Annotated in this window: 167 protein-coding genes, 1 rRNA gene, 3 pseudogenes and 1 riboswitch (2 of these 172 only partly in view); of the genes and pseudogenes, 69 read left to right on the plus strand and 102 right to left on the minus strand. The window is 66.9% G+C overall.

Annotation, left to right across the window (positions count from 1 at the left end; genetic code table 11):
- On the minus strand, nucleotides 1-28 hold the beginning of the coding sequence (locus B0920_RS25970) for a hypothetical protein (RefSeq protein WP_179119054.1). 212 nt of this gene lie to the left of the window's left edge; the window shows 28 of its 240 coding nt (coding positions 1-28); the start codon lies at nucleotides 26-28; the stop codon falls past the left edge of the window.
- Between B0920_RS25970 and B0920_RS13910 the strand changes: the two genes are divergently transcribed.
- The 3 genes in view from B0920_RS13910 to B0920_RS13920 are tightly spaced (at most 13 nt apart) and all read left to right on the plus strand, a layout consistent with a single transcriptional unit that may run on beyond the window.
- Nucleotides 1-1,018, plus strand: the 3' portion of a protein-coding gene (locus B0920_RS13910; RefSeq protein WP_078033071.1) for an aromatic ring-hydroxylating dioxygenase subunit alpha. The gene continues 80 nt to the left of window position 1, outside the view; the window shows 1,018 of its 1,098 coding nt (coding positions 81-1,098); the start codon falls outside the window, past its left edge; the stop codon is at nucleotides 1,016-1,018. The genes B0920_RS25970 and B0920_RS13910 overlap by 108 nt on opposite strands.
- Nucleotides 1,019-1,031: 13 nt before the next feature.
- On the plus strand, nucleotides 1,032-1,952 hold the full coding sequence (locus B0920_RS13915) for a DMT family transporter (protein ID WP_078033072.1): 921 nt from the start codon (nucleotides 1,032-1,034) through the stop codon (nucleotides 1,950-1,952).
- Nucleotides 1,953-1,960: 8 nt separating this feature from the next.
- Nucleotides 1,961-2,815 (plus strand): sulfurtransferase, encoded by an 855-nt coding sequence (locus tag B0920_RS13920; RefSeq protein WP_078033073.1) that lies wholly within the window; start codon nucleotides 1,961-1,963, stop codon nucleotides 2,813-2,815.
- A 74-nt stretch (nucleotides 2,816-2,889) separates the two neighbouring features.
- Here the strand turns inward: B0920_RS13920 and B0920_RS13925 are convergent, their stop codons facing one another.
- Together B0920_RS13925 and B0920_RS13930 are read right to left on the minus strand one after the other, a co-directional pair.
- A complete protein-coding gene (locus tag B0920_RS13925) occupies nucleotides 2,890-3,186 on the minus strand; it encodes a putative quinol monooxygenase (protein ID WP_078033074.1) in 297 nt (98 codons plus the stop codon).
- Nucleotides 3,183-3,863, minus strand: a complete 681-nt coding sequence (locus B0920_RS13930) for a type 1 glutamine amidotransferase domain-containing protein (RefSeq protein ID WP_078033075.1) — start codon at nucleotides 3,861-3,863, stop codon at nucleotides 3,183-3,185. The genes B0920_RS13925 and B0920_RS13930 overlap by 4 nt, the downstream gene beginning before the upstream one ends.
- Nucleotides 3,864-3,958: 95 nt before the next feature.
- Between B0920_RS13930 and B0920_RS13935 the strand changes: the two genes are divergently transcribed.
- Nucleotides 3,959-4,897, plus strand: coding sequence for a LysR family transcriptional regulator (locus B0920_RS13935; protein WP_143745728.1), 939 nt, complete (start codon nucleotides 3,959-3,961; stop codon nucleotides 4,895-4,897).
- 56 nt (nucleotides 4,898-4,953) lie between these two features.
- Entirely contained in the window at nucleotides 4,954-5,307 is a 354-nt protein-coding gene (locus B0920_RS13940; protein WP_078033076.1) for a translation initiation factor Sui1, read from the plus strand.
- A gap of 21 nt (nucleotides 5,308-5,328) precedes the next feature.
- Here B0920_RS13940 and B0920_RS13945 read toward each other — a convergent pair whose 3' ends face one another.
- The 11 genes from B0920_RS13945 to B0920_RS13995 form a co-directional block, all read right to left on the minus strand.
- On the minus strand, nucleotides 5,329-6,594 hold the full coding sequence (locus B0920_RS13945) for a sugar MFS transporter (RefSeq protein ID WP_078033077.1): 1,266 nt from the start codon (nucleotides 6,592-6,594) through the stop codon (nucleotides 5,329-5,331).
- Between the two features lie 28 nt (nucleotides 6,595-6,622).
- Nucleotides 6,623-9,064 carry a GH92 family glycosyl hydrolase gene (locus B0920_RS13950; RefSeq protein ID WP_078033078.1) on the minus strand — a complete coding sequence of 814 codons (2,442 nt, stop codon included), beginning with the start codon at nucleotides 9,062-9,064 and terminating at the stop codon, nucleotides 6,623-6,625.
- A complete protein-coding gene (locus B0920_RS13955) occupies nucleotides 9,061-9,984 on the minus strand; it encodes a carbohydrate kinase (protein WP_078033079.1) in 924 nt (307 codons plus the stop codon). The genes B0920_RS13950 and B0920_RS13955 overlap by 4 nt, the downstream gene beginning before the upstream one ends.
- Entirely contained in the window at nucleotides 9,977-11,191 is a 1,215-nt protein-coding gene (locus B0920_RS13960; RefSeq protein WP_078033080.1) for an AGE family epimerase/isomerase, read from the minus strand. Before B0920_RS13960 ends, B0920_RS13955 begins: the two co-directional genes overlap by 8 nt.
- 23 nt (nucleotides 11,192-11,214) lie before the next feature.
- On the minus strand, nucleotides 11,215-12,201 hold the full coding sequence (locus B0920_RS13965; RefSeq protein WP_078033081.1) for a LacI family DNA-binding transcriptional regulator: 987 nt from the start codon (nucleotides 12,199-12,201) through the stop codon (nucleotides 11,215-11,217).
- Between the two features lie 210 nt (nucleotides 12,202-12,411).
- On the minus strand, nucleotides 12,412-15,747 hold the full coding sequence (locus tag B0920_RS13970; RefSeq protein WP_143745729.1) for a GH92 family glycosyl hydrolase: 3,336 nt from the start codon (nucleotides 15,745-15,747) through the stop codon (nucleotides 12,412-12,414).
- Between the two features lie 53 nt (nucleotides 15,748-15,800).
- Nucleotides 15,801-17,321, minus strand: a complete 1,521-nt coding sequence (locus tag B0920_RS13975) for a tryptophan halogenase family protein (RefSeq protein WP_078033082.1) — start codon at nucleotides 17,319-17,321, stop codon at nucleotides 15,801-15,803.
- Between the two features lie 65 nt (nucleotides 17,322-17,386).
- Nucleotides 17,387-20,527, minus strand: a complete 3,141-nt coding sequence (locus B0920_RS13980) for a TonB-dependent receptor (RefSeq protein WP_078033083.1) — start codon at nucleotides 20,525-20,527, stop codon at nucleotides 17,387-17,389.
- Between the two features lie 549 nt (nucleotides 20,528-21,076).
- On the minus strand, nucleotides 21,077-22,132 hold the full coding sequence (locus B0920_RS13985; protein WP_078033084.1) for an alkene reductase: 1,056 nt from the start codon (nucleotides 22,130-22,132) through the stop codon (nucleotides 21,077-21,079).
- A gap of 181 nt (nucleotides 22,133-22,313) precedes the next feature.
- On the minus strand, nucleotides 22,314-23,015 hold the full coding sequence (locus tag B0920_RS13990) for a ZIP family metal transporter (protein WP_229455629.1): 702 nt from the start codon (nucleotides 23,013-23,015) through the stop codon (nucleotides 22,314-22,316).
- Nucleotides 23,016-23,165: 150 nt separating this feature from the next.
- Nucleotides 23,166-24,050: a dienelactone hydrolase family protein gene (locus B0920_RS13995; protein WP_078033086.1), complete on the minus strand. Its 885-nt coding sequence runs from the start codon at nucleotides 24,048-24,050 to the stop codon at nucleotides 23,166-23,168.
- 268 nt (nucleotides 24,051-24,318) lie between these two features.
- Here B0920_RS13995 and B0920_RS14000 point away from each other — a divergent pair, with 268 nt between their 5' ends.
- On the plus strand, nucleotides 24,319-25,143 hold the full coding sequence (locus tag B0920_RS14000) for a PEP-CTERM sorting domain-containing protein (RefSeq protein ID WP_078033087.1): 825 nt from the start codon (nucleotides 24,319-24,321) through the stop codon (nucleotides 25,141-25,143).
- Here the strand turns inward: B0920_RS14000 and polA are convergent.
- Entirely contained in the window at nucleotides 25,049-27,823 is a 2,775-nt protein-coding gene (gene polA / locus B0920_RS14005; protein ID WP_078033088.1) for a DNA polymerase I, read from the minus strand. The genes B0920_RS14000 and polA overlap by 95 nt on opposite strands.
- Nucleotides 27,824-28,023: 200 nt before the next feature.
- Here polA and B0920_RS14010 point away from each other — a divergent pair, with 200 nt between their 5' ends.
- The 3 genes from B0920_RS14010 to B0920_RS14020 are packed head-to-tail and all read left to right on the plus strand — an operon-like array spanning nucleotide 28,024 to nucleotide 30,273.
- Nucleotides 28,024-28,482, plus strand: coding sequence for a hypothetical protein (locus B0920_RS14010; protein ID WP_078033418.1), 459 nt, complete (start codon nucleotides 28,024-28,026; stop codon nucleotides 28,480-28,482).
- A gap of 55 nt (nucleotides 28,483-28,537) precedes the next feature.
- A complete protein-coding gene (locus B0920_RS14015; RefSeq protein ID WP_078033089.1) occupies nucleotides 28,538-29,497 on the plus strand; it encodes a homoserine kinase in 960 nt (319 codons plus the stop codon).
- Between the two features lie 5 nt (nucleotides 29,498-29,502).
- Entirely contained in the window at nucleotides 29,503-30,273 is a 771-nt protein-coding gene (locus B0920_RS14020; RefSeq protein ID WP_229455491.1) for a BPSS1780 family membrane protein, read from the plus strand.
- Between the two features lie 142 nt (nucleotides 30,274-30,415).
- On the opposite strand, the gene B0920_RS14025 is transcribed toward B0920_RS14020, so the two are convergent.
- From B0920_RS14025 to B0920_RS14035, 3 genes are all read right to left on the minus strand, one after another.
- A complete protein-coding gene (locus B0920_RS14025) occupies nucleotides 30,416-30,652 on the minus strand; it encodes a hypothetical protein (RefSeq protein WP_078033091.1) in 237 nt (78 codons plus the stop codon).
- A gap of 73 nt (nucleotides 30,653-30,725) precedes the next feature.
- Nucleotides 30,726-33,044 carry a UvrD-helicase domain-containing protein gene (locus tag B0920_RS14030; protein ID WP_078033092.1) on the minus strand — a complete coding sequence of 773 codons (2,319 nt, stop codon included), beginning with the start codon at nucleotides 33,042-33,044 and terminating at the stop codon, nucleotides 30,726-30,728.
- Nucleotides 33,045-33,168: 124 nt separating this feature from the next.
- A complete protein-coding gene (locus tag B0920_RS14035) occupies nucleotides 33,169-33,588 on the minus strand; it encodes a GFA family protein (protein ID WP_078033093.1) in 420 nt (139 codons plus the stop codon).
- 233 nt (nucleotides 33,589-33,821) lie between these two features.
- On the opposite strand from B0920_RS14035, the gene B0920_RS14040 reads away from it, so the two are divergent.
- Nucleotides 33,822-34,367 (plus strand): SRPBCC family protein, encoded by a 546-nt coding sequence (locus tag B0920_RS14040; RefSeq protein WP_078033094.1) that lies wholly within the window; start codon nucleotides 33,822-33,824, stop codon nucleotides 34,365-34,367.
- A 164-nt stretch (nucleotides 34,368-34,531) separates the two neighbouring features.
- On the opposite strand, the gene B0920_RS14045 is transcribed toward B0920_RS14040, so the two are convergent.
- The 3 genes from B0920_RS14045 to B0920_RS14055 all read right to left on the minus strand — a co-directional run bounded on the left by B0920_RS14045 (nucleotide 34,532) and on the right by B0920_RS14055 (nucleotide 38,497).
- Entirely contained in the window at nucleotides 34,532-36,334 is a 1,803-nt protein-coding gene (locus B0920_RS14045; RefSeq protein WP_143745730.1) for a M56 family metallopeptidase, read from the minus strand.
- 300 nt (nucleotides 36,335-36,634) lie between these two features.
- Nucleotides 36,635-37,741, minus strand: a complete 1,107-nt coding sequence (locus tag B0920_RS14050) for an S-(hydroxymethyl)glutathione dehydrogenase/class III alcohol dehydrogenase (RefSeq protein ID WP_078033095.1) — start codon at nucleotides 37,739-37,741, stop codon at nucleotides 36,635-36,637.
- A gap of 117 nt (nucleotides 37,742-37,858) precedes the next feature.
- Nucleotides 37,859-38,497 (minus strand): ANTAR domain-containing response regulator, encoded by a 639-nt coding sequence (locus B0920_RS14055; protein ID WP_078033096.1) that lies wholly within the window; start codon nucleotides 38,495-38,497, stop codon nucleotides 37,859-37,861.
- Nucleotides 38,498-38,789: 292 nt separating this feature from the next.
- Between B0920_RS14055 and B0920_RS14060 the strand changes: the two genes are divergently transcribed.
- On the plus strand, nucleotides 38,790-40,346 hold the full coding sequence (locus tag B0920_RS14060) for a S8 family serine peptidase (RefSeq protein WP_078033097.1): 1,557 nt from the start codon (nucleotides 38,790-38,792) through the stop codon (nucleotides 40,344-40,346).
- Between the two features lie 206 nt (nucleotides 40,347-40,552).
- Here the strand turns inward: B0920_RS14060 and B0920_RS14065 are convergent, their stop codons facing one another.
- From B0920_RS14065 to thiC, 7 genes are read right to left on the minus strand one after another with little or no spacing between them, the layout of a single operon-like run.
- Nucleotides 40,553-41,074 (minus strand): GNAT family N-acetyltransferase, encoded by a 522-nt coding sequence (locus tag B0920_RS14065; RefSeq protein WP_143745731.1) that lies wholly within the window; start codon nucleotides 41,072-41,074, stop codon nucleotides 40,553-40,555.
- A gap of 38 nt (nucleotides 41,075-41,112) precedes the next feature.
- On the minus strand, nucleotides 41,113-41,817 hold the full coding sequence (locus B0920_RS14070; protein WP_229455495.1) for an ion channel: 705 nt from the start codon (nucleotides 41,815-41,817) through the stop codon (nucleotides 41,113-41,115).
- 48 nt (nucleotides 41,818-41,865) lie between these two features.
- Complete coding sequence (thiE, locus tag B0920_RS14075; protein ID WP_078033100.1) at nucleotides 41,866-42,477, minus strand: thiamine phosphate synthase; 612 nt, start codon at nucleotides 42,475-42,477, stop codon at nucleotides 41,866-41,868.
- A gap of 11 nt (nucleotides 42,478-42,488) precedes the next feature.
- Nucleotides 42,489-43,232 (minus strand): hydroxymethylpyrimidine/phosphomethylpyrimidine kinase, encoded by a 744-nt coding sequence (locus B0920_RS14080; RefSeq protein ID WP_078033101.1) that lies wholly within the window; start codon nucleotides 43,230-43,232, stop codon nucleotides 42,489-42,491.
- A complete protein-coding gene (locus tag B0920_RS14085) occupies nucleotides 43,229-44,032 on the minus strand; it encodes a thiazole synthase (RefSeq protein ID WP_078033102.1) in 804 nt (267 codons plus the stop codon). The genes B0920_RS14080 and B0920_RS14085 overlap by 4 nt, the downstream gene beginning before the upstream one ends.
- 12 nt (nucleotides 44,033-44,044) lie before the next feature.
- Nucleotides 44,045-44,248 carry a sulfur carrier protein ThiS gene (gene thiS, locus B0920_RS14090; protein ID WP_078033103.1) on the minus strand — a complete coding sequence of 68 codons (204 nt, stop codon included), beginning with the start codon at nucleotides 44,246-44,248 and terminating at the stop codon, nucleotides 44,045-44,047.
- Nucleotides 44,249-44,250: 2 nt separating this feature from the next.
- Entirely contained in the window at nucleotides 44,251-46,164 is a 1,914-nt protein-coding gene (gene thiC / locus B0920_RS14095; RefSeq protein ID WP_078033104.1) for a phosphomethylpyrimidine synthase ThiC, read from the minus strand.
- A gap of 73 nt (nucleotides 46,165-46,237) precedes the next feature.
- Nucleotides 46,238-46,344, minus strand: a riboswitch (TPP riboswitch).
- Between the two features lie 93 nt (nucleotides 46,345-46,437).
- On the opposite strand from thiC, the gene B0920_RS14100 reads away from it, so the two are divergent.
- Nucleotides 46,438-49,236: a valine--tRNA ligase gene (locus tag B0920_RS14100; protein WP_078033105.1), complete on the plus strand. Its 2,799-nt coding sequence runs from the start codon at nucleotides 46,438-46,440 to the stop codon at nucleotides 49,234-49,236.
- Between the two features lie 221 nt (nucleotides 49,237-49,457).
- On the opposite strand, the gene B0920_RS14105 is transcribed toward B0920_RS14100, so the two are convergent.
- Both B0920_RS14105 and B0920_RS14110 read right to left on the minus strand, forming a co-directional pair.
- Nucleotides 49,458-50,870: a heavy metal sensor histidine kinase gene (locus tag B0920_RS14105; RefSeq protein ID WP_078033106.1), complete on the minus strand. Its 1,413-nt coding sequence runs from the start codon at nucleotides 50,868-50,870 to the stop codon at nucleotides 49,458-49,460.
- Nucleotides 50,867-51,538 (minus strand): heavy metal response regulator transcription factor, encoded by a 672-nt coding sequence (locus B0920_RS14110; protein ID WP_078033107.1) that lies wholly within the window; start codon nucleotides 51,536-51,538, stop codon nucleotides 50,867-50,869. The genes B0920_RS14105 and B0920_RS14110 overlap by 4 nt, the downstream gene beginning before the upstream one ends.
- A gap of 153 nt (nucleotides 51,539-51,691) precedes the next feature.
- On the opposite strand from B0920_RS14110, the gene B0920_RS14115 reads away from it, so the two are divergent.
- Complete coding sequence (locus B0920_RS14115; RefSeq protein WP_078033108.1) at nucleotides 51,692-52,456, plus strand: alpha/beta fold hydrolase; 765 nt, start codon at nucleotides 51,692-51,694, stop codon at nucleotides 52,454-52,456.
- 51 nt (nucleotides 52,457-52,507) lie between these two features.
- On the opposite strand, the gene B0920_RS14120 is transcribed toward B0920_RS14115, so the two are convergent.
- The gene (locus tag B0920_RS14120; protein WP_078033109.1) at nucleotides 52,508-53,578 is read right to left on the minus strand and encodes an MBL fold metallo-hydrolase; all 1,071 of its coding nucleotides are present in this window, start codon (nucleotides 53,576-53,578) and stop codon (nucleotides 52,508-52,510) included.
- Between the two features lie 83 nt (nucleotides 53,579-53,661).
- Here B0920_RS14120 and B0920_RS14125 point away from each other — a divergent pair, with 83 nt between their 5' ends.
- Nucleotides 53,662-54,279 carry a TetR/AcrR family transcriptional regulator gene (locus tag B0920_RS14125; RefSeq protein ID WP_078033110.1) on the plus strand — a complete coding sequence of 206 codons (618 nt, stop codon included), beginning with the start codon at nucleotides 53,662-53,664 and terminating at the stop codon, nucleotides 54,277-54,279.
- A 10-nt stretch (nucleotides 54,280-54,289) separates the two neighbouring features.
- On the opposite strand, the gene B0920_RS14130 is transcribed toward B0920_RS14125, so the two are convergent.
- The gene (locus B0920_RS14130) at nucleotides 54,290-54,730 is read right to left on the minus strand and encodes a DUF2214 family protein (RefSeq protein WP_078033111.1); all 441 of its coding nucleotides are present in this window, start codon (nucleotides 54,728-54,730) and stop codon (nucleotides 54,290-54,292) included.
- Between the two features lie 163 nt (nucleotides 54,731-54,893).
- Between B0920_RS14130 and B0920_RS14135 the strand changes: the two genes are divergently transcribed.
- The 3 genes from B0920_RS14135 to B0920_RS14145 all read left to right on the plus strand — a co-directional run bounded on the left by B0920_RS14135 (nucleotide 54,894) and on the right by B0920_RS14145 (nucleotide 56,289).
- The gene (locus B0920_RS14135) at nucleotides 54,894-55,091 is read left to right on the plus strand and encodes a hypothetical protein (protein ID WP_078033112.1); all 198 of its coding nucleotides are present in this window, start codon (nucleotides 54,894-54,896) and stop codon (nucleotides 55,089-55,091) included.
- Nucleotides 55,092-55,200: 109 nt separating this feature from the next.
- Nucleotides 55,201-55,647, plus strand: a complete 447-nt coding sequence (locus B0920_RS14140; RefSeq protein ID WP_078033113.1) for a DUF2147 domain-containing protein — start codon at nucleotides 55,201-55,203, stop codon at nucleotides 55,645-55,647.
- Between the two features lie 138 nt (nucleotides 55,648-55,785).
- Nucleotides 55,786-56,289, plus strand: a complete 504-nt coding sequence (locus tag B0920_RS14145; RefSeq protein WP_078033114.1) for a hypothetical protein — start codon at nucleotides 55,786-55,788, stop codon at nucleotides 56,287-56,289.
- Here B0920_RS14145 and B0920_RS14150 read toward each other — a convergent pair.
- Genes B0920_RS14150 through B0920_RS14160 form a run of 3 tightly spaced genes read right to left on the minus strand, consistent with a single transcriptional unit; the run spans nucleotide 56,256 to nucleotide 59,806 of the window.
- Entirely contained in the window at nucleotides 56,256-56,861 is a 606-nt protein-coding gene (locus B0920_RS14150) for a response regulator transcription factor (protein WP_078033115.1), read from the minus strand. The two genes, B0920_RS14145 and B0920_RS14150, sit on opposite strands and share 34 nt — an antisense overlap.
- Nucleotides 56,858-57,964, minus strand: a complete 1,107-nt coding sequence (locus B0920_RS14155) for a sensor histidine kinase (protein ID WP_078033116.1) — start codon at nucleotides 57,962-57,964, stop codon at nucleotides 56,858-56,860. The genes B0920_RS14150 and B0920_RS14155 overlap by 4 nt, the downstream gene beginning before the upstream one ends.
- Before the next feature lie 21 nt (nucleotides 57,965-57,985).
- A complete protein-coding gene (locus B0920_RS14160) occupies nucleotides 57,986-59,806 on the minus strand; it encodes a CIA30 family protein (RefSeq protein ID WP_078033117.1) in 1,821 nt (606 codons plus the stop codon).
- 290 nt (nucleotides 59,807-60,096) lie between these two features.
- Between B0920_RS14160 and B0920_RS14165 the strand changes: the two genes are divergently transcribed.
- Nucleotides 60,097-60,498: a hypothetical protein gene (locus B0920_RS14165; protein WP_078033118.1), complete on the plus strand. Its 402-nt coding sequence runs from the start codon at nucleotides 60,097-60,099 to the stop codon at nucleotides 60,496-60,498.
- Nucleotides 60,499-60,514: 16 nt separating this feature from the next.
- On the opposite strand, the gene ruvB is transcribed toward B0920_RS14165, so the two are convergent.
- The 10 genes from ruvB to tyrS all read right to left on the minus strand — a co-directional run bounded on the left by ruvB (nucleotide 60,515) and on the right by tyrS (nucleotide 69,736).
- Entirely contained in the window at nucleotides 60,515-61,582 is a 1,068-nt protein-coding gene (ruvB, locus tag B0920_RS14170) for a Holliday junction branch migration DNA helicase RuvB (RefSeq protein WP_078033119.1), read from the minus strand.
- Between the two features lie 3 nt (nucleotides 61,583-61,585).
- Nucleotides 61,586-62,164 (minus strand): Holliday junction branch migration protein RuvA, encoded by a 579-nt coding sequence (ruvA, locus tag B0920_RS14175; RefSeq protein WP_078033120.1) that lies wholly within the window; start codon nucleotides 62,162-62,164, stop codon nucleotides 61,586-61,588.
- Nucleotides 62,165-62,176: 12 nt separating this feature from the next.
- Nucleotides 62,177-62,713 carry a crossover junction endodeoxyribonuclease RuvC gene (ruvC, locus tag B0920_RS14180; protein ID WP_078033121.1) on the minus strand — a complete coding sequence of 179 codons (537 nt, stop codon included), beginning with the start codon at nucleotides 62,711-62,713 and terminating at the stop codon, nucleotides 62,177-62,179.
- 199 nt (nucleotides 62,714-62,912) lie between these two features.
- Complete coding sequence (gene purH, locus B0920_RS14185; RefSeq protein WP_078033122.1) at nucleotides 62,913-64,499, minus strand: bifunctional phosphoribosylaminoimidazolecarboxamide formyltransferase/IMP cyclohydrolase; 1,587 nt, start codon at nucleotides 64,497-64,499, stop codon at nucleotides 62,913-62,915.
- A gap of 99 nt (nucleotides 64,500-64,598) precedes the next feature.
- On the minus strand, nucleotides 64,599-64,832 hold the full coding sequence (locus B0920_RS14190) for a helix-turn-helix domain-containing protein (RefSeq protein WP_078033123.1): 234 nt from the start codon (nucleotides 64,830-64,832) through the stop codon (nucleotides 64,599-64,601).
- Between the two features lie 84 nt (nucleotides 64,833-64,916).
- Entirely contained in the window at nucleotides 64,917-65,942 is a 1,026-nt protein-coding gene (gene dusB, locus B0920_RS14195; protein WP_078033124.1) for a tRNA dihydrouridine synthase DusB, read from the minus strand.
- A 636-nt stretch (nucleotides 65,943-66,578) separates the two neighbouring features.
- The gene (locus B0920_RS14200) at nucleotides 66,579-67,250 is read right to left on the minus strand and encodes a histidine phosphatase family protein (RefSeq protein WP_078033125.1); all 672 of its coding nucleotides are present in this window, start codon (nucleotides 67,248-67,250) and stop codon (nucleotides 66,579-66,581) included.
- A 56-nt stretch (nucleotides 67,251-67,306) separates the two neighbouring features.
- Nucleotides 67,307-67,972 (minus strand): YbhB/YbcL family Raf kinase inhibitor-like protein, encoded by a 666-nt coding sequence (locus B0920_RS14205; RefSeq protein ID WP_078033126.1) that lies wholly within the window; start codon nucleotides 67,970-67,972, stop codon nucleotides 67,307-67,309.
- A gap of 49 nt (nucleotides 67,973-68,021) precedes the next feature.
- Nucleotides 68,022-68,480, minus strand: coding sequence for a D-aminoacyl-tRNA deacylase (gene dtd, locus B0920_RS14210; protein WP_078033127.1), 459 nt, complete (start codon nucleotides 68,478-68,480; stop codon nucleotides 68,022-68,024).
- Nucleotides 68,477-69,736, minus strand: a complete 1,260-nt coding sequence (gene tyrS, locus B0920_RS14215; protein ID WP_078033128.1) for a tyrosine--tRNA ligase — start codon at nucleotides 69,734-69,736, stop codon at nucleotides 68,477-68,479. Before tyrS ends, dtd begins: the two co-directional genes overlap by 4 nt.
- A 145-nt stretch (nucleotides 69,737-69,881) precedes the next feature.
- Here tyrS and B0920_RS14220 point away from each other — a divergent pair, with 145 nt between their 5' ends.
- Together B0920_RS14220 and B0920_RS14225 are read left to right on the plus strand one after the other, a co-directional pair.
- Nucleotides 69,882-71,249, plus strand: a complete 1,368-nt coding sequence (locus tag B0920_RS14220) for a peptidoglycan DD-metalloendopeptidase family protein (protein ID WP_078033129.1) — start codon at nucleotides 69,882-69,884, stop codon at nucleotides 71,247-71,249.
- 177 nt (nucleotides 71,250-71,426) lie between these two features.
- The gene (locus tag B0920_RS14225; protein ID WP_078033130.1) at nucleotides 71,427-72,524 is read left to right on the plus strand and encodes an anhydro-N-acetylmuramic acid kinase; all 1,098 of its coding nucleotides are present in this window, start codon (nucleotides 71,427-71,429) and stop codon (nucleotides 72,522-72,524) included.
- 120 nt (nucleotides 72,525-72,644) lie between these two features.
- Here the strand turns inward: B0920_RS14225 and erpA are convergent, their stop codons facing one another.
- The 5 genes from erpA to rplM form a co-directional block, all read right to left on the minus strand.
- Nucleotides 72,645-73,013: an iron-sulfur cluster insertion protein ErpA gene (gene erpA, locus B0920_RS14230; RefSeq protein ID WP_078033131.1), complete on the minus strand. Its 369-nt coding sequence runs from the start codon at nucleotides 73,011-73,013 to the stop codon at nucleotides 72,645-72,647.
- Between the two features lie 53 nt (nucleotides 73,014-73,066).
- On the minus strand, nucleotides 73,067-73,468 hold the full coding sequence (locus B0920_RS14235) for a polymer-forming cytoskeletal protein (RefSeq protein WP_078033132.1): 402 nt from the start codon (nucleotides 73,466-73,468) through the stop codon (nucleotides 73,067-73,069).
- A 183-nt stretch (nucleotides 73,469-73,651) separates the two neighbouring features.
- Nucleotides 73,652-74,689: an N-acetyl-gamma-glutamyl-phosphate reductase gene (argC, locus tag B0920_RS14240; RefSeq protein WP_078033133.1), complete on the minus strand. Its 1,038-nt coding sequence runs from the start codon at nucleotides 74,687-74,689 to the stop codon at nucleotides 73,652-73,654.
- A 608-nt stretch (nucleotides 74,690-75,297) separates the two neighbouring features.
- Nucleotides 75,298-75,690, minus strand: a complete 393-nt coding sequence (gene rpsI, locus B0920_RS14245) for a 30S ribosomal protein S9 (protein WP_028102305.1) — start codon at nucleotides 75,688-75,690, stop codon at nucleotides 75,298-75,300.
- 9 nt (nucleotides 75,691-75,699) lie between these two features.
- A complete protein-coding gene (gene rplM / locus B0920_RS14250) occupies nucleotides 75,700-76,128 on the minus strand; it encodes a 50S ribosomal protein L13 (RefSeq protein ID WP_078033134.1) in 429 nt (142 codons plus the stop codon).
- Between the two features lie 300 nt (nucleotides 76,129-76,428).
- Between rplM and B0920_RS14255 the strand changes: the two genes are divergently transcribed.
- The 4 genes from B0920_RS14255 (at nucleotide 76,429) to B0920_RS14270 (ending at nucleotide 80,367) form a co-directional block, all read left to right on the plus strand.
- Complete coding sequence (locus tag B0920_RS14255) at nucleotides 76,429-77,898, plus strand: alpha/beta fold hydrolase (RefSeq protein ID WP_229455502.1); 1,470 nt, start codon at nucleotides 76,429-76,431, stop codon at nucleotides 77,896-77,898.
- A 13-nt stretch (nucleotides 77,899-77,911) separates the two neighbouring features.
- Complete coding sequence (locus B0920_RS14260; protein ID WP_078033136.1) at nucleotides 77,912-78,643, plus strand: ATP-binding cassette domain-containing protein; 732 nt, start codon at nucleotides 77,912-77,914, stop codon at nucleotides 78,641-78,643.
- A complete protein-coding gene (locus tag B0920_RS14265) occupies nucleotides 78,640-79,824 on the plus strand; it encodes an ABC transporter permease (RefSeq protein ID WP_078033137.1) in 1,185 nt (394 codons plus the stop codon). The genes B0920_RS14260 and B0920_RS14265 overlap by 4 nt, the downstream gene beginning before the upstream one ends.
- Nucleotides 79,825-79,944: 120 nt before the next feature.
- Nucleotides 79,945-80,367 carry an OsmC family protein gene (locus B0920_RS14270; protein ID WP_078033138.1) on the plus strand — a complete coding sequence of 141 codons (423 nt, stop codon included), beginning with the start codon at nucleotides 79,945-79,947 and terminating at the stop codon, nucleotides 80,365-80,367.
- 397 nt (nucleotides 80,368-80,764) lie between these two features.
- Here the strand turns inward: B0920_RS14270 and coq7 are convergent, their stop codons facing one another.
- Together coq7 and B0920_RS14285 are read right to left on the minus strand one after the other, a co-directional pair.
- On the minus strand, nucleotides 80,765-81,421 hold the full coding sequence (gene coq7 / locus B0920_RS14280; protein ID WP_078033140.1) for a 2-polyprenyl-3-methyl-6-methoxy-1,4-benzoquinone monooxygenase: 657 nt from the start codon (nucleotides 81,419-81,421) through the stop codon (nucleotides 80,765-80,767).
- 32 nt (nucleotides 81,422-81,453) lie between these two features.
- The gene (locus B0920_RS14285) at nucleotides 81,454-81,906 is read right to left on the minus strand and encodes a hypothetical protein (protein WP_078033141.1); all 453 of its coding nucleotides are present in this window, start codon (nucleotides 81,904-81,906) and stop codon (nucleotides 81,454-81,456) included.
- 215 nt (nucleotides 81,907-82,121) lie between these two features.
- Here B0920_RS14285 and B0920_RS14290 point away from each other — a divergent pair, with 215 nt between their 5' ends.
- The 3 genes from B0920_RS14290 to B0920_RS14300 are packed head-to-tail and all read left to right on the plus strand — an operon-like array spanning nucleotide 82,122 to nucleotide 86,867.
- Nucleotides 82,122-83,015: an ABC transporter ATP-binding protein gene (locus B0920_RS14290; protein ID WP_078033142.1), complete on the plus strand. Its 894-nt coding sequence runs from the start codon at nucleotides 82,122-82,124 to the stop codon at nucleotides 83,013-83,015.
- A gap of 25 nt (nucleotides 83,016-83,040) precedes the next feature.
- Nucleotides 83,041-86,616 carry a M1 family aminopeptidase gene (locus B0920_RS14295; protein WP_179119160.1) on the plus strand — a complete coding sequence of 1,192 codons (3,576 nt, stop codon included), beginning with the start codon at nucleotides 83,041-83,043 and terminating at the stop codon, nucleotides 86,614-86,616.
- Between the two features lie 44 nt (nucleotides 86,617-86,660).
- On the plus strand, nucleotides 86,661-86,867 hold the full coding sequence (locus B0920_RS14300; protein WP_078033148.1) for an addiction module protein: 207 nt from the start codon (nucleotides 86,661-86,663) through the stop codon (nucleotides 86,865-86,867).
- Nucleotides 86,868-86,981: 114 nt separating this feature from the next.
- Here B0920_RS14300 and B0920_RS14305 read toward each other — a convergent pair whose 3' ends face one another.
- The 5 genes from B0920_RS14305 to B0920_RS14325 all read right to left on the minus strand — a co-directional run bounded on the left by B0920_RS14305 (nucleotide 86,982) and on the right by B0920_RS14325 (nucleotide 94,871).
- Nucleotides 86,982-88,610: a methyl-accepting chemotaxis protein gene (locus B0920_RS14305; RefSeq protein WP_078033149.1), complete on the minus strand. Its 1,629-nt coding sequence runs from the start codon at nucleotides 88,608-88,610 to the stop codon at nucleotides 86,982-86,984.
- 244 nt (nucleotides 88,611-88,854) lie between these two features.
- Nucleotides 88,855-91,542 carry a DNA topoisomerase III gene (locus tag B0920_RS14310; protein WP_078033151.1) on the minus strand — a complete coding sequence of 896 codons (2,688 nt, stop codon included), beginning with the start codon at nucleotides 91,540-91,542 and terminating at the stop codon, nucleotides 88,855-88,857.
- A 254-nt stretch (nucleotides 91,543-91,796) separates the two neighbouring features.
- Entirely contained in the window at nucleotides 91,797-92,255 is a 459-nt protein-coding gene (locus B0920_RS14315) for a DUF494 family protein (RefSeq protein ID WP_078033153.1), read from the minus strand.
- A gap of 203 nt (nucleotides 92,256-92,458) precedes the next feature.
- Nucleotides 92,459-93,766: a DNA-processing protein DprA gene (gene dprA / locus B0920_RS14320; RefSeq protein WP_078033154.1), complete on the minus strand. Its 1,308-nt coding sequence runs from the start codon at nucleotides 93,764-93,766 to the stop codon at nucleotides 92,459-92,461.
- Nucleotides 93,767-93,773: 7 nt separating this feature from the next.
- Nucleotides 93,774-94,871, minus strand: coding sequence for a LysM peptidoglycan-binding domain-containing protein (locus B0920_RS14325; RefSeq protein WP_078033155.1), 1,098 nt, complete (start codon nucleotides 94,869-94,871; stop codon nucleotides 93,774-93,776).
- Between the two features lie 264 nt (nucleotides 94,872-95,135).
- On the opposite strand from B0920_RS14325, the gene def reads away from it, so the two are divergent.
- Together def and fmt are read left to right on the plus strand one after the other, a co-directional pair.
- A complete protein-coding gene (def, locus tag B0920_RS14330) occupies nucleotides 95,136-95,675 on the plus strand; it encodes a peptide deformylase (RefSeq protein WP_078033156.1) in 540 nt (179 codons plus the stop codon).
- An 11-nt stretch (nucleotides 95,676-95,686) separates the two neighbouring features.
- The gene (gene fmt, locus B0920_RS14335; protein WP_078033420.1) at nucleotides 95,687-96,634 is read left to right on the plus strand and encodes a methionyl-tRNA formyltransferase; all 948 of its coding nucleotides are present in this window, start codon (nucleotides 95,687-95,689) and stop codon (nucleotides 96,632-96,634) included.
- A gap of 395 nt (nucleotides 96,635-97,029) precedes the next feature.
- Here fmt and B0920_RS14340 read toward each other — a convergent pair whose 3' ends face one another.
- Nucleotides 97,030-97,374, minus strand: a complete 345-nt coding sequence (locus B0920_RS14340; protein ID WP_373887887.1) for a BrnA antitoxin family protein — start codon at nucleotides 97,372-97,374, stop codon at nucleotides 97,030-97,032.
- 159 nt (nucleotides 97,375-97,533) lie between these two features.
- On the opposite strand from B0920_RS14340, the gene metH reads away from it, so the two are divergent.
- On the plus strand, nucleotides 97,534-101,280 hold the full coding sequence (gene metH / locus B0920_RS14345) for a methionine synthase (protein WP_078033421.1): 3,747 nt from the start codon (nucleotides 97,534-97,536) through the stop codon (nucleotides 101,278-101,280).
- A gap of 270 nt (nucleotides 101,281-101,550) precedes the next feature.
- Nucleotides 101,551-101,928, plus strand: a complete 378-nt coding sequence (locus tag B0920_RS14350; RefSeq protein ID WP_078033158.1) for an SPW repeat protein — start codon at nucleotides 101,551-101,553, stop codon at nucleotides 101,926-101,928.
- Between the two features lie 10 nt (nucleotides 101,929-101,938).
- On the opposite strand, the gene B0920_RS14355 is transcribed toward B0920_RS14350, so the two are convergent.
- The 8 genes from B0920_RS14355 to rsmB all read right to left on the minus strand — a co-directional run bounded on the left by B0920_RS14355 (nucleotide 101,939) and on the right by rsmB (nucleotide 110,334).
- On the minus strand, nucleotides 101,939-103,216 hold the full coding sequence (locus B0920_RS14355) for an EAL and HDOD domain-containing protein (protein WP_078033159.1): 1,278 nt from the start codon (nucleotides 103,214-103,216) through the stop codon (nucleotides 101,939-101,941).
- A 100-nt stretch (nucleotides 103,217-103,316) separates the two neighbouring features.
- Entirely contained in the window at nucleotides 103,317-104,081 is a 765-nt protein-coding gene (locus tag B0920_RS14360; RefSeq protein ID WP_078033160.1) for a class II glutamine amidotransferase, read from the minus strand.
- A 70-nt stretch (nucleotides 104,082-104,151) separates the two neighbouring features.
- On the minus strand, nucleotides 104,152-104,409 hold the full coding sequence (locus tag B0920_RS14365; protein WP_020656370.1) for a DUF3567 domain-containing protein: 258 nt from the start codon (nucleotides 104,407-104,409) through the stop codon (nucleotides 104,152-104,154).
- A gap of 144 nt (nucleotides 104,410-104,553) precedes the next feature.
- A complete protein-coding gene (locus B0920_RS14370) occupies nucleotides 104,554-104,979 on the minus strand; it encodes a GTPase (RefSeq protein WP_078033161.1) in 426 nt (141 codons plus the stop codon).
- Complete coding sequence (locus tag B0920_RS14375) at nucleotides 104,976-105,701, minus strand: response regulator (protein WP_078033162.1); 726 nt, start codon at nucleotides 105,699-105,701, stop codon at nucleotides 104,976-104,978. Before B0920_RS14375 ends, B0920_RS14370 begins: the two co-directional genes overlap by 4 nt.
- Before the next feature lie 51 nt (nucleotides 105,702-105,752).
- Nucleotides 105,753-108,056 carry an ATP-binding protein gene (locus B0920_RS14380; protein ID WP_078033163.1) on the minus strand — a complete coding sequence of 768 codons (2,304 nt, stop codon included), beginning with the start codon at nucleotides 108,054-108,056 and terminating at the stop codon, nucleotides 105,753-105,755.
- Nucleotides 108,046-108,621 carry a DUF4390 domain-containing protein gene (locus B0920_RS14385; protein ID WP_078033164.1) on the minus strand — a complete coding sequence of 192 codons (576 nt, stop codon included), beginning with the start codon at nucleotides 108,619-108,621 and terminating at the stop codon, nucleotides 108,046-108,048. Before B0920_RS14385 ends, B0920_RS14380 begins: the two co-directional genes overlap by 11 nt.
- Nucleotides 108,622-108,672: 51 nt before the next feature.
- Nucleotides 108,673-110,334: a 16S rRNA (cytosine(967)-C(5))-methyltransferase RsmB gene (gene rsmB, locus B0920_RS14390; RefSeq protein ID WP_307188908.1), complete on the minus strand. Its 1,662-nt coding sequence runs from the start codon at nucleotides 110,332-110,334 to the stop codon at nucleotides 108,673-108,675.
- Nucleotides 110,335-110,553: 219 nt separating this feature from the next.
- Here rsmB and argS point away from each other — a divergent pair, with 219 nt between their 5' ends.
- Genes argS through B0920_RS14425 form a run of 7 tightly spaced genes read left to right on the plus strand, consistent with a single transcriptional unit; the run spans nucleotide 110,554 to nucleotide 116,755 of the window.
- Nucleotides 110,554-112,281, plus strand: coding sequence for an arginine--tRNA ligase (gene argS / locus B0920_RS14395; protein WP_078033165.1), 1,728 nt, complete (start codon nucleotides 110,554-110,556; stop codon nucleotides 112,279-112,281).
- A 21-nt stretch (nucleotides 112,282-112,302) separates the two neighbouring features.
- A complete protein-coding gene (locus tag B0920_RS14400) occupies nucleotides 112,303-112,983 on the plus strand; it encodes an SPOR domain-containing protein (protein WP_078033166.1) in 681 nt (226 codons plus the stop codon).
- 8 nt (nucleotides 112,984-112,991) lie between these two features.
- Entirely contained in the window at nucleotides 112,992-113,669 is a 678-nt protein-coding gene (locus B0920_RS14405; RefSeq protein ID WP_078033167.1) for a thiol:disulfide interchange protein DsbA/DsbL, read from the plus strand.
- Nucleotides 113,666-114,460: an SDR family oxidoreductase gene (locus B0920_RS14410; protein ID WP_078033168.1), complete on the plus strand. Its 795-nt coding sequence runs from the start codon at nucleotides 113,666-113,668 to the stop codon at nucleotides 114,458-114,460. Before B0920_RS14405 ends, B0920_RS14410 begins: the two co-directional genes overlap by 4 nt.
- Complete coding sequence (locus tag B0920_RS14415; protein WP_078033169.1) at nucleotides 114,457-115,230, plus strand: biotin--[acetyl-CoA-carboxylase] ligase; 774 nt, start codon at nucleotides 114,457-114,459, stop codon at nucleotides 115,228-115,230. Before B0920_RS14410 ends, B0920_RS14415 begins: the two co-directional genes overlap by 4 nt.
- Nucleotides 115,227-115,961, plus strand: a complete 735-nt coding sequence (locus tag B0920_RS14420) for a type III pantothenate kinase (RefSeq protein WP_078033170.1) — start codon at nucleotides 115,227-115,229, stop codon at nucleotides 115,959-115,961. Before B0920_RS14415 ends, B0920_RS14420 begins: the two co-directional genes overlap by 4 nt.
- Nucleotides 115,962-115,975: 14 nt before the next feature.
- A complete protein-coding gene (locus B0920_RS14425) occupies nucleotides 115,976-116,755 on the plus strand; it encodes an SPOR domain-containing protein (protein WP_078033171.1) in 780 nt (259 codons plus the stop codon).
- Nucleotides 116,756-117,099: 344 nt separating this feature from the next.
- On the opposite strand, the gene B0920_RS14430 is transcribed toward B0920_RS14425, so the two are convergent.
- The 6 genes from B0920_RS14430 to B0920_RS14455 form a co-directional block, all read right to left on the minus strand.
- Nucleotides 117,100-118,044: a septal ring lytic transglycosylase RlpA family protein gene (locus tag B0920_RS14430; protein WP_229455506.1), complete on the minus strand. Its 945-nt coding sequence runs from the start codon at nucleotides 118,042-118,044 to the stop codon at nucleotides 117,100-117,102.
- Nucleotides 118,045-118,104: 60 nt separating this feature from the next.
- Nucleotides 118,105-119,220, minus strand: coding sequence for a rod shape-determining protein RodA (gene rodA, locus B0920_RS14435; protein WP_078033173.1), 1,116 nt, complete (start codon nucleotides 119,218-119,220; stop codon nucleotides 118,105-118,107).
- A gap of 3 nt (nucleotides 119,221-119,223) precedes the next feature.
- Nucleotides 119,224-121,203 carry a penicillin-binding protein 2 gene (mrdA, locus tag B0920_RS14440; protein ID WP_078033174.1) on the minus strand — a complete coding sequence of 660 codons (1,980 nt, stop codon included), beginning with the start codon at nucleotides 121,201-121,203 and terminating at the stop codon, nucleotides 119,224-119,226.
- 16 nt (nucleotides 121,204-121,219) lie between these two features.
- Nucleotides 121,220-121,738: a rod shape-determining protein MreD gene (mreD, locus tag B0920_RS14445; RefSeq protein WP_078033175.1), complete on the minus strand. Its 519-nt coding sequence runs from the start codon at nucleotides 121,736-121,738 to the stop codon at nucleotides 121,220-121,222.
- Between the two features lie 15 nt (nucleotides 121,739-121,753).
- On the minus strand, nucleotides 121,754-123,061 hold the full coding sequence (gene mreC, locus B0920_RS14450) for a rod shape-determining protein MreC (RefSeq protein WP_078033176.1): 1,308 nt from the start codon (nucleotides 123,059-123,061) through the stop codon (nucleotides 121,754-121,756).
- A 101-nt stretch (nucleotides 123,062-123,162) separates the two neighbouring features.
- Nucleotides 123,163-124,206 carry a rod shape-determining protein gene (locus tag B0920_RS14455; protein ID WP_036247668.1) on the minus strand — a complete coding sequence of 348 codons (1,044 nt, stop codon included), beginning with the start codon at nucleotides 124,204-124,206 and terminating at the stop codon, nucleotides 123,163-123,165.
- A gap of 349 nt (nucleotides 124,207-124,555) precedes the next feature.
- Here B0920_RS14455 and gatC point away from each other — a divergent pair, with 349 nt between their 5' ends.
- From gatC to gatB, 3 genes are read left to right on the plus strand one after another with little or no spacing between them, the layout of a single operon-like run.
- A complete protein-coding gene (gene gatC, locus B0920_RS14460; RefSeq protein WP_078033177.1) occupies nucleotides 124,556-124,855 on the plus strand; it encodes an Asp-tRNA(Asn)/Glu-tRNA(Gln) amidotransferase subunit GatC in 300 nt (99 codons plus the stop codon).
- A gap of 25 nt (nucleotides 124,856-124,880) precedes the next feature.
- Complete coding sequence (gatA, locus tag B0920_RS14465) at nucleotides 124,881-126,356, plus strand: Asp-tRNA(Asn)/Glu-tRNA(Gln) amidotransferase subunit GatA (protein WP_078033178.1); 1,476 nt, start codon at nucleotides 124,881-124,883, stop codon at nucleotides 126,354-126,356.
- Between the two features lie 22 nt (nucleotides 126,357-126,378).
- Nucleotides 126,379-127,839, plus strand: coding sequence for an Asp-tRNA(Asn)/Glu-tRNA(Gln) amidotransferase subunit GatB (gene gatB / locus B0920_RS14470; RefSeq protein ID WP_078033179.1), 1,461 nt, complete (start codon nucleotides 126,379-126,381; stop codon nucleotides 127,837-127,839).
- A gap of 170 nt (nucleotides 127,840-128,009) precedes the next feature.
- Here the strand turns inward: gatB and pyrE are convergent, their stop codons facing one another.
- A complete protein-coding gene (gene pyrE / locus B0920_RS14475; protein ID WP_078033180.1) occupies nucleotides 128,010-128,672 on the minus strand; it encodes an orotate phosphoribosyltransferase in 663 nt (220 codons plus the stop codon).
- A gap of 90 nt (nucleotides 128,673-128,762) precedes the next feature.
- Here pyrE and B0920_RS14480 point away from each other — a divergent pair, with 90 nt between their 5' ends.
- Entirely contained in the window at nucleotides 128,763-129,539 is a 777-nt protein-coding gene (locus B0920_RS14480; protein ID WP_078033181.1) for an exodeoxyribonuclease III, read from the plus strand.
- 216 nt (nucleotides 129,540-129,755) lie between these two features.
- The gene (locus B0920_RS14485) at nucleotides 129,756-133,118 is read left to right on the plus strand and encodes an Ig-like domain-containing protein (RefSeq protein WP_078033182.1); all 3,363 of its coding nucleotides are present in this window, start codon (nucleotides 129,756-129,758) and stop codon (nucleotides 133,116-133,118) included.
- Here B0920_RS14485 and B0920_RS14490 read toward each other — a convergent pair whose 3' ends face one another.
- The 8 genes from B0920_RS14490 to gshB form a co-directional block, all read right to left on the minus strand.
- Nucleotides 133,119-134,063 carry an RluA family pseudouridine synthase gene (locus tag B0920_RS14490; protein WP_078033183.1) on the minus strand — a complete coding sequence of 315 codons (945 nt, stop codon included), beginning with the start codon at nucleotides 134,061-134,063 and terminating at the stop codon, nucleotides 133,119-133,121.
- A 9-nt stretch (nucleotides 134,064-134,072) separates the two neighbouring features.
- A complete protein-coding gene (locus tag B0920_RS14495) occupies nucleotides 134,073-134,969 on the minus strand; it encodes a M48 family metallopeptidase (protein ID WP_078033184.1) in 897 nt (298 codons plus the stop codon).
- A 144-nt stretch (nucleotides 134,970-135,113) separates the two neighbouring features.
- Complete coding sequence (metW, locus tag B0920_RS14500; protein WP_078033185.1) at nucleotides 135,114-135,728, minus strand: methionine biosynthesis protein MetW; 615 nt, start codon at nucleotides 135,726-135,728, stop codon at nucleotides 135,114-135,116.
- The gene (locus tag B0920_RS14505; RefSeq protein WP_078033186.1) at nucleotides 135,725-136,894 is read right to left on the minus strand and encodes a homoserine O-acetyltransferase; all 1,170 of its coding nucleotides are present in this window, start codon (nucleotides 136,892-136,894) and stop codon (nucleotides 135,725-135,727) included. Before B0920_RS14505 ends, metW begins: the two co-directional genes overlap by 4 nt.
- A 59-nt stretch (nucleotides 136,895-136,953) precedes the next feature.
- Nucleotides 136,954-138,717, minus strand: a complete 1,764-nt coding sequence (gene ptsP / locus B0920_RS14510; protein WP_078033423.1) for a phosphoenolpyruvate--protein phosphotransferase — start codon at nucleotides 138,715-138,717, stop codon at nucleotides 136,954-136,956.
- Nucleotides 138,718-138,755: 38 nt separating this feature from the next.
- Nucleotides 138,756-139,025, minus strand: a complete 270-nt coding sequence (locus B0920_RS14515; RefSeq protein ID WP_078033187.1) for an HPr family phosphocarrier protein — start codon at nucleotides 139,023-139,025, stop codon at nucleotides 138,756-138,758.
- A gap of 51 nt (nucleotides 139,026-139,076) precedes the next feature.
- Entirely contained in the window at nucleotides 139,077-139,484 is a 408-nt protein-coding gene (locus B0920_RS14520; RefSeq protein ID WP_078033188.1) for a PTS sugar transporter subunit IIA, read from the minus strand.
- Between the two features lies 1 nt (nucleotide 139,485).
- Nucleotides 139,486-140,463 (minus strand): glutathione synthase, encoded by a 978-nt coding sequence (gene gshB / locus B0920_RS14525; protein ID WP_078033189.1) that lies wholly within the window; start codon nucleotides 140,461-140,463, stop codon nucleotides 139,486-139,488.
- Between the two features lie 164 nt (nucleotides 140,464-140,627).
- Between gshB and B0920_RS14530 the strand changes: the two genes are divergently transcribed.
- The 6 genes from B0920_RS14530 (at nucleotide 140,628) to B0920_RS14555 (ending at nucleotide 149,692) form a co-directional block, all read left to right on the plus strand.
- Nucleotides 140,628-141,389 (plus strand): class I SAM-dependent methyltransferase, encoded by a 762-nt coding sequence (locus B0920_RS14530; protein WP_229455517.1) that lies wholly within the window; start codon nucleotides 140,628-140,630, stop codon nucleotides 141,387-141,389.
- 322 nt (nucleotides 141,390-141,711) lie between these two features.
- Nucleotides 141,712-142,923, plus strand: a complete 1,212-nt coding sequence (locus B0920_RS14535; protein ID WP_078033190.1) for an efflux RND transporter periplasmic adaptor subunit — start codon at nucleotides 141,712-141,714, stop codon at nucleotides 142,921-142,923.
- A 9-nt stretch (nucleotides 142,924-142,932) separates the two neighbouring features.
- Entirely contained in the window at nucleotides 142,933-146,220 is a 3,288-nt protein-coding gene (locus tag B0920_RS14540) for an efflux RND transporter permease subunit (protein WP_078033191.1), read from the plus strand.
- On the plus strand, nucleotides 146,217-147,629 hold the full coding sequence (locus B0920_RS14545; protein WP_078033192.1) for an efflux transporter outer membrane subunit: 1,413 nt from the start codon (nucleotides 146,217-146,219) through the stop codon (nucleotides 147,627-147,629). The genes B0920_RS14540 and B0920_RS14545 overlap by 4 nt, the downstream gene beginning before the upstream one ends.
- A 109-nt stretch (nucleotides 147,630-147,738) precedes the next feature.
- Nucleotides 147,739-148,749 (plus strand): DUF3667 domain-containing protein, encoded by a 1,011-nt coding sequence (locus tag B0920_RS14550; RefSeq protein ID WP_078033193.1) that lies wholly within the window; start codon nucleotides 147,739-147,741, stop codon nucleotides 148,747-148,749.
- A gap of 154 nt (nucleotides 148,750-148,903) precedes the next feature.
- Nucleotides 148,904-149,692: an SDR family oxidoreductase gene (locus B0920_RS14555; RefSeq protein WP_078033194.1), complete on the plus strand. Its 789-nt coding sequence runs from the start codon at nucleotides 148,904-148,906 to the stop codon at nucleotides 149,690-149,692.
- A 30-nt stretch (nucleotides 149,693-149,722) separates the two neighbouring features.
- Here B0920_RS14555 and B0920_RS14560 read toward each other — a convergent pair whose 3' ends face one another.
- From B0920_RS14560 to B0920_RS14580, 5 genes are all read right to left on the minus strand, one after another.
- Complete coding sequence (locus B0920_RS14560; RefSeq protein ID WP_078033195.1) at nucleotides 149,723-150,691, minus strand: LysR family transcriptional regulator; 969 nt, start codon at nucleotides 150,689-150,691, stop codon at nucleotides 149,723-149,725.
- A 31-nt stretch (nucleotides 150,692-150,722) separates the two neighbouring features.
- Nucleotides 150,723-152,024, minus strand: coding sequence for a glutamate--cysteine ligase (gene gshA / locus B0920_RS14565; RefSeq protein ID WP_078033196.1), 1,302 nt, complete (start codon nucleotides 152,022-152,024; stop codon nucleotides 150,723-150,725).
- A 163-nt stretch (nucleotides 152,025-152,187) separates the two neighbouring features.
- Nucleotides 152,188-153,588, minus strand: coding sequence for an ammonium transporter (locus B0920_RS14570; RefSeq protein ID WP_078033197.1), 1,401 nt, complete (start codon nucleotides 153,586-153,588; stop codon nucleotides 152,188-152,190).
- A gap of 12 nt (nucleotides 153,589-153,600) precedes the next feature.
- Complete coding sequence (glnK, locus tag B0920_RS14575; protein WP_005667790.1) at nucleotides 153,601-153,939, minus strand: P-II family nitrogen regulator; 339 nt, start codon at nucleotides 153,937-153,939, stop codon at nucleotides 153,601-153,603.
- Between the two features lie 19 nt (nucleotides 153,940-153,958).
- Nucleotides 153,959-154,696, minus strand: a complete 738-nt coding sequence (locus tag B0920_RS14580) for a TorF family putative porin (protein ID WP_078033198.1) — start codon at nucleotides 154,694-154,696, stop codon at nucleotides 153,959-153,961.
- A 284-nt stretch (nucleotides 154,697-154,980) separates the two neighbouring features.
- On the opposite strand from B0920_RS14580, the pseudogene B0920_RS14585 reads away from it, so the two are divergent.
- The 3 genes and pseudogenes from B0920_RS14585 to B0920_RS14595 form a co-directional block, all read left to right on the plus strand.
- Nucleotides 154,981-155,202, plus strand: a pseudogene (locus tag B0920_RS14585) (accessory factor UbiK family protein); the annotation flags it as partial.
- Between the two features lie 127 nt (nucleotides 155,203-155,329).
- On the plus strand, nucleotides 155,330-157,825 hold the full coding sequence (locus tag B0920_RS14590) for an adenosylcobalamin-dependent ribonucleoside-diphosphate reductase (RefSeq protein WP_078033200.1): 2,496 nt from the start codon (nucleotides 155,330-155,332) through the stop codon (nucleotides 157,823-157,825).
- 93 nt (nucleotides 157,826-157,918) lie between these two features.
- Entirely contained in the window at nucleotides 157,919-158,266 is a 348-nt protein-coding gene (locus B0920_RS14595) for a SirB2 family protein (RefSeq protein WP_307188906.1), read from the plus strand.
- Here the strand turns inward: B0920_RS14595 and B0920_RS14600 are convergent.
- Both B0920_RS14600 and B0920_RS14605 read right to left on the minus strand, forming a co-directional pair.
- Complete coding sequence (locus B0920_RS14600; protein WP_218669360.1) at nucleotides 158,147-159,373, minus strand: acyltransferase; 1,227 nt, start codon at nucleotides 159,371-159,373, stop codon at nucleotides 158,147-158,149. The two genes, B0920_RS14595 and B0920_RS14600, sit on opposite strands and share 120 nt — an antisense overlap.
- A gap of 160 nt (nucleotides 159,374-159,533) precedes the next feature.
- Nucleotides 159,534-160,406 (minus strand): tetratricopeptide repeat protein, encoded by an 873-nt coding sequence (locus B0920_RS14605; protein ID WP_078033202.1) that lies wholly within the window; start codon nucleotides 160,404-160,406, stop codon nucleotides 159,534-159,536.
- A gap of 312 nt (nucleotides 160,407-160,718) precedes the next feature.
- Here B0920_RS14605 and B0920_RS14610 point away from each other — a divergent pair, with 312 nt between their 5' ends.
- Nucleotides 160,719-161,231 carry an adenine phosphoribosyltransferase gene (locus B0920_RS14610; protein WP_078033203.1) on the plus strand — a complete coding sequence of 171 codons (513 nt, stop codon included), beginning with the start codon at nucleotides 160,719-160,721 and terminating at the stop codon, nucleotides 161,229-161,231.
- 3 nt (nucleotides 161,232-161,234) lie between these two features.
- Here the strand turns inward: B0920_RS14610 and B0920_RS14615 are convergent, their stop codons facing one another.
- Complete coding sequence (locus B0920_RS14615; protein ID WP_078033204.1) at nucleotides 161,235-162,008, minus strand: glycine betaine ABC transporter substrate-binding protein; 774 nt, start codon at nucleotides 162,006-162,008, stop codon at nucleotides 161,235-161,237.
- Nucleotides 162,005-163,105, minus strand: a complete 1,101-nt coding sequence (locus B0920_RS14620; RefSeq protein WP_078033205.1) for an L-dopachrome tautomerase-related protein — start codon at nucleotides 163,103-163,105, stop codon at nucleotides 162,005-162,007. The genes B0920_RS14615 and B0920_RS14620 overlap by 4 nt, the downstream gene beginning before the upstream one ends.
- A gap of 94 nt (nucleotides 163,106-163,199) precedes the next feature.
- On the opposite strand from B0920_RS14620, the gene B0920_RS14625 reads away from it, so the two are divergent.
- A complete protein-coding gene (locus B0920_RS14625; RefSeq protein ID WP_078033206.1) occupies nucleotides 163,200-164,075 on the plus strand; it encodes a LysR family transcriptional regulator in 876 nt (291 codons plus the stop codon).
- Between the two features lie 76 nt (nucleotides 164,076-164,151).
- Here the strand turns inward: B0920_RS14625 and B0920_RS14630 are convergent, their stop codons facing one another.
- Nucleotides 164,152-165,765 carry a GMC family oxidoreductase gene (locus tag B0920_RS14630; protein WP_078033207.1) on the minus strand — a complete coding sequence of 538 codons (1,614 nt, stop codon included), beginning with the start codon at nucleotides 165,763-165,765 and terminating at the stop codon, nucleotides 164,152-164,154.
- Nucleotides 165,766-165,947: 182 nt separating this feature from the next.
- On the opposite strand from B0920_RS14630, the pseudogene B0920_RS26455 reads away from it, so the two are divergent.
- The 3 genes and pseudogenes from B0920_RS26455 to B0920_RS14645 all read left to right on the plus strand — a co-directional run.
- Nucleotides 165,948-166,055 (plus strand): annotated as a pseudogene (locus tag B0920_RS26455) (magnesium chelatase); the annotation flags it as partial.
- A gap of 359 nt (nucleotides 166,056-166,414) precedes the next feature.
- Complete coding sequence (locus B0920_RS14640; protein WP_078033208.1) at nucleotides 166,415-167,944, plus strand: recombinase family protein; 1,530 nt, start codon at nucleotides 166,415-166,417, stop codon at nucleotides 167,942-167,944.
- Entirely contained in the window at nucleotides 167,941-169,446 is a 1,506-nt protein-coding gene (locus tag B0920_RS14645) for a recombinase family protein (protein ID WP_078033209.1), read from the plus strand. Before B0920_RS14640 ends, B0920_RS14645 begins: the two co-directional genes overlap by 4 nt.
- 808 nt (nucleotides 169,447-170,254) lie before the next feature.
- On the opposite strand, the gene B0920_RS14655 is transcribed toward B0920_RS14645, so the two are convergent.
- From B0920_RS14655 to B0920_RS25640, 4 genes are all read right to left on the minus strand, one after another.
- Nucleotides 170,255-170,629, minus strand: a complete 375-nt coding sequence (locus B0920_RS14655; protein WP_078033211.1) for a hypothetical protein — start codon at nucleotides 170,627-170,629, stop codon at nucleotides 170,255-170,257.
- A gap of 1,304 nt (nucleotides 170,630-171,933) precedes the next feature.
- Nucleotides 171,934-172,572 carry a recombinase family protein gene (locus B0920_RS14665; protein ID WP_078033213.1) on the minus strand — a complete coding sequence of 213 codons (639 nt, stop codon included), beginning with the start codon at nucleotides 172,570-172,572 and terminating at the stop codon, nucleotides 171,934-171,936.
- 425 nt (nucleotides 172,573-172,997) lie between these two features.
- Nucleotides 172,998-173,513 (minus strand): hypothetical protein, encoded by a 516-nt coding sequence (locus tag B0920_RS25635; RefSeq protein WP_143745733.1) that lies wholly within the window; start codon nucleotides 173,511-173,513, stop codon nucleotides 172,998-173,000.
- 188 nt (nucleotides 173,514-173,701) lie between these two features.
- A complete protein-coding gene (locus B0920_RS25640) occupies nucleotides 173,702-174,106 on the minus strand; it encodes a hypothetical protein (RefSeq protein WP_143745734.1) in 405 nt (134 codons plus the stop codon).
- A gap of 572 nt (nucleotides 174,107-174,678) precedes the next feature.
- Here B0920_RS25640 and B0920_RS14675 point away from each other — a divergent pair.
- From B0920_RS14675 to B0920_RS26540, 3 genes are all read left to right on the plus strand, one after another.
- Nucleotides 174,679-175,155 (plus strand): phospholipase D-like domain-containing protein, encoded by a 477-nt coding sequence (locus tag B0920_RS14675; protein ID WP_143745735.1) that lies wholly within the window; start codon nucleotides 174,679-174,681, stop codon nucleotides 175,153-175,155.
- Between the two features lie 293 nt (nucleotides 175,156-175,448).
- Nucleotides 175,449-176,018, plus strand: a complete 570-nt coding sequence (locus tag B0920_RS14680; RefSeq protein WP_143745736.1) for a hypothetical protein — start codon at nucleotides 175,449-175,451, stop codon at nucleotides 176,016-176,018.
- A 228-nt stretch (nucleotides 176,019-176,246) separates the two neighbouring features.
- Nucleotides 176,247-176,579 carry a helix-turn-helix domain-containing protein gene (locus tag B0920_RS26540; protein ID WP_373887899.1) on the plus strand — a complete coding sequence of 111 codons (333 nt, stop codon included), beginning with the start codon at nucleotides 176,247-176,249 and terminating at the stop codon, nucleotides 176,577-176,579.
- Here the strand turns inward: B0920_RS26540 and B0920_RS14690 are convergent.
- Nucleotides 176,560-178,194, minus strand: a complete 1,635-nt coding sequence (locus B0920_RS14690) for a recombinase family protein (RefSeq protein ID WP_179119162.1) — start codon at nucleotides 178,192-178,194, stop codon at nucleotides 176,560-176,562. The two genes, B0920_RS26540 and B0920_RS14690, sit on opposite strands and share 20 nt — an antisense overlap.
- Between B0920_RS14690 and B0920_RS14695 the strand changes: the two are divergent.
- A pseudogene (locus tag B0920_RS14695) lies at nucleotides 178,188-179,668 on the plus strand (YifB family Mg chelatase-like AAA ATPase). The gene B0920_RS14690 and the pseudogene B0920_RS14695 overlap by 7 nt on opposite strands.
- Before the next feature lie 10 nt (nucleotides 179,669-179,678).
- On the opposite strand, the gene B0920_RS14700 reads toward B0920_RS14695, so the two are convergent.
- Together B0920_RS14700 and B0920_RS14705 are read right to left on the minus strand one after the other, a co-directional pair.
- Nucleotides 179,679-180,887, minus strand: coding sequence for an MFS transporter (locus tag B0920_RS14700; RefSeq protein WP_078033220.1), 1,209 nt, complete (start codon nucleotides 180,885-180,887; stop codon nucleotides 179,679-179,681).
- Nucleotides 180,888-180,983: 96 nt separating this feature from the next.
- The gene (locus B0920_RS14705; RefSeq protein ID WP_078033221.1) at nucleotides 180,984-181,589 is read right to left on the minus strand and encodes a TetR/AcrR family transcriptional regulator; all 606 of its coding nucleotides are present in this window, start codon (nucleotides 181,587-181,589) and stop codon (nucleotides 180,984-180,986) included.
- A gap of 144 nt (nucleotides 181,590-181,733) precedes the next feature.
- On the opposite strand from B0920_RS14705, the gene B0920_RS14710 reads away from it, so the two are divergent.
- The 4 genes from B0920_RS14710 to B0920_RS14725 all read left to right on the plus strand — a co-directional run bounded on the left by B0920_RS14710 (nucleotide 181,734) and on the right by B0920_RS14725 (nucleotide 187,535).
- Entirely contained in the window at nucleotides 181,734-182,906 is a 1,173-nt protein-coding gene (locus B0920_RS14710) for an ATP-NAD kinase family protein (RefSeq protein WP_078033425.1), read from the plus strand.
- A gap of 34 nt (nucleotides 182,907-182,940) precedes the next feature.
- Nucleotides 182,941-184,353 carry an aminomethyl-transferring glycine dehydrogenase subunit GcvPA gene (gene gcvPA, locus B0920_RS14715; protein WP_078033222.1) on the plus strand — a complete coding sequence of 471 codons (1,413 nt, stop codon included), beginning with the start codon at nucleotides 182,941-182,943 and terminating at the stop codon, nucleotides 184,351-184,353.
- Nucleotides 184,350-185,906, plus strand: coding sequence for an aminomethyl-transferring glycine dehydrogenase subunit GcvPB (gene gcvPB / locus B0920_RS14720; RefSeq protein ID WP_078033223.1), 1,557 nt, complete (start codon nucleotides 184,350-184,352; stop codon nucleotides 185,904-185,906). The genes gcvPA and gcvPB overlap by 4 nt, the downstream gene beginning before the upstream one ends.
- A gap of 90 nt (nucleotides 185,907-185,996) precedes the next feature.
- On the plus strand, nucleotides 185,997-187,535 hold the full coding sequence (locus B0920_RS14725; protein ID WP_078033224.1) for an AMP-binding protein: 1,539 nt from the start codon (nucleotides 185,997-185,999) through the stop codon (nucleotides 187,533-187,535).
- Here B0920_RS14725 and B0920_RS14730 read toward each other — a convergent pair.
- From B0920_RS14730 to B0920_RS14740, 3 genes are all read right to left on the minus strand, one after another.
- The gene (locus B0920_RS14730; protein ID WP_078033225.1) at nucleotides 187,529-188,491 is read right to left on the minus strand and encodes a GlxA family transcriptional regulator; all 963 of its coding nucleotides are present in this window, start codon (nucleotides 188,489-188,491) and stop codon (nucleotides 187,529-187,531) included. The two genes, B0920_RS14725 and B0920_RS14730, sit on opposite strands and share 7 nt — an antisense overlap.
- A gap of 127 nt (nucleotides 188,492-188,618) precedes the next feature.
- Nucleotides 188,619-190,769 (minus strand): molybdopterin cofactor-binding domain-containing protein, encoded by a 2,151-nt coding sequence (locus tag B0920_RS14735; RefSeq protein WP_078033226.1) that lies wholly within the window; start codon nucleotides 190,767-190,769, stop codon nucleotides 188,619-188,621.
- Nucleotides 190,762-191,226, minus strand: coding sequence for a (2Fe-2S)-binding protein (locus B0920_RS14740; RefSeq protein ID WP_078033227.1), 465 nt, complete (start codon nucleotides 191,224-191,226; stop codon nucleotides 190,762-190,764). Before B0920_RS14740 ends, B0920_RS14735 begins: the two co-directional genes overlap by 8 nt.
- A 200-nt stretch (nucleotides 191,227-191,426) precedes the next feature.
- On the opposite strand from B0920_RS14740, the gene B0920_RS14745 reads away from it, so the two are divergent.
- The 4 genes from B0920_RS14745 (at nucleotide 191,427) to B0920_RS14760 (ending at nucleotide 194,640) form a co-directional block, all read left to right on the plus strand.
- Nucleotides 191,427-191,939, plus strand: a complete 513-nt coding sequence (locus B0920_RS14745) for a hypothetical protein (RefSeq protein WP_078033228.1) — start codon at nucleotides 191,427-191,429, stop codon at nucleotides 191,937-191,939.
- Entirely contained in the window at nucleotides 191,936-192,673 is a 738-nt protein-coding gene (locus tag B0920_RS14750; protein WP_078033229.1) for an ABC transporter ATP-binding protein, read from the plus strand. Before B0920_RS14745 ends, B0920_RS14750 begins: the two co-directional genes overlap by 4 nt.
- Nucleotides 192,670-194,229, plus strand: coding sequence for a hypothetical protein (locus B0920_RS14755; RefSeq protein ID WP_078033230.1), 1,560 nt, complete (start codon nucleotides 192,670-192,672; stop codon nucleotides 194,227-194,229). Before B0920_RS14750 ends, B0920_RS14755 begins: the two co-directional genes overlap by 4 nt.
- 69 nt (nucleotides 194,230-194,298) lie before the next feature.
- Complete coding sequence (locus B0920_RS14760; RefSeq protein WP_078033231.1) at nucleotides 194,299-194,640, plus strand: DUF1840 domain-containing protein; 342 nt, start codon at nucleotides 194,299-194,301, stop codon at nucleotides 194,638-194,640.
- Nucleotides 194,641-194,903: 263 nt separating this feature from the next.
- On the opposite strand, the gene rrf is transcribed toward B0920_RS14760, so the two are convergent.
- Nucleotides 194,904-195,016, minus strand: a 5S ribosomal RNA gene (gene rrf, locus B0920_RS14765).
- Between the last annotated feature and the right edge of the window lie 40 nt (nucleotides 195,017-195,056).

The raw sequence follows: 195,056 nt of genomic DNA on the forward strand, positions 1-195,056 counted from the left end.
GCAGCGCGAGATGCAGCAACTGTTTCACAAGGGCCCGCGGTATGTCGGGCACGAATTGATGGTGCCTGAGGTAGGCGATTTCGCGACGCTCGCATCCGAGAACGAAGGCCGCATGCTGGTGCGGAACGCCGCCGGCATCGAAGTCCTGTCCAACGTCTGCCGTCATCGCCAGGCGCTGATGTTCAATGGCCGCGGCAACGCCAAGAACATCGTGTGCCCGCTGCACCGCTGGACCTATGACCTGAAGGGTGAACTGATCGGCGCGCCCCATTTCAGCGAAACGCCCTGCCTGAACCTGTCGAAGTCGCCGCTGCAAAGCTGGAACGGCCTGCTGTTCGAGCAGAACGGCTACAACGTGATGGAGAAGCTGGCCAACATGTCGGTCACCAGGGACCTCGACTTCACGGGCTACATGTTCGACCACGTCGAGATCCACGAGTGCGACTACAACTGGAAGACCTTCATCGAGGTCTACCTGGAGGACTACCACGTCGAGCCCTTCCATCCGGGCCTGGGCAACTTCGTCTCCTGCGACGACCTGAAATGGGATTTCGGCCGCGACTACAGCGTGCAGACCGTGGGCGTGAACCGCGCGCTGCAGAAAGCCGGCTCGCCCGCCTATAAAAAGTGGCAGGAGCAGGTCCTGAAGTTCAACAACGGCCAGCCGCCGAAGTATGGGGCGATCTGGCTGACGCTGTACCCGAACATCATGGTCGAGTGGTACCCGAACGTGCTGGTGGTGTCGACCCTGTGGCCGATCGGCCCGCAGAAGACCCGCAACGTGGTCGAGTTCTACTACCCAGAGGAGTTCGTGCTGTTCGAGCGCGAGTTCGTCGAGGCCGAGCGCGCCGCCTACATGGAAACCGCGATCGAGGACGACGAGATCGCGCTGCGCATGGACGCTGGCCGCAAGATCCTGCTGGCGCGCGGGGTCAACGAAGTCGGCCCCTACCAGTCGCCGATGGAAGACGGGATGCAGCATTTCCACGAGTGGTACCGCTCCAAGCTCGAGCTGTGACCCCAAGGACCTGATGGCTTCTCTCTGGATGCTGTTCGCCAGTTTCGCGTTCGCCGCCATGGGCGCGGGCGTGAAACTGGCCTCCGAGTTCTACTCCACCTCCGAACTCCTCATGTACCGTGGCCTGGTCGGCACGCTCATGCTCATGCTGATGGTGCGCCACCAGGGCGGCACCTTCAGGACACCCTTCCCCAAGGCCCACGTCTGGCGCAGCATCGTCGGCGTCACCTCGCTGTGGCTGTGGTTCTTCGCCATTGGCCGCCTGCCGCTGGCCACCGCCGTCACCCTCAACTACATGGCGCCGATCTGGATCGCCGCCTGGATGTTCGCCATGGGCTGGTGGACCGGGACCAAGCACGCCGAATGGCCGCTGGTGCTGGCGATCGGCATGAGCTTCCTGGGCGTGACCCTGGTGCTGCAGCCGGCAGTCGAGAGCAATCAGTGGGTAGGCGGCCTGGCCGGCATCTGCTCCTCGGTGATCTCGGCCATGGCCTACATGCAGGTGCGCAAGCTCGGCCAGATGGGCGAGCCCGAATACCGCGTGGTGTTCTATTTTTCGCTGACCACGACCCTGGCCGGCCTGGCCGGCACCCTGCTGGGCGACGGTCCCGAGGACGCCGTGTTCCACGGCCACACCGTGGGCAGCGCCATCCTCCTGCTGGCGATCGGTTTCTCGGCCCTGCTGGCCCAGATGGCGATGACGCGCGCCTACCGCGTCGGCAAGGTGCTGGTGGTGGCCAACCTGCAGTACACCGGCATCGTGTTCTCCAGCCTGTGGGGCCTGGCGCTGTGGGGCGACAGCTTCGACTGGCACGTCTGGCTCGGCATCGGCGTGATCCTCGCTTCCGGCATCGCCGCGACGTTCTACAATACGCAGAAGACGGCCCGCGGGGCCGTGCAGGACAAGACCGACCCGATCGCCAGCGAAACCTGAGGAGCCCCATGTACAAGACCCTGATCAGCGCGCCCGAACTGGCCGCCCACATCGACGACAAGAAGTGGATCGTGGTGGACTGCCGCCACGACCTGCTGAACCTGTCCGCCGGCCGCGACGGCTATGCCATCGGCCACCTGCCGAACGCGGTGTTCGGCGACATCGAGACCGAGCTGTCGGGGTCGAAATACGGCGCCGACGGCGCCTTCCGCGGCCGCCACCCGCTGCCGGAGAAGGAGGCGCTGGCCGCGCTGCTGCGCGGCTGGGGCGCCGAAGACGACTCGCAGGTGGTCGCCTACGACGCCCACGGCGGCATGTACGCGGCGCGCCTGTGGTGGATGCTGCGCTGGCTGGGCCACGAGGCGGTGGCGGTGCTGGACGGCGGCATGGCCGCCTGGCAGGCGGCCGGCCTGCCGCTGACCACCGACGTGCCGGCGCGCGCGGCCGGCCGCTTCACGGTGCGCGCGCCCTTCGTGAGCACGGTGGGCGTGGCCGAGGTGGTCGACAACCTGGGCAAGGGCGAGCGGGTGGTGATCGACGCCCGCGCGGCCGACCGCTTCCGCGGCGAGAACGAGACCATCGATCCGGTCGGCGGCCACATCCCGGGGGCGCGCAACCGCTTCTTCAAGGACAACCTGCAGGCCGACGGCCGCTTCAAGGAAGCGGCCCGGCTGCGCGAGGATTTCGCGGCGCTGATCGACGACCCGTCGAAGGCGATCATGCAGTGCGGCTCCGGCGTCACCGCCTGCCACAACCTGCTGGCCCTAGAAGTCGCCGGCATGCCTGGGGCGGCGCTGTATCCCGGCTCCTGGAGCGAATGGGTGGGCGACAAGTCGCGCCCCGTCGCCACCGGCGCGGACTGAGGCGAGGCCTCGCCGACCCGTCGTCCCGGCGCAGGCCGGGACCCAAGTCCTGCCGGGACACGCGCTCCGCCCTGCTAGGCCCCGAACACCTCCACCTTCCGCTGCGCCAGCAGCGGGAGTATTTTCCCCACCAGCAACTCCTGGTAGTGCGCCGACTGCCGGTGCGCTTCCAGCGCCGCCGCATCGCGGTAGCGCTCATACAGCAGCACCCCGCGCGGCAACTCCACCGACTGGTACACCTCATAGCCCGCGCAGCCCGGCTCCAGCATCGACTTCGCCCGCAGCTCCCCGACCAGGCGCAACACCTCGGCCACTTCGCCTTCGTACGGCAACCAGCGCGCCACCACGGTCACTTCGCCCGCGGCGCTCATCGCGCGCCACCCTGCAGCGCCGCGACCAGCGCTTCGCCCAGCGGCGTCGCCGAGGCCGGGTTCTGGCCGGTGATCAGGCGCCCGTCGACCACCACCCTGGACTGCCAGGGCGCGGCCGCGGAATAGTCGGCGCCTTCGGCGCGCAGCGCGTCTTCCAGCAGGAAGGGCACGTCGGCCTGGGCATAGCCCGCTTCCTCCGCGTTCGAGAAGGAGGTCAGCTTGCGGCCGGCGACCAGCGGCGAACCGTCCGCCAGCCTCACCCCGAGCAGCGCCACCGGGCCATGGCAGACGGCGGCCACGATCATGCCGGCATCCCAGGCCTGGGCCAGCGCGCGCTTGACTTCGGGGTCGGTCGCGAGGTCGGCCATCGGCCCCAGCCCGCCGGGAACGAACACGGCGTCGTAGTCGCGCACGTCGACCTCGCTCAGCTTGCGGCTGCGCGCCAGGCGGCGGATCGCCTTGCTGTCGCGGAAAGCGGCCTGGGCCGGGTCGCTGCCGTCATAGCCATCCTCGTGCACCGCGCCGCCCAGGGGCGAGGCGAATTCGACGGCAATGCCGGCCCGCTCGAGCACCTCCCAAGGGTGCGCCACTTCGGGGAAATAATAGCCCGTGGGACGCTTGTTCGGGCCAATCTCGGCTGTGTTTGTCACAATAAACAGTACATGTTTCACGCTCATGATCTTCTCCTTCTCTGCAAGAATCCCGGCACATCCGGTGAGATCAACTATACGAGCGCGAGAAAGGCCCCGGTAGATACTGCTAAGATGACGCAATGTCAAACGAAATCATACAATCCGACGCCGGCGAGCCCTCGCCGATCCTGGACGAGTTGCGCGCGATGGCGGTCTTCGCCACCGTCGTACGCTGCGGCAGCTTCGCCGCCGGCGCGCGCGCCCTGGGCCTGACCCGGGCCGTGGTCAGCCACCACGTGCGCGCGCTGGAAGCCAAGCTCGGGGTGCCGCTGGCCCAGCGCAGCACCCGCAGCTTCAGCCTGACGCCGGCCGGCGAAGCCTTCCGGGTCCATTGCGAGCGCCTGCTGGACGAAGCCCACGACGGCATCCGGGGCATGGAACTGCTGCGCGCCGAGCCGCGCGGCGAGGTGCGCATCACCTGCTCCCACCACTTCGGCAACAAGCGCATCCTGCCCGCGCTGCTGGAATTCCGCCGCCGCTACCCGGCGATCCGCCTGCACGTGGCCATGAACGACGCCAACGTCGATCTGGTCCAGCAGGGGATCGAACTGGCGGTGCGCGCCGGGCCGCTGCCCGATTCCTCGCTGGTGGCGCGGCGCCTGGTGCGCGAGCCGACCATGCTGTGCGCCGCGCCGGCCTACCTGCGCCGCCACCGCATGCCGGCCTCGCCCGCCGAGCTGGAACAGCACCGCTGGGTGGTCTACCCACCGGCCCAGCGCAGCGTGACGGTGCGGGCGGATGGGCGCGAGCTGCAGCTGGCGGTCAGGGGCGACGTCGCCACCGACAGCGCCGCCGCCCGCCTGGCTTTCGTGCTGGCGGGCGAAGGCATCGCGCGCCTGCCGGCCTACGACGCGGCGACGCTGATCGCATCGGGGGAACTGGTCAGGGTGCTGCCCGAGGTGGAGACGGCGCCGCTGGAGATCTTCCTGGTCCACTCGCAACGCATCGGGCCGAGCGCACGCCTGTTGCGCGACTTCCTGCTCGACGCGGGCCGCGACGGCGCCCTGCCCTCTTCATAGGCGGCGCCCAAGGCGCTACACTGCGCGATCACGCACTTCACCACGTCGGACACAGCATGAAGAATCGTTCCCAGGGCGGCTTGGTCTATTCCACCGAAAGCGGGCGCATGTGCCCCAATTGCGGCCAGCCGGTGGCGGCCTGCGCCTGCAAGGCGAGCGGCGCGCCGCTCGGCGACGGCAAGGTGAAGGTGTCGCGCCAGACCAAGGGGCGCGGCGGCAAGTGCGTCACCCTGGTCAAGGGCCTGGCCCTGGATGCGGCCGCGCTGGCGGCGCTGGGCAAGCAACTGCGCAGCGCCTGCGGTTCCGGCGGCACGGTCAAGGACGGGGTGATCGAGATCCAGGGCGACCACTGCGAGCGCCTGATGATGGAGCTGACCAGGCTGGGCCACCCTCCGAAGCTGGCCGGCTAGCCCCTCCCCTCTTCCCTCGCCTTATTTGGCGGAGTACATCCCCGCGTACTTGATCCCGAAATACAGGATGAAGGCATAGCAGGCCGCCGGCAGCAGGAAGGACGCCTGCACGCTCATGAAGTCGGCCAGCGCGCCCTGCGCGAACGGGACGATGGCCCCGCCCACGATGGCCATGCACAGGATGCCCGAGCCCTGGCCCGTGTACTTGCCAAGGCCGTGCAGCGCCATGCTGAAGATGGTCGGGAACATGATCGAATTGAACAGGCCCACCGCCAGGATCGCCCACATCGCCAGGCTGCCCTGGCCGAAGGTCCCGACCAGCACCAGCGCGATCGCCGCCAGCGCGTTGAAGGCCAGGGTCTTGCCCGGGCTGACCACGCGCATCACGGCGAAGCCGATGAAGCGGCCGACCATCGCCCCGCCCCAGTAGATGCTGACGTAGTGGGCCGCGTCCGCGTGCGAGAGGCCGGCGATGTGCGGCTCGCCCAGGAAGTTGATCAGGAAGCTGCCGATGCTCACTTCCGCGCCCACGTAGAGGAAGATGCCGATCGCGCCCAGCACCAGGTGGCGGTGCGCCATGGCCGAGCCGTGGCCTTCGCCCGCCAGCGGCGTGTCTTCCGCCTCGACGATGGTCGGCAGCTTGGCCAGCAGGAACAGCACCGCCAGCACCGCCAGTGCGGCGGCCAGGCCCAGGTAGGGGCCGCGCACGCTGGCCGCCTCGGCCGCCGGGTCGAGCACCGCCGTGGCCGAGGACAGGATCAGCAGGCCGCCCAGCGCGGGGCCGATGGTGGTGCCGAGCGAGTTGAAGGCCTGGGTCAGGGTCAGGCGGCTGGACGCCGTGCGCGCCGGGCCCAGCACCGCCACGTAGGGGTTGGCCGCCACCTGCAGCACCGTGATGCCGGAGGCCAGCACGAAGAAGGCGAACAGGAACAGGCCATAGCCGCTGGAGGCGGCCGGGTAGAACAGCGCGCAGCCGGCCGCCGCGACCAGCAGGCCGGCCACCGCGCCCTTCTGGTAGCCGATGCGGCGGATCAGGGCGCCCGCCGGCAGCGAGACGATGAAGTAGGCGCCGAAGAAGCAGAACTGCACCAGCATCGCCTGCACGTAACTCAGCGTGTAGATCGCCTTCAGGTGCGGGATCAGGACGTCGTTCAGCGAGGTGATCAGCCCCCACATGAAGAACAGGATGGTGACGATCACGAGCGCCCCCGTGTCGCTGCCCTGGCGCAGTTCCGCCGCCCCCGCCGCCGGCGCGGCGGGCGCCTTGTTGAATACCGTGTTTGCCATGCTGTCTCCTGTGGTTGTCAATGCCGGCTCAGTTCAGGCCCGCGGGCGGATTGGGCAGGTCGGCCTTGCGCGTGCCCCAGCCCTTTTCGTCGGGCTGCGGCGCCAGGCGGTAGCTCAGGGTGCCGCTTGAGCTCAGTTGCTCCCAGTCGAGCCAGACCTGGCTGCGCGGACGGCCGTTCCAGTTCACCGACTGCACGAAGCGGCGCTCGCCCGCCTTCGCTTCCGGCGCCTCGATGCGCAGGGTGCGGCCCTGGCCCAGGTCGATCTCGGCGCGCGGGAAGCGCGGCGCATGCAGCAGGAAGCGGCCGCTGCCCGGCGCGTCCGGATACATGCCGAGGGCGCTGAACAGGTACCAGGCCGACATCGTGCCCAGGTCGTCGTTGCCGGTGACGCCGCTCGGGCCGTTGCCGAACAGGGTCTCGGCCGCGCGCAGCACCGTGGTGGTCTTCCACGGCTGGCCCATCAGGGTGTACATCCAGGGCGCGTGCAGGTCGGGCTCGTTGTTCGGGTTGTAGCGGAACTGGGCGTAGTAGCTGTACGGTCCCACCACCCAGGACTTGCGCACCGCCGCCGGGTCGGCCAGCACGGCCTCGTAGTCGAAGAACTGGTCGAGGCGGCGCAGCGCCTGGGGCGTGCCGCCCATGGCGGCGGCCAGGCCAGGCACGTCCTGCGGCACCAGCCACTGGTACTGCCAGGCGGTGCCTTCGTGGAAGCCGTGGTCGCCGCGCGGATCGAAGCCGCTGCCGACGTCGGAGAACCAGCTGCCATCCTCCAGGCGCGGACGCGGGAAGCCGCGCTGGCCGGTCGCTTCGTCGACCACGCTGGCGTCCCAGACCTTCTTCCAGTTCAGCGCGCGCTGCGACAGCGCCTGCGCATCCTTGGCGTGGCCGAGGGCCTTGGCCATGTAGGCCAGCGCGCTGTCGGCGAGCGCGTATTCCAGGGTGGCGGAAGCGCCGTGGTGCGGGTCGGTGTCCATGCCCTTCGAGACGAAGCCGCGGTCGTACTGCACGAAGCCCTGGCGCAGGTAGCTGGGGTTGCCCGCACGTCCCTGGGGACGGATGGCGAAGGGCGGCACGCCGAAGGCGTTCTCGCGCAGCGCGGTCCAGGCTTCTCGCTCGCGGCCCTTGAGGGCGCCGAAGCGCCACAGGTCGACCAGGAAGGGCGTGACCGGATCGCCGGTCATGATGTTGGTCTCGAAGCTGGCGTAGCCCCAGCGCGGCAGCCAGCCGCCCTGTTCGCGGATCTTCAGCACCGAATTGGCGATGTCGCGCGCCCGCTGCGGACGCAGCAGGGCGATCAGCTGGTTCTGGGCGCGGTAGGTGTCCCACAGCGAGAAGAACTCGTAATAGGTCCAGTCGCGGGCGGTGTGGATGGCGTCGTCGTAGCCGCGGTAGCGGCCGTCGGCGTCGTTGCCGGTCAGGGGCTGCAGCAGCGCGTGGTAGAGCGCCGTGTAGAACACGGTGCGGTCGTCGATGCTGCCGCCCTCGATGCGCACGCTGGACAGCTCGCGCTGCCAGGCGTCCAGCGCCTTGGTTCTCATGGCGTCGAACGACAGCGGACGCCCGCCGGCCATGCCCTCGGCCTCGAGGTTGACGCGCGCGCCCTTGGCGTCGACGTGGGAAATCGCGCTCACCGCCGTCACCGCCTGGCCGTTCTTCAGGTCGAAGCTGAGCCAGACGCCGTGCGGCTTGCTGTCGCCCTGCTGGCTCGGCCCGGCCGTGCCCGGCCAGCCGCCGCGGTCGTCCCAGACGCCGTGCGCGACCACGGGCTGGTCGAACACGATGCGGAACCAGGTCGTGTACTTGGCGCCGCCGCAGAAGCTGCGGGTGACGATCTTGCCCTCGACCGCCTGCTTGTCGACGATCTTCACTTCGCTGCCGACCACCGAATGGCGTTCGTTGGCCTGGCCCAGGTTGAGCAGGACGTGGCCCAGGCCCGACTTGTTCGAGAAGGTGTAGCGCTCGGCCGCCGCGCGCGTGAGCGCGGTCGATTCGGCGGTGATGCCGCCGTAGCTGGTCAGGCGCACCTTGTAGTAACCGGCCTGGCCGACTTCGCCCTCGTGGGTGTACTCGGCGGCGTAGCGCTTGTAGTCGAAGCTGGCCGGCTTGCTGGTGTCGAAGTCGCCGCCGGGGCCGATGCGGCCGGTCACCGGCAGCACGGCCAGCTGGCCGCCCTGTTCCCAGCAGCCGGCGCCGGAGAGGAAGGAGTGGCCGAAGCCGCGGATGCGCTTGTCGCTGTAGCGCCAGCCGGCGTAGTGCTCGCCGATCGGGCTCACCTGGATCATGCCGAAGGGGGCGGAAGCGCCGGGGAAGGTGTTGCCTTCGTCCTGGGTGCCGATGAAGGTGTTGACCGGCATCGCGCCGGCGGTCGCGCCGCTACCTGGCTGCGCTTGGGCCGGCATGATCCAGGTGGCCACCGCGAAGCCGAGGATGGGCAGCAGTCTGCCGCTACGGGTGGTGAAAACCATCATGCTGCCGCTCCTTCGAGTTGTTCGAACAGGGTCTGCACCGCTGCCGGCCGGGGCGCCGTGGCGCCGGACTGCAGGCAGGCGGCGGAACCGGTCGCCAGCGCGGCGTGCAGGTGGGATTGCAGGCTGCGCTGCGGATGGCGGGCCAGGCTGTGCAGCAGGCCGGCCACGCTGGCGTCTCCGGCGCCGACCGTGTCGACCACCTGCACGCGCGGCGCGCGCGCATCCACGCGCTCCTCGCCGCGCAGCAGGCTCGCGCGCTCCCCGCCGCGGGTCAGCAGGCAGAGGGCGGCCGGGTTATGGCTGCGCAGGCGCGCCAGCGCCTCGTCCAGCGCCAGGCCGGGGAAGAGGCCGCGCAGGTCGTCGTCCGAGACCTTGATCACGTCGGCCAGGGCCGCCATGCGCTCCAGGGTCGGGGTATAGCGCGCATCCATCAGGTTGCGGTAGTTCGGGTCGAAACTGATCGCCACGCCGCGCGCCTTGAGCTCGGCGGCCAGGGCGACCAGGGTCGCGGCCAGCGGCTGGCGCGCCAGGCTGATGCCGCCGAAATGGGCCCAGCGCAGCGCGTCGGCCCAGCCTTCCGGCAGCTGGCGCGGGTCGAAATGCAGGTCGGCGCTGTCGTCGCCCACGAAGAAGTAGCGCGGCGGTTCGCCGCCCTCGACGATGGCCAGCAGCGGCGAGCGCTCCACCCGCTGCAGCAGGCGCAGGTCGAGGCCGGAAGCCTCGCTGGCGGCCCACAGGGCGTCGCCGAAACGGTCGCGGCTGATGGCGCCGGCGAAGCCGGTCGGCTCTCCCAGGCCGGCCAGGGCACGCGCCACGTTCCAGGTCGAGCCGCCCACCCGGCTCACCCACTGCTCGTCGCCCTGATGGATCATGTCGGTCAGCGCCTCGCCGGCGCACAGCATGAGGGGCGCGTCACGCATGGCCCATCTCCTTGAGCACGGCCACGATGTCGTAGCAGGCGCCCATGGTGTGGTAATCGACCTTGCCGGCCGGGCTCTTCTCGTCGCTCAGCTTGCGGTTCTGGCGGTCGAGGATGCGGTACCAGGCGCCGTGCTGGTGGTCGACGAAGCGCGTCCAGCTGTAGGCCCAGAGGCGCTCGTACCAGTCCCAGTACTCGGCATTGCCGGTGCGCCGGGCCAGCAGGGCGGCGGCGGCCGCGCTCTCTGCCTGCACCCAGAAATACTTGTGCGGGTCGCACACGCTCAGGTCCGGCGCCAGCGAATAGGCCAGGCCGCCGAATTCGCGGTCCCAGCCCTTCTCCACCGCGGTGCGGAACAGCTTTTCCGCAGTCGGCAGCATCCAGCCCAGGTCCTGGTCCAGCACGCCCTGGGAGCGCGCCTCGAGCTGCACCAGCAGCTTGGCCCACTCGGTGAAGTGGCCGGGCTGGTAGCCCCAGGGGCGGAACAGGTTTTCCGGATCGTCGATGTTGAATTTCCAGTCGGGCTGCCACTGGGCGTCGTAGTGCTCCCAGATGAGCCCTCCGCAGCGCGCCGCCTGGCGCTGGGTGATGTTGTAGGCGACCGTGTAGGCGCGCTCCAGGTAGCGGCGCTCGCCGGTGGCCGCATAGGCGGCCTGCAGGGCTTCGCAGGCGTGCATGTTGGCGTTCTGGCCACGATAGCCCGAGAGCACGCTCCAGTCCTCGCTGGCCTCGTCCGCGTAAAGGCCGTCCGCCTCGCTCCAGAAGCGCTGTTCCATCAGCGCGAAGGTCTCGCCGATCCAGGCGCGCGCCTCCTCCACCCCCGCCATCGTGGCGTGGGCATAGGCCAGCAGCACGAAGGCCTGGCCGTAGGCGTGCTGGGTGCCGTCCTCCACCTTGCCGCCGTCCAGCATCCAGGCGTAGCCGCCGCCCGGCTGGCGGTGCGCGTCGCGCAGGAAGCGCAGCGCGTGGCGCAGGCCGTCCAGGTAGGCCGGGTCGCCGAAGTGGCGGTAGGCCATCGCATAGGTGAACACGAAGCGGGTGCTGCTGACCAGGTGGCGGTGCTGGGCGTCGTAGACGCTGCCGTCGTCCTTGAAATAGTGATAGAGCCCGCCGGCGGGGTCGATCGCGCGCGGATGGTAGAAGCGCATGGTGTGGTGCGCGTGCTCGAGCAGCACAGCCGGGCTGCGGAAGTTCGGAAGAGTCGTCATGTTGGCGTTTGGTCGGGTGGGAACTAGTCGTCGTAGCTGCTCTCGCGCACGATCATTTCGACGGGCACGGTGATCTGGGTGGGTTCGCCGTCGGCCTTGCGCAGCAGGGATTCGACCCCGGCGCGGCCCAGCGCTTCCTTGTCCACCCGGATGGTGCTCAGCGGCGGAATGGCGGCGGCGGCGCCGGCGATGTCGTCGAAGCCGACGATGGCCAGGTCGGACGGAATCTTCATGCCCAGGTTGAGGCAATACTTCATGGCCGCCAGCGCGGTGCTGTCGTTGTAGCAGAACAGCGCGTCCGGCGGCTTGGGCAAGGCGAGCAGGCTGCGCATGGCTTCGTTCACGCCCTCTTCGCCTTCGCCCATGGTGGGCACGATGACTTCGAGGTTGGGATCGGCCAGCACGCGGGCGTCGAACAGGGCCTGGCGAAAACCGTGGTTGCGCTGCTGGATGCTGTAGTGGGCGAGCGATCCGGACAGCATGGCGATGCGCTTGCGGCCGGTGCGCAGCAGGTGCTGGGTGGCCAGGTAGCCGCCGTTCTTGTTGTCCGGGTTGATCGATGTGAAGCCGCGCCGGTGCATGTCCACCAGCACCATCGGCTTGCCGATCTGCTGCAGGGCGGCCAGCACCTCGGGCTCGAAGAAGCCGGCGCACAGGATGGCGTCGGTCTGGTGCAGGCGGATCTGCTCCAGCAGGGGTTCAGCCGGGCCGACCACGATCAGCGACAGGACGATGCCTTCGCGCCTGCAGGCTTCTTCGGCCCCGTGCAGCACCTCGGTGAAGAAGGGACTGGAAGCCAGGGTGTTGTGCTGGCTGTGCAGCAGGAAGGCGATGCGGCGGATGCGCCGCTTCTTGAGCTGCGAGAAGTCGTAGCCCAGCTGCTCGGCGGCGTCGCGCACCAGCTTGCGGGTGGCGTCGGTCATCCCGCCCTGGTTCTTCAGGGCGCGCGACACGGTGCCGATCGACAGGCCGGTGGCGGCGGCGATGTCGCGCAGGGTCACGGGCGTCATGCCCGCCCTCGCGCGCGGTACGGGCGCACTGGCGGCCCGCCGTGGTTCGACATCGGGAAAATAACGCGTCTCCATCATCTCGTTTATTAAACCCGGCCTGAACGCCCCTCAGTGCTGCGAAACAAGGTTTTCAGGCGGGTTTTCGTCTATGAGTTTTATATCAGCGGCGTTTCGCGCGCGTCAACCGCAGCGGCCGATCGCGCGCACTTTTTAGCGGGTTTTAGTAAACGCGCCGGCGGGACCGTTTTCGAGCAGTTCGATCTCGGCCAGCTCCGCGCCCTGCTCGAAACGCAGGCGGTATTCGCGGTAGGCGCCCGGCTTGGCGACCCGGAAGGGGCGCAGCTGATGCGGCCAGGCGAAGCTTTCGTCGGCGCGCCGGTCCAGCACCGTCCATGCGCCCTTGGCGTCGCGGCCTTCGAGCGTCCAGGCCAGCTTGCCCGGCGCGGTCTTGCCGCCGGTGATCGTGTAATGACTGACCGCCGCGGGGCTGGCAAAGCCATACACCAGGGCCGCACCCTGCGCCAGCGGCTGCGAGGTGGCCGCGTCGTCGTCGGCGAGCAGGTCCATCCTGGCGCCGCCTTCCAGCACGGGCGCGACGCCGCGGCTGCGGTCGGCCAGGCCTGCCGGGCGCTGGCCCGCCCTGGTCATCGACGGCGGCAAATCACGCTCCGCGCTGCCCCAGCGCGACGGCGTGCTGCCCATCACGAACTCCAGGGTGGCGCCGGCGGCGATGTCCTCGTGGCGGATCCAGGCCCGCGACCAGGGCTTGCCGTTTACCTTGAGCGACTGCACGTAGACGTTTTCCGGCCCGTTGTTATGGGCGATCACGGTGAGCGTGCGGCCGCTGTCCAGGCGCACCTCGGCGCGCTCGAAGGCGGGCGAGCCGATCACGTACTCCGGCGCGCCCATGCGCAGCGGGTACAGGCCCAGCATGGCGAAGGTATGCCAGGCCGACATCTCGCCATTATCCTCGTCGCCCGCATAGCCCTGGCCGATCTCGCTGCCCAGGTAGAGGCGGCGCAGGGCCTCGCGCGTGATGCGCTGGGTCTTCCAGGGCTGGCCGGCCGGCACGTACATCCAGGGGATGTGGTGGGAAGGCTGGTTGCTGTGCGCGTACATCCCCATGCGCACGTCGCGCGCCTCGGTCATCTCGTGGATCACCTGGCCGTAGGTGCCGGCGAATTCGCGCGCCCCGGTTTCCGGCGTGGAGAAGAAATCGTCCAGGCGACGCGCCAGCGCCTCGCGTCCGCCCAGCAGGCTGGCCAGGCCCTCGGCGTCGTGCGGGGTGGTGAAGGCGAAGGTCCAGGCATTGGCCTCGGTGTAGTCGCCGCCCCAGCGGCGCGGCTCGAATTTGGCCGCCGCCTCGCGCCACTCGCCGCCGGCGTCGCGGCCACGGAAGAAGCCGGTCGCCGGGTCGAACAGGTGCACGTAGTCGCTGGCGCGGGCGCGGAAGTACTCGGCTTCCTCGCGGTAGCGGCGCGCACGGGCCGGATCGCGCTCCTCCAGGGCCAGGGCGGCGGCCATCTGGGCCAGGCCGAAGTCGTTGAGCGCGCCTTCCAGGGTCCAGGACAGGCCTTCGTGCACCGAGGCGTCGGCATAGCCGCGGTACATCGAGCGCGCCAGGCCCTTGCGGCCGACGTTCGACACCGGCGGCACGGCGGTGGCGTTCTTCAGCGCCGCCTCGTAGGCCTGGCGGGCGTCGAAGCCGCGCACGCCCTTGAGCCAGGCGTCGGCGAAGGCGACGTCGGAACTGGTGCCGACCATCAGGTCGGCATAGCCCGGCGAGGACCAGCGCGCCACCCAGCCGCCGTCGCGGTATTGCTGCAGGAAGCCGTCGACCATCTCGCCGGCGCGTTGCGGCGCCAGCAGGGCATAGGCCGGCCAGGTGGTGCGGAAGGTGTCCCAGAAGCCGTTGTTGACGTAGACCTTGCCCGGACGGACGGTGGCCGCGCTGCGCAGCGCGTCCCCTGCCATGTTGTCCTTGGACCAGCTGTTCTGGTCGGCGTGGCGCCAGTCCGGCTTGTCCTTGCTGCCGACGTTTTCGTGGGCCACGTTCGGGTAGAGGAAGAGGCGGTAGAGATTCGAGTAGACCGTGGTGAGCTGGTCTTCGCTCGCGCCCTGCAGCTTCACGCGTCCCAGCTCGGCGTCCCAGGCCGCCTGGGCGCGCTCGCGCACCGCGTCGAAGCCGTCGTTGCCGATTTCGAGTTCCAGGTTGCGCTGGGCCTGCTCCACCGAGATGAGGGAGGTGGCGATGCGCATGCGCACCTCGCCGTCGCCGGGCGCGAACTTGACGTAGCCGGTCGGGCGGCCGGTCTCCAGGCTGCCGCTGTCCTGCCAGCGCTGGTCGAAGCGCGCGAACACGTACATGCGGGTGGCGCCGTTCGACAGCCCGCTGCGGGTGTCGGTATAGCCGCGCAGGGTCTGGGTGGCGGCGTCCAGGGTCAGGCCGCCGCGCGCATCGACGTTGTCGAACAGGAGGTTGGCTTCGCCCTCGCGCGGGAAGCGGAAGCGGAAGATCGCGGCGCGCTCGCTGGGCGCGATCTCGGCGCGGATGCCGTTGTCGAAGTCGACCCGGTAGGTGTAGGGACGGGCGAGCTCGTTCTCGTGCGAGAAGGGCAGCGCGCGCTTGGCGCGGTCGGGGTCGGGACGCCCGCGCGCGGCCGACGGCATGACCTGGAAGGTCTGGCGGTCGCCCATCCAGGGGCTGGGCTGGTGGCTCAGCGACAGCGCCTGCAGGCGCGGACGGTTGTCGGGGCCGTTCTGCTCGTTCCAGCGGTACAGCCAGCTCAGGGTGCCGGCGTCGGTGACCGGCGTCCAGAAGTTGAAGCCGTGCGGCACGGCCGTGGCCGGGAAGTTGTTCCCGCGCGAGAAGGTGCCGTTGGACTGGGTGCCGCGCGTGGTCAGCACGTAATCCGAGGGGCGCGCGGGCGCGCTGCGCGCCTGCTCGCGGATCTCGAGGTCGTCGATCCAGCCGCTGGCGCCCGCTGGCGAAGGACGCACCTCCAGCTCGATCGCCTTGATGCGGCGGCCTTTCAGCTCGCCCAGGGCGACCCGCTTGTGGGCCCACTGCTGCGGGTACAGGCTCTTGCTCTCGGCCTGGGCCTGGGCCGACAGGCCCGCGCCATGCTGGTCGCGCAGGGCGGTGCTGGAAACGCGCCGGCCGTCGTCCAGCACCAGGTCGAGCGCCACGCCGGTGGAGGCGTCCGGCAGCTCGCCCACGATCTCGGGCAAGACCTTCCACGCCAGCTGGGTGTCGGCGCCGATCGGAATATCGACCGCGAACAGCTGCAGGCGGCCGCCGCCGCCCTGGGCCTGGTAACGCAGGGCGCGCGCGCCGCTGTAGCCCATGCGGGCCTTGGCGGCGTAGGGGCGCTCCGGGCCGCTGCCCTGCTCCACCCGCAGGCCTTGCGCGGCCTGGACGGACGGCAGCGGCTGGCCGGATTCGAAGGAAGTGGCGAAACGCGGTTCGGCGCCGGCGGCCGCGCAGGCCAGCAAGGCGGCCAGCGGCAGAATACGCGGAAGAGCGCGCGGCAAAGTAAGCGGCATGGAAGGGGTAATGCGGGCTCGGCTCATGCGGATAGGCTTTCTGATGGTGTTCGTCATGGCGCGGGCGCCTTCCAGTAGCGTTCGATCCACTCGCGGTGGGTCGGCATCGCGTCGACGGCATGCGCCAGCATGGCGCGCACGCTCTCGACGTGGTCGACCAGTTTCTCCTCGGGCATCTCGTCGACCAGGGGGTGGTAGCCGCGCGGCTGGATGCCCTGCCCCAGCATCACCTGGACCCAGCTCGGCAGGGCGAAGAAGTCCTCGCCGTTGCGCAGATAGCGGCCGTCGGCGCGGAACATGTCCATGGTCTCGCGCAGGGTGTCCGGCACCTCCATGGTGCGGCAGTGCTTCCAGAAAGGCGTGTCGTCGCGCTCGGTGGCGTGGTAGTGCAGGATCAGGAAATCGCGAATGCGCTCGTATTCGAAGGCGGTCTCGCGGTTGTAGCGCTCGGCCAGCAGCGGATCGAGGTCGCGCCGCGGGAACAGGCTGAGCAGGCGGGTGATGCCCGACTGGACCAGGTAGATGCTGGTCGATTCGAGCGGCTCGAGAAAGCCCGAGGCCAGCCCGAGCGCCACCACGTTGCCGTTCCAGGCCTTGCGGCGCATGCCGGCCGTGAAGCGCAGCTGGCGCGGTTCGGCCAGTGCCTTGCCGTCCAGGTTGGCCAGCAGGGTCGCCGCCGCCTCGTCGTCGCTCAGGTGGCGGCTGGCGTACACGTAGCCGTTGCCGGTGCGGTGCTGGAGCGGGATGCGCCACTGCCAGCCGGCGCCGCGCGCGGTGGCGCGGGTATAGGGCGTGTCCGGACCGGCGCGCTCGCTGGGCACGGCCACCGCGCGGTCGCAGGGCAGCCAGTGCGACCAGTCGACGTAGCCGGTGCCCAGGGTCTCTTCGATCAAGAGGCCGCGAAAGCCCGAACAGTCGATGAACAGTTCCCCGTCCACCACCTGCCCGCTCTCCAGCGTCACCGAGGCGACGTAGCCGTTGTCCGGGCGCTGCTGGACGCCGGTGATTTTGCCCTCGATGCGCTCGACGCCGCGGCGCTCGGCCAGCTCGCGCAGGAAGCGTGCGTACAGGGTGGCGTCGAAATGGTAGGCGTAGGCGATGTCGGCCAGGGGGGAGTTCGGCGCCGCGTTGCGGTCGCCGGGCGCGAACTTGCCGCGCGGGGCCATCAGGGTCTGGGCCGAATACTCGCCGATCGGCGCGGCGCGCCCGGCCTGGCGCAGCTTGAGCCAGAACTGGTGGAAAGGCAGCGGCCCGAGCGAACGCCCGAGGATGCCGAAGCCGTGGAGGTAGCTGTCGCCGATCCGTCCCCAGTCATTGAACTGGATGCCCAGCTTGACCGTGCCCTGGGTGCGGCGCACGAATTCGGTCTCGTCGATGCCGAGCCACTGGCCGTTGAACAGGCGCAGGTGGGGCACGCTCGCCTCGCCCACCCCGACGATGCCGATCTGCTCGGACTCGATCAGGCGGATGCGCGCGTGCTTGCCCAGGTAGGTGGCCAGGGCCGCCGCGGCCATCCAGCCCGCGCTGCCGCCGCCCACCACCGTGATGCTGCCGATCCGGTCGATGTTGTTCATTGCGTCTTCCATGAAGAAGCGGCTCTCCACACCGCGTGGTGTGGAGAGCGCGCTGCGGGCCGGGCTCAGAACTTGTAGTTCAGGCCCACGTAGGCGACGCGGCCGGCGTAGCCGTTCGAGTAGAAACGGTTCTTGGTGTCGTTGCCCAGGTGGGAACGCGTTTCTTCCTCGGTCAGGTTGAGCACGGAGGCGGTGAGGCTGAGCTGCTTGGTGAAGTTCCAGGCGGCGTTCAGGTCGATCTGGTTGTAGGGCTCGTCGTACACGTTCAGGCCGTTGACCAGTCCACGCACCACTTCGCCGCGACGGTTGTAGGAGGCGCGCAGCAGCATCCGGTCGTCCGAGTAGAACACGGTCAGGTTGGTCTGGTTGCGTGCGCTGCCCACGAGCGGCGAGGTGCCGATCTCGGTGCCGTCCTCCAGCGTAATGGCGGCCTGGTTGGTCTTGTTGTAGGTGTAGTTCACCTGGAAGCCCAGGCCCGAGGCGAAGGTGTGCTGGGCGTACAGTTCGACGCCCTTGGACACCGCGTCCCGGCCGCCGGCGCTGGTCGAGTAGTTCTGCACCGTCAGGTTCTGGCCGCCGACGTTGAGCTGGACGTCGCGCACCACCGGCACCGAGAAGTTGCTGACGTTCTTGCGGAACAGGCCCATGCCCAGCACCGAGCCGCGCTGGAAGTACCACTCCAGGCCGACGTCGTACTGTTCGGCCTTGTAGGCTTCCAGGCTCTTGTTGCTGCCCGAGCCATACCAGCCCTGCTGGTCGCCGCCGCCGATCAGGCGGCGGTCGTTGACGTATTCCTCGCTGAAGTAGTTCAGCGCGCCCGGCGCCGCGATGTCGCTGTAGCCGGGGCGGGCGATGACCTTGGAGGCGGCGGCGCGCAGCAGCAGCGTGTCGCTCAGGTCATAGGCCAGGTTGAAGCTGGGCAGGTAGTCGGTGTAGGTACGATCCAGGGCGCTCACCACATAGGTCGAGATGTGGCGGGTGGCCGGATTGCTGTTGCTGTCCGGGAGCACGGTGAAGCCGCTGATGCAGCCCGAACCCGCCGGCGCGCCGGTGGCCGGGGCGCCGCCCGGCTGGCAAGGCGCCGGACGGCCGTCCGGACCGTCGAAGAAGTAGTCGTTGTAGTAGTCGACCTTGTCGGTCGAATCGGCGTGCTGGCGGGTGCGCACCGCGCGCAGGCCGAAGTTGCCGCGCAGGCGGTCGGTCTTGATGTTGGCCTGCACGTAGAGCGAGCTGATCTTCTCGTTGACGTTGAAGATGAAGTTGTCCTCGTTACGGGTCTGCATCGGGCCGTAGGTCTGGGTCAGATAGCCGATGTAGGCCGGATAGTTGATCGCCGGGTAGGCGCTGGCCTGGATGCCGCCGGTCAGGTTGGGCAGCGACTGCGCGTACAGGAACTCAGGACGGAATTTGTTGGCGTTCGTGTCGCAGCCGTTCTGGAAGCGGTTGTCGTAGTTGCTTGGGTCGGTGCCCTTGCAGGCCCAGTAGTTGTTGCCGGTGCTGCGGCTGGTGCCGCCGTCGCGGTACTTGGCGCCGAACTGCAGCGAATCGAGGAAGCCGCGCTCGGTGTGCCAGGTGAAGTCGGCCTGGGCGTACTTCTGCTTGGTGCTGTTGCGGGTCCAGGACGAGGAGGTCGAGCCGAGGTCGATCTCGCCGATGCCCTTGGCCAGGTTGCTCATCAGCTCGGGGGAGAAGTTCATGGTCGGCGTGCCCACCGTGCTCCAGGAGGTCGCCATGTTACCCAGGGTCCAGCTGCCGTCGGCGTTCTGCACGCGCGGCTTGATCGGCATCGTGAATTGCACCGAAGGGCCGCCCTTGGCCCAGGTGCGGCCGCCCTTGAAGCTGGCGTCGAGCGAGCTGCCCTTCCATTCGATCTCGAGGTCGGCGGCCTGGGACAAGGCCTTTTCCTTGTTGTAGCTGCCGGTGATCTGCGGGGTCGGGATGGTGCAGTCGTCCGGACCGAAGCCGCCGGTGTTGGTCAGGCCGCCGGCCGCCGCCTGCTCCGCGCTGCAGTAATAGGCGCGGCCCGGACGCACGCCGTATTGGGCGCCGGTGACGATGGTGTTGCTCGGATCAAAGGTCAAGCCGTTGAGCAGGCGTCCGCCCGGCCAGTTGCCGTCGCCGGAATAGCGCGCCAGGTTCCATTCCGGGACCTTGAGGGTGTTGGTCTGCGAATCCTGCTTCAGGTCGAAGCGGAAGTAGTTGGCCGTCATGGTCAGGTTGCGCACCGGCTTGAACTGCAGGGTCACCTGCCCGCCCTTGCGCTCGCGCTCCTCTTCGCGCACGTCGAAGTTGACCGAGGTCGGCATCATGAAGTTGCTGTAGTACTTGCCGCCCTGGTCGTAGAAGCCCGATTCGCCCCACCAGTAGGAGGTCAGCTTCGAGGGGCGGCCGTTGACGTCGGTGGCCGGGTTGGCGTCGTAGTCGTCGCCGTACCACTGCCAGTTCTCGGTGCTCGCGCCCATGGTGCGGGTGGTGCGCTTCTGCTGGGTGAAGCCGACCAGGATGCCGAATCGGTTGCTCTGGTCGTGCCAGGCGTACTGGCCGGAGAACTGGCCGTCGGTCTTCTTGGTGGTGTCGGCCCAGGTGCCTTCGGCGTTGACGAAGCCGGAACCCGATTCCACGTCGAGCGGACGGCGGGTGCGCAGGATCACGGTGCCGCCGATGCCGCCTTCGTCCAGGCGCGCCTCGGGCGTCTTGTACAGCTCCGCGCTGGACAGCATGTTGGACGGCATCAGGGTGTAGTTGAAGGAACGGGTCGGGTCGCCGTTCGCTTCGGCGGTGGCGATGTAGTTGCCGTTCAGCTGGGTCAGGGTCAGTTCCGAGGACAGGCCGCGCACGCTGACGTTCTTGCCCTCGCCCCCGCTGCGGGTGATGACCACGCCCGGCACGCGCTGCAGGGCGTCGGCCACGTTCTTGTCGGGGAACTTGCCGACGTCTTCGGCGGTGACCACTTCGACGATGGCGTTGGCCTCGCGCTTCTGGTCGAGGCTCTTCTCGATCGCGTAGCGGTAGCCGGTCACCATCACGGTGGCGGGCTGGGTCGCGGCGGCATCCGGCGCCGCCGGCTGGGCGCTCGCCTGCGCGGTCCCGGCCTCGGTCTGCGCATGGGCGGCCGAAAGGGAAAGCAGCGCTACGCCGACCGCCATCGCGATCGGCGTCACACGGCAGCGGAGCTGCCCGGAAGCGGGAGTGGTCCTGAACGTCATCTTTGTCTCCTGTGGTGCCCTGGGGCGGGCTTTTTTTTATGATGGAAGCAGCCGTTCGCTGAGCTGAAGGCTGCCTCCCGCATCGTTACGAGAACTGACCCGGATGCCGCGCCGCCGGAGCAGGCCGGCGCGATGAATCCGTCTTCAAGCTTGACGCGAGGCCCGGCGCCGCGGCCGTCCGTGTCGGACAGCTCGGCATCCGCCGTGCCACGCGGCGTGGGCGGCACGGGATGGAAAAGAACCCTGAGGATTACTAAACGACGGACGCCGTTCGCAGATCGGTGAGGCCTCGCTTTCCAACGCAACAATTTAAACAAAGGAAAGCATGGCCCTTCAACAAAGTTCAAGTGAACACTTGAAGTTTAGTGCGGTTTAGTAAACACGATGAAAAACGCGCAGTCTGGGCGCATGATGTTAGCGCTGCCACTGGATTGGCGGGCGCGCGGGAGCGCCGCTGGTTTGCGTAAAAAAAGCCGAGGGGCCGACAAGCGGCCCCTCGAATCCGGTCGCAGCGACCGGGAAATGCGATGCGCGGCGATGCCGGCGGGATCAAGCCAAGGCCGGGTAGTCCGTATAGCCTTCCGCGGTGGCGCCATAGAAGCTGTCCGGCCGTGGCTCGTTGAACGGCGCGCCGAGCGCGAAGCGGCGCGGCAGGTCGGGATTGGCGATGAACAGCTTGCCGAATGCGACCGCGTCCGCATCGCCCGCCAGCAGCAGGGCTTCCGCGCTGGCCTGGGTCATCCCCTCGTTGGCGATATAGGCGCCACCGAAGGCGCGCCGCAAACCGGGCCCGAGGCTATCCGGCCCGCGCGATTCGCGGGCGCAGATGAAGGCGATGCGACGCCGTCCTAGTTCACGCGCCACGTGAGCGAAGGTCGCGGCCGGGTTGCTATCTCCCATATCGTGCGAATCGCCGCGCGGCGACAGATGCACGCCCACCCTGCCCGCGCCCCATACGCCGACGCAGGCATCGACCATCTCGAGCAGCAAACGCGCACGCCCGGCGAGCGTGCCGCCATAGGCATCGGTGCGCCGGTTACTGCCGTCCTGGAGGAATTGGTCGAGCAGGTAGCCGTTCCCTGCGTGCACCTCGACCCCGTCGAAACCCGCGGCCAGCGCATTCATGGCCCCCTTGCGATGCGCCTCGACGATGCCCGGAAGCTCTTCGAGCGCCAGTTCGCGCGGCGTAACGTAGGGGCGCTGGGGCCGCAACAGGCTGACCGTGCCCGCAGCCGCGATCGCGCTCGGGGCCACCGGGGCCTGCCCGTCGAGGAACACGGGATCCGAGATGCGGCCGACGTGCCAGAGCTGCAGCACGATACGGCCGCCGGCGGCGTGCACGGCCTCGGTCACCCGGCGCCAGCCGGCGACCTGCTCATCGGACCAGATGCCCGGCGTGTCGGCGTAGCCCACGCCCTGGGGCGAGACCGAGGTTGCCTCACTGATGATCAGGCCGGCCGAGGCGCGCTGCGCATAGTAGTCAGCCATCATCGGGGTCGGCACGCGCCCCGGATTGGTGGCGCGCGAGCGCGTCAGCGGGGACATGATGATGCGATTCGGAAGAACGAGGTCGCCGATGCGGATGGGGTCGAACAGTGCGGACATGTTGTGCTCCTGGCAGGTCGGCTGATTCAGCCGGTTAAGGAAGGCACATGGCGTGCCCGGCATCGCCGCAGGGTGCTGCCCCTTGCGGCCGATACAGGCATCTTAGGCGTCGCCGGGCGGGCGCCGGCGGTCCAATCTCCCGCGTTTCAAGGGGGCCAATGCGTCGGCGACTACGGACGCTTCAGATCGAATGGTTCAGCGCCAGCACGATCGCCACGCCGACCGCGATCAGGATCAGCTGCGGCCCCGATTCGCGCAGGGTGGCGCGGCGCTGCATCTGCGGCATCAGGTCGCCCACGGCAATGTAGATGAAGCCCGAGGAGGCGAACACCAGCACGTAGGGAATCAGGCCGCTGGCCTGGTCCAGGGTGTAGTAGCCGAGCAGGCCGCCGGCCACCGACATCAGGCTGCACAGCAGGTTGAAGACGTAGGCGCGCAGGCGCGAGAAGCCGGCGTTGAGCAGCACGATGAAGTCGCCGATCTCCTGCGGGATCTCGTGGGCCACGATGGCCAGCGCGGTCATCATGCCCAGCTCCGGATTGGCCAGGAAGGCCGCGGCGATCAGGATGCCGTCGGTGAAGTTGTGCATCGAATCGCCCAGCAGGATCATCCAGCCCGACTTCCCCGCCTCGTGCTTGTCGTGGCCGTGGGCGTGGTGGTGCCCATCCCCTTCGTGGTGGTGCGAATGGCGCAGCAGCGCCAGCTTTTCGAGCACGAAGAAGGCCAGCAGGCCGCCCAGCAGGGTCGCGAACAGGCTGCGCGGACTGGCGCCCGACTCGAAGGCGCTCGGCAACGCATGCAGCAGCGAGGTCGCCAGCATGATGCCGACCGACAGGCTGACCATCCGTTCCACCACCTTCGACAGCAGCGCGAACGAGAAAATGGCAGCCCCGGTGATGCTGAGGACGCCGGCGACCGTGGTCGCCAGCAGGATGGAGCCGAGAATGGGATCGATTTGAAGGCCTCTTGTTCTGTCTTGCGAAAAGCGCGCAAACCGGAGATTGTACCGTCCCCGGCGCGCGCTCGTGCAAGATCAGGCCACGCCGTGGGTCGAGAACCAGTTGAGCGCCTTGCTCCAGCCGTCCTTGGCGTCGGCCGCGTTGTAGCTGGGGCGGTAGTCGGCGTGGAAGGCGTGCCCCGAGTTCGGGTAGACGTGGATGCTGGACTTGCTGTTGCCCGCCGCCAGCGCCTTGCGCATGCGTTCCACCGATTCGAGCGGAATGCCCTGGTCCTTGGCGCCGTACAGGCCGAGCACCGGCGCCTTCAGGTTCTGGGCCACGTCGACCGGGTGCTTGGGCGAGTTGGCGGTGGATTCGCCCACCAGGCGGCCGTACCAGGCCACGCCGGCCTTCACGTTCGGGTTGTGGGCGGCGTACAGCCAGGTGATGCGCCCGCCCCAGCAGAAGCCGGTGATGCCCAGCTTGTCGGTGTTGCCGCCGCGCTGCTTGCTCCACTTGACCACGGTGTCGAGGTCGGACATGACCTGGGCGTCGGGGGTCTTGGAGACGATGTCGCGCATCAGGTCGGCCACGTTGGCGACCTTGGTGGCGTCGCCCTGGCGCACGAACAGGTCGGGGGCCACGGCCATGTAGCCGGCCTTGGCGAAGCGGCGCGCCACGTCCTTGATGTGCTCGTGCACGCCGAAGATCTCGGAGATGACCAGGATGACCGGCAGATTGGTGCGGTCCTTGGGCTGGGCGCGGTAGACCGGCACGTCCTGGCCGTCGATCACGATGATGTGGTCGGCCGCGTCCAGGCCGCTCGTGTCGGTGGTGATCATGGTCTGGGCCATGACCGGCAGCGAAGCCAGCGCGAAACCGCTGCCGGCGGCGGCCTTCAGGAAGTTGCGGCGGTCGACACTGTCGCCGAACTGGCCGGGAGAGACCAGGCTGCTTGCATCGTTGACGAGATCCTTCATGGGCACCCCTCCGGATGAGTTGGATAGGCTTGCTATCTTAGCAAACATTCCAGTGCGCACGTTTGACCGTCGAGACGCTGCCGGCGACGGCGGCAGTACCGGTTTTGCAACGCCGCGACGAATTCCGCTACGTCCGGCCGCGTTTCGGCGCATGATCCCTAGACGGGGCGCCGCGAATGCCGATCAAAAAACCACAGTTCCTCGAACATGGCGCTAAGGTTCAGGTAAACGGCGCATAGTAACTACTCCTACACATTTGGAGTAGACCATGAATTACATCACGCGACGCGGCCTCCTGCTTGCCGCATGCCTGCTGGCCAGCCATGGCGCATTCGCTGCCGGGCCGGTCAGCGCCAGCGCTTCCCTCACCAATTTCCGGATCGAGCTGATCGACTTGCGGCCGGACGATGACGCTGCGCCCTGGATCGAATTCGGCACCCGCAACGGCACACTGACGATGGAGCTGAACAGCCACTCGCCTTTCTACGAACAGGATACGATGACCAGCACCAGGCTGACGACGCTCGACCTGGTGCTGGGAGACAATCGCGCCTGGGGTAAGGCCGACGCCTTCGGCGCCAGCGCGCTCAGCAGCAGCCTTGACCGCGCTGCGCAGTCCTTCGTCTACAGCAACCTCAGCTTCTCGCTCTCGCCCTATACCCAAGTGGTGTTCCGCGGCGACGTGGCGGCATCCGCCGATTTCAATCCCTATGCCGAACAATCCTCCCTCGACGTCGGCTTCACCGGCTACCTGATCGATTGGTGGTCCGGCTACCAGCCGCTGTCCGCCGGCTACAGCTCGGACAGCGGAGGCTCGTTCGACGGCACGCTGTCGCTGAACGCGCGCACACAGGCGGACGGCGCAAACGGCTACCTGAGCATGTACGCCCTCACCCAGACCTGGGCCCCCGTGACCCAGGTGCCGGAGCCGGCGCACGGCGCGATGCTGCTCGCCGGCCTGGCCTTGCTGGCTTGGCTGGGAGGCCGGCGCAGCCCGATCAGTGGGCTTCTTCCCAGTTGCGCCCCACGCCGGTCTCGGCCAGCAGCGGCACGTCGAGCTTGGCCACCCCTGCCATCAGTTCCGGCAGCTTGACGCGCACCAGTTCCAGCTCGGCCTCCGGCACTTCGAGCACCAGTTCGTCGTGCACCTGCATCACCATGCGGGTGCCGAGCTTCTCGGTCTCGAGCCAGTTCTGGACCGCGATCATGGCCAGCTTGATCAGGTCCGCCGCCGTGCCCTGCATCGGCGCGTTGATCGCGGCGCGCTCGGCGCCGGCGCGGCGCGGGCCGTTGGGCGAATTGATCTCCGGGAGCCAGAGGCGGCGGCCGAACACGGTCTCGACGTAGCCGCGCGCCTTGGCCTGCAGGCGGGTCTCGTCCATGTACTGCTTCACGCCCGAGAAGCGGGCGAAATAGCGGTCGATGTAGCTGGCCGCCGCGCTGCGCTCGATGCCCAGGTTCTGGGCCAGGCCGAAGGCGCTCATGCCGTAGATCAGGCCGAAGTTGATGACCTTGGCGTAGCGCCGCTGCTCGCTCTGCACGTCGCCCGGGGCGATGCCGAAGATCTCGGCGGCGGTGGCGCGGTGGATGTCCTCCCCTTCCGCGAAGGCCTTGAGCATGGCCGCGTCGCCCGAGATGTGGGCCATGATGCGCAGCTCGATCTGCGAATAGTCGGCCGAGACGATCACGCTGCCCGGCGGCGCGACGAAGGCTTCGCGGATGCGCCGGCCCTCGGCGGTGCGCACCGGGATGTTCTGCAGGTTCGGGTCGTTCGAGGCCAGGCGGCCGGTGATGGCCACGGCCTGGGCGTAGTTGGTGTGCACGCGCCCGGTGCGCGGATTGACCATCTTGGGCAGCTTGTCGGTATAGGTCGACTTCAGCTTCGACAGGCCGCGGTGCTCGAGCAAAATCTTGGGCAGCGGGAAGTCCTCGGCCAGCTTCTGCAGCACCTCCTCGTCGGTCGAAGGCGCGCCGGTGGCGGTCTTCTTGATCACCGGGAGCTGCAGCTTGCCGAAGAAGATCTCGCCGATCTGCTTGGGCGAGCCGAGGTTGAAGGGGCCGCCGGCCAGCTCGTAGGCCTGCTGCTCCAGCTCCTGCATGCGCTTGCCCAGCTCGGCCGACTGCACTTCCAGCAGGGCGGCGTCGATCAGGACGCCGTTGCGCTCGATCTTCTGCAGCACCTCCATGGTCGGCATCTCGATGTTGCGGTAGATGTAGGTCAGGCCCTTGTCGCTCTCGACGTGGCCGAGCATGGCCTGGTGCAGGCGCAGGGTGATGTCGGAATCCTCGCCCGCGTATTCGGTGGCGCGCGCCAGCTCGACCTGGTCGAAGCAGATCTGGTTGGCGCCCTTGCCGCACACGTCGACGTAGGGGATGGTGGTGTAGCCCAGGTGGCGCATCGCCATGGTGTCCATGTCGTGCGGCTTGTGCGACTCGAACACGTAGGACTGCAGCAGGGTGTCGTGCACGATGCCGCGCAGCTGCACCCCGTGGTTGGCGAAGATGTGCATGTCGTACTTCAGGTTCTGGCCGAGCTTGGGCTTGGCCGGGTTCTCCAGCCAGGGACGCATTTTCTCCAGCACGTGCTCGCGCGAGAGCTGGGTGGGCGCGCCGGCGTAGCGGTGGGCCACCGGGATGTAGGCGCCCTTGCCCGCTTCCACCGACAGCGAGATGCCCACCATCTCGGCGTTCATCGGCTCCAGCGAGGTGGTCTCGGTGTCGACCGAGGTCAGTTCGGCGGCGTCGACCAGGGCCAGCCATTTGTCGAGCTGCTCGTCGGTCAGCACGGTCTCGTATTCGCCCTTGATGACGGCCATGCCCGGCAAGGTGCCGGACACGCCTTCGGGGGAATTGAGCGGCGCGCCATTCGGGCCAGAGCCGGCGGCGGGGGCCACGCCGGCGCTGGGACGCGGGGCGCCGCCCAGGTCGCGCAGCATGGTCTTGAAGCCGTAGCGCTGGAAGAAGTCGCGCAGGCCTTCGGCGTCCTCGGGGCGGCCGACCAGCGTCTCCTCGAAGGAGATCACGTGGGCCGCCAGGTCGCAGTCGGTCTTCACGGTGATCAGCTCGCGGCCGCGCGGCAGCCATTCGAGGGCGGCGCGCAGGTTCTCGCCGACCGCGCCGCTGATGCTGTGGGCGTTCTCGATCACGCCGTCGAGGGAGCCGTGCAGGGTCAGCCACTTGACCGCGGTCTTGGGGCCGCACTTGTTCACGCCCGGAACGTTGTCGACGGTGTCGCCGATCAGGGTCAGGTAGTCGATGATGCGGTTGGGCGGCACGCCGAACTTGGCCAGCACCCCGGCCTCGTCGAGGCGGTCGTTGGTCATGGTGTTGATCAGCATGACCTTGTCGTTGACCAGCTGGGCCAGGTCCTTGTCGCCGGTCGAGATCACGGTCTTCATGCCGCGCGCATAGGCCTGGACCGCCAGGGTGCCGATCACGTCGTCGGCTTCGACGCCGTCGACCATCAGGATCGGCCAGCCCATCAGGCGCACCACCTCGTGGATCGGTTCGATCTGCTTGCCCAGGTCTTCCGGCATCGAGGCGCGGGTGGCCTTGTACTCGGGGTAGAGATCGTCGCGGAAGGTCTTGCCCTTGGCGTCGAACACGCAGGCGATGTAGGCCGCGGGGAAATCGGCGCGCAGGCGGCGCAGCATGTTGACCATGCCGTGCATGGCGCCGGTGGGGAAGCCGTCCGGGCTGCGCAGGTCGGGCAGCGCGTGGTAGGCGCGATAGAGATAACTGGAACCGTCAACGAGCAGCAGGGTATTGTCCATAGGGCGAGAATCTGGGTGAGGCGAAAGCGCCGGGCGGCGCGCCGGGTGAGCGGCATTATCGCAGAATCCGGCTTGGGAAAAGCACAAGGGAAGGCAGATCGGCAAGCCGGGAACTCTTCCTATATATAGGCTCCAGCACACTTTTCACAGGGAAGCGACGCTGTTTGTTAAAATGGTCTAAACGACACAAGGTGACCATCATGCTGCGCTCTACCACCCGCTACGCCCTCCTGACGCTGTGCCTCCTGGCCCAAGCCGGTGTTGCCGGCGCTCAGCAGCAACCGCCCAGCCAGGAGCCGCCGAAACTCGACCGTATCGAGCCGGGCAGCGACGTGCCGGCCACCACGATTCCGGGACGCGAACGCACGCGCATCACGGAAAAACGCCAGGGCGGCCAGGTGACCGAAGTGGAAGTGCAGAGCGGCCCCAGCCGCTACATCATGAAACCCAACGTTGCACCTGGGAATGCCCAACCGGGCGACGCCCAGAGCAGCGCGATCCGTGCCCCACAATGGCAGGTGATGGAGTTCGACATTGGCAACCCCAAGAAACAGGGAGCGACCGAGCAGCCGGTAGCCCCGGCCCCGGCCAAGCCCGGCGCGCCGGCGCGCGCCGACGTGCCGCCGCCTCCTCCGCTCGAACCGGCCCCGAAAAAATAAGCCTGCGCGCGCCGGCGTGGCGCGTGCGATCCCCCACCTGACTTTTTGCTAGCACATGGCAGTTTTCACCGCGGTCTCGCTGGACGACCTTACCCAGTGGATCAAGCAGTACCCTCTCGGCCGGGCGCTCCGGCTCGAAGGCATCTCTTCCGGTATCGACAACAGCAACTTCTTCCTGAGCACCGAGGCAGGAGAGTATGTCCTCACCATCTTCGAAAACCTCAGCTTCGCCCAACTGCCCTTCTACGTGCAGCTGATGCGCCATCTGGCCGAGCGCGGCATCCCGGTGCCGGCGCCGGTGGCCACGCTTGACGGCGAGCTGGTGGTGGCCCTGCACGGCAAGCCGGCGATCGTGGTCAGCCGCCTGAGCGGCGCGTCCCAGCTGGGCCCGCAGCCGGTGCACTGCGCCGAAGTGGGCCGCATGCTGGCGCGCATGCACCTGGCGGCGCGCAACTTCGCCTTGCAGCAGCCGAATCTTCGCGGGCTGGACTGGATCGCCGCCACCGCGCCCAAGGTGCTGCCCTTCCTGAGCGCGCCCGAGGCCGAGCTGCTGCGCGCCGAAGTCGCCTTCCAGCAGGCGTTCGCCGCCGGTCCCGTGTACGCGCAACTGGCGCGCGGGCCGGTGCACGCCGACCTGTTCCGCAACAACGTGATGTTCGAGGGCGACCGCCTGAGCGGCTGCTTCGACTTTTATTTCGCCGGCTGCGACACCTGGCTGTTCGACGTCGCCGTCACCGTCAACGACTGGTGCGTCGACCTGGCCACGGGCGTGCTCGACCCCGAGCGCGTGCGCGCCCTGCTCGACGCCTACCACGCCGTGCGCCCGTTCACGACGGAGGAACAGCAGGCCTGGCTGCCGATGCTGCGCGCCGGCGCCTTGCGATTCTGGCTGTCGCGCCTGTACGATCTGCATTGTCCGCGTGCGGCGGAACTGCTTACGCCGCACGACCCCACCCATTTTGAACGCATCCTGCGCGAACGCATCGCACACGGCGCGCCTTTGCTGCCCACATGAACAATATGCCCGCAATTACCGGTTGGTCCTGGCTCAAGCAAGGGGCTGGCCTGTTCCGCCGCCAGCCGGCGGCGCTGACCACCCTGCTGTTCGCCAACATCCTGATCAGCATCGGCATCAGCGCCGTGCCCTTGCTGGGACCAATGATCGCGGTGGTCCTGATTCCCTCGTTCTCGATGGCCTTCATGCAGGCCTGCCTGATGATCGAGAACGGGCAGCGGGTCTCGCCCGCGGTGCTGCTGACGGGCTTTCGCAAGCCGGCGGTGATAGCGCTGTGCAAGGTGGGCCTGATCTACCTGGGCGTGTCGCTGCTGCTGGCCCTGGTCACCCGCTTCACGCTCGACCCCAACTTCTGGGAACAGGTGGCGCGCCAGAGCCGCGACGGCGGGCAGCCGCAGGTGACCGGCTCGGACCTGCTGGCAATGTTCTCGATCGTGGTGCTGAACGTGGCGGCGCTGATGGCGCTGTGCTTCGCGGCGCCGCTGACCTACTGGCAGAAGATGACGCCCTTCAAGGCGACCTTCTACAGCTTCTTCGCGGTGCTGCGCAGCGCGCGGGTGTTCATCGTGCTGCTGATGGCGTGGTTCGCGCTGTTCTTCGCGATCACCATGGTGCTGACGGCGCTGCTGGGCGGGAGCAGCGTGGCCAGGGTCTTGATCATGTGGCTGATCTTCCTGTTCGTGCTGCTGCTGCAGTGTTCGATGTATGCGGGGTATCGGGAGATTTTCGGGAAGCCGCAGGATGGGGATGCGGCGAAGGTGGACCTGACCAAGTAAGCCTGTTCCCGGCAGCCCTTCAGCCGACGGCTTGAATTAGACCGCCGGCTTCAGAACGTCATTCAGAACATCATTCAGAACGTCATTCAGAACGTCATCCCGGCGAAGGCCGGGATCCAAGTCTGTTGCGTTGCCAAACGCGTCAAGCGCAGGGGAAATGCGGGCAAACTTGGATCCCGGCCTTCGCCGGGATGACGTTTACGCGCCGCGGGATGACATCGACACGCCGTGGGATGACGTTGACGCGCCGAGGGATGAGGTTGACGCGCTGCGGGATGACGTCGACGCGCTGCGGGATGACGTCGACGCGCTGCGGGATGACGTCGACGCGCTGCGGGATGACGCCGACGCGTTGCGGGATGACGTCGACGCGCCGCAAAATGACGTCGAGGCGCTGCAGGATGACGTCGACGCGCCGCAGATGAGCTTGCAGCGCTGCGGGAGGCTGCTTTTTAGCGCGACAAACGCTCCAGCTTCGCCACCGACAGGTCCAGCACCTTCATCCCCGCCGCGCCGAAGTTGATCTGGGCGCGCGCCGCCCCTGCCCCACCTTCGATGTTGACGATCACGCCCTCGCCGAACTTGGCGTGCGCCACCGTCTCGCCCACGCGCCAGCCGGAGCCGTTGCCATTGCTGGACTTCTGCGTGATCTGCTGCGCGATGCGGTTGTCGGTTCCGTTGCGGAACTCGGCGTCGTCCCAGGCCGTCTGCGACTTGCGCCCGGCGAACCAGTTGGTCTGCACGCGCGGCGACAGCCACTTGAGGGCCTCTTCCGGCAGCTCTTCAAGGAAGCGCGACTTCATGTTGAAGCGGGTCTGGCCGTGCAGCATGCGCTGCTGGGTGAAGCTCATGTACAAACGCCGGCGCGCACGGGTGATCGCCACGTACATCAGGCGCCGCTCCTCGTCCAGTCCATCGGCTTCGCGCGCACTGCTCTCGTGCGGGAACAGGCCCTCCTCCAGGCCGGTGATGAACACGGCGTCGAACTCCAGGCCCTTGGCCGAGTGCACCGTCATCAGCTGCAGCGCGTCCTGGCCGGCCTGGGCCTGGGCGTCGCCCGCCTCCAGCGAGGCATGGGTCAGGAAGGCCGACAGCGGCGACATCACGGCCGGCAGCGGCGCGCCGCCGTCCAGCACCTCGATGCCGTCCGCGTCGAGCAGGGCTTCGCCGGCCTGGGCCTGGGACGGCGGCCCGAGGTGGGCCGGCGCGCCGATGCCGTAGCCTTCTTCCTGCACGAACTGGGCGGCGGCGTTGACCATCTGCTCCAGGTTCTCGATGCGGTCCGCGCCTTCTTTCTCGTTCTGGTAATGCTGCAGCAGGCCGCTGCGCTCCAGCACCACGCGCACCAGCTCCGGCAGCGCCAGCTGCTGGGTCTCGAAGCGCGCCGACTCGACCAGCTTGACGAAGCTGCCGAGCGAGGAACCGGCCTTGCCGGTCATGTAGGGCACCGCCGCATACAGCGAAATGCCGTAGCTGTCGGCCGCCATCTGGAGCTGCTCGATCGAGCGCGCGCCGATGCCGCGCGTGGGGAAGTTCACCACGCGCAGGAAGGCCGAGTCGTTGTGCGGATTGTCCATCAGCTGCAGGTAGGCGATGGCGTGCTTGACCTCGGCGCGCTGGAAGTAGCGCAGGCCGCCGTACACGGTGTACGGCAGGCCGGCCGCGAACAGCGCATGCTCGATCACCCGGCTCTGTGCATTGGAGCGGTAGAGGATCGCGATCTCGCTGCGCGGGACGCCGTCGGCCATCAGGCTCTTGGCTTCCTCGATGATCCACTGCGCTTCCTCGAGGTCGGACGAGGCTTCGTAGATGCGCACCTGTTCGCCCTGGCCGGCGTCCGTGCGCAGGTTCTTGCCCAGGCGCTTGGCGTTGTTGGCGATCAGGTAGTTGGCGCTGTCGAGGATGTGGCCGTGCGAGCGGTAGTTCTGCTCCAGCTTGATCAGGTTCCTCACCTCGAAGTCGCGCTCGAAGGCGGTCATGTTGCCGACGTTGGCGCCGCGGAAGGCATAGATGCTCTGGTCGTCGTCGCCCACCGCGAACAGCGCGCCGCCGCCACCCTCGCCCTGCCCGGCCAGCAGTTTGAGCAGGTTGTACTGCAAATCGTTGGTGTCCTGGAACTCGTCGACCAGGATGTGGCGGAAGCGGATCTGGTAATGATGGCGCAGCGGCTGGTTGCGCGACAGCAGCTCGTAGGTGCGCAGCAGCAGCTCGGCGAAATCGACCACGCCTTCGCGCTGGCATTGCTGGTCGTAGAGCTCGTACAGCTCGACCATGCGGCGCTCGATCGGATCGTAGGCCTCGACCTGGCCGGCGCGCAGACCCTGCTCCTTGCAGTTGTTGATGAAGTACATCAGGTTCTTGGCCGGGTACTTCTCGTCGTCGACATTGTGCGCCTTGAGCATGCGCTTGATGAGCGACAACTGATCTTGCGAGTCGAGGATCTGGAAGGTCTGGGGCAAGGCCGCGTCGCGGTAATGGGTGCGCAGCAGGCGGTTGCACAGGCCGTGGAAGGTGCCGATCCACATGCCGCGGGTATTCACCGGCAGCATCGCGGACAGGCGGGTCAGCATCTCCTTCGCCGCCTTGTTCGTGAAGGTCACGGCCATGATGCCGGCAGGCGACACTTGGCCGGTCTGGATCAGCCAGGCGATGCGCGTGGTCAGCACACGCGTCTTGCCGGAGCCGGCGCCCGCGAGGATCAGCGCACTCTGCGGTGGCAAGGTAACGGCGGCAAGTTGCTCGGGATTGAGGTTGTGAAGGAGGTTCTGCATCCGCCAATTATACCGCCGGGGTGCCGGGCCTGCCTGCTACCCATGTATGGAAATACAGTATTTTTTAGGCGAGCGGCGTGGCTTTTTTGACCACATTGAGCGCACGCCAAGATCCCGTGCGGGGCTAGACCTCCTCCTCGCCCAGGCCCGCCGATCGGGTGGACGGATAGGCCGGCAGGCCGTCGCACTGGGGCATCCAGTGCAGGCGGCTGCGCACGAAGGTGTGGTCGCCCGGCGGCACCCGGTTGGGGTCGTCGAGGCTGGCGGTGGCGACGTCGATTTCTTCCGGCCAGCGGCTGTCCTGGAAAGTGAGCGTGGTGCCGCAGGTGGGGCAGAAGCTGCGCTCGATGCCGGGGCTGGAGCCGAAGCGCGCCGGTTCCCCGCCCAGCCATGTCAGATCGGTGCTGGCCACGCTGAACCAGGCCAGTGCCGGTGCGCCGGATATCCTGCGGCAATCGGTGCAATGACACAGCGTGCTGTTGAAAGGCATGCCCTGCGCTTCGTAGCGCACGGCCCCGCAAAAACATCCGCCTTGCAAGCTCATCCGTTTCTCCTCCCACCGTAAAACCGGGCTCAACCATACGGCGCGAGCCCAGGGGACCACAGCCTTCCGCGCGCCGCCTGATTGTCTTTTCGCTTATTTTAACCAGAGATACGCGACATATTCGCGTGGCCCGTCGTACCAACATCGTACGAAGCAACGCCCCGCATGCGCACAGGTACGGGCCTATCCAATGCTCGCATGCGGCGCGGCTTCCTGCCCTTAGGAGATCAGAAATGCTCAATCGCGTGGTTACCGTAGCAGCGCTCGCCGTGGGTGGCGTGCTGCTGTCGAAACAATTGAAGAAAAATCGTGGCTTTGGCGCCAGCTCGTCGATCGTGGAAACGATCGAAGTCAACGTGCCGGTCAGCACCGCCTACAACCAGTGGACGCAGTTCGAAGACTTCCCGCAGTTCATGAAGAGCGTCAAAGAGATCCGCCAGCTGGACGACAAGCACCTGCACTGGAAAGCCAACGTGGCCGGCGAAGACAAGGAATGGGACGCCGAGATCACCGAGCAGATTCCGGACAAGCGCATCGCCTGGCGCAGCGTGACCGGCGTGAAGAACGGCGGCGTGGTGACCTTCCACAAGATCTCGGACAACTGCACCCGCATCGCCCTGCAGATGGACTACGAGCCGGACGGCCCGCTGGAAGCCCTCGGCGACGCCTTCGGCGCCGTGCGCATGGAAGCGCGTGCGAATCTGTCGAACTTCAAGGAACTGCTGGAGAAGCGCGGGTCGGAGACCGGCGCCTGGCGTGGGAAGATCAGCCAGCACTGAGACTGAGCGTCTTGCTTAGTTGCCCTTAGCACGTCGTTCCCGGCACTGCCGGAAACGACTCCCCGCGGAGGCGGGGACCCAGGTTCTGTGTGCGTTATCGAAACGTTTGCAAACTTGGGTTCCCGCCTACGCGGGAACGACGGTCTTTAGGCCGAGGATTCAATTCACCCCGCCACCGGCACCGGCCGGGCCAAGCCCTTCGCCTTCGATTCGCGGATCAAGTTCCGCACCGTCTGGTCCGCCGCCTTGCTCTCCCGCTCCATCTCCTTCCCGAGCGCCCCCATCTTCTTGCCCAGCGCATCCATCGGCTTGCCCGCCTCGTGCATCTGCTTGCCGAGCGCGTCCATCTCGGCATGCGCCTTGCGCGCCGCCGGTCCGTTGTAGGCCTGCTCCATCCTGCGTCCCGCTTCCTCCATCCGTCGCCCGGCCTCTTCCATCCGTCGCCCGATGCGCTCGCGCTCGGCGTCGTCGGTGGCGGCGGCCATCTGGCGGCCCAGGTCTTCCATCTGGCGGCTCAGCGCGTTCATGCCCTCTTCGATCTCGCGCGTCTCGCGCTTGCTGACGTTGTCCTTGATGCCTTCCGACGCGCGCTCCATCTGCTTGCCCAGCACTTCCATCTTCTTGCCGTGCTTGTCCATCTCCTTGCCATGCACGTCCATCTGCGCGCCCAGACGGTCGAGCGGCGCCCAGGCCGCGCGTGCCCTGGCGAGCACCTGGGGATCCTGGATCACCCAGGACTGCCCGCCCTCGCGGAACCAGATGAAGTCGCCATCGACCACGCGCTTGGCGGCTTTCACCTCGTCCCAGTCGTCGCTGCTGCCGCTGATGTTCATGTCGCCGTCCTTGGCGCGCACCAGCGCGTAAGGCTCGTTGCGGGCAGCCTCGCGCACCACCCGCAGCTTGCGCTCAGCTTCGCCGACAGGTTCGCTGCGCGCGGCGGCCGTTTGGGGCGCCTCCGGCGCGGCTTGCACGGGCTGGGTCCAGGTAGACAGCGCGGCGCAGATGGCCAGGCCAAGGATGGGAAGCGCAAGCTTCCAGTTGAGCGGTTCGGCTTCAGGCCGGACCAGGCGTTTGATGCGAGACATGAGATTTCCTCCATGTGCCCCTGGGGCAAGTTGCGGGGTGGACTGGAACAAGTCCAGTTCGGACAATGCAAGCGCCAGACGCCGCGGTTCGCCGAGCTCTCTTGCTGCTAAATCGTCTGCAATCCGTTCACGCTCGTCGCGGATCCGCGTCGACAGCCACCACACCGCCGGGTGGTAGAACAGCAGGATCTCGATCGCGCTCTGGATCAGGTTCACCAGGTAATCGGCGCGCCGCACGTGGGCCAGCTCGTGCGCCAGCAGCGCTTCCAGCAGTTGCGGCGGCATGCCGCTGATCAAGGAGGCCGGCACCAGCACCACCGGCCGCCAGAAGCCGGCCGTGACCGGACTGGCCAGGTCGTCCACCAGGCCCAGGGTGACGCGGCGCGCAATGCCGAAGCGCCGCGCCAGCTCGTCCAGGCGTGCCTGCCAGTGCGGGTCGAGCCGGTACTGGCCGGGACGGCTGCGCCGCCGCACCCACAACAGGCCCAGCGCCATGCGCAGCGCCAGCAGGCCGGCGCCGCAGGCCCAGAACAGCAGCACCAGCGGCAGCCTGTCCTGGACGGCGCTTTCCCAGCCGGCCACCTGCGAGCGGTCGACCGCCAGCACCGGCGCCGGCAGGGCCGCGTCCAGGGGCAGCGTGGCCAGCGGCGCCAGCGTGCTGCCGCCACCGGCGTCCAGCACCCGCTGCACCGTGCCCGCCAGCGGCAGGGCCGCGCACAGCAGCAGCGCCGCGCAGGCCACGGCATAGCGGGCCTGCGGACTAGCGGCGCGCATCAGGCCCAGCACCAGCGCCGCTGCGCAGCCGACCAGCGCGCCCTGCCAGACGAAATCGATCAAGGCCCAGGCCAGGCTGCTCGCCGCCACCGCCAGCATCTCGTTCATGCGTTCTCCTTCACGTCGAAACTAGAATAATTTGTCTAGAACGTCTTGTCTAGAACTTTTTTTCTACATACGTGCGCGTGGGAACCGCGCCATGCCTACTCTAGGTCGGCAGGCGTGCGGACGCGAGCACCCTGCGACAGGCGGCGGGAAACGCGGGACGGATCGGGAAAAAGGGGGGCTGCGCGGCGCAGCCGCTGCGGGGGAAGCGCCGCGCGGGGAAGCGCCAGGCGGGAGAGCGCCACGCGGGAGCGCGCAGCGCGGTAGAGCGCGGGCCGCTGCACGGCCCGCGACGGGATATGTTTAGTAGACGACGACCGAGCGGATCGACTCGCCCGACTTCATCAGGTCGAAGCCTTCGTTGATGCGTTCTAGCGGCAGGTGGTGAGTGATCAGGTCGTCGATGTTGATCTTGTTCTCCATGTACCAGTCGACGATCCTGGGCACGTCGGTGCGGCCGCGCGCGCCGCCGAAGGCCGAACCCTTCCACACACGGCCGGTCACCAGCTGGAACGGACGGGTCGAGATCTCCTGCCCCGCCGCCGCCACGCCGATGATGATCGACTGGCCCCAGCCCTTGTGGCAGCACTCCAGCGCCTGGCGCATGGTGTTGACGTTGCCCACGCACTCGAAGCTGTAGTCGGCGCCGCCATCGGTCAGCTGGACGATGCTGTCGACCACGTTCTCGACCTTGGTCGGGTTGATGAAATGGGTCATGCCGAACTTGCGCGCCATCGCTTCGCGCTCCGGGTTCAGGTCGACGCCGATGATCTTGTCGGCGCCCACCATCTTCGCCGCCTGGATCACGTTCAGGCCGATGCCGCCCAGGCCGAACACCACCACGTTGGCGCCCGCCTCCACCTTGGCGGTGAAGATCACCGCGCCGATGCCGGTGGTGACACCGCAGCCGATGTAGCAGATCTTGTCGAAGGGCGCGTCCGAACGCACCTTGGCCAGGGCGATCTCCGGCACCACGATGTAGTTCGAGAAGGTCGAGGTGCCCATGTAGTGGTAGATCGGCTGGCCGTCCAGCGAGAAGCGGCTGGTGGCGTCCGGCATCAGGCCGCGGCCCTGGGTCGAGCGGATCGCCTGGCACAGGTTGGTCTTCTGGGACAGGCAGAACTTGCACTGGCGGCATTCCGGCGTGTACAGCGGAATGACGTGGTCGTCCTTCCTCAGGCTGGTCACGCCCGGACCGACGTCGACCACCACGCCCGCGCCTTCGTGGCCGAGGATGGCCGGGAAGATGCCTTCCGGGTCGGCGCCGGACAGGGTGTAGTAATCGGTATGGCAGATACCGGTGGCCTTGACTTCGACCAGCACCTCACCGGCCTTCGGGCCTTCGAGCTCGACTTCCTCGATCGTGAGCGGATGGCCCGCCTTCCATGCAATTGCTGCCTTGGTTTTCATGTGTTCTTCCTGTGTCGCGAACTTGAGGGAACGGTCCGCTTGTCGAACCGTAAAGTTGGACATGATAGCAAGACAGGCGCAGCAGCGTGCGCCACCTTGCCTGTCCTCACCTTGTATTTACTTGCCGCGCAGGCGTTCCGCGATCGCGCCATGCAGCGCATTGATGGTCTCTTCCGCCGCCAGGATCTGCTCGGCCACCTCATTGAGCTTGCGGCGCTGCGAACGCGCCTGGTCGCGCAGCACGTCGAAGGCGGTCTGGCGGTCGACCTGGTAGCGCGCCATCAGCACGCCGACGGCGATGCTGGTCTCGCGTCCGGCCGCGAGCGCCGACGTCAGGCTGGCTTCGCTGCGCCGCAGGCGGCGGATGTCGTCGCCACGCGCCAACGCGGCTTCGAAGGCCGCCACCAGGCGCGGAGCGTCGACCGGCTTGACGACGTAGCCGACCGCGCCGGCGTCGGCGGCCGCGCGCGCGCTGGCCGCGTCGTCTTTCGCCGACAAAAACATAAAGGGAATCTCGGTCTCCTCGCGCAGCAGGCGCGCCAGGTCCAGGCCCGACATGCCGGGCATGGAGATGTCGAGCATGGCCAGGGCCACGTCCTGGCCCCTTTCCTCGATCGCGCGCAGCGCCTGCGCCGAGGTGCCGGCTTCGATGGGGTCGTATCCGGCGTGGCGCAACACCTCGCCCAGGAACTCGCGCAACAGTGCGTCGTCGTCGACGACCAGCACCGAGCGGCGCGATGCGGCTGGGGACTCCATGCTTCCTCCTTCATTCTTCAAGCAGGGCCCGTGCGTGCTGCGGCCGGCCAGCGCGGCTTCTCGCAGAAGCCATGAAAAAAAGAATAGCACGCGCTACAACGGTTGCGCTAGATCAATAGTGCATGACTTAGCTGTCACGTTTAGTGCACACACGATTGAAATCTTGATTGCTTGAGTAGAAGTTTTCCAAATACACTGGATTTACCACATATGCATATCTGGTGTGGAGACAAGAGTGCCGACGGCCACGAGCCGCGGCCATAACCTATAAGTATCAATACGGAGAAGATTCATGGTAAGCAAAGACACTCGCGCACTGAAGTCCTGCATCACCGCCCTGATCGCTGCCGGCGTGCTCGGCAACGCGCAGGCAGCCGCTCCCGATACCACGCGCGTCATCGTGGCCTTCAAGCCGGGCGCCGCGGCCTCGCTGAAATCCGCCGTCGGCGCCGCCAAGGGCGCCGTCAAGCACGAGATCTTCGGCATGAACGCGATGGCCATCGAAGTGCCGGCCGTCGCGCTCAAGGGACTGGAGAACAACCCCAATGTGGAATACATCGAAGAGGACGTGGTGCGCCGTCCCTTCGCGCTGACCTCGCCCTCGACCGGCACGCCCTACGCCAGCGGCCAGCTGGTCCCCTACGGCATCCAGCAGGTCCAGGCCGACCAGCTGTCCGATACCAACGCCGGCAACCGCAAGGTCTGCATCATCGACTCGGGCTACGACCGCAACCACGAGGACCTGAGCGGCAATCCGGTCACCGGCGAATACGACGCCGGCACCGGCTGGTGGTACACCGACGAGAACCACCACGGCACCCACGTGGCGGGCAGCATCGCCGCGATCAACAACAGCGGCACCGGCGTGGTCGGCGTCAATGCCAACAAGCTGCTCAAGCTGCACATCGTGAAGGTGTTCGGCAAGGATGGCTGGGCCTATTCCTCGACCCTGGCCTCGGCCGCCAACAAGTGCGGCGCGGCCGGCGCCAACGTGATCTCGATGTCGCTGGGCGGCGGCCGCAAGAGCGTGACCGAGCAGCGGGCCTTCGATTCGCTGTACGCGAAGGGCGTGCTGAACGTCGCCGCGGCCGGCAACGACGGCAATACCGTGGTGTCCTACCCGGCCGGCTACAGCAGCGTGGTGATGGTCGGCGCGGTCGACGAGAACAAGCAGTGGGCCAGCTTCTCGCAGTACAACAGCAAGGTCGAACTGGCCGGCCCCGGCGTGGCCGTGCTGTCCACCGTCCCGATGGGCGGCGGCACGGAAGGCGTGCTGGCCGTCGGCGGCGTCAACTACGCGGCCGGCTCGATGGAGGGCTCGCCGGTCAAGACCGCGAGCGCGCCGCTGGCCGACTTCGGCATCGGCGACAAGGTGAACACCGCGGTGTCGGGCAAGGTCTGCCTGATCCAGCGCGGCAGCGTCGACTTCGCGGTCAAGGTGCAGAACTGCCAGAACAGCGGCGGCGTCGGCGCGATCGTCTACAACAACGTGGCGGGCAGCTTCGGCGGCACCCTGGGCACGACCGTGACCACCATCCCCTCGGTCACCGCGAGCGACACCGACGGCGCGGCGATGAAGGGCCAGCTGGGCCAGAGCGCGACCGTGGGCGTGAAGGCCACCAACTACGCCTACTACGACGGCACCTCGATGGCGACCCCGCACGTGTCGGCGGTGGCGGCCCTGGTGTGGAGCTACTTCCCGACCTGCACCGGCGCCCAGATCCGCACCTCGCTGGTCAACAGCGCGCTCGACCTGGGCACCGCCGGCCGCGACACCAAGTACGGCTACGGACTGGTGCAGGCCAAGGCGGCCTACGAGCGCATCAAGTCGCTGGGCTGCGGCAAGTAATTCGGACGCTGCGATCGGCAAAAAAGGACGCCTCGGCGTAATGGTGTTCAGTTAGCAGAAAAACCGTCGCCCCGGCGAAGGCCGGGGCCCAAGTTCGGCGGCTCGACAGCTCGGAGAACTTGGATTCCGGCGTGGCCGATCAGGCCTGCGCCGGAATGACGTGTATGCGCTAACTGAACGGCATTAGACGCCTCGGCGTCCTTTTTTCATGGAGCCAGGTCGAGCACCATGGTCTGTTCGAGCAGCGCGCCGCCGGGCTGCATCGGCGCCCGCGCGCCGGTTTCGCGAAAGCCCGCCTTCGCGTACAGAGCGATCGCCGCCGTATTGCCGGTCTCCACGCCGAGGCGCAGGCTGCGCGCGCCGTAGCCGCGGGCCCAGGCGATGGCCGCGTCCAGCAGCGCGGCCGCCACGCCGCGCCCGCGCGCTTCCGGGGCGACCCACATCTGGAACAGGTTGACCACGGACGGATCCTCGCCATCTGCCTTGGCCCAGGCCAGCCCGGCCAGGACGCCGTCGAGTTCCGCCGCCAGCGGACAATCGAGGCCGGAGTCCTGGGCGCGCGCCAGCCGTCCCGCCCAGTGCTCGTCAGGCAAGGCCTGTTCCGAAGCCAGGCTGCTGCAGAAGGCGCTCGGCGAATCGGCCAGCGCGCGCAGGCGGATGGCGCGGTAGGCCGGCCACTCTGCGGCGTTGAAACGGCGGATGGCAGGCTTGGCGTGGGCTGTGTTCATGGTCGGGATCCCGAATGCTGAGGGATCCATTCTAGCGCCTAGTCCTGTTCCCAGCTGTCGTGGGAACGGCGGCCGCGGCGCGAGATCCGTCCCCGGGTGGTGAAGCCGATCAGGCGCGCCACGACGGAGGCCAGGTACATCAGCCCGACCAGCATCTCGACGCTGGCCAGGGCGCGCGCATGCACCGTGAGCGGAATCACGTCGCCGATGCCGGTGCTCGAGAGCAGCGCGAAGCTCAGGTAATTCAGTTCACTCCAGCTGCGCGGCGCATCGGCGTTCACGGCGGCGGCGAAGGTGCCGGGATGAAGTTCCTGCAGCAGGATGAAGAGGTGGGTGAAGCCCCAGGCGATCAGGGTAAAGGTGGCGGCCGCCGCGAACAGCTCGTCGGTGGTGGCGCGCTGGTCGGCCATCATGTAGGCGGTCAGGCTGAGCGCCGCATAGAAATAGAACAGCGCCTCCAGCCCCGAAGACCAGGGCAGCAGCTCGGCGCGCAGGTCGAACAGCGACTGCAGCACCAGCAGCACGATGATCGGCACCGCCAGCGTGATGCTGACCCGGGTCTCGCCCGGCGTGCGCCGCACCATGCGGATGGTGAAGGCCAGCACCACGATGCCGAAGGCATTGAAGACGACGTGCCCGGCCGGGGTCTCCTCGATGAAGGGATAGAGCAGCATCCCGGCCAGCTGCACCAGCAGCAGGAAGGCGGAAGGATGGCGGCGGGTGTGGATGAACAGGCGCAGCATACGCATGGCGTGCAGGAGAACGAGATGTCGATGGCGCCTATTGTAGGGTCAGAGCGGCCCGAACAGCGCGCCGAACTCGCGGGCCGCTTCCGCCGGGTCGGCGCCGTAGACGCTGGTGATGGCCGCCACCATGTCCGCGCCGCGCGCCACCAGCGGCGCGGCGTTCGCCGGCGTCATGCCGCCGATCACCACGATCGGCAGCGCGATGCGCGCGCGGGCGCGCTCGAGCAGCTCGGGCGGGGTGACGAAATCGTACTTCTTGACCGGCGAGGGGTAGAAGCCGCCGAAGGCGACGTAGCTGGCCCCGGCGTCCCGGGCCGCCAGCGCCAGCTCCAGCTGGCCGTAGCAGGAGGCGCCGACGATCTTGTCCTTGCCCAGCAGCGCGCGCGCCTGGGCCACGCCCGCATCGGTATGGCCGACGTGCACGCCGTCGGCGTCGAGGTCGCGGCACAGGTCGAGGTGGTCGTTGATGAGCAGCGGCCTTCCGAAGCGGCGGCACAGGGCCAGCAGGGCCGCCGCCTGCTCGGCGCGCAGCGCCGCACTGGCGTCCTTGTGGCGGTACTGCACCAGCGTCGCGCCGGCTTCCAGCGCGGCGGCGGTGGCCGCCAGCAGCTTGTCGGTGTCGTCCCAGTTGGGCGTGACCAGGTATAAACCACGCATGCGATGTCCTTTCAGTTGAGTTGCAGGAGGCGGCGCGGGATGCGCTGCCCCGGCGCGATGGCGTAGGCCTGGGCCAGCGCCTTGTAGGTGTAGGCCTGGGCGCGCGCCAGCGCGCTCTCCATGTCGTCGCCCACGGCCAGGCGCGCCGCGATGGCGGCCGCCAGGGTGCAGCCGCTGCCGTGGTAGGCGTTGGGCAAGCGCGGCCAGCCCCAGGCGCGCATGTCGGCGCCGCCGCGCATCCAGCGGTTGATCACCATGTTGCCGTCCGCATGCCCGCCGGTGACCAGCACGTGCTCGCAGGGCAGCTCGCCCAGCGCCGCCGCTTCGGGCAGGTTCGGCACCGCGATGGTCGCCAGTTCCAGGAGCGGGCGCAGGGCCTCGGCCGGATCGCCCTGCCCCAGCGCGTGGCCGTGGCCGCTGGCCAGCACCGGGTCCAGCACCACCGGCAGCCTGGGCGCGCGTTCGCGCAGGCGCCGCAGCACCGAGGCGATCGCCTCGGCGTTCGCGGCACTGCCCGGGATGCCGATCTTGACCGCGTCGATGGCGCAGGCGGCCAGCAGGGGCTCGGCCTGGCGCACGATGAAGTCCGGGTCCACCGGCGCCACCTCGAACACCCGGTTGTTGTCCTGGGCGGTGAGCGTGGTCGCCACCGGCAGCGCGTGCGCGCCCTGGGCGGCGACCGCCAGGATATCGGCGGCCAGGCCGGCCCCGCCGCCGGGGTCGAGCCCGGCGAACACCAGCACGGTCGGGCTCAATTGGTGATCTTTCCGTCCACCGGTGAGGAAGGCGAGGCCTCGAAGCGGCGCGGCATGCGCCCGGCCAGGAAGGCCTCGCGACCGGCGATCACGGCATGCTTCATGGCGCGCCCCATGCGCACCGGGTCGCCCGCCTTGGCGATCGCGGTGTTCATCAGGACGCCGTCGCAGCCCAGTTCCATGGCGATGGCGGCGTCCGAGGCCGTGCCCACGCCGGCGTCGACCAGCACCGGCACCGTGGCCTGCTCGATCACCAGGCGCAGGTTCCAGGGATTCAGGATGCCCATGCCGGAGCCGATCAGGGAAGCCAGCGGCATCACCGCCACGCAGCCGATCTCCTGCAGGATGCGCGCCTGGATCGGGTCGTCGCTGCAGTAGACCATGACGTCGAAGCCGTCCTTGACCAGGGTCTCGGCTGCCTTGATGGTTTCCGGCATGTGCGGGAACAGGGTCTTCTCGTCCCCCAGCACCTCGAGCTTGACCAGCTTGTGCCCGCCCAGCAGTTCGCGCGCCATCTGTAGGGTGTACACCGCGTCCTGCGCGTTGTAGCAGCCGGCCGTATTGGGCAGGATGGTGAATTCCGAGGGCGGCAGCACGTCCAGCAGGCTGGGCGCGTTCGGGTCCTGGCCGATGTTCACGCGGCGGATCGCCACGGTGACGATCTCGGCCCCCGCGGCCAGGGTCGCCTCGCGGGTCTGCTCCAGGTCGCGGTACTTGCCGCTGCCCACCAGCAGGCGCGAGCCGTACTGGCGGCCGGCGATGGTCAGCACGTCGTTCTTCAGTTCAGTCCTTGCATTCATTGTTCTCTCCTGTCAGCCGCCACCGATGGCGCGCACGATGTCCACCCGGTCCCGGGCCTGCAGCCGGCGGTCCAGCCAGCGCTGGCGCGGCACCACTTCGCGGTTCACGGCCAGCGCGATGCCGCTGCCGGCCAGTCCCAGTTCGCTGACCAGCTCCTGCAGCGAATGCCCTTCGGGCACCTCGCGCGCCTGGCCATTGAGCACGATCTCCGGCATGGTCACACCTCGCGGTAGAGCTGGGCGCCGCTGCGCACGAACTCGATCGCCTTTTCCTGCATGCCCTGCTTGAGCGCCGCCTCCTCGGCCACGCCCTTGCCGGCCGCGTACTCGCGCACTTCCTGGGTGATCTTCATCGAGCAGAAGTGCGGGCCGCACATCGAGCAGAAGTGAGCCACCTTGGCGGAATCCTTGGGCAGGGTCTCGTCGTGGAATTCGCGCGCCTTGTCCGGGTCCAGGCCCAGGTTGAACTGGTCTTCCCAGCGGAACTCGAAGCGCGCCTTGGACAGCGCGTTGTCGCGCAGCTGGGCCCCGGGGTGACCCTTGGCCAGGTCAGCCGCGTGGGCGGCGATCTTGTAGGTGATGATGCCGTCCTTGACGTCGTTCTTGTCGGGCAGGCCGAGGTGCTCCTTGGGGGTCACGTAGCACAGCATGGCGGTGCCGTACCAGCCGATGTTGGCCGCGCCGATGCCGGAGGTGATGTGGTCGTAGCCGGGCGCGATGTCGGTGGTGAGCGGCCCCAGGGTGTAGAACGGCGCCTCGGCGCACTGCTCGAGCTGGAGATCCATGTTCTCCTTGATCAGGTGCAGGGGCACGTGGCCGGGGCCCTCGATGATGGTCTGGACATCGTGCTTCCAGGCGAGCTGGGTCAGTTCGCCCAGGGTCTTGAGTTCGGCCAGCTGGGCCTCGTCGTTGGCGTCGTAGATCGAGCCGGGGCGCAGGCCGTCGCCCAGGCTGAAGGACACGTCGTAGGCCTTCATGATCTCGCAGATTTCCTCGAAGTGCGTGTAGAGGAAGGATTCCTTGTGGTGGGCCAGGCACCACTTGGCCATGATCGAGCCGCCGCGCGAGACGATGCCGGTCAGGCGTTTGGCCGTCATCGGCACGTAGGCCAGCCTGACCCCGGCGTGGATGGTGAAGTAGTCGACGCCCTGCTCCGCCTGCTCGATCAGGGTGTCGCGGTAGATCTCCCAGGTGAGGTCCTCGGCCTTGCCGTTGACCTTCTCCAGCGCCTGGTAGATCGGCACGGTGCCGATCGGGACCGGGCTGTTGCGGATGATCCATTCGCGGGTCTCGTGGATGTGCTTGCCGGTGGAGAGGTCCATCACGGTGTCGGCGCCCCAGCGGATGGCCCAGGTCATCTTTTCGACTTCCTCGCCGATCGAGGAAGTCACGGCCGAGTTGCCGATGTTGGCGTTGACCTTCACCAGGAAGTTGCGGCCGATGATCATGGGCTCGACTTCCGGGTGGTTGATGTTGGCCGGGATGATCGCTCGCCCGCGCGCCACTTCGCTGCGCACGAATTCCGGGGTGATCTCGTCCGGGATGCTGGCGCCGAAGGACTGGCCCGGATGCTGGCGGCCGAGCAGCTCGGCCATGCGCTGGCCCATCGGCCCGGAGGCGTGCAGGGAGGCGATGTATTCCTTGCGGCGCAGGTTCTCGCGCAGGGCCACGAATTCCATCTCGGGGGTGACGATGCCCTGGCGCGCATAGTGCATCTGGGTGACGTTGGCGCCGGCACGGGCGCGGCGCGGGGTGCGGCTCAGCGAGAAGCGCAGCGGCGCGAGAGCCTGGTCGCTCAGGCGCGCCTGGCCGTAGACCGAGCTCGGTCCGGCCAGTTCCTGGGTATCGCCGCGCTCCACGATCCAGGGCAGGCGCGGCGTGGACAGGCCGCTGCGGATGTCGATCGCGGCCGCCGGGTCGGTGTAGGGGCCAGACGTGTCGTAGACATAGAGCGGCGGATTGGGCTCGCCGCCGAAACTGGCCGGCGTGGGCGACTGGCTGATCTCGCGCATCGGCACGCGGATGTCGGGCCGGCTGCCTTCGATGTAGACCTTGCGGGAATTGGGTAGCGGCGCGACGGCGGCCTGGTCCACCTGGGCGGTGGCGGAATCGAACTTCAGCGGTGCGTTCATGTGGCTCCTTGTGCTTGCAGGAGCCAGCAAAGGAGTGTGCCAAGCGCGGCCGCACGGGCGCGTGCGCGCCCACCACCGTTCTCGACTGCTTCCCTTCGCTGGCATTATCCAGATCAGGTTCGGAGGGTATTTCTCACCCGCATGTCGCTTGCACGACACGCAGGACCCCTAGCGTGTGCGGTCCCCGGGATGTCCCGGGGGCCAGCGGGCCGGATTATACGCGCTTCTACTCTATAATGGACCTTTTCGCAAAAAATCTTACGCCACCACATCATGGAATTAGCCAAGTCTTTCGAGCCAGCGGACATTGAACAATACTGGCGCGCCGAGTGGGAAAAGCGCGGTTACTTCACCGCGACCATGGACGAGGGCAAGCCGTCGTTCAGCATCCAGCTGCCGCCGCCGAACGTGACCGGCACCCTGCACATGGGCCACGCGTTCAACCAGACCGTCATGGACGGCCTGACCCGCTATTACCGCATGCGCGGCTATAACACCGCATGGATCCCGGGCACCGACCACGCCGGCATCGCGACCCAGATCGTGGTCGAGCGCCAGCTCGACGCCCAGAAGATCTCGCGCCACGATCTCGGCCGCGAGGAATTCCTCAAGAAGGTCTGGGAGTGGAAGGAAAAGTCGGGCAACACGATCACCGGCCAGATGCGCCGCCTGGGCGCCTCGGCCGACTGGACCCGCGAATACTTCACGATGGACGAACCGCGCTCGCAGACCGTGGTGGAAGTCTTCGTGCGCCTGTACGAGCAGGGCCTGATCTACCGCGGCAAGCGCCTGGTCAACTGGGATCCGGTGCTGGGCACCGCCGTGTCCGACCTCGAAGTCGACTCGCAGGAGGAAGACGGCTCGATGTGGTACATCAAGTACCCGCTGGCCGACGGCTCGGGCCACCTGACCGTGGCCACCACCCGTCCCGAGACCATGCTGGGCGACGTCGCCGTGGCGGTGGACCCGACCGACGAGCGCTACACCCACCTGCACGGCAAGATGCTGACCCTGCCGCTGACCGGCCGCCAGATCCCGGTGATCGCCGACAGCTACGTCGACAAGGAATTCGGCACCGGCTGCGTGAAGATCACCCCGGCGCACGACTTCAACGACTACGCCGTGGGCCAGCGCGCCAAGCTCGAGCCGATCAACATCTTCACCCTCGACGCCAAGATCAACGAGAACGGCCCGGCCGCCTACCAGGGCCTGGACCGCTTCGCCGCGCGCAAGCAGATCGTCGCCGATCTCGAAGCGCAAGGCCTGCTGGAAGCGGTCAAGCCGCACAAGCTGATGGTGCCGCGCGGCGACCGCACCGGCGTCGTCATCGAGCCGATGCTGACCGACCAGTGGTTCGTCGCGATGAGCAAGCCGGCGCCTGAAGGCACCTTCAATCCGGGCAAGTCGATCACCGACGTGGCGCTGGAGAAGGTTGCCAACGGCGAGATCAAGTTCGTGCCGGAGAACTGGACCACCACCTACAACCAGTGGCTGGGCAACATCCAGGACTGGTGCATCTCGCGCCAGCTGTGGTGGGGCCACCGCATCCCGGCCTGGTACGACGACGCCGGCAACATCGTGGTCGCGCGCAACGACGAGGAAGCCAAGGCGAAGGCCGCGGCCCAGGGCATCACGGGCGAGCTGCGCCGCGACGACGACGTGCTCGACACCTGGTTCTCGTCGGCCCTGGTGCCCTTCTCGACCATGGGCTGGCCGGAGCAGACCAAGGACATGGAGCTGTTCCTGCCGTCCTCGGTGCTGGTGACCGGCTTCGACATCATCTTCTTCTGGGTGGCGCGCATGGTCATGATGACCGCCCACTTCACCGGCAAGGTTCCGTTCGAGACCGTGTACGTGCATGGCCTGGTGCGCGACTCGCAGGGCCAGAAGATGTCCAAGTCCAAGGGCAACACCCTGGACCCGATCGACCTGATCGACGGCATCGACCTCGAGTCCCTGGTCGCCAAGCGCACCTCGGGCCTGATGGATCCGCGCGCCGCCGAGAAGATCGCCAAGGCCACCCGCAAGGAATTCCCGGACGGGATCCCGGCCTTCGGCACGGACGCCGTGCGCTTCACCATGGCGAGCTATGCTTCGCTGGGCCGCAACATCAACTTCGATCTCGGCCGCTGCGAGGGCTACCGCAACTTCTGCAACAAGCTGTGGAACGCGACCCGCTTCGTGATGATGAACACGGAAGGGAAAGATTGCGGCAAGCCGGAGGCGGCCGACCTGTCCCAGGCCGACCGCTGGATCATCTCGCTGATGAACCGCGCCGAGCAGGACGTGGCCAAGGGCTTCGCCGACTACCGCTTCGACAACATCGCCAGCAGCATCTACAAGTTTGTCTGGGACGAGTACTGCGACTGGTACCTGGAAGTGGCCAAGGTCCAGGTCCAGCAGGGCACCGAGGCGCAGCAGCGCGCCACCCGCCACACCCTGCTGCGCGTGCTGGAAGTGATCCTGCGCCTGGCGCATCCGGTGATCCCCTTCGTGACCGAAGCCCTGTGGCAGAGCGTCGCGCCGCTGGCCGGCAAGTCAGGCGATTCGATCATGCTGCAGCCGTATCCGGAAGCCGACGCTTCGCTCATCGACGCGGGCGCGGAAGCCTGGATGGACCAGCTCAAGGCCCTGACCGACGCCACCCGCAACCTGCGCGGCGAGATGTCGCTGTCGCCTTCGGTGCGCGTGCCGCTGTTCCTGGAGCCGGGCAATGCCGAGGACCGCGCGCGCATGGCGGTGTTCGCTCCCTACATCCAGTCGCTGGGCAAGCTGCAGGAAGTGCAGATCGTCGACGCGCTGCCGGATTCGCCGGCGGCGGTGTCGATCGTCGGCACGACCAAGCTGATGCTCAAGGTCGAGATCGACGTCGCCGCCGAGCGCGAGCGCCTGTCGAAGGAGATCGCGCGCGTGCAGGGCGAGATCGCCAAGGCGAACGGCAAGCTGTCGAACGAAAGCTTCGTGGCGCGCGCGCCGGCGGCCGTGGTGGCGCAGGAGAAGGAACGCGTGGCGAACTTCTCGGCGACGCTGGCCAAGATGCAGGAGCAGCTGGCGAAGCTGCCTGTGGCTTGAGATTATCGCGTTAGCCAGACCGTCAGTCGCATGTTTTAGCACGTCATCCCCGCGCAGGCGGGGATCCAAGTTTGCATGCGTTTCGACGACGCAAACAGAACTTGGATCCCCGCCTTCGCGGGGATGACGTTTTTGGGCTGGCGATTTCAGAAACGATGTTGGGCTGCCAGTTGTCGTCGGCTAGCGGCTAGCGGCTAGCGGCTAGCTTAGGCAGCTCACTGCTAGCTGCCACCCTGCTTCGGAAACCGCAACACCACCACCGTCTCCTCCCCCGGCCTACTCCTCACCTCCGCCGTCCCCCCGTGCAGCCGCATGATCGCCCGCACGATCGCCAGCCCCAGCCCCGCCGAACTGCTTGCCGCCCGCGCCGGGTCTGCCCGGTAGTAACGGTCGAACACATGCTCCAGATGCTCCGCCGCGATCCCCTCCCCGCTGTTGGCGACGCTGAGCGCCACCCCATCCCCATCCGCCTCGGCCGCCACCCTGATCCACCCACCCTCGGGCGTATAGGCCACCGCATTCGACAGCAGGTTGTTCAGCGCCCGCCGCAGCAAAACGGGATCCGCCCGCAGCGCCAGCGGTCCGGACGACTCAAGGCTGAGGGTCACCCCCTTGTCCTCCGCCAGGATGCCGAAGTACTCACCCAGCCGGGCCAGCTCTTGCCCCGCGTCGAGTGCCTCGCAGCGCAGCGCCAGCTGGGCGTTGTCGGCGCGCGCCAGGAACAGCGTGTTCTCGATCATGGTCGAAAGCCGCTCGTAATCTTCCTGGATCGAAGCCAGCAAGGCCTGGTATTCCTCCACCGAGCGCGCCCGCGACAGCGCCACCTGGGTCTGCATCATCAGGGAGTTCACCGGCGTGCGCAGGTCGTGCGCCAGGTCGGCGGCGAAGCGCGACAGGCGGCCGACGCCATCCTCCAGGCGGTCGAGCATCCCGTTGAAGGCCCCGCACAGCTCGCGCAGCTCGGCCGGCACCTCGTCCAGCGCCAGCCGCGTTCCCAGCCGGTGCGCGCTGATGTCGTTGACCCGCGCCGTCACCCCGCGCAGCGGCCGCAGGCCGCGCCGCACGGCGACGAAGCCGAGCGCGGTGGCCAGCAGCACGCCGGCGAGAATGGCGCCCGCGAGGTCGACCGCGTAGCGCTTCAGGATCGCCAGCCGGTCGGAACGCATGCGGGTCAGGGTCACGTGCAGCACGTCTGCGCCGCTGGTGGCCGCCATGCTCAGCACGCGCCGCGCGCCGTCCGCATCCTCGACCTGGGCCACGTCGCCCAGGCCCAAGGGCCGCGCCAGAGGGACCGGCGCCAGGGCCGGCGGGCGCACGCTGGCCGGCCCGGTATGCAGCAGCACACGCCCGTCGGCGCGCGCGATGTGCAGCAGCAGGCCGTCCTGGCCGATCATGCGGGCCAGCACGGTCTGGACCTGCCCTCCCCCACCGGCGCGCGCGTCCTCGAGCGCCATCGCCGGCAACATCTGGCGGATCAAGGCCGCCTTGCTGAGCAGCTCGACCTCGTCGCGCTGGCCCATCTGCATGGCCAGAGTCTGGTACAGGTAGGCGCCGACGGCGACAAAAACCGCCACCGCGATCGCCGCGAACAGCAGCCCGAGGCGCAGCGAGATCGCCAGCGGCGCGCGCATCATGCGCGCAGCTCCAGGGTGTAGCCCATGCCGCGCACGGTGTGGATCAGCTTGCGCGCATGCGGCTCGTCGACCTTGGCGCGCAGGCGCTTGATCACCACGTCGACCACGTTGGTGTCGGAATCGAAGTTCATGTCCCACACCTGGGACGAGATCAGGGAACGCGACAGCACCTCGCCCTGGCGCCGCGCCAGCAGCTCCAGCAAGGCGTATTCCTTGGGCGTGAGGTCGATGCGCACGCCGGCGCGGGTGACACGGTGGCGCAGGATGTCGATCTCGAGGTCGGCTACCTGGATGCGTTCGGGCTCGCGCACCGGCCCGCGCCGCAGCAGGGTGCGGATGCGCGCCAGCAGCTCGGAAAAGGCGAAGGGCTTGACCAGGTAGTCGTCGGCCCCGAGCTCCAGGCCATGCACGCGGTCCGCCACCTCGTCGCGCGCGGTCAGGAACAGCACCGGGGTCTGCTTGCGCTCGCGCAGGCCGCGCAGCACGCTCCAGCCATCCATCCCAGGCAGCATCACGTCCAGCACCACCAGGTCGTAGTCGTGCTCCAGCGCCAGGTGCAGGCCGTCGACGCCGCTGCGCGCCAGGTCGGTCACGAAGCCCGACTCGCGCAGGCCCCGGTTCAGGTAGTCGCCCGTCTTGGGCTCGTCTTCGACAATCAAGATCCGCATGATTCCTCCTGCCGAGATTGTGCGCCAATTCGGCGGCGGATTGGATGACGTTTTGGACCGGGTTTTGTCATCGAATTGTCATCTTGGCGTCATGCGCGCGACAGCGGCGGGCGCCTAGACTGGCCCCACGTTCAACACATAGTGAATCCCCTCATGAAAAAGCTTGCCATTCCCCTGCTGGTCCTGTCGCTGGGCGCCGCCCTCGGTCCGGTCGCCCACGCCGAACCGATCCGCAACGTGGTGCTGGTGCACGGCGCCTATGCCGACGGTTCCTGCTGGACCGACGTGATCGAGCGCCTGCAGCGCGCCGGCATGCACGTCACCGCCGTGCAGAATCCCCTCAGCTCCCTGGCCGACGACGTCGAGGCCACGCGCCGCATCCTGGCCCTGCAGGACGGCCCCACCATCCTGGTCGCCCATTCCTGGGGCGGCGCGGTGATCAGCGAAGCGGGGACCGATCCGAAAGTGGCAGGGCTGGTGTACGTGGCGGCGCGCGCGCCTGATGCCGGCGAAGACTTCGCCGCGCTGGCCAAGCGCTTCCCGACGCCGCCCGCGAGCGCGGGACTGGTGAGAAGCGGCGGCTTCGCCCAACTGGGCGAGCAGGCCTTCCTGCGCGACTTCGCCGGCGACCTTCCGGTGGCGCGCGCCAAGGCCTTGTACGCGGTCCAGGGCCGGGTTGCAGAGGGCCTGTTCAGCGCGCGCACCACCCAGGCCGCGTGGAAGGTGAAGCCGACCTGGTACCAGGTCTCGCGCGACGACCGCACCATCAACCCCGACCTGCAGCGCTTCCTGGCCCAGCGCATGAAGGCGCACACGGTGGAGCTGCCGTCGAGCCACCTGTCGATGATCTCGCATCCGGACGCGATCGCCGACCTGATCCTGCAGGCGGCCAACACCGCGCCGGCGGAGGCCCGCTGAGCCGCTAGCGGGACCGCAAGCGGGAACGCTAGCGGGAACGCAATGCGGAACTCAGTCGGCGCCGCGCCACCAAGCCCGGCCGGCGTGCGGCCGGCGCAGGTCGAGCGCCTCGCCCATCTCGGGCGTCGTCAGCGCCACGCCGCGCCCGGCGGCCAGCTCGGAGATGCGCTCCAGCGGTTCCTGCCAGCGGTGCATCGCCAGGTCGAAGGTGCCGTTATGGACCGGCAGCAGCCAGCGGGCGTCGAGGTCGAGGAAGGCTTGGAGGGTTTCCTCGGGCTGCATGTGCACGTCCGGCCACATCTTGTCGTAGGCCCCGGTCTCGACCATCGCCAGGTCGAAGGGGCCGTACTTGGCGCCGATCTCCTTGAAGCCCTTGAAGTAGCCGGTGTCGCCGCTGAAGAACAGGCGCAGGTCCTCGTGCAGGATCACCCAGGACGCCCACAGCGTGCTGTCGCGGTCGCGCAGCGAGCGGCCCGAGAAGTGCTGGGCCGGCGTCGCCACGAAGCGCACGCCCTCGATCTCCGTGCCCTGCCACCAGTCGAACTGGCGCACCTTGGCGCGCTCCACGCCCCAGTCGACCAGGCGCTCGCCCACGCCCAGCGGAGTGAGGAAGTGCTCGGTCTTGGCCGCCAGCGCCATGATGGCGGCATGGTCGAGATGGTCGTAATGGTCATGTGAGAGGATCACCGCCTTGATCGGCGGCAGCGCGTCGATGGCGATCGGCGGCGCGTGGAAGCGCGCCGGCCCGGCCCACTGCACCGGCGAGGCACGCTCGGAGAACACCGGGTCGGTCAGGTAGAAGGCGCCGCCCAGCTTGATCAGCATGGTCGAGTGCCCGAGGCGGTAGAGGGTATTGTCGGGCGCCGCCAGCAGCTCGGCCTGGGTCAGCTGGCGCACTGGCACCGTCCCGGTCGGCACCGTGCCGGCCGGCTTGTCGAACATGGCCTTCCACCACAACCGGGCCATCTCGCCCAGGCTGTACTCGCGCAGCGCCTTGGCGTTGCGGAATTTTCCGTCCTGGAACTGGGGTGAATCGTAGGCCGGCGTGGCCGCCGAGGCATAGCTGCAATAGGCCATGATGCTGAGTATCCCTATGAAGATGGTGGCGAAGACGAGGCGCATGCTGGTGTCGGTCCGTTAAAAGTACACTACACAGTGTAGTATCAGTTTTTGAAGAAGTAAACTACCCAGTGTAAAATTCGGATATGCACACCCCCACCCGCCTCACCGACCGCAAGCGCAGCGCCATCCTGGCTGCCGCCGCCGAGCAGTTCCGCGCCCACGGCTACGAGGCCGCGAGCGTCGACAACATCGCCGCCCTCGCCGGCGTGTCCAAGCGCACCGTGTACAACCACTTCCCCAGCAAGGAAGAGCTGTTCGGCGAAACCGTGATGCAGATGTTCCAGGCCAGCGCCGGACTGCTGGAGCTGCCCTACGCGCGCGAGCGCGGCCTGGGCGAACAGCTGAGCGAGCTGCTGGCGCAAAAGCTGCGCACCCTGGCCGATCCGGATTTCCTGGCGCTGGCGCGGGTGGCCATCGGGGAAGCGATCCACGCGCCGGAGCGCGCGCTGCCGGTGCTGTGCCGGCTCGGCGAACGCGAAGAAGGCGTGGTGAGCTGGATCCGCGCGGCCCAGGCCGACGGCAGGCTGAAGCCGGGCGACCCGCTGTTCGCCGCCAACCTGCTGCAGGGGCAGATCAAGACCTTCGCCTTCTGGCCGCAGATCGCCATGGGCGCGCCGCCACTGCCGCCGGAACAGCACAAGCCGCTCATCGAAGCGGCCGTGGCGATGTTCCTGTCGTATTTCGCAACTGCGAAGGACTGAGGCCGGGTCTTCAGGCCCACTGCCCGTAGCCGCGCGCCATCGCCGCGGCGAACAGGGGAATCAAGGCGAACAGCGCCAGCTGGGCCAGGAGGAAGCGCCGCACCCGCGCAACCTCGGCGGCATCCGGCGCCTGGCCGCTTTTGCGCCATGCGATGTAGCGCAGGGTCGGCACGATGGACAGCGCCCCGACCGCGGCGAAGGCGGCAATCTTGGCCCAGAAGAAGCCGTTGTGCGCGTAATAGTCCCAGCCCTTGGCCGCCAGGACGGCGCGTGCGAAGCCGATCGCGAGCACCGCCAGCGACAGCATGCCATAGGCATGGTCGACCTTGGCCAGCTCCCCGGCCTCGGCCGGGCTCATGCCTTCGCGGACCAGGGCAATCTCGGCCACGAAATACCCGAACAGGGCGAAGATGGCCAGATGGTGCAGCAGGGCGAACAGCAGGTCGGTCATGGGAACTCCTGTCTCGATCGGCGCCGGAAAGGCTGAGCGCCATGCTACCTTGGCCGACTTCCCCTGCCAAGCGCCGCGCCGGTGCCTTGCTGCGGCGTGGCGCTGCCATGAGCAGATTCACAACAGGAAACAAACCGCCAGCATGGCATGGTAGGATCGCCGCATGGACCGACGCAACGACTACAAAACCGCCCTGCTCATCGACAACATGCTCCATGACGCCGCCGCCAACGGCCGCGCCGGCGTGGCGCGCGAACTGGCCGAGATGGGCGTGCCCCTCGAAGTCACTCTGCGCGTGCTGACCCGCCCGGGTGAGCGCCGCCACAACCTCCCCACGGGCGATCTGCCAGGCGCGCCCTGAGGCGCACGCCCGTTCGCGAATTGGAGGGAATCCTCGGATTTCGCGCATCCTTTCCCAGGCTGGGGTTTGCTACACTCCGCTTACCTACAACAACACTGGAGACCCCACCATGCGACACCTGCTGCGCGTAAGCCTGATTGCCGCCCTGTTCGCGAGCTCCGCCGCCTGGGCGCAGAACGCCTCGCCGGTCGGCACCTGGAAAACGATCGACGACGAAACCGGCAAGCCCAAGGCGCTGGTGCGCATCACCGAGGAACAGGGCGTCCTGACCGGCCGCATCGAAAAGCTGTTCCGCGGCCCGAACGAAGACCAGAACCCGAAATGCGTGAAGTGCGAAGGCGCGCGCAAGGACCAGCCGATCATCGGCCTGACCATCCTCTCGGGCCTGAAGAAGGAAGGCGACGAGTACACCGGCGGCGAAATCCTCGACCCGGCCAAGGGCAAGACCTACAAGAGCAAGGCGACCCTGAAGGACAACGGCAACATGCTCGAGGTGCGCGGCTACATCGGCGCGCCCATGTTCGGCCGTTCCCAGACCTGGGTGCGCGAGCAGTAAGCCTCAAGCCTGGCGGCGCTCGTCGACTCTTTCTCGACGAGCGCCGGCCACTGGCGGTTCCTGTCGCGCACGCAAGCCTTTCCACCGCTGCGCGAATGCGGCTATGCTAGCGTCAAGACGACGCCATCCACCGCCAGCATGAATCCACCCCCGATCACGCCCACCGCACGCCCCGTCTTCCGCGGACGGGCGATGCGGGTGCTGCGCCTGCTGAGCCTCGCCGGCGGCGTGTTCGGCATCCTGCTGCCGGCCGCCCTGCTGGCGTCCACCGCCCACGGCATTCCCGACGCCGCCGAGCCCTACATCGCCCTGGTCGGCCTGGCGATGGCGTCCTCCGGCTTCTTCCTGGTGGCCATGACCGGGCACCGCATGAACCGCTCCTCGATCCTGCGCTCGCTCGCGGCCCTGCTGCTGATCCTGCCCTTCAGCGCCAGCGCGGTGGTCATCTGGCATGGCGACAACATGATGATGGTCGGGATCTGCAGCTACCTGCTGGTGCTGACCATCCTGATCTACCTCAGCTTCATCTACCCGCTGATGCACGTGCCGGCCCCGCGCAAGCGTCCGCCCAAGCGCGCCAGCCTGCGCGCCGGCCTGCGCGGGCGCCGCTACAGCCAGCCGGCATCGCGCGCCATCCGGTAGGCTTCCACGCGGTTGCCCGCGCCCACCTTGCTGATCGCCTCCGACAGGTAGTTGCGCACCGTGCCCTCGGACAGGTGCACCTGGCGCGCGATCTCGGCGCTGCTGCGCCCCTCCCCCGCCAGGCGCAGCACCTGGCGTTCGCGCTCGGTCAGCGGGTCGGCGCCGCCGCTCCAGCTCTCCAGCGCCAGCTCGGGCGCGATCGCGCGCCCGCCGTCGTGCACGCTGCGGATCGCCGCCGCCAGCGCGTCCACCGGCGCGTCCTTGAGCAGGTAGCCGCGCACCCCGGCTTCGAGCGCGCGCCGCAGGTAGCCGCTGCGTCCGAAGGTAGTCACCACGATCACGCGCGCCGGCGACTTCGCCTCGCGCAGGCGGGCCGCCAGTTCGAGCCCGGTCATGTGCGGCATCTCGATGTCGGTCAGGACGATGTCGGGCGCGCGCTCCAGGCACAGGGCCAGCGCGTCGCGGCCGTTGTCGGCCCCGCCCACCACCTCGAAGCCGGGCTCCAGGCGCAGCAGCGCGCTGAGCGCGCCCAGCACCATCTTCTGGTCTTCGGCGATCAGGATGCGGATCATGGGGCGACTCCGGTCGGGACGTGCAGCTCGAGTTCCACGCCGTCCTTGACGCGCAGGGCCAGGCGGCCGCCGATGGCGGCCACGCGCTCGCGCATGCCTTCCAGGCCGTTCCCGTGGCGCAGCGCGCCGCTTCTCAGGCGCCGGCCGTCGTCGGCCACGCGCAGCACCGCTTCGCCGCCTTCCAGCGCCAGCGAGACGCGGCAGCGGCTGGCGTCGGCGTGGCGCACCACATTGGTCACCGCCTCGCGCAGGGCCAGCGCCACCACGTGCTCGCTGCTCGGCGCGAGCGCGAAGCGCTCCACTTCTTCGCTGAGGGCGACGTCGGCCGCCGCCAGGCTGGCGCGGGCGCTGGCCAGGGCCTGCACCAAGCCGCTGTGGCGATAACCGGTGACAGCCGCGCGCACCTCGGCCAGGGCTTCGCGCGCGCTGGTTTCGATGTCGGCGATCTCGCGCGCGCAGGCATCGTCGTCACGCCCGGCCAGCTTGCGCGCCAGCTCGGCCTTAAGGGCGATCAGCGAGAGCGAATGCCCGAGCAGGTCGTGCAGGTCGCGCGAGATGCGTTCGCGCTCGGCGATGCGGGCGAAGTGCTCGACCTCTTCCTGCTTGCGCAGCAGGGCCGCGCTGGACCGGCGCAGGCGCCGGTCCATCACCGCCGAGGCCCCGACCGGCAGGCCGGCGGTGAGGAGCGGCAGCACGAAGGCGGTGCGCATCACCGGCACCATCAGCGACACCGCCAGGCCGAACAGCACGATGCCGACCACGGTGAGGATGGCCTGGCGCGGAGTCGGCAGGCCGGCGCACATGGCGCAGGCGAAGATGAAAAAGGTGGCGGCGCCGACGTTGTGCGGGGCCCACAGGGCGCCGATCAGGCAGCCGGCGCCGATGCAGGCCAGCACCTGCCGGCCCTTGGCCCAGTAGGACGCGAAGTACAGGGGCAGGAAGACCGCGGCCGTCAGCGCCAGCATCAGGATTTCGAGCGGCCCCGGGGTGACGTACAGGTACTTCCAGCCCATGTAGCCGAGGGTCAGGATCCACAGGTAGGGCATGCGGCCCAGTTCCGGCGGCACCCAGGGTCCTGCCAGCGCGCGCTTGATTCGTTCCATCGCGGTCTCTCGTTCTTGTCGTCAGCGTTCGAGCAGGCGCACGTCGGCGATCTCGAAGCGGTAGTCGCCGGCCTTGGGCCCTGCGGCAAATCCTATCATGGCGACCGCCTTCGGATCGATGCCGTGGAAGGCGTCGAAGGGGATGCTGACCTCGGTCCACTCCGGCCCCGCCGTGAACGGCGCGTAGCCCGGCATGGCCACGCCCTGCGACATCATCATGGCGCGGTAGGCCCCGCCGTCGCCGCGCACCTTGAAGCGCAGCACCCGGGCCGCGCTCAGGTCCACGCCCTGCATCGGCCGCTCGCCCGGCATGAAGGCGACGCCGGCCCAGGCATAGGGCAGGTCGGGCGCGATGCGGCCGGAGACCGCCAGCGGCGCCTGGCCGTCGCCCAGCGCCGGCTGCACGGCCAGGGTGGCGGTGGACTTGCCGCCGGCGATGCTGTCGACGGTGGGCATCCAGCCGGCGCCGAAGGGGCTGCCCAGCTTGTCCGCGCCAAACTGGCTAATGCGGCCATCAGGTGGCAGCACCTGCGGCAGCGCCTGCGGTTTGCCTCCCTGCGCCGCCTGCGCCACGCGCGCGCGCCGCGCCTCGCGCGCCGGGTTCACGCTCTCGCCATCCTTCCACACCTCGACGATGCGGCGGGTGGCCTTGATGTCGGCCAGCGGATTGCCCTCGACCAGCAGCAGGTCGGCCTTGCAGCCCTTGGCCACGCAGCCGCGCCGGCCCAGCTGAAAGGCGTGCGCCGGCGCGCTGGTGGCGGCCGCCAGGGCCTCGGCCGGGCTCAGGCCCGCCTCGACCAGGGCCGCCAGCTCGCGGTGCATGCTGATGCCGTAGCCGGTGCCGGCATTGCCGGCGTCGCTGCCGGCCAGCACCGGCACGCCGGCGCGGCGCAGGGCGGCGGTCACCATGCGCGGCGCCTGCAGCAGTTCAGGCCGGGGGCTGGCGCCGTAGCGCGCCCTGAACTGGCCCTGGGCGTCCTTGTCGAGCAGGCCAGCGAAGGCGGGATCGGCCAAAAGGTCGTCCTCGCGGGCGCCGGCCATGCTTTCCAGGACCGTGAAGGTCGGGATCACGAACGCATTTTTGCTGCGCGCCAGCCGCGCCAGGCTGTCGGCGCGCTCGCGGGACAGCGCGCCGCCCGGGAACAGGTGGACCAGCCCGTCGGCGCCCGCTTCCAGCACGGCGCGGGCGTCCTCTTCGCGGCTGACGTGGACCACGGCCAGCTTGCCGCGCTGGTGGGCGGCCTGGATCAGGGCGCGCACGGTGGGCAGGTCGAGGGTGGCGAGCTTGCCCATGCCGTGGCCGCCGCCTTCCATCACGATCTTGATGAAGTCCGAGCCTTCGGCGATGCGGGCGTCGACCCAGGCTTGCGCTTCCTCGGGCCTGGTCAGGGTCGGGAACACGATGCCGAACTGGGTGCCGTGGCCGCCCGGCGCGGTGGCCAGGGTGCCGGCCGAGAACAGGTCGGCGCGCTGCGGGTCGCGGCGTTTGCGCGCGGCCTGCATCTCGCGCATCAGGGGCACGGCGGTGAACATGTCGACCTGGGTGGTGACGCCGAAGGCGAGCGGCAGGTCGTGGTCGCGGAAGGCGTGGGTGTGGCTGTCGATCAGGCCCGGCAACAGGGTGCGGCCGGCGCCCTGCACCACCCGCGCGCCGGGCGGCGGCGCGCCGCGGAAGTCGGCGTCGGCCACCACGCCGTTCTCGACCAGCACCGAACGCCGCTCGTGGGCGCGCTGGCCGTCGAACACGCGGACGTCCTGGATCAGGGTTGCGGCGGCGAGCGCGGCGCCGCTGAGGGCGAAGCCGGCGGCGGAGAGGACTGCTTTGATGGCGGTGGCGTGCATGGTTTCCTCCTTGTTGGTATGCGAACCAGTATGGGGAAACGCCGTGGCTGGCGGCAGATGCGGCTGCCACCGATTGGGCATGACAAATGTCATGCGAACCGGACGCCGGCACAGTCACAAGATTAAAAATATGTCAACAAATCCTAATCGAATCGTCGTGCACGCGCAACGCGTCTTCAGGGAAAATTAATGATATGCATGCTATCGTCGCGCTGACTGCTGAGCTGACAATAGGGCTTAAGGCAGGGTGTACATCGACGTCGGACCCAACAACAAGAACAGGAGCTGGCATGATCTTCTTGCGTCTCATTTGCCTACTCGCAGGCATTCTCGTCCTCATCGCACCGCCGCTGGTGCTGTTCCCGACCGGCGGCGAGCCGCTCGGCGGCCTCAAGGCGGCCGGCATCCTGCTGGTCCTGCTGCTGGGCTCTTCCGGATTCTTCTTCATCGGCATGACGGGCCACCGCATGCGCCGCTCGCCGCCGCTGCGCCTGGTGGCCGGCCTGCTGCTGGCCGTGCCCTGCCTGGCCAGCCTGGCCATGCTGTGGCGCGGCGGTTCGCCCGCCACGCTGTGGATGTGCGGCCTGATGCTGTGCCTGACCGCAGTGCTCTACATGACCCAGGTGGTTCCGCTGCTGCGCGCGCCCGGCAACCGCCCGCTGCGCGCCCGCGACAGCGAAGCCCGGCGCTGAATCGCCGCCGCGCGAATCAGGCCAGCGGCAGGTTGTCCCACAGGTCGCCCGTGGGACTGATGCGCGGCGCGGTGACGCCGAAGTGCTGGTAGGCGAGCGGCGTGGCGATGCGCCCGCGCGGGGTGCGCTGCAGATAGCCCTGCTGGATCAGATAGGGTTCCAGCACGTCCTCGATGGTGTCGGCGGCCTCGCCGATCGCCGCCGCCAGGTTGCCGATGCCCACCGGGCCGCCGGCGAACTTGAACAGCACCGCTTCCAGCAGCTTGCGGTCCATGACGTCGAAGCCGACCGTGTCGACGTCGAGCATCTTGAGCGCGCGGTCGGCCATGTCCTTGGTGATCTCGCCATTGCCCTTCACTTCCGCATAGTCGCGCACGCGGCGCAGCAGGCGGTTGGCGATGCGCGGCGTGCCGCGCGCACGGCGCGCCACTTCGCGCGCGCCCTCCTCGTCGATCGGGGCTTCCAGCAGCGCGGCGCTGCGCGCCACGATCTTGGTCAGCTCCTCGACGTTGTAGAACTCCAGGCGCGCGACGATGCCGAAGCGGTCGCGCAGCGGATTGGTCAGCATGCCGGCGCGGGTGGTCGCGCCGACCAGGGTAAAGGGCTGGAGGTCGAGCTTGACCGAGCGCGCCGCCGGCCCCTCGCCGATCATGATGTCGATCTGGTAGTCCTCGAGCGCCGGGTACAGGATCTCCTCGACCACCGGCGACAGGCGGTGGATCTCGTCGATGAACAGCACGTCGTTGGGCTCGAGGTTGGTCAGCAGGGCCGCCAGGTCGCCCGGACGCTCCAGCACCGGGCCCGAGGTCTGGCGCAGGTTGACGCCCATCTCGCGCGCGATGATGTGGGCGAGCGTGGTCTTGCCCAGGCCCGGCGGGCCGAACAGCAGGGTGTGGTCGAGCGCCTCGCGCCGCTTGCGCGCGGCGTGGATGAAGATCTCGAGCTGGTCACGGATCTTTTCCTGGCCGACGTATTCGTCGAGCTGTTTGGGGCGCAGGGCGCGCTCGATCGCCTCTTCGTTGGGCGAGGCGGGGGCGGCGTCGATGATGCGCTGTTCGCTGAAATTGTCGGTCTGGATGCTCATGGCTTAGGCCTTGGACAGCGCCTTCAGCGCGAACTTGATGCCGTCCGACACGCTGGAGCCGGCCGGCATGTTCTTGATCGCCAGGAGCGCTTCCTTGTCAGAATACCCCAAAGCGACCAGCGCATTGAGCACGTCGGTCTGGGCGTCGTCGCGCGCGACGCCGCCCACCACGCCGATGTCGGCGCCCAGCTTGCCCTTCAGTTCCAGCAGCAGGCGCTCGGCGGTCTTCTTGCCGATGCCCGGGATCTTCACCAGGCGGCCGGCTTCCTGCAGGGTGACGGCCTGGGACAGGTCGGCCACCGACATGCCCGACAGGATGGCCAGCGCGGTGCGCGCGCCGATGCCGGTGATCTTCACCAGCTGGCGGAACAGGGCGCGCTCGGCGGCGCTGCCGAAACCGAACAGCAGGTGGGCGTCCTCGCGCACCGTGAGGTGGGTGAACAGGGTCACCTTCTCGCCGGTGTGCGGCAGGTTGTAGAAGGTGCTCATGGGCACGTCGACTTCGTAGCCGACGCCGTTGCAGTCCACCAGCACCTGGGGCGGCGTTTTTTCGAGGAGGATTCCGGAGAGGCGTCCGATCATGTTCTTCCTTAATTAGACGAGACGGCTGCGCTTCATCCGCAGGCCCTGCATGGCGGGGGCGGCGGCGTGCACCAGGGCCAGCGCGTCCATGGTGTTGGCGTGGCAGATCGCCACCCCGAGGGCGTCGGCGGCGTCGCTGCCGGGCAGGCCGGGGAGCTTCAGGAGGCGCGAGACCATGTCCTGGACCTGGGCCTTGGCGGCCTTGCCGGTGCCGACCACGGCCTGCTTGACCTGGACCGCGGTGTATTCCGAGACGTCGAGGTCGGCGCCGACCAGGGCGGTGATGGCGGCGCCGCGCGCCTGGCCCAGCAGCAGGGTCGACTGGGGATTGACGTTGACGAAGACTTTTTCGATGGCGGCGCAGACCGGGCCGTAGGTGGCGACCACTTCGCTGACGCCGTCGAGGATGATCTTCAGGCGAGGCGGCAGCGCCCCTTCCAGGCCGGTCTTGATGGTGCCGGAGGCGATGTAGCGCAGCTTTGCGCCCTGTTTTTCGATGACGCCGAACCCCGTCGTGCGCAGGCCCGGGTCGATGCCGAGAATAATCATTGTGGAATGATATAGCGGCGCAGGGGGTTCGTGGGAAAAATACTGTAGAAAAACACAGGTAATGTGTCCAATACAATGTGTTGGCCCGTAAACGTCGTTCCGGCGGAGGCCGGAACCCAAGTTTGTGCGAGCGGCTGCACTACGAAACTTGGATTCCGGCCTGCGCCGGAATGACGGTCTCAAAGCTAACTAAATAATATCAATGGCGGAAGTGACGGGTGCCGGTGTACAGCATCACGACTCCGCGCTCATCGGCCGCGTCGATCACTTCCTGGTCGCGCATCGAACCGCCCGGGTGGATGACGCAGGTCGCGCCCGCATCCACCACCACGTCCAGGCCGTCACGGAACGGGAAGAAGGCGTCCGAGGCCACCGCCGAACCGCTCAGCGACAGGCCGGCGTTCTGGGCCTTGATCGAGGCTATGCGCGCCGAGTCGATGCGGCTCATCTGGCCCGCGCCCACGCCCAGGGTCATGCCGTTGGCGCAGAACACGATGGCGTTCGACTTGACGAACTTGGCCACGCGCCAGGCGAACATCAGGTCCTGCAGTTGCTGCTGGGTCGGCTGCTTCTTGGTGACCACGCGCAGTTCGCCCAGGCCCACGTTCTTGGCGTCCGGCGACTGCACCAGCAGGCCGCCACCCACGCGCTTGAGGTCGTAGGCGTTCTGGCCAGCGCCCAGCGGGATCTCGAGCAGGCGCACGTTCTGCTTGGCCGCCATGATGCTCCGTGCTTCAGCCGTGAAGGCCGGCGCGATCAGCACTTCGACGAACAGCTTGGACAGCGCTTCGGCCGCCTTGCCGTCGACTTCCACGTTGAAGGCGATGATGCCGCCGAAGGCCGAGGTCGGGTCGGTCTGCAGGGCGCGGGTGTAGGCGTCCAGCGCGTCCACGCCGATCGCCACGCCGCAGGGGTTGGCGTGCTTGACGATCACGCAGCCGGCCGGCTGGCCCAGGCCACCCAGGGACTTGACGCATTCCCATGCCGCGTCGGCGTCGGCGATGTTGTTGTACGAGAGTTCCTTGCCCTGCAGCTGGCGGTAGTTGGCCAGCGCGCCATCGACCGTGACGATGTCGCGGTAGAAGGCGGCGCCCTGGTGCGGGTTCTCGCCGTAGCGCATGTCCTGCACCTTCTCGAAGGAGAAGTTGATGGTCTGCGGGTAGCCCGAACGGGTGGCGTGCTGGCGGTCTTCGCCCAGGCTGGTCAGGTAGTTGGTGATCGCGCCGTCGTATTGGGCGGTGTGGGCGAAGACCTTCTTGGCCAGGCGGAACTTGGTGTCGTAGCTGACGTTGCCGGCCGCTTCACCGGTGCCCTTCATTTCGGCCAGCACCACGCCGTAGTCGGCCGGATCGACGATGACGACCACGTCGCGGTGGTTCTTGGCCGCCGAGCGCAGCATGGTCGGGCCGCCGATGTCGATGTTCTCGATCGCGTCTTCCAGCGAGCACTGGTCCTTGGCGACGGTCTGCTGGAAGGGATACAGGTTGACCACGACCATGTCGATCTGCGGAATGCCGTGCTCTTCCAGCTTGGCGACGTGCTCCGGCAGGTCGCGGCGGGCCAGGATCCCGCCGTGGACTTTCGGATGCAGGGTCTTCACCCGGCCGTCGAGCATTTCCGGGAAACCGGTGTAGTCGGCGACCTCGGTCACCTGCACGCCGTTATCCTGCAGCAGCTTGGCGGTGCCGCCGGTGGACAGGATGTTGACGCCGAGGGCGCTCAGGGCGCGCGCGAAGTCGAGCACGCCGGTCTTGTCGGAAACGGAAATGAGAGCTTGTTTGATCATGGTGTGGCCTGTGGTTAAGAATTCTTACCAGGTCTGCGGACCCGGACTGCGGACCTCGACTGGCCGCGCCGGGAGTCCGCGCGGCCACGATCCGCGCAATCAGAGCAGCCCGTGCTCCTGCAGTTTCTTTCGCAAAGTGTTCCGGTTGATGCCCAGCATCTGGGCCGCGTGCGACTGGTTGCCGTCGGCGCGCGACATCACCACTTCCAGCACCGGTTTTTCAACGGTCATGACCATCATGTCGTAGATGTTGGTCGGCTTCTGCTCGCCCAGATCGTTGAAATAGTCCTCGAGGCTCTTCTGGACGACTTCCTGGATACTTTCTTTGCTCATGTCTTCTGCTGCTTATCCTGGTTAATGATTGCTCGCTGCAAGGCAGCGTGTCCCCGTGATCTTGTGATTCTTTTATTAAGTTTGTTACGCCGCGATCGCTTCATCGGCAGGACGCGCGGGGCGGTATTGTAACCGCTCGCCGTACTGGAGTTGCGATTTGAAAAACGCGTCGACCGCCGCCAGCTGCTCGGCCGTCGATTCCAGCAGGTTCATGCGCCGACGGAATTCCTCGCCGCCGGGCAAGTCTTGTACATACCAGCCGATGTGCTTGCGCGCGGTGCGCACGCCGAGGTATTCGCCGTAGAAGGCGTAGTGGGCCGGCAGGTGTTCGTTCATCAGGGCGCGCACTTCCTCGATCTCGGGGGGCGGCAGGTGCTCGCCGGTGCGCAGGTAGTGGTCGATCTCGCGGCAGATCCAGGGACGGCCCTGAGCCGCGCGGCCGATCATGACCGCGTCCGCGCCCGTGTAGTCGAGCACGAACCTGGCCTTTTCCGGGGTGGTGATGTCGCCGTTGGCGACCACCGGGATGTTCACCGCGGCCTTGACGGCGCGGATGGTGTCGTACTCGGCCTCGCCCTTGTAGCCGTCGGCGCGGGTGCGGCCGTGCAGGGTCAGCATCTGGATGCCGGCCTGTTCCGCCATGCGGGCGATGGTCAGGGCGTTCTTGTTTTCGCGGTCCCAGCCGGTGCGGAACTTCAGGGTGACCGGCACGTCGACGGCGCCGACGACCGCGTGCAGGATGCGCTCGACCAGGTCTTCGTGCTGGAGCAGCGCCGAGCCGCACCAGCTGTTGCAGACCTTCTTGACCGGGCAACCCATATTGATGTCGATGATCTGGGCCCCGCGCTCGACGTTGAACCTGGCGCAATCGGCCAGGTCCTGGGGGTCGGCGCCGGCGATCTGGACGGCTTTCGGTTCCATTTCGCCCGCGTGGTCGGTGCGGCGCGAGGTCTTTTCGCTGGCCCACAGGCGCGGGTTGGAGGCGGCCATTTCGGACACGGCGTAGCCGGCGCCGAGCTGCTTGCACAGCTGGCGGAACGGACGATCCGTCACGCCCGCCATGGGGGCGACGAATACATTGTTACGCAGTTGATGAGGACCGATTTGCACAGCGGAAAATCACAGAAGTTTCTTGGGAACCTAGTATTTTACCCCAAGCGCTGCTCAATTTATCAGCAAATTTGTAGAGATTGTTGCGCGTGCGATATTGGCAAGGTGCCGGAAAGGGAGTTCAGATGGCGCTGTGGGGTAACGGTAACAGGTGGCGCTAACACAACGCAGGCAAACTTGGATCCCGGCCTTCGCCGGGATGACGTTGATAGGCGGTGGGCGGACGATGGCTAATCCGGCTTCGGCCTCGTCGGGATGACGTTGATAGGCGGTGGGCGGACGATGGCTGATCCGGCTTCGGCCTCGTCGGGATGACGTTGATAGGCGGTGGGCGGACGATGGCTGATCCGGCTTCGGCCTCGTCGGGATGACGTTGATAGACAGTCGGTGGACGATGGCTCATCCGGCTTCGGCCTCGTCGGGATGACGTTGATAGACGGTGGGTAAAAGACGGCTCATCCGGCTTCGGCCTCGTCGGGATGACGTTGATAGACGGTGGGTGGACGACGGCTAATCCGGCTTCGGCCTCGTCGGGATGACGTTGATAGACGGTGGGTGGACGAGGGCTAGTTTGGCTTCGGCCTTGTTCGCCCAAGCTCGCGACTGAAGAGTGGTCGCCGTCTCCCATCCGCGCGTTCAGGGAAGATCGTCCAGCACCGCTTGCCGCAGATGCTCGACCTCGCCCCAGCTCAGCAAGGCCAGCCTGCCGTCCAGCACGGCAAACCGGTTGACGCTCGCGTTATGCACCTTGAAATCGCGCGGCGTTTCCAGCGGCAAGCCGAGCGCAGCCCGGTATGCACACTCCAGCACCCCACCATGGGCCACCAGGGCCAGCGTCTTGCCCGGATGCCCAGCCGCATGACGCGCGATCGCCCCCACCGCGCGCTCGTAGAACGCGCGGAAAGTCTCTCCTAAATTTTTGCCAGGAGGCAACTCAGCGTCCACGTTGCGCGCCTGCCAAGCCGCGAACTCGCGTGGATAGCGTGCCGCGATCTCGCTGTACAACAAACCTTCGAAGCCGCCGTAGCAGCGCTCGCGCAGCAGCGGATCGACCTCGACCTCCTGCCCGCGCACCCCGGCGATCGCCTGCGCCGTCTGCTTCGCCCGCCCGAGGTCGCTGGACACGATGGCGTCGATGCGTTCGCCCAGCAGGGCCGCCGCCAGCGCGGCCGCCTGGCGCTCGCCCTCCCCGTTCAGGGGAATGTCCAGATGCCCCTGGAGGCGCCGTTCGGCATTCCATGCGGTCTCGCCGTGGCGTATCAATAAAATCGTGGTCGCGCCCGCAGGCGCCGTCGTCGCAGTCGGCATGAGGTTCCAGCGCCCGAACCTCGGGGCCGTCGATGGGTGAATGGATACTGCCTAGTTTACTTGAGCTCGTCGGATACGACTTCGGGATTCAGCGAATACGTGCCGAAGATGCGCGCTTCGTCGAGGATATGCCCCTGGATCGCCAGCCGCGCCTCCGGACCGCTGAAACGCCCGTCCAGCGGCAGGCGCGGAATGTCGAGCGCGTACAGCGTGAAGATATAAGTATGCACGCGTTCGTCGTTCCAGGGTGGGCACGGCCCGTCGTAGCCGTAGAACTCGCCCGCCATGTCGGGGTCGCTCGCGAACCAGCCGGTGTAATCGTTCACCCCATGACGCAACTGGTGCTCGGTGCCGTTCTTGATCGTGAAGGGCACCAGGGGCCCCGGCTTGCCGTGCGGCGTGACCATGTCCGAGAACATGCCTTCCGCCAGCGACTTCAGGCAGACGGGGATGTCGACCAGGGTCCAGTGAAAGAAATCCACGCGCGGCAGCGAGGCCGCCACCGTGCGTCCCTCCTTGTTGACATCCGTGCCCTCGGAGGGGACGTCGGGGTCGTGGCAGATCAGCACCAGCGACTCGGTGCCGGCCGGCACCTCGTCCCAGGCGAGGTGCGGATTACGGTTGCTGGACAGCTTGACGTGCGTATCGGCGTCGATGACCGCGAACGCGCATTGGGGCGGGATCTCCCCCCCATCGGTAAAGGAATCGCTCCAGATCTTCATACGTCCTCCCAGGCCCTGATGCTATTGACCGCGCCCGGCGCCGCTTGTTTCAGCGCGAAGTCCCGACTGGATCAATCCTTAGCCAGATAGTGACAGGACCGTCGTTGATCAGGGAGACTTTCATGTCGGCGCCGAATTGGCCGGTCTCGACAATGCCATGAGACGCGCGCGCCTGGCGCACGACATGCTCGAACAGGCGGCGCCCGTCTTCCGGCGCGGCGGCCGGCGAGAACGAGGGGCGCGTGCCGGACCGGGTGTCGGCCGCCAGCGTGAACTGCGGCACCAGCAGCAGGCCGCCGCCGACGTCGACCAGGCTGCGGTTCATCTTGCCCGCCTCGTCCGGGAACACGCGGTAAGTCAGCAGTTTGGCCAGCAGGGCCTCGGCCTCGCGCTCGGTGTCGCCCTTCTCGGCGCACACCAGCACCATCAGGCCGGGGCCGATGGCGCCGACGGTCTGGCCGTCGACGCGCACCGCGGCCTCGCTCACGCGTTGCAGCAGGCCGATCATGCCGACAGGGTCACGCGGGCGAACTTGCGCTTGCCGACCTGCAGCACGAAGCTGCCGGCCTGCATCTGCAGACCCTTGTCGCTGACCACGGCGCCATCGACGCGCACCCCGCCCTGGTCGACCATGCGCATCGCTTCCGAAGTCGAAGCGCACAGGCCGGCCTGCTTGAGCAACTGGGCCAGGCCCACCGGCGCGCCGGACAGGGCGACTTCCGGCACCTCGTCCGGAATCCCGCCGCGGGAGCGGTTGACGAAGTCGGCCAGCGCATCCTCGGCGGCCTGGGCCGAATGGAAGCGGGTGACGATTTCCTTGCCCAGGGCCACTTTTGCGTCGCGCGGGTTGGCGCCGGCCGCGATCTCGGCCTTGAGTTTCGTGATATCCTCGATCGAGCGGAAGGACAGCAGGTCGTAATACTTCCACATCATCTCGTCCGAGATGCTCATCAGCTTGCCGAACATGGTGTTGGCCGGCTCGGTGATGCCGATGTAATTATTCTTGGACTTCGACATCTTCTCGACGCCATCCAGGCCTTCCAGCAGCGGCATGGTCAAAATGCACTGCGGCTCTTGCCCATAATCTTTCTGTAACTCGCGGCCAACCAGCAGGTTGAATTTCTGGTCGGTGCCACCCAACTCCAGGTCAGCCTGCAAAGCGACCGAATCATAGCCCTGCATCAAAGGGTAAAGGAACTCATGCACGGCAATCGGGGTCCCACTCTTGTAGCGCTTGGTGAAGTCGTCGCGCTCCATCATGCGGGCCACGGTGTAGCGCGAGGCGAGCTGGATCATGCCGCGCGCGCCCAGCGGGTCGCACCATTCGGAGTTGTAGCGGATCTCGGTGCGCGCCGCGTCCAGCACCAGCGATGCCTGGCGGAAGTAAGTCATGGCATTCGCCTCGACCTGCTCGCGGGTCAGCGGCGGGCGGGTGGCGTTGCGGCCCGAGGGGTCGCCGATCATCGAGGTGAAGTCGCCGATCAGGAAAATCACCTGGTGGCCCAGGTCCTGGAGCTGGCGCAGCTTGTTCAGCACCACGGTGTGGCCGAGGTGCAGGTCGGGGGCGGTCGGGTCCAGGCCGAGCTTGATGCGCAGCGGCTTGCCGCTCTGTTCGGCGCGCGCCAGCTTCTGCGCGAACTCGCTCTCGATCAGCAGTTCGTCGACGCCGCGCTTGGTAATGGCCAATGCCTCGAGCACCTTGTCGGTCAGCGGCAGCGGTGAGGAAGGGGCGCCGTTTCCGGACGTGGTGGGGGAAGTTGTCATTCTTGTAGGAAAAGCTCTAAAACGGTTGTAGGACCATAACTTGTGGTATGATGCTCGATCCAGTTTCTGTTGCTGCAAGATAACTTTGCAAAACGATAAGAAACGTGGTCCTTTGGAAGTTCAGCCGCAAATTTTAACTGATTGCATGAACCCTATACATAAATTCACTGGCAACCGCCTGCTCCAGCTAGTGCCGAAGACCCGCAAGGCGCGCATCGTCAGCGCCGGCGCCGTCTTCCTCAGCATGTGCGCATTCGGCGCTGTTGGCGTGGCTCCTATCGCACCGGACGCGTCGGACCTCCCCGTCAAGCAAGTCGCCCAGGATCTCGAACTGCCGAATCTCGCAGACCAGATCGTCGCGCTCCAGCAAGACGAGCAGCAATTCATCCACGAAGAGCGCGTGCGCCCCGGCGACTCGCTCGGCTCCCTGTTCAACCGTCTTGGCGTGAACGACGCCGACGCCCAGAAATTCGTCCGCTCCGACAAGCTCGCCAAGCGCCTCCTGTCCCTCAAGACCGGCAAGCGCATCCAGGCCGAGACCGACGAGAACGGCCTGCTGCTCTCGCTGCGCGCCACCATTACCGACGGCAAGGGCGGCGACGCGCGCACCATCACCGTGACGCGCCAGGGCGAGAAGTTCGTCGCGGCCGATATGCCGGCCAAGCTCGAGCGCCGCGTGGAAATGCGTTCGCGCGAAATCACCTCCTCGCTGTACTCCGCCACTGACTCCAACGTCGACGGCGGCAGCCTGCCGGATTCGGTGGTCAACCAGATCATCGAGATGTTCTCGACCAACATCGACTTCCGTGGCGACCTCAAGCGTGGCGACCGTTTCAGCGTGGTGTACGAAACCTTCTGGCTCGATGGCGAACTGGTCAAGACCGGCCGCATCCTGGCGGGTGAGTTCATCAACCGCGGCGTGCGCTACCAGTCGGTCTGGTACGAAGACCCGGTCACCAAGCAGGGCGGCTACTACACCCTGGACGGCAAGGCGCTCAAGAAGGCCTTCCTGAAGTCGCCGCTCGAGTTCTCGCGTATTTCCTCGGGCTTCTCGATGCGCGTGCACCCGATCTCGGGCAAGTGGAAGGCGCACAAGGGCGTCGACTACGCGGCCGCGAGCGGCACCCCGATCCGCGCAGTGGCCGACGGCGTCATCGATTTCGCCGGCAACAGCGGCGGCTACGGCAACCAGGTGGTCGTCAAGCACTGGTCGAGCTACAGCACCGCCTACGCCCACATGAGCCGTTTCGCGCCGGGCGTGCGCAAGGGCAGCAAAGTCAGCCAGGGCCAGGTGATCGGCTATGTCGGCTCGACCGGCTGGTCCACCGGCCCGCACCTGCACTATGAATTCCGCGTCGCGGGCCAGGCCCAGAACCCGGAGAAATTCAAGTCGCTGGCCCAGCAACCGCTGAACCAGGCGGAACTGGCCCGCTTCCGCATGGCCGCTGCCGAAATGAACCATCGCTTCTCGCTGCTCGCACCGAGCGGCGGCAATACGATGATGGCGCGCTGAGCGCCGACGCTCTCCGAAACGCCCTCCGATGCTGTGCACGGAGGGCGTTTTTGCTTTTGGGCTACCCTGCGGGGGTGATGTCGCGTTAAGATCGCACTTGGATCCCGGCAGGGCCGCCGGGATCCAAGTTTCTCCGCAACCACCACGCCCGCTCCCACCAGAACAAGCAACGAGACAATGTCCACCCTCTACATCGGCCTCATGTCCGGCACCAGCCTCGACGGTGTCGACGGCGTCCTCGCCGACTTCGCCGGCGGCGCCATCCGCACCCTCGCCGCCGCCTTCACTCCTTTCCCGCCGGAACTGCGCGCCGAACTGATGGCCCTGCAGGCCGCCTCGCCCAACGAACTCGAGCGCGAAGCCCTGGCCGCCAACGGACTGGCCCTGGCCTACGCCGACTGCGTGCGCGCCCTGCTCCCCTCCGCACCCGGCGCGGTGGCCGCGGTCGCCGTCCACGGCCAGACCATCCGCCACCGCCCCGAACTCGGCTTCACCCGCCAGACCAACAACCCCGCCCTGCTGGCCGAACTCACCGGCATCGACGTGATCGCCGACTTCCGCAGCCGCGACATCGCCGCCGGCGGCCAGGGCGCGCCCCTGGTGCCGGCCTTCCACGAAGCCGCTTTCGGCAAGCCGGGCAGCGCACGCGTGGTGGTCAACATCGGCGGCATCGGCAACATCAGCGTCCTGCACGGCGACGGCCGCGTGACCGGCTTCGATACCGGACCGGGCAATGTCTTGATGGACTTGTGGATAGCCCGCCACCTGGGCAAGGCCTATGACGAGGACGGCGCCTGGGCGGCCACCGGCAAGGTGGACGAGGCCTTGCTCGCCGCCCTGCTGGACGAGCCCTATTTCCGCCAGCCGGCGCCCAAGAGCACGGGCCGCGACCTGTTCCATGAGCAATGGCTGGATTCCAAGCTGGCACGCTTCGCCGGGGTGGCGCCGCAGGACGTGCAGGCCACGCTGACGCGCCTGACGGCGCTCACGATCGCGCGCGCGATCCAGGACGAGCAGGATGAGGGGGTGGCGCCGGACGCCGTCTACGTCTGCGGCGGCGGCGCCTACAACGCGACCCTGCTGCGCGAGATCGGCGCGGCGCTGGGTGGCGTGAAGGTGGAATCGACCGCGGCGCTGGGCGTGGCGCCCAACCGCGTGGAGGCCCTCGCCTTCGCCTGGCTGGGCTGGCGTTTCGCCGAGCGCGCAGCAGGCAACCTGCCGGCGGTCACCGGGGCGCGCGGTCCGCGCATCCTGGGCGCCCTCTATCCGGCGTGAACGAGGGCAGTCCGGACGCAAGTCCGGGCGTCTGCCCGCCACGCTGAAGCGCACAAAAGGAAACGGCCCGCTTGCGCGGGCCGTTCGAGCTTCCGGCGTGGCCGCCGGGGCCTGGGGAACTTAGGCCGAGAACGAGGAGCCGCAACCGCAGGTCGAGGTCGCGTTCGGGTTCTTGATGACGAACTGGGCGCCTTCGAGGTCGTCCTTGTAGTCGATCTCGGCGCCGACCAGGTACTGGTAGCTCATCGAGTCGATCAGCAGCTGGACACCGTTCTTTTCCATCGTGGTGTCGTCATCGTTGACGATTTCGTCAAAGGTGAAACCGTACTGGAAACCCGAGCATCCGCCGCCTTGCACGAAGACGCGCAGCTTCAGGTCGGGGTTGCCCTCTTCCTCGATCAGCTGTGCCACTTTCTGTGCGGCGCTCTCAGTGAAGTTGATCGGCGTAGGGATCGTGTCGTGCTCTTGCACTTCGGCGACTGCGGTCATGGATAAACTCCTGGATAAATTCAACTGCGCCCATTATAGACCGTTGGCGCAAGTCATGCTGCCGACCCTTCGGCGGCGTCGGCCAGATGGAACACCGGCTCGCCGGCTGGTTCGTGGGTAAGTTTCCCAGTTACCAATGCCCCGCCATGCATTTCAAGCAGCCGGTAGTGTACATCTCCATGTATGCGGCCTTTCGGCTGTAATTCAAGCAGTTCCGAGGAATACACCGAGCCGGCGATGTAGCCGTTGACCACCAGGCTGGCGCAACGCACCTCGCCTTCGATGCGGGCGTGCTCGGACACGATCAGCATGCTGTCCGCGCCATCCGCGGCCACCACGTTCCCATGCACCTCGCCGTCGATCCGCAGCCCGCCCGTGAAGCACAGGTCGCCCTCGATCCGGGCCGAGATGCCGACCAGGCTGTCAATCTCGCTTTTCGCTTGTCGACCGAACATAGAGCCACCCCTGTAGAAAAGTTAAGCTTGCATCGGTCAATTTACCGTGCTCAACAGGGTGCGCCTTGATCTAGGTCGGCTCAGGGGAGTTGCGGTTGCGCAACGCCGTTCGCGGGCGCGAAAAGACAAGCGCCTGGACGGAGCAGGCCGTCCAGGCGCCGGGTTCGCCGAGGCGTCAGCGGATCAGGGCAGCAGCGCCACGTGCTTGAGGCCGGTTGCCTCGTCCAGGCCGAACATCAGGTTCATGCACTGCACGGCCTGGCCGGAGGCGCCCTTGACCAGGTTGTCCTGCACCACCAGGATGACCACGGTGTTGCCCGGCTCCGGACGATGCAGCGCGATGCGCAGCATGTTCGAGCCGCGGGTCGAGCGGGTTTCCGGATGCGAGCCGAAGGGCATCACGTCGACGAACTCGCTGTCCTTGTATTCGTTCTCGAACAGGGCCTGCAGGGCGGCGTTGTCGATGTCCTTGGTCAGGCGCGCGTACAGGGTCGAGTACATGCCGCGGATCATCGGCACCAGGTGGGGCGTGAAGATCAGGCCGACCTGCTGGTCCGTATAGCGCTGCAGCTGGGCCGAGGTTTCCGGAGTGTGACGGTGGCCATGCACGCCATAGGCCTTGAAGTTGTCGCTCGCTTCCGAGAACAGGGTGCCGATCTCGGCCTTGCGGCCGGCGCCCGACACGCCCGACTTCGAGTCGGCGATCAGGTTGGAGGCGTCGATGATGCCGGCCTTGAGCAGCGGATAGAAACCCAGCTGCATGGTGGTCGGATAGCAGCCCGGGTTGGCGATCAGGCGCGCCTTCTTGATGTCGTCGCGGTTCAGTTCCGGCAGGCCATAGACGGCTTCCTCGAGCAGTTCCGGCGCGGTGTGCTCGATCTTGTACCACTTCTCGAAGGTGGCGCGGTCCTTCAGGCGGAAGTCCGCGGCCAGGTCGATCACCTTGACGCCGGCGGCCAGCAGCGCCGGGGCCTGGGCCATGGCGACGCCGTGCGGGGTGGCGAAGAACACCACGTCGCACTGGGTCAGGTCGGCCTTGTCCGGGCTCGAGAAGGCCAGGTCGACCACGCCGCGCAGCGAGGGGAACATGTCCGCCACCGGCAGGCCGTCTTCCTTGCGCGAGGTGATCGCGGTCAGCTGGACGTTCGGGTGGACGGCCAACAGCCGCAGCAATTCCACGCCCGTATATCCGGTTCCGCCAACGATGCCAACTTTGATCATGTTCTTTCCTTCGGTAATGGTAATAAGGCCCTGTGCAGGACGAGGCTGCAATTTTAACAGTCTTGGAAAATGGGGGCGGGAGGGGGCGGCATTCGCTCCCCCTCCAGTCCCTATTCCAGAGGGTAATTCCGGTCCGCTTCCCTGGAACGTCCTTCTGGCCTGCTACCATAGAACGTCATTCCGGCGAAGGCCGGAATCCAAGTTTGTTCGCACGCCGATACAGCGTACTCCAGTGGTACGCGAGAAAACTTGGATCCCGGCCTACGCCGGGATGACGTGCTGAAGCTGCGGGCAGAAGCCGGAATCCAAGTTTGTTCGCATGCCGATACAGCGTACTCCAGTGGTACGCGAGGAAACTTGGATCCCGGCCTGCGCCGGGATGACGTGCTGAAGCTGCGGGCAGAAGGATGCGTGTCTGCGGACTGGAGACGCAAGCACAGACCGGCGGCACAGAGACGGACAGGCGGACGCGAAGACGGACCGACGGACGCTGAGACGCACCGAAAGACGCAAACACGAACCGGCAAGCCCAAAACAAAAAGCCGCCCACCTTGCGGAGGACGGCTTCTGCCGCAGCGCCCGGGGGCGCTGCCAAATCGACGAATCGATTAACGCTTCGAGAACTGCTTTGCGCGACGTGCTTTGCGCAGACCAACTTTCTTACGCTCGACTTCACGGGCGTCACGGGTGACGAAACCGGCACGTGCCAGGTCGCCCTTGAGGCCTGCGTCGTAGTCGATCAGGGCGCGGGTGATGCCGTGACGGACGGCGCCTGCCTGGCCCGACTCGCCACCACCGTGCACGTTGACCTTGATGTCGAAACGCTCGACGTTGCCGGTCAGTTCCAGCGGCTGACGGATGACCATCAGGCCGGTTTCGCGCGAGAAGTATTCCGCAGCCGGCTTGCCGTTCACGATGATCTGGCCGGTGCCAGCCTTGATGAACACGCGAGCGACTGCACTCTTGCGACGGCCAGTGCCGTAGTTGTAGTTACCGATCATGTCAGTTCCTTAGAGAGTCAGTGCTTTGGGTTGCTGCGCAGCGTGCGGGTGGGTGCCTTCCGCGTACACTTTCAGCTTCTTGATCATGGCGTAGCCCAGCGGGCCCTTCGGCAGCATGCCTTTGACAGCCTTTTCCAGGGCACGGCCCGGGAAGCGCTGTTGCATTTTCAGGAAGTTGGTTTCGTAGATACCGCCCGGGTAGCCCGAGTGACGGTAGTAGGTCTTGGCGGTTGCCTTGGTGCCGGTCACGCGCAGCTTGCCTGCGTTGATCACGACGATAAAGTCACCGGTGTCGACGTGCGGAGTGAATTCCGGCTTGTGTTTGCCGCGCAGTCGGAGTGCCACTTCGCTGGCAACACGTCCGAGGACCAAGTCCGTCGCGTCAATCACAAACCAGTCGCGCTGGACTTCATGGCCCTTAGCGGAAAAAGTTTTCATGTTGACTTCCTAATAGAGAAATTGCTCAAATTCGATGGTGGTTCCGCCCCGTGTTTCAGCGGACTCGCCCTTATTGACTTTTCCTGAGCAAACGGAAAGCCAACGATGATAGCTCAACACACGCCCTGTCGTCAATCCGCGCTCGGAGCCATGTCGCTTTTTCCTGCCTGCCCTCGCGCTAGCGCAAGATTATTTCTCCAGAGCTACCCCACACTCATAGTTTCATGCAGCGATGAAACTATCGATTGACCCGGGAAAGTCCAGCAACTTAGGATAATGGCAACCTGGAGGAGACCCTTGTTGAACATCCGATCCGTATTCCGCATGCGCGGACTATGCGCCGCCCTGCCCCTGCTGCTGGCGGCGGGCGCCGTCTACGCCGCGGCGCCCGGCGCGGCCAAGCCGGGGGCCACGACGCCGGCGGCGCGCAACTGCCACCTGCCCGGCGCCACCGAGACCCTGCGCTGCGTCAGCCTGGCGGTGAAGCTCGATTACGCCAGGCCGGCCGCCGGCAGCATCAAGCTGCACGTCACGGTCGCCCCTGCATTCCGCGAAGGCACGCGCGTCGATCCGCTGTTCGTGCTGGCCGGTGGCCCCGGCCAGGCGGGCAGCGACGTCCTGCCCATCCTCTCGACCGCCTTCAAGCGCGCCCGCGCCACGCGCGACATCGTGTTCATCGACCAGCGCGGCACCGGCCGCTCGGGCAAGCTCGATTGCAAGAGCAAACCCGAACACGAGCGCATGAGCGACGACGAGCTTGAAGCCGAACTGCGCGCCTGCATCGCCGCCACCAAGGCCGACTACGCCGCCTACACCACCGCCAACGCCGCGCGCGACCTCGAACAGGTGCGGCGCGCCCTCGGCTACGGCCAGGTCAACGTCTGGGGCGGCTCCTACGGCACCCGCCTGGCCCAGGCCTATGCGCGCGCCTTCCCGGCCAGCGTGCGCAGCCTGGTGCTGGACGGCGTGGCCGCGCCCGAGCAGGTGATCCCGGCCGGCGCCCGCGACGGCCAGGCCGCGCTCGAGGCCCTGTTCGCCCAGTGCGCCAGGGACGCCGCCTGCAACAAGGCCTTCCCGACCCTGCGCGCCGACTTCGACGCGCTCGCCGCCAAGCTGGCCGCCGGCCCGCTGCGCCTGAACCTGCCCGACCCGCGCACCGCCGCCCAGGTCAGCGTCGACCTCACCTCCGGACGCTTCCTGGGCACCGTGCACAACATCCTGTACGCGCCGGCCGACGCGCGCCGCCTGCCCTTCCTGATCCACAGCGCCAGCCAGGGCCGCTGGGCGCCCTTCCTGGCGCGCCATAACCTGGCGAGCGACTTCGGCCAGGAAGGCAATATGGCGATCCTGCTGCACCTGGCCGTGGTCTGCGCCGAGGACATGCCGCGCTTCACGCCGGAACTCATGAAACAGGACGCCGGCCAGCTCACCAAGCCGCTGGCCGAGCAGCTCCCGGCCATGTGCAAGGCCATGAACGTGCCGGCCGTCCCGTATGTGGCGCCGACCCGCATCGAGGCCCCCGCCCTGCTGCTGTCGGGCGCGCTCGACCCGGTCACGCCGCCGCACCGCGCCGCCAGCGCCGCCCGCCACATGGCGCACGCCCAGCAGGCGGTGGTGGCCAACGCCGGCCACGGCGTGTCCCAACTCGGCTGCGCGCCGCGCCTGCTGCGCGAGTTCCTCGACCGGCCGCAGGACAAGCTCGACACCTCCTGCCTGAACGCGATTCCGGCCCCGACCTTCCAGCTCGGCAGCGCCGGGCCGCAACCCTGAATGGCGATCCACCATGATTGAAGTCCACGACGTACGCAAGTCCTTCGGCGCGGTCAAGGCCCTGGGCGGCGTCAGCTTTACCGCGCACGACGGCCAGATCACCGCCCTGCTCGGCCCCAACGGCGCCGGCAAGACCACCCTGTTGCGCACCCTGGTCGGCCTGCTCAAGCGCGACCACGGCAGGATCTCGGTCGGCGGCGTCGACCCCGCCGTCGACCCGATGGCGGTGCGGCGCGACATCGGCTTTTTGACCGACCAGTTCGGCCTCTACGAGCGCCTCAGCACGCGCGAATACCTGAACTACTTCGGCGAGTTGAACGGCATGCCGCGCCCCGTGCTGGCCCGGCGCATCGACGAAGTGTCCGAGCTGCTCGGCATGGAAGACATCCTGGAGCGCCGCACCAAGGGCTTCTCGCAGGGCCAGCGCATCAAGGTGGCGCTGGCGCGCACCCTGCTGCACCGCCCGCGCCACCTGCTGCTCGACGAACCGAGCCGCGGCCTGGACGTGATGAGCACGCGCGCCCTGCGCACCGCGCTGGCCGCGCTGCGCGCCGACGGCTGCTGCGTGATCATGGCCACCCACGTGATGCAGGAAGTGATCCACCTGTGCGAGGACGTGATCGTGATCGCCAAGGGGTACACCGTGGCCCAGGGCTCGCCCGACGAACTGTGCCGGCGCACCGGCATCGCCAACCTCGAGGACGCCTTCGTCAGCCTGGTCGGCACCGAGGAAGGAATCGCATGAACTCGAAACTCCTGATCGTCTTTCGCAAGGAGCTGCGCGAGACCCTGCGCGAGAAGCGCACCCTGGCCACCCTGGCCCTGATGACCCTGGTCTATCCCTTCCTGATCGGGATCACGCTCAACCAGGTGATCAGCAAGAATACCGTCGACGAACGCGAGAGCATCGAGCTGGCCGTGATCGGCGGCGCGCGCGCCCCGACCCTGATGGCCCAGCTGGCCGAGAAGAACATCACGGCGCGCGAGACGGCGCCGATGGACGAGGAGGCGATCGGCGAGCTGCTGCGCGGGCGCAAGACCGTGGCCGTGCTGCGCCTGTCCGAGGACTTCGTCGAGAACTACGGGGCGATGCGCCCGGCCCGGGTCGAGATCTGGTTCGACTCGGCGGCCGAGCAGAACGCCCAGCGGCGCGAGGTCGAGGAGGTGCTGGAAGCCTATGGCAACAACATCGCCAGCGCGCGCCTGCTTGCCCACGGCGTGTCGCCGGCGGCGCTGACGCCGATCCAGGTGCAGCGCTACGACACCGGCACCAATGCCTCGCGCTCGGCGGCCCTGATCGGCGGCATGATCGGCGTCCTGTTCTTCCCGGCCTTCATGCTGACCATGTCGGCCGCGGTCGACAGCACCGCGGGCGAGCGCGAGCGCCGTTCCTTCGAGGTGCTGATGGCCCAGCCGGCCCATACCTGGGAACTGGTGGGCGGCAAGTGGCTCGCCGCCAGCGTGCTGGGAGTGGTCGGGGTCACGGTCTCGCTGCTGCTCGGCCACGTGATCTTCAAGTGGCTGCGGCTGGAGGAGATCGGCATGTCCTGGAGCATGGGCTGGGGCACGGTGATCGCGATGTGCCTGATCGCGCTGCCGCTGTCGCTGCTGGCCGGCGCGATGTACGTGGCGCTGGCGATGAATTCCAAGACCTTCAAGGAAGCCCAGACCATCCTCAGCATCGTGCTGATCGTGCCGCTGGTGCCCGGCATGGTGGTGTCCTTCCTCGACCTCAAGACCGCGCAGTGGATGTACCTGGTGCCGATGCTGTCCAACCAGACCCTGGCCAAGGAGTTGTCCAAGGGCGGCGACATCGGCGCCCTGCCCTATCTGCTGACCTTCCTGTGCTCGCTGGTGCCGGCGCTGCTGATCGTGGCCTTCGCGAGCTGGCGCATGAAGAGCGAGCGCTACGTGCTGTCGGTGTGAGCGTGGCCGCCGCCGGGGGGGCTCGGGTGTGAGCGTGGGCGCCGCCGGGGGGGCTCCGGCGCGATTCGTGCGGCTGCCTTACAATAGGCTGAGCAAGATACCCTGAGCGGAGAAACGAAGATGGAAGTGAAAGTCAGCTGGAACGGCCCGTCGGGCATGAGTTTCCGCGCCGAGACCGGCAGCGGCCACCTGGTGACGATGGACGGCGCCCCCGAGGGCGGCGGCCACAACCTGGCCCCGCGGCCGATGGAGATGGTGTTGCTGGGCACCGGCGGCTGCACCGCCTATGACGTGGTGCTGATCCTCAAGCGCAGCCGCGAGGACGTGCGTGGTTGCGACGTGACCCTGCAGGCGGAACGCGCGGAGACGGATCCGAAGGTGTTCACCAAGATTAACTTCCACTTCGTGGTCACGGGCCGCAACCTGAAGGAAGCGACCGTGGAGCGCGCAATCAACCTGTCGCACGACAAGTACTGCTCGGCCTCGATCATGCTGGCCAAGACGGCCGAGATCACGCACAGCTTCGAGATCGTCGAAGTCTGATTCGTCGAAGCCCGGTTTGTCGAAGTCCGGCTGCGCAAGCCTCGGCGTCGAAGCCCGACGTCGAAACCCGAACGCCGAAGCCCGAACGCCGAAGCCCGAACGCCGAAGCCCGAACGCCGAAGCCCGCGCCTTCAAGCAACCGCACCATAAAACAACGTCATCCCGGCGAAGGCCGGGATCCAAGTTTGCTCGCCCACCGGTACTGTCTGCCTGAGTGGCGCGCGTAGGAACTTGGATCCCGGCCTGCGCCGGGATGACGTCGCTTGAGGGTGTCGGTAGATTGGATTGTGCGACCTGTTCGGCGCACGTACATCTGCGCGCGGCCGCGAACGACCTCCGCTGGATAAATCAGACCTGATACGCCGTCGTCCTCAGACGTAATACGCCGTCGCCGTCCTCAGACGTAATACGCCGTCGTGGTCATCACCTTGGCCATCGCGCGCATCGCCATGCGCACCGGCAGCGGCGTCTCGGCCGCCCCCAGGGCCTGGGCCGACGCCCCGTGCTGCACCTCGTCCACCCGCATCTGCTCGACGATCGCACGCGACTTGGCGTCCTGCGGCGGCAGGGCCGTCAGGTGGCTGTTCAGATGCGCCTCGACCTGGCGCTCGGTCTCGACCACGAAGCCCAGGCTGTGCTGGTCGCCCAGCTTGGCGGCCACCGTGCCCAGGGCATAGGCCCCCGCATACCACAGCGGATTGAGCACGCTCGGCTGCGAGCCCAGTTCCGACAGGCGCTGGGCGGTCCAGGCCAGGTGGTCCTCTTCCTCGCGCCCGGCCTGCTCGAAGGCGGCCCGCATCGCGGGCGTCTGGGCGAAGCGCGCCTGCGAGTCGTACAGCGCCTGGGCGCAGACCTCGCCGACGTGGTTCACCCGCATCAGGCCCGCGCTGTGGCGGCGTTCCTCGTCGCTCAGCTCGCAATCGACCGCATGCGCGCCCGGGTTCGGGCGCGACATCGAAGCCACGCCGCCGACCACGCGCAAGGCCTTGTCGAAGCCGACGATGAGGTGATCCAGAGGACTGAAGAATTGGGAAACTGCACGCTGTGCTGACATAGGAATACCCGGTAATTCGCCTGAAAACGCCATTATATTCCTTGCGCCTGCCCCTGGCCGCCGCCTTGCTCCAGCGCCGCCTTCTGGCGCGCGATCCAGTCGGCCAGCGGCCCCGCCGCCTCCAGGCCGGAGATATTCTTCGCCACGCCCAGGTTGAGCTCCAGCAGGAAGGGAATCGTGTCCGCCGGGATCTCGCCGCAAAAGCGCCGGAAGGCCTCCATGAAGCGCCCCGATTCCACCACCGGCATCACCTTCTCGCCGCTCATGTACTGCAGCACGCTGGTGATCGTGTGCCCCTTGCCCAGGGTGTGGTAGATGAAGCGGTTGTACTCGCGATCGACCTTCTTGAAATCGATCGCCTCCTGGGTCATCAGCCCCGCCAGGTAGTACAGGCCCAGCGCGACCCGGAACCAGTCGGTCGCTTCGACCCGCGTGCGCCCTTCCTGCATCAGGTGCCGCAGCCGTTCTTGGATGGCGTTGTTCATGCGTCCATTATCCACATTTCAAGCCTAATAGAGAAAAAGTTTACGCAGGGAAATCCGTTATTCCGCCCATCACCGATTTATGCATCCTGGGCCCCGCTTTCGTCCGTGCGTCGCACTAATACTACGTGTGCGGTGACAATTTTATACAATGCAAGCATCGAAAAAGTCTTGCAATACGTACATACAGTGCAAGTCCCCCGTTTCAGGAGTTTTTGATGGAATTACGCATCCGCAACTTGTCCAAGACCTACGCCAACGGCGTGGTGGCGCTGGACCGTGTCACGCTGAACATCCCGGCGGGAATGTTCGGCCTGCTCGGCCCCAACGGCGCGGGCAAGTCCACCCTGATGCGTATCCTGGCCACCCTGCAGGAATGCGATTCGGGATCGGTCTTTCTGGACGACATCGACGTCCTCGACGAGAAGGACGAGGTGCGCCGCATGCTCGGCTATCTGCCGCAGGATTTCGGCGTTTACCCGAAAGTGACCGCTTACGAACTGCTCGACCATTTCGCCCAGCTCAAGGGCGTGTCGGAGCGCCAGCGGCGGCGTGAAGTCGTCGACGGCCTGCTCCAGCAGACCAACCTCTGGGAAGTGCGCAACCAGCGCCTCGGCAGCTTTTCGGGCGGCATGCGCCAGCGCTTCGGTATCGCCCAGGCCCTGCTGGGCGACCCGCGCCTGATCATCGTCGACGAGCCCACCGCCGGCCTCGACCCGCAGGAGCGGGTGCGCTTCCACAATCTGCTCTCGGACATCGGCGCCGACCGCACCGTGCTGCTCTCGACCCACATCGTGTCCGACGTGGCCGACCTGTGCGCCAACATGGCCATCATCAACAAGGGCCAGGTGCTGCTGTGCGGCGAGCCCCAGGACCTGATCTACGGGATCGAGGACTACATCTGGGCGCGCGTGGTCACCAAGCAGGAACTGCCCGAGTTCCAGAAGCGCTATGCGGTGATCTCGACCCGCCTGCTGAGCGGCCGCACCCTGATCCATGTGTATTCCGAGGACGACCCGGGCGACGGCTTCGAGCCGGCCCGCGCCAGCCTGGAAGACGTCTATTTCGCGACCATCGCCGGCCGCTACAACCCGGCGGCGGGGAACTGCTGAGGTGGGCGCTCGCGGTATGGGGCCCATGCTGGCCATCGCCCGTTTCGAGGCCGGGCAGCGCCTGCGGCTGCTGTCGACCTGGGTCTACTTCCTCATGTTCGTGGCCCTGGCCATGCTCTGGATGGCCGCCGCCGGCGGCGTGTTCCGCGACGCCGTGGTCTCCTTCGGCGGCCGGGTCCTGATCAACGCCCCGCGCCAGATCGCCCTCACCAGCGCCTTCCTCGGCTGCTTCGGCGTGGTGGTGACGGCGGCCGTGATGGGCCGCTCGGTGCAGCAGGACTTCGAGTACCAGATGCACCACTTCTTCTTCAGCGCCCCGATCCGCAAGGCCGACTATGTGTTCGGGCGCTTCCTCGGCGCCTCCCTGGTGCTGGCGGTGATCTTCTCCAGCATCCTGATCGGCACCTGGCTGGGCAGCTTCATCCCGGGCATCGCGCCCGACCGCCTGGGACCGACCACGCTCTCGTCCTGGCTCCAGCCCTACCTGTTCACCCTGCTGCCCAACATCTTCATCTTCGGCGCGATCTTCTTCGTGCTGGCGGCGCTCACGCGGCGCATGCTGCCGGTCTACATCGCCGGCGTGGTCATGATGATCGGCTACATCATCGCGCCCTCGTTGGCGCGCGACCTCGACTACAAGACCCTGGCGGCGCTGATCGACCCCTTCGGCACCACGGCCCTGATCCGCATGACCGAGTACTGGCCGATCGCCGAGCGCAACACCCGCGGCATCGGCCTGGAAGGCGTCTACCTGGTCAACCGACTGCTGTGGGCGGCCTTCGCCGCCGTGGTCCTGCTGCTCGGCTACTGGCGCTTCCACCTGATCGGCGACCAGGACACGCGCGGCCGCGGCCCCGGCCAGGCCGAACCCGCGCCCGCCGACGCCGGCCTCGTACGTCCGCTGGGCGAGCTGCGCGAAGCGCCCGACTTCGCCGGCCGCAGCCTGGCCGTGCTGCTGCTGACGACCACCTGGACCAACCTGCGCGAATCGGTCAAGAACGTCTATTTCGCCGCGCTGGCCGTGGCCGGCGTGCTGGCCCTGGTGGTGGGCGCCATCGACCTGGGCTCGATCTACGGCACCCCGACCTATCCGGTCACCTACCAGGTGCTGGACATGATCCGCGAAGTGCTCGATCTCTTCATGCTGATCGTGACCATCTTCTACGCCGGCGAACTGGTCTGGCGCGACCGCGACCTCGGCGTGGCCCAGATGCTGGATGCGCTGCCCGTGCCGACCTGGCTGCCGCTGGCGGCCAAGACCCTGGCCCTGGTCGGCCTGCAGGCCCTGATGCTGCTGGGCGCGATGGTGGTCGGCATGCTGATCCAGCTGTTCAAGGGCTATTTCGGCCTCGAGCCCGGGCTCTACCTGCGCGTGCTGTTCACCCTGCTGCTGCCGCAGTTCGCCCTGGCGGCCGTGCTGGCGATCGCGGTGCAGGTGATCGTGAACCAGAAATACCTGGCCTACTTCTTCCTGATCGGCTTCTATCTGGTCGCGGCCACCCTGGCCGGCCTCGGGCTCGATCATCCGCTGCTGGTGTACGGCTACGGGCCCGACTACATCTACTCGGCCATGAACGGCTTCGGCCACACCGCCCTGCGCGAGCACCTGTTCCAGCTGTACTGGGCGGGCGCGGCCCTGATGCTGCTGGTGGCGGCGCGCGTGCTGTGGCCGCGCGGCGTCGACGAGCGCTGGCGCGAGCGCCTGCGCCTGGCGCGCCGCAACCTGACGCTGCCGGTGCTGTCCGGCTTCGGCGCCGGCTTCGCCGTGTTCGCCGGCATGGGCCTGCTGCTGTGCTACGAGATGGCGGCCGGCGGCTGGCAGACACCCTGGCAGCGCGAGAGCGCGCGCGCCCGCTACGAGCAGCGCTACCACCGCTACGCCGCGCTGCCGCAGCCACGCATCGCCGACGTCAACCTCAAGCTCGCGATCCATCCGGAACGCCGCGCCCTCGCCGTGCGCGGCTTCTACCAGCTCGAGAACCGCAGCGCCGGCCCGATCGCCGACGTGATCCTCTACCAGCAGCGCGGCGCGCGCCTGGCCGCGAAGTTCTCGCAGCCGGCCCAGCTCGCGCGCGCCGACGCCGAACTCGGTTTCTACCACTACCGCCTGGCCACGCCGCTGCCTGCCGGCGGGCGCGTGGCGCTCGAATTCCAGGTCGATTACGCGCCGGGCGGCCTGCTCGGCGTGATGAGCGAGACACCGGTGGTGGCCAACGGCAGCTTCTTCACCAACGCGGCGCTGCCGCGCGTCGGCTACCAGAAGTCGGTGGAGCTGGAGGACGACCGCGAGCGTTCGCGCCACGGCCTGGCCCCGCGCGAACGGATGGCGGCGCGCGAGGACGAGAAGGCGCGCGCCAACAACGTGGTGGCGACGGACGCCGACTGGATCAGTTTCGACGCCGTGGTCTCCACCAGCCCGGACCAGATCGCGATCGCGCCCGGCACCCTGGAACAGGAATGGGTGGACAAGGGACGCCGCTACTTCCACTACCGGATGGACAAGCCGATCCTGAACATGCTCGCCTTCCAGTCGGCGCGCTACGAGGTGCGGCACGACCGCTGGCGCGACGTCACCATCGACGTGTTCTACCATCCGGGCCACGAATACAACGTGGAGCGCATGATCCGCGGGGCCCAGGCCGGCCTCGAATACGGCACGAGCCGCTTCAGCCCCTACCAGTTCCGCGAGCTGCGCATCGTCGAATTCCCGCGCTACGCCAGCTATGCCCAGGCCTTCCCCGGCACCATCCCGTTCTCGGAAAGCGCCGGCTTCATCGCCCGCGTAGACGCCAACTCGCCCAAGGACATCGACTACCCGTTCTACGTGAGCGCCCACGAGACCGCGCACCAGTGGTGGGGCCACCAGCTGGTGGCGGCCGACACCCGCGGCGCCACCGTGCTGTCGGAGAGCCTGTCCGAGTACACCGCGCTGATGGTCATGAAACGCACCATGGGCGCGCACAAGATGCGGCGCTTCCTGCGCTACAACCTGGACGCCTACCTGATGGGCCGCGCCACCGAGCGCCGCAAGGAGCTGCCGCTGGCGCACAACGAGAACCAGGGCTACGTCCATTACCGCAAGGGCAGCCTTGCCCTCTACCTGCTGCAGGACCTGCTGGGCGAGGACGTGGTCAACGGCGTGCTGCGCCAGTTGCTGGCCAGCCATGGCTACCGCGCCGCGCCCTACCCGACCGCGACCGAGCTGGTCGAGGGCCTGCGCGCGGTGACGCCGCCGGACAAGGCCTACCTGATCGACGACCTGTTCGACCACATCGTGCTCTACGAGAACCGTGCCGAAAGCGCCACCGCGCGCCAGCGCCCGGACGGCAAGTACGAGGTGAGCATCCGCGCCCAGGCCGGCAAGGTGCGCGCTGGCGAGCTGGGCGACGAGCAGCCGGCGGCGCTGCGCGACTACTTAGAATTCGGCGTCGACGACCGCAACGGCAACCCGCTGGTGCGCGAACGCCGGCTGGTGACGGGGGCCGCGCAGAGCGTCACCCTGGTGGTGGACGTGCGCCCGGGGCGCGCCGGCATCGACCCCGACAACAAACTCATTGACAGAAAACCAACGGACAATATGGTTCCTGTCGACAACCTATAATTCTCAAGCTATGATCGAGTAACTCATCCGTGGAGGAAGCATCAATGTCGAACGTCGTTGCCGAGATCGCCGAAAAGATCCAGACACTGAGCGTGTCGGAAAAGCATGAACTGCTTCGGATCCTGCTGCAGGACATCGACACGCAGGACGAGGATGCGGACGAGGCACTGCGCAACGAAGTGGTGCGCCGGGTCAAGGCGATCCGCAATGGCGAAGCGGCGATCAAGGCGATGCAGGAGTGGCAGGACTGATCGTCCCGCGCCAGATATGAAAAAAACCGCGGCTTGCCGCGGTTTTTCGTTTTGGGAAGCCGGCTCAGCTGGAGCCGGCCCCTGCTGAGCCGACTCCCGCTGAGCCGGCCCGTGTCACACCTGCGCCAGGCTGCGCGCGGACTTGTTCGGCAGGGCCGGCTTGCGCGCCGCGCCCAGTGCCGGGGTGTCCGGCTGCTGGGCCAGGTGGAAGGTCCCCACCAGCTGGGCCAGGCCGGCCGCCTGCTCGCGCATCGCCTCGGCCGCCGCCGCGGCCTGCTCCACCAGGGCAGCGTTCTGCTGGGTCACCTGGTCCATCTGGGTGATCGCGCCGTTGACCTGCTCGATGCCCGCGCGCTGCTCGTCGCTGGCGGCGGAAATCTCGCTGATGATGTCGGACACCCGACGCACGCTCTCCACCACCTCGTCCATGGTGCGTCCGGCCTGGTCCACCAGGCGGGAGCCGGCTTCCACGCGCGCGACCGAGTCGCCGATCAGGTCCTTGATCTCCTTGGCCGCGTTGGCCGAACGCTGGGCCAGGTTGCGCACCTCGCCCGCCACCACCGCGAAGCCGCGGCCCTGTTCGCCCGCGCGCGCCGCCTCCACGGCGGCGTTCAGCGCCAGGATATTGGTCTGGAAGGCGATGCCGTCGATGACGCTGATGATGTCGGCGATGCGGCGCGCCGACTCGTTGATCGAGCCCATGGTGGTCACCACCTCCGAGACCACGGCGCCGCCCCGCGTCGCCGTTTCGGCCGCATTGGCGGCGAGCTGGTTGGCCTGGCGCGCGTTGTCGGCGTTCTGCTTCACGGTCGAGGTCAGTTCTTCCATCGAGGACGCGGTCTCCTCCAGCGAGCTGGCCTGCTGCTCGGTGCGCGAGGACAAGTCCTGGTTGCCCGCCGAGATCTCCTGCGACGCCGTCTCGATGGCGGCGGTGCCGGCCCGCACCTGCGAGACGATGGACACCAGGGATTCGTTCATGTGCTTCAGCGCGGCCATCAGTTCGCCCGCTTCGTCCTTGCTGCGCACCTGCACGTTCGCGCTCAGGTCGCCATTGGCGACGCGCTGGGCCAGGCCCACGGCGCGGCGCAGGGGCGAGCCGATGTTGCGCGCCAGTTGCACGGCCATGACGAGGGCCATCAGCGCCGACACCAGGCCGCCGCCGATCAGGATGCGGCCCATGGTGGTCTGCAGGGCCGCCGCTTCCTGCTGGCGCTGGGCCAGCAGGCCACGCTCGGCGGCGGTAACTTCGGCGACCACGGCGCGCATCGCGTCCATGCCGCTCTTGCCCTTGCCGGCCTGCTCGGCCGCCACCACCGCGCCGATGTCGCCCTCGACCGCGCCGCGGCGCAGGGCGATGATCGGGTCGATGGCCTGCGCGAGCCACTGGCGCTCCAGCTCGCCCAGGCGCTTGAGCCGCTCCTGCTGGGCCGGGTTGTCGGCGGTGAGCTGGAGCGCGCGCTCCAGGTGCTTGCCGAACTGCTCGGTGCCGGCGCGGTAGGGCTCGAGCGAGGCGTCGTTGCCGGTCAGCGCGAAGCCGCGCTGGCCGGTCTCGATGTCGACCAGCGCGGACTGTGCGCTGGCGACTTCGCCCAAGACTTCATAGGTGTGGACGTTCAGGGCATTCGCCGCGTCGAGTCGGGCGAAACTGTTGTAGGAGACGCCGATCACCAGGGAGGTGACGGCGACCAGGGCGCCAAAGCCCAGGTAGAGACGGGTGGCGATCTTCAGATCGGAGAGTTTCATTGTGCAGTGGTCCTGATCAACGGGGTCGGGGTAGATAAGGGGCAGCTGTTTGTTGCTGATACTCAGGCAACGTTCAATATTAGTATGAAATCGTTGTTGAGCAAAAGAAACTAAGGATATCCCATTTGGCAGGTGTTTCAGTTGGGAAATTTTCACCAGAATCGGTTCAATATCCGGTCACCTCCGACGCCATCGATCGCCCGTGCAGGCGAAAAAAAACCGCAGGGATCTGCGGTTTTTCTTCTTACGCCTTCTTGGCTGCGGCGGTGGCCCGCTTGGCGGGCGGCTTGCGCGCCGCCGCGCTCTTGGCCGGCGCCTTCGCAGGCGCCTTGGCGGGGGCCTTGGCCGCCGCCTTGCGCGCCGGCTTTACGGCCACGCCGTCCGCGCCGTCCGCGCCATTGGCCGCGCCGTCGGCGCCGTCGGTGGCGGCGGCCGCCGCCTTGCCCTTGGCCGCCGGCTTGGCCTTGCGCTCCTCGAACTCGAAGCTGATCTTGCCGTCCTTGGCGCGCACCAGGAAGGCCTTGAACGGGCGCCGCGTACGCTGCGAGATGAAGCCCGGCAGCAGGTCGGTCTTGCCTTCGTTAAGCAGCTTGGCCATCTGCTCCGGCAGGATCTCCTGCTGCAGGATGATGCGGCCGCTGCGGAAGTCGCAGGTCTTGGGCTTGGCCACGCTGTGTTCGCACACATAGGCCAGGCCCATCTCGTACACGCCGGCATTGCACTTCGGGCAGGGGCCGAGCGGGGTCTGGCCGCTGAAGTCCACACCCTCGCCGTCCTCGCCTTCCTCGTCGTTCTGGCCGAAGTCGAACTCGAGCTTGAAGTTCTTGATGTCCTCGTCGCGCACGATGCGCAGGATGGCCGCGAACGGACGGCCCATCTTGGAGCGGAAGCCCTGCAGCGGACCGATGGTGCGGTTCTTCAGCAGTTCCTCGACTTCCTCGATCTCGAACTGGCGGCTGCCCGGCGTCTTGCTCATCGAGAAGTCGCACTTGGTGCAGGCGAAGCGGCGGTAGTTTTCCTTGACCACGCCGGCGCAGTTCGGGCACGGGGTACGCAGGGTCGCGTACTCGCCCGGGATGGTGTCGTTGTCGTATTCCTTGGCGCGCTTGACGATGATCTGGGTCATCTGCGCGATCTCGCGCATGAATTCCTCACGCGAGATCTTGCCCTTCTCCATCTGGGCCAGCTTGTATTCCCATTCGCCGGTCAGCTCGGGCGCGGTGAGTTCGTTCACACCCAGGCCGCGCAGCAGGGTCATCAGCTGCGATGCCTTGGCGGTCGGAATCAGCTCGCGGCCTTCGCGGATCAGGTATTTCTCAGTCAGCAGGCCCTCGATGATGGCCGCGCGCGTGGCCGGCGTGCCCAGGCCCTTGCCGGCCATGGCGTCGCGCAGCTCGTCGTCCTCGACCAGCTTGCCGGCGCCTTCCATCGCCGACAGCAGGGTCGCTTCGGTATAGCGCGCGGGCGGCTTGGTGACCAGGCCGTTGGCGCTGAGCTTGTCGGCCAGCACCTTCTCGCCCTTGGCCACCGGCACCAGGTTGGCGCCTTCCTTGTCGTCGCTCGGCGCGTCCTTGCCGTACACCGCCAGCCAGCCGGGGTTGGTCATGACCTTGCCCTCGGTCTTGAACTGGTGGCCCGAGACTTCGGTGAAGCGGGTGGTCACCAGGAACTCGGCCGGCGGGAAGAACACCGCCAGGAAGCGGCGCGTGACCAGGTCGTAGAGCTTCTGCTCCGGCTCGCTCAGGTTCTTCGGAATCTGGCCGGTCGGGATGATCGCGAAGTGGTCCGAAATCTTGGCGTTGTCGAAGATGCGCTTGTTCGGCTTGACCCAGCCGTTCTTCAGCACCTGCTTCGAGAACTGCTGGTAGTTGTTGGTGTCGTTCAGCGCTTCCATGGTCGCCTTCACCGTGCCGATGTAGTCTTCCGGCAGGTGGCGCGAGTCGGTACGCGGATAGGTCAGCACCTTGTGCTTTTCGTACAGGGCCTGGGCCAAGGCCAGGGTGTTCTTGGCCGAGAAGCCGAAGCGGCCGTTGGCTTCGCGCTGCAGCGAGGTCAGGTCGAACAGGGCCGGCGCCATCGAGGTGGTCGGCTTGGACTCCTCGGTGACCACGCCCTGCTTGCCGCGGCAGGCGGCCACGATCGAATCGGCGGCCGCCTTGCTCCACAGGCGCTCAGGGCGCTTCTCGGGATCGTTCTCGTCTTTCTTGAACTTGGTGTCCAGCCAGCGGCCTTCGTAAACGCCGGCGGCGCACACGAACTCGGCGCGCACTTCCCAATAGTCGCGTGGCACGAACTTCTTGATCTTCTCTTCGCGCTCGACCACGATCGACAGGGTCGGGGTCTGGACCCGGCCCACGGTGGTCAGGTAGAAGCCGCCTTCCTTCGAGTTGAAGGCGGTCATGGCGCGGGTGCCGTTGATGCCGATCAGCCAGTCGGCCTCCGAGCGGCAGCGCGCGGCGTCGGCCAGCGGCAGCATCTCTTCATCGCTGCGCAGCTGGGCGAAGCCGTCGCGGATCGCGGTCGGGGTCATCGATTGCAGCCAAAGGCGCTTGACCGGCTGCTTGGCCTTGGCGTTCTGGGCGATCAGGCGGAAGATCAGTTCACCTTCGCGCCCCGCGTCACATGCGTTGATCAGGGTGGTGACGTCCTTGCGCTTGATCAGCTTGTTCAAGACCTTGAGCCGCGATTCGGTCTTGGCGATCGGGTTCAGCGCGAAGTAAGGCGGAATCACGGGCAGGTGCTGGAAGCTCCATTTGCCGCGCTTGACGTCGTATTCCTCGGGCACCGTGATTTCGAGCAGGTGACCGACGGCGGACGAGAGGATGTATTCGTCGGATTCGAAATACTCATCGTGCTTGGTGAAGCCGCCCAGCGTCTTCGCGATGTCGTTCGCGACCGACGGCTTCTCGGCGATGATGAGGGATTTGGTCATAGTGTTTCTCGTCGTACTATTTATATAGTGTGGGGCCGGCGCATCCTTGCGCTCCTGGCCGGACGGCGGTCTGGGCCGTAGTGTCTGAATGGTAACAGTCTGGATTGAGCGGCCAATGATAAGCGGGTTCTCGCGCTCACCGCAAGTACGCCTTGCGCAGGAACAGTGCTTTTATGCGCACCAAGATGGTGCGTCGACAATGAAAAACGGGACCTTGCGGTCCCGTTCCGATGTGTGGCGCACGCCTTGTTGCCTCAGTGCAGCAGGCGCGGTTCCTGTTCGTCATCGTCGCCGAAGAGGTCGTCGAACATCAGCGCATCGGGTTCCTTGCCCTGGCTCCACAGGACCATGAGCACGATGATCTTGAGCTTGCCCAGGGTAACCGGGGACTCGTCAACCGCGAGCGCGCGCTCGACCACGATCTCGCGCTGCACGGCGCTGAGCACGCCCGCGCTTTCGAGGAAGGCGATGAAGCCGATGGCCGCGCTGCCCAGTTCGATGTATTCCTCGTCGACATAGTAGCGGGTGCCGCTGGAAGATTCGATCGAGGTGGTGGTCGCCAGCTCGGTCAGCCCGGTCAGCCAGTCCAGCGCCTCCGAGATCTCGATGTCGTCGAAACCGACGGCAGACAGCTTGCGCGCCAGGGCGGCCGGCTCGGGGCAGGCGTCGGGACGATAGTACGTCTCGTAAAGATAGACCAGGATGTCGAACATAGTGACGCTACTGTAGCAGCTAAGATCGTCGTGGCACAAGGGGCGCGCGCTCGGCAGGGTGGCGTTCAAAAAAAACGTTGTTTCGCGGCCTTATCCGTTCATACAGCTTACTCTATTCCTATTAGAAACAAGAGCATACATTTCACAAACATGCTCTCCCAAAGGACAGTCCTTTACCAAGCCTTGCTCCGATTGACCTGTCTTCAGGGATAGATGCGCTGCACTCTTCCACCAGGCAATTGCTCGACCAACCCGGCCAATTCCAGCGCCAATAAGCGCGCGCCGACCTCGCCCGCATCGCCGCCGAGACGCTCGAGCAGCGCGTCGATGCCGACCGGATCGTGGCCCAGCGCGCCCAGCAGGCTGGCTTCCGCCGTGGCCTGTACCCGGGCATGCGCCTTGGCGTCCTCCTTTGCTTGCGGCCTGGCTTCCGCCTTCGCTTCTGCATTGGCTTCCGCCTTGGCGCCCTCCTTGGCTTGCACCTTGGCTTGCGCCAAGGCGTAGGCGTCGGTATCCGCCGTGGCTTCCGCAACGGTGGCGGCAATGGCATTGGCCTGCCCAGGCGCCAGCGCGGGCGCGGCGGCCAGCGGCGAGGCATGCATCGCCGCCAACACCTCGTCCACGGTCTCGACCAGTTGCGCGCCTTCGCGTATCAATTGATGGCAGCCCTTGGCGAGCGTGGAATGGATGGAGCCGGGAATCGCGAACACCTCCCTGCCCTGCTCGGCCGCCAGCTGGGCCGTGATCAGCGAGCCGGACTCGGCCGCCGCCTCCACCACCAGCACGCCGGCGGCCAGGCCGCTGATGACGCGGTTACGGCGCGGGAAGTTGCCGGCCACTGGTGGCATGCCGAGCGGATATTCGCTGACGATGCAGCCATCCTGGGCGATGCGGTGGGCCAGTTCGCGGTTGCGCGCCGGGTAGATGCGGTCGATGCCGGTGCCGATTACGGCCACGGTCGCGCCCGGCCCTTCGAGGGCGCCCTCGTGCGCGGCCGTGTCCACGCCCAGCGCCAGGCCGGACACGACGCACAGTCCGGCCTCGGACAGGGCGCGCGCGAAGCGCCGGGCATTGGCCTTGCCCTGTTCGCTGGCGTTGCGGCTGCCGACCACGGCGACGGCCGGCCGGGCCAGCAATTCGATGCGCCCTTTTATATAGAGCAGCAGCGGCGGATCGGGGATAGCGGCGAGCAGGGCCGGATAGCCGGGGTCGTGCAGGGTGAGCAGGTGGTGGCCCTCGCGGGCCAGCCAGGCGCGGGTCGCGTCCACCTGGGCGTGCAGTTCGGGGGATGGCAAGGCGCACAGGGCGCGCACCTGGGCGGCAGTCGCATGCGCCGCCAGCGCCCGGTGGCTAGCGCGGAAGATCGCGCCGGGCGAGCCGAAGACTTCGAGCAGCGCGCGTGCGGTCCGGCACCCCACCCCGCTCGCCTGTTCCAGGCGGATCCAGTCGGCGAGGGTATCGGGGCAGTTACCTGGGTCGCTGGCGGCGGGTTGGGGGTCCGTGTCCTGCACGGCGGCTTTACTCCGGTGAGAGGGCCACGTCGCCGACTTGCACCGGCTCCGTCACTTGCATGATCAAGCCGTAGGAGACGTTCTTGAACACGCGGAAAATGAACAGGCTGCCGTATTGTTCGTCGGGCAGCTTGATCTTGCCGGCGCCCAATCCGAGGAAACCCTTCTTCGCCGGGTCCGGCACCGTCTTCCCGAGATGATAGAGCTGCAGCACGGAGCCGACATCGAGTCCGTCAAGCGAACCCCGGTTGACAGTCACGACCTGGCTCTGTCCGGCATAGCTGACGCCGGAATAGATCGACATCACGCGCGCGTCGACCGGCCGTTCGGGGGCGTGCGGCATGTAGTTGCGCACCGGCGCCGGGGGCGCCGGCACCAGCAGGTCGCCCACGCCCATTTCCTGGCGCGTGTCGGCGACGCGGAAAGTATGGGCGTCGACGCCCGGCTTGGCCTCGGCCACCAGGGTGACGGTGCCCAGGAAGGCGGCCTCGTGGGCCAGCACCTTGCCGGTCTGCGGGTCCTTCAGCACCGTGCCCGGGCGGAACACCTGGAAGCTGGTGTTGCCCTTGAGCTCGCCCTTGACGTAGACGCGGTCGCCCTCGCCCAGGTAGACCCGGCCTTCCTGCGAGGCGACGATGCGCGGCGCGCCGGCCAGTTCATTGGCCTCGACCACCAGCGGCTGGGTCAGGTAGGGTTCGATGGCCCCGGCCGGGATCGCCTGCAGGGCTTCGCGCTCGAGCGACTCGCTGCGCAGCTGGGGAGACAGGCGGGTCAGCGGCGGCTCGCCGCGGCCGTCGCCCGCGCCGGGCGGGCTGAGGCTCAGGCGGCCACGCGTCCGGTCGAAATAGATGATCTGGCCCGGATAGATCCAGTGCGGATTGCGGATCTCGTCGCGGTTCAGGCCCCAGACCTGGGGCCAGCACCAGGGATTCTGCAGGAAGGTCGCCGAGATGTCCCACAGGGTGTCGCGCTTGACCACCACGTGGCGGTCGGGCGCGTCGGGGCGGAAGTTGCAGGTGGGAGCGGCCTGGGCCGCGCCGGCCGCGGCACATGCGAGCAGCGCGGCGGCAGCAGCGCGTGTCACGACTGTGCTAAAATTTTTCATCGAAGACGTCCGTTGTCCGTTGAGTAGTGCGGCGGCGTTAAGACCGACATGCTGGCGGGTTGTCATCCCGACCAGCCACGGCACGCGAGACAGTACGCGGGAATTGCACGCGTTACCTCCCGGTTTCCCTAAAAGGTTGCCGTAGTGAATCAAATTCTGCACACAAATCCCTGAACTAGCAAGACAAACCGCGTCCTGCCAGGCGCTGCGTGTGTTGCGTTTCTGTCCGTGCACGACAACCTGACCCTTGAATACCTGACTGATATGGCCTTACTGAAGATCCTCCGCTATCCCGACCCGCGCCTGCACAAGATCGCCAAGCCGGTGACCGAATTCGGCACCGAGCGCCTGCGCAAGCTTGTCGCCGACATGGCAGACACCATGTACGACGCGCCCGGCGTGGGCCTGGCGGCGACCCAGGTCGACGTGCACGAACGCGTGATCGTCATCGACGTGAGCGAGACCCATGACCAGCTGATCGTCTTCATCAACCCGGAAATCACCTGGGCCAGCGAGGACAAGCAGGTCTACGACGAAGGCTGCCTGTCGGTGCCCGGCATCTACGACGGCGTCGAGCGCCCGGCCAAGGTCAAGGTGCGCGCCTACGACGTCGAGGGCAAGGAATTCACCGTCGACGCCGACGGCCTGCTGGCAGTCTGCATCCAGCACGAGATGGACCACCTGATGGGCAAGGTATTCGTTGAATACCTGTCGCCGCTCAAGCGCAACCGCATCAAGGCCAAGCTGCAGAAGGAAGAGCGCGGCATGGAACGCGAAGCCGCGCGCGCCGGCGGCCGCCGCTGATGGCGGGTCCCTTGAAGCTGGTATTCGCGGGCACCCCCGAGTTCGCCCAAGTGGCACTACGCGCCCTGCACGAGGCCGGGTTCGAGATTCCCCTGGTGCTGACCCAGCCCGACCGCCCGGCCGGGCGCGGCATGCAGTTGCAGGCTTCGCCGGTCAAGCAGTATGCGCTGGCCCAGGGCATGGAAGTGATCCAGCCGCTATCGCTGCGCATGGACGCCAAGGACCCGCAGCGCGCCGAGGAGGCGCGCGCGGCCCACGCCCGCCTGCAGGCGCTCGACTACGACGCGATGGTGGTGGCGGCCTATGGCCTGATCCTGCCGCGTTCGACCCTCGACATCCGTCCCTGCATCAACATCCACGGCTCGCTGCTGCCGCGCTGGCGCGGCGCCGCCCCGATCCACCGCGCGATCGAAGCGGGCGACCGCGAGACCGGCGTCACCATCATGGGCATGGAAGAAGGCCTGGACACTGGGCCGATGATGCTGATCGAGCGCATCGCGATCGAGGATGGCGACACCACCGGCAGCCTGCACGACAAGCTGGCGGCGCTGGGCGGCCGGATGATCGTCGAGGCCATGCGCAAGCTGGCCGAGGGGCAGCTTGAAGCGGTGCCGCAGCCGGAGGAAGGCGTGACCTACGCGGCCAAGATCGCCAAGGAAGAAGCGAAGCTCGATGTCGCGCTGCCGGCCGAGCTGCTGTGGCGACGCATCCGCGCCTTCAATCCCTTCCCTGGGGCCTATGGGCTGGTGGATGGGGTGGCGGTCAAGATCTGGCAGGCCGAGCCGGTTGCCGGCAAGGGTGAACCGGGACAGGTGCTGGCGGCGGATGCGCAAGGCATCGTGGTCGCCTGCGGCGAAGGCGCGCTTCGTTTAAACGAATTGCAAAAACCGGGCGGCAAGCGCCTGGCGGCGACGGAGTTTTTGAAGGGGTTTCCGCTGGCGGGCAAGCGCTTCAGCTAAGCCCGAGCACTTAGGAAGAAACGCATTCTCTAGCCTCAAAAACGTCGTTCCTAGCCTTAAAACCGACGTCCCTAGCCTCAAAACCGACGTCCGCTAGCCTCAAAACGTCGTCCCTAGCCGCAAAAAACGCCGTCCGCTAGCCTCAAAACCGTCGTCCCCGCGAAGGCGGGGACCCAAGTTGCACGCGTATCGATAACGCACAAAACTTGGGTCCCCGCCTGCGCGGGGACGACGTTGTTTATTGTTGCGTGAATGCGAGGCTCAGCGAATGCTGAGGCCCCTGCCCTGCAACAAACCTGACTATGTATCGCTCGACCGGCTCGCCCGGCTCGTCCGGCCCGTCCGGCTCGTCCGGCTCGACCGACGCGCCCGGCTCGTCCGGCGATACCGACGACTTACTCCTCGCGGTTTGCCGCCGCGCGCTGCGCGTCCATATGCTCGCGCAGCACCTGGTTGATGCGGGTCTGATACCCCGGGCCGGCTGCCTTAAACCATTCCAGCATGTCCACATCCAAACGGATGGTGACGATTTGCTTCACGCCATTGGCCGTCTGCGCCTTGGGCGACACCACCGGTTCCTGGCTGCGGACCACAGGCTGGTCCCAATCTGGCTCGTATTCTTTGTTCATGCGATTTTCCCGTTGTATTCCATACGCCTCTCGATGGGGCGGATAGATTGTCGTCCCGGTATGTATCGTAAAGATTGCATTGCCCCCGGTTTTTGTAACGCTGTGTAACATTCAGCCCGATAAATACAAAACGATACAAACACAGTTATTGCTGCACTGCCATAAAACTCCGCGAGCGGCTTGCCGTATAATGGTAGACCGCCCAACAGTATCGGCCTGTCAAGCCGCATTCCCAGAGAGAGCTCCACCATGACCGCCCACACGCACGCCATGTCCCCGATCGAAAACCAGCTGCGCGAGATCCTGTCGCGCCGCATCATGATCCTGGATGGCGCGATGGGCACCATCATCCAGCAGTACAAGCTGGACGAAGCGGCCTACCGCGGCGAGCGCTTCGCCGATTTCGCGGCGCCGGCCGGCAGCGGGCAGCGCGAGCTCTTCGTCAAGGGCAACAACGAACTGCTGAACCTGACCCGTCCCCAGGTGATCCAGGAAATCCACGAGCGCTACCTCGCAGCCGGCGCCGACCTGATCGAAACCAATACCTTCGGCGCCACCAGCGTGGCGCAGGAGGACTATCACATGGCCCACCTGGCCTACGAGATGAACGTCGAGGCCGCCAAGCTGGCGCGCGCCGCCTGCGCCAAGTACAGCACGGCGGACAAGCCGCGCTTCGTCTGCGGCGCCCTCGGCCCGACCCCGAAGACGGCCTCGATCTCGCCCGACGTCAACGACCCGGCCGCGCGCAACATCACCTTCGACCAGCTGGTCGCCAGCTACCACGAGCAGGTGCGCGGCCTGGTCGACGGCGGCGTCGACCTGCTGCTGGTCGAGACCATCTTCGACACCCTGAACTGCAAGGCCGCCCTGTTCGCGATCGACCAGTACTTCGACGAGCATCCCGAGACCCCGCGCCTGCCGCTGATGATCTCGGGCACCGTCACCGACGCCTCGGGCCGCATCCTCTCGGGCCAGACCGTCCCGGCCTTCTGGAATTCGGTGCGCCACGCCAAGCCGCTGACCATCGGCCTGAACTGCGCGCTCGGCGCGGCCCTGATGCGTCCGTATGCGGAAGAACTGTCCAACATCGCCGACACCTTCGTCTGCATCTACCCGAACGCCGGCCTGCCCAACCCGATGAGCGACACCGGCTTCGACGAGCTGCCGGCCGACACCTCGGCCCTGCTGCGCGAATTCGCCGAGGCCGGCTTCGTCAACGTGGCCGGCGGCTGCTGCGGCACCACGCCCGAGCACATCGCGGCGATCGGCAAGATGCTCGAGACCCTGCCGCCGCGCCGCGTGCCCGAGATCCCGGTCGCCATGCGCCTGTCGGGCCTGGAGCCCTTCACCATCGACGCCAGCTCGCTGTTCGTCAACGTCGGCGAGCGCACCAACGTCACCGGTTCCAAGGCCTTCGCCCGCATGATCCTCAACGAGCAGTTTGACGAGGCCTTGTCGGTGGCGCGCCAGCAGGTCGAGAATGGCGCCCAGGTCATCGACATCAACATGGACGAGGCCATGCTCGACTCGCAGGCCGCCATGACCCGCTTCCTCAACCTGATCGCCTCCGAGCCCGACATCTCGCGCGTGCCGGTGATGATCGACTCGTCCAAGTGGTCGGTGATCGAGGCGGGCCTCAAGTGCGTGCAGGGCAAGGCCATCGTCAACTCGATCTCGCTCAAGGAAGGCGAAGAGGAATTCATCCGCCAGGCCCGCCTGTGCCGCCGCTACGGCGCGGCCGTGATCGTCATGGCCTTCGACGAACAGGGCCAGGCCGACACCTTCGCGCGCAAGACCGAGATCTGCGGCCGCGCCTACAAGGTCCTGACCGAACAGGTCGGCTTCCCGCCGGAAGACATCATCTTCGACCCGAACATCTTCGCGATCGCCACCGGCATCGAGGAGCACAACAACTACGCGGTCGACTTCATCGAAGCCACCGCCTGGATCCGCGCCAACCTGCCGCACGCCAAGGTCTCGGGCGGCGTCTCCAACGTCTCCTTCTCCTTCCGCGGCAACGACCCGGCGCGCGAGGCGATCCACACCGTCTTCCTGTATCACGCGATCAAGGCTGGCCTCACCATGGGCATCGTCAACGCCGGCATGATCGGCGTTTACGACGACCTGTCGCCGGAACTGCGCGAGCGTGTCGAGGACGTGGTGCTGAACCGCCGCCCTGACGCGACCGAGCGCATGATCGAGATCGCCGGCACCCTCAAGGCCGGCGGCGCCAGGCAGGAACAGAACCTCGAGTGGCGCGAAGGCCCGGTCGAGAAGCGCCTGGCGCACGCCCTGGTGCACGGCATTACCCAATGGATCGTCGAGGACACCGAAGAGATGCGCCAGAAGGTTGCAAGCGCCAACGGCCGTCCGATCCACGTGATCGAAGGCCCGCTGATGGACGGCATGAACATCGTCGGCGACCTCTTCGGCCAGGGCAAGATGTTCCTGCCCCAGGTGGTGAAGTCGGCGCGCGTCATGAAGCAGGCCGTGGCCCACCTGGTGCCCTTCATCGAGGAAGAGAAGGCCGAGGAAGAACGCCGCACCGGCATCGTGGCCAAGCCGAAGGGCAAGATGGTGATCGCCACCGTCAAGGGCGACGTGCACGACATCGGCAAGAACATCGTCTCGGTGGTCCTGCAATGCAATAACTTCGAGATCGTGAACATGGGTGTCATGGTCCCGGCCGCCGACATCCTGGCCAAGGCCAAGGAAGAGAACGCCGACATCGTCGGCCTGTCCGGCCTGATCACGCCTTCGCTCGAAGAGATGGCCCACGTGGCGCGCGAGATGCAGCGCGACCCATGGTTCCGCGAGCGCAAGACCCCGCTGCTGATCGGCGGCGCCACCACCAGCCGCGCCCACACTGCGGTCAAGATCGCCCCGCACTACGAGGGTCCGGTGGTCTACGTGCCGGACGCCTCGCGCTCGGTGTCGGTGGGCCAGGCCCTGGTCACCGAGGACACCCGCGACGCCTACGTGATCGAGCTGGCCCAGGACTACGAGCGCATCCGCGTCCAGCACGCCGGCAAGAAGCCGCTGCCACTGCTCTCGATCGAACAGGCGCGCGCCAACAAGGCGCGCCTGGCCTATGCGCCGGTCAAGCCCAAGTTCGTCGGCCGCCGCGTATTCAAGAACGTGGACCTGGCCCAGATTGCGCGCTACATCGACTGGGGTCCCTTCTTCCAGACCTGGGACCTGGCCGGCCCCTTCCCCGCCATCCTGAAGGACGAGGTGGTGGGCGAGGCCGCCAGCAAGGTCTACGAGGAAGCCCAGGCCATGCTCAAGAAGATCATCGAGGGCCGCTGGCTGAGCGCCAACGGCGCCATCGCCCTGCTGCCGGCCAATACCGTCAACCACGACGACATCGAGATCTATACCGACGACACGCGAAGCGAAGTCGCCTTCACCTGGTACGGCCTGCGCCAGCAGGGCGTCAAGCCGGTGGTGGACGGCCAGCAGCGTCCCAACCAGTGCCTGGCCGACTTCATCGCGCCCAAGGATTCGGGCGTGGCGGACTACATCGGCATGTTCGCGGTGACCGCCGGCCTGGGGATCGAGAAGCACGAGCAGCGCTTCGAGCAGGCCCACGACGACTATTCCTCGATCATGCTCAAGGCCCTGGCCGACCGCCTGGCCGAGGCCTTCGCCGAGTACCTGCACCAGCGCGTGCGCACCGACCTGTGGGGCTATGCGGCCGGCGAGGACTTGTCGAACGAGGCCCTGATCGCCGAGGAATACCAGGGCATCCGCCCGGCGCCGGGCTACCCAGCCTGCCCGGAGCACACCGTCAAGGCCGAGCTGTTCCGCGCCCTGCAGGCCGACGAGATCGGGATGGAGCTGACCGAGTCCTTCGCCATGTATCCGGGCGCGGCAGTGTCGGGCTTCTACTTCGCGCACCCGGACTCGAAGTACTTCGTGGTCGGGAAGATCGGCGACGACCAGGTCGAGGACATGGCGCGCCGGCGCGGGATGGACAAGGCGGAGCTGGAACGGTATCTGGCGCCGAATCTCTGAGCTTGCGCGCCCAGCGCCATCCCCGCTGGTATTGTTGGCTCTTCACCGTCGTTCCCGCGTAGGCGGGAACCCAAGTTTGCGTGCGTAGCCGAAATGCGCGCTCATTGGACGCGAAGGAACTTGGGTTCCCGCCTTCGCGGGAACGACGTGCGAAAGTTCGAGGAACCAGCAATGTTGAGAGGACGCCCTCACCCGTAGAAAGCGCCGCGAACTTCGCGGCGCTTTTGTTTTCTAAAGCGGTGCAAGGTCAACCACTCCCGGGAGAACGTCATGGCACTGCACTACTCCACCACGCGATGGCAAGATCAGCTGATCTTCCTGGTCGGCATCTGGCTGATCGCCTCGCCCTATGTCTTCAACTATCCACCCGATTCGGCCCCCGCGCTCAACGCCTACGTCGCCGGCGTCATCATGGCCGTGCTGGCGGCCTTCGACCTGTACAAAACCTATATGTGGGCGGTGCTGCTGAACGTGGTCGTGGGAGCCTGGGTCGCGATCTCGCCCTGGTTCCTGGGCACCATCGGCGACCGCGAAATGACCACCAGCCTGCTCGCTTCCGGCCTGGCGACGGTGGTGCTGGGATTGTGGGAGCTGCGCAGCGACCCCGAGCTGCACCGGCAGTGGAGCAAGTCCGGCGCGCCCGGCTGAGGCCGGCTGTTCAGATGGCGTAGCGGACGACCTTGTCGCTCCACTCGAAAGCCGAAATCTCGAGTTCGGCGAGGTCGTCGCCATCGATCGACAATTCGTGCAGGGTCGGCAGCACGGCCTCGCTGGTCTCGTCCATCTGCTCGAGGGCTTCCGCAAGGCGCAGCAGTTCGCCGAAGAAGCCCTTGCGCACCAGCAGCGCATGGCGCACCTCGTCGATCACCGGAATCTGCTCCACGATGTCCTGCATCGGGATGCAGAACAGGGTGTCCATCAGCGACATCATGCCGACCGTGAAGGCGACGTCGGCCACGTTGCGCTGGCCTGGACGCAGGCGCTGGGCCAGCAGCTCCATCAGGCGCGCGCGCGTGGTGGCCAGCATCAGCAGCGAGCTCTGGCTGTGGCCGCGCACGCCCGGCTCGGCGTAGAGCAGGATCTGCAGCCAGCGCTGCAGCTGGCGGCGCCCGAGCAAGATCAAGGCCTGGCTGATCGACTCGATGCGCCGCGAGGCGCCCACGGCCGGAGTGTTCACCAGGCGCAGCAGGTTCAGGCCCAGCGTCACCTCGCGCTTGACGATCTTTTCGATCTCGCTGTTGTCGGCGTCCGAGGTGACCAGGTTCATCAGGTCCAGCACCGTGGTCTGCGAAGGCGAGAGCTTGCGTCCGGCCATGACGGTCGGCTTGGCGAAGTAATAGCCCTGGAAGTAGTCGAAGCCGACGTCCAGGCAGGTGCGGTATTCGGTATGGGTCTCGACCTTCTCCGCCACCAGGCGCTTGCCCGTGGTGCGCAGGCGCGGGGCCAGCGACAGCAGGGTCACCACCGGCAGCTCGCGCACGTCCATCTTGACGAAGTCGACCACCGGCAGCAGGCGCGCCAGCGCCGCGCCGTGGGCCGAGGCCTCGGCGGCGAAGCGGAAGCCGTGGGCGGCGAGCTGGGTCATGCGCTGGATCACGGCGTCGTCCGGCTCCACCGAGCGCACGATCTCCAGCACCGTGCGTTCGCGCGGCAGGAAGGCGAACATGTCGCTCATCAGGACTTCCTTGTCCACGTTCAGGAAGGCGGTGGCGTCGCCGATGGCGCGCGGCAGGCCGAGCTGAGAAGCGTGGTGGATGACGCTCGCGCTGGCCGACAGGCCGGATTCGATGTTGGCGCCGCCCTGGGCGCTGCCGCGGAACAGCAGCTCATAGCCGTACAAGGCCTGGTTGCGGTCCAGGACGGGTTGGCGTCCGATATAGAAATTGCGCAGCCTCAGGGGCTGGGACGCCTGGTCGGGGCGGGCGGATTCGGTCATGGCGTGTCTTTTTCGCGGCGAACGGCCCTACTTTACCCCATCCGGTACCGTTAGTGGCTTTATAGCATTAATTTATTGTAGGAATAATGTCCTACATGCATCATTGTGGCAAGCCATCCACGAAAAGTTTCAATTCGCCGGGCGCGAAGTGGGTCCACTGCTCGTTGGTGGTGAGCGGCTCGGTGACGATGATGGCGACCCGGTCGTCGGGTGTGGTCACCTGGGAGAAGTCGACCGACAGGTCTTCGTCCGACAGGCAGGCGGTCACGAAGGGATACTTGCGCACCACGTAGCACAGCTTGGTCGAACAATGGGTGAACAGGGCCGTGCCGTCCGACAGCAACATGTTGAAGGTGCCGTGGGCGGCGATCTGCGGCACTAGGCGCTGCAGCGCCGCGTACAGGTCCGCACGCGTCGGCGCGGCATCGCCGAACTCGGCGCGCAGGCATTGCAGCAGGTAGCAAAAGGCCAGCTCGCTGTCGGTGTTGCCGACCGGGCGGAAGGGCCCGTCCAGCACCGGCTGGAAGTCCTTGAGGTCGCCATTGTGGGCGAACACCCAGTAACGCCCCCACAGCTCGCGCACGAAGGGATGGCAGTTCTCGAGCGCGACCTGGCCCTGGGTGGCCTTGCGGATGTGGGCGATGACGTTGGTGGACTTGATCGGATAACGCTTGATCAGTTCGGCGATCGGGGAAGCGATGGCGGCCTGGTGATCCACGAAGTGGCGTACACCCGCGCCCTCGAAAAAGGCGATGCCCCAGCCGTCGTGGTGGGTATCGGTACGGCCGCCGCGGTGGGCGAAGCCGGTGAAAGAGAAGACAATGTCTGTTGGGACATTGCAGTTCATTCCGAGTAGCTGACACATGGGGCGCAGCTTAACACGGCTTGCAGCCGCCTGGGCGCCACCGCCCGGATGCGGTGGCGCCGCCCGCCGGTCAGTGCAGCACGACCGGTTGGCTCATCAGGGTGTCGTAGGAACCGAGGAAGTCGTCGATTTCTTCCATGGTCGGCTCACTGGCGATGAGGTTGTTGACATCACGCCGGAAAGATTGAGCCAGTTTGCCGCCGATGAACGCTTCGCGCCGGCCGGCTTTGTCGACGATTTCGAAACCACCAAAACGCAGGGCTTCGAGCTCGCGGTCGACACCGAATTCGACGACGCTGTACTGTTCGCTGTTGTAGATCATGTTCATGATGACTCCTTCTCTCGATCAGAGTGGTTCTGCAGACCCTGCCGCGCGGCGGCGTGCGGCGGGCTCTTCACTTCGCTTAAGAGGTGGGGCTTGCCGAACCGATTTCAAGGGAACCCCGAAAAAGGCTGGGATTGCCAGGACCGTTCAGGTATGGACAACCGGGTTCAGTGCCAACAGCTGATCGTATGGCGCGCTTTGCAGCCACGATCGCAACTGATCAAGGTGTTCGCTGCGCGCCAGGCCGATGTACAGCCTGTGCGGACGCTGGCGCAGCAGTCGATTCAATGTTACACGCAAAACCAGATTGCCGTCGCAGCACAGGCACCCGGGAGCGATGCGAACGACCTGTAAGTGAGAGCTGGAGATCAGCGGATCGGTAGAGGCGCCCAATCCTTCAAGGATCACGGCGCTCAGGGTTTGCGCTGGCTCATGCTGCGCCGGCGAGATTTTATGCAGATCGGGTAAATCGGAGGGAGTTTGCAGCAGCGCCGCGATGGTGGCTTCGCGCGCCGCGGCGCTGGCGCCGGTCACCAGGGTGGTGGCCACGCGCGCCGTCGCGGACGGCGTCATTGATTCTTCTTGGCCAGCTTGCCGGGCTCGACGCCCAGTTGCTTGAGCTTGCGATACAGGTGGGTGCGCTCCAGGCCGGTCTTTTCGGCCACGCGCGTCATGCTGCCGCCTTCGCGGCCCAGGTGGTGTTCGAAGTACATGCGCTCGAAGGCGTCGCGCGCCTCGCGCAGCGGCAGGTCGAAGGACAGGGTGTAGCCGGTGCCCTCGCCGTGCGAGATCGCGTGCACCAGGCGCGCGCCGTTGGCGGGCGGCGGAGGCGGCGCGTACATCGGGCTGGTCGCGACCGGCTCCGGCACGCTGCTGGTCACGCTGGGAGCGATCGGGCGCGGCGGCGCCAGCGGGGCGCGCGCCACTTCCTGGGCGCGCGACAGGCCCTGCTGCACGGCCTTGAGCAGCTTCTGCAGGGCGATCGGCTTCTCGAGGAAGTTCAGGGCGCCGATGCGGGTGGCTTCGACGGCGGTGTCGATGGTGGCGTGCCCGGACATCATGATGACGGGCATGGTAAGCAGGCCGTCGCGCTGCCATTCCTTGAGCAGGGTCACACCGTCGGTGTCAGGCATCCAGATATCGAGCAGGACCAGGTCTGGTGCGCCCTGCGCTCGGGCTTCGCGCGCCTGCTGCGCATTCTCGGCCAGGGTGATGGCATGGCCTTCGTCACCGAGGATCTCCGACAGGAGCTCCCGGATGCCCATTTCATCATCGACTACGAGTATGTTCGCCATCTGTCCGCCTTCCTGATCTCTTACCCGTCACAGCGCAATTTTATGCGTCTTTTACACTTCGGCCAAGTTCGCCTCAGGGGCCAACTTTAACAGCAAAATGAAGATGGCCGCGCCACATCCGTCCGTACGGTTCGCCACGTCGATCCGGCCCCCGTGCTCATCCACGATTTTCTTGACCATCGGCAGGCCCAGGCCGGTGCCGCGGGCCTTGGTCGTGACGTAGGGCTCGAAGGCGCGCGCCAGGATGCGCGGCGAAAAACCCGGCCCATTGTCCACGATTCCCAGCCTTACCGCGGTGCCCGCCGTGCCGTCCGCCCCCTCGTAATGGATGACCTCGGTCGTCACGTCGACCCGCGCCGGTGGATCGCAGCTGCCGCGGTCGCCGAGCGCGTCCTGGGCGTTCTGCACCAGGTTGTGGATCACCTGGCGCAGCTGGGTGGCGTCGCCCATCACCCGCGGCAGGTTGGGCGCCAGGGCCGCATGGATGATGTCCGAGCCGTCCTCGGCCAGGTAGAGGCGCAGGATCTCGTCGATCAGGTCGTTCAGGTCGAGGGGCTCCAGCACCGCCGGCGGCGTGCGCGCGTAATCGCGGAAATCGTCTACCATGCGCTTCATCGCATCGACCTGGTTGACGATGGTCGTGGTGCCTTTTTTCAGCAGCTCTGCCTGCTGAGGCGGCAGGCTGTCCTCGAGTTTCATCTGCATGCGCTCGGCGGCCAGCTGGATCGGCGTGAGCGGGTTCTTGATCTCGTGAGCCAGGCGGCGCGCCACCTCGCCCCAGGCCACGGAGCGCTGGGCCGAGATCACGTCCGAGATGTCGTCGAACACCACGATGAAACCGCTGCCCGCCCCCACCGGCAGGCGCGAGCCGCGCGCCAGCAGGGTGATGTCGTGCTCGTGCTCGTCCCCGCCCGGACGGCGCGGGATCTCGATCTGCTGCTGCCAGTGCGCGCGCTTGCGTCCGCTGGCCGCGGCCGTGTGCGCGTTCTGCGCCGAGAAAGCGCGCGTGATGCACACGGAAAAATGTTCGAGGCCCAGGATGCGGTTCAGCGGGCCGGCCAGCGCGCCCGGCTCCACCTGCAGGATGCGGTAGGCGGCGTCGTTCGAATTCACCACGGTGCCTTCGGCATCGAGCACGATCACGCCCGCCGACATGTTGGCCAGCACCGATTCCAGGTGGGCCTTGGCGCTCTGCAGCGCGGCGCGGTTGCGCTCGACGGCGCTGCGCGCCTCGAACAGCTGGCCGGTCATGGCGTTGAAGGAGCGCGTCAGCGTGCCCAGCTCGTCGTTGGTCTCGACGATCGGCCGCGGCGACAGGTCGCCCTCGGCCACCGCCTGGGTGCCCTCGGCCAGCACCAGCAGCGGCTGGGCCAGGTTGCCGGCGATGAGGAAGGCGCCGCCGATGGCGCCGAAGATCGCCAGCAGCAGGGTCAGGGTCAGGGTCTCGATGTACATCTTGCGCAGCCCGGTGCGGGCTTCGAGGCGCGAACGGTATTCGGTATAGGCGGTGCGGATCACCTCGGCGTTCGAGGCCAGGTTGACCGGCACCGACTGCAGCAGCTGCAGGTAGCGCGGCTCCACGCCCGGCGGCTCGGGCACCGCCAGCACCACCCGCAGGCGCAGGCCGGTGGCCGCGTCCAGGGCGTTGCGGCTGTCCTCGGCATGGGGCCGGAAATCGCGCTCGATGCCGCCCTCGGCGCTGGCATAGCCGCCCGGCATGCCGGCCGACCTGAGCATCTGCGGGTTGGGCGCGTCCGCCGCCAGGTCCTTGCCGCGGTCCTCGGCCGCCACCGACAGCACCTTGCCGGTGGCGTCGACCAGCATCGCGCTCTGCAGCCCGCTGGTGTCGGCCAGCAGGCGCGCCAGCACGGTCTGGGCCATGGTGTCGCCCTGCCCCGCCAGCGCCGCCGCGGCCGACTGGCCGGTGGCGCCCAACTCGGTGAGCGCCTCGTCCAGGGCCGCATGGCCCAGGCTCAGGCCGGAATCGAGCGCGGCCTCGATCTTGACGTCGAACCAGGATTCGATCGAGTGCGAGACGAACTGCACCGAGACCATGAAGATGACCAGGCCGGGCAGGATGCCGATGCCGGCGAACAGCAGCACCAGCCGCGCCATCAGGCGCGAGCCGAACTTGCCGGATTTATAGCGCGAGTAGAGCCGTCCCAGGGCCACGATGACCAGGATCAGCAGCAGGAAGGCCATGGCCGCGTTCAGGCCGAGCAGCCAGCCGTAGTAGCGGTCGAAGAAGCCCGAATTGTCCGACGCCGAAGCGAGCAGGAACAGCAGGATGGAGACGACGGCGCCGCCCACCACGAGGGCGTAGCGCAGCGCCTGGTTGACCGATTTACTCCGCACGGTAGGTGAAAGTTTTCTTGTTCGAGGCGAGGCGCCAGTCGGAATCGTTGAAGGCGTTCACCTGCAGCGGTTTCTGCAGGTATTCGCGGTCCATGAACATGCGCATCGACACATTGTAGACCTCGCCGCGCTTGAGGGCGCCGCGCGGGGCGATCAGCCAGCGGTTCGGCCGGCGGATCAGGAACATGGCTTCGTCCAGGGTCTGGTAGCTTTGCTGCAGCCCGAGCTGCGGGCTGCCGACCACGTGGACGTAGTACTGGCGCGTCAGCACGTCATATGAAATGCGGATGGTGCGCCGCTCGACGACCGCGCGCTCGTCGCGCCACCACCAGCGCGGGCGGGTCAGTTCGATTTCGGTGGTGAAGTGCAGCTGCACGCCATGCTGGATGGCGTCGCGCAATCCGTGGTTCAGGTCGAAGGAATACGCTGCGTCGAGGCGGTAACCGTCCTCGCTGGCTTCGATGTTGGCCTTGATGATCTCGATCCCGTCGGCCGCCTGCGCCGTTGCGCACGCGAAGACCAGCAAGAGCTGGCAGGCGAGGAGGCGGAAAAATCGTAACGTCACAAGTGAGCCGGAGCCTTAAAGATTAAGCGTATCGTTCGGGGAGCGGTTTTCTTACTGCGCTCTCTTCTGGAACAGGGCGTAGAACAAACCGTCATGATCCTGCCCGGGACCGCTGGCTGGCAGCAGTTGGCCCGGCGCGTCGAGGCGGATGGCGTCGTGGCGGACCGCGAAAGCGGCTGCCTGCGCCTCCGATTCCTGGGGCCAGAGCGAACATGTCACGAACAGGAATTTACCATTGGGCAGCAACATCTGCCAAAGATTGTCGAGTATTTTGGTGGAAAGTGTTGCAAGTTGTTGTGTATCTGACTTGCGTCGCAACCAGCGGATGTCGGGGTGGCGGCGCACGATCCCGGAGGCCGTGCAGGGCACGTCGGCCAGGATGCGCTCATAGGGGCGGCCGTCCCACCAGCCGCTGTCCTGGGCCTCGGCCGCGACCAGGGTCGCGTGCAGGCCGAGGCGGCCCAGGTTGTCCCCCACCCTGGCCAGGCGCGCCGGATCGGCGTCGACCGAGGTCAGGTCCACGTCCGCCGTCTCCAGGATGTGGCCGCTCTTGCCACCCGGGGCGGCGCAGGCATCCAGCACCCGCATGCCGTCGCGCAGGTCGAGCAGGGGCGCGGCCAGCTGGGCGCCTGCGTCCTGCACCGACACCACGCCCTCGTGGAAGCCCGGGATCTGGCTGACGTTCACGGCCTGGGTCAGGCGCACCGCGCTGGGGCCGATCTGCTGCGCGGCGATGCCGGCCGCGCCCAGGATGTCGAGATAGTCCGCGACCGTGGTCTTGCGGCGGTTGACGCGCAGGGTCAGCGGCGGGTGGGCGTTGCCGGCCGCCAGGATGCCTTCCCAGTCGTTCGGGTAGGCGGTGCGGGTGGCGTCGATCCACCATTGAGGATAGTTCCAGCGGGCCGGCGGCTGGCGCAGGACCTCGGCCAGCAGCGCCTCGCGCTCGCGCAGGAAGCGGCGCAGCACGGCGTTGACCATGGCCTTGGCGTGGGCGAAGTCGGGATGGGCGGCGGCCGCGCTGACGGCCTGGTCAACCACGGTGAAGGCCTCGTAGGGCGGCGCGCTGCCCTCCGGCGGATCGAGCAGGGCCAGGGCCGCCACCAGCAGGCCGTGCAGCATGGCCGGCTCGGGGGCCTTGCTGGTCATCAGGCCGAGCAGCGCCTCGCTGCGGCCGAGCTGGCGCATGGCGCGGTAGGCGATGTCCTGGATCGCGCCGCGCGCCTGGGGCGCGGCCTCGTAGGCGGCGAACACCCCGGCCAGGGCTTGGGGCAGCGCGGTCCCGGCACGCACCCGCGCCACGGCGTTGGCGGCGCCCAGCAGGGACAGGGCGAGCGAGTCGGCTTTCAGGTCGGGGCGGAAGTCGCGCTGGGGCGCTACCCGTACTTCATAGGAGGGACGCAGCTGGGGCCGGGTGTCGGGGCGGGATTCAGGACGCGATTCGGGACGCGATTCGGGACGCGCTTCGGTACGTGATTCCGGACGCGATTCCGGACGTGGCTGCGGCTGTTGCGGGCGACGAGCCTCGGGCGCCGGGCGCGCGGCCTCGGCACGGGCCGGCTTAGGGTTGTCACGATTGCCACCTTCCGGGCGCTGGCCGGACTGGGCGGCCGGACGCGGCCCCTGCGGCCGGGATGCACCGGGCTTGGCCGCGGACGGGCCGCCGGTGGTCCGGGCCTTGGGTTTCAGGGTGAGCGTCGGGCGCTTGTCGGTCATGGCTGGTCGCTTCGTCAAAAATACTCCCATTGTAACGGCTGCGCTCATGGCCGCGGCTTTGGCGAGCCTTAATCCCGCCCCCATCCCACCCCCTCAGGCCCCGCCCGGCCTCCCCCGCCGGCCCGGCGGCCGGGTTTCCCTCACGCCTCAAACCAGTATAATGGACACTGTTTGCCTGCCCATCAGGCACCGCCTCATTACTATTTCGACCATTTCCCCATGCTCGCCCAACAAAAACAACAGATCGTTGCCCTGTTCCAGGCCGCCCTCGCGCCGATCGTCGCCGGCACCGACCTGACGCCCACGCAGCAACAGCTGAACATCGTGCTCGAGCGCCCGCGCGACCCCTCGCACGGCGACGTCGCCTGCAACATCGCCATGCAACTGGCCAAGCCGCTCAAGACCAACCCGCGCGAACTGGCGACCCGCCTGGTCGCCGCCCTGCTGGCCGATCCCGCGGCCCAGGGCCTGGTCGAATCGGCAGACGTGGCCGGCCCCGGCTTCATCAACCTGCGCGTGGCCGCCGGCGCCAAGCAGGCGGTGGTGCGCACTATCCTCGAGCAGGGCGAGGCCTTCGGCCGCGGCGCCTCGGGCGAGGGCCACCACGTGATCATCGAATTCGTCTCGGCCAACCCGACCGGCCCGCTGCACGTCGGCCACGGCCGCCAGGCCGCGCTGGGCGACGCCCTGTCCTCGCTGTTCGAGTCCCAGGGCCACCAGGTGACCCGCGAGTTCTACTACAACGACGCCGGCGTGCAGATCGCCACCCTGGCCACCTCGGTGCAGGCGCGCGCGCGCGGCCTCAAGCCCGGCGACGCCGGCTGGCCCGAGTCGGCCTACAACGGCGACTACATCGCCGACATCGCCGACGACTACCTGGCGAAGAAGACCGTCTCGGCCAGCGACGGCGCGCCGGCCACCGCCAGCGGCGACGTCGAGGACATCGAATCGATCCGCCGCTTCGCCGTGACCTACCTGCGCAACGAGCAGGACCAGGACCTGCAGGCCTTCGGCGTCAAGTTCGACAACTACTACCTCGAGTCCTCGCTCTACGCCGACGGCAAGGTCGAAGCGGCGGTCCAGGCCCTGGTTGACGCCGGCAAGACCTACGAGCAGGAAGGCGCGCTCTGGCTCAAGACCACCGAGTACGGTGACGACAAGGACCGCGTGATGCGCAAGTCCGACGGCACCTATACCTATTTCGTGCCGGACGTGGCCTACCACATCCAGAAGTTCCGCCGCGGCTTCGACCAGGCCATCAACGTCCAGGGCAGCGACCACCACGGCACCATCGCGCGCGTGCGCGCCGGCCTGCAGGCGGTCGGCATCGGCATCCCCCAGGGCTACCCCGACTACGTGCTGCACAAGATGGTCACCGTCATGAAGAACGGCGAGGAGGTCAAGATCTCCAAGCGCGCCGGCTCCTACGTGACCGTGCGCGACCTGATCGAATGGTCGGGCAATGGCGACATCACCCGCGGCCGCGACGCCGTGCGTTTCTTCCTGATCTCGCGCAAGGCCGACACCGAGTTCGTGTTCGACGTTGACGTGGCGCTCCAGACCGGCGACGAGAATCCGGTCTACTACGTGCAGTACGCCCACGCGCGCATCTGCTCGGCCCTGGCCAACTGGGGCGGCGACGTCGCAGCGCTGGCCCAGGCCGACCTGTCGCCGCTGACCGAGTCGCACGAGTCCCAGCTGCTGGCCAAGCTGTCGGCCTACCCCGACATGCTGCAGCGCGCGCTGGTCGAGCTGGGCCCGCACCAGGTCGCGTTCTACCTGCGCGAACTGGCCGGCGAGCTGCACAGCTACTACTTCGCGCACAAGTGGCTGCTGGACGATAACGAGTCCCTCAAGCTGGCCCGCCTGGCGCTGGCCGCCGCGGTGCGCCAGGTGCTGCGCAACGGCCTGGCCCTGATCGGCGTCTCGGCGCCGGAAAAGATGTAAACCGTTCGAGTTGAAAGCGACATGACCGCCATCCGTTCCACCCGTAGTTTCAGCGCGCTGCGCCAGCGCGGCAGCACCCTGACCGGCATCATCATCGGCCTGATCATCGGACTCGGCATCGCGGTGGCGGTCGCCCTCATGATCACCAAGGGGGCCTCGCCCTTCACCGACCGCTCCAACAAGTCGGGCCGCCCGGCCGACCTGGAGCCGAGCCAGGCCAGCGATCCGAACAAGCCGCTGTACGGCAACCGCGCGCCGGCGCGCGAAGCCGCCCGCGAGCTGGGCGAGCGCGCCAAGCCGGCCGAAGCGGCTCCGGCGCCCGCCGCCCCTGCCCCCGCGCCGCGCGACGCCGATCCGCTCGGCACCGCCATCGCCGGCATGCAGGAGCGCTCGGCCCCGGCCCCTGCGCCGGCCAACACCGCGGCGCCCGCGCCCTCCGCTCCGGCCGCCACGGCCGGCGCCGACAACTACATCTACTACCTGCAGGCCGGCGCCTTCCGCGAGATGTCCGACGCCGAGAACACCCGCGCCAAGCTGGCCCTGCTGGGCTTCGAGGCAAATATCAGCGACCGCAACACCGACAGCGGCGTGCTGCACCGGGTGCGCGTCGGTCCCTATACCCAGGTCGAAGCCGTGAACAAGGCGCGCGCCAAGCTGCTCGACAGCGGCATCGACGTCGCCATCGTCCGCAACCAGAAATAAGGACAGGCATGCGAGCACTGCGCCGTCTCCTGCTGAGCACCGTCCTGGCCGGCCTGTCCGGCCTGGCCTTCGCCTCCCCTGCAGCGCCGCGCGAGGGCGTGGAGTTCAAGGCCCTGGCCACCCCGGTGGCGACCGACGCCGGTCCGCGCAAGGTCGAGGTGATCGAGTTCTTCGCCTATTACTGCCCGCACTGCTACGCCTTCGAGCCGCTGCTGGCCGACTGGGTGCGCAAGCAGGGCGACGCCATCGTGTTCAGGCGCGTGCACGTGCCGCGCGACGCCGCCGTGCTGCCGCAGCAGCGCATGTTCTACACCCTCGAGTCGCTCGGCCTGGTCGAGCAGTACCACGGCAAGGCCTTCGCCGCCATGCACGTCGAGCGCCAGCGCCTGTCCAGCGACGAGCAGGTGTTCGACTGGGCGGCGCGCGCCGGCATCGACCGCGCCCGCTTCATCGAGACCTACCGCTCCTTCGGGGTGCAGGCCAAGCTGCGCCGCGCCGGCGCCCTGGTGCAGGAATACGGCGTCGACCACTGGCCGATGGTGGCCATCGACGGCCGCTTCCTGACCTCGCCCGGCATGGTCGCCGAGGGCGCCCAGGGCGCAAGCCAGAACGAAACCCAGCTGATGCAGGGCGCCCTGCAGGTGATGGACCAGCTGGTCGCGAAGGCGAAAGCCGCCAAGCAATGACCGCGACGCCGGGCCAGCCGGACCGCGTCTTCATCACCGGCGCCTCCAGCGGCATCGGCGCCGCCCTGGCGCGCGAGTACGCCGCGCGTGGCGCCACCCTGGGCCTGGTCGCGCGCCGCCGCGAGCTGCTGGCCAGCCTGGCCGCCTCGCTGCCGGGGGCGGGACGCCACCACATCTACCCGCTCGACGTGACCGACCACGCGGCCCTGGCCGCCGCCGCGCAAGACTTCATCGCGCGCGAAGGCGGGGCCGACATCGTGATCGCCAGCGCCGGCATCTCGCACGGCACGCTCACCGAGCGTCCCGAGGACCTGCCCGTGTTCGAGTCCGTGTTCGCCACCAACGTCCACGCCATGGCGGCCACCTTCGCGCCCTTCATCGCGCCCATGAAGGCCCAGGCCGGACCGCGCCGCCTGGTGGGCATCGGCAGCGTGGCGGGCATCCGCGGCATGCGCGGGGCCGGCGCCTACTGCGCCTCGAAGGCGGCGGTGCACAGCTATTGCGAATCCCTGCGCCTCGAACTGCGCGCCTCCGGCATCCGGGTCGTGACCATCGCGCCCGGCTACATCGACACCCCCATGACCAGCAACAACCGTTTTCCCATGCCCTTCCTGATGAACGCCGAACGCTTCGCCGCCCAGGCCGCGGCCGCCATCGCGCGCGGCGCCAGCTACCGGGTCCTGCCCTGGCAGATGGGCTTCGTCGCCAGGCTGCTGCGCCTGCTGCCCAACTTCCTGTTCGACGCCGTGTTCTCGCGCGCGCCGACCAAGCAGCGCAAGGAGCCGGCATGAAGGCCGCCGCCATCGCCGCCCTCTCCGCCGCCGCGCGCGCCGGCCTGCAGGTCGAGGTCGTGGCCGAGACCGGATCCACCAACGCCGACCTGCTGGCGCGCGCCGCGACCCTCGCCGGCCCCGTGCTGCTGGTGGCCGAGCACCAGACCGCGGGCCGCGGGCGCGCCGGCCGCAGCTGGCTGTCCTCGCCCGAGGGCTCGCTCACCTTTTCGCTGGCCTGGAAGTTCGACGGTGGTCCGCAAGCCCTGGCCGGCCTGCCGCTGGCCGTGGGCGTGGCCCTGGCCGAGACCCTCTCTAGCCTGGGCCAGCAGGTCCAGCTCAAGTGGCCAAACGACCTGCTCAAGGATGGCGACAAGCTGGCAGGCATCCTGATCGAGACCCAGTCCGCGCCCGGCGGGGGCGTGTGGGCCGTGATCGGCGTCGGCCTGAACCTCCTGATGCCGGACGAGATGGAAGCGCGCATCGGCCGCCACGCCGCCGCCGTGCCCTGGCTGGCGCGCATGGAACGCGATGCCCTGGTGGCCGCCCTGCTCGACGGCCTGGCCACGGCCCTGGACGAATTCGCCGCGCGCGGCTTCGCCGCCTTCAGCGCGCGCTGGAACCTGCGCCACGCCTGGCAGGGAGAGACCGTGGTCCTGCTCGACGGCGGGCAGGTAGTGCACGAGGGCCTGGCGGCGGGCGTGGACGACGCCGGCCGCCTGCTGCTCGACACCGCCCAGGGCCGCATCCCGGTGCTGGCGGGCGACGTCTCCCTGCGGGTGAAGGCATGAGCAGCGTGCTCCTGATCGACGCCGGCAATACCCGCATCAAGTGGGCCCTGGCGCGCCTGGACGCCGCGCCCGGCCACTGGCAGGCGGACGGGGTCGCGCCCCATGCCGAGATGGACCGGCTGGCCGCCCAATGGGCCCGGCTGGGCGCGGCGCGCGCCCTGGTGTCGAACGTGGCCGGCGATGTGCTCAGGGACGCCATCGCCGCCGCCCTGCCCAAGGGCCTGGCGGTCGAATGGTTCGCCTCCAGCCCCGCGCGCGCGGGCCTGCGCAACGGCTACCGCGAACCCGGCCGCCTGGGCTGCGACCGCTTCGCCGCCGCCATCGGCGCGCGCGCCCTGGCCCCTGGCCAGGACCTGATCGTGGCCACCTGCGGCACCGCCACCACCATCGACGCGGTGACGGCGGACGGGCGCTTCCTGGGCGGGATGATCCTGCCCGGCCTGGCCCTGATGGCCTCCAGCCTGGCGCGCAACACGGCCCAGCTGCCCCAGGTGGCGCCGGGCGCCGCCCCGCCTCCCCTGTTCGGCGACAACACCGATGACGCCATCGTGTCCGGCTGCCTGTCGGCCCAGGCCGGGGCGATCGAACGCGCGGTGGCGGGCCACGGGGCGCGCGCCTGCATCGTCTCGGGCGGCGCGGCGCCATTTATCGCGCCGGCGCTCAAGGTCGGGCACCAGGTTGTCGATAATATCGTGCTGGTCGGCCTGCACGCCGCGGCAATCGCCGTCTGAATAGAGGAACCCCTGTGCTGAAATTCGTCTTCTGGGCCTTGCTGGCCCTGAACGCCCTGCTGTTCGCCCATGGCCGCGGCCTGCTCGGCACGCCCGCCGGCGGCGAGCGCGAACCGGCGCGGCTGAAGAACCAGCTGGCGCTCGACCGCATCACCCTGCTGAGCGACGCCGAGGCCACGGTCGCCGCCAGCGCCGGCACGGCCGACCCGGCCGCGCCGGCCGAGCAGGCGGCCCTGCCCCCGGCTGGCGCGCCCGCGCCGGCCGCACCTTTGCCGGTCGCAGCTGTGGCTGCAGCTCCTGCGCCGACCGCACCTGCGCCGGCCGCACCGCTGCTCGCCTGCGTCCAGGCCGGTCCCTTCAGCGCCGGCGACGCGCGCCGCTTCGAGAACCGCGCCGCGCGCCTGGACCTGGGCCAACGCCAGACGCGCCTCAGCGTCCCCTTCCAGGAAGTGAGCAGCTACATGGTCTACCTGCCCCCTGCCGGCGGCAAGGAAGGGGCCGACAAGCGCGTGGCCGAACTGAAGGAACGCGGCATCGACAACTATTTCGTGATGCAGGGCGAATCGCCGATGCGCTACGCGATCTCGCTGGGCGTGTTCAAGACCGAGGCCGCGGCCGAGACCGAGCTGGCGAACCTGGGCCGCCAGGGCGTGCGCGGGGTGCGCATCCTGCCTCGCGGCCCGCAGGGCACGCGCACCGCCTTCCAGTTCCGCGACATCGACGCCGCCACCCGCGCGCGCATCGCCGACATCGCCCGGGACTTCCCCGCCCCCCAACTCCAAACCTGCCGCTAAGCCATCCAGCAAAACCAGGGTCGGAGCCGATTTTTTTCGTCCTGCAAAACCAGGGTCAGAGTCGACTTTTTGGGCAATTCCCCAAAGTTGTCAAACAATTCGACTCCGACCCTATTTTTTTTCTTGGCCCATCGAAAAGTTGAGCGTCGTGAGCCTGAGGTCAATCAAGCTCGGCAAGCTTGTTTTTGGATGAAGCTATGCTTTGGCAGACTCAGCGAGTTCTAAAAAAATAGGGTCGGAGTCGAATTTAGTGACAACTTTTGAAAGTTGTCATTCAAATCGACTCCGACCCTGGTTCTTTGCCGGCCGATTTTCGGGCCGACGGTCTGGAACGCGGGAGCGGGTCAGCGCCGGACGACGATGGGGCGCAGCTTGAACGAGGACGGGATGGCGCGCGCCGCTTCGAGCGCTTCGGCGCGGGTCGCGAAAGGGCCGCCGAACAGGCGGTTCACGGCGCCGGCCTTGACCACTTCGAGCGTGCCGAAGGCTACGCCGGCCTGGCTCAGCTTCTCGCTCACCGCTTCGGCGGTGCCTGCGCGGCTGTAGGAACCGAGTTGCACGTAATAGCCCTGGGACGCCGGCGGCGCCAGCTCGGCGACCGCGGCGCTGTCGCCGCGCACCCGGTCCTGCGCCAGCCGCAGGGCGACCTCGGGCGCGGCCGACTGGGCCTGGGAAGCGGCGGCGCGACGTAGCGTCGCCACGCGCGCCGGGTCGTCCGGGAACAGGCGCTCGATCTCGACCAGGTGGCTGCCCTTGCCCATCAGCCCGAGCTTGAGCGCCGCCGCGTAGGAGACGTCGATGATGCGGTTGGCGTGGAAAGGCCCGCGGTCGTTGATGCGCACGATCACCGACCTGCCGTTCTCGACGCTGGTCACCCGCGCATAGGAGGGAATCGGCAGCGTCGGGTGGGCCGCCGTCATCTTGTTCATGTCGTAGAGTTCGCCCGACGAGGTCTTCTGGCCGTGGAACCTGTTGCCGTAGTAGCTGGCGATGCCGCGCTGGACGAAGGGCTCCTCGTGCAGGATGGGCACATAGGTCTGGCCGAACATCGAGTAGGGCCGGTTGGCCCACTTCACGTAGGGCTCGTACCTGACCACCGCGTCCGTGCCCCCCTGGCCGGAGGCCGGGTCGGCGCCCCCTTCCTTGTGGAAGCCGCCGCGCTTGGCCTCGGCCTGCGGCAGGCTGGGCGCCGCCACGTGCTTGGGCAGGATCTTGTGCAGCCAGGGAAAGGGCAGCAGCCGCTTGTGTTCCCCCTCCGGGGTGGTGGTGCTGCAACCGGCGACCAGCATTGCTACCGCAAGGGCCGCCGAAAAGTGACTTCGACCGGCCATTGGGTCGTCCTCCATCGATTACGTCTGCACCAGTTTACGGTGCCTTTGAATACTCATCAAGATGCCCGCGCCCAGGCCCAGCGTGATGAATGCCGTGCCGCCGTAGCTCATGAAGGGCAGCGGCACGCCCACCACCGGCAGGATGCCGGCCACCATGCCCATGTTGACGAAGGCATAGGTGAAGAAGATCATCGTGATCGCCCCCGCCAGCAGGCGCGAGAAGGTGTTCGGGGCATTGGCCGCGATCATCAGCCCGCGCCCGATCAGGAGCAGGTAGACGAGCAGCAGCACCAGGTTGCCGATGAAGCCGAATTCCTCCGAGTACACCGAGAACACGAAGTCGGTGGTGCGCTCCGGCACGAATTCAAGATAGCCCTGGGTGCCCTTCATGTAGCCCTTGCCCGCCATGCCGCCCGAGCCGATCGCGATGATCGACTGGATGATGTGGAAACCCTTGCCCAGCGGGTCGGAGGTAGGGTCGATCAGGGTCATCACCCGCTCGCGCTGGTAGTCGTGCATCATCGACCACCCGATCGGCAGGCTGGCCGCGCCGGCCACCGCCAGCGCGATGATGGCCTTCCACGACAGGCCGGCCAGGAAAATCACGTACAGGCCGGAGGCCGCGACCAGCAGCGCGGTGCCGAGGTCGGGCTGCTTGGCGATCAGGGTCACAGGGATCAGGAGCAGCACGGCCGCGACCACGAACGACTTCCAGCTCTCGACCGAAGCCTTGGTCTGGAAATACCAGGCCAGCATCAACGGCATCGCGATCTTGAGGATCTCGGAAGGCTGGATGTCGATCCCCAGGTGCAGCCAGCGCCGCGCGCCCTTCTTGATGATGCCGAACATGGCCACCGCGATCAGGAGCGCCACGCCGAAGGTGTAGATCGGCACCGCCAGGCGCATCAGGGTCTGAGGCGGGATGTTCGCCGCGATCCACATGATCGCGAAGGACAGCAGGAAGTTGCGGATCTGGTGCTCGACCCGGTCCGGGAAGTCGGCGCCGGCCGAGGTCATGGTGATCATGCTGATCGTCATGAGGACGAACAGGATCAGCGTCAGCGGTCCGTCGAAGACCGTGAAGTAGGGCCGCAGGCGGCGCCGCAGCGAGCGTCGTTCTGGAATGTGCGCCATGGCTTATTCCTTTCTGATGACGGCGGCGGGAACGGCCGCCACCTGTGCCGGGGCGACCGGGCGCGCCGCCGTCGTCGTCGCCGGGGCGGCGGCCGGAGCGGCGCCCTCCTTCGGCTTGGGCGGCGCGGGGCGCTTGCCCAGCAGGTAGTAGTCGAGCGCCTTGCGCGCGATCGGCGCCGCGGCGGCTGCGCCGAAGCCGGCGTTCTCCACCACCAGGGCGAGCGCGATGCGCGGATTGTCGGCCGGCGCGAAGGCCACGTACAGCGCGTTGTCGCGGTGCCGCTCGTCGATCGCGTTGGCGTTGTACTTCTGGCCCTTCAGGCCGATCACCTGCGCGGTGCCGGTCTTGCCGCCCGAGATGTAGCCGGCGTTGGCGAAGGCGCGGAAGCCCGTGCCGTAGGACTCCTGGGTCACGCCCACCATGGTGTGCTTGATGAAGTCGATGTTCTCCTGCTTGAGCGGGATGCGGCGGGTTTCCTTGGGCACGGTCAGGGTGCGCTGGCGGGTGGCGCCGTCCTCGATGATCTTGACCAGGTGGGGCTTCATCACCACGCCGTTGTTGGCCAGGGTCGACACCGCGTGCGCCAGCTGGATCATCGAATAGTTGTTGAAGCCCTGCCCGATCGAGACCGAGATGGTGTCGCCGCCCACCCACTTCTGGGCCGCGCGGTTGCGGCGGAAGCGCTGCGCCTTCCACTCCTTGGAGGGCAGCACGCCGGTCTTCTCGTGATCGAGGTCGATGCCGGTCGGCTCGCCGAAGCCGAACTGGCGCATGAAGCCCGAGATGCGGTCGATGCCCATCTCGTTGCCGAGCTGGTAGTAATAGGTGTCGCAGGACTCGACCACCGACTTGTACATGTCGACGTAGCCGTGGCCGCCCGGCTTGTCGTCGTTGAAGCGGTGCCCGCCCAGCATGAAGAAGCCGGGGTCGCGGATCGCGTCAGAGGGGCGGCGGAAGCCCAGCTCCAGCGCGGCCAGGGCCATGAAGGGCTTGAAGGTGGAGCCCGGCGGATAGGTGCCCGAGAGCGGACGGTTCATCAGCGGCCGGTCGAGCGAGGTATTGAGCTCGTTCCAGTTCTGGCTGTCGATGCCGTCCACGAACAGGTTAGGGTCGAAGCCGGGCCGCGAGACATAGGCCAGCACGTCGCCGGTGGCCGGCTCGATCGCGACCAGGGCGCCGCGCTGGTCGCCGAAGGCTTCCTCGACCACCTTCTGCAGCTCGATGTCGAGCGAGAGGATCAGGTTGCTGCCCGGGACAGGCGCGGTGCGCTTGAGGGTGCGGATCGCGCGCCCACCGGCCGAGCGCTCGACTTCCTCGTAGCCGGTCTGGCCGTGCAGGTAGCGCTCGTAACGCTTCTCCACGCCTTCCTTGCCGATATGCTCGGTGCCGTTGTAGTTGGCCGCGTCCTCGCTCTGCTCGAGGGCGTCGGCTTCCTTCTGGTTGATGCGGCCGATGTAGCCGATCACGTGCGAGGCGACCTCGCCCAGCGGGTACTGGCGGAACAGGCGCGCCTGCACTTCCACGCCCGGGAAACGGAAACGCTGTGCGGTGAAGCGCGCCACCTCGTCGTCGGTCAGGCGGGTGCGGATCGGCACGCTGGCGAAGCTGCGCGACTCTTCCATCAGGCGCTTGAAGCGGCGCCGGTCGCGCGGTTCGATGGTGACCAGCTTGGACAGCTCGTCGATCACCGAGTCCAGGTTGGCGTGCAGCTTGGACGGGGTGATCTCGAGGGTGTAGGCGGAATAGTTGCGCGCCAGGACCACGCCGTTGCGGTCCACGATCAGGCCGCGGTTGGGCACGATCGGCACCAGCGCGATGCGGTTGTCCTCGGCCTGGGCGGCGTACTGGTCGTGGTGCAGCACCTGAAGCCAGACGAAGCGCGCCACCAGCAGGCCGAAGCAGACGAAGACCAGCCCCACCAGCACCGTCAGGCGCAGGCGGAACTTGTGGATCTCGCGGTCGTTATCCTTGAATTCGGTCATGCGAAGGGCAAACGGGTCAGATCGGACGGGTATGGTCGCGGTCGACGGCGCGGCGCTGCGGCGCCAGCAGCAGCCAGGTGATCACCGGCCACAGGGCCACCGCCACCAGGCTCTCGACGAAGGTGAACAGGCCGGGGAAGCGCCCCGACACCGTGAAGTGGACGAAGGCCTGGATCGCCTGCGCCAGCAGCAGCAGCGGGAACACATGCATGGCCTGGGTCATCACGCGGAACCACAGCACGCGGCGGTGGATCATGATCGCGAGGTAGGACAGCAGGGTGTAGGCGAGCGCGTTCTCGCCCAGCAGGCTGGCGTCGTGCACGTCCATCAGCAGGCCCATGACGAAGGCCACGCCAATGCCGACCTTGCGCGGCTGGTGGATGCCCCAGAACACCAGGACCAGGGCCACGAAGTCGGGCGCGCCCACCCAGTGGCCCCAGGGCAGCAGGTTGAGCATGAAGGCGCAGACCAGGCTGAAGGTGATGAACAGCGGGCTGACGGGGAGCAGGATGTAATGCGGACGGTTACCGGGCATGTGCGGATCCTGGAATTAGGGGGTCGCGGCCGGCGCGGCCGGCGCCGGGCGGGTGGCGCCCGGTGTGAACAAAGGCGTCGCGCCGGGGTTCGCCGGGGCGCTGCGCTGCGCGGGAGTGCGGGCCGGCGATCCGGCGGGCGAACCGGCGGCCGGCGAACCGGCGCCAGCAGCGCCAGCGGCCGGCGCACGCGCCGCAGGCGCCGTGGTGGCGGGCGCGGCGGTCGCGGGTCCCGGCGTCGCCGTGGCGGCGCCCGCTGGCTGCGCGCCCGGAGCGGGAGCCACCGGTGCGCCGGCCGCCGGAGCGCCGGCCGCCGGTACGCCGGTCGCCGGAGCGCCGGCCGCCGGCACGCCGCCCGCCTGCGCGGGCGCGACGCCCGGCGGCGCCTGCGGCGGCAGCGGCGAGGCCGGCAGCGGCGGCTGCGGGACCGGCTCCATCTTCGGCAGCTTGCGCCCGGCGGCGACCTTGGCCTCCGCCTGGGGGCGCGGCGGCAGCGGCATCTGCGACATGATGACCAGCACCTGGCGGTTGCGGTCGACGCCGCCCAGCGGCTGGCCGATCACGCGTCCGAAGGAGCCGGCCGCCTTTTCCACCTGGACCACGCGCGCCACCGCCAGGCCGGCCGGATACATGCCGTCCAGGCCAGAGGTCACGAGCACGTCGCCGACCTGGATGTCGGCGTCCTGGGCCACGAAGCGCAGGTCGAGCTGGCCCGACTGGCCGCGGCCGTAGGCGATGCTGCGCAGGCCGCTGCGCAGCACCTGCACCGGAATCGCCTGCTCCTTGTCGGTCAGCAGGGTCACTTCGGAGGTAAAGGGGAAGACCCGAGTCACCTGGCCGATCACGCCGGCATGGTCGACGATCGGCAGGCCGAGCACCACGCCGTCGCGCGAACCGCGGTCTAGCACGATGCGGCGGGTGGACGGATCGCGCGCGTCGTACAGGACCTCGCTCATCAGGGTTTTCACCGGCAGCTGCTCGCGCGCTTCCATCAGGCGCCGCAGGTGGGCGTTCTCGGCGCTCTGGAACTGGGCCTGCTGGATCTGGCGCGCATGCAGCAACTGCTGGCTCTTGAGCTCGCGCACTTCCTTCTGCAAGGTCGACAGCGAAGAGAAATAGCCGCCCATCGAGGCCAGCGCCTCGCGCGGCATCAGGGCGGCCATCTGCACCGGGTAGAGCACGGTGGCGGCGACCTGGCGCACGCCGGCCAGCAAGTGCATGCGGGCGTCGACCACCAGCAGCACGATGGAGATCAGCGCGAACACCGTCACCTTGACGCGCGCCGGGGCACCCTGTTTGAAAAGCGGCGGAGGACTATATTCCATGACGGAAAGTTAAGAAAACCCTGGCTGCCAATGTCAAGGCGGGCAGTCGCGCGCGGTGTGTGCCGCGCGCCCTGCCCGCCCTGGGTCGTGATGATCCTGGATTATTCGTAGGAGAAGATCGAACCCAGCTTGTCCATGCGCTCGAGCGCCATGCCCGAGCCGCGCACCACGCAGGTCAGCGGATCTTCGGCCACCAGCACCGGCAGGCCGGTTTCTTCCATCAGCAGGCGGTCGAGGTCGCGCAGCAGCGCGCCGCCGCCGGTCAGCATCATGCCCTTCTCGGCGATGTCGGCGCCCAGTTCCGGCGGGGCCTGCTCCAGCGCGTTCTTGACGGCCGAGACGATGTTGTTGAGCGGGTCGGTCAGGGCTTCCAGGATCTCGTTGCTCGAGATGGTGAAGGAGCGCGGGATGCCTTCCGACAGGTTGCGGCCCTTGACTTCCATTTCCTTGACTTCGGAGCCCGGGAAGGCCGAACCGATGGCCTTCTTGATCGCTTCGGCGGTCTGTTCGCCGATCAGCATGCCGTAGTTGCGGCGGATGTAGTTGACGATCGCCTCGTCGAACTTGTCGCCGCCCACGCGCACCGAACCCTTGTACACCATGCCGCCCAGCGAGATGATGCCCACCTCGGTGGTGCCGCCGCCGATGTCGACCACCATCGAGCCGGTCGCGTCCGAGACCGGCAGGCCGGCGCCGATCGCGGCCGCCATCGGCTCTTCGATCAGGTAGACCTGGGAGGCGCCGGCGCCCAGCGCCGATTCGCGGATCGCGCGGCGCTCGACCTGGGTCGAGCCGCAGGGCACGCAGATGATGATGCGCGGCGAGGGGCGGAAGAACTTCGAGTCATGCACCATGCGGATGAACTGCTTGAGCATCTGCTCGGTGACGGTGAAGTCGGCGATCACGCCGTCCTTCATCGGGCGGATCGCCTCGATATTGCCCGGCACCTTGCCCAGCATTTGCTTGGCTTCCTTGCCGACCGCCTGGATGGTCTTCTTGCCGTTGGGGCCGCCCTCCTGGCGGATCGCGACGACGGACGGCTCATCCAGGACGATGCCCAGGCCGCGGACGTAGATCAGCGTGTTGGCGGTACCGAGGTCGATCGCCAGGTCGTTCGAGAAGTAGCTGCGTAAAAAACCAAACATGTGTGTCCTGATGCGCTTGAAGGTGCGCCTAAACATTGATCGGGATTGTTCCTGCCGCGCCCGCCCCGCTCTTGCTGCCGGGGCGCCACGGTCTTTCCTGCCTTGCCCGCCCAAGCTCCCACCCGAGGGGCCGGCTTTCGGTACGACAACGCATTAGCCCGCCATTCTACCTTATAATTTGACGTTTACATGCCGAATACAACGGGTTTTACCCCGCTATTCGGCAAGCGAGATCGGCGGTGTTACCAAGCTTTTATCGGCCGTAGCCGGCCGTTGGCTGGCATCCTGCCAACAGTCTTGATCGCCCAACCACATTTTCCGCGCGCGCCCGGGGGCGCGCCCAAGAGCCATGTCCCTGACCCTTTCAGACGTAAAACGCATCGCCAACCTGGCCCAGCTCGATATGGACGAGGCCCACGCCGAGACCATGCTGGCCGAGCTGAACGGCATCTTCGCCCTGGCCGAGCAGATGCAGGCGGTCGACACCAGCGGCGTGGCGCCGCTGGCACAGCCGCTGGCCGCCGTGCTGGCCCTGCCGCTGCGCCTGCGCGACGACGTGGTCACCGAGGCCAACCGCCGCGAGGACTACCAGGCGCCGGCGCCGAAGACCCAGGACGGCCTGTACCTGGTGCCGAAGGTCATCGAGTAATCCGCTTTCACGAATCGACACGCACATGCACTACAAGACCATCAAGGAGCTGTCCTCGCTCCTGCAAGCAAAGGAAGTCTCCGCGACCGAGCTGGCGCGCCATTACCTCGCGCGCATCGAGGCCAGCGCCCATAACGCCTTCCTGCACGTGGATCCGGAACTCACCCTGGCCCAGGCCGCCGCCGCCGACGCCCGCATCGCCGCCGGCAATGCCGGCCCGCTGACCGGCGTCCCGATCGCCCACAAGGACATCTTCGTCACCCGCGGCTGGCCCACCACCGCCGGCTCGAAGATGCTGGCCGGCTACGTCAGCCCGTTCGACGCCACCGTGGTGGACCGCTTCGCCGCCGCCGGCATGGTCAACCTGGGCAAGACCAACCTGGACGAGTTCGCGATGGGCTCGGCCAACGAGAATTCGGCCTTCGGCGCCGTGAAGAACCCCTGGGACGCCGGCGCCGTGCCGGGCGGCTCCTCGGGCGGCGCGGCCGCCGCGATCGCTGCGCGCCTGGCGCCGGCCGCCACCGCCACCGACACCGGCGGCTCGATCCGCCAGCCGGCCTCGTTCTGCGGCGTCACCGGCATCAAGCCGACCTATGGCCGCGTGTCGCGCTTCGGCATGATCGCCTTCGCCTCCTCGCTCGACCAGGGCGGCCCGATCGCCCAGACCGCCGAGGACTGCGCCCTGCTGCTCAATGAAATGATCGGCTTCGACGAGCGCGACTCGACCAGCCTCACCCCGGAACAGGGCAACGGCCGCGAAGACTACACCCGCGACCTGAACCAGCCCCTGAACGGCCTGCGCATCGGCGTGCCCAAGGAATACTTCGGCGAAGGCCTGGCCCAGGACGTCGAGCAGGCCGTGCGCGCCGCCCTCGATCAGTTCGTGAAGCTGGGCGCGACCCTGGTCGAGATCTCCCTGCCCAAGACCGCGCTGTCGATCCCGACCTACTACATCATCGCCCCGGCGGAAGCCTCGAGCAACCTGTCGCGCTTCGACGGCGTGCGCTACGGCCACCGCGCCAGCGAGTACAAGGATTTGCAGGACATGTACCGCAAGACCCGCGCCGAAGGCTTCGGCCCCGAGGTCCAGCGCCGCATCATGGTCGGCACCTACGTGCTGTGCCACGGCTACTACGACGCCTACTACGTGCAGGCGCAGAAGATCCGCCGCCTGATCGCGGACGACTTCCAGGCCGCCTTCCGCGACCAGTGCGACGTGATCATGGGCCCGGTGGCCCCGACCGTGGCCTGGGACCTGGGCTCGAAGGCCAACGACCCGGTGGCCAACTACCTGGCCGACATCTTCACCCTGTCGACCAGCCTGGCGGGCCTGCCCGGCATGTCGATCCCGGTCGGCTTCGGCCAGGGCGAAAAGAATGGCAAGCGCCCGGTCGGCCTGCAAATCATCGGCAACTATTTCGCCGAAGCGAAGCTGCTGAACATCGCGCACCAGTACCAGCAGGTGACCGACTGGCACCAGCGCGCCCCGGAAGGCGTCTGAAGACAGAAAAGAGAGAACAGATATGCAATGGGAAGTCGTCATCGGTCTTGAGAACCACGTCCAGCTCACGACCAACTCGAAAATCTTCAGCGGCAGCTCGATCCGCTTCGGCGCCGAGCCCAACACCCAGGCCAGCCCGGTCGACCTGGCGCTGCCGGGCGTGCTGCCGGTGCTGAACCGCGGCGCGGTCGAGCGCGCGATCCGCTTCGGCCTGGCCGTGGGCGCGAAGATCGCGCCGCACTCGGTGTTCGCGCGCAAGAACTACTTCTACCCCGACCTGCCGAAGGGCTACCAGATCAGCCAGTTCGAGGACCCGGTGGTCCAGGGCGGCACGATCAGCTTCGCCTACGAGAAGGACGGCAAGCTCGAGACCAAGACCGTCAACCTGACCCGCGCCCACCTCGAAGAGGACGCGGGCAAGTCGCTGCACGAGGACTATGCCGGCATGAGCGGCATCGACCTGAACCGCGCCGGCACGCCGCTGCTGGAGATCGTGTCCGAGCCCGAGATGCGCAGCGCCGCCGAGGCGGTGGCCTATGCCAAGGCCCTGCACTCGCTGGTGGTGTGGCTGGGCGTCTGCGACGGCAACATGCAGGAAGGCTCCTTCCGCTGCGACGTCAACGTCTCGGTGCGCCCGGTCGGCCAGAAGGAATTCGGCACCCGCTGCGAGATCAAGAACCTGAACTCCTTCCGCTTCATGGAAGAAGCCATCCACTACGAAGTGCGGCGCCAGATCGAGCTGATCGAGGATGGCGGCAAGGTGGTGCAGGCGACCCGCCTGTGGGACCCGGACCGCAAGGAGACCCGCTCCATGCGCACCAAGGAAGACGCGCAGGACTACCGCTACTTCCCCGACCCCGACCTGCCGCCGCTGGTGATCCAGCAGGACTGGATCGAGCGCGTCAAGGCCGAGATGCCCGAGCTGCCGGGCGCGATCCGCGCGCGCCTGACCGGCGAGTACGGCCTGCCCGAGTACGACAGCCTGGTGCTGACCGCGTCCAAGGACATGGCGGCCTATTACGAAGCCGTGGTGGCCAAGGCCGGCAAGGAAAACGCCAAGGCGGCGGCGAACTGGATGATGGGCGACGTCTCGTCGACCCTGAACCGCGAAGGCGTGGAGATCGCGCAGGCTAAGGTCTCGAGCGCCCAGCTGGCCCTGCTGCTGAAGCGCGTCGCCGACGGCACCATCTCGAACAAGGCCGGCAAGGAAGTGTTCGCGGCCATGTGGGAAGCCGGTTCGGAGGACGAGAACCTGGCCGACACCGTGATCGAGCAGAAGGGCCTGAAGCAGATCTCGGATACGGGCGCGCTGGAAGCGATCGTGGACGAGGTGCTGGCGGCCAATGCCAAGTCGGTGGAACAGTACCGCGCCGGCAAGGAAGCCGCGATCAACGCGCTGATCGGCCAGACCATGAAGGCCTCGAAGGGCAAGGCGAATCCGGCGCAGGTGACGGAGTTGCTGAAGAAGAAGCTGGCGGCTTGAACCGGATCAGCCGGCCTGCTGAGAAGAACTAGTTAGCTCATGCACGTCGTCCCCGCGCAGGCGGGGACCCAAGTTCTGTATGCGTCGTGGTAACGCTTGCAAACTTGGGTCCCCGCCTCCGCGGGGACGACGCATTTACGGTATCGAAAAAAGATTTGCTGCGGCTTTGTTCAAACGCCGTAACGCGCGCGGTACGCAGCCACCGCATCCTTGAACTGCGCCAGCCGCGGATCCGCCGCCGCCCCCGACAGATAGCCGAACAGATCCTCCAGGTTGGCGATCGAGATCACCGGAATCCCGAACTCGCGCGCCACTTCCTGCACCGCCGAATTCTCCGACAGCGCGCCATCCTTGCCCGAACGCTCCATGCGGTCCAGGGCGATCAGCACCGCCGCCGGCTCCGCCCCGGCCGCGCGGATCATGTCCACCGACTCGCGCACCGAGGTGCCGGCCGAGATCACGTCGTCCACGATCACCACCTTGCCCTGCAGCTTGGCGCCGACGATGGTGCCGCCCTCGCCGTGGTCCTTGGCTTCCTTGCGGTTGTAGGCATACGAGGTGTTGCGGCCCTTGCCAGCCAGCGCCACCGCGGTCGCCGAGGCCAGGGTGATGCCCTTGTAGGCCGGCCCGAACAGCATGTCGAACTGCACGCCCGAATCGATCAGGGTCTGGGCATAGAACTGCGCCAGCTGGCCCAGGGTCGCGCCGTCATGGAACAGGCCGGCGTTGAAGAAGTAAGGCGACTGGCGCCCCGCCTTGGTGGTGAACTCGCCGAACCTCAGCACTCCCGTCGCGACCGAAAACGCGATAAACTCTTGGCGCAAATTGCTCACAGTAACCCCTTCTAAGAAAATTCGCAGTATTGTAATCCGCGGGCTAAGTCAACGCCATCGCCCGCCCTGCTGCACAGATCCTTCGCTCACATGCCACGCATTATCTCCGCTAACCTCAACGGTATCCGTTCCGCCCACAAGAAGGGCTTTTTTAACTGGCTCGCCAACCAGAACGCGGATTTCGTCTGCGTGCAGGAACTCAAGGCCCAGGAAGCCGACATGACCGAGGACTTCCTGCGCCCGCACGGTTACCACGGCCATTTCCACTACGCATCGAAGAAAGGCTATTCGGGCACCGGCATCTATAGCCGCCTGGCGCCGGACAACAAGCGCATCGGCTTCGGCTGCATGGAGTTCGACGACGAAGGCCGCTATACCCGTTGCGATTTCGGAAATCTGACCGTCATCTCGGTGTACTGCCCCTCGGGCTCGTCCTCGCCCGAGCGCCAGGAAGCCAAGTTCCGCTTCATGGAAGTCTTCCTGCCCCACCTGATGGAGCTGAAGGCCGAGGGCCGCGAAGTGGTCATCTGCGGCGACTGGAACATCGCCCACAAGGAAATCGACCTGAAGAACTGGAAGAGCAACCAGAAGAACTCGGGCTTCCTGCCGGAAGAGCGGGCCTGGATGACCCGCATCTTCGACGAGGTCGGCCTGGTCGACGTGCACCGCGTGGTGGCGCCCGAGGCTGCCGACTATACCTGGTGGAGCAACCGCGGCCAGGCCTGGGCCAAGAACGTGGGCTGGCGCATCGATTACCACGTCGCCACCCCGGGCATCGCGGCCACCGCCCACGCGGTTTCGATCTACAAGGACGAGCGCTTCTCGGACCACGCCCCCCTGATCATCGACTACGCCCACCCGCTGTGATGCCAGGGCGGCAATGCGCCCGCCCTGCCCTTCCTCCGCCCGGCCTCCCGGGATTCCCCCCATCCCGGGGGGATGTGTTGCCATTTTGACGTAAAAAAGCAGCAAGTCGGCCTTGGCGCGCTCAACGCGCCCCGCTTTGTTGCTACTATCTGCCTGTCAGTTTCCGGATAGAACTTTCTATTTCCCGGAAGTCAATATTCCTGCGCAGAGCCTATCATGAACGCCCACGGCACCGAACCCGGCACCACCTCCTCCGACCCCGTCCAGCATGGCCTGCTGAGCGGGGGCGGCGCCACCACCACTGCCGCCGCACCGGTCAAGCTGACCGCTACGAGCGCCTCGATGAGCGGCGCCACGGTCACGGTGGACCTGGAGTTCTCGACCGCCATGAAAAAGGGCGCGGGCTTCATCTATATTACCGACGGCGCGGTCCAGACCGTGATCGACCGCGTCACCGGCCTGCCCGGCATCCGCATCGTCGGCGCCACCGAGACGCGCAAGATCCCCGTGGCCGACGCCGTGGTGTCGGGCAATCACGTGCTGGTGAGCGCCGCGGGCCTGGGCGCCGGCCAGTACAGCGTCTTCATGGACGAAGGCGTGCTCACCAGCAGCAGCCTGCGCAGCTTCGCCGGGCTGACGAAACCGGGCGCGGCCGCGCTCACCGTCACCGACCCCGGCCCGGCCGTGCTCAGCATGGTGCTGGGCGACAGCGTGGTCGCCGCCGATGCGCCGGTCCAGCTCACGATCACCTTTTCCGAGCCGGTGGACGTGCTGCCCGGCTCGGCCCTGACGGCCCAGAACGCCTCGGTCGACGGCTTCGTCAAGGTCGGCGACGGCACGGTCTGGACCGCCTGGATCTCCACCTCCGGCCTGGCGGCCTCGGTCGGCAATCAGGTGACGCTGGACCTGAGCCAGGTACGCGACGCCAAGGGCAATGCCGGCGCCGGAACCGCCCAGTCCCTGGCCTACGTGATCGACGACGGCCAGGCGCCCACCGCGACCATCGAACTCAGCGACGCTGAACTCGTCTGGGGAGAAACGGGGACCATCGTCGTCAGGTTTTCCGAACCGGTGCCCAGCCTGAGCCTGGACGCCTTCAGCGCGCCCTACGCCAAGCTGTCGGACCTGGCCAGCGCCGACGGCGGCAAGACCTGGACCCTGAAGATCACGCCGGCGGGCGCCGGGCTGGACTTCGACGACCTGCAGGTCGGCCTCGACATGAGCAAGGTGATCGACACCGCCGGCCACAGCGGCAGCGGCATCACCCTCTCCCCCGCCTACGGGGTCGACACCCGCGACACCCTTGATACGATCGGGCCGGAGCTGGTGTCGGTCAGCTTCGACGGCAGCGTGCTCGACGCCAGCCACGACCTGGTCGCCACCATCGTCTTCTCCGAAGCGGTGCAGGAGGACGGCCTGTACGGCGCGATCCGGGCCGACCATGCCATCCTGTCCGACCTCGCCAGCAGCGACGGCGGCAAGACCTGGACGGTCAAGCTCAGCCTCGCCGATGCAGGCCAGGAGCCCGTCATCGGCGAATTCGGGGTCTCGCTGTACCACGTCCTCGACCTGGCCGGCAACAACGGTCCGGAAACGCTCGACAAGCTGCCTTCCTATGCGGTCAACACCCTGAGCGCCTTCATGGAGATCAGCGACTACGAGGGCATCGACCCGGACGACGGACTGCTCACCGACGACTGGGGGCGCTCCTTCGACGGCGTCTTCCTTGGCGACTTCAGCGACCCGCAGGACGGCTTCCTGCTGACCGTCGACGGCGAAGCCATCGACAACGGCGAAATCGGCTTCCACGTCCTCGACGGCGTTCTTTACTGGCAGTACAACGGTGAAGAAAGCTGGACCGCCGGCACCCATACGGTCGTGGCCACCGCACGGCAGACCAACGGCAGCGAAGCCTCGATCACCCGGACGGTCGAGGTGGACGGCAGCCATCCGACCATCGTCGCCACGGCGAGCGCCGGCGGTACGGATCCCTTCGACATCGGCGAAGACCTCGTGATCCGTTTCAGCGAGGCCGTCTACTTCCCCTACAGTAATCCCAAAATCTGGGTCAGCGCCCAGGTCAATGGCGTCACCAGCTCGAGCCAGATTGCGATCCTGCCCTCCTACCTGTCGTCCGATCGCACCACCCTGAGCATTCCGGCCAGCGCCCATCACCTGCCGAGCGGCGCCTCCGTCACGCTCAGCCTGTCCTCGATGGAAGACCTGGCCGGCAATGCCCTCAGCGACAACAGCTTCAGCTTCGCCACCGTCGGCGCCGTGGTCGACAACGCCGCGCCGGTCGCCCTCGAGGCCTGGCTCGAGGGCTATTCGGTGGGGCCGAAGAAGAGTGGCGATACGGTCGCCTTCACCATCGGCTTCGATGAAGCGGTGAGCCTGTTCGGCACCGGGCCACGCTACGTGAACATGAACAATGGCGGCAAGGCGTACTACCATGCCGCCAGCGCGGATTTCAAGGAACTCGAGTTCCGCTATACCGTGGATGCCGGCGACGGCAACATCGACGCGCTCGGCATCGCGGACCTCGGCAGCCTGGTGGGGCAGCTCAAGGACGCCCACGACAACGTATTGAGCGACGCCCATGTCGACTTCGGCCCGCTGATCCTGAGCGGCTATGGCAGCATCGAGATCGATGTGCTCGCGCCGGCGCGCCTGGACACTCCGACGCTCGCGCTTGCCAGCGACACCGGCAGCGCCGGCGACTACCAGACCTCGGACGATACGCCGACCCTGAAGGGCGGAAACGCCGAGCCGGGCGCGCGCATCCTCATCGAACTGGATGGAGCCGGGGTCGACGCCTGGATCGAGGCCGACGATGCCGGCGACTGGGACTGGACGCCCGACGCCGCCCTGGCGCCGGGCGTTCACACCCTCGTCGTGCGGCAGAGCGACGCGGCCGGCAACCTGAGCGCCCCGCGCAGCCTCTCGCTGACGATCGAATCCCTGGCCGCGGTCACGCCCCTGGACGCGCCGCGCCTTGCCGCCGGCAGCGACACCGGGGTCGCCGACAGCGACGGCGTCACCCAGGACGCGACGCCGACCTACTCCGGAAGCGGCGCCCAGGCGGGCAGCACGATCAAGCTGTTCGCCGGAAGCGACGAAGTCGGCTCCGCCACGGTCGGCTCCGACGGCGGCTGGAGCATCACCGCGTCCGCCCTGGCCGAGGGCAGTCATGCGATCGTGGCCAGGGAATACGTGAATGGCGTGCAGACCAATGCATCGGCGGCCGCCAGCCTCGTGGTGGACCGCACGGCGCCCAGGGTCAGCGAGGCGAGCGTCGACAATTTCGGCCGCAGCTACAGCCTGAGCTTCGACGAAGCCATCGTGTTCGCGGCCGGTGGCAACATCGGCATGTGGCAGGGCGCCGTCGAACAAAAGGGCTTTACGGCCGGCGGCGGCGGATGGGACCAGCCGAGCGCGGACACCGTGACTTTCGACATGGGCGGACTCAATGGCCTGTTCCAGATGCAGCTGTCGGCCGGCGCCCTGCGTGACCTGGCCGGCAACGTGGCGATCATCGGCAGCGCCGACCTCGAGTTCACGCTGGCGCCGACCGCCTGATCAGGCGGCGGGCCAGTCCAGCACGCGCGCGCTGGCGAAGCTGCGCGCCTCGCCGGTGAGCGGATCGGGAAAGGCGATCGAACGCGCCAGCAGTTGCAGCGGCGCGCTGAAGTCGTCGCCCTTGCAGGGCTGGGCCACCGGATAGAAGGCGTCGTTGAGGATGGGCGCGCCCAGCCTGGACAGGTGCAGGCGCAGCTGGTGCTTGCGCCCGGTGAGCGGATGCAGGCGGTAGCGCGCCAGGCCGCCGCGCCGCTCCAGCAGCTCGATCAGGGTTTCGGAATTCGGCTCGCCCTCCACTTCCTCGCTGATGAAGAACTGGTCCGCGCCATCCACCATGCGGCTGCGGTAGGTGAAGGGGAAGTCGCGCCCCTCGATCACTCCGGCCAGGGCCTCGTAGGTCTTCCTCACCACCCGCTTCTGGAACATCGACTGGTAGGCCCCGCGCGTCTCGATGTTGTGCGAGAAGATCACCACGCCCGCCGTCTCGCGGTCCAGGCGGTGGATCGGCACCAGGTCGGGCAGCCCGTACTTGCGCTTGAGGCGCACCAGCAGCGTCTCCTTGAGGAAGCGCCCGGTCGGGATGGTGGGCAGGAAGTGCGGCTTGTCGGCCACCAGCAGGTGCTCGTCCAGATGCAGCACCGTTTCCTCGAAGGGGATCGGGGCTTCCGGCTGCTCCAGCTCGCGGTAGTACCAGATGCGCATGCCCTGGCGCACCGGGCTGTCGGCGCGCAGGGGCGCGCCGCTGGCGTCGACGATCTCGCCGCGCGCCAGGCGCGCGGCCCAGGAAGCCTCGCTCACGTCCGGATAGCGCTCGGCGAGAAAGCGCAGCATGCCGCCGGCGCGCGTCTCGGTCAGCCACAGGTAGCTGGGCGAGACCCCGTCGCGCATCGGCAGGGGCACATAGGCGTTGGCGGCGGCCTGGTGCCCCTTCCTGTGACTACCCATGCCCTGCCGTCACTTGAGCGCCACGTTGGTGCGGTAAGGCGGCAGCTTGGACACGGTGGTGCCCTTGGCGCGCGCGTACAGCGGCAGCAGCACGTTCAGGTGGGCTTCGATGTCGCCGATGCGGGTCTCGCCGCCCGGGTGGGTGGAGAACAGTTCCAGCGGCGCGCGCTGGTTCAGCGCCGCCATCTTGCGCCACAGGGCGATGCCGGCGCGCGGGTCGTAGCCGGCGCGCGAGGAGATGTCCAGGCCGACCAGGTCGGCCTCGCGTTCCTCGTCGCGCGAGAACTTCAGGCCCACCATCTGGGCGCCGTAGCCGGCGATGGTGCCGGTGATGTTGGGATCGATGCCGAAGATGCCCGAGATCAGGGCGCCGCCCACGCGCGCGCCGATGTTGGTCAGGCCCTGCTTGGCCATGCGCTCGCGGCCATGCTCGCGCAGGGCGTGGGCGATCTCGTGGCCCATCACGGCCGCCACCTCGTCGTCGGTCAGCTTGAGCGAGGTGAGGATGCCGGTGAAGAAGCCGATGCGGCCGCCCGGCATGCAGAAGGCGTTGACGTCCTTGGAGTCGATCAGGTTGACCTGCCACTGCCACTGGGCCGCGTTCTGGTTCCAGCGCGGGGCGTGCGGGATGATGCGCTGGGCGATGGCGCGCAGGCGCTTGACCTCGGGGTGGGAGGCCGGGACCAGCACGCCCTTCTGCTGGGCTTCGCTCATCATCGCGGTGTACTGCTGGGCGGCGGCCTCGTTGAGCTGCTCCTCCGGCACCAGCACGCGGGTGCGCGACAGCGGCTTGACGCGGATGCCGTCCTGGACCTCGGTCTGTTGTTGCGGGGCTTCCTGGGCCGGCGCGATGCCGGCCACGCCCAGCAGCGAGATGCACACGACAAGTTGTTTCAATTTTTTCATGGTGTTCGACCCGATAGGCTGTTGTTAGCAGCCCTATCCTCTCAGAAAGTAAACAGAAGAGACAATACGCTCAGCGGTGCCATCTTCGCGCACCGACTGAGCGCGGACAAGCCGCCACCGCACATAACAATGTAAGGACATGTTTCAGGCGGGCTTGCTCTTCTTGCGCAGTCGAAACACCGCCAGGCTGCCGCGCAGGTTCGGCAGGAAACTCACCGGCTTGCCCTCGGCCAGGGCCACGCATTCCAGCACCTCCAGCCCGCATTCCTCGGCCAGTTCCTGGAAGTCGTAGATGGTGGCGCAGCGCACGTTGGGCGTGTCGTACCACTGGTAGGGCAGCGAGCGCGAGACCGGCATGCGGCCCTTGAGCAGGGCCAGGCGGTGCGGCCAGTGGGCGAAATTGGGGAAGGACACGATGGCCTCGTGGCCGACCCGCACGATGTCGCGCAGCAGGGCCTCAACGTGCTGCATCATCTGCAGCGACGACAGGCAGAGCACGGTATCGAAGGAGTTGTCGCGGAACAAGGACAGGCCCTGCTCCATGTCGTGCTGGATCACATTGATGCCGCGCCTGGTGCTTTCCAGCACCTTGTCGTCGGCGATCTCGATGCCATAGCCGGTGCAGGCCTTGTCCAGCTCCAGGTAGCGCAGCATGGCGCCGTCGCCGCAGCCGACGTCGAGCACGTGGGCCTTGTCCTTGACCCAGTGGGCGATGAAGGCCAGGTCGGGGCGCAGGGCGTTCAGTTCGTTGAAGGTCATGCGGCCTCCGCGTGGGCTGGCGCCGGCTGGGCGCCGATCTCGGCGGCGATCCGGTCGTAGTAGGCCCGCACCACGTTCATGTAGCGCGGGTCTTCCAGCAGGAAGGCGTCGTGGCCGTGGGGCGCGTCGATCTCGGCGTAGCTCACCTTGCGGCGGTTGGCCAGCAGGGCCTCGACGATCTCGCGGCTGCGCTCGGGCGAGAAGCGCCAGTCGGTGGTGAAGGACACCAGCAGGAACTGGGCGCGGGTGTTCTCCAGGGCCCGGGCCAGGTCGCCGTCGTGCTCGCGCGCGGGGTCGAAGTAGTCGAGCGCCTTGGTGATGAGCAGGTAGGTGTTGGCGTCGAAGTATTCCGAGAACTTGTCGCCCTGGTAGCGCAGGTAGGACTCGATCTCGAAGTCGATGCCGAAGTCGAACTTGTAGTCGTTGGTTTCGGCCGCGTTGCGCAGCTTGCGGCCGAACTTCTCCGCCATGTCGTCGTTCGACAGGTAGGTGATGTGGCCGACCATGCGCGCCACCTTCAGGCCGTTCTTCGGCACCACGCCATGCTCGTAGAAGTCGCCGCCGCGGTAGTCGGGGTCGGTCAGGATGGCCTGGCGCGCCACGTCGTTGAAGGCGATGTTCTGGGCCGACAGCTTGGGGGTGGAGGCGATCACGATGCAGTGGCGCAGGCGCTCGGGGAACAGGATGCTCCAGGACAGGGCCTGCATGCCGCCCAGCGAGCCGCCCATCACGGCCGCGAACCGGGCGATGCCGAGGCGGTCCGCCAGGCGCGCCTGGGCCGCCACCCAGTCTTCCACCGTCACCACCGGGAAGGCGGCGCCATAGGGCTTGCCGGTGGCCGGATTGGTGTGCATCGGGCCGGTCGAGCCGAAGCAGGAACCGAGGTTGTTAACGCCGATGACGAAGAAGCGGTTGGTGTCGACCGGCTTGCCGGGGCCGACCATGTTGTCCCACCAGCCGGTGCTCTTCGGGCTGGCATAGGTGCCGGCCACGTGGTGCGAGGCGTTGAGCGCGTGGCAGATCAGCACCGCGTTCGACTTGTCGGCGTTGAGCGTGCCATAGGTTTCGTACATCAGCGTGTAATCGCCGATCTGCGCCCCGCTTTGCAGGCGCAGCGGCTCAGGGAAATGCATCGCCTGAGGTGTGACTATTCCAAGAGATCCCATGCAGGTGTCGCTTCGTGTTTTTTTGGTGATGGACCGTGGCCGGCCTTGCCGGCCACGGTTCAGAGGGTCTGCAGCTGCTCGACGGCGGCGGCGATGTCGCCCGGTTCCATGGAGCGCAGGATGCGCCGGGTGCGGGTGGTGATCGCGCCCAGGTCGCTGTTCAGGATTTCCTGCTTCACCGACAGGATCTGGGCCGGGTGCATCGAAAACTCGCGCAGTCCCATGCCCAGCAGCAGGCGGGTCATCTTGACGTCGCCGGCCATCTCGCCGCACACCGCCACGTCCAGCCCGGCCTTCTGGCCGGTGGCGATGGTCGAGGCGATCAGCTGCAGCACCGCCGGATGCAGCGGATTGTACAGGTGCGCCACCTCGTAGTCGACCCGGTCGATGGCCAGGGTGTACTGGATCAGGTCATTGGTGCCGATCGAGAGGAAGTCCATGCGCTTGACGAACATCGGCAGCGCCAGCGCGGCGGCCGGGATCTCGATCATGGCGCCGACCTCGATCCCCTCGTCGAACTTCAGCTTCTCTTCGCGCAACTGGACCTTGGCCTGCTCGATCATGTTCAGGGTCTGGTCGATCTCGAAGGCGTGGGCCAGCATCGGGATCAGGATGCGCACCGGACCGAAGGCCGAGGCCCGCAGGATGGCGCGCAGCTGGGTCAGGAACATCTGCGGCTCGGCCAGGCAATAGCGGATCGCGCGCAGGCCCAGGGCCGGATTGAGCGCATTGTGCTCGGTCGGGTCGAGCGGCTTGTCGGCGCCCACGTCCAGGGTGCGGATGGTCACCGGGCGGCCCTTCATCGCCAGCACCGCCTTGCGGTACTGTTCGAACTGCTCGTCCTCGCCCGGGATCTGCAGGCCTTGGGCGCCGCGGCCCATGAACAGGAATTCGGAGCGGAACAGGCCGACCCCGTTGGCGCCCGCCTCCAGCGCCGCCGGGCAGTCGTCCGGCAGCTCGATGTTGGCCAGCAGCGTGATCGCGGTGCCGTCCTTGGTCACCGCCGGGGTCTTCTTGAGCTTGAGCAGGCGCTTGCGCGCCTTCATCAGGGCCTGCTGGCGCGCGCGGTACTGGTCCAGCACCAGCTGGCTCGGGTTGCAGATCACCACCCCGGCGTCGCCGTCGATGATCACCCAGTCGTCCTGCTCGATCAGGCGCGAGGCCTGGCTCATGCCCACCGCCGCCGGGATGTCGAGCGAGCGCGCCACGATCGCGGTGTGCGAGTTCTGGCCGCCGACGTCGGTCACGAAGCCGATGAAGGAGCGGGTGCCGCCGTCGCGGAAGGCCAGCATGTCGGCCGGCGAGATGTCGTGGGCCACCACGATCATCTGGGGCGCGGGCTGGTCGGGGTCGGCGAACACCGGCGGCACGTTCAGGGCGGTGCCCATCAGGACCTTGAGCACGCGCTCGGCCACCTGCTGGATGTCGTGCTTGCGCTCGCGCAGGTACTCGTCCTCGATCTCGTCGAACTGGGCCGAGAGCTCGTCGATCTGGGTCACCAGCGCCCACTCCGCGTTGTAGTGGCGGGTGCGGATGATGTCCAGCGGCGCTTCCGAGATCATCGGGTCGGACAGGATCAGGACGTGGACGTCGATGAAGGCGCCCAGCTCGGTGGGGGCGTCCTTGGGCAGGTCGGTCCACAGCTCCTGCAGGTCGCGGTGCACTTGCGCGATCGCGTCCTGCAGGCGGCGCACCTCGGCCTCGACCTGCTCTTCGGGCACCAGGTAGTGCTTGACGTCGAGCGCGGCCGGGGTGAGCTTGTGCGCGCGGCCGATCGAGATGCCGCGCGAGACGGGGATGCCGTGGAGGGTGAAGGATGCCATCGAGGGTCCCGTGAGGCGAGCCGCGGGGTCGCGCGGCATTACTCGCCTTCGCCGAACTTGTCGTTGATCAGGCCGGCGAGCGCCGCGACGCACTGCTGCTCGTCCGGACCGTCGGCTTCCAGCAGGACCTTGGCCCCCTTGCCGGCGGCGAGCATCATGACCCCCATGATGGATTTGGCGTTGATGCGGCGGCCGTTGCGGGTGAGCCAGACGTCGCTCTGGAACTTCGCGGCCAGCTGCGTGAACTTGGCGGATGCGCGGGCATGCAGGCCCAGCTTGTTGATGATCTCGATCTCTTGTTGAATCATATTCTCGTTATGTTTGACCTATCGGATGCGCGCCTGCCGCCAAGCGCCCGTTCAGCTCGATCCTACCCGGATCCGGTTGTCGACCCGCACCGCGCCGTTCTGGGCCCCGGCCAGCGCCATCTCGACCACCACGTCCAGCGTGTCGCGGCGGTAGGTGATGGCGCGCAGCAGCATCGGCAGGCTGATGCCGGCGATGACTTCCACATGCCCCGCCTCGGCCAGCGAGTTGCAGCAGTTGGACGGCGTGCCGCCCTTGATGTCGGTGATGACCAGCACACCGTCGCCTTCGTCGAGGCGCTTGATCGCTTCCTTCGCCATGCAATTGACCTCGCCCAGGTCCTGGTCGGCGGTCACGTCGATCGCCTCGAACAGTTCGGTCGGGCCGCGGAACACGTGCGCGACCGCCGCCACGAATGCCTGGCCCAGCGGTGCATGGGTCATGAGCAGGATGCCTACCATATTATCTTTCCAAAGCGCTGGCCGCGGACTGCCGCGGCTGTTGCGCCCGCAGCTCGAGCGCGTCGATGAACATCGCGGCCACGTCGAAGCCGGTCTGGTCGGTGATCTCCTGGAAGCAGGTCGGGCTGGTGACATTTACTTCGGTCAGGAAATCCCCGATCACGTCTAATCCTACCAGCAACAGCCCACGCGCGGCCAGCACCGGGCCCAGGGCCTCGGCGATCTCGCGGTCGCGCGCGGTGAGCGGCTGGGCCACGCCGAGGCCGCCGGCAGCCAGGTTGCCGCGCACTTCGTTCCCTTGCGGGATGCGGGCCAGCGCGAAGGGCACCGGCTTGCCGTCGATGACCAGCACCCGCTTGTCGCCCTTGACGATGGCCGGGATGTATTTCTGGGCCATGATGGTGTGGCGGCCGTTGCCGGTCAGGGTCTCGATCACCGAGCCCAGGTTCATGCCGTCCTCGCGCACGCGGAAGATGCCGGCGCCGCCCATGCCGTCCAGCGGCTTGAGGATCACGTCGCCGTGCTTGGCATGGAAGGCGCGCAGCCGGGCCGGGTCGGAGCTGACCAGGGTCGGCGAGGTGAATTCGCTGAACTGGCCGATCGCCAGCTTCTCGTTGTGGTCGCGGATCGCCGACGGACGGTTGAACACGCGCGCGCCCTGGCGCTCGGCCAGTTCCAGCAGATAGGTGGCGTACACGTATTCCATGTCGAAGGGCGGATCCTTGCGCTCGAGGACGGCGTCGAAGGCCGACAGCGGGAGGCTCTCGGCCGGATCGAGGCGGTACCAGGCCTCCGGCTCGCCGGTCAGGTGCACGCGCGCCACGCTGGCCGTGACGACGCCCTCTTCCAGCACCATGTCGCGCTGCTCGAAGAAATAAATGGCATGGCCGCGCCGGGCCGCCTCGCGCATCATCGCGAAGGTCGAGTCCTTGTAAATCTTGAATCCGGACAGCGGGTCGGCAAGAAATGCGATTTTCATGGTGCTTCCAATAGAGGTAATGCATCGATTTTAGCCGGAAACGCTGGAGCTCGCGGCCGGCGCCCCCTCCCGCCATCTAGATGGCGGCGGAAGCGTATTTATCCAGAGGCAAGCTCTACCACGAAAATGCATTTGAACAACTTGTTACACAACAGGAGATGGCCATGAGCCGCCTCAAACCGTGGCCGCCGGTCCCGCGCGAGCATGAAGCCATGGACACCCGGCCCGACAATCAGTCCGAACAGGAACGCATCCGCAAGGTCTACCGCGCCTGGCATGGCGGCGCGGCGCTGGCGCGTTACGCCTGGCATCGCCCCGAGATCCTGCAGCAGGTGGCGGCCCGGTCGCGCGTCTTCGCCGAGCTGCTCAGCGCCAGCGTCGGCGCCGACCTTTCCGGCGTGAAGGTGCTCGACGTCGGCTGCGGCACCGGCGGCTTCGTGCGCCAGCTGATCGACTGGGGCGCGACGCCCGACAACATCACCGCCACCGAGCTCCAGAAAGACCGGCTCGACCATGCCCGGCGCTGCACCGCCCCGGGCGTGCACTGGCACCTGGGGCCGCTGGACGGCATCGCGCAAGACAGCGCCGACCTCGTCACGGCCCAGACCGTGTTCTCGTCCATCCTCACGCCCGGCCTGCGGCGCGAACTGGCGGCCCAGATGTGGCGCACCCTGCGTCCCGGCGGCTGGTGCCTGATCTTCGACTTTCGCTACAGCAATCCGCGCAACCGCAACGTGCGCAAGGTGACCCGGGCCGAGCTGGAGGGCCTGTGGCCGGGCGGGCAGCGGCGCTACCGCAGCCTGATCCTCGCGCCGCCGGTCAACCGCCTGCTGGCCTGGGCGCCCTACCTCGTGCCGGAGGTGCTGGCCCTCGCGGCCCCTGTGCTGCGCTCCCACTTCATGTACCTGGTGCGCAAGGATGTATGAGCCACCTGCGCCGGTCCCCCTGCAGCGCCTTTGACCCGATGTTAGTTCTAACAAAAGGGTGAGCCGGCCTTGCATTCAGTGCCACACCACCTCTCCCGTAAGCAAGAGGACAAGGCAGCAAAGTGCGGCTGGGTGCCGTTTCCGCCCGCCCCTACCGTTTTCCGTAATGACACCACGGTCAGTTTTGTGAGAGTCTGTTATTTAGTTGATATGAATCAAGCTGTTTCCCGTTAACGTCGAGTAGGCGTGGGAAGCCGCTCATCAGCACATCGACAGCTTCGCCTTCCGCGAACTGGCGGTCGGACCTTTACGGGAGTACGTTATGGAAACTCTGGTCGCCCCGGCGCTTGCTCGCTGGTCCCGCTACACCCTTCTCCTCGGCCTGGCCTTGCCGCTTGCCGGCTGCGGCAAGGGCGATGCCAACGCCCAGGCCGGCGGACCACCGCCGGTCTCGGTCGCCGCCGTGGTCCAGCGCGAGGTCCAGGAATTCGATGAATTCACCGCCCGCCTCGAGGCGCCGGACACGGTCGAGGTGCGCTCGCGCGTCGCCGGCCAGCTCACCAAGGTCCATTTCCGCGAGGGCCAGGTGGTCAAGAAGGGCGATCCGCTGTTCACCATCGACCCGCGTCCCTTCGCGGCCGAGGTGGCGCGCCTGGAGGCCCAGCGCGCCGCCGCCCGCACCCAGGTCGAACTGGGCAAGAGCGAGCTGGCCCGCGCCGAGAAGCTGGTCGCGATCCGCGGCGTCAGCGCCCAGGAAATCGACCAGCTGAAGTCGAACGTGGCCACGGCCGAGGCCAACGTGCGCGCCAGCGACGCCGCCCTGACCCAGGCGCGCCTGAACCTGGAGTTCTCGCGCATCACGGCGCCGGTGGCCGGGCGCACCTCGCGCGCCAACGTCACCGAGGGCAACCTGGTGACGGTCGGCGAGCCGGTGCTCACCACCGTGGTCTCGAACGACAAGGTGTACGCCTACTTCGACGCCAGCGAGGCGATCTACCTGAAATACATGCGCGCCGCGCGCGAGGGCACCCGCCCCTCCTCGCGCGACACGCCCAACGCGGTGCGCCTGGGCCTGGCCAACGACACCGGCTATCCGCACGTGGGGCGCATGGACTTCGTCGACAACCGCCTGAATCCGAATACCGCCACCATCCGCGGGCGGGCCGTGTTCGACAACAAGGACGGTCTCTACACCCCCGGCCTGTTCGCGCGCATCCGGCTGGTCGGCAGCGGCACCTACAGCGCCACCCTGGTGCCGGACCGCGCGATCAGCACCGACCAGACGCGCAAGGTGGTGCTGGTGGTGGGCAAGGACAACGTGGTCGAGCAGCGCGAGATCAAGACCGGCGCCCTGTTCGAGGGCATGCGCGCCGTCACCGGCGTCAAGCCCGGCGAGATGGTGGTGGTCGACGGCCTGCTGCGCGCCTTCCCCGGCGCCCCGGTCACCCCCCAGGTGGTCCAGCTCGACGAGCAGGGCCGCGCCCTTCCGGCCGCCAAGTCGGCGGCCCCGGCGGCCGCGCCGGCCAAGAGCTAGGGAGCGCGCATGGACATCTCGCGCTTCTTCATCGACCGCCCGCGCTTCGCGACGGTGCTGTCGATCTTCATCTTCCTGGTCGGGCTGCTGGCCATCTTCCAGCTGCCGATCTCGGAATACCCCGAAGTGGCCCCGCCCCAGATCGTGGTGCGCGCCCAGTTCCCGGGCGCCAACCCGCGCGTGATCTCGGAAACCGTGGCTGCGCCGCTGGAAGAGCAGATCAACGGCCTCGAGAACATGCTCTACTTCGAGAGCCAGGCAACGGCCGACGGCAGCATGACCCTCACCGTCACCTTCCGCATCGGCACCGTGCCCGAGGCGGCCGAGACGGCGGTCCAGAACCGCATCAACCGCGCCCTGCCGCGCCTGCCCGACATCGTGCGCCAGATCGGCGTCACCACCGAGAAGCAGTCGCCCAACCTGACCATGGTGGTGCACATGGTCAGCCCGGACAACAGCCGCGACGCGCTCTACCTGCGCAACTACGCCAACCTCAACGTGCGCGACGACCTCCTGCGCATCCCCGGCATGGGCTCGGTGATCCTGTTCGGCGCCGGCGACTACGCCATGCGCATCTGGCTCAATCCGCCCGCCCTGGTGGCGCGCGGCATGACCGCGGGCGACGTGATCGGCGCGATCCGCGAGCAGAACGCCCAGGTCGCGGCCGGCGTGGTCGGTTCGCCGCCCGCGCCCGACGACACCGACTTCCAGCTCCAGGTGAACGCCCAGGGCCGCCTGGTGCGCGAGGAAGACTTCGCCGAGATCATCGTGCGCAGCGACCCGGCCACCGGCGCGGTGGTGCGGGTGCGCGACGTCGGCCGGGTCGAGATGAGCGCCAACTCCTATTCGCTGCGCAGCCTGCTCAACAACAAGGAGGCGGCCGCGATCGGTATCTTCCAGGCGCCCGGCTCGAACGCCCTGCAGCTGTCGGCCAACGTGCGCGCCACCATGGAGAAAGCCAAGGCGCGCTTCCCGAAAGGGGTCGACTACAACATCGTGTACGACCCCACGCGCTTCGTCCAGACCTCGATCGAGAAGGTGGTCAGCACCCTGATCGAGGCCGTGCTGCTGGTGGTGCTGGTGGTGATCATCTTCCTCCAGACCTGGCGCGCCTCGGTGATCCCGCTGCTGGCGGTGCCGGTCTCGATCATCGGCACCTTCGCGGTGCTGCTGATGCTCGGCTACTCGATCAACACCCTCACCCTGTTCGGCCTGGTGCTGGCGATCGGCATCGTGGTCGACGACGCCATCGTGGTGGTCGAGAACGTCGAGCGCAACATCCAGGACGGGCTGACGCCGCACGAGGCCACGGTCAAGGCGATGCAGGAGGTGAGCGGCCCCATCATCGCAATCGCCCTGGTGCTGTGCGCGGTGTTCATTCCGCTGACCTTCGTGCCCGGCCTGTCGGGCCAGTTCTACAAGCAGTTCGCCGCCACCATCGCGATCTCGACCGTCATCTCGGCCTTCAACTCGCTGACCCTGTCGCCGGCCCTGGCGGCCCTGCTGCTGCGCCCCCACGACGCGCCCAAGGACCGGGTGATGCGCGTGATGGACAAGCTGTTCGGCCGCTTCTTCCACTGGTTTAACTGCTTCTTCCAGCGCCGCTCCAAGCAGTACAGCCGCGGCGTGACCGGCATCCTGCAACGCAAGTCGCTGGCCATGATCGTCTACGCCGTCCTGCTGCTGCTCACCGCCCTGCTGTTCGCGCGCACCCCGAGCGGCTTCGTGCCGGCGCCGGACAAGCAATACCTGATCGGCGTCGCCCAGCTGCCGGCCGGCTCCTCGCTGGCGCGCACCGAGAAGGTGATCCGCGACATGAGCGACATCGCGCTCAAGGTGCCCGGCATCGTCGACTCGATCGCCTTCCCCGGCCTGTCGATCGCCGGCTTCTCGGCCGCGCCCAACGAAGGCATCGTGTTCTTCGGCCTGGCTCCCTTCGAGAAGCGCACCTCGCGCGACCTGTCCAAGGACGCCATCCTGGGCCAGGTCAACGGCGCGATCCAGCAGATCCAGGGCGCGCGCATGTTCGTGGTGCCGCCGCCGGCGGTGGACGGCCTGGGCAACGCGGGCGGCTTCAAGCTGCAGATCCAGGACCGCGGCGGCCAGGGCGAGCAGGCCTTGTACGGCGCGGTATGGGGCGTGCTGGGCCAGATCTACGGCAACAAGCAGTCCACCATCGGCACCCCCTTCTCGACCTACGACATCAACGTGCCCCAGCTGTACGCCGACATCGACCGCACCAAGGCCAAGCAGATGGGGGTGCCGCTGCAGAACATCTACGACACCCTGCAGATCAACCTCGGCTCGCTCTACGTGAACGATTTCACGCGCTTCGGCAAGACCTACCAGGTGGTGGTCCAGGCCGAATCGGGCTTCCGCTCGACCGCGGACAGCATCACCCGCCTCGAGACCCGCAACGCCGAGGGCCAGATGGTGCCTCTCGGTTCCGTGATGCAGGTCCAGCCGACCTTCGGTCCCACCCGCGTGACGCGCTACAACGGCTTCCCCTCGGCCGACATCAACGGTTCCGCCAACCCCGGCTACTCGAGCGGCGAAGCGGAAGCCGAGGTCGAGAAACTGCTGGCCCAGCTGCCGCGCGGCATGTCCTACGAGTGGACCGAGCTGACCTACCAGGACCGCCTGACCCGCTCGGTGCCGCTGCCGGGCATCGACGTCGACCTGCCGACCCTGGCGGCGGTGCTGCTGCTGTCGGTGGTGCTGGTGGTGCTGGTGCTGACCGCCCAGTACGAGAGCTGGTCGCTGCCGCTGGCCATCATCCTGATCGTGCCGATGTGTATCCTGTCGGCCCTGTTCGGGGTCTGGATCTCGAGCCTGCCGCCCTTCTCCCAGACCGGGGACCTGAATTTGTTCACCCAGGTGGCCCTGGTGGTGCTGGTCGGCCTGGCCTGCAAGAACGCGATCCTGATCGTGGAATTCGCCAAGGAGCTGGAAGAACGCGGCATGAGCATGCACGACGCCATCATCGAAGCCTGCCACCTGCGACTGCGCCCGATCCTGATGACCTCGATCGCCTTCTGCGCCGGCGTGATCCCGCTGATCCTCGGCACCGGCGCTGGCAGCGAGATGCGGCGCGCGATGGGGGTGGCGGTGTTCTCGGGCATGGTCGGCGTGACCCTGTTCGGCATCTTCCTGACCCCGGTGTTCTACGCCCTGCTGCGCAAGGGCACCGAGAAGCGGCGCGCCCACGCGGCCGAGGTGAGGCGCGAGGTCGAGGCCAGCGCCCACCCCTTCCACCCAGGCATCGACGATGCGCCACCGAGCAAGGAGGGCCCATGATCACCCCGCACAAGGGCCGCCTGCTGGCGGCCAGCCTGGGGGCGGCGCTGCTGGCCGCCTGCGCCGGCCCGGCCCCGGTGAAGAAATTCGAGCCGGCCTTGCCGCCCGGCTTCGTCAACGCTCCCGAGACCAGCGGCACGGCCGAACCGGTGGGCAGCTTCTGGACCGGCTTCCAGGACGCCCAGCTGGACAGCCTGGTGGCGCGCGCCCTGCAGGCCAACACCGACGTGCGCAGCGCCGCCGCCAACCTGCGCGAGGCGCGCGCCCTCAACCGCGCGGCCGACGCCGCCCTCTTCCCCTCGGTCGGCCTGGGGGTGGACGCGGCGCGCATCCGCGCCCAGGACGACGCCGGCGTGCCGGTCACCCGCAAGGCCTACGGCGTGGGCCTGGACCTGCTGTGGGAGCTCGACCTGTTCGGCGGCCTGCGCGACGCCCGCAGCGCCGCCCGCTACGGGGTGCAGGCCACGGCCGAAGGCGTGCGCGCGGCCCAGGTCAGCGTGGTGGCCGAAGTGGCGCGCAACTACTTCGAGCTGCGCGGCCTGCAGGAACAGCTGCGCGTGGCCCAGGCCTCGCTCGAGACCCAGCGCCAGGCGCTCGAACTGGTCGAAGCGCGCCTGGACGCCGGACGCGGCACCGCGCTCGACACCGAAAGGGCGCGCGCCCTGGTGCAATCCACCGCCGCCAACGTGCCGGCGCTGGAAGCGGCCCTGATCCGCACCCGGCACCGCATCGCCGTCCTGTGCGGCCTGGTCCCGACCGCGCTCGACGCCGAGCTGGCCGCCCAGCAGCCCCTCCCCGGCCTGAAGGCGGTCGAGCTGGCGGCGGTCGGCTCGCCGGCCTCGCTGCTGCGCCGCCGGCCCGACATCCTGGCGGCCGAGGCCCAGGCTGCGGCGGCGGCGGCCCAGGTGGGCGTGGCGCGCAGCGCCCTGTTCCCGCGCGTGACCCTGGGCGGCACCGTGGGCCAGAATGCGGCGCGCATCGGCGACCTGGGCGACGGCGCCTCCTACGCCTACAACCTGGGCGCCAGCCTGACCTGGACCCTGCTCGACTTCGGACGCCTGCGCGCCCAGGTGGCGGCGGCCGACGCGCGCAGCGAGGCGGCCATGCTGGCCTACGAGCGCACCGTGCTGGCCGCCCTGGAAGAGACCGAGGGCGCGCTGGCGGCCTATACCCGCAGCCAGCGCCAGGCCGGCCTGCTGTTCGAGGCCGCGCGCGCCTCCGAGCAGGCGGCCCTGATCGCGCGCGAGCGCTTCGCGGTGGGCTCGACCGACTTCCTGACGGTGCTCGACGCCGAGCGCGAACTGCTGTCCGCGCGCGACCGCCTGGCGCAGTCCCAGACCGGGGCCGCCACCTCGCTGGTGGGCGTGTACAAGGCGCTGGGCGGAGGCTGGAGCGCGGCGACGCCCTGAGCCGGGAGGCGAGGCTTACCCCGCCCGCATGATCGGCGCCGGCGCCGCTCCCGGCGGCGCCGTTGTTTGCTATGGTGGAGTCCTGTGAAACACATCAGGAGTACGGAAGGTGAAGCCCAATCTGGAAGTCGTGCACGGCGGCGCCGGCAGCGGCGGCGCGCGCCAGCGCTGCCCCAGCTGCGAGGCCTTCGCCCCCGATGCCTATTGCCCCAAGTGCGGTGAAGCCACCCGGGTCCACGCCGCCTCCGCCTCGGAGTTCGTCCACGAATTCATCGGCCACTACGTCGCCCTCGAAGGCAAGCTGTGGTCCACCCTGCGCCTGCTGCTGAGCAGGCCGGGCCAGCTGACGGCGGAATTCCTGCGCGGGCGGCGCGTCCCCTATGTCAACCCGCTGCGCCTCTACCTGAGCCTGAGCCTGATCGTGTTCGCGCTGATCAAGCTCAATGGCGTCGAGCTGCCCCAGCTGACCCTGGACGAGCGCTCGGCCGGCGTGGCCTACACCCACCGCTTCCCCGATCCGGCCTACCCGGGCAAGTTCGGCAGCGCGACCCTGCATTTCAAGGCGAGCGAAACGAGCGGCGCCCGGATGCACGAGCTGCAGGCGGCGATCGACCTGCTGGGACGCGTCGACGCCCGCTGGCCGGACGGCGTGCGCCGCTTCATGCAGCTCGCGCCGCAGGAACAGGCGCGGATCCTGAACGCCGGCTTCCTGTCCAACCTGCCCTACATGCTGATCGGCGCGCTGCCGCTGTTCGCGCTCTACCTGAAGCTGATCTACTGGCGCGCCGGTCGGCGCTATGGCGAGCACCTGGTGTTCGCGCTGCATACCAGCGCCTTCGTGTTCCTGCTCGCCAGCCTCATGATCCTCATTCCCGGCAACGCCGCCTGGCTCATGATCTGCCTGTACGAGAGCAAGCGCGCGCTGATCTCGGCCTGGGACTGGCTGCAGCTGCTGCCGCTGGCCTGGTCCCTGGCCTATCTGCCGGCGGCGCTGCGGCGCGTGTACGGCGGCGGCCTGGCGGCCAGCTGGCTGAGGGCGCTGCTGCTGGCCTGCGTGCACCTGGGCGTGATCGCGGCGCTGATCGTCGGCGCCGAGCTGCTGTCCATCCTCAGGCACTGATCCGCGGCGCCCGGCGGGCGGCGCCGCCGCACGCCGTGATTGGCAACCGAAGGTTGTTAGTGATATCGCCGGACACCAACTACCTGATGTGAATGCGACTCCGTAAAGTGGACCCCGTCAACCGACACAACCACCACCGAAAAGGAGAAGCATCATGGCAGCCATCACCACCCGCAACACCCTGTCCCAGGACCTGAACGGCCGCATCGCCGTGATCACCGGCGCCTCGAGCGGCATGGGCCGCGCCACCGCCCTGCTGCTGGCCGCGCGCGGCGCCAGGGTCGCCCTGCTGGCGCGCCGTCTCGGCGCACTGGAAGAACTGGCGGCCGAGATCCGCGCCGCCGGCGGCCAGGCCCTGGCGATCGCCACCGACGTCACCAATCAGTCCTCGCTCGACGCCGCCGCCGCCACCGTGCAGCGCACCTGGGGCAATGTCGACCTGGTCTTCAACAACGCCGGCCTGATGCTGCCCGGCGCCATCGGCCAGCAGCCGCAGCGCGAATGGGAATCGCAGATCGACATCAACGTCGCCGGCGCCATGCGCGTGGTGCAGGCCTTCGTTCCGCAACTGGAAGCGGCAGCGAAAGAGGGCCGTCCGGCGGACCTGATCAACACCTCCTCGATCGCGGCCCAGAACCTGTTCGGCTACTTCGCGGTGTACTCGGCCACCAAGGCCTTCGTGAGCCACCTGTCGCGCACCCTGCGCATCGAGCTCGGGCCGAAGAACATCCGCGTCTCGGTGATCGAGCCGGGCATCACCGAGACCGAGCTGCAGAGTCACTTCACCTTCCAGGGCGCGATCGACTGGCTGGCCAGCGCCGCCCAGACCATCGAGTTCCTGAAGGCCGAGGACGTGGCCGAGACGGTCGGCTTCATCGTGGCCCTGCCGAAGCACGCCAACATCCAGCAGGTCGTGATCATGCCGACCAAGGAAGGCATGTAAGCAAAGCGGTTCGGGGAGAACGCGGGCGGCTCAGGCGGACGTCCTGGCCCGGCGCCGCCCCGCTTTCGCCAGCGCCGCCAGTTCCTGGGGCGGCAGCTGGAAATCCGGCCCGTCGCGCAGGCTGGAAACCGCGAAGTCGATGAAGCGGCGCACCCGGGCCGGCATGTCGCTGCGCTGGGCGTAGAACAGGTAAAGGCCCATGCGCTCGCTGGTGTGCTCCACCAGCAGCGGCACCAGTTCTCCCGAACGCAGGTGGGGCGTGGCGTTGATGCTGTCGATCTGGCCGATGCCCATGCCGTTCAGCACCGCCCCCATCTCGGCTTCGGGATCGCTGCAGCACACCAGGTACTGCATGTTCTGGTAGACGGTCTCGCTGCCGTCCTGGAATTCCCAGGGCATGGGGCGCGCGGCGCCGGGCTGGCGGTAGCCCACGCAGCGGTGGGCGGCAAGTTCGGCGCGCGAGGCCGGGGCGCCGTGGCGCGCCAGGTAGTCGGGCGTGGCGCACAGCACCAGCTGGATCGGGAACAGGCGCCGCGACACCACCTGGGCGGTCGGCGCGTTGCCGGCCTTGAAGCCCAGGTCGATGCGCTCGCCCACGGTGTCGGTGGGCCGGTCTTCCAGCACCAGGTCGAAGCTGACGCCCGGATGCAGGCGGCTGAACTGGGCCAGCAACGGCAACAGGACCTTGCGCCCCACCGCGCCGCCGGCGCTGATGCGCACCAGTCCCTCGTCCTCGCGCGCCGCGTTCTTCACGCGATTGAGCGCGCTGGTGAACCCTTCCATGCTGTCCTTCACCGATTCCAGCAGGCGCTGGCCCTCCTCGGTCAGGCTGCTGCGGCGCGTCGTGCGGTGGAACAGGCGCACGCCGAGGTACTGCTCCAGCTGGCGCACGGCCTTGCTGACCGCCTGCGGCGTGGTGCCCTGGACCTGGGCGGCCCGGTTGAAGCTGCCCAGTTCGGCGGCACGGATGAAGGTGGAGATGGCGCGCAGTTCGTCCATGCGCCCGAGTATAGCCGAGCCGCCGGAAGCGTCAGTACACTTCCGGGTTCGGATCGGTGCGTTCGAGCTCGAGCGAGGCCGCCAGCAGGCCCAGGCGCGCCACCACGCCGTAGACGTAGAAGCGGTTCGGCGCCGCCGTGCCCGGCTTGGCCTTGAGGTCGGGCACCGCGTGCTGCTGGGCGAAGGCCAGCGGCACGTACTGGGAGCCGGGGGCGTTCAGGTTCTGGTCGACGCCGCGCTCGGCGTGCACGCGGTAGAAGCCGCCCACCACGTAGCGGTCGATCATGTAGACCACCGGCTCGGCCACCGCGTCGTTGATGCTCTCGAAGGTCGGCACGCCTTCCTGGATGATCAGGTCGGTGACCGCCACGCCGTCCTTGATGACCGACATCTTGCTGCGCTGGGCCGGGGTCAGGTCGCGCACCTCGCTGGCGTCCTTCACGGTCAGGATGCCCATGCCGTAGGTGCCGGCGTCGGGCTTCAGGATCACGAAGGGCTTCTGCTCCTTCATGCCGTATTCCTTGTACTTCTTCTTGATCTTCGAGAGCAGCATCGAGACGTTGTCGGCCAGGCACTCGGTGCCGACGTTCTCCTGCAGGTCGACCTCGCCGCACTTGGCGTGCAGCGGGTTCACCATCCAGGGGTCGATGTCGATCAGCTTGCCGAACTTCTTGGCCACCTCGTCGAAGGCCTTGAAGTGGTTGCTCTTGCGGCGCAGCGCCCAGCCGGCGTGCAAGGGCGGCAGCAGCGACTGTTCGTGCAGGTTTTCCAGTATCGAAGGAATGCCGGCCGACAGGTCGTTGTTGAGCAGGATGGTGCAGGGATCGAAGTCGGCCAGGCCGACGCGGCGGCCATTGGGCGAGCGCACCAGGGGCTCGATCACCAGCATGTTCCCGTCCGGCAGGGCCAGCGGAGTGGGCTCGGTGACCTCGGGCGACAGCGATCCGAAGCGCACGTGCAGGCCGGTCTGGCGGAAGATCTGCATCAGGCGCGCCACGTTCTGCAGGTACATCGGGTTGCGCGTATTCGTCTCGGGAATGAGCAGCAGGTTGCGCGCGTCCGGACAGTACTTGTCGATCGCGGCCATCGCCGCCTGCACCGTCAGCGGCAGCATTTCCGTTGCCAGGTTATTGAACCCGCCCGGGAACAGGTTGGTGTCCACCGGCGCCAGCTTGTAGCCCGCATTGCGCAGGTCGACCGAGCAGTAGAACGGCGGCGTATGCTCCTGCCACTCGAGGCGGAACCAGCGCTCGATGGCGGGCGTGGCCTCAAGAATCTTCTTCTCCAGATCGAGCAATGGGCCGGTCAGGGCGGTGACGAGGTGCGGAACCATGAAAGTCCTTACTGTGCGCTGCTTGTTGAATTGTCGGAACCATGATGTGGGGGCGATCCGACAGTTTAAAAGGGCCCTACCCGACAGGACAGCAGGCACATTGTCAACAATGCAATGCAAAAAGGCGCCCGCAGGCGCCTTTTCTCACTACCGCCTTGCGGTATCAGGAATGGTACGCCGTTTCCCCGTGGCTGGTAATGTCCAGACCTTCGCGCTCCTGGTCTTCCGGCACGCGCAGGCCGATCACGACATCGACCAGTTTGTAGGCAATAAACGACACCACCGCCGACCACACGATCGTGATGCCCACGGCCTGGGCTTGCACCCACACCTGGTTGGCGATCGAGAAATCGGGCGACGCCTTATTGGCGACATAGTCCCAGATGCCCTGGCCACCCAGTTGCGGCGCGGCGAACACGCCGGTCAGCAGTGCGCCCAGGATGCCGCCCACGCCGTGCACGCCGAACACGTCCAGCGAGTCGTCGGCGCCGAGCAGGCGCTTCAGGCCCGTCACACCCCACAGGCAGATGATACCAGCCAGCAAGCCGATGACCAAGGCGCCCATCGGGCCGACGAAGCCGCAGGCCGGGGTGATCGCCACCAGGCCCGACACCGCGCCCGAGGCCGCGCCCAGCATCGAGGGACGCTTCTTGAAGATCCATTCGCCCAGCATCCAGGACACGGCGGCGGCGGCGGTCGCCAGCAGCGTATTGACGAAGGCCAGGGCGGCGATGTCGCCCGCTTCCAGGGCCGAGCCGGCGTTGAAGCCGAACCAGCCCACCCACAGCAGCGAGGCGCCGATCATGGTCAGCACCAGCGAGTGCGGGGCCATCGATTCGCGGCCGTAGCCGATGCGCTTGCCGATCACGTAGGCGCCGACCAGGCCGGCCACGGCGGCGTTGATGTGAACCACGGTGCCGCCCGCGAAGTCGAGCGCGCCCTTCTGCCACAGGAAGCCGGCGTTGCTGGTGACGGTCGCCAGGGTGGTGGCGTCGGTGATCGCGTCCGGACCGGCCCAGAACCAGACCATGTGGGCCACCGGCAGGTAGCCGAAGGTGAACCACAGCACCACGAACAGCAGCACCGCCGAGAAGCGGGCGCGCTCGGCGAAGGCGCCGACGATCAGGGCGCAGGTGATCGCCGCGAAGGTGCCCTGGAAGGCGACGAAGATGAACTCGGGGATCATCGTCTCCTTGCTGAAGGTGGCGGCCTGGCTGAAGGTGCCGGCGGCGGCGTCATAGATGCCGTTCAGCAGCACGCGGTCGAAGCCGCCGATGAAGGCGCTGCCCTGGGTGAAGGCCAGCGAGTAGCCGTACAGGCACCACAGCACGATGATCACGGAGAACACCATGAACACCTGCATCAGGATCGACAGCATGTTCTTGGCGCGCACCAGGCCGCCGTAGAACAGGGCCAGGCCCGGGATCGACATCATGATCACCAGCAGGGTGGCGACGAACATCCAGGCGGTGTCGCCCTTGTTGATGGAGGGCGCCGCCCAGGCGGGCACGGCGGCGCCGAGGCTGAGCGCGGCGCCCAGGATGGTGGCTAGGATTCGCTTCATTGATGTCCCCTCTTACAGTGCGTCGTTGCCGGTCTCGCCGGTACGGATACGGATGACCTGGTTCAGGTCGGCCACGAAGATCTTGCCGTCGCCGATCTTGCCGGTACGGGCGGCGCCCTGGATGGCGTCGATGACCTGGTCGACCACGGCGTCGTCCACCGCGGCCTCGATCTTGATCTTGGGCAGGAAGTCGACCACGTACTCGGCGCCGCGGTAGAGCTCGGTGTGTCCCTTCTGGCGGCCGAAGCCCTTCACCTCGGTCACCGTCATGCCCTGGACGTTGATTTCCGACAGCGCTTCGCGCACCTCGTCGAGCTTGAAGGGCTTGATGATGGCGGTAATCATTTTCATGGTATTGCCTCTTTTGCTATCAAAAAGTTTTCGACACGGTCAGCACGGCGGCCGACTTGCCGAGGTTTTCGCCGCGCGGGCTCAGGTAGGCGTCGGTGTTCGCCTTGATCCAGGCCAGCGAGACGGCGGCGATGCCGAAGTCCTTGGTGACGCCGACCTTGTAGTCGGTGTACGAGTACTGGCTGTTGTTCTTGACCCGCTGGCGGCCGACGTGCAGGTTGAGCAGGAAGCCGCCGCCCACGTCGATATCCGCGCCCAGGTCCAGGTAGCCGCTGCGCTTGCTGTCCACGGTGCCGAACAGGTTGGTGGTCGAATGGGAATATTTGATATAGGCCGGACCGTAGCCGAGCTTGCCGTACAGCTCGAAGGTGTTGGCGTTCGGGTTCAGGCCGTTGTCCGGGTACCAGTAATAGAGGCCGCCGACGTCGTAGCTGAGGCCTTCGGTCAGCTGGCCGCGCTTGCCGGCGTAGAGATCGACTTCGACGTTGCCGTCGCCGCCCAGGTCCTCGGTCCACTTGATGGTGGACGCCCAGGTGCCCACGTACCAGCCGGTCGGGCCGTGCACGTAGTCGACGCCGCCCTGCAGGGCGGGGTCGAGGCGGGTTTGCGACAGACCGCGGTAACGGTATTCGCTGGTGAGCGCCACGTTGTAGCTCACCTGGTGTTCGGCGGGTTGTTCCTGCGCTTGGCCCGGGACGCTGGCCAGGGACAGGACGGCCAGGCTGATTGCTGCTGCGCTTTTTGCTTTGCACTTCATGACAAACCCCCTCGTGTTGAACGGTTGCTGCCGTTGCGGTTTACAATCCTGTTATTGCTTGCTTTGTTTGCATCCACCTTTTGTTTAGCAGGATGCGTGCCAGCCCGTAATCAGCGTGATACGGCAGGAAACAGGCTTGTTTTTTCAGCTAGTCGCCCCACATCGGGGCTAGATGCACGACATCGTTCGCCCGGCGCGCAGGAATGCCGGACGGGCGCACCAAATGAGGCTGGAGCGCACCGTAATGGTGCGCGCCGGCCGCCAGACGCGAGGACAACCAGGATATGAATACTTTCTTCAACGACTTGCAGGGCAAGATCAACCAGGCGCTCGAAAGCGGACCCGCCAAGGACATCGAGCGCAACGTCAAGGCGGTGATGACCCAGGGCTTCGCCAAGCTCGACCTCGTTACCCGTGAGGAATTCGATATCCAGGCCCAGGTGCTGGCCAAGACCCGCGCCAAGCTCGACGCGCTCGAACTGCGGGTGGCCGAGCTCGAAGCCCGCCTCGCGACCCACTCCGGCGCCGCAAGCGCTGCCGCCGGCGCCGCCGCCACCGAGACGCCGCACATCATCACGCCGCCCAACCTCGACAAACCGTAAGCGGCCCTGCGGCATTCATGCAGGAGCCGCCATGAATGCAAGTGACAAGCTGATCGACAGCACCTTGGCGCCGCAGGAAGTCTCGCTCGACGTGCTGCGCGAGAAATACGCCAAGGGCGAGGAACGCGAGATCGCCGACGTGCGCGCCCGCGTCGCCCGCGCCCTGGCCCGGCTGGAGCCGGAACCCCGGCGCGCCGAGCTCGAGGCGCGCTTCCTGTGGGCCCAGGAGCAGGGCTTCGTGCCCGCCGGCCGCATCAATTCGGCCGCCGGCCTGGGCCTGCGGGCCACCCTCATCAACTGCTTCGTGCAGCCGGTCGGCGACGCCATCTCCGGCCACGACGGCCAGCTGCCCGGCATCTACACCGCCCTGCTCGAAGCCGCCGAGACCATGCGCCGCGGAGGCGGCGTGGGCTACGACTTCAGCGCCATCCGCCCCCTGGGCAGCAAGGTCCACGGCACCGCCTCGCGCGCCTCCGGGCCGGTCTCCTACATGGAAGTGTTCGACGCCTCCTGCCGCACGGTCGAATCGGCCGGCGCCCGGCGCGGCGCCCAGATGGGCGTGCTGCGCGTCGACCACCCCGACATCGAGCGCTTCATCGCCGCCAAGGACGGCGGCGCCCTCACCAACTTCAACATCTCGGTCGGCGTCACCGACGCCTTCATGCGCGCGGTCGAGGACGACGCCGCTTTCGCCCTGGTGCACCGCGCCGAGCCGGGAGACGAAGACCAGGCCACCGGCGCCTTCCGGCGCGAGGACGGGCTATGGGTCTACCGCGAAGCGAGGGCGCGCGAACTCTGGGAGCGCATCATGCTCTCGACCTACGACCACGCCGAGCCGGGCGTGCTCTTCGTCGACCGCATGAACCGCGAAAACAATCTCTGGTACTGCGAAGAGCTGCGCGCCACCAATCCCTGCGGCGAGCAGCCCCTGCCCGCCTACGGCTGCTGCGATCTCGGCTCGCTCAACCTGACCGCCTTCGTCCAGCAGCCCTTCAGCGCCGGCGCCGCCTTCGACTTCGCGCGCATGCGCGAGGTGGCGGCGGTGGCGGTGCGCATGCTCGACCTGGTGCTGGACGCCACCGAGTGGCCCCTGCCCCAGCAGGCGGCGGAGTCGCGCGCCAAGCGCCGCGTCGGCCTGGGCTTCCTGGGCCTGGGCAGCGCCCTGGTGATGCTGGGCCTGCGCTACGACGCCGAGGAAGGCCGGGCGCTGGCCGCGCGCATCGCCGAGGAGCTGCGCGACGCCGCCTATGCAGCCTCCGTCGAGCTGGCGCGCGAGAAGGGGACCTTCCCGCTGTTCGACGCCGAGCGCTACCTGCAGGGCCAGTTCGTGCAGCGCCTGCCGCACGAGCTGCGCGAAGCGATCCGCGCGCACGGCATCCGCAATTCTCACCTGCTGTCGATCGCGCCCACCGGCACCATCTCGCTGGCCTTCGCCGACAATGCCTCGAACGGCATCGAGCCACCCTATTCCTGGACCTACCAGCGCAGGAAGCGCACCGCCGACGGCGGCAGCCGCAGCTACGAGGTGGCCGACCACGCCTGGCGCCTGTACCGGCAACTGGGCCACGACATCGAGCGCGAAGGCCTGCCGCCGCAGTTCGTCACCGCCCTCGAGATGCGCGCCGGCGACCACCTGCGCATGGTGCAGGCGGTCCAGCCCTTCATCGACACCGCGATCTCCAAGACCGTCAACGTCCCCGAGGACTATCCCTACGAGGACTTCCGCGATCTCTATCTCGAAGCCTGGCGCGCCGGGCTCAAGGGACTGGCCACCTACCGGCCCAATTCCGTGCTGGGCAGCGTGCTCTCGGCCGGCCCTGCGGCGGCGTCAGCGCCGCAGGCCTCCGCCCCGGCGGGCGCGCCGGACGACGACCCGCTGGTCAAGCGCTTCGAGCACCGCCCGCTGGGCGAACTGGAATCGGTGACCTCCAAGATCGAGTACTCGACCCAGGAAGGGCGCAAGAGCGCCTACCTGACGGTGAGCTTCATCCGCGCCGAGGGCCGCTGGCAGGGCCGGCAGGTAGAGATCGAGCGACCCTTCGAGTTCTTCATGCCGGGCAACCAGCGCACCGGCGGCCACCAGTGGATCACCGCCTCGATGCGTCTGCTGTCGATGGTGGCGCGGGCAGGCGGCCCGATCGCCAAGGCCCTGGCCGACATGCGCGAGGTGGTGTGGGAAAAGGGCCCGGTGCGCTGCGGCTTCCTGACCCGCGAGGACGGCGTCCAGGTGCCGGTCTACCACGATTCGGAAGTGGCGGCGATCGCCTTCATGCTGCAGCGGCTGCTGATCCGGCGCGGCTTCCTGGACGCCATGGGCAACCAGGTGCCGGTGGACGAACTGGCGCGCCGCCTCGAAGCGCGCGAAGGCGCCGCCCCGCCCCCGGCGCAGCCGCAGCCGCCGACGCCCAGCGGCGCGCTGCCGGCGGTGAGCGGCGCCAAATGCCCCGAATGCGGCGCGCGCGCCCTGCGCAAGGTCGACGGCTGCACCCGCTGCGACGAGTGCCATTACGTGGGCGAGTGCGGCTGAACGGCCTGTCGGGCCGGCCCGGTCTCGGGCATACTGCCGGGATCGCACCGAGTCCCGACGCATATGGATTACTACGCCCTCAAGCATGTTCACATGAGCTTTGCCTTCCTCAGCGGCGCCCTGTTCCTGGGGCGCGGTCTGTGGACGCTCGCCGGTGCGGCGCCGCCGCAGCGGCGCTGGGCGAGGATCGCCCCGCACCTGATCGACACCCTGCTGCTGGCCAGCGCCATCGGCCTGGCGGTGTGGAGCAGCCAGTATCCCTTCGCGGCGCCCTGGCTGACGGCCAAGGTGCTGGCCCTGGCGGCCTACATCTTGCTCGGTTCAGTCGCGCTCAAGCGCGGCCGCAGCGCGCGCACCCGCGCCCTGGCCTTCGTCGCGGCCCTGGCCTGCTTCGGCTATATCGTGGCGGTCGCGCTGGCCAAGCATCCGCTGCCCTTCTAGGCGCTCGCGCAGGCCCAGGCCGGGGCGCTCGACCGCGAAGTGGAGCAGCGCCGCCACGGCCAGCGCGGCCGCCGCGTGCGCGGCCACCGCCAGCGGCGCCGATTGCGCCAGCCAGTCTCCTAGTTGCCCGTCCACCAGGTGGAACACTGCCTTGTGGGTCAGGTAGAGGCTGAACGCGAGCGTGGCCACGGTGCGCGCGCCGGGCAGCGCGACGCGGCCCGGCAGCGTGCGCGGGCTCGCCATGCCGACCAGCACGCCGGCGAAGCCCAGCGCCAGCAGCGGAAAGCCGAGCACGGCGCCGGCTGCGCCGACCTGGACGCCGTCGTACAGGCGCGCAGCCAGCGCCACCAGCGCCAGTCCGCCGGCCAGGAAGGGCCAGCCGCGCGCCGTCATCCACGCCCAGCAGCGCGGCCGGAACACGCGCAGCGCGCCCAGCACGGCGCCCGCCAGCAGGCCGTCCAGGCGCGCCCAGGTCGGGTTGTAGATGTGTTCGACATAGCGCAGCAGGAAGGCGCCCGGGCCCGCGCTCACGGCGGCATACGGCGCGACCTCGGTTTGCCAGGCCCAGGCCCGCAGCAGGATCCCGCCCAGCAGCACGGCCAGCGCGAACAGCGCGGTCTTGCGCAGGCTGGGGCGGCGCGCCAGCAGGCCGGCGGCCAGCGGCAGCAAGAGGTAGAAATGCTCTTCCACGCACAGCGACCAGGCATGCGAGAAGGCGCGGTAATGCAGGTAGTCGGGGAAGATGTTGGCCGTGAAGCTCAGGAATTGCCAGGCCGGCGCCAGGCCCGGGCTCTCGCGCCAGGCGGGAAAGCACAGGTAGAGCGCGAGCACGGCCAGGTAGGCCGGCAGCACGCGCAGGGCGCGCCGCAGCAGGTACCGGCGCCAGCGCGGTCCGCCGGGGTCCTGCAGCGCGGCGCACACCTGGCCGCCGATCAGGAAGCCGCTCAGCACGAAGAACAGGTCCACGCCCATCCATCCGGATTCCGCGAGCGCGGGCAGGCCCGCCACGCTGCTGCTCAGGTGGTAGGCCATCACCCAGACGATGGCCAGGGCGCGCAAGAGGTCGAGGCCGGGAAGGCGCTGGTGGATCATGCGGGGTGCGTGCATGATGCGCGCGAGCTCAGCGGCCCTGCAACTGAGCGAGGCGCTGTGCGATCAGCTCCTGCTCGCGGCGCTCGAGCGGCGGCTTGCCGTTCAGCGCCGCGTGATAGGCGGCGACGGCGCGGCGCGGACTGTTCATGGCCTGGTAGACCTCGCCCAGGGTCTTCTAGACATAGGGCCGCGCGGCGATGGCGGCGGCGCGCTCGAGGAAGAGCGCGGCGTCGGCCAGCCGTCCCTGGGCGCGCGCCACCTGGGCCAGGCCATAGTTGCCGGCTTCGCTCGCCGGCAGGCGCCGCTGCAGTTCGCCGTACAGGCGTGCGCTGTCGGCGTAGCGCTTCACCTCCAGGTGGGCCGCGGCCAGCGCTTCCAGCAGTTGCTGGTGCTGTTCGCTCACCAGCGGGTAGTCGCGCAGGTCGGCGGCCAGCACGTACTCCTCGGCGTCCTGCGGCCGCTCTTCGCTGTGCGCGCACAGCGCCAGCATCAGGCGCGTGAGATCGGGATCGGTGCGCCGCACCTCCATCGCCAGCTCGCGCGCCCGCACCGTGCCGGCGCCCAGGAAGAAGGGAGCGCGCAGGTAGAAGCGCAGCAGCGACATGCGCGCGCGGTAGTTGCCGGGGTCGAGCACGACGGCGCGCTCGAAGGCGTCGCGCATGGCGCGCGTGTTGCCGAGCGAGGTGACCAGCCAGCCGCTGGCGGTGGCCTCCAGCGCATTGCCGAGCGCCTCGAAGCACAGGCTGCTGTCCGGGTGGGCCTGGACGCAGCGCTCGGCCGCGCTCCTCGCTTCGCCCAGGCGGCCGGTCTGGCCCTGGGCCAGGATCAGGTCGACCGTGGCGCTGAGCGCCTGCGGATCACGGGGGTCATGGGCGAGGCGCTCGGCGACCAGGCGCGCGGCCTCGGGATAGCGCTTCTGCTGGACCATCTGCGCGAGCGGATATGCCGGCGCCGCCAGCGACTCGCCCAAGGTCGCGCAGGCGATCAGCGCCGCCGCCAGCCATGTTGCGGGTCGCGTGCCGATACGCGCCGCTGTTCTTGCCCCCATCCCGCCCTCTCTTGTCGACCGCGGCGGCGTGTTGCGCCTACCCCGATTGCATATCGGCTATGCATGTTGAGAAAGAGCAAATCGTCACACGAAAATATCTTGTGGTCAACAATGTGTATATAATTGTAAAAGTTGTCTAAAAGATTATAATCTCCCTGATGTTGCTCGCGGCCGGCCTGGCGCGTGCCGGCCCTCGTCGCCCGCATCCGCTACACTGTCGGTCCACCTGGCCGGCCTGGCGCCCCGGCGGCGGCGCTCCCCGGCCCGCCTCCTGGCTGACGCCTGCCGCCCCAACCAACCTGAAAAAATCCCATGACCGGCTTCGCCTCCCTGCCCCTCGAGTTCTTCCAGGACTATCCCGAACCCGGCGTCAACTTCATCGACGTCGGCTGCATCTTCGACAATCCGGACCACTGGCGGCTCGCCATCGACACCCTGCACGCGCAGACGGAGCATCTGCATTTCGACTTCCTCCTGGCGATGGATGCGCGTGGCTTCATGATCGCGGGCGCCCTCGCCTACATGCGCGGTGTCGGCTTCGCGATGGCGCGCAAGGCGGGACGCCTGCCGGGCGAGGCGATCCGCATCGACTACCAGCGCGAGTACGGCAGCGCCACCATCGAGATCCAGCCTGCGCGCATCAAGGGCCAGCGGGTGCTGATCGTGGACGACGTACTGGCCACCGGCGGCACCATCGAGGCCGCCGCCGCCCTGCTGCGCCAGCTCGGCAAGGAAGTGGTGGGCGCGGCTGCGCTGTTCGACATTGCCTTCTTCCGTCCCAAGCGGGAGCTGACGATGCCCGTCGTGACCCTGCGCGACGTCTGAGCTTCAGGCCTTGCGCGCCAACCATTCGCGCGCCACGGTCTGCGGCGCCAGGCCGCGCACGCGGATCGCATGCTCGAGCCCGGACACCGCCGCGTTCCCCAGGTACAGGCCGCGCAGCCGCTCGAGGGCCCGCGGCGCGATCGACGGCAGGATCGCCTTGCGCGCCACCAGGGTGGCGGCATCGCGCCCGCCGAGCATGCCTTTCGGTTCCTCGAGCGCGCGGATGCGGTAATCCTGGTGCAGGAACTGCGGATGCCACAAGGGCAGTACCAGCCAGCGTCCTTCGTCGACCGCGCGCCGGAAGTTGTCGAAACAGGAGGCTTCGTCGCCGGCCTCGAAGCGGTAGGCATGCGCGTCCAATCCGTAGCCCTGGATCATCGCCTGGGAAAAGCGGCTGATCCCGGCCCCAGGATTGATGCCGGCGATACGCCTGTCCATGCGAGCCAGCGCTTCCGGCTTTTTCAGATCGTCCACCGAGGCCACCACGTCGGCTGGTACGTAGTCCGGCACGCCCCATATGCAGTAGGGCTCGTAGAGTGCGCCGAGCTTTTCCAACTTGTCGAGCGAAGGAGCAAGATAGGCGCCATGGCTGGCCGGCAGCCAGGCCGAGGACACCAGGTCCACCGCGTCCGCTTCGAGCAGCCGGAACATCGCTTCGTGCGGTGCGGCCCGCAGCGTCACCGCATGGCCGTGCTCTTCGAGGATCTCGCGCACCACGGCGGCGCTGGCGGCGTGGAAGGACAAATCGATATAGCCGAGCGTGATGGGGGCCTTCATGGCCTCTCCTCCAGAGCAATGCTGTACAGCCGAATTGGCCACTGCACGCGCGAGACGCCGCCGTTGAAGGCGCGCATGCGGTCCATCTGCGGCACCGGCAGCCACAGGCGCCCGTCTGCGATCACGGGTGCATCGACCCAGTGCAGCGCGGGGTCGCGTACAAGCGTCGTGAGCTTGCCGTCGGGACTGCGCCTGACGATGCTGGTGCTGCGCAGGTCGGCGTAGTACAGGTTGCCGGCGCCATCGATGGCGGTGCCGCCGACCGGCGGGATATCGGCCCAGGGACGCACCGCGGCGGCCAGGGCCGCGGCTGGAACGGCCGGGTCGTCCAGCAGTCGCGTCGGCACCTGGGACCAGGGGCCGGACAGCGAACCGAAATACAGCGTCGCACCATCGGGGCTCAGCTCGAAAGGATCGGCGTTGACGGCCAGCGGCTGGCCGTCAGCGCCGCGCACTACGGTGCCGGCCACGTCGATGTGACGACCCTTGGGTGCGGTCACGGAAGGATGGCCGTCCAATACGCGGCGCGCGGCGCCGCTGTCCAGGTCGAGCACGATCAGGCCAGGGCGCCCGGCGTCGGTCAGGTAGGCGCGGCGACCGTTGAAGCGGATGTCGTCGATGTAGCTGCCGGGCAGCGCCACGCCGGGGCCGAAGGCGATCACGCGCGTCACGCGGCCGCTCGCCAGGTCGATCCGCACCGCTTTGGCGCCTTGCGGGAGCGGGTCGCCGCCGAAGTCCGGCGCGCCGGTGTCGATGGCCCACAGGCTGCCCTGGCCGTCGAGGTGGATGGCGTTGACGTTGACGAAAGCGTGCGCCGGATCCTGGCCGGGACGCCAGCCGTTCCAGGCGCCGTCCGGGTAGGCCCGCGGTCGTCCGTCGCGGTCGAGCATCGCCAGCGCCGGTCCCTTGCCGTCAGTCCAGCGCGGGCCGGCGACGTAGATCCGGCCTGCATGCACCGCGACCGCGTTCCAGACCATCTCCTGGCTGCTGGCTTCCAGGCGCAGGGCGTTGTCGGCCGCGACCGCGGCGGGCGGCGCCGCGACGGCAAGGATGGCGCCGGCCAGCGTTGCGGCAATCAGGGCTGTTCGGAACTGCATGGCATTTCTCCCGTATCGACAGTGTGCGAACAGCTTACCCAATTCGCTTTTGAATTAAAATCGACAAGTTTGCATACTTACAATACAAAAGTGAATGAAGCTGAAAGCCGAGTGGAACGACTACCGTGTATTCCTGGCGATCGCGCGTCACGGCAGCTTGAGCGAGGCCGCGCGTAGTCTCGGGCAATCGCAACCGACCATGGGACGGCGTTTGCAGGCGCTGGAGCAAGCCTTGTCGCATACGCTGTTCCAGCGTACCGCCGACGGCTACGTGCTGACCAGCGAGGGCGAAGCCATCCTTCCCCACGCGCAGGAGATCGAGGAACAGGCCGTCGCCATCGAACGCAAGCTGGCCGGCGCCGCCGCCTTGCACGGCATGGTGCGGGTCTCGACCACCGAATGGTTCGGCGCCCATGTGCTGTCGCCGGTGTTCGCGCAAGTGCGCGCCGCGCATCCGGAACTGGTGATCGAGCTGTTGACCGAGACCCGCCTGGTCAGCCTGGCCCGGCGCGAGGCAGATCTGGGCTTTCGCTTTCGCGAATTCGACGAGGCCGACGTGGTGCAGACGCGGGCCACGGAACTGGGCTTCGGCGCCTACGCCAGCCCAGACTATCTGACGCGCCACGGTGCGCCGGACGAAGGCGGCGGCCACACCCTGGTCACCATGGACACCGCCTACGGCGACCTGGCCGACGTCCCCTGGCTCGCCGCGCGCCTGCCGCGCGCCGCGGTGGGCCTGCGCGCCAACAGCCGCGATGTGCAGGCCAGGCTGTGCGCAGCCGGCGCCGGCATCGCCGTGCTGCCGCGCGTGGTGGGTGACGCCATGCCCGGCCTGACCCTGCTCGACCTCGGCGCGGCCCCGCCCGGCCGCGTGGTCTGGGCCGGCTACCACAAGGACTTGCAGCGCTCCCTGCCGATCCGCACCGTACTGTCGGCGGTGCGCGCGGCCCTGGGATCAAGGCCCGTGTGAGCGCCGCACAGGGCGGCCGCGGATTGCCCGCCCGATCGCCGGTCGGGCCCGCGCGCCCCTGGCGGCGCGCCCGTCCTTACAGACGGTGGGCGGCGCGGATCTCCTGGGCGGCGCGTTCGCCGATCACCACGCAGGGCGCCATGGTGTTGCCAGTGGTAATGCGCGGCATGATGGAGGCGTCGGCGATGCGCAGGTTTTCGACGCCGTACACCTGGAGCTTGCCGTCCACCACCGACATCGCGTCACGTCCCATTTTCGCGGTGCCGCACTGGTGCCAGTAGGTCATCGCACCATTGCGGACGTACTGCTCCAGTCCCTCGCGGCTCATCTTGCCCGGCATGCTTTCGCGCTTGACCAGCTTGCCGAAGGCCTCGGCGTTGCCCAGCTCGCGGCACATCTGCACGCTGGCGATGGCCGCTTCCAGGTCTTCCGGATCGCTGAGCATGTTGGCGTGGATGATCGGCGGGTCGCCGGCCTGCGGCCCCGAGAGCAGCACTTCGCCGCGGCTCTTGGGCTGCGCCAGGCCGGCGTACATGGTCCAGCCGTGCTCCGGCAGGCCGAGCGCGGCGTTCTCCGGCGTCGACACCGGGAATGCGAGCTGGCAGTGCAACATGTCGGGTCCCTCGAGCGAGGGGTCGCTCTTCCAGTACAGGGTGGCTTCCGAGCCGCCGTTGCCGACCTGCTGGGGTTCGGCGTATTCCCAGATGCAGCTGAAGCCCACATGGTCCTGGTGGTTCTGGCCCACGCCCGGCAGGTGCTGGCGCACCGCGATGCCGTGGCGCTCCAGTTCCGCGCGCGGCCCGATGCCCGACTGCATCAGCACCTTGGGCGTGTTGATCGCGCCCAGCGACAAGACCACTTCACGCGCCGCCCCGAAGCGTTGCAGGCGGCCGTCGAGGATCACTTCCACGCCGGTGACCTTGCGGCCCTCGAAAGTCAGCTTCGACACCAGCGCCTTGGTGAGCACGGTCAGGTTGGGCTGGGCCATGCGCCGGTAGGCATAGGAGCGGAACACCGACAGGCGCTTGCCGTCGCGGATGCGCAAGTCGTTGATCGCCGCGCCGCCCTCGCCCTCCATCATGGCGCCGTTCGGGCTGTCGTAGACCGGGATGCCGAGCTCGCGCGCGGCGTCCAGCATCAAGGTGGCGGTTGGCTTGGGGTCGTGGGCAGGCGCCACGTACACCGGGCCGCCGTGGCCGCGGCGCAGCGGGTCCGGGCTGCCCTGCCAGTCCTCGATGCGGCGGTAGATGTCCAGCACCGCGTCGTAGTTCCAGGCCGCGTCGCCGGCTTCGGCGGCGAAATGGTTCCAGTCGTTGCGGTGGCCGCGTGCCCACAGCATCACGTTGATGCTCGAGCCGCCGCCCAGCACCTTGCCCATGTTGAGCGGCACCGCGCGGCCGTTCAGGTGCTGGTTCGGTTCGGCCATGAAGCCCCAGTCGCGCTCGGAGCCGAGGTTCAGCGGCCACTGGCCGGGCTCGATCACGCTCGCGACCTCGTCGTCGCCGCCAGCTTCCAGCAGCAGCACGCTGACGGCCGGATTCTCGGCCAGCCGGGCCGCGACCACCGAGCCGGCCGATCCGGCCCCGCACACGATGAAGTCGTAGGTCTGCCTGAGGGAGCCGGCCAGGGCGCGCTGGTTGGCGCGCACGGCTTGCGCGAAATCGATGCTGTCGTACACCTTGTCGGTCATGGTTCGCCTTTCAATGAGGGGGAGGAGCGCGGCGGCGGGCGCGGCGCGGTCTGCCAAGACATACGGGCAAACCCCGGGATTGGACGCGGGGCCCCGAGCGCCGCGCACGCTTGGGACGGCTCAATGAGCGCCGCCCTGGTGCTGCCATCATCTGGCCAGTCCCGCCTTTCGCCAGGAGCCTCATGAGCCTTGCCGTCCTCCGCAGCCGCGCCCTCGCCGGCATGGAAGCCCCCGCCGTCAGCGTCGAAGTGCATCTCGCCAACGGACTGCCCTCGCTCACCATTGTTGGCAACAATCTGCCATTGCTCCATCGCAGTGTAACTCTCGCCTCTTGGAGAAGTAGCTAGGAGAACGGGGGCGCTTCACCTATTCTCGTACGCGGAGCCTACCGTTGATACGTCCCCCGGAATAAGACCTAACAGTTCCCAGGTGACAGTGCTGTCGAAGCCGCAGTCCTCTAGGAAACGCATTGCGTAAAGCAACCCGTGTGTCTTCCGAAGATGTATAGCAGCAGCAAGCAGCCGTGCGTTGCGAAGAAGAGGGTCCGGTGGGTGCGTGGTCATGGCCGTGTGACGCTGTTTTTAGTCCTCCTATAATCTCCTATCTGACTTGCCGGGTTGTTGAGCTACCTCAAAAACTGGAGAATCCTATGCGAGACGCCTGCCCAGATCGCGCCGTAATGTACGTGCGTATGTCGACAGAGAGCCAGGACTACTCGACGGATCATCAGCGAGCCAAGCTCCAGGAGTACGCAGAAACCAAGGGCATGATGCTCGTCCGTGAGTATGTCGACGATGGCAAGAGTGGCTTGGACATAAAGCGGCGTGCAGGCTTGACGGCACTCATGAAGGACGTCCAGTCAACAGAGCCTGATTTCAGCCACATCCTTGTCTATGACATTAGCCGGTGGGGGCGATTTCAGGACATTGACGAGGCTGCATACCATGAGCACACCTGTCGACGTGCAGGCATCACCGTGGTCTATTGTGGTGAACGATTCTCCGACGATGGCGGACCGTATGCGGCGCTTCTGAAGAGCATGAAGCGTGTCATGGCCGCTGAGTACAGTCGCGATCTCTCAGAGAAAGTCTTCATCGCACAGTCGCGGTTCATTAAAATGGGCTTCAAGCAAGGGGGGCACGCTGGTTACGGGCTGAGGCGACTGGCCCTGAAAGCTGACGGGACCCCAAGGGCCATACTTGAGTACGGAGAATCTAAGGTTTCAGCTACGGACAGGGTGATACTAGTTTGGGGCCCAGATGAGGAAGTAGCGACGGTCAGACGGGTGTACTCACTATATTTGAACGGAGGCTACAGCGAATCGCGCATCGTCCGGCTACTAAACAGTGAAGGCATACCAAGCGAGTTCAACCGCCCGTGGACACAAGCGATGCTCAATTCTCTCTTGACCAATGTTAAGTATTGCGGGGCGCTTGCCTATAACCGCCGCTCATGCAAACTGTCGAAGCCACGAACCCGCAACCAAGACAGCCAATGGGTCGTAAATCCGGCCGCAGTTCCCCCTATCATTTCCCGTGCGCTCTTTGATGCTGCTCAAGCGGAGCGTGCGCGACGATTGCGGCGATTTACAGCCGCTGAGTTGATTGCACTGCTCCAGGGCTGCCACCAGCGGCATGGGAAAGTGAATGCAAAGGTTATTGCAGCCGACCTAACAATGCCCGATCCACAGTTGTTTGTACGGACATTCGGATCCTTGGTGAGCGCTTACGATATGGCTGGCCTACCGCGATCCGTAACTTACGCATTCGTCCACACCAAGAGGCGGCTAACTGCCATCCGCAGCGAATTAGTTTCGAAGGTGGAAGCACTTACATTAGCTGCAGGCTCGACCATTGAGCGCACGCCGGAGCCATCCATCTTGATTCTGAACGGCGATCTGCGTGTCCAAATTCAGGTCGCAGTTCCCCGCAATCCTAAGCGCGGCGTCCGGAACTGGAGAGTCTTTGCGAGACCCGGCGTCGACTTCATCATTACTGCCCGGATGGGGCCAACAGTCAGTGAGATAGCAGACTACTTCTTGCTCGATGCGCCTTGTCTGGCGGCAGGACCCGTCTACCTCAAGGACTCCAACCTTGATCGATACTCAACATCGCGCTACACCTCCTTAGCTGATATGTTTTCAGGATCGATCGTCGACCAACCGGAGACGCTGCGTTGAGCCGGCCCACTACCCCTGCAGCTCTCTACGTTCGGGCATCCACTGAGCATCAGAACTACTCAACCCGCCATCAGGAGGCAGCACTGCGCGAGTATGCTACCGAACACGGCTATGAGGTCGTCAACATCTTTCGTGACGAAGGGCGCAGCGGTCTTACTCTGGGCGGTCGCGTTGGATTGCTGACGTTGTTGGAGCAAATCCAAACAGGACAAGCCAATTTCACAACGATCTTGGTTTATGACGTAAGTCGCTGGGGACGCTTCCAGGACATTGACGAGGCTGCGCACTACGAGTATGTCTGTCGACGCGCCGGCATCAAGGTCTGTTACTGTGCAGAGATTTTTGCTAACGATGTGTCACCTATTGCCACGCTAATCAAGGGCCTTAAGCGCGCCATGGCCGCGGAGTACAGCCGTGAACTCTCGGTGAAGGTGTTCAATGCTCAAGTGCGCCTCACGCAGGCGGGCTATAAGCAAGGAGGATCCGCTGGGTATGGCTTGCGTCGGATGGCGGTGTCTGCGTCAGGACAGCCCAAAGGTATCTTGGGTCCTGGTGAACGGAAGAACATGCCTAGCGACCGTGTTACTTATGTGCCCGGTCCAGAGGACGAGAAAACTGTCATCCATCGGGTCTACGCGATGTATCTCGATGAGCGCATGCCCGAAGTTCGTATTGCAGCTAGGTTGAACGACGAAAAAGTTCCGACCGGCCTTGGTCGCCCTTGGTCAGTGCACCTCGTGAAGCAAGTACTCACGAACCACAAGTATGTAGGAACGATGACGTTCAACCGCAGCACGCAACACATGCGAAGCACACGGCGAGCGAACGATAAAAACAAGTGGGTGCACCGTGAGCATGCATTTGAGGCAGTAGTCCCACGAGAGCGATTCGTTCAGGCGGCTGAAGAGCGCAGGCGACGCCGCAAGAAGTGGACCGATGACGAGATGCTGGATGTGCTCCGCGACATTCTGGTTGAACACGGAAGGGTTACTCCAGAACTGATCAATTCTAGTCACGGCCCCTCGGTCAAGTCTTACGCTTTCCGATTCAACAGCTTGGTATCAGCAATGGGCTTGGCTGGCATAAGTTGGCCTTCTTTGTCACGAGGAACGATCACACGATTCCGGCTTCGGTGCGTCACTCGGGGCATTACAAACGAGCTGAATCGTTGCATGGCTGCTGTAGAAGCGAAGGTGGAGAGGCTCACTCCGCGCACGTGGCGCGTGAACGGTGTCACGGTACGTCTACTTTGCACTCGCTGCCGGTTTGAGCGCAGCCATCCATGTTGGAAAGTGACAGTAGCACATACCCCTGCGGTCGACTTCGTCATTTGGGTTCGCATGGACCAAGCCAACGAACATCTGGAACAAATCTACCTCATACCAGTCGCGGAGTTTCCAGAGCACCAGTACATCTGGCCTTCGACCAGGACACTGCCCAGGTACGAGCAGTACGCCGTCCCGTCACTACAGGCGATGTTTGGTCTTGCGAAGGGTACTTAGCAGCGCCAGCTGGGCAGCATGTGGACGACAGCAACCGGGATCGTCAGAGAAGTGGCCGTGGAGGAAAGACATGGATCCGGGACACACCACACGGTGGGACGAACATGGAGGACAAGCAGAACTAAAACTAGACTTTAGACTGCCTGTCCTGATCTGGAGATGGTCTCTTGGATCACACTGTCTAGCGATCACGAAGAGAGCCACTCCACTTAGACCACATTGCTCCGAGAAAGTACTGAGTTTGTCTTGTCCTGGTTGACGACGATGAACAATCCTTACCGGTCAATCACTGAGAAAATCGTTCGTCGCTCCGTGGGGTACCTTATATAGGTGAGCTTTATTCCTGACCAAGCTCGTACTTAGATCATGGTTGTCGTCCCACGATAAGTCATACCTGCTAAGGTCGTCCTCAAATGGGTCGCCATCACTGTCGAAGGAGCATCCTTCAGTGAGCACCTTTTCAAAGGCTGTCGCCGCGATCCTCAGCAGGGTTGCCAACTTTTTAGCGTAGCTCAGGCTGTATCCGGTGTAGTCCTGTATGGACCGCACACTGATCTCAGGCAGGTCACGAAGCATACGGAAGATTAGCCCTCTAGAGACGGGCCTTGTGTTCCCGCCGAGGTCGAGCCTCGATACTCCTGAGATGATGTCATCCAGGTCGCGAGCTACCTTACGGGGGAGCTGATAGTAGATCTTAGAGAATCCTCCCCAGCAGTCCTGGAGGTGATGCCGGTGCGGATTGGGGGCGATCTTGGGAGGACGGCCCCGCCGCTTCGGTTTATGCTGGGGGAGATAAGAACACTTGTGGTCAGTGGGACAGACGTGCGGCCAGCTCATGGTCCACCATGTGGGCGATAAGGCGCTGGAGTTTGTAGCTAGAGGTTGGATGCTCAACCCAAATTCGGAAGGCCTTGGCAAGCTCGGTTTCGCTCTTTTTGGAGGACTTGGACTGAGGAGGAGCTGACGATGGTTTTTGAATGACGGTGTTGTTCATAGTCTTGATGGGTGCATTTGATTGATTCGGAAGCGGAGGGAGCTGCAGAAGCTGGCGCTCAAGTTTGCGGGCCGCCCCAACTCGCCTGTTCACTTCCTCGATGAAGTACGACTTGAAGGAGCTGGCGAGCGAGGAGTAGCGGTGCCGCATAGTGACAAGGGGCTGCACGAATTCAGTAGGTGTGGTCATAGGGTTTCTACGATGGCGCTAGGAGGCATAGAGGCCTCTCAGGGGCGTTGATGGGGATGGGTTGCTACTTGGTATTGTCCGAATTTGATCGTGGCTTGTAGCCCCGCAGATTCGCTAGGCTGGCCTTCGGGGGCGAGGACATCTCAAGCAATGCGGTCCGCTCTCTAGTAAGAAAAGCCTCACTGCCAGATCTTGCGGCCTCGATCATCCTCTCCAGGTACAGAGAGACGGCTCGCCGGATGAGGACCGTTCGGGAAAAGACGTTGCGGCCAGTCTTCAGTTCATCCAAGTGCTGGACTTTGATCAAGGCTTCGCTGGTGAGCGTGTCTAAGGCCAGCTTTTGTTGATGTCTGAAAGCTCGCTTAGGCTGTCGGATGGCGTACAGGCGGTCCTTGGAGGTCGCGGGTGGGCCTCCCTGGGTCTCGGGTGTAGTGGTCATATGTGATCCTGATGGAGGGAAGAATTAGAAAAAATATTGGGACAGATCAGCAAACACTGACGCGCTGATCAAAACTTGGACAAGAAAAGAATATTCAAGTCACCCTAGAGGGCGCGGTAGATAGCCGGTAGACCAAAGAGACAACAAGGTCTGGGAGACGTGCAGCCGAATTGTGTACTTGAAGGGATGCTTATTAGGTAACCCAAGATCCAGGTAGAAGTGATCTTAGGTGCACCTTGGGATGACAATAGGTGATCTTAGAAATGCCTCTAAGATGTTTCCTATTTAATAAACAATGAAGAGTTACCTGATCAGAAAATCGACAGGGGCATCTGTAGAACCCCCGAAGAGAATCCTAAGTTCCCCCTACCCCCAAGATTCTGGACAAGTAGACGGGTTGAGGCACTACGACACACGCCCCCCCCAGCGGTGATCTCCTCAGATTGAAGAGAGGTCGTCGGCCAGTAGCGGTCCAGACGACTCATCTCCTCTATATTGCAGGAACTTGTCGACGCTGCCAGTAGCGGTCAGGTCGGCTCGTTCTTCCTATAATGCCGGAACTTGTCCTCGCCTTATGCTTTCTCGATGATCACATGGGCACTCAGAAACCACAGCAGTATGGCTCCGTTGTGACGCTCCACATGAGGAATGAGGTCGAGGTGTTTCGTGCGCTCGATCCAAGCTTGGAACCTCCCTAGTTTGATAGTCATAGTGGCAACTCCTTTGTTATTTTCAAGGTGAATAATTTATCACTGGAAATCACATCGGAAAAGTACTTTATAGTTCCAATCGTGGAACTATTCCAGGTATGGACAGGCCTTGCACTGGCGGGTTGAGGATACTCGACAGGCCAGCTACTAGTCATTTAAGTCTGAGACCACGATTGCAGGGCCGCCGACGCTGCTGCAGGGTCATTTCGGATTCGGTAGATAGCCTGACGGCTCAGGCCAGTAAGCTTGGCAATCTCGCTGACGCTGCTACCAGTCATCCCTAAGATGGTGTGGAGCTGTTCCTGGGTGTAGCTGGGCTTCCTTCCTCGGTACTTACCTTCCACTTGTGCAGCATGTGCTATCCCTGCCTTCTGGGCCTCTCTGTTGGCCTCTGCCTGGGCTTGTGCTGTCGCGGCCATGAAACCTATCAAGGCGTCCCTAACGGCCATCTGCATCGGATCCTGAGTGCTGCCATCAAAGGTCATGTTGTTGATGACGGTCCTGATGATCACTCCCTTCCGGATGAACTCACGGATGTTGTCCGAGACGTCTTGGTAATTCCTGCCTAGACGGTCTACCCAGCGGACAACAAGGGTGTCCCCTTGGCGGAGTATGTCAAACAGGCGCCTCCCTCCAGGGCGGTCCTTGAGAGGGACGCTGAGGCCTGAAACACCGTCATCCGTGATCACTTGGTCTAGCGTGAACCCGGCCTTCTCAGCTTGGCTGCGCTGGTGCTCTACAGTTTGATCCGAGGTCGACACTCGGGCATAAAGGATAGTCTGAGGTGAGGTCATCTTAGGCTTATAGACCTGTCCGTTGAGTTGGCGTCCGCAGAATAATCTGTCCGAAAATAAAAATCAACCCCAACGGACACACTTCCTGCCGAGCCAGACATTGTCCGCTGTGGTATGCCCTAACGTACATCCGGAAAGGGCTATCCACAGTAGCGACTGCACAGGGGGCCCCCTGGATAACTGCGACTGCATCTGTTGTTTGACGGAGTGTACTCAACTATCTAAAGCAATTTCCATTACGTAAGCATGATGTTGAACTCGTGACATCGACCGTGATGCCTGCACTCGAGCCAACAGCGACTCTAAAGTCAAGTCGATTGCAACGTCCATGCGTAGCGCGAGATTTTTGAACGTAAAAGTTCGCTGCGGCATGAACGTGTCCTGAGCAGCGCAGTCTGTTCAGGCCGATGGCAAGGCTGCCCTATTCAGGCCTTGGTCGAGTTGCGCTTGAATAGACGCAGTTCGGTGCGCAGCAGTTCGTCGACTTGCACGCATTGTTCCCGGAGCGTCTTGTGCTGGGCATTCATCGTTGCACGCAGATTGGTTCGCTCAGAGCGGGTGAGGAGATCGGAAACCTCGTTTGCCTGCCTGAGATCCTCTACCTTGCTGAGATAGGTTAGTGCATCATCAGCGATTTGCTGGAGGCGCTTATGCAACGATTCTGGGAAGTAAAATTCGGATAGATGGGCTGTACCGAGAAAGGGGAAGACGTCAGCTTCTGTGAGAAGAGGTCCGCGCTGCACTATCGCCCCGTGGAAAGCCTGAAATGCTCTGTAGAGATCTAAGCGGGAGTGATGCAAGTTTATATCGTTTGCCCGCTCAGCACTGTCGGCAGAGCGATCAGCCGCCACGCGGGAGTCGTGCGCGATAAAGGCTGCGACGAAGGAAACTATGAACGCTAGACCTGCAAATATAGCGGAAAAAACACTAGGCTCATCCATAGATCCGCCTCAACAAAAGAAGATCGCGCGCATCTAGGAGGATACGAGCGTCAAGGAAATCCCCTTCGAACGTGTATAGAAACCGAGTTCATACCCGCTGCCCGAGCCTGAGTGGTGGTGGCAACGCCAGTGGTGGTTGTAGCAAATGTCGTCACGTTGGGCGGTACATTGTCAGATAAATGAGAGGCCTAGCTAATGAGGCTAGCGCTACCAAGCCGGCATAACCCACATGGTGGCGGCTCCCGAGCTCGGCCGGCCTTGCGTTTCAGGCGTAGTTTCGGGTTTGAATCAATAGCTTCACGTTGCGGCGGGCGGACTTGCGCCATCAACAGTGCAAGAACCCAGGCGCTCGCTTGTGCTGGCTTAGCATCGTCTCCAATGAAAAGCAGCGCTGCCTCATCGAGGCTCAAGTGAGCATATTTGGAGGCGATGAGAGACCCATCGAGCTTCCTCCTACGAATCACAAACGGATCGTCGAGCATGGCCAGAAGTGCCTGCGCGTAACTGTAACCACCTCCATTGTCGCTATGGGCGACTTGGAAAGGTATCAGCAGCGGCGGCCTTTCGCCGAACAGATCTAATTGTGTCGCCATGGTTCTTGTGATTGCCCTAGTTGTGTTACCTCGTAGGCATGCGTCCTGCACGCATTCCTTAGGTGGGAGGGTGAACCTCCAGGGTGCGGGATAGGTTAGTTTGCCTGACTACTTTTTGCTGTTTTCATCGTCATTCCTTGGTGGCGACTTGGAGCATTTAACAGCTACCTGACAGATCGTCGTTATGACGAGTTTAGTCAGTAGGGCCTTAGGGTCAGAGTCGTTTTGTTCCGTTAGCGATCCGATCAATTCGAAGTAGAGATAACCGTTGATGAAAGCATGCTCCTTGAAATATTTAACAATATTTCGGGTGCGAGCCGACAGTTCCTGCTTTTGTTGCTTTTGCTGCATGTTCCTCCAATTTTTTAAGATTGGAGGTTGCTTCCTATCTACGCACGCCGGACACAACAGGACCGGCTGATCCATTTTCACCGAAAGTAACCAGCACTGCAACAATGTCAGTTAGCAATTTTGAAGAGCTAAGAGCGCCTAAACCTCTTGCCTTTCCCTAAGGCAACGCCATACACTGCGCGGTAACGACCCGCGCGAGCGGATCAAAACCTGATCGCCCAATGAAAGGTGCACACCTCATGCTCCTTCAAACAAATTCTGGCAAACGAAAACATGTTCACCTTCTGTCTGAGCTGATCAAGAAATCGAAAGTTTCGATCCTATGTTCCGGGTGGATCAAACTTCCTGGACTAGAGGATTTGCTGCCGTCGATTGACGAAGCGCTTGCCAATGGTGCCGTCATTACGGTGTATTCGAACCTGAAAGAAACCCTAGAAGGCGTGGCGCCAGCGCTGGCTTCTCGCACAGGGCTGACGCACCGCATGGTGGGCCCTCGCAGTCGCGCGCTGCATACCAAAATCTACTACTTCGAAAGCGGCGATGAATACACGGCCGTAATCGGTTCTGCGAATATCACGAAGGGGGGGTTGAGCGCCAATGAGGAACTGTCCGTGACGCTACAGGGGACACGCGGCGATCCCCTCTTCCTCGATCTGCAAAGGTACTTGGCCACTCTCGCAGGCATGAAGTTTGCCTGAAGCTGGCGCGCGCCACCGCGAGCCTGCTTACGTGCCAGTATCTCCGATTCCTAGAGGATAAGTAACAGTCTGCTTTTGGGGCGTAAGCGAACGGTTACACTAGGACGCTGTACTCAGAACGGCTGTCTTGCTGCCAGTTCAGGAAGATGTTTGATCAAAACGTATGGGGTACGGGGGGTGAAGCCGGGTGACGCACCTCGTGGTACCCCTTCAGATTTTTTTGGTGAAACTTTTTGACCCCCTGTAGCATGGCGGAAGACCAACTCAAGGAGGTACGCGGTGAGGGACGCATCATGATCACCACTCAAGACGTTGTTGAGAAATGGATCCCGTATCGACTGCAGGCCATCTCAACGTTCCTGAAGATCTGGAAGATCGCAAACGAGAGTCCGGACCAGCGGAAGGTCGAGATCGTGATCGACGGGAAGACCAGGATGCAGGGCAACGTGGCGTTGATCGCCAACCCGATGATCGAGGCTGGTTTGATCCACGCACGAGCACTGCTGGGGTTCCTCGGACTGTCTGTAGACCGTCAAGGGAGGCTCGTTCAGGCTACTCCTTCAAGACAAGACGACATTGCCATCGAGAAGGTCATGATCGAGGGGATTCCACTTAGGCGAGTCACCCCAGAAGAAGCCATCCGTGCCTACTCCGGCCCCCCAGAGGAAGCCGAAGCTGCCCTTGTCGCGATCCTTGAGTTCACAAACAAGAGTGTCGCCCACCTGACCACCGGGGCACTGTCCCGCAGTTACACCGAGGACCACCTTGAGATCGCCTGCCGTGGTATCACAGAACTCCTACGAGGCCACCTGTATGAAAAATTGGGAATGATGATCCCTGATTCTCCACTGGCGGGGAGTTAAAAAACTAGACGCAAGTAGTCGGCAGTTTTCCCATGCTGAACAGTTCCCATCTTGAGATAGTTGAAAATCTGCCGAGCAGTCTTTCTTTTCAATAACTACCCTGCCTGCTAATCTGTCTTGGCTTTAAACAGCCACACAAGACAGCAGATGCGAGAAACTAGCATGCAGGAAAATCATGCCAACCACGTAGTGCAGGATGTAAAGCGCCATGGCCCTGAGATACTTGCCATGGTTGAGGGGTATCTTCACGCACTCCGGAAGTATCAAGAGATCCGTCCAACCATCTCAACCCAGGAAGTGATCTTCCTACTTCACGTGGCGAAGCAGGAGGGGCGCACACTCGCTGACCTCAGTCGAGCAACCGACATCCCCTTGGCAACGGCAAGTCGGTATCTTCAACGGCTCTCACGAAGGAATGGACGCAGGTCGCCAGGGCTTATCCACGGCTATAGGTCGCTGGAAGATAGTCGACGGCTGCAAATAGTGCTTACTCCGAATGGACAGCAGTTCTTCCAGCGGTTGGGTCTTCCGTCCTCCCCTTCTAAGGGATCCAGCGCGTAGCTTCACCGGAGTCACTCTCCCGCATTGCAGCGCCAACCATGAGGGACTTTTCGCCGACTCGAAGCCTGAATGTCAGGTCAGATCTTGAAAATTCGATGATCCGAGCCTGGTTTCCGGCCTCTAAGCGGACGATGCGGTGAGTGTCAGTGTCATCAAGAACGATACGGTCGATTGAACGGCTCAAGGCATACCGAAGTCGGTCAAGCATCTGGCCCTTGTCACCATCCTGCATAGCACTTACCAAGCTCTGGACGGCGTCAACATGGTCTAACCGGGTAGCGTTCTTCAGCTCTACTGCGGACAACTCATGCTCGGCGTTAGCAAGCTCCTGCGATGCCTTCAATTCTCGACTTTCAGCGTCTCTAAGGGCCATCTGAAGGGCAGGAGAGAACTCGGTTCCGGCCTCAACCGCTCTCAGAAGGTTAGCAACACTTGTGCGGGCCAGGGCCAGTGCAGCCTTAGCTTCGGTAACCCTCCCCTGCAACCGCTTCCTGTCGCTGTCTTTCAGCTTCACGTGCGGCAGTAGATCGCTTGCTAGAACATTCTTCACTGCCATCTCCAGAGGCGGAGCTTTCCACGACTGCATTCCACAAGTCATTTTGCATCGCAGACGCGGGGTTGGGTCGAACTTGGAGGCTCCCTTCCGGACCATCGGACTCCCACACTTCCCGCAGATAACCAGACCGGTAAAAATCGTGTTTGCACCAGTCGTCGCCCTAGGGCCGCGGGGGAGTAGTGCATCCTTCCTCAACCGTTGCGCATCTAAGTACTGCGCACGCTCCACGATGACAGGGTAGTAGTTCTCAATCGGCTCCCCTTGTTCAACGCGCTTCCTGGGATCAGATGGATCGTGCGAGTACGGCTGGTATCGTCCCATGACGGCCGGATTAAGGAGGATCCGCCTTACGGCGGTCTCCGTCCATTTTTTTCCTGAACCGCTTGCTGTTGGGTGGCCCTCACGGTTCATCACTGTACAAATGGCTCGTTGCCCAAGTCCCTCTTTGGTCGCAAGATCGAAAACGCGGCGGATGACCGCAGCCCTTTCCTCGATAACTTCAAATTGGCCGCCAACCACACGTAGCCATCGAGGAGTCATTGCAGTGATCGGTTTGCCACCCCTAGCATCTACCTGTTTTTTCTTGGTCCAGGCCGAGCGCAGACGCTCTCCCTTGACCTTACTTTCCTCATGGGCGCGGAACATGACGATGATGCTGACCAGTAGAGAGGCGGGGTCAGACCTGAGGCTCTCCTTGGTGTACTCCCTGCCATCGGCAAGGGTTACTACAGTCACCCCTCGGCTCACAATGGACTGGAGAAGCGCAAGAGCGTCCACAGCAGGTTGACGACTGAGGCGGTCTAGGTTTTCAATCAATAAGTATGACCCTTCCTCTACAATTCCGCTGTCGATTGCTGCGATGAAGAGGCTCAATCCGCCGGTTTTTGCATGGTCCCCACGGAAGGCAGATTTACCCAGATCGTTGAATGACAGAGTGTCATCAAGAGTGAGCCCATGGGACAGAGCGTACTGCTTACTCTTGTCCAGTTGTCTTCTATGGCTATCCCCCTTGCTCTGCTCCGGGGTCGAGAAACGTATGTAAGAGTAGGCGACTGGCATTAGAGGTTCCTTACAAAACGACACTGGCAAATTGTAGCCCACCTTCACCATCGTCGGCCTGCCTGAAACCGAAGTGCGCGAAGCCAAGGATCGCGTGCGCGCCGCCCTGCAGAACGCGGGCTTCGAGGTGCCGGCGCGGCGCATCACCATCAACCTGGCGCCGGCCGACCTGCCCAAGGAGTCCGGCCGTTTCGACCTGCCGATCGCGCTCGGCATCCTGGCCGCCTCGCGCCAGCTCCGCGGCGAGCTGCTGGACGGCTTCGAGTTCGCGGGCGAGCTCTCGCTCTCGGGCGAACTGCGCCCGGTGCGCGGCGCGCTGGCCATGACCTTCGCCATGCAGCGCCAGCGGGAAGGGGCGCGCGCCATCGTCCTGCCGGCGGCCAATGCCGACGAAGCGGCGCTGGTCGAGGACGCGGCGGTCTACCCGGCGCGCAGCCTGCTCGAGGTGTGCGCGCATTTTTCCTCCATGCCGGACGCGCCGCGCCTGGCCCGCCACCGGCGCGCCGCGCCGCAAGCGGCGCCCGTCTATCCCGACTTCGCCGAGGTGAAGGGCCAGCAACAGGCCAAGCGCGCGCTCGAGGTGGCGGCGGCTGGCCTGCATTCCGTGCTGCTGGTCGGGCCGCCGGGCGCCGGCAAGAGCATGCTGGCGGCGCGCTTTCCCGGCCTGCTGCCGCCGCTCGGCGCCCACGAGGCCCTGGAGTCGGCCGCCGTGCAGTCACTGGCCGGCGGCTTCTCGCCCGAACGCTGGGGGCGCCGCCCGTTTCGCAGCCCGCACCACACCAGCTCCGCCGTGGCCCTGGTGGGCGGCGGCCACCTGCCGCGTCCGGGCGAAGTCTCACTGGCCCACCACGGCGTGCTGTTCCTGGACGAGTTGCCCGAATTCGACCGGCGCGTGCTGGAGGTGCTGCGCGAGCCGCTCGAATCCGGGACCATCACGATCTCGCGCGCGGCCCACCAGGCCGACTTTCCCGCCCGCTTCCAGCTGATCGCGGCCATGAACCCCTGCCCCTGCGGCTGGCTGGGCCACATCTCGGGAAAGTGCCGCTGCACCGAAGAGGCGGTGCTGCGCTACCAGGGCCGCCTCTCCGGCCCCCTGCTCGACCGCATCGACCTGCAGTTGCCGGTGGCCGCCCTGCCGCCCGACGCCATGGGCGAGCAGGCCGGCGGCGAAAGGAGCGAGGCGATCGCGGCGCGCGTGGCGCGGGCGCATGCCCGCCAGCTGGAGCGCCAGGGGAAGCCCAACACCCGCCTGGCCCCGTCCGAAATCGACGACTTTTGCCGGCCGGACGACGCCGGCCGCCAGCTGCTGCACGCCGCCGCGCGCCACCTGCACTGGTCGGCGCGCGCCTACCACCGCGTGCTCAAGGTGGCGCGCAGCATCGCCGACCTGGCAGGCAGGGATGCGGTGCAGGCGCCGCACGTGGCGGAGGCGATCCAGTACCGGCGCGCCCTGCGCGAGCGCTCAAGCGGCTGACGGCGCGCTCTCAGGAGCGGATTGCGGCCGGCCCCGCTGGCCTGACACGGGCAATGACCAGCACCAACAGCGCCGCCAGCAGTTCGAAGCCGCCACCCACCCAGCCCACCTCGCCGGCCGACAGGCGCGCCACCGTCAGCCCGCCCAGCATGGCGCCGAAGGAGAAGCCTGCGTACTGGAAGGAGGCGTTCAAGGACAGCACCACCGGCGCCAGCGCCACGCCGCCGCTGGCGACCAGGCTGCTCTGCTGCGCTGGGAAGAAGCTCCAGGTCGACAGGCCCCACAGCACGATGCCGGGCGCCACCACCACCAGGCTCCAGTGGCCCAGGTCGGCCAGCAGCGACAGGTAGGCGAAGGCCGCCATCAGCGCCAGCAGCGAGGGCAGCACCACGCGCCGTGCGCCGAAGCGATCGGTCGCGCGTCCGCCCAGCATCAGGCCGGTGGCCGCCGCCGCGCCCCACAGCAGCATCACGCCGCTCATCTGTTCGAGCGGCATGCCGCTCACCTGCCCCAGGTAGGGCGCGAGATAGGTCAGCACCGCATAGGTGCCGGTGCCCCACAGGAAGGTCACGAACAGGGTCGGCAGCACGCCCGGAAGGCGCGCGGCGTTCAGGCGTTCGCGCAGGCTGGGCGGCGCGTTGGCGGCGCCCAGCGACCTGGGCAGGCCGACTGCGAGCCCGATCGCGGCGGCTGTCGACAGCAGGGCAACGGCGGCGAAGGTGGCGCGCCAGCCGGCCAGGTTGCCGAGCAGGGTCCCGAGCGGCACGCCGACCACGATGGCCACGGTCATGCCGCCGCTGACGATGGCCAGCGCGCGTCCGCGCTGTTCGGGCGCGGCCAGCAGGCTGGCCAGGGCGTTGGCGCTGGGCGCGTACAGGCCGGCGGTAAGCGCGAGCAGCACGCGCGCCGCCAGCAGGCCGGCATAGCTGTCGCTGGCCCAGGCCAGCGCGTTCCCGAGCGCGAACACGGCCATGCCCCCGACCAGCACCAGGCGGCGCGGCAAATTGGCGGTGAAGATCGCCAGCAGCGGACCGCCGAAGGCGTAGGTCAGCGCGAAGGCGGTGACGAGCTGGCCGGCCGAGGCTTCGCTGATCGCCAGGTCGGCGGCGATGTGCGGCAGCAGGCCGGCGATCATGAAGCTCTCGGTGCCGATGGCGAAGGTGCCCAGGGCGAGCACCATCAGCAGCGGGCGTGGCAGGGGTGGGGATTGGGTGGCCATCCGGTTCTCCGTCGATGTCTGGGTTAGCGACATCTTTCCAGAGACACGGGCGGAGAATCGGACGAAGACACCGCGATTCCGGCCTTCGCTCCACATTTATCGGCCCTTGCGGCTCGGCTCCTTCAGCAATCCCGATGCAAGGGTACGGAAACTCTCGACCGCGCTGACCGAAGCAGCCTGAGGATCCTCGGCATGCGCGATCCACAGCGCCGCTCCGAGCAATGCGCCATTGACCAGGCGGGCAGTAGCCAGCGCGTCGACCGGATGGATTGCGCCCTCCTCCATCAAGCGCTCGAGGCTGTTCTGGGTGCTGCGCACGCAGGCGTTCTGGCCGGCCCATTGCGAGGGATCGCCCAGCACCGCAGGCCCGTCGAGCAGCATGATGCGCTGGATCTCGGGTTCGAGCGCCATGTTGATATAGGCGATCGATTCCTCGACGAAGCCTTCCCAGGCGGTCGGCGCGGCCTCTAGGATCGCGCTCAGGCGCTGCATCATCTCGGCGTCGATCTGCGCCACCACCGCCTGCAGCAAGCCTTTCTTGTCGCCGAAATGGTGGTACAGCGCGCCGCGCGTCAATCCCGCCTGGGCCGTCAGCTCATCCATCGAACTGTCGGCGTACCCCTTCTGCGCGAAGGCCTCCCGGGCTGCCCTGATCAGCTTGGCCTGGGTCTCGGCAATCATCTCTGTCCGCTTCTGCGCCATCGTTTCTCCAAAAATATTTTCACATACGATGCGTATGCCAATTGACATACGCCTTGTATGTCAATACTATACCTGACATACGGCGCGTATGTGAATCCGCACGACAGTCTGTCCGCGCGCCTCCACTTCAACAAGGAGCGCTTCATGCAGCAGCCTGGCAGCCCGCCGGCCGGTCACGTTCCGACCCGGCCCAGGACGATCGGCCTGATCGTCAACCCGATCGCCGGCATGGGAGGCCGGGTGGGACTCAAAGGAACCGACGGAGACGCGGTACTGGTCGAGGCGCGCCGGCGCGGCGCCCATCCGCAAGCGGCGGCGCGCACGCTGCTTGCGCTACGGCGACTCGCCGCTGACAGCGCGCCCTCGAGTTCATTCACCTTGCTCACCGGCGCCGGCGACCTCGGCGAATCGGTCGCCCGCGAAGCCGGCTTCACGCCACGCCTGATTTACGCGGCCCAGGCTTCGACCACCCGGCCACGAGACACGCGCCAGGCCGCCCGTGCGATGCTCGAGGCCGGCGCCGACCTGCTGCTGTTCGCCGGCGGCGACGGCACGGCGCGTGACGTGCTGGCGGCGGTCGGCGACGCTTTGCCGGTACTCGGCATTCCTGCCGGGGTGAAGATGGTGTCGGCGGTTTTCGGCACCACGCCCGAGAACGTCGGCGCGCTGGCCGCGCGCTTCCTGGCTGGCGATCCCGCCGTGCGCCTGCGCGACGCCGAGGTAATGGACGTCGACGAGGACGCCGTGCGGCGCGACCACGTGTCAGCGCGCCTCTATGGTTTCGCGCGCAGCCCGCACCTGCGCCAACTGACGCAGAACGCGAAAGCCGGCTCGCTGCCCAGCGGCGATGCCGCGCTGGATGCGCTCGCCCGCGAGATCGCCGCCGAGATGCGCCGTGACTGCCTGTACCTCATCGGACCGGGAACCAGCACCCGGCGCGTGATGAGCGCCCTTGGCCTGCCCTCCACCCTGCTCGGCGTGGACGCCGTGCTGGACGGCCGGCTGCTGGGGGCCGATCTCGACGAAGCTGCCCTGCTGCGCCTGATGGAGCGACATGAGACCCGGATCGTGGTCGGCGTGCTCGGCGGGCATGGCAGCCTGTTCGGGCGCGGCAACCAGCAGATCAGCGCGGAGATCATCCGCAAGACCGGCCGCGACAACATCATCGCCATCGCCTCGCTCGACAAGCTGCTGGGACTCGAGACCCGTTGCCTGCAAGTCGACACAGGCGATGACGAGACCGATGCCATGCTGACGGGCTACCTGCCGATCCGGACGGCGCCAGACCGCAGCATCTACTTCCAGGTCAAGTCCTGACCTGCTTCCAACCCATCAATTCGAAGGATGTGATATGAACGACCTTAGCGCCCACCCGCGCGCCCATCCCTATATGGCGAACTCGGTGCCGGCAATCCAGCAGGAGATGCTCGACGCCATCGGCGTCGCCGACGTCGAACAGTTGTTCGCGCAGATCCCGGCCGAGCATCGGTTGCGCAGTCCGATCGCGCTGCCGCCCGCGCTGGCGGAAAACGAACTGCGCCGCCACCTCCTCGCGACGCTCTCGAAGAACCGGACCGCCGAGCAGAACCTGAATTTTCTCGGCGCCGGGATCTGGCAGCATCATGTCCCCGCCGCCTGCGACGAAGTCGTGCGCCGCAACGAGTGGCTGACCTCGGTGTTCGGCGAGCCGAGTTCCGACCACGGCCGCAACCAGGCCTGGTTCGAGTTCTGCAGCCAGCTCGGCGAGCTGCTCGACCTCGATCTGGTCGGCCTGCCAGTGCGCAGCTGGGGCGTCGCCGCCGGCCACGCGATCCGCATGGCCGCGCGTCTCACCGGACGCGACGAGGTGGTGGTGGTGCGGGCGATCGATCCCGAGCGCCTGTCGGTGATCCACAATTTCTGCGAACCGGCCGCGATGGCGGGCCACATCGCCACACGCCTGGTCGACTACGATCCGGCAACCGGACTCATGGACCTGGCCCACCTGCGCCGGCTGGTCGGACCGCGCACCGCGGCCGTGTATTTCGAGACGCCGTCCTATTTCGGCGTGATCGAACGCCAGGGCGCTGAAATCGCCGACATTGCCCATGCCGCCGGCGCCGAAGTGATCGTCGGCGTCGACCCGATCTCGCTCGGGGTGCTGGCGACGCCGGTGAGCTACGGCGCCGACATCGTGGTCGGCACCACGCAGCCGCTCGGCGTGCACATGAACGCCGGCGGGGGCGCGAGCGGCTTCATCGCCTCGCGTGACGAGGAACGCTACGCCCACCAGTACCCGACGCTATTCATCAGCATCGCCGAGACGAGCGTGCCGGGTGAGCACGGCTTCGGACTGAGCCTGTTCGAGCAGTCGTCCTACGGGCTGCGCGACAAGGGTAACGACTGGACCGGCCACTCGGTGTACATGTGGGCGATCGCCAACGCGGTCTACATGGCGATGATGGGCCCCCAGGGCTTCGCCGAAGTCGGAGAGCTGATCCTGCAGCGCGCTCACTATGCCGCACGCCGCCTGGCCCAGGTCCCGGGCCTGCGGGTCGGCTTCCCGTCCGGCTTCTTCAAGGAGTTCGTCGTCAACGTCGACGCCACCGGGCTGACCGTGGCCGAGATCAACCGACGACTGCTTGCGCACGGCATCTTTGGCGGCAAGGACTTGTCCGCCGACTTCCCCGAACTCGGTGCATGCGCGCTCTATTGCGTTACCGAGATCCATACCCTGGCCGACATCGAACGTCTGGCCGCGACGCTGCAGGAGATCACACAATGAGCACGCCCCTCAAGGAATACCACGCTCCGGTCTGGAACGAGCCCGTGATCATGGAGATGGGTTATCCGGGACGACGCGGCCTGGTCTTCCCGCAAGCGGAACCGGCGATCGCCGGCATGGTGGGCGGCGCGCACGAGCAGGTTCCCCCAGCCATGCGCCGGCGCCACAAGCCGGCGCTGCCGGAGCTGTCGGAGCCCGAGGTGCTGTACCACTACCTGCGCCTGTCGCAGCAGACCCTCGGAATGATGAACGTCAGCCTGTTCGGCACCTGCACGATGAAATACAACGCCCAGATCAACGAGGCCATGGCCTGGCGCCCGGAGATCACCCACCTGCATCCGTACCAGGACGAGTCGACCATGCAGGGCGCGCTGGAAATCGTGCACGGCATGGACCTGATCCTGCGCGAACTGTCGGGGATGGACCAGTTCGTGTTCCAGGCTGGCGGCGGCGCCGATGCGGCCTACATCAGCTGCGCCGTCACCCGCGCCTATCACGCGGCGCGCGGCGAGCTCGGACAGCGCAACGAGATCATCACCACCATCCAGACTCACCCCAGTAGCGCCGCCACCGCGGCGGCCGCCGGCTTCAAGGTGATCACCCTGATGATCGACGACAACGGCTACCCGTCGCTGGACGCACTGAAGGCGGCCCTGTCACCGCGCACCGCCGCCCTGATGGTCAACAATCCGGACGACATGGGCGTGTATAACCCCGAGATCAAGGAATGGGTGCGGCTGGTACACGAGGCCGGCGGGCTATGCTTCTACGACCATGCCAACTTCAATGGGGTCATGACCCGCATCCGGGCGCGCGAACTGGGCTTCGACGCCTGCATGTTCATGCTGCACAAGACCTTTGGCGCCCCCAAGAGCGGAGTTGGAGGACCTGCGGTGGGCGCCTACGGCTGCAGCGCCGAGCTGGCGCCCTTCCTGCCCAAACCGGTGGTCGCCTTCGATGGCGAGCACTATCGCCTCGACTACGACCGGCCGCAGAGCATTGGCAAGATCCGCGAGTTCTGGGGCAACGTCCAGGTGATCCTGAAAGCCTATGCCTGGGCGCGCTCGATGGGCGCGGAAGGAATGGCGCAGGCGGCGGACATCTCGGTCCTGGCCAACAACTACATGGAGCGCGGCCTGCTCGCGATCCGCGGCGTCACCCGCTCCCATCCCGGCCACACCAGTCCGCGCCTCGAGATGACCCGCTACAGCCTGCAGCAGCTCAAGGACGACACGGGTGTCGATGTGCACGACGTGCAGAACCGCATGACCGACTTCGGCATCGACGCCATGTGGAGCAGCCACCACCCCTGGCTGATCCCCGAGCCGTTCACGCCGGAGGCGGGCGAGATGTACGGCAAGGAAGCGCTGGACAAATGGATCGCCGTGCTGGCCCGGATTTCAGAGGAAGCCTACAGCGATCCGGAGCTGGTCAGGACGGCGCCGCATAACCAGGCCGTGCACCGACTGAAGACGCATGCGCTCGACGACCCGGCGCGCTGGGCCATGACCTGGCGCGCCTACCAGCGCAAGAAGCGCCGCGCCGCCGAGTAGCTCAACTGCCAGCCGTCCCGCGCATGCCCGCTGCCTGGAAAGGCGGCGGGACGGCCGGCTTCCTCGAAGAATACCTAAGGAGACATCGCCATGTTGGATCTTGGACGCACCTTCCTGCAGAGTGTTGAACGCAGCCCACACGCCCTCGCCGTCGTCGACGGCGCCCAGCGCCTGAGCTATGCCGAGTGGTACGAGCGTATCCAGCGTGTCGCCAACGGCCTGTCGCGCCTCGGGCTGGCACGCGGCGACCATGTCCTGGTCGTGCTGCAGAACCGTCTCGAGATGGCCACCCTGCACTGGGCCGGCCAGTTCCTGGGGCTAGTCATGACCCCGCTGAACTGGCGCGCCGGTGCGGAGGAAGTGGATTATTGCATCAGCGACTCCCAGGCGCGCGCCGTCGTCTACGAACCAGTCAGCGAGGCGGCGGTCAGCGCCAGTCCGCTGGCCAGCCGGCTGACCCGCATCGCCGTCGGCGCCGCCGGCGCCGCCGGCGGCGGCGTTATCGGCTTCGAGCGGCTGCTGGAGCAGGCGCCAACGCTGCCCATCCTGCGCGCAGACAGCGAAGACCTTTCGCTGATGCTGTACACCTCGGGAACCACCGGCAAGCCAAAAGGCGTGCGGCGCCGCCATCGCGCCGAGCGCGCAGCCGCCCTGGGCCATGTGGCCCAGAACCTGTACCGACGCGGGGAGCGCACGCTGGGCGTGATGCCGCTTTACCATACGATGGGAGTTCGTTCCCTGCTGGCGATGGCCCTGGTCGACGGCACCTTCGTCTGCGTGCCAAAGTTCGATTGCGCGGCCGCCCTCGGCCTGATCGCCCGCGAGCGCGTCACCACCCTGTACCTGGTGCCGACGCTCTACCACGATTTGCTGGCCTGGCGCGAGAGGCACGGTGCGGACCTGTCCTCGGTGCGCAAACTCGGCTTCGCCGGAGCGCCGATGCAGGACGGTCTCCTGCGGCGCCTGGAGGATGCCTTCGAGCCGGAAGTCTTCGTCAACCACTACGGCTCTTCCGAGGTCTTCACCTTCGCCTACACCCAGGAGGCGACGCGCAAGGCCGGCAGCGCCGGCCGCGCGGGCATCAACGCCCGCATCCGCGTGGTGCCGTTCGGCGCAGTCTCGCCGGAGCAGAGACTTGCGGCCGGCGCCGAGGGCCAGATCATCTGCGAACTGAAAGGAGACGAAGCCTTCGAAGGCTATAGCAACCGGCCCGAGGCGAATGCGAAGGCGATCCGCGACGGTTGGTACTTCACGGGCGACACCGGCTATATCGACGGGGAGGGCGATCTGTTCGTCACCGGCCGGGTGGACGACATGATCATCAGTGGCGGCGAAAACATCTCGCCGGTGGACATCGAATCCGTACTCTCGCTGCATCCCTGCGTCGACGAGGTCGCGGTGGTGGGGCTGGGTGACGAGCGCTGGGGCCAGCGCGTGGTGGCCTTCGTCAAGGCGCGCGCAGCCACCAGCGCGGAGGAGCTTGACGCGCATTGCCGGGCGTCCGCCCTGCTGAACTTCAAGCGCCCACGCGAGTACGTGTTCGTGCGCGAGATCCCGAAGTCGCCGGTCGGCAAGATCCTGCGCCGCAAGCTGGTCGCGGGCGAATATGAACCGCTTGAGGTTCAGTGACCGTAGCTGGCGGCCTGCTCGCGGGCGGCGCGCTTGATCGCCTGCGGGGGCTGGCCGAAGGCGCGCAGGAAGGCGCGGCGCATGCGCTCAGGGTCGGAGAAACCGGTCTCGCGCGCGACCACGTCGATCGAGTGGTTGCTGCTTTCGATCATGGCGCGCGCCGCTTCCACGCGCAGCACCTCGACCGCGCGCGCCGGCGACTGGCCGGTCTCGAGGCGGAAGGTGCGGCTGAACTGGCGCGTGGACAGGTTGGCCGCTTCGGCCAGCTCGTCCACCGAGAGCGGCTTGCGCAGGTGGCTCTTGGCGTAGGTGAGCGCCTGCTGGATGCGGTCCGACTTCGGCTCCAGTTCGAGCAGGGCCGAGAACTGCGACTGTCCGCCGCTGCGGCGGTGGTAGACCACCATGTGTCGGGCGATGTGCTTGGACGCGTCGCGTCCGAGATCGCTCTCGACCATCGCCAGGCACAGGTCGATGCAGGCGGTCATGCCTGCCGAGGTCCAGATGCGGCCGTCGTTGATGTAGATGCGGTCTTCCTCGATGCGCGACTTCGAATAGGCGCGCTGCAGGTCGCGCGCCAGCGCCCAGTGGGTGGTCGCGCGGCGCCCGTCGAGCAGGCCCGCTTCGCCCAGGATGAAGGCGCCGGTGCAGATGCTGGCGGTGCGGCGCGAATGCGTGCTCGCTTCGCGCAGGTATTCCAGGAAAGCGGGCGAGGAGCGGAAGTTCTCCGGCTGCATGATGCCGGCCACGATCAGGGTGTCGTAGTCGACACGTTCGGCCGCCTCGGTGAACACGCCCACGCCGGAGGAGCTGGACAGGACGCCACCCTTCTCGGACAGCATGGTCATGTCGTAGTGGGGTCCGGACGACAGCTTGTTGGCGAGCTCAAACACGGTGGTCGCCATCAAATCGAGTGCCTGGAACCCCGGCGGGAGCAGGAAGCCGATTCTGCGTTTCATGTTATTCCTTGCTGAGGTGATATGCGGTAATGCACCTAATGGATCATACGCCAAGACGCCGGCGGCTGCTCCGTCCCCCCTCCGTTTTGGAGAGACGGCGCGCCGCCGGCCCGAGGCCTGCGTCGGATCAGGCGCCGCGCAGCTGCTGCGGATCGATCGGCAGCTTGCGCAGGCGCTTGCCGGTGGCCGCGAACACCGCGTTGGCCAGCGATGGGAAGAGGCCCGCGGTGCCGGTCTCGCCCATGCCGCCCGGCGCCTCCTGGCTGCTCACGATATGGGTCTCGATCTTCGGCGCTTCGTGGATGCGCATCACGCGCACGTCGTGGAAGTTGGACTGCTGGACCCGTCCGCCCTCGATCGTGGCCTGGCCCCACAGCGCGGCCGAGATGCCGAAGTTGACGGCGCTCTCGACCTGGGCGCGGATGGTGTCGGGGTTGATCGCGACGCCGGTGTCGACCGCCGCCACCACGCGCTTGACCGTGACCTCGCCTTCCTTGTCGACCGCGACATCGGTGACCAGGGCGATGAAGCTGCCGAACACGTTCTGCACCGAGACGCCGCGCCCCTGCCCCCGCGGCAGCCTGGCGCCCCAGCCGGCCTTGGCGGCGGCCAGCTCCAGCACCGCCTTGGCGCGCGGGTTATGCGCCAGCAGCGCGGCGCGGTAGGCCACCGGGTCCTTGCTGGCCGCATGGGCCAGCTCGTCGACGAAGCTCTCGACCACGAACAGGTTGTGCGCCGGACCGACGCCGCGCCAGAAGCTGGTCGGCACCGGCGGCTCGTAGTTCACGTATTCGACCAGCAGGTTCGGGAAGGCGTAGGGCGGGTGCATCGCGCCGTCCACCGTCTCTTCGTCGAAGCCGTTGTTGAAGGCGGCCGGCAAGTAGCGCTTGAGCGTGGACGGGCCGGTGATGCGGTGGGTCCAGGCCACCGGCATGCCTTGGGCGTCGACCACGGCGTTGACCTTGTCGAGGAACACGCCGCGGTACATGTCGTGCTGGGTGTCTTCCTCGCGGCTCCAGGTGACCTTCACCGGGCCTTTCACGTGCCTGGCGATCTGCACCGAGCGCGCCACCATGTCCACTTCGAGGCGGCGCCCGAAGCTGCCGCCCAGGTAGTGGTTGTGCACCGTGACCTTCTCGGGCGGCAGGCCGGCCACCTGGGCCGCGACCGCGCGCGCGATGGTCATCACCTGGGTGCCGGTCCAGATCTCGCAGCCGTCTTCCTTCATGTGCACGGTGCAGTTGAGCGGCTCCATCGCCGCGTGGATCAGGAAGGGCTGCTCGTAGACGGCCGCGATGCGCTTGCCGCCGGCCTTGGCCGGGTCGCCTTCCTGGCGCACCTTGGCGGCCGGGCCTTCGGAGGCGGCGGCCAGCGCGGCCGAGATGGCGGCGCTGTTGACGTTCGCATTCGGGCCGGCGTCCCAATCGATCTCGAGCGCCGCCAAGCCCTTGCGCGCGGCGCCGGTGTGGTCGGCGATCACGGCCACGCAGTCGTCCAGCTTGACCACCTGGCGCACGCCCTTCACCGCGAGGGCGCGGCTCTCGTCGACGCCGCGCAGCTTGCCGCCGAAGGTCGGCGACTGCGCCAGCGCGGCAAACTTCATGCCGGGCACCATGGCGTCGATGCCGTACTTGGCGCTGCCGTTAACCTTGAGCGGGGTGTCCAGGCGCTTGCTGGCCTTGCCCAGCAGCTTGAACTCGGCTGGCTGCTTGAGCGGCACGTCCTTCGGCACCGGCAGGGTGGCCGCGGTCGCGGCCAGGGCGCCGTAGCCCAGACGCTTGCCGCTCGGGCGGTGCAGCACCTGGCCGTTCTGCGCCACGCAGTCGGCCGGCTTGGCCTTCCACTGCTGGGCGGCAGCCTGGACCAGCAGGGTGCGCGCGGCGGCGCCGGCCTGGCGCATCGGCAGATAGGCGGCCCGCATGGTGGTCGAGCCGCCGGTCATCTGGACGCCGAAGATCGGGTTGGCGTACAGCTTGTCGTCCGGACCCGCGTGGCGGATGCGCACCTGCTTGAGGTCGACCTCGAGCTCTTCGGCGACCAGCATCGGCACCGAGGTGTAGGTGCCCTGGCCCATCTCGATGTAGGGCATGGTGACGGTCACCAGGCCGTCGGCGCCGATCAGCACGAAGGCGTTCGGCTCGAAAGGACGGGCTGCGGTCGCGGCTTCGGCCGGGCGACTGGCCACGGCGACCGAAACGCCCAGCAGCAAGCCGCCGCCGGCGGCGGCGCTGGTGAGCAGGAAACCGCGGCGCGACAGGTTCGGCAATTCATTACGCATGCTTGCCTCCCGCGAGCGCCTTGGCGGCGGCCTTGATGCCGGCGCGGATGCGCGGATAGGTGCCGCAGCGGCAGATGTTGCCGCTCATGGCGGCGTCGATGTCCTCGTCGCTGGGCGACTTGTTGGACTTGAGCAGGGCCGCAGCCGACATCAGCTGGCCCGACTGGCAGTAACCGCACTGGACCACTTCCTGGTCGAGCCAGGCCTTCTGCAGGGCCGCGCCGATGCGCGAGTCGCCCAGGGTCTCGACGGTGCTCACGTTGCCCTTGCCGACCATCTCGACGGTCGTCAGGCAGGAGCGGGTGGGCACGCCGTCGACATGCACGGTGCATGCGCCGCACAGGCCCTGGCCGCAGCCGAACTTGGTGCCCGTCATGCCGAGCACGTCGCGCAGCACCCACAGCACCGGGGTGTCGCCCTCGACGTCGACCTTGTGATCCTTGCCGTTCACTTTCATGCCATCCCCTTCCACGGTTGTTTGGCCGCATGGTCTCAGAACTCTTCCGTCAAAACCGGACATATACCCCACTATTTCGGACGTAATGCGGGCTTGTTAATTCTTGTGAAGCGGCGTTTACCGATGCTGCGTTTATTCACGCGGCGCAGGCCGGCGCGCCGGCTGGCCTGGCCCGGTCGCACTGCTGTTACCATCGCGGGATGCGAACCTCTTTCTTTTTGCGCGGCGCCTGGGCCGCGGCGGGCGCCCTGGTCCTGTCCAGCTGCAGCCCGACCTACAACTGGCGCGACTACAGCAGCGAGCAAGGCGCCTACAAGGTGCTGTTCCCTGCCAAGCCCTCGAGCTTCACGCGTACGATCGACCTGAACGGCATGAAGGTGGACATGACCATGACGGCGGCCGAGGTCGACGGCGCGACCTTCGCGGTCGGCGCCGGCACCGCCGCTGATGAGGGCCAGGCGCTGGCGGCGCTGCCGGCGATGCGCCAGGCCCTGCTGCGCAATATCGGCGTGCAGGACACCGGCGCAGTCCCGGACGCGAAGGGCCGCATCACGGTGGACGCGACCGGCCGGGGCAACGGCCAGACGGTCAAGCTGGACGGACGCTTCGAGGCCAAGGGCAGGCGCTTCTACCAGGTGATCGTGCTGGGCAAATCGGGAACCGTGCCGCCTGAGCAGGTGGAGCAGTTCCTCAGTTCCTTCGCGCCGCTATGAGCGCCGCGGCGCCTCCAGCCCTGTGCCTGGCCGGCCTGCACAAGGCCTTCGGCAGGCCGGCGGTCGATGGCCTCGATTTGGAAGTGCGTCGCGGCGAACTGTACGCGCTGCTCGGTCCGAATGGCGCCGGCAAGACCACGACCCTGCGCATGGTGACCGGCCTGCTGGCGCCGGACGCCGGCAGCATCGAGGTGCTCGGCATCGACCTTGCCGCCGCTCCGGCAGCCGCGAAAATGAAGATGGCTTACCTGCCGGACGAGCCGATGTTGTACGGGAAGCTCAGGCCCGGCGAATACCTGGAGTTCGTGGCCGGCCTGTGGGGCGTGGCGCCCGAAGCGGCCGAGCCGCGCGCGCGCGAACTGCTGGACTGGCTCGACCTGGCCAGGCACGCCCATGAGCTTACCGAGGGCTTTTCGCGCGGGATGAAGCAGAAGCTTGCCCTGGCCGGGGCCCTGATCCACGCGCCCGAGCTGCTGATCCTGGACGAGCCGCTCACCGGCCTGGACGCAGCGGCGGCGCGCCAGGTGAAGGATCTGCTGGTGTCGCACGTTGCCGGCGGCGGCACCGTGATCCTCACTACCCACATCCTCGAGGTGGCGGAGCGGCTGGCCCAGCGCATCGGCATCATCCGCCAGGGGCGCTTGATCGCGGAGGGCACGCTCGACGAGCTGCGCGCGCGCACCGGCGGCGGCAGCCTGGAAGACGTGTTCCTCGAACTGACCGCGCAGCCATGAGGGCGGCGCCGGGCAGCGTCGTCTGGCTGCTGCGGCACGAGCTGCGGCTGGCCTGGTTCAACGCGGGCGCGGCCTCGAACGCGCAGGGCAAACGACGGCCGAGGACTGCCACTCTGCTTATCCTGGCGGCGCTGTGGCTGCTGCTGCACGGTGCGGCCTGGTACCTGCTGCGTCGGCTGGGCGGGATCGACCGCACTGCGCTGCCGCTGCTGGCGGCCGTCAGCACGGTGCTGGTGGTGGGCGTGAGCGCCATGGTGGCGAGCAGCCTGAAGGCGAGCGTGGTGGCCCTGTTCGAGCGGGGCGACCTCGACCTGTTGCTGTCTTCTCCCCTGCCCTCGCGCAGCATCTTCACCGTGCGCCTGGCGGCCATCGCCGCCGGCACAGCCGCGGTCTTCTACTTCCTGCTGGCGCCCTTCGCCCACGCCGGGCTGGCGCTCGGCCAGCCCGCCTGGCTGGCCCTGTATCCGGCGGTGTTCGGGCTGGCGGTGCTGAGCGCCTGCTTCTCCATGCTGCTTACCCTGGGCCTGGTGCGCATCCTCGGCGCACGGCGCACGCGGGTGCTGGCGCAGGTGCTGGGGGCGGTATCTGGAGCGCTGATCTTCCTGCTGTCGCAGGCCTATGCGCATGTCACGCCGGCCACCCAGCGCGAGCTCGCTGGCAGGCTCGCACGGCTGGCCAGGGATGGCTGGCTGGGGCCGGACAGCCTGTTCTGGTTCCCGGCCCGCGCCGCGCTAGGCGACTGGCGCGCCGTCCTGGCGCTGCTGGCCTTGTCCGCCCTGGCGTTCGTTGCGACGGCCGCGTTCACGCACCGCTTTTTCGTGCGCGGCCTGCAGCAGACGGCGTCGCTGGCGCAGGCGCCGCGCCGGCCCGCCGGGGAGCTGCGCCTGCGCGTGCGGCGCAGCCTGTTCGAGACGGTCGTCATCAAGGAATGGCGGCTGATCCTGCGCGATCCGCACCTGATCTCGCAGGTGCTGCTCCAGTTGATCTATCTGGTTCCGATGTGCTTTCTGATCTTCTCGGATTCCGGTATCCGGCTGGAGGCGACGGCGGCCGGTCTCAGCCTGCTGTGCGGATCGCTGGCAGGCTCGCTCACCTGGATCGTGATCGCGGCCGAAGACACACCCGACCTGCTGCGCTGTGCGCCGGTCTCATTGCGCACCGTCAGGCTGGCCAAGTTGTGCGCCGCCGTGATGCCGCCGCTGCTGCTGGTGGCCCTGCCGCTGCTGTGGCTGGTGGCGCGTGCACCGATGGCCGGCCTCATCGCCTGCTTCTCGGTGACGGCCGCCGTCTGGGGGGCGGCCCTCGTGGTGCTCTGGTGCGGGCGCCCGGGGCGGCGCAGCGACTTCAAAGGACGCGGCAAGGCCAACTTCGTGAGTAATATCCTGGAGATGTGCAGCAACCTGGCGTGGGGTGCGGCGGGCGGACTGCTGGTGGCGGTCGGCAATGGCAAGTCGTCGGAGGGGGTGTGGCAAGCGGCTGTCGCGGCGCTGGCGGCCGGGCCCCTGGTGCTGTTGCTGGCATGGACGCTGAGAATCCGGCGAGGCAGCGCCGACTGAGTGTGCGCGGGATGCCGGCAACCTCAAGTCGTGTTATTGTTTAATTACCTACAGAATTACGAGACAGCTATGTTAATCACTTTCAAGTGCAAATCCTATCCAGAGGTCTTGATGTACTCGGAACACGCCAAGCGTGTGCTCGATCTGCTTCACAAAGACCCGGAGCGCGGCGTGATCACGGCGGAGGAGGCGCCACGCGCGGTGCAGCTGATCGAAGGCGAAGTCGAGGAAAGCCGCAAGCACCAGGCGTCGGAGCAGGTGGCGCGCGATGTCGAGGCCCATCATGGTGAGAACGAAGACAATGAGCACGAGCCGATCGAAGTGGTGAGCTTCCCGACGCGTATCTATCCCCTGCTTGAAATGCTGCGCTCGGCGCGCGATAACAAGACCGACATTTTGTGGGGTGTGTGAGGCGATTTATCGGGGCATAGCTGGAGCTATTGGCTGAGCTACCTTCCCGACACTGTCGGGAACGACAGCCGTGAGGCTGACGCAGTGTTAATGCGACGCCCCTTCCTCCGCGGGCTTGTGTACGTCCTCCCCGATACGGTCGGAAGTGTGACTTCCAGCGAAGGTATAAATCCAGGTTTTTCGTCCAAACCTGTCGCGCAAATTCAGCCCCCGAAAGCAAGAAAGCCCGCTCAGATCACTGAGCGGGCTTTTTCATATAACTAGCCTGACGATAACCTACTTTCACACTGGTTGCAGCACTATCATCGGCGCAAAGTCGTTTCACGGTCCTGTTCGGGATGGGAAGGGGTGGGACCGACTTGCTATGGTCATCAGGCATAACTTGTACGAGTCGCAGCGGGTTCGCTACGGCTCTG

The sequence above is a fragment of the Massilia sp. KIM genome (genome assembly GCF_002007115.1).
In the GTDB taxonomy this organism is placed as follows: Bacteria; Pseudomonadota; Gammaproteobacteria; order Burkholderiales; family Burkholderiaceae_D; genus Telluria.

Coding starts and splice junctions, on each gene's coding strand:
- B0920_RS13915 (WP_078033072.1), top strand. CDS start 1,032: ATGGCTTCTCTCTGGATGCTGTTCGCCAGTTTCGCGTTCGCCGCCATG.
- B0920_RS13920 (WP_078033073.1), top strand. CDS start 1,961: ATGTACAAGACCCTGATCAGCGCGCCCGAACTGGCCGCCCACATCGAC.
- B0920_RS13925 (WP_078033074.1), bottom strand. CDS start 3,186: ATGAGCGCCGCGGGCGAAGTGACCGTGGTGGCGCGCTGGTTGCCGTAC.
- B0920_RS13930 (WP_078033075.1), bottom strand. CDS start 3,863: ATGAGCGTGAAACATGTACTGTTTATTGTGACAAACACAGCCGAGATT.
- B0920_RS13935 (WP_143745728.1), top strand. CDS start 3,959: ATGTCAAACGAAATCATACAATCCGACGCCGGCGAGCCCTCGCCGATC.
- B0920_RS13940 (WP_078033076.1), top strand. CDS start 4,954: ATGAAGAATCGTTCCCAGGGCGGCTTGGTCTATTCCACCGAAAGCGGG.
- B0920_RS13945 (WP_078033077.1), bottom strand. CDS start 6,594: ATGGCAAACACGGTATTCAACAAGGCGCCCGCCGCGCCGGCGGCGGGG.
- B0920_RS13950 (WP_078033078.1), bottom strand. CDS start 9,064: ATGATGGTTTTCACCACCCGTAGCGGCAGACTGCTGCCCATCCTCGGC.
- B0920_RS13955 (WP_078033079.1), bottom strand. CDS start 9,984: ATGCGTGACGCGCCCCTCATGCTGTGCGCCGGCGAGGCGCTGACCGAC.
- B0920_RS13960 (WP_078033080.1), bottom strand. CDS start 11,191: ATGACGACTCTTCCGAACTTCCGCAGCCCGGCTGTGCTGCTCGAGCAC.
- B0920_RS13965 (WP_078033081.1), bottom strand. CDS start 12,201: ATGACGCCCGTGACCCTGCGCGACATCGCCGCCGCCACCGGCCTGTCG.
- B0920_RS13970 (WP_143745729.1), bottom strand. CDS start 15,747: ATGCCGCTTACTTTGCCGCGCGCTCTTCCGCGTATTCTGCCGCTGGCC.
- B0920_RS13975 (WP_078033082.1), bottom strand. CDS start 17,321: ATGAACAACATCGACCGGATCGGCAGCATCACGGTGGTGGGCGGCGGC.
- B0920_RS13980 (WP_078033083.1), bottom strand. CDS start 20,527: ATGACGTTCAGGACCACTCCCGCTTCCGGGCAGCTCCGCTGCCGTGTG.
- B0920_RS13985 (WP_078033084.1), bottom strand. CDS start 22,132: ATGTCCGCACTGTTCGACCCCATCCGCATCGGCGACCTCGTTCTTCCG.
- B0920_RS13995 (WP_078033086.1), bottom strand. CDS start 24,050: ATGAAGGATCTCGTCAACGATGCAAGCAGCCTGGTCTCTCCCGGCCAG.
- B0920_RS14000 (WP_078033087.1), top strand. CDS start 24,319: ATGAATTACATCACGCGACGCGGCCTCCTGCTTGCCGCATGCCTGCTG.
- polA (WP_078033088.1), bottom strand. CDS start 27,823: ATGGACAATACCCTGCTGCTCGTTGACGGTTCCAGTTATCTCTATCGC.
- B0920_RS14010 (WP_078033418.1), top strand. CDS start 28,024: ATGCTGCGCTCTACCACCCGCTACGCCCTCCTGACGCTGTGCCTCCTG.
- B0920_RS14015 (WP_078033089.1), top strand. CDS start 28,538: ATGGCAGTTTTCACCGCGGTCTCGCTGGACGACCTTACCCAGTGGATC.
- B0920_RS14020 (WP_229455491.1), top strand. CDS start 29,503: ATGCCCGCAATTACCGGTTGGTCCTGGCTCAAGCAAGGGGCTGGCCTG.
- B0920_RS14030 (WP_078033092.1), bottom strand. CDS start 33,044: ATGCAGAACCTCCTTCACAACCTCAATCCCGAGCAACTTGCCGCCGTT.
- B0920_RS14035 (WP_078033093.1), bottom strand. CDS start 33,588: ATGAGCTTGCAAGGCGGATGTTTTTGCGGGGCCGTGCGCTACGAAGCG.
- B0920_RS14040 (WP_078033094.1), top strand. CDS start 33,822: ATGCTCAATCGCGTGGTTACCGTAGCAGCGCTCGCCGTGGGTGGCGTG.
- B0920_RS14045 (WP_143745730.1), bottom strand. CDS start 36,334: ATGAACGAGATGCTGGCGGTGGCGGCGAGCAGCCTGGCCTGGGCCTTG.
- B0920_RS14050 (WP_078033095.1), bottom strand. CDS start 37,741: ATGAAAACCAAGGCAGCAATTGCATGGAAGGCGGGCCATCCGCTCACG.
- B0920_RS14055 (WP_078033096.1), bottom strand. CDS start 38,497: ATGGAGTCCCCAGCCGCATCGCGCCGCTCGGTGCTGGTCGTCGACGAC.
- B0920_RS14060 (WP_078033097.1), top strand. CDS start 38,790: ATGGTAAGCAAAGACACTCGCGCACTGAAGTCCTGCATCACCGCCCTG.
- B0920_RS14065 (WP_143745731.1), bottom strand. CDS start 41,074: ATGAACACAGCCCACGCCAAGCCTGCCATCCGCCGTTTCAACGCCGCA.
- B0920_RS14070 (WP_229455495.1), bottom strand. CDS start 41,817: ATGCTGCGCCTGTTCATCCACACCCGCCGCCATCCTTCCGCCTTCCTG.
- thiE (WP_078033100.1), bottom strand. CDS start 42,477: ATGCGTGGTTTATACCTGGTCACGCCCAACTGGGACGACACCGACAAG.
- B0920_RS14085 (WP_078033102.1), bottom strand. CDS start 44,032: ATGAATGCAAGGACTGAACTGAAGAACGACGTGCTGACCATCGCCGGC.
- thiS (WP_078033103.1), bottom strand. CDS start 44,248: ATGCCGGAGATCGTGCTCAATGGCCAGGCGCGCGAGGTGCCCGAAGGG.
- thiC (WP_078033104.1), bottom strand. CDS start 46,164: ATGAACGCACCGCTGAAGTTCGATTCCGCCACCGCCCAGGTGGACCAG.
- B0920_RS14100 (WP_078033105.1), top strand. CDS start 46,438: ATGGAATTAGCCAAGTCTTTCGAGCCAGCGGACATTGAACAATACTGG.
- B0920_RS14105 (WP_078033106.1), bottom strand. CDS start 50,870: ATGATGCGCGCGCCGCTGGCGATCTCGCTGCGCCTCGGGCTGCTGTTC.
- B0920_RS14110 (WP_078033107.1), bottom strand. CDS start 51,538: ATGCGGATCTTGATTGTCGAAGACGAGCCCAAGACGGGCGACTACCTG.
- B0920_RS14115 (WP_078033108.1), top strand. CDS start 51,692: ATGAAAAAGCTTGCCATTCCCCTGCTGGTCCTGTCGCTGGGCGCCGCC.
- B0920_RS14120 (WP_078033109.1), bottom strand. CDS start 53,578: ATGCGCCTCGTCTTCGCCACCATCTTCATAGGGATACTCAGCATCATG.
- B0920_RS14125 (WP_078033110.1), top strand. CDS start 53,662: ATGCACACCCCCACCCGCCTCACCGACCGCAAGCGCAGCGCCATCCTG.
- B0920_RS14130 (WP_078033111.1), bottom strand. CDS start 54,730: ATGACCGACCTGCTGTTCGCCCTGCTGCACCATCTGGCCATCTTCGCC.
- B0920_RS14135 (WP_078033112.1), top strand. CDS start 54,894: ATGGACCGACGCAACGACTACAAAACCGCCCTGCTCATCGACAACATG.
- B0920_RS14140 (WP_078033113.1), top strand. CDS start 55,201: ATGCGACACCTGCTGCGCGTAAGCCTGATTGCCGCCCTGTTCGCGAGC.
- B0920_RS14145 (WP_078033114.1), top strand. CDS start 55,786: ATGAATCCACCCCCGATCACGCCCACCGCACGCCCCGTCTTCCGCGGA.
- B0920_RS14150 (WP_078033115.1), bottom strand. CDS start 56,861: ATGATCCGCATCCTGATCGCCGAAGACCAGAAGATGGTGCTGGGCGCG.
- B0920_RS14155 (WP_078033116.1), bottom strand. CDS start 57,964: ATGGAACGAATCAAGCGCGCGCTGGCAGGACCCTGGGTGCCGCCGGAA.
- B0920_RS14160 (WP_078033117.1), bottom strand. CDS start 59,806: ATGCACGCCACCGCCATCAAAGCAGTCCTCTCCGCCGCCGGCTTCGCC.
- B0920_RS14165 (WP_078033118.1), top strand. CDS start 60,097: ATGATCTTCTTGCGTCTCATTTGCCTACTCGCAGGCATTCTCGTCCTC.
- ruvB (WP_078033119.1), bottom strand. CDS start 61,582: ATGAGCATCCAGACCGACAATTTCAGCGAACAGCGCATCATCGACGCC.
- ruvA (WP_078033120.1), bottom strand. CDS start 62,164: ATGATCGGACGCCTCTCCGGAATCCTCCTCGAAAAAACGCCGCCCCAG.
- ruvC (WP_078033121.1), bottom strand. CDS start 62,713: ATGATTATTCTCGGCATCGACCCGGGCCTGCGCACGACGGGGTTCGGC.
- purH (WP_078033122.1), bottom strand. CDS start 64,499: ATGATCAAACAAGCTCTCATTTCCGTTTCCGACAAGACCGGCGTGCTC.
- B0920_RS14190 (WP_078033123.1), bottom strand. CDS start 64,832: ATGAGCAAAGAAAGTATCCAGGAAGTCGTCCAGAAGAGCCTCGAGGAC.
- B0920_RS14200 (WP_078033125.1), bottom strand. CDS start 67,250: ATGCCGACTGCGACGACGGCGCCTGCGGGCGCGACCACGATTTTATTG.
- B0920_RS14205 (WP_078033126.1), bottom strand. CDS start 67,972: ATGAAGATCTGGAGCGATTCCTTTACCGATGGGGGGGAGATCCCGCCC.
- dtd (WP_078033127.1), bottom strand. CDS start 68,480: ATGATCGGCCTGCTGCAACGCGTGAGCGAGGCCGCGGTGCGCGTCGAC.
- tyrS (WP_078033128.1), bottom strand. CDS start 69,736: ATGACAACTTCCCCCACCACGTCCGGAAACGGCGCCCCTTCCTCACCG.
- B0920_RS14220 (WP_078033129.1), top strand. CDS start 69,882: ATGAACCCTATACATAAATTCACTGGCAACCGCCTGCTCCAGCTAGTG.
- B0920_RS14225 (WP_078033130.1), top strand. CDS start 71,427: ATGTCCACCCTCTACATCGGCCTCATGTCCGGCACCAGCCTCGACGGT.
- erpA (WP_078033131.1), bottom strand. CDS start 73,013: ATGACCGCAGTCGCCGAAGTGCAAGAGCACGACACGATCCCTACGCCG.
- B0920_RS14235 (WP_078033132.1), bottom strand. CDS start 73,468: ATGTTCGGTCGACAAGCGAAAAGCGAGATTGACAGCCTGGTCGGCATC.
- argC (WP_078033133.1), bottom strand. CDS start 74,689: ATGATCAAAGTTGGCATCGTTGGCGGAACCGGATATACGGGCGTGGAA.
- rpsI (WP_028102305.1), bottom strand. CDS start 75,690: ATGATCGGTAACTACAACTACGGCACTGGCCGTCGCAAGAGTGCAGTC.
- rplM (WP_078033134.1), bottom strand. CDS start 76,128: ATGAAAACTTTTTCCGCTAAGGGCCATGAAGTCCAGCGCGACTGGTTT.
- B0920_RS14260 (WP_078033136.1), top strand. CDS start 77,912: ATGATTGAAGTCCACGACGTACGCAAGTCCTTCGGCGCGGTCAAGGCC.
- B0920_RS14265 (WP_078033137.1), top strand. CDS start 78,640: ATGAACTCGAAACTCCTGATCGTCTTTCGCAAGGAGCTGCGCGAGACC.
- B0920_RS14270 (WP_078033138.1), top strand. CDS start 79,945: ATGGAAGTGAAAGTCAGCTGGAACGGCCCGTCGGGCATGAGTTTCCGC.
- coq7 (WP_078033140.1), bottom strand. CDS start 81,421: ATGTCAGCACAGCGTGCAGTTTCCCAATTCTTCAGTCCTCTGGATCAC.
- B0920_RS14285 (WP_078033141.1), bottom strand. CDS start 81,906: ATGAACAACGCCATCCAAGAACGGCTGCGGCACCTGATGCAGGAAGGG.
- B0920_RS14290 (WP_078033142.1), top strand. CDS start 82,122: ATGGAATTACGCATCCGCAACTTGTCCAAGACCTACGCCAACGGCGTG.
- B0920_RS14295 (WP_179119160.1), top strand. CDS start 83,041: ATGCTGGCCATCGCCCGTTTCGAGGCCGGGCAGCGCCTGCGGCTGCTG.
- B0920_RS14300 (WP_078033148.1), top strand. CDS start 86,661: ATGTCGAACGTCGTTGCCGAGATCGCCGAAAAGATCCAGACACTGAGC.
- B0920_RS14305 (WP_078033149.1), bottom strand. CDS start 88,610: ATGAAACTCTCCGATCTGAAGATCGCCACCCGTCTCTACCTGGGCTTT.
- B0920_RS14310 (WP_078033151.1), bottom strand. CDS start 91,542: ATGACCAAATCCCTCATCATCGCCGAGAAGCCGTCGGTCGCGAACGAC.
- B0920_RS14315 (WP_078033153.1), bottom strand. CDS start 92,255: ATGTTCGACATCCTGGTCTATCTTTACGAGACGTACTATCGTCCCGAC.
- B0920_RS14325 (WP_078033155.1), bottom strand. CDS start 94,871: ATGAAAAATTTTAGCACAGTCGTGACACGCGCTGCTGCCGCCGCGCTG.
- def (WP_078033156.1), top strand. CDS start 95,136: ATGGCCTTACTGAAGATCCTCCGCTATCCCGACCCGCGCCTGCACAAG.
- B0920_RS14340 (WP_373887887.1), bottom strand. CDS start 97,374: ATGTTACACAGCGTTACAAAAACCGGGGGCAATGCAATCTTTACGATA.
- metH (WP_078033421.1), top strand. CDS start 97,534: ATGTCCCCGATCGAAAACCAGCTGCGCGAGATCCTGTCGCGCCGCATC.
- B0920_RS14350 (WP_078033158.1), top strand. CDS start 101,551: ATGGCACTGCACTACTCCACCACGCGATGGCAAGATCAGCTGATCTTC.
- B0920_RS14355 (WP_078033159.1), bottom strand. CDS start 103,216: ATGACCGAATCCGCCCGCCCCGACCAGGCGTCCCAGCCCCTGAGGCTG.
- B0920_RS14360 (WP_078033160.1), bottom strand. CDS start 104,081: ATGTGTCAGCTACTCGGAATGAACTGCAATGTCCCAACAGACATTGTC.
- B0920_RS14365 (WP_020656370.1), bottom strand. CDS start 104,409: ATGAACATGATCTACAACAGCGAACAGTACAGCGTCGTCGAATTCGGT.
- B0920_RS14370 (WP_078033161.1), bottom strand. CDS start 104,979: ATGACGCCGTCCGCGACGGCGCGCGTGGCCACCACCCTGGTGACCGGC.
- B0920_RS14375 (WP_078033162.1), bottom strand. CDS start 105,701: ATGGCGAACATACTCGTAGTCGATGATGAAATGGGCATCCGGGAGCTC.
- rsmB (WP_307188908.1), bottom strand. CDS start 110,334: ATGACCGACAAGCGCCCGACGCTCACCCTGAAACCCAAGGCCCGGACC.
- argS (WP_078033165.1), top strand. CDS start 110,554: ATGCTCGCCCAACAAAAACAACAGATCGTTGCCCTGTTCCAGGCCGCC.
- B0920_RS14400 (WP_078033166.1), top strand. CDS start 112,303: ATGACCGCCATCCGTTCCACCCGTAGTTTCAGCGCGCTGCGCCAGCGC.
- B0920_RS14405 (WP_078033167.1), top strand. CDS start 112,992: ATGCGAGCACTGCGCCGTCTCCTGCTGAGCACCGTCCTGGCCGGCCTG.
- B0920_RS14410 (WP_078033168.1), top strand. CDS start 113,666: ATGACCGCGACGCCGGGCCAGCCGGACCGCGTCTTCATCACCGGCGCC.
- B0920_RS14415 (WP_078033169.1), top strand. CDS start 114,457: ATGAAGGCCGCCGCCATCGCCGCCCTCTCCGCCGCCGCGCGCGCCGGC.
- B0920_RS14420 (WP_078033170.1), top strand. CDS start 115,227: ATGAGCAGCGTGCTCCTGATCGACGCCGGCAATACCCGCATCAAGTGG.
- B0920_RS14430 (WP_229455506.1), bottom strand. CDS start 118,044: ATGCTGGTCGCCGGTTGCAGCACCACCACCCCGGAGGGGGAACACAAG.
- rodA (WP_078033173.1), bottom strand. CDS start 119,220: ATGGCGCACATTCCAGAACGACGCTCGCTGCGGCGCCGCCTGCGGCCC.
- mrdA (WP_078033174.1), bottom strand. CDS start 121,203: ATGACCGAATTCAAGGATAACGACCGCGAGATCCACAAGTTCCGCCTG.
- mreD (WP_078033175.1), bottom strand. CDS start 121,738: ATGCCCGGTAACCGTCCGCATTACATCCTGCTCCCCGTCAGCCCGCTG.
- mreC (WP_078033176.1), bottom strand. CDS start 123,061: ATGGAATATAGTCCTCCGCCGCTTTTCAAACAGGGTGCCCCGGCGCGC.
- B0920_RS14455 (WP_036247668.1), bottom strand. CDS start 124,206: ATGTTTGGTTTTTTACGCAGCTACTTCTCGAACGACCTGGCGATCGAC.
- gatC (WP_078033177.1), top strand. CDS start 124,556: ATGTCCCTGACCCTTTCAGACGTAAAACGCATCGCCAACCTGGCCCAG.
- gatA (WP_078033178.1), top strand. CDS start 124,881: ATGCACTACAAGACCATCAAGGAGCTGTCCTCGCTCCTGCAAGCAAAG.
- gatB (WP_078033179.1), top strand. CDS start 126,379: ATGCAATGGGAAGTCGTCATCGGTCTTGAGAACCACGTCCAGCTCACG.
- B0920_RS14480 (WP_078033181.1), top strand. CDS start 128,763: ATGCCACGCATTATCTCCGCTAACCTCAACGGTATCCGTTCCGCCCAC.
- B0920_RS14485 (WP_078033182.1), top strand. CDS start 129,756: ATGAACGCCCACGGCACCGAACCCGGCACCACCTCCTCCGACCCCGTC.
- B0920_RS14490 (WP_078033183.1), bottom strand. CDS start 134,063: ATGGGTAGTCACAGGAAGGGGCACCAGGCCGCCGCCAACGCCTATGTG.
- B0920_RS14495 (WP_078033184.1), bottom strand. CDS start 134,969: ATGAAAAAATTGAAACAACTTGTCGTGTGCATCTCGCTGCTGGGCGTG.
- metW (WP_078033185.1), bottom strand. CDS start 135,728: ATGACCTTCAACGAACTGAACGCCCTGCGCCCCGACCTGGCCTTCATC.
- B0920_RS14505 (WP_078033186.1), bottom strand. CDS start 136,894: ATGGGATCTCTTGGAATAGTCACACCTCAGGCGATGCATTTCCCTGAG.
- ptsP (WP_078033423.1), bottom strand. CDS start 138,717: ATGGCATCCTTCACCCTCCACGGCATCCCCGTCTCGCGCGGCATCTCG.
- B0920_RS14515 (WP_078033187.1), bottom strand. CDS start 139,025: ATGATTCAACAAGAGATCGAGATCATCAACAAGCTGGGCCTGCATGCC.
- B0920_RS14520 (WP_078033188.1), bottom strand. CDS start 139,484: ATGGTAGGCATCCTGCTCATGACCCATGCACCGCTGGGCCAGGCATTC.
- gshB (WP_078033189.1), bottom strand. CDS start 140,463: ATGAAAATCGCATTTCTTGCCGACCCGCTGTCCGGATTCAAGATTTAC.
- B0920_RS14530 (WP_229455517.1), top strand. CDS start 140,628: ATGAGCCGCCTCAAACCGTGGCCGCCGGTCCCGCGCGAGCATGAAGCC.
- B0920_RS14535 (WP_078033190.1), top strand. CDS start 141,712: ATGGAAACTCTGGTCGCCCCGGCGCTTGCTCGCTGGTCCCGCTACACC.
- B0920_RS14540 (WP_078033191.1), top strand. CDS start 142,933: ATGGACATCTCGCGCTTCTTCATCGACCGCCCGCGCTTCGCGACGGTG.
- B0920_RS14545 (WP_078033192.1), top strand. CDS start 146,217: ATGATCACCCCGCACAAGGGCCGCCTGCTGGCGGCCAGCCTGGGGGCG.
- B0920_RS14555 (WP_078033194.1), top strand. CDS start 148,904: ATGGCAGCCATCACCACCCGCAACACCCTGTCCCAGGACCTGAACGGC.
- B0920_RS14560 (WP_078033195.1), bottom strand. CDS start 150,691: ATGGACGAACTGCGCGCCATCTCCACCTTCATCCGTGCCGCCGAACTG.
- gshA (WP_078033196.1), bottom strand. CDS start 152,024: ATGGTTCCGCACCTCGTCACCGCCCTGACCGGCCCATTGCTCGATCTG.
- B0920_RS14570 (WP_078033197.1), bottom strand. CDS start 153,588: ATGAAGCGAATCCTAGCCACCATCCTGGGCGCCGCGCTCAGCCTCGGC.
- glnK (WP_005667790.1), bottom strand. CDS start 153,939: ATGAAAATGATTACCGCCATCATCAAGCCCTTCAAGCTCGACGAGGTG.
- B0920_RS14580 (WP_078033198.1), bottom strand. CDS start 154,696: ATGAAGTGCAAAGCAAAAAGCGCAGCAGCAATCAGCCTGGCCGTCCTG.
- B0920_RS14590 (WP_078033200.1), top strand. CDS start 155,330: ATGAATGCAAGTGACAAGCTGATCGACAGCACCTTGGCGCCGCAGGAA.
- B0920_RS14595 (WP_307188906.1), top strand. CDS start 157,919: ATGAGCTTTGCCTTCCTCAGCGGCGCCCTGTTCCTGGGGCGCGGTCTG.
- B0920_RS14600 (WP_218669360.1), bottom strand. CDS start 159,373: ATGCACGCACCCCGCATGATCCACCAGCGCCTTCCCGGCCTCGACCTC.
- B0920_RS14605 (WP_078033202.1), bottom strand. CDS start 160,406: ATGGGGGCAAGAACAGCGGCGCGTATCGGCACGCGACCCGCAACATGG.
- B0920_RS14610 (WP_078033203.1), top strand. CDS start 160,719: ATGACCGGCTTCGCCTCCCTGCCCCTCGAGTTCTTCCAGGACTATCCC.
- B0920_RS14615 (WP_078033204.1), bottom strand. CDS start 162,008: ATGAAGGCCCCCATCACGCTCGGCTATATCGATTTGTCCTTCCACGCC.
- B0920_RS14620 (WP_078033205.1), bottom strand. CDS start 163,105: ATGCAGTTCCGAACAGCCCTGATTGCCGCAACGCTGGCCGGCGCCATC.
- B0920_RS14625 (WP_078033206.1), top strand. CDS start 163,200: ATGAAGCTGAAAGCCGAGTGGAACGACTACCGTGTATTCCTGGCGATC.
- B0920_RS14630 (WP_078033207.1), bottom strand. CDS start 165,765: ATGACCGACAAGGTGTACGACAGCATCGATTTCGCGCAAGCCGTGCGC.
- B0920_RS14640 (WP_078033208.1), top strand. CDS start 166,415: ATGCGAGACGCCTGCCCAGATCGCGCCGTAATGTACGTGCGTATGTCG.
- B0920_RS14655 (WP_078033211.1), bottom strand. CDS start 170,629: ATGACCACACCTACTGAATTCGTGCAGCCCCTTGTCACTATGCGGCAC.
- B0920_RS14665 (WP_078033213.1), bottom strand. CDS start 172,572: ATGACCTCACCTCAGACTATCCTTTATGCCCGAGTGTCGACCTCGGAT.
- B0920_RS25635 (WP_143745733.1), bottom strand. CDS start 173,513: ATGGATGAGCCTAGTGTTTTTTCCGCTATATTTGCAGGTCTAGCGTTC.
- B0920_RS25640 (WP_143745734.1), bottom strand. CDS start 174,106: ATGGCGACACAATTAGATCTGTTCGGCGAAAGGCCGCCGCTGCTGATA.
- B0920_RS14675 (WP_143745735.1), top strand. CDS start 174,679: ATGAAAGGTGCACACCTCATGCTCCTTCAAACAAATTCTGGCAAACGA.
- B0920_RS14680 (WP_143745736.1), top strand. CDS start 175,449: ATGATCACCACTCAAGACGTTGTTGAGAAATGGATCCCGTATCGACTG.
- B0920_RS26540 (WP_373887899.1), top strand. CDS start 176,247: ATGGTTGAGGGGTATCTTCACGCACTCCGGAAGTATCAAGAGATCCGT.
- B0920_RS14690 (WP_179119162.1), bottom strand. CDS start 178,194: ATGCCAGTCGCCTACTCTTACATACGTTTCTCGACCCCGGAGCAGAGC.
- B0920_RS14700 (WP_078033220.1), bottom strand. CDS start 180,887: ATGGCCACCCAATCCCCACCCCTGCCACGCCCGCTGCTGATGGTGCTC.
- B0920_RS14705 (WP_078033221.1), bottom strand. CDS start 181,589: ATGGCGCAGAAGCGGACAGAGATGATTGCCGAGACCCAGGCCAAGCTG.
- B0920_RS14710 (WP_078033425.1), top strand. CDS start 181,734: ATGCAGCAGCCTGGCAGCCCGCCGGCCGGTCACGTTCCGACCCGGCCC.
- gcvPA (WP_078033222.1), top strand. CDS start 182,941: ATGAACGACCTTAGCGCCCACCCGCGCGCCCATCCCTATATGGCGAAC.
- gcvPB (WP_078033223.1), top strand. CDS start 184,350: ATGAGCACGCCCCTCAAGGAATACCACGCTCCGGTCTGGAACGAGCCC.
- B0920_RS14725 (WP_078033224.1), top strand. CDS start 185,997: ATGTTGGATCTTGGACGCACCTTCCTGCAGAGTGTTGAACGCAGCCCA.
- B0920_RS14730 (WP_078033225.1), bottom strand. CDS start 188,491: ATGAAACGCAGAATCGGCTTCCTGCTCCCGCCGGGGTTCCAGGCACTC.
- B0920_RS14735 (WP_078033226.1), bottom strand. CDS start 190,769: ATGCGTAATGAATTGCCGAACCTGTCGCGCCGCGGTTTCCTGCTCACC.
- B0920_RS14740 (WP_078033227.1), bottom strand. CDS start 191,226: ATGAAAGTGAACGGCAAGGATCACAAGGTCGACGTCGAGGGCGACACC.
- B0920_RS14745 (WP_078033228.1), top strand. CDS start 191,427: ATGCGAACCTCTTTCTTTTTGCGCGGCGCCTGGGCCGCGGCGGGCGCC.
- B0920_RS14750 (WP_078033229.1), top strand. CDS start 191,936: ATGAGCGCCGCGGCGCCTCCAGCCCTGTGCCTGGCCGGCCTGCACAAG.
- B0920_RS14755 (WP_078033230.1), top strand. CDS start 192,670: ATGAGGGCGGCGCCGGGCAGCGTCGTCTGGCTGCTGCGGCACGAGCTG.
- B0920_RS14760 (WP_078033231.1), top strand. CDS start 194,299: ATGTTAATCACTTTCAAGTGCAAATCCTATCCAGAGGTCTTGATGTAC.